The sequence below is a fragment of the Paramagnetospirillum magnetotacticum MS-1 genome (genome assembly GCF_000829825.1).
GTDB lineage: Bacteria > Pseudomonadota > Alphaproteobacteria > Rhodospirillales > Magnetospirillaceae > Phaeospirillum > Phaeospirillum magnetotacticum.
The window spans coordinates 62,823-293,508 of the sequence record NZ_JXSL01000030.1 but is presented as its reverse complement, the minus strand read 5'-3'; the positions used below and the strand labels follow the sequence as shown (position 1 = coordinate 293,508).

Genomic DNA, 230,686 nt, shown 5'->3' with positions numbered 1-230,686 from the left:
TGGCAAATCCTTTGGCACATGGCGCACGGACAAATCCGAACGGTGTGGTCCCATGGTGGCGGCCCCGGCCGCCTCGTCGCGCGCGCGCGCGAGTCGCAGCGCGCTTTTGAACCTGTCCTCGGCTTCTTCGGGGGAGGTTCCCCCGGCCAGCCAGCCCTCGATCTCGCCCTCCACCGCCAGACCGGCGGCGGGAAACGGCCCCATCCCGGCGCGGCAGGCCGTGTCCAGCCGTTGGATGCTCTCCACGCGGGCCACGGCCACCTTGGTGCCGTGGCGGGCCATGCCCTCTTCCAGCGCGGCGATCCAGCCCGGATCGGCTTTGGGCCCACCGTCGCGCGCGGCGCGCAGCAAACGGGTGCGCTCGCGCATGGCGTGCTCATAAGCCCCCGACTGGGCGCCATGACCAGGCACCAGTCCAAAAACCAGACGGTCGAGAAAGCGCCGTCTGCCACTTGCCCCCTCGATGAACAGCCGGTCCATGGCCGGGGTCAGCCACAGCGCCGAAACCAATCCGGCCAGATCGCCGGGCTTGGCGGGTTTGCCGTCGATGCGCACCGAGCGGCGCTCGTGTCCGGCTTCACGCCCCGTGCCGATCTCCACCCGTCCTGCCGGTCCATCCAGGCTTGCCGCCACCGCCCAGGGCGATCCGGCGGGCAATCCATGACGGGTGATGTCTCCTGCCCCCGCACGGCGCAGGCCGCGTCCCGGAACCAGGAAGGACAGGGCCTCGAGGATATTGGTCTTGCCCGCGCCATTGGGTCCGGTGAGGACCACGGGCCGGGCATCCGTCTCGAGGCGCAACGTCCCGTAACAGCGGAAATCGGCCAACGACAGGCGGCGCACCGCCGGCCGCGACGCCAAGTCCGCGCTGGTCACCGGTCGGTCGATCACACCCTCATGGGCATCAGCACATAGATGGCGCCGCCATCGGTCATCTCGCGCACCACGGTGGGCGAGGCGGCGTCGGCCATGGCGAAGCGGGCGGTCTCGCCCTCCACCTGGGCCAGGATGTCCATCAGGTAGCGCGAGTTGAAGCCGATCTCCAGCGGCGTGGAGGTGTAATCGGCCTCGATCTCTTCCACGGCGCTGCCGTTCTCGGCGCTGGACGCCGACAGGGTGGCGCTGCCCTTTTCGAGAGCCAGCTTGATGGCCCGGCTCTTCTCGGTGGAGATGGCCGAAACGCGGTCCACGGCCTGGGCGAAGCTCTTGCAATCGACCACCAGCACCTTGTCGTTATCGGCGGGGATCACCCGCTCGTAATCGGGGAAGGTGCCATCGATCAGCTTGGACGTCAGGACGGCGTCGCCGAAGGCGAATTTCAGCTTGGTCTCGGACAGGGAGACGGTGATCTCGCCATCGGTTTCGTCGATCAGCTTGCGGATCTCGGCCACGGTCTTGCGGGGCACGATGACGCCGGGCATGCCGGCCGCGCCGCTGGGCAGGGTGATTTCCACCCGCGCCAGACGATGGCCGTCGGTGGCGACCGCGCGCAGCACATCGATTCCGTCGCTGGCCGCGGCATGCAGATAGATGCCGTTCAGGTAGTACCGGGTCTCTTCGGTCGAGATGGCGAAGCGGGTGCGGTCGATCAGGGTCTTCAATTCCGCCGCCGACAGGGTGAAGCTGAACGGCAGATCGCCGCCCGACAGCACCGGGAAGTCCTCCACCGGCAGGCAGGCCAGCGAGAATTTCGACCGGCCGGAGCGCAGCGTCAGCTGGCCGCTTTCGGCGTCAAACTCGATTTCCACCTGGCTGCCGTCGGGCAGCTTGCGCACGATCTCGTAGAAGGTGTGGGCCGGGGCCGTGGTGGCGCCGGGGCGCACCACGTCGGCGGGCACCGCCTCGATGATGTCGAGATCCATGTCGGTGGCGTTCAGCGACAAAAGGCCACCCCGGCCTTCAAGCTTCACGTTGGACAGGATCGGAATGGTGGTGCGGCGCTCGACGACGCTCTGGACGTGGGCCAGCGACTTCAACAGCGCGGCGCGCTCGATGGTCAGTTTCATGGCTTCTGCTGACTACCCAATGTGATTCGTGACTGCCCCCCTAAAGGCAGGGTTGGGCAGTATATCACAGGCGTCGGAGTCCAAAAGCGATTTCGGGAGTGGGAATCAGCCCTGCAGCATGCGGCGCAGCAGTTCCACATCCTCGGCGAAGTTGTGGTCGCATTCCTTCAGCTCCTCGACCTTTTTCACCGCATGCATGACGGTGGTGTGGTCGCGGCCGCCGAATTTGCGGCCGATCTCGGGCAGCGAGCGCGACGTGAGCTGCTTGGCCAGATACATGGCGATCTGGCGGGGCCGGGCCACCTGGCGCGAGCGCCGGGCCGAGGACATTTCGGCCAGTTTGATGGTGAAGTGTTCGGCCACCTTCTTCTGGATCTCCTCGATGGTGATCCGGCGGTCCGAGGCGCGCAGCAGGTCGTGCAGCACTTCCTGGGTGGTCTCGAGCGTGATGGCGCGGCCCACCAGCTGGGAATGGGCGACCACGCGGTTGAGCGCGCCCTCCAGCTCGCGGATGTTGGAGATGATCTTGTGAGCCAGGAATTCCAAGACCTTCTGGGGCACGATGGCGCCCATCTGCTCGGCCTTGGACTGGAGGATGCCGAGGCGCAGCTCATAGGTGGTGGCATGGATGTCGGCCACCAGACCGCAGGCCATGCGGGATCGCAGACGCTCCTCGATGCCTTCCAGGTCGCTGGGCGACTTGTCGGCGGAGATGACGATCTGGCGGCCCTGGTCCACCAGGGCGTTGAAGGTGTGGAAGAACTCTTCCTGGGTGGCGTCCTTGCCTGCGATGAACTGCACGTCGTCGATCATCAGCACGTCGACGGAGCGGAACTGCTCCTTGAAGGACATGGTGTCCTGGCCGCGCAATGCCCGGATGAAGCGGTACATGAACTTCTCGGCCGAGAGGTAAAGTACCGAACGCTCGGGGTTGCGCTCGCGGATATGGTGGGCGATGGCGTGCATCAGATGGGTCTTGCCCAGGCCCACGCCACCATAGAGGAACAGCGGGTTGAACGAGACCTGATCGGCTTCGGCGATGCGGCGCGCCGCGGCCCAGGCGAATTCGTTGGGCTTGCCCACCACGAAATTCTTGAAGGTGAAGCGCGCGTCCAGCGGCGCGCCCAGTTCATCGGTGTCGTTGCTGGGCACGGTGGCCGGGGCGCACGGGGGGGTGGCGCGGGCCGGTTCGGCGGCGGGCGCCGGGACGGCCTTGGCCTTGGTGGCGTTCTGGGTGGCGGAAGCGGCGCGGGCGGCCTCGACCACGATCTCCACATTGCGGATGGCGGGGTTTTCGGCGCCCCACAGGGTGCGGATGCGCTCGGCGTAGTGGGTGTTGACCCAGTCGCGCATGAAGCGGGTGGGCAGGGCCAGCTTGACGCCGCCCTCGCTCGTGTCATGCAAGGTGATGGGGCGCAGCCAGGAACGATAGGCGGCGTCGCCGACCTCGTCCTTCAGCCTGACCTTCACGCGATCCCACTCAGACTTTACCATTGCCGTCCCCGAATCCTTTACCCATAACCCCACGGCGCCGTGAAACCTTGATCACGACACCGTCCCTCTTCGCACCGGCGGCGGCGCAATGCGGTGGGCTCCCCTCCCGCAACCCTCAGAGGGCTGCCCGCATCCGGCCTTAGCCTGTCCAGCATCGGCCGCGCCGAGTCATACTCCGCCGTGGCCATCCGTGTAAATATGGCGAACCATCCATATTACAAAAAGTCATCAAACGTATGTCGGCTGCTTCACATAATAACGCGAAGCAGAAAACAAATAAAAAAGGCAAAATTATATTGATTTCGCAGTGTCGCGTTATTGCGGCCAGCGAGGTTCGCGACTCTACCTAGCTGGTGCGCGACTCGCAACGTGATCGGAACGCGAACATGGAAAATTTTTTGCTTGCAATTCGGGACTCGTGGATTTGTCGCGGATTGCAGAAACGACAAAGGCCGCACCCGGAAGTGCGGCCTTTAAAATCGCTTGGATATCAAGCCATTGGCATTAGGCCAGCGGCTTCATCTCCTTGACGCGGGCGACGAGGCGGGAAACCTTGCGCGACGCGGTGTTCTTGTGCAGCACCCCGGCCTGGGCACCCTTCATGAGCTCGGGCTGAGCGTCCTTCAGGGCGGCCTGGGCAGCGGCGGAATCGCCACCGGCGATGGCAAGCTCAACCTTCTTCACGAAGGTACGGATGCGGCTGACGCGGGCGCGGTTGACCTCGGTACGAGTCTCGGTCTGGCGGATGCGCTTCTTTGCCGACTTATGATGGGCCATGGATCAGAACCTTGGAAACACGGTTGCAAATTCGAAGGCGCGTTTATATGTCCGCGCTCCGACCTCGTCAAGCGTTGAATCGGAGCCCGGCGGATTCACCGGGCTCCGGATCCAAACGGCACCTCGTTTCGGCGACCGAAACGAGGCTAGGCCCAAGGGGCCGCGCCGCTTATGCGGCGGAAGGCAAGGGCGCGAAGGCGCCCGCCCGCCGCCTGAGGGGCAATTAACGATTCTTGAAAGCAGGCGCGCGCTTCTCGACGAAGGCTGCCATGCCTTCCTTCTGGTCGAGGGTGGCGAAGGTGGAATGAAACAGGCGGCGCTCGAAGGTGACGCCCTGGGCCAGCGTGGTCTCGAAGGCGGCGTTGACCGATTCCTTGCACAGCATGACGATGGGCCGCGACAGAGCGGCGATCTTGGTGGCGGCCTTGACGGCTTCGTCCACCAGTTCGGCCACCGGCACGACGCGGCTGACCAGACCGGAGCGCTCGGCCTCGGCGGCGTCCATCATGCGCCCCGTCAGGCACATTTCCATGGCCTTGGCCTTGCCCACGGCCCGCGTCAGGCGCTGGGTGCCGCCCGCGCCGGGGATGGTGCCGATGGTGATCTCGGGCTGGCCGAACTTGGCATTGTCGCCGGCGATGATGAAGTCGCACATCATGGCCATCTCGCAGCCGCCGCCCAGCGCGAAGCCGGCCACCGCCGCGACGACCGGCTTGCGGCACTTGGTGACACGCTCCCAGCCGTCGGTGATGAAGTTGGACAGGTAGTTGTCCATATAGCCCTTATCGGCCATCTCCTTGATGTCGGCACCGGCGGCGAAGGCCTTTTCCGAACCGGTCAGCACCACGGCGCCGATGGCATCATCGGCCTCGAAGGCGTCCAGCGCCTGGCCCAGCTCGGTGATCAGGGCGGCACAGAGCGCGTTCATGGCCTTGGGGCGGTTCAGCGCGATCAGGCCGACATTGCCGCGGGTCTCGACGGTGATGTTCTCGAAAGCCATGGGGATTTCCTCTTTGCTTGGAGTTCAGATGGGGGGAGTTATTCGGGAGAAATGGTGACGCGCAGGGTCACCCCGGCGCGATCCTGGGTGGTTTCCAGCCGCAAGACCTCGGCCTCGCGGCGATAAAGCCGGTCATTGGCCCGCGCCCAGCCCAGCTGGGGCAGGGTGGCGGCATAGAATTTGAGAATGTCGGCGGGCTTGGCCGCGCCATGGGCATAGGCCTCGACGATGCGCCCCGAGGGCGAATCGAAGGACATGCCCGATCCCACGGCCTCGGTCAGGCCGGGTGGCAGCGGCAGATCCTCGTAGGCGGACAAGAACGCCTCGGCCCGCGCCAAAGCGGGGGCAAGCAGCAGGGCAAGCGCGAAAGCGGTAAGCAGATGCCGAAAACGAGCCATGGCAATGCCTATACCATCACACTTGCCGCTTCGCACAATAGAAAGTGGAGCGCCCCGCCTGGGTAATGCGCGAGATGCCGCCGCATTGTGGCGCGCCGGGGCAGTCAGGGCAGGCCTCGCCCTCGCGGCCATAGACCTGGAAGGAATGCTGGAAATAGCCCAGCTCGCCGTCGGGCCGCGCGTGATCCTTAAGGGTCGAGCCACCCGCCGCCACGGCTTCGGTCAGCACCGCCTTGATCAGAGGCACCAGCCGCCCGGTCTCGGCCTTGGTCAGGGACCCGGCGGGCCGCAACGGCGAGATGCGGGCGCGGAACAGGCTTTCGCACACATAGATATTGCCCAGCCCCGCCACGGTCCTTTGGTCCAGCAGCACCGTCTTGATGGGGCCGCTCTTGCCCTTCAGCGCCTGGGCCAGCACCTTGGCGTCGAAGGAATCGTCCAGGGGCTCCGGCCCGATCCCGGCCAGCAGGGGATGGGCGGCCAGCTCCCCCGCCTCGCACAAGGTGAACAGGCCGAAGCGGCGGGGATCGGTGAGCGTCACGCTGATCCCCGCATCGGTCACCCATTCCACATGGTCGTGGGGGCCGGGCGGCGCGTTGCGCAAAGCGCCGATGGTCATGCGTCCCGACATGCCCAGATGGCCCAGCATGACCAGCCCGTCATCGAGCCGCACCACCAGATATTTGGCGCGGCGTCCGACGCTTTCCACCCTGCGGCCGGTCAGGCGCTGGGCGAAGTCCTTGGGGAACGGCACCCGCAAGCCCGAGCGCCGCGTCTCCACGGACACGAATCGCCGCCCATCCCACACTTGGGCCAGGCCACGGGCGACGGTTTCGACTTCGGGCAGTTCAGGCATGAGGGGGAGTATAAGGTAGGCGCCACCTCGTGACACCGCGAAAATTCCGAGCTAAGGTGCCGCACCATGACCGACAGCCACTCCCATTCCGACGGCACCACCCATTTCGGCTTCAAGACCGTGGCCGAGGACGAGAAGGTTTCCCTTGTCCGCGGCGTCTTCGATTCGGTGGCGTCAAAATACGATCTCATGAACGACCTGATGAGCGCGGGCGTGCATCGCCTGTGGAAATCGGCGTTCCTCGACATGCTTCGCCCCCAGCCCGGCCAGACCCTGCTGGATGTGGGCGGGGGCACCGGCGACATCGCCTTCGGCTGGAAAAAGCGGGGCGGCGGGCCGGTCACCGTGTGTGACATCAACCGCGAAATGCTGGCCGTCGGGCGCGACCGCGCCGTGGATCGCAATTTGCTGGATGGGCTGACCTGGGTCTGCGGCAATGCCGAGGAACTGCCCATACCCGACCGGTCGGTCGACCGCTATACCATCGCCTTTTGCCTGCGCAACGTCACCCATTGGGACAAGGCCATCGCCGAGGCCTACCGCGTACTGCGGCCCGGCGGGCGCTTCATGTGCCTGGAATTCTCGCGCGTGATCGTTCCCGGTCTACGCGAGGCTTATGATGCCTATTCCTTCAACGTGCTGCCCAAGGTGGGCGGCATGGTCACCGGCAATGCCGAGGCCTATCAGTATCTGGTGGAAAGCATCCGCAAATTCCCGCCCCAGGAGGAGATGGCCGCCATGGTCGAGGCCGCTGGATTCTCCCGCGTCGAGGTGCGCAACCTGTCTGCGGGCATCGCCGCCATTCATTCGGGCTGGCGGATCTGATGCCGATGAATATCGCATTCGTCGGTATCCGTGCCGCCATTGAGGCGGCGGCCAAGCGCCCGGACGGGCGTGCCCGGCGAGGGGCGAAATAATGATCCGCTCGATCCGCAATCTCAACCGCCTGCTGACCATCGGCCGCGTCCTGGCGCGCCATGACGCATTGTTCCTGCTGGAAGACTATCTGCCCATGGTGCGCTTCGGCTCCCGGCTGTTGCGCGGGGGGCGTTCGCCGGTCAGCACGGGGCGTCCCGGCCAGCGTCTGGCCGCCGCCCTGGCCGAGTTGGGGCCGTCCTTCATCAAGCTGGGCCAGGCCCTGTCCACCCGCGCCGATCTCTTGGGCGAGGAGATGGCCGCCGATCTGTCGGGTCTTCAGGACGAGTTGCCACCCTTTGCCGCCGAAGAGGCGCGGCGCATCATCGAGGAGGAACTGGGCGGACCGCTGTCCAATTTCTACTCCGAATTCGACGACGTGCCGGTGGCGGCGGCCTCCATCGCCCAGGTGCATTTCGCCACCACCCGCCAGGGCCGCGAAGTAGCGGTCAAGGTTCTGCGCCCCGGCGTCGAGGCCAAGTTTCACCGCGACATCGATCTGCTCTATTGGCTGTCCGAATGGGCGGAGTTGACCATTCCGCGCATCCGGCGCTTAAAGCCGGTGGAGACGGTCAAGACCTTCGAGGAATCCGTCACTCTCGAGATGGATCTGCGCTTCGAGGCGGCCGCCGCCTCCGAACTGGCCGAGAATTTCCGGGGCGACGACAATTTCAAGGTGCCGGAAGTGGACTGGCTGCGCACCGGCAAGCGTCTGCTGACCCTGGAGCGCGTCGCTGGCATTCCGGTGGACGAGACCGAACGCCTGCGGGCGGCGGGCATCGATCCCGTGGACGTGCTGGCCAAGGCCGCCGAGGCCATGTTCAATCAGGTCTTCCGCGACGGCTTCTTCCATGCCGACATGCATCCGGGCAATCTGTTCATCGGCGAGGGCGGCCAGCTCATCGCCATGGATTTCGGCATCATGGGCCGGGTGGACAAGCGCACGCGGCGCTTCCTGGGCGAGATGCTGCTGGGATTCCTGTCGGGCGACTACCGCAAGGTGGCCGAAGTGCATTTCGCCGCTGGCTATGTCCCCGCCGACCAGTCCCTGGACACCTTTACCCAGGCCTGCCGCTCCATCGCCGAGCCCATCTTGGGCCGTCCGCTGCACGAAATCTCCATCGCCAAGCTGCTGGGCCAGCTGTTCCAGGTCACCGAGACCTTCGCCATGGAGACCCAGCCGCAATTGCTCTTGCTGCAAAAGAGCATGCTGGTGGCCGAGGGCGTCGGGCGCATCCTCGACCCCAATATCAATATGTGGCATCTGGCCCAGCCGCTGATCGAAGGCTGGATGCGCGAAAATCTGGGCCCCGAGGCCAAGATCCGCGAAACCCTGGGCAGTGTGGTCGGTTCGCTGGAGCGTCTGCCCCGCCTGCTGGCCGAGACCGAGAAGACCTATTCCATGCTGGTCAATCAGGGCCTCAAGCTGCACCCCGACACGGTCAAGGCCATGTTCCCAGAAGGGGGCCGCCTGCGCCGCCCCTCGCCCCTGCTGGCCTGGATCATCGCCGCTGGTTTGGCGGTGGCGTTGTATTTGAAGTAGGGCGGGACTCGGCTTCTCACCATTTGGGCTATCGCCCAAGCCCGTCCGGGGCTAATGGCCCGGCCCCATAAACCAAAGGGAGGTTTGGAGGGCTCGCCTCCAGCCGGGGCTACGGGGCGGGAGCCCCGTCGAGCGACCTTGCCCGATGCCCTATTCCGCCGCGCCCGCCTTGTTGGAATTGGCGGCGGGCAGGTCGGGATCGCGGAGCACATAGCCGCGTCCCCACACCGTCTCGATATAGGATTCGCCGCCCGTTGCGGTGGCCAGCTTCTTTCGGAGCTTGCAGATGAAGACGTCGATGATCTTCAACTCGGGCTCGTCGATGCCGCCGTAGAGGTGGTTGAGGAACTGCTCCTTGGTCAGCGTCTGGCCCTTGCGCAAGCTGAGCAGTTCCAGGATGCCGTATTCCTTTGCGGTGAGGTGGAGCGGATCGCCGGTGACGGCGACGGTGCGGGCATCCAGGTTCACCGACAGCTTGCCGGTGTCGATCACCGACTGGGCATGGCCCTTGGAGCGGCGCACGATGGCCTGGATACGGGCCACCAGTTCGCCCTTGTCGAAGGGTTTGGTCAGGTAATCATCGGCGCCCGAGCCCAGGCCCTTGATCTTCTTGTCCGGTTCGGAGAGGCCCGACAGGATCAGGACAGGCGTCTCGATGCGCGCCGAGCGCAGGCGGCGCAGCACTTCATAGCCGTCCATATCGGGCAGCATCAGGTCCAGCAGTATGATGTCGTAGTCATAGAGCTTGCCAATCTCCAGGCCATCCTCGCCTAAAGCAGTGGTATCGACCACCATGCCCTCGGCTTTGAGCATGGCTTCGATGGCTCTGGACATCAACTGGTCGTCTTCGACCACCAATACACGCATCGTAAGGTCCCCGGTCCCATCCGTCTCTACGATGTGTTAACCATACGGGGGTATTCTGATGAGTTCAAGGCGGCTGGAAGGGGCGACGTAATTGAAATTCCTGGTCCGCAACCTGATCAGCGATATTGAACGGGTCTCCAACATCCAGGTTTACGGCCAGATTGCTGCCGTTCAGGGCATGTTGCTGGAGGCCGGAGGCGTCCAGCGGACCATTTCCGTGGGCGATCGCTGCAACGTGGTGGCCCGTGATGGCCGCCGGGTGATCTGCGAAGTTGTGGGCTTTCGCCAGGGCCGCGCTCTGTTGATGCCCTATTCTCCCATCGAAGGAATCGGGCTGGGCTGCCGCACCGAGGTGCAGGATGCCGAGCCGGTGGTCTATCCCGATCGCGGCTGGCTGGGCCGCGTCATCAACGGCTTTGGCGAGCCGGTGGACGGGCTGGGGCCGCTGCCCGGCGGCGACATCGCCTATCCGGTCAAGGCCCAACCGCCCTCGGCCCATTCCCGCACGCGGGTGTCGGGCAAGATCGATCTGGGCCTGCGTTCGGTCAACGCCTTCCTCACCTGCTGCCGGGGACAGCGCATGGGGATCTTTGCCGGATCGGGCGTGGGCAAGTCGTCCATCATGTCCATGATGGCGCGCAACACCTCGGCCGATATCGCGGTTCTGGGCCTGATCGGCGAACGCGGCCGCGAGGCCCGCGAATTCATCGAGGACGATCTGGGCCCTGAGGGCATGAAGCGTTCGGTGGTGGTGGTCTCCACTTCGGACGAAAGCCCCCTGCTGCGCCGTCAGGCGGCCTATATGACGCTGACCGTGGCCGAATATTTCCGCGACCAGGGCCTGGACGTGCTGTGCATGATGGATTCGGTGACCCGTTTCGCCATGGCCCAGCGCGAGATTTCCCTGTCGGCGGGCGAGCCGCCCGCCTCCAAGGGCTATACCCCCACCGTCTTCGCCGAACTGCCCCGCCTGCTGGAGCGGGCCGGGCCGGGGACGGGCAAGGGCTCCATCACTGGGCTGTTCACCGTGCTGGTGGATGCCGACGATCACAACGAGCCCATCGCCGACGCGGTGCGTGGCATCCTGGACGGCCATATCGTGCTGGACCGCTCCATTGCTGAGCGCGGACGCTATCCCGCCATCAACATCCTGCGTTCGGTCAGCCGAACCATGCCCGGCTGCAATAACCAGCAGGAGAACGATCTGGTGCGGCGCGCCCGCGCCCTGCTCTCCACCTACGAGGACATGGCCGAACTGATCCGTCTGGGCGCCTATCGCCGGGGCACCGACCCCAAGGTGGACGAGGCCATTCATTATTATCCGGCCATCGAAGCCTTTCTGGGCCAGTTGAAGACCGAGTCCACCAATCTTCAGACCTGCTACGCCCAGTTGGCCGAGGTGCTGGGCATGCCGTTCGACGGCGACGGCATGGGGCGAAAGTAGGTCCTGAATGGCCGACAAGGGGCTGAAAACCCTCATCCGCCTGTCCAAGTGGAACGTTGATGAAAAACAGCGGGTCCTGGTGGCGCTGCAAGGGCGCGAGGACGAGATCCTGGCCGCCATTCAACATGCCGAGCAGACCCTGATCCACGAGCAGCAGGTGGCGTCCGACGACTCGGTGGGCGTGGGCTTCGCCTATGCCACCTTCGCCAATGCCTGGCTGGCCCGGCGCGAGCAGCTGATGCAGATGCTCGAACAGGTGCGCCGCGAAATCGTCAAGGCCCGCGACGAACTGGCCGACGCCTTCAACGAACTGAAGACCTACGAGATCACCCAGAAGGAACGCGAACGCCGCGCCCAGGCCGAGCGCGACAAGAAGGAACAGGCCTTCCTCGACGAAGTCGGATTGAACATCCATCGCCGCAAGGACAAGGACGAAGAGTGATCGGGGCTTTATGGGCCGGCGGGGGACGAAGGCCGGTTTCTCGGCCATAGTCCCCCGCCGCCCGTGGCCGCTTCGCGCCCCTTATGGGGGGAGGGTGGCGCGCGCATTGCCTCTTGCTTCCCACCCGTCTCCCTGAGATTGAGCGGTGGGGCTCCGTCGATCCGCTCCGGCGGAGTGGGGGGAGCTGGAGCGGCGACGAAGTGATAAGTAGAATAATTCAACTAAGCTGGACGAGCAAGGATTTTGCCACCCGGAGGCGAAGGTTATCGCGGCTTTATCTGGATGAATGCTTACAGGCTGCGGAAAAACTCGAAATTCCATCGTCATTCCCGCGCAAGCGGGAATCCATGTGTCCGCCAGTGCAGCATTTGGTGTCTCGCGATCGAGAACGCCCCAACATGGACCCCCGCCTGCGCGGGGGTGACGATGAAAAAGGTGATCGCGGGAGGTTTCCCGTAGCCTGCTACAGCAGTTTCACCAGGAAGAAGCCGCCCACCAGCACCACGACGAACACAGTGGTGACCAGTTTCAACCGGCGTTCCACGAAGTCGCGCACGGGCGGGCCGAACTTCCACAACAGGGCCGCCACCAGGATGAAGCGCATGCCGCGCGCCAGGATGGAGGCGAAGGTGAACTTGGCCAGATCGAAGTGGAAGGCGCCCGCCGTGATGGTCACCAGCTTGTAGGGAATGGGGGTGGCGCCCTTGATGATGATGAACCACACGCCCCATTCGTCGATGATCGGCTTCAAGGCCTGGAACTTTTCCTGGAGATGGAAGACGCCCAGAATGGCCATACCGATGGAATCCATGGCGAAATAGCCGATGGCATAGCCGAGATAGCCGCCCACCACCGAAGACAGGGTGCAGATCAGGGCGATGCGCCACCACCGGGTGGGCGCGGCGACCACCATGGGGATCAGCATGACGTCGGGTGGTATGGGAAAGAACGAGCTTTCGATGAAGGAAATGGCCGCCAGCCACCAGATGGCGTGGCGATGGGCCGCCTTGGCCATCATCCAATCGTAAAGACCCTTCAGCATCACGCGAACTCCCCAGGAATCGGCGAGGTGTAGCAGCCGGAAGGCAAAGGGGCAACCACCCCTTGTCTTTTGCGCGCGCCAACGGCACTTTGGGGGCCGTATCAGGGAGAATATGCAAATGCGCGCGGCGATCGCGGCGGGATTGGCATTGATGCTGGCGTCGGGTGCGGCGGCGGCTGATGAGGCTTCGTCTCTGGCGTCGCTTCGCTTCGATCCCCTGTCGCTGGGCATCGGCGCCCTGCTTATCCTGATCCCCGCCTTGGCCGTCTTGGCTCTGCTGCGCTGGCGCATGGTGGGGCTGGCCGCCGATGCGAGCCGTGCCGCCGGTCTGGCCGAGCGACTGACCGAAAGCCTGCTGGCGGCGCCCGACGGCTTTTATGCCTGGCTGGGAGCCGAGCGCGAGATCTGCTCGCGGCGTCTTGCCGTGCTGCTGGGTCTGTTCGGCGGCACCGAATCCACCTTCATGGATGTGCTGGAATCCTTTGCCGCCGCCGATGCCGCCCAACTGGACGGCGCGGCGCGGCGTCTGCGCGAGGAAGGCGCGGGCTTCGAACTGGAATTGCGCCTCAGGGATGGGGGGCGCCGGGTCCGCGCCGCCGGTGTCCGCGCGTCGAGCCCCGAAGGGACGGCGCTCGCCGACCTGATCTGGATGCATGACGTCACCGAAGGGGCCGCCTTTGAAGCCGAACTGGCCACCCGTCTGGCCGGGCTGGCGGCCGAGCGAGAGCGCATCGACGGTCTGCTGGGCGTGCTGCCCATTCCCGTCTGGGTGCGTGACGACGATCTGTCCCTGCTTCACGTCAACCGGGCCTATGCCAGGGCGGTGGACGTGGCCTCGCCCCATGCGGCGGTGGCAGGGCAGATCGAACTGGCGTCCGACGGTTCGGTGCGCGAGGCCCGCGCCCTGGCGGCCCGTGCGCGGGCGGCAGGCGAGCCCCGCGCCGAATCCTTCCATCTGGTCTTGGGCGGCCAGCGCCGCTTCACCGAGATCACCGAGGCGCCGTTCGAGGCCGCCGACGGGGGGTTGCTGACCGCCGGTTATGCCCTGGACCTGACCCGCATCGAGGATCTGCAGGTGGAACTGGCGCGCCACGCCAGCGCCCATGCCCAGGTGCTGGAACATCTGGCCACCGCCATCGCCATCTTTTCCACCGATACCAGGCTGACCTTCTTCAACACCGCCTTCACCCGGCTGTGGCGGCTGGAGGCCGAGTGGCTGCAGGCCCAGCCCACCTATGGCGCGGTGCTGGATTCGCTGCGCGAACGCCGCCTTCTGCCCGAAGTGGCCGATTACCGCGCCTATAAGGAAGACGAACTCAAACGCTTCATCTCCCTGATCGATGCCGCCGAGACCCTGCTGCACCTGCCCGATGGCCGCACGCTGCGCCGGATGATCGCCGCCCATCCCTATGGCGGCCTGATCTTCACCTATGAGGATGTGACCGACACCCTGGCGCTGGAGCGCTCTTTCAACACCGCGCTCGCCGTCCAGCGCGAAACCCTGGACCACCTGCACGAGGGCGTGGCGGTGTTCAGGGGCGATGGCCGCCTGCGTCTGTTCAATCCCGCCTATGCCCGCATCTGGAATCTGCCGGTCACCCTGCTGGAGACCGAGCCCCATCTCAACGAGCTGGTGGAGGCCCACCGGCCCTATTTCGAAGGCGGCGCCGAGCGCGCCTCGGTCTGGCCGGAAGTGCGCGAACGTCTGGTGGCTCTGTTCAATACCCGTGCGCCCCAAAGCGGACGGGTGGAGCGGCTTGACGATTCCATCGTGGATTTCGCCTCGGTGCCGCTGCCCGACGGGGCCATGCTGCTGACCTGGCTGGACGTCACCGATTCGGCCAGGGTGGAGCGCGCGCTGCGCGAGAGGAACGAGGCCCTGGCCGCCGCCGATCTGCTGAAAAGCGAGTTCATCGCCAATGTCTCGGCCGAGGTCAGAAAGCCGCTGACCACGGTGATCGGGTTCTCCGAGATGCTGGCCGCCGAGTATTTCGGCAAGCTCAACAAGCGCCAGCACGAATATGCCCGCGGCATCACCGAGGCGGGCCAGGGGTTGCAGTCGCTGATCTCCGATATTCTCGATCTGGCCGCCATCGAGGCGGGGCAGATGGCCCTGGAACTCGATACCGTCGATATCCACCCCATGCTGTCGGGGGTCTTGGGGCTGGTGCGCGAAAGGGTGCGCGAGAAGAAGGTCCACCTGGATTTCGACTGCCCGCTGGAGATCGGCTGGATCGTCGCCGACGAACGCCGCTTGCGTCAGGTGCTGTTCAACCTGCTGGGCAATGCCTTGAAGCGTACGCCTTCGGGCGGCAAGGTCAGCGTGCGGGCCGAACGGCGGCCAACAGAACTGGCGCTGACCATCAGCGACACCGGCACCGGCCTTTCCGACGAACAGCAAGAAAGGCTGTTCGGCGGCTTTGCCGCGGGCGGGCGCCGTGACGTGCTGCCCGCCGGCCAGAGCGACGACGATTCCGGCATCGGTCTGGCCCTGGTCCAGCGCTTTGTCGATCTGCATGGCGGAAGGGTGGAATTGGCATCCTTGCCCGGTCAGGGTACGGTAGTGACCGTGCGGCTGCCCGTGGGGGCTGGGGTTGCATGAACAATTGGGGAGTGGACGGGGAATGAAGGCGATGATGGCTCGGGGATGGGGATTGGTCGTGGCGGCGGTGATGCTGATGGGCGCGTCGCTGCCCGCCAGCGCCGAGGCGGTGACCGAGGAATTCAAGATCGCCAGTAAATGGCCGGGTCAGAATCTCTATCTCCGGAACAAGCATCCGGCGGCGCTGTACGACGTGAAGCCGGAAAAGACGGTGCTGTTCCTGCACGGCGCCACCTATCCCGCCCATTCCTCTTTCGACATGCCCGTGGACGGCCAAAGCTGGATGGATTGGATGGCGGCGCGGGGCTATGACGTCTACAGCCTGGACATCCGCGGCTACGGCAAGTCGGGCCATCCGCCCGAGATGAGCCAGACGCCCGAGGCCAATCCCCCGGTGGTCGACACCTCCGACGCCGTCGACGACGTCACCCGCGCCGTCGACTTCATCTTGTCGCGCCGCAATTCCCAGCGCATCGTCCTGGTGGGCTGGTCCTGGGGCGCGACCCTGGCGGGCTCTTTCGCCAATACCTCCCAGGACAAGGTGGAGCGTCTGGTGCTTTACGCGCCGCAATGGCTGCGTGACGTGACGCCGCCCAGTGACGCCGATCTGGCGCGGGTTCCCGCCTGGCGTCAGGTCGATCCGCGCGACGCCCGCGAGATCTGGCTAAAGGCGGTGCCCGAGGCCAAGCGCGACGCGACCCTGTCCAAGGCGGTCTTCGCCGACTGGCTGAAGGCCACCATCGCCAGCGATGCCGAGCCCGCCGTGCCCAATACGGTGCGCGCTCCCAACGGCGTGGTGCTGGACACCATGCGCTATTGGGCTTCGGGCAAGCCGCGCTGGAACCCCGAGCGCCTGTCCGTCCCCGCCCTGGTGATTCAGGGGGAATGGGACGCCGAGGCGCCGCCCTCCATGGGCATGAGGCTGTTCAACAAGATCACCTCCTCGCCCTACAAGCGCTATGTCATGGTGGGCGAGGCCACCCATGCGGCCCTGATGGAAAAGAATCGCAAGCAGCTCTATCAGGCGGTCGCCGAATTCCTGGAATCCCCCGTGCCGCAGCGTTGAACCACTGGATACCCGCCATGAGCAGAAAATTTCTCCATGTGGGCTGCGGCCCCCAGACCAAAAGCGGGCTGAAGGGGTTCGATAGCGACGACTGGCAGGAAATCCGCTTCGATATCGATGAGAGCGTGCACCCCGACATCCTCGGCACGCTCACCGATATGCGTCAGGTGGACAGCGCAAGCGTTGATGCCGTCTATTCCAGCCATAATATCGAGCATGTCTTCCCCCATGAGGTCGGCATGGCCCTGCGGGAGTTTCACCGGGTCTTGAAGGATGACGGCTTTCTGGTCATCACCTGTCCCGACCTGCAAAGCGTCTGCGAGGCGGTGGTCGCCGACCGGCTGCTCGAGCCGCTTTACGACTCGCCCGCCGGTCCCATCAGTCCGCTGGATATTCTCTACGGGCACCGTGGGATGATCGCCCAGGGCAATGCCTATATGGCGCATAAATGCGGCTTCACCTATTCGGTGCTGGACCAGTGCCTTCAGGGGGCGGGATTCGCCAATGTCATTGGCGGCCGCAGGCCCAAATCCTTTGATCTGTGGATGATGGCTTTCAAGTCGGAAACCGCCGGGCCGAAAATGCAGTCCCTGGCCCCGCAGTTCCTGCCCTAGGCGGGTCGCGGCCCGAACAGATCGGGCGGGTCGGCGTCCTCGGCCGGGCAAAGGTCGGTGATGCCGATGCCGATCAGGCGGAAGGCCCGTCCATCCGCCTGACGATCGAGAAGGGCCAGACCGGCGCGCAGGATGATCTCCGCCCGCCCGGTGGGATCACTCAGCCGGTGGTGGCGGGTCAGCAGCTTGAAATCACCGGTCTTGAGCTTGAGCACCACGGTGCGCCCCGCCAGACGTGCGCGCTCCAGGCGCCGGGCCACGCCCTCGGCCAGGGGTGCCAGCGCCTCGGCCAGGGCTTTGGCGTCGGAGATGTCGCGGGCGAAGGTGGTCTCGGTGGACACGCTCTTGGCCGGGCGGTCGGGATTGATGGCGCGGGTGTCGATGCCGTGCACCATGCCAGCCAGACGCCGCCCGAACCTGCCCCAGCGCGCCATGAATTCCGCCTCGGGCAGGGATTGAAGCTGGGCGATGGTGGTGATGCCCTGCCGGGCCATGCGCGCCGCCGTGGCCTGGCCGATGCCGAACAGGGCGGTCACCGGGCGCGGCGCCAGGAACGCGGCCGCCTCCTCGCGGCCGATCACCGAGAAGCCTTCGGGCTTGTCGAGGTCCGACGCCATCTTGGCCAGGAACTTGTTGTAGCTGAGGCCCACCGAGACGGTGATTCCCACCTCGCGGCGAATGGCCCGCGCCAGCCGGGCCAGAAGAACCGCCGCCGGGCGCTCCACCAGACGTATGCCGGACGACAGATCAAGATAGGCTTCGTCCAGGGATAAGGGCTCCACCAGGGGCGTGGCTTTCTCGAACAGGGCGCGGATATGGGCGCTGACCTGCTTGTATTTGGCCATGTTGGGGGGGATGACCACGGCATGGGGGCACAGTTCCAGCGCCTTGAACATGGGCATGGCCGAGCGCGGCCCGAATTTGCGCGCCACATAGCAGGCCGTGGTCACCACGCCCCGTCCGCCCGGATGGCCGACGATCACCGGCTTGTCCATCAGGGACGGGTTGTCGCGCTTTTCCACCGAAGCGTAGAAGGCATCGCAGTCGATATGGGCGATGGAAAGATCCAGAAGCTCGGCATGGCGCACCAGCCGTTCTGACCCGCAGGCGGGACAGACACCGCTTTCCGCTCCTGAAGCCCCGCAATCCCGGCAGACTGTCGGCGTGTGATCACCATATGTTCCCATAACCGGACTATAGCGCGGGAGGGGGAGGCAGCCCACCCCAAAAGAAAGCCTCCGGTCCTTCCATCGGGCAATCCGGTGCGGTGAAACCTCCCTTGACCACGGGCTATCCCTCTGGCGTATGGCCCTTTGTTCGTGGTCTATTTGCCGTCTTCGCCGCAGGGAGACCCAAAGACCATGACGCAGATGACGGAGCGGATGGAAATCGCCGAGAAGATCGAGCACGCCAAACATGCTCATCACGACGAGAACGGTGGCGCCGACCATGGCGGCATGAACAAGCGGATCGGCGTCACCATGGGTCTGATCGCCGTCCTGGTGGCCGTCTGTGCCGCCTGGGTGGGGGCGGAGCGCAATGAGACGACGCGGGCGCTGATCCAGCAGACCCAGGTCTCCAACACCATCGCCGCCGCCTCGACCCGCTACCGCACCATGATGAACGAGGTGGAAGGCCTGCGCCGCGAGGACCCGGACTCGGTCACCGAAGCGCAGAAGATGCGCTATATCTCGCTGGCGCTGGACTACCGCAAGGAGCGCCGCATCGCCTCGGCCTGGTCCAAGAGCTATACGCCGCTGATCGAGGCTCATTTCGAAGCCACCGAAGGCTATGAAAAGGCGCAGGTGGCCGCCGAGATCGCCATCGTCGCCGCCTCCATCAGCCTGCTGCTTTCCAGCCGAATATTGTGGGTTCTGTCGGTGGTGATCGCGTTGGGCTCCGGCGTGCAAATGGGCATCACCTATGTCCATGCCGAACACCACCTGACCGAGGCCCAGGCGGAGATCGAAAAACAGAAGTCGGCGCTTCAGCTGTTGCGCAAGAAGATGGGCAGCGACGATTCCGACACGGAAGCGCTGGACGCCCTCGACCCCGACGGCTCGCGCCGCAAGGCCATCGAGGCGGCGGACGAAATCCGCGAGCGAACGGTGCAGGAAAAAGCCAAGGCCCAATCAACCCCGCCCGCGGCAAAGAGTCACTAGCGCCAGTTCGGCTTCGTCCGAGGCATATTGTCTCCTGGGTCCTGGGCGCCCCCGGAACCCAGGAGGCGCAAGCGGAGCATGCCCGCCTTACGCCAGGCCACCGACGAAGGGTTCGTTCAGGTCGTCGTGGACGAAGGCGACCCGCACCCGCCCCTTGCAGTAGCGATCCGCGCAAGACAGGGCCGCCTCGGCCATATCCAGGGTAGCCTGGCGCAGCCGCGGGCGCGTCATGATCTCGCGCGGGGTCATGTAGCGGGTCAATCCGCACCGTCGGCAGGTCACCTCGATCTGAGTGGCCGGGTCGAGATCCGAGAGGCGGCTTTCCGTTTTCCAGTTCATCAGTAGAAATCCTCTGCCCGCGGAATGCGGGTGTACGAGATCTTGCCTCCGGCATGATCGCCCGGCGGCGCTACCCACGGGCCGACACTGACCACGGTGCGGCCATAGCGGCGGTTCAATCGGTCGATGGCGTCGGTGACCGTCTCCAGCCGCTTTCGCACCGGCTCGTCATTGGTCAGCAAATCCAGTTGGCGCCGTTCGGTGCGGCTCAGTTCCCCCAAGGTGACGCCAATGCGCGCGATGACGGCCCGGCGGGGAAGGTCCGCCCGAGCCTTGGCCCAGATCTCCTCCAATGCGTCCAAGATGCCGGGATCGTCGGAAATGGCAGGCAGATAGGCGCTGCCACTCCACGAGTCGTCCCACATTCCAAGCCAGAGAAACAGGCGGCCAGCCGACCAGCCGTCGCGGCGCATCCGCCGCGCCGCCTTGACCAGCAACAGGCGGGAGATGGGCTTGACCGCCGCCATGGTGCGATGATCGGGCGGCATCACCCGGCCATGGCCGTACATGCCGCGCTCCGAGGCTTGGGCCTGGATGTCGTAGCCGTGCAGTGCGTACCACAAACGTTCTCCCGTTACATTGCCCCAGATGGCGCGCATCTGCTTGGGCTGCGCATTCAGCAGGTCGGTCATTTCGACGATACCGGCATCCCAGAGGCGGTGCAGGATGCGTTTGCCGATGCCGGGCACGTCGCGGATGGAAATCTTGAGGAGCGGCCCTGGCATGTCGTCCGGATGCCACAGCATGTTTCCGTCCGGCTTGCCCGCCTTGCAGGCCATCTTGGCCAGTTGCCGGTTGGCGGCATAGCCGAGGCTGCACTTGATCCAGGGGCCGACCAGCTTGAGCAGGCGGGCCTTGATCGCCTCGCCAACCGCCAACGGATCTTGCTGCTGGCTGGGATCAAGACGGCAGGTCAGCTCGTCGATGGACTTTACCGCATCAATGGGAATCACCATGGCGATCTCCGATAGAAGGGCATTGTGGGCACGGCGGTAAAGATCGGGGTTCTGGGGCTGAAGGATCAGGTCGGGACAGAGTCTGAGCGCGTCCTTCACCATCATCACGTTGGAGACGCCGCGCTTCTTGGCCTCGCGGGAACAGGCGATGACACAGGTATTGACCGCCCCGGCGAAGGGGACGACGCCGATGGGCTTTCCACGCAGATGGGGATGGGCGAACTGTTCGCACGACGCGAAAAAGCCGTCAAAATCGAGATAAAGACGTTCCGGGGTGTTCGGCTTGCGCATGGGAGGCGCCTTGCTCATCAATGGGCATAAATAAGAACATAGAGAGAACGTCAGAGTCAATGAGGGCCGTCAATGCGGGCTCTTCGACCGTAGCTTGCCCGACGAACTGACCGAACCCGCTGGTCGATGCTCGCCTGCGACCGGGCCAGCAGATCATACACTGACGTCTGCCTGGGAATGATGGCCCCCGCACTGCCGGTTTCGACCTGTCGCAGTGGTTGACGATGATCGCGGGCGACCGGGTGAGGCCGTGACAGGCCTCTCCCGCTAAGTTGAACCTAAACCAGCTTTCGCATGCCATCCAGGATATTGGCGGCGCCCTTGACGTCTGTGTGCTCGTCTTGGGCCAAGATCGGCAGAACGTCCGCCAGCCGCGGGAATGCCGCGATGCCATAGTCTGCGAGCATCCGCTCGGCGGCTTCTCTGGCCGGGCCATAGGACCAAGGCCCATCCCCTTCCCGGAACCAATGCCGCTCTCGGTACGAATACACCTTGGTCGTCGGCTTGACCCGCTCGACCTTGCCGTAGGCGATGCGCCAGAGCGGCAGATAGTCGCGGGAAAATAGCACCCGGCTCCCATCTTCCATGTCCATCCAGCCGTAAGGCAGCCACAAGCGCCGGGGCACAAAATCTGCAATCCGGGTACGCGGGACGACGGCCTCGAATGTGGCAACTAGGCTGTTATCGGTCGAGTGGTCGAGATAGCGCACGCCGCCACTAGATTTGCGCCACCAATGGGGTTCGGTTTTGGAAAAACCGGCGCTCTTGATGCGAAAGATCACCCCGGGATGGCGACCTACCTTCCAGGGAATTGGCCCAGCCCGCCAGCAAGCCGTTCGGATCGCTTCGTGGTCATCACGGGTGAAGGTCCGGTTGCCGGTTAGCCTCATCTCGGGCAAGGCGGCCTGCACGTCGCCGTCATGGGCATTCAACGACACAGCCAAGCTGCGCGACATGGCGATGGCCCGTTCCCGGAAGGCGTCCTCGGCCAAGTGTTCGTCCAGGATGGTCTGCTCGGTCGCGCCGTGGCTGACCTCAAGCTCATGCCAATCACGGTAGCCACAGGCCACGGCGACGGCCTGCTGGCTGCTGGACAGAGGAGTGTCCGGAAACACCGCAGACAGGTGCTTCGCGGCTTTCTTCGGGCGGGTGAGATTGGGGAAATGAAAACGCATACCATCCTCCCTCTCGGCGCTGGAGAAAGGCGTGTCCACTTAGCCCTGAGCGCCTCGAAAGAGAGTGTCAGGATGGTAATCAGAACCTGCCCCGAAGGCTTCGCCAGTGTGGACGGCGCGGCCGGTCAGCCGGTGCCAAACCATAGCAACAGGCGGTCATGGCCGCAATATCGACAAGGGGCGATAAGAGGCGGAGCCATGGGACAAGGCGCTCCGTGGTCTGCGGTAGGTAAGCGTGGTTCCGCAAAATCTTTTTTGCCACTTCTATGCCACGTGGGAAGTAAAGCATCAGCCTGCGCAGGCACTATCCGAAAAGCGCTGTGCCGCAAAACCCCAGCCTTTCCGACAAAAAGAAACCCCCCGGTTATGCACCGGGGGGTAAAGTCAAACAGGGAGGCTTCACGTCTAGGAGACGTAGGGTCCGAAGACCCGGAACCCAGGTACGAAACCTGGGAACAATGTGGCGGAAACCGCCGAACTCGGGACCTGCTGCGGTGCAGCAAGTTGCGAGTACTTGTGTAAGGCATGGGATGGGGTTGAACCACACCAAAAAGCAGGACAGAGGCATGCGATTGGCGCATGCCTTATGCTTTCGGATAGGGTTTCTACCGGATCAGGCGGTTTCGGCGATCTTGCTCAGCAGGAAGTCGCGGAAGACCGTGATGCGCTTGGAATGGCGCAATTCCTCGGGATAGACGAAATAGGCCTCGACCTTGGGGCCCTTCAATTCAGGCAGGATATGCACCAGGGCCTCGGCCTCGCCCCGCAGATATTCCGGCATGGCGGCGATGCCCAGCCCGCTTTTGACGGCGCGGTAGATGCCGTAGATGTTGTTGACCTCCAGCACCGGCTTGCGCGGCCGGTCGGGAGAGGCACCCGCCTCCAGCAGCCAGTTGACGTTGGACACCGGGGCCGAAACCCGGGTGTCGTCGCCATAGACGATGATGCGGTGGTTGTCGAGATCGTCGGCGGATTTGGGCATGCCGTACTTCTCGATATAGGCTGGCGAGGCGAAGACCGCGTAGTTCATGGACAACAGGTGCCGCTGAATCAGGTCGGGCTGGCGCGGCGGCATCATGCGGATGGCCACGTCGGCCTCGCGCATGGCGAGATCCAACTCGCCGTCGAACAGCACCATGGTCACCGAGATTTCAGGATAGGCGTCCAGGAAGTCCTTGATGCGCGGCGTCAGCCACAAGGAACCGAAGGCCACGGTGGTGGTGATCTTCAGCGGGCCCTGGGCGCGTTCGCGGCTTTCGGTGAGCAGCGCCTCGGTCATGGCCAGCTTGGAGAAGACGTCGCGGGCGGTCTTGTAGAGCAGTTCGCCCTGTTCGGTGAGGATCAATCCACGGGCGTGGCGATGGAAGAGGGGCAGGTTGAGGCTCTCCTCCAGCGCGCTGATCTGGCGGCTGACGGCCGATTGGCTGAGATTGAGCACCTCACCCGCATGGGTGAAACTGCCCGCCTCGGCGACGGCATGAAAAACCCTCAGCTTATCCCAGTCCATGTGACGACCGGTCTCCTCCCCGCGGCGGATTATGGTTTCCGCCTTCCCATTTCATGGCGGCTACTGTGCCGCAACTCAGCCCGTGTGTCCATGCGCGGTGAGGAAGCGCTCGGCTTCCAGCGCCGCCATGCAGCCGGTTCCCGCCGCGGTGACCGCCTGGCGATAGATCTTGTCCTGCACGTCGCCAGCGGCGAAGACGCCGGGAATGTTGGTGGAGGTGGCCCCGGCCTTGGTGATCAGGTAGCCCTCGGAATCCATCTCCAGCGCGCCCTTGAACAGATCGGTGTTGGGCGTGTGGCCGATGGCGATGAACACGCCATCCACCGATAGCACGGACAAATCGCCGGTCTTGACGTTTTTCAGGCGCACCCCGGTGACGCCGGGGGGATTGTCGTCGCCGAGGATCTCGTCGATGACGCTGTCCCAGACCACCTGGACCTTGGGATTGGCGAACAGGCGGTCCTGGGCGATCTTTTCGGCGCGCAAGGTGTCGCGGCGGTGGATCAGGGTGACCTTCGACGCGATCCCGGCCAGATAGATGGCCTCCTCCACGGCGGAATTGCCGCCGCCCATGACCGCCACTTCCTTGCCCCGGAAGAAGAATCCGTCGCAGGTGGCGCAGGCAGAGACGCCGAAGCCCGAGAACTTCTTTTCCGATTCAAGGCCCAGCCAGCGCGCCGTGGCGCCGGTGCAGATGATCAGCGTGTCGCCGGTATAGGTGTCGCCCGAATCGCCGGTGGCGGTGAAGGGGCGCTTGGACAGATCCACCGAGACGATGGTGTCGTCCATGAAGCGGGTGCCCACATGCTCGGCCTGGGCCTGCATCTGCTCCATCAGCCAGGGGCCCTGGACCGCCTCGGCGAAACCGGGGAAGTTCTCCACATCCGTGGTGATGGTCAGCTGGCCGCCCAATTGCAGCCCGGCCACCAGGATGGGCTCGAGATTGGCACGCGCGGCATAGATGGCGGCGGTGCAGCCAGCCGGACCGGAACCCAGAATCAGAACCTTGGTGTGGTGATGCGCCATCGCGATGCTTCCCGGAACTTACTGATATTGTTGCGCCACAGCATAAGGAGAGGGCGCGCCGCTGGCAAGCGGCGCGCCCCACCAATCTGACAAAAGCCTTACAGCTCGGAAGCGTGCTTGGCCAGGTATTCGGCGACGCCGTTGGGGTTGGCCTTCATGCCGGCCTTGCCCTTGTTCCAACCGGCGGGGCAGACCTCGCCATGCTCTTCATGGAACTGCAGGGCGTCGATCAGGCGCAGCGCCTCGTCCACGTTGCGGCCCAGCGGCAGGTTGTTGACATGGGCCGACTGAACGACGCCGTTCTTGTCGATGACGAAGGTGCCGCGCAGCGCCACGCCGCCCGGCAGCAGAACGCCATAGGACTTGGCGATGTCCTTGGTCAGGTCGGCGACCATGGGGAACTGGACATTGCCCAGACCGCCCTTGTCCACCGGCGTGTTCTTCCAGGCCAGATGGGTGAAGTGGGAATCGACGCTGACGGCGATGACCTTGGTGTTGCGCTCGGCGAAGGCCTTGACGCGGTGGTCGTGGGCCAGGATTTCCGACGGGCAGACGAAGGTGAAGTCCAGCGGATAGAAGAACACGATGCCGTAGGAACCAGCCAGATACGACTTCAGATTGAACGCCGGGTTGATCTCATTGTCCGGCATCACGGCGGGCGCGGTGAAGTCGGGGGCGGCCTTGGTCACCAGGGAGGTCGGGTTCTGAATCGCGTCGGACATTATGAGAGGCTCCATCATGGGGCTTGGATCGGAATGATGCCGACAAATCTAGTCTGGTTTTCTCGCTCGCGCAAGATGGAATGATTACAAAACTGCCGCCACGGCCCCGGCACGGAAGGGGATTAACCCGGTTTTTTTCTATGGTCATAGCCATTGTGGTTAGGGTGGCGCGTCAGCACGGGAAATCGACACGGCGACAGAACGTAGGGCTTGCTGGCGGCGTTCGAGTAATATAATTTCGCAAACCTGAGAAGATTTGGAGTTCCCTTATGCAGCGGGTCAAGCTTGACCGCATCGATCGCCGCATTCTGGCCGACCTGCAGGCCGACGGCCGGATGACCAATGTCGAACTGGCGAGACGGGCGGGAATCTCGGCTCCGCCGTGTCTGCGGCGGGTCCGGGCGTTGGAGGAGGCGGGCTATGTCAAGGGCTACCATGCCGAGATCGACCCCGCCGCGCTGAGCTTTAACGTCACGGTCTTCGCCCATGTGGGGCTGAACAGCCAGGCCGAGGCCGATCTCAAGGCCTTCGAGGAACTGGTCAAGGGCTGGCCCGAGGTGCGCGAATGCCACATGCTGGCGGGCGAGACCGACTTCCTGCTCAAGGTGGTGGCCCATGACTGGGACGACTATCAGCGTTTTCTCACCACCCGCCTGACCGCCGCGCCCAATATCAGCCACGTCAAAAGCGCACTCGCCATCCGCACATCCAAGCTGCAGCCGGGTGTGCCCATCGACGTGGATGCCGGGCCCGAGCCCGAACAGGACTAGTTTTCGCCCCTCAATCGCCGGGCGGCGGCAGTCTAATTAGCCAGTCTTTGGCGGATTTCCCCCTCGCAGCCCATCAGCCAGGCGACCCGTTTCAGGCGGGCGCTTTGCTCGGCCATGTCCCGGCGTTCCTTTTCCGCCCGGTCGTCGACGCGGCTTTGCTCCCGGTTCAGCCGCTCCATGCGGCCTTCGATGGCAGAAGCCTCGGCCTGGATTTGGGCGTCGATGCGGGCGCGCCGTGCCGGGCGGGCCAGCAATTCGTCCCGCTCGGCCAAAACCACGACCAGTTGCTTTTCCCAGAAGCTGCCGGGAAACAGAGCGGCGCTGAGCATGGGCGGACCGTTGCCGGGACCGCAGGATTCGTTCAGGGACAACGAGGAGGGCGGGGCCACCGCCCAGCCGAGAAAGGCCAGACCGGCCCCGATCAGCAGAATGTCGCGAAGGCGCAGTGTCACCATGACCCTATCCTCCCGTCCGTTCATGGTAGGCCGATGCCAGGGCGGCGGCAATTGTTGGGGGGCCGACCTTGGTAATCGTCACGCATGAGGTTTGCGCATGGCTGCCCTCCAATGGCTTTCGCATCTGCGAGAAGGGGTGTAAAGGGCAGGGACAGGCCGCGTGATGTGTGCGGTCAAGGAGAGTGTGATGATCCTTTCGACCATGGATATCGTGATGGCCGCCATCGGTGTTCTGAGCATCGCCGGCCTTGGTATTTCCATCAGCGCCTGGCGCCATGCCGCCCGTGTCGAGCGGGAACTGGCCAAGGACGAGCACGACGGCATCGCTTCGGCGGTCTGATCGGCCTATCTCCGGCTCTCCGGCAAGGAGAGCCACAGGCCGGTGCGGTCATGCCGCAGGCCAAAGCCGGACCGGGCCGCCAGTGCGCCCAGCCGTCCGCGAATATCCAGTCCGAACCGCCTGATCAGATGATCGCCGATCCCTCCGGCGGCGGCCCAGCCGTCGGGCCGGGCGATTTCCGTGATCACCAGCCTCAGCAACCCCGCATCGTCCAGGTCGAAATCCTGACGGGCAAGGATGCCCGCCGCCGTCAGCCGAGCGATATCGGCGGCAAAGCCCTTGTCATTGGAGGCGATCACCACCGGTCCGGGCGCTCTGGCGGCCATCAATCCGTCCACTGTTCGGGCGATGGCCTGGTCCGCCGCCTGGGAGGGCGCGTCATCGGGAACCGGGGTTTCCGCCGCCGCAACCAACCCCTTGCGGGCCAGGGCGGCGCGCCAGGGCGCCATGAAGCCTTCGCGCCCGAACAGTTCCAGGCGGTCCGCTCCGGCCCAGCGGCCCAGGGTTTCCAGACGGTGGGCGCCGGTCAGATTTTCGCAGTCAATCAATACGATGGCATCGGTCGCGATCATGGGACTCTATCTCGCATGGCACAAATTTCACGACACGGCTTCCCGTCGGGCTCTGTGTCATATAACCTCTGTCCTTGTGGGTCCGTTCCGGACCCCTCATTGATGATCATCTCATCGAAGGTGAATTGGGCGGGAGTAGGAATGTTTAAGCGCAAGTCCGTTGATGCACAGGTCGGCGACATGTTCATCAAGGCCCACGACACCAAGAAAAGCATCTGGGTGGTCGAGAAGATTTTCGAGCATGTGGACGGCATCATGCATGCCCGGCTGTTCAGCAAGCTGCAGCCCAAGACCATGATCACCGTCTCGGCCTCCACCCTGGCCGATCCCGACTTCTTTTACCGCGCCCCTCCCGCTCCGCTGGACTGAGGCCAAAACTCCTGGAGATTTGGCTAGGCCCCTCCCTCCGGGGGATCGAGATATATCTCGATGGCCGCGCGGCTTATGCCGCGAACCAAAGGGAACGCGGAGCGGACAAAGCCAAGGGTTTCGCGAGAAACCCGCCCGGCGCTTGAGGGGCGATCAGAATCGCCTCACCGCGTTTTGGCGTCGCCATCCAGAAGGGCCGCGATAGGCCCGGCGTGAACCACTGTGGGCGGCTGGAACGGGTTGCCCTGGACCAGCACGATGGCTGCCGTCGGCGCGGCGGCCGCGGCAAAGATCACCATGGCAAGGATTTCCGCGCGGCTCTGGTCCACATGGACCATGGCGATGGAAATCATGGTGAGAAAGCCGAGAAAGGCCATCCCCAGCCATTTCAGCGGATTGACGTGAGTCTGCGACAGGGCGATGCGCAATCCCCTGGCGGCGCGGACCTGGGTGGCCTGGGCCAGCATCAGCCCATGCACCCCGGTTGGGGCTGATGCCGAGACATCGGGTCCTGCCAGAAGGGCCAGCAGCCGGTCCAACTGATCCGAAGCCTCCTTGCTGCTCTGACGCCGGGCCAGCAAAGGCCATTCCTCCGTCACCGTGACGCGGGCATAGTCGCGCACCGCGTTCACCACCTTAGCCTTGACCGGGGCGGGCAGATGCTCGGCCAGGGCGTCGATGCTGCGCAGCCCGTCGGCTTCCTGGTAGACGGTATTCAAGGCCCGGTCATGGGCGTTCCAGGTGTCGTTGGCCAGGAAGGCCAGGGTCAGGGCGAACAGAACCCCCACCACGCCGAGAAAAGGCGGCGACACGCCGCGCCACAGCCGGACCTCCTCGGCCCAGGGCGAGCGCAGGGTTATCCATAGCAGGAACCATGCACCGAAAAAGGTGCCCAACAGGGCGATGGCGGCATAGCCGTAATGGTCATAAGTGCCGAGAATGGCGGTCATGGAGCGTCCCTTGGTCTCGAAGGCGCCATTTCACCCCATGAGGCTGCCGTGGACCAGTGCTTAGTTGGCAATCACCCCCGCGCACGGGCCACTTTCGAGCCGGTGGGGCGGTCGAGAGCGGCGCTGATGAAGGAGCCTGCCTCCATCAGCCTGTCAAGGTCGATGCCGGTGTGGATGCCCATGCCGTTCAGCATGTAGACCAAGTCCTCGGTCGCCACATTGCCTGCGGCGCCCTTGGCATAGGGACAGCCGCCCAGCCCGGCCACCGAGGAATCCATCACCGCCACGCCGCGTTCCATGACGGCCAGCAGATTGGCCAGAGCCTGTCCATAGGTGTCGTGGAAATGGGCGGCCAGCATGTCCACCGGCAGGCGATTGGTTACCGCGTCGATCATGGTCTGGGCCTTGGTGGGCGTTCCGACGCCCACCGTATCGCCCAGCGAGATCTCATAGCAGCCCATGGCGGCCAGTTTGCCCGCCACCTCGGCCACGGCGCTGGGCGCGATGGCGCCTTCATAGGGACAGCCCAGGGTGCACGAGACATAGCCCCGCACCCGCAACCCTTCCGCCCTGGCCCGCGCGGCCAGGGGGGCGAAGCGGTCCAGGCTTTCGGCGATGGAACAGTTGATGTTCTTTTGCGAGAAAGTCTCGGAGGCCGCCGCGAACACCGCCACTTCCTCGACGCCTGCGGCCAGCGCCGCTTCCAGCCCCTGCAGATTGGGGGTCAGCACCGGATAGGAAACGCCCGGCCGGCGCTTGATGGCGGCCATCACCTCGGCGGTGGCGGCCATCTGCGGCACCCATTTGGGACTGACGAAGCTACCCGATTCGATGGCCGAGAGGCCGGTATCGGTCAGCCGGTCGATCAACTCGACCTTGATCTCCACCGGGACCGGCTTGGCTTCGTTCTGCAGGCCGTCGCGGGGGCCGACCTCGACGATCTTGACGCGGTTGGGGTGACGCATGGTTCGTTCCTTCCCGTCGTTATCGGGACTGCCGCCCGATAGGAGTTAGCTTAGCCCTATCGCCCCCAGTTTTCTTTCGTCATCCCGGCCTCGAGCCGGGATCCAGGAGTCGCGAAGAAGGCTGGAGGTGCACCCCCTGGATCCCGGATCGCGCTTCGCTTGTCCGGGATGACGCGGCCTTAAGTTGGCGCCTTTGGGGCAAAAGCCCCAAATAGGTTTGGGCGATAGCCCAATTTTACTTACTTACCTCGAAGGCCAGCAATTCGATGCCTTCGGCCACGGTGTCGCCCACCTTGAAGTGGATGGCGGCGACCTTGCCTTCGCCTGGCGCCTTGATGGCGTGTTCCATCTTCATGGCCTCGACGACGATCAGCGGCTGACCGGCGGTGACCACATCGCCCGGCTGGACCAGGACCTGGACCACGGTGCCGGGCATGGGGGCGGCCAGACGCCCGTCGCCGCCTTCGCGTTCGGCCGCCGTGGCGGAGGGGTCGTCCAGTTTGATCTTCCACACATGGCCGTCGTGCAGCACGGTGAGGTCGAAGCCGGAGCGGACCACGGATGCCGTGCGGCGCTCTCCCCCGATTTCCGCCGACAGGGTGGAGCCGGACAGGCTGGCGCGCCGCGCCGACAGGGTCTGGTCGGGCAGGTCCAGCGACCAGCCTTGGTCCACGAAATGCACGGTGACCCGGCGCTCTTCGCCTGCGTCCAGGAAGCGGAAATCGTGGTGATTGTCGTCGTTGAGCCGCCAGCCATTGGTCTGGTGCCAGGGCGAATGGGGATCGCCCGAGCCCATGGCCGCCTTGGCGCTGTCCTCTTCGCGCCACAGCAGCAGGGCCAGCGACGCGAAGGCCAGGCCTAAGGCCGGGATGGGGGCAGGGGGCGGCAGCAGATCGGCGCGGTGGCGCTCGATGAAGCCGGTGTCGATCTCAAGCCGCGCAAAGGCCGGATGCGCCGCGATGGCGCCCAGGAAGGAGACATTGGTGGTCACCCCCGCCACCTGATAATCGGCCAGCGCCCGGCGCAGACGCCTGAGCGCCGCGTCGCGGTCCTCGTCCCAGACGATCAGCTTGGCGATCATGGGGTCGTAGAAAGGCGTGACCTCGTCGCCCTGACGCACGCCGGTATCGACGCGTACATGGCGGTTTTCTGACGGAGGGACCAGATGGACCAGCCTGCCGATGGCGGGCAGGAAGTCCTTCGAAGGGTCCTCGGCATAGAGGCGGGCTTCGAAGGCGTGGCCCTTGCGGGTCAGTTGTTTCTGGGCCAGGGGCAGTTTGCCCCCCGAAGCCACCAGCAACTGCCACTCCACCAGATCCAGGCCGGTGATCATCTCGGTGACCGGATGTTCCACCTGCAGCCTTGTGTTCATCTCGATGAAGAAGAAGCGGCCGTCCTGATAGAGGAACTCCACGGTCCCTGCGCCCACATAGTCCACCGCTTGGGCGGCGGCCACGGCGGCTTCGCCCATGGCGCGCCGCGTCTCGTCGGAAAGGGCCGGGGCCGGGGCCTCCTCGATGACCTTCTGGTGGCGGCGTTGGATGGAGCAATCGCGCTCGAACAGATAGACGCCATTGCCGTGGGTGTCGCAGAAGACCTGGATTTCCACATGGCGCGGACGCCCCAGATAGGTCTCCAGCAGCAAGGAATCATCGCCGAACGCCGCCTTGGCCTCGCGCTTGGCCGAGGCCACCGCATCGGCCAGGCCACTGGCCTCGGTCACCACGCGCATGCCCTTGCCGCCGCCGCCCGCGCTCGCCTTGACCAGGACGGGATAGCCGATCCGCGCGGCCTCGCGGGTCAGTTCCTCGATTGACTGGCCCTTCCCGTGATAGCCCGGCACCAGCGGCACGCCCGCCGCCTCCATCAGCCGCTTGGATTCCGCCTTGGAGCCCATGGCGTGGATGGCGCCCACCGGCGGGCCGATGAAGGTAACGCCTGAGCGGCCGCAGCTTTCCGCGAATCCGGCATTCTCGGACAAGAAGCCGTAGCCTGGGTGGACGGCCTGTGCGCCGGTCCGCTTGGCGGCCTCCAGGATGACATCGCCCTTGAGATAGCTCTCGGATGCGGCGGCCGGGCCGATCAGCACCGCCTCGTCGGCCATGGCCACATGCATGGCATTGGCGTCGGCCTCGGAATAGACCGCCACGGTGCGGATCCCTAAGCGCTTAGCGGTGCGCATGACCCGACAGGCGATTTCGCCGCGATTGGCGATGAGGATCTTGTCGAACATGTCCGGTTATCCCTCGATCCATGCGGGTTTACGCTTTTCCAGGAAGGCGCGGATGCCCTCCTTGCCTTCGTCGGAAGCGCGGCGCTCGGCGATCCGTTCGGCGGTCCAGGTGCGCAACTCATTGTCCAGCGGCTGGTCGGCGGCGCGGCGGATCAGGGTCTTGGCCGCCGTCATGGCCTGTGGTCCGTTGCCCTTGAGACGAGCCAGCCATTTGTCCCTGACCTCGGTCAGCTTGTCGGCGGGCACCACTTCGTGCACCAGTCCGGTGGCCTGGGCTTGCGCCGCGTCGAACAGTTCGGCGGTGACGGCATAGCGCCGGGCCTGACGGCCTCCCATGGCGCGCACCACATAAGGGGAAATCACCGCCGGAATGATGCCCAACTTGACCTCGGACAGGCAGAAACTGGCGCTATCGGCCGCCACGGCCAGATCACAGCAAGCCACCAGCCCGACACCGCCGCCATAGGCCGCCCCCTGGACCACGCCGATGACGGGCCGGGGGCAGGCATCGATGGCTTCGAGCATGTCCGACAGGGCTTGGGCATCGGCCAGATTTTCCCCATGGGAATAGCCAGCCATACGCTTCATCCAGTCCAGATCGGCTCCCGCAGAGAAGCTTTTCCCTGTGGACTCCAGCACCACGGCGCGGATGCCCGGTGCCGTGGCCGCGTCGCGGAAGGCGGCGGCCAATTCCTTGATCAGGGCGTCGTCGAAGGCGTTGTGGCGCTCAGGCCTGTTGAGCGTGATGGTCAGCACGCCGTCATGGGAGGTGACGAGAAGGGCGCTCATGGCCTTACATCCGGAACACGCCGAACTTGGTCGGCTCGATGGGGGCGTTGAAGGAGGCGGACAGGGAAAGCGCCAGCACCATGCGGGTCTCGGCCGGATCGACCAAGCCGTCGTCCCACAGCCGCGCTCCGGCGTAATAGGGATGGCCCTGGGTTTCGTACTGGTCGCGGATGGGGGCCTTGAAGGCCTCCTCTTCCTCGGCGGGCCAGCTTTGACCCTTGGCCTCCATGGCGTCCTTCTTGATCTGGGCCATGACATTTGCGGCCTGTTCGCCGCCCATCACCGAGACGCGCCCCGTCGGCCACATATAGAGCATGCGGGGCTGGTAGGCCCGGCCGCACATGCCGTAATTGCCCGCCCCGAAACTGCCGCCCATGATGACGGTGAAGCGCGGAACCTTGGCACAGGCGACCGCAGTGACCATCTTGGCGCCGTCCTTGGCGATGCCACCCGCCTCGTATTTCTTGCCGATCATGAAGCCGGTGATGTTTTGCAAGAAGATCAGCGGAATGCCGCGCTGGCTGCACAATTCGACGAAATGGGCGCCCTTCTGGGCGCTTTCCGAGAACAAGATGCCGTTATTGGCGACGATGCCCACGGGATAGCCCCAGATATGGGCGAAGCCGCAGACCAAGGTGGTGCCATAGGTCTGCTTGAACTCGTCCAGCCTGGACCCATCCACGATGCGGGCGATGACTTCGCGCACATCATAGGGCTTGCGGCGGTCCTTGGGGATGATGCCGTAGATTTCCTTGGGGTCGTACAGGGGCTCTTCCGGCGCGGCCATCTTGAGGCTGGTTGGCTTGGTGCGGTTGAGATTGCCGACGATGCGCCGCGCGATGGCCAAAGCGTGGCCGTCATCCTGGGCATAGTGGTCGGTGACGCCCGAGACGCGGCAATGCACGTCGGCGCCGCCCAGCTCCTCGGCCGAGACCACCTCGCCGGTGGCGGCCTTCACCAGGGGCGGGCCGCCGAGGAAGATGGTGCCCTGGTTCCTGACGATGACGCTTTCATCAGACATGGCCGGGATATAGGCGCCGCCCGCCGTGCACGAGCCGTGCACCACGGAAATCTGCGGAATGCCCAGCGCCGACATCTGGGCCTGATTATAGAAGATGCGGCCGAAATGGTCGCGGTCGGGGAAGACCTCATCCTGGTTGGGCAGGTTCGCGCCGCCCGATTCCACCAGATAGACGCAAGGCAGATTGTTTTCCTTGGCGATGTCCTGGGCGCGCAGATGCTTCTTGACCGTCAGCGGATAGTAGGACCCGCCCTTCACCGTGCCGTCATTGGCGACGATCATGCATTCCTGGCCATTGATGGAGCCGATGCCGGTGATGATTCCGGCCCCCATCACGTCCTTGGAATACATGTCCCAGGCGGCCAGTTGCGAGAATTCCAGGAAGGGCGAGCCCACGTCGAGGAGGCGGCGGATGCGCTCTCTGGGCAGCAGCTTGCCGCGCGCGATATGGCGTTCGCGCATGGCTTGGCCGCCGCCCATCTTCACCTGGGCCACCACCTTTTTCAGGTCGTCCACCAGGTCTTGCGTCGCCTCGGCATTGGCCTTGAACTCGTCCGAGCGGGGATTGACGGAGGATTTGATCACGCTCATGGGCATCACTCTTTGTTCGTCATGCCCGGGCTTGACCTGGGCATCCATGGGCCCCCGGGTCAAGCCCGGGGGTGACGCATGTGGGACGGGGCTACTTGGTCTCTTCGAACAGCTCGCGGCCGATGAGCATGCGGCGGATTTCCGACGTGCCCGCGCCGATCTCGTAGAGCTTGGCGTCGCGCAGCAGGCGTCCGGTGGCGTATTCATTGATATAGCCGTTGCCGCCCAGGGTCTGGATGGCTTCCAGCGCCATCCAGGTAGCCTTCTCGGCGCCGTAGAGGATCACCCCGGCCGCGTCCTTGCGGCTTGTCTCGCCCCGGTCGCAGGCCTTGGCCACCGCATAGGTGTAGGCGCGGCAGGCGTTGAAAGTGGTGTACATGTCGGCCAGCTTGCCCTGCATCAGCTGGAAGGTGCCGATGGGCTGGCCGAACTGGACGCGCTCGTGGATATAGGGAACCACCACGTCCATGCAGGCGGCCATGATGCCCAGCGGCCCGCCGGTCAGCACCACGCGCTCGAAGTCCAGGCCGCTCATGAGCACGTTGACGCCCTTACCCACGGCGCCCAGCACGTTCTCTTCCGGCACTTCACAGTCGGTGAACACCAGTTCGCCGGTGTTGGAGCCGCGCATGCCCAGCTTGTCCAGCTTCTGCGCGACGGAGAAGCCCTTGAAGGTCTTTTCCACCAGGAAGGCGGTGATGCCGCGCGGCCCCGCCGTGACGTCGGTCTTGGCATAGACCACGATCACATCGGCGTCGGGGCCGTTGGTGATCCACATCTTGGTGCCGTTGAGGATGTAGCGGTCGCCCTTCTTCTCGGCCTTGAGCTTCATGGAGACCACGTCGGAGCCAGCATTGGGCTCGCTCATGGCCAGCGCGCCGATATACTCGCCCGAGATCAGCTTGGGCAGGTACTTCATCTTCTGGGCTTCGGTGCCGTTGCGCTTGATCTGGTTGACGCAGAGATTGGAATGCGCCCCGTAGGACAGACCCACCGAGGCCGAGGCCCGGCTGATCTCTTCCATGGCCACCACATGTTCGAGATAGCCCATTCCGGCGCCGCCGTACTTCTCGTCCACGGTGATGCCCAACAGGCCCATCTGGCCCAGACGCGGCCAAAGCTCGTTGGGGAATTCGTTGGACCGGTCGATCTCGGCGGCGCGCGGCGCGATCTCGGCCGCGGCGAAGGCAGCGACGGAATCGCGCATCATGTCGGCGGTCTCGCCCAGATCGAAGTTCAGCGCGGAATTGAAGCCGGTCATGCTCGTTCCCTCTTACAGGCCGGAGAATTTGGTTAAACGAGCATACGTTTTTTTAATTTGGCCGCAAGAGGATTCAGCCGACACCCAGCGCCAGCAGCCACAGGGGAAGGATCAGCGCCCCGGCGATGGTCTGGGCCGACAAAATGGTGGCCACCAGGGCGGCGTCGCCGCCCATTCTCCGGGCGGTGACATAGGAGGCGGGAGAGGCGGGCAGGGCGGCATAAATGCCGCAGGCGGCCAAGGCTACTCCGCTCAGACCGGCGAATTTCAGGGCTGCGAACGCCAACAGGGGGAGTGCGATCATCTTGGCAATGATGGACAGCCAAACGGCTGGGCCGGGGCGTCTTAAGGCTTCGAGACGGATGCCCGCGCCGATGGACAACAGCGCCAGAGGCAAGGACGCGCCGCCCAGAATGTCGAGGATGGAGGCCGCCACCGGGGGCAGGCCGAAGCCGGAAACATTGATGGCCGCGCCCAGGGCGCAAGACAGGATCAAGGGATTGGTGACCACCGGCAAGACGGCGTCGCGCCATCCCAGCCGCCCCTCCTTGCGGGCCCAATGCAACATGGCAAGGGTGGAGAGCAGGTTGACCAGGGGAATCACCGCTGCGGTGCAGACGGCGACGAGCGCCACGCCCTGACGGCCCCATAGACCTGCGCCAAGCGCCAGGGCGACATAGGTGTTGGGGCGGATCACGCATTGGAACACCGAGGTGAAGGCGGGGCCGTCCAGGGACCATGGCGGTCGTGCCAGCCCCTTTGCCGCCAGTCCCGTCACCGCCGCCATGACCAGTACAACTCCCGTCTCGACGGCGAAGATGGTGCCGACCGGCAATCCCTCCAGGCGGGCGCGGGCCAGCGAGGCGACCAGCAGGGCGGGGAGAAACAGGTGAAAGGTGGCCCATTCCGCCGGTGCCCAGAATTCATCTCCGACCCAGCGCTTCGAGCGCATCTGATGGCCCAGCGCGATCAGGGCGATGATCGGCGCCAGGGCCGCCAGGACCTGGATCATTCCACCCCGTGCTCGGCCAGGGTGGCCCGCGCATCGGCCAGTTCCGAGCCCATTTCGCGGATGGTGGATAGCAGGGAAAGGATCAGGGTGTTCAGACCCGGCGGCGCCTGATCCATCATGGCGCGGATGGCGTCCTTGGTCAGGACCAGACAGGTGGCGTCGTCATCCACCAGGGCCGACGCCATGCGCGGGCTGTCGTCGATCAGGGCCATTTCGCCGAACACCTGAAAGGGCCATAGGCGGCCGATGGTGATCTTGCGCCCGGCCACGGTCTTGAAGACGCGCACCGTGCCCTGCTGCAGCAGATAGGCCTCGCGCCCGGTGTCACCCTCCTTGAAAATGACCGTGCCCCGAGGGAAGACGCGTTGCAGTCCGGGTGTTCCGGCGGTGTCGCTCATGGCGGATCCCTTCGCGCCCTTATGAAAAGGACGGCCAGCATAACGTGCCCGTCTCCGATCTCCAATCGGGGAAGAGTCCGTCACGATACCCACGGTTGCTTCCTGGGTCGCGGTCGCGGTACGCTTGGAAAAAATAATGACGCCAACCGTCATCGGAGGGAGAATCACTCATGGGAAAGCCCCATCGGATCGCGCTGGCCTTGCAGGGCGGCGGTGTGCACGGAGCCTTTACCTGGGGCGTGCTCGACGCCTTGCTGGAAGAAGCCGCCACCGGAAAAATCGAATTCGTCGGCGTCAGCGGAGCCTCGTCGGGGGCCCTGACCGCCACCGCCATGGCTTATGGCTATCATGAAGGCGCCGCCCAGCCAGGCCCCGCCAGCGCGCGGTCCCGGCGCATGGCCGAAGCGGCGCGCACCAAGATCCGTGAATTATGGGAGACGGTGGCCCGCGCCGCCTTCTGGGGCGGCAATCCCTTCGTGGCCGCCATCGGTCTGGCCCAGGACTGGAATATCGACGACACCCCCGCCGCCCGTTGGGCGGATGTGGCGGGCGGCAATACCCCGGCGGCGGAATCGGGTCTGGGCACCTATCTCACTGCCGTGCTGAGGGATGTGCTGCCCCAGATTCCCGCCATCTTCGCCCTGCCGCAAGAGGGGACGCCCACCCTGATCGTCGCCGCCACCGATATCGGCGAATGCCGCCGCCAGTTGTTCATCGACGGCGCGGTGTCACCCGACGCGGTGCGGGCTTCGACCAATCTGCCCACCTCATTGCATACGGTCAGTATCGGCGATCACCATTATTGGGATGGCGGCTATATGGGCAATCCGCCCTTGACCCCCCTGGTAGAGCGGCTGCGCGAAACCAATGCCGAGGATCTGGTCCTGGTGACGCTGAACCCGCTGCACCGCGACGGCCCGCCGCCCAAGGGTGGGCGCCAGGTGCTGGACCGTCTCAACGAAGTGGCCTTCAACGCCTCCCTGGTGCACGAGGTCAACGCCATCGAGACCATCAACCGTCTGGTGGACGCCGACATGATCAAGGAGCCGCCGCCCGGCCAGCATCCCTATCGCCGGGTCAATCTGCACCGCATCCATGCCGACGAGGAGATGGTCAAGCTGGGCGTCTATTCCAAGGATGCCCCCGCCTGGGACTTCCTGGTCTATCTCCGCGACCTGGGCCGCAAGGCCTTTACCGAGTCCTGGGAAACCATCCGGCCCGCTTTGGGCAAGCATTCATCCTGGGATACCAATTCGGTCTGCGACCAGATCCTGGCCCGAAAGGCCATCACCACCCGGGAGAAATAGGCCCTTTCCACCCCTTGACCGATTGCATGCAAGCGGCCACTCTGCACGCCATGGACGAGGGCAAGAGGCAACTTTCAGCCGCTGAACGGTTCGACTGGTTGCGGCTGATCCGCAGCGAGAATGTGGGGCCGCGCACGTTCTCGCGTTTGCTGGAACGCTTCGGCTCGGCCGGTGAGGCTCTGGCGGTCCTGCCCGATCTGGCCAGGCGGGGCGGGGCGCGCCGTCCTATCCGGATCTGTCCCAAATCCGATGCCGAGCGCGAATTGGAGGCGACCGAGCGGGTGGGGGCGCGGCTTCTGGGTCTATGCGAACCGGGCTATCCCGCCTGGCTGGCGGCGCTGGACGATGGGCCGCCATTGCTTTCGGTGCTGGGCAATTCTTCCATTCTGGCCAAGCCCATGGTGGCCATGGTCGGCGCCCGCAATGCCTCGCTCAATGGCCGCAATTTCGCGCGGCGTCTGGCCGCCGATCTGGGCCGGGCCGGATATGTGGTGACCAGCGGCATGGCGCGCGGTATCGATACCGCCGCCCATCAAGGCGCATTGGCCTCGGGCACCGTGGCGGTGCTGGCTGGTGGCGTCGATGTTGTCTATCCCCCGGAAAACACCGATCTGTGGCGCGAGATCTGCGCGGCGGGCACCGTGGTGTCCGAAATGCCAGTGGGGACCCAGCCCCAGGCCAGCTATTTTCCCCGGCGCAACCGCATTATCTCGGGTCTGTCCTTAGGCGTGGTGGTGGTCGAGGCCAATGCCCGCTCGGGCTCGCTGATCACGGCGCGGTTCGCCGCCGATCAGGGGCGTGAAGTCTTCGCGGTGCCGGGCTCGCCCATGGATCCGCGCGCCGCCGGACCCAATGATCTGATCCGCAATGGCGCCACCCTGACGGAAAGTGTCACCGATGTGACCGATGTGCTGGGCGATCTGTTGCGCCGCCCCCTGGCCGAGGGCAAACGCGCCGATTTCCGCGCCTCAGGACCAGTCGAGCCCGACGAGTCCGAGCTGGATCGGGCCCGCTCTCAGGTGGCCGAGGCCTTGGGGCCCGCACCGGTGATGGTTGACGAAATCATCCGCCAATGCCAATTGTCACCCTCCATGGTGTCCTGGGTCCTGCTGGAGATCGAACTGGCAGGTCGTCTGGAACGCCATCCCGGCAATCGGGTCTCGCTGCTGGTCGGCTGAGATTCCTTGCCCCTCGGATGTGATCGGGTGCGGATGAAAGTCGTCGTCGTCGAGTCTCCGGCCAAGGCCAAGACCATCAATAAATATCTGGGCAGCGACTTCCACGTGCTGGCCTCCTACGGCCATATCCGCGATCTGCCGCCCAAGGACGGTTCGGTGCGGCCCGACGAGGGCTTCGCCATGGACTGGGAGACGGATGCCAAGTCCGAGCGCCAGATCAAGGAGATCGTGGCCGCCGTCAAGGGTGCCGACAAACTGTTCCTGGCCACCGACCCGGATCGTGAGGGCGAGGCCATTTCCTGGCATGTGCGCCAGGTGCTGGAAGCCAGGAAGGCGCTGAAGGGGGTCGAGGTCAAACGGGTGGTCTTCAACGAGATCACCAAGTCCGCCGTACTCGACGCCATGCGCAATCCCCGCGAAATCCATCAGGAGCTGGTTGACGCCTATCTGGCGCGGCGCGCGCTGGATTATCTGGTGGGCTTCACCCTGTCGCCGGTTCTGTGGCGCAAGCTGCCGGGCTCGCGCTCGGCGGGACGGGTGCAGTCGGTGGCGCTGCGCCTGATCTGCGAACGCGAATCCGAAATCGAGAGCTTTCGCCCCCGCGAATACTGGACCATCGCCGCCGATTTCCTGACGCCCAAGGGGGCGCTGCTGTCGGCGGGGCTGACCCATCTGGGCGGCAAGAAGCTGGACAAGTTCGACCTGTCCTCGGAAGCCCTGGCCCGCGACGCCGAGAAGAAGGCGGCCAGTGCCCGCTACTCGGTCGCCTCGGTAGAGCGCAAGCGCACCAAGCGCAATCCCTATCCGCCCTTTACCACCTCGACGCTCCAGCAAGAAGCCAGCCGTAAGCTGTATTTCGCCGCGGCGCGCACCATGCAACTGGCCCAGCGCCTGTATGAAGGTGTGGATATCGGCGGAGAGACGGTGGGTCTGATCACCTATATGCGAACCGACGGCGTGCAGATGGCCGCCGAGGCCATCGCAGGGGCCCGCGCCGTGATCGCCGAGGATTTCGGCAAGGCCTATGTCCCGGACGCGCCGCGCCTTTACAAGACCAAGGCCAAGAACGCACAGGAAGCCCACGAGGCCATCCGTCCCACCGATCTGGCGCGCCGTCCCGAGGACGTGGCCCGCTACCTCGACAAGGACCAGCTGCGTCTCTACGAACTGATCTGGAAGCGGACGCTCGCCAGCCAGATGGCCGCCGCCGAACTGGATCAGGTGGGCGTCGATATCGCGGGCGACCAGCACGGAATCGTCTTTCGCGCCACCGGTTCGGTGGTGGTGTTCGACGGCTTCATGAAGGTCTACCGCGAGGACAAGGACGATTCCGACGACGAGGATGCGGAAAAGCTGCTGCCCGACGTCAATGAAAAGGATTCCATGGACCGCAAGGCCATGCGCACCGAGCAGCACTTCACCCAGCCGCCGCCCCGTTTCTCCGAAGCCAGTCTGGTCAAGCGCATGGAGGAACTGGGCATCGGGCGGCCGTCCACCTATGCCTCCATCCTGTCCGTGCTGCAGGAGCGCAATTACGTCCGCCTGGATCAGCGGCGCTTCATCCCCGAGGATCGCGGCCGTCTGGTCACCGCCTTCCTGGAAAGTTTTTTCGGCCGCTATGTGGAATACAATTTCACCGCCGATCTGGAAAACCAGTTGGACGATATTTCCGGCGGCCGGGACGAGTGGCGCAAGGTGCTGGATCGGTTCTGGCGCGACTTCTCGGGCGCCGTGGACGAGACCAAGGATCTGCGCGTCGCCCAGGTTCTCGATGCCCTGGACGAACTCCTGGGGCCGCACTTCTTTCCCGATAACGGTACGGGCCACGACCCGCGTTCCTGCCCCACCTGCAACGCCGGGCGTTTGTCGCTGAAGCTGGGCAAGTTCGGGGCCTTCATCGGCTGCTCCGCCTATCCCGAATGCCGCTTCACCCGGCCGCTGACCACCGGGGGAGAGGGCGAGGAGGAGGTGCGCGAAGGCCCCAAGGAACTGGGCAACGATCCCGCCAGCGGGTTGCCCGTCTCTTTACGCAAGGGCCCCTATGGCCATTATGTCCAGCTGGGCGATGAATCGACGATGAAGGCCGAGCCCGCTCCCGTGCCGGAGAAGGGAAAGAAGGCCAAGGCGGCCAAGACCCCTAAGCCCAAACGCGTCTCTCTTTACAAGGGGCTGGAACCCGCCGACGTCACCCTGGACATCGCCTGCCGCCTCTTGGAACTGCCGCGTCTGGTCGGCACCCATCCCGAGACAGGCAAATCCATCAGCGCCGGTGTGGGCCGTTTCGGCCCCTATGTGGTCCATGACGGCACCTACAAGTCGCTGGCCAAGGACGATGACGTGCTGGTCATCGGCATGAACCGTGCCATGGAGCTGCTGTCCCAGGCCAAGGGGCGCGGCGGCTCCGGGCCGCTCAAGACTTTGGGCGAGCATGAGGGCAAGCCGGTCACCCTGCATGAGGGGCGCTATGGCCCCTATGTGTCGCGCGACGGCGTGCACGCCACCCTGCCCAAGGACAGTTCGGTCGATACCGTGACCCTGGAGGCCGCCCTGGTCCTGATCGCCGCCAAGGCGGCCAAGGGACCGGCCAAGCCCGTCCGGGGACGCAAGGCCGCTCCGTCCGCCAAGGCCGATGCCGCTCCCAAGAAACCCGCCGCCAAGAAGGCGGCTCCCAAGAAGGCCGCGGCCAAGAAGGCTCCCGCCAAGAAAAAGCCGGCTGTCTAGGGCCGCGCTGGCAGGTCATCTTCCAGCACAAGGGGCCTCCCGCCCGTCGGAGAGGCCCCTTGCTCTGGCCGCGCCCCATGGGTGATGGTCGTCGTTGCCCGGTGCTGGCACAGATGCTGCGCTATTTTTACGCTATCAAATGATAGCTAGAAGGTTATCACTGTGGTCTTTAGGGATTCCCGGCTGCAATTACTTTGCATATACACGAGATTTGCCGACATGTTCTGGGATGCGGCGAAGTCCGGCCATAGTTAACAAATCCTTTACTCCGGGATATGCCATCACATTGAAGTGATGGGCAAAAATCCAGTTGCGAAAGGGCTGGTATTTGTTCTAGAGTGGTGCTGTTAGGAAGTGTGCTCCCTGCATGCGACCCGCAGCCAGTGGCTTGCCGGTTGCGGGGAATGTAAGGAAGCCCGGGGCGAGAATCGCACCGGCCTCTCTAGAAAGGAGACTAGTTATGTCAGACGTCACCCTTACTTCTGCTGTCCGCAGCAACCTGCTTGCGCTGCAGTCCACCCAAGGCCTCGTGAATCGTACTCAGAGCCGTCTGTCGACCGGTTTGAAGGTCGCCAGCGCCATTGACGATCCGGTGGCTTACTTCCAGTCCAAGGCCCTGTCCGATCGCGCCAGCGACTTCCAGGGCAAGAAAGACAACATCGACCAGGGCGTTTCGTCCCTGTCCACCGCTCTGCAGGGCATCTCCGGTGTTTCGACCCTGGTGAAGCAGCTCAAGGGTCTTGCGCTGAACGCGCAGTCCGCTTCGAGCTCGCAGATCGGCAGCCTGGTGCAGCAGTTCAACGCTCTGCGCAGCCAGTTGGACAACCTGGCTCTCGATAGCCAGTATCAGGGCCAGAACCTGGTCGCCGGTAAGGGCCAGACCCTGACCGTCAGCTTCTCGAACCTGACCGGTTCCACCCTCGAGGTGACCTCGGTCGACGTGCGCGTCGGCGCCACCGGCCTGAACATCTCCAAGGCCGTGACCTCCAATGGTGGCTTCCAGCTGAACTTCCAGGACGCCAGCTCGGTCGACCTGGGTTCGGGCATCGTGCGCACCACCTATGCCGGTACCGCCACGACGCTGACCTCGGGCACCTACACCTTCTCCTACGGCTCCGCCACCCTGTCGTTCACTGTCTACTCGCAGGGTTCGCTGACCGAGAATGGTTCGGACTACGAGGCGTTCACCACCTCCACCGCCGTGGCCAATGGCGACAACTTCGCCTTCCGCGTCGGCACCGAGACCAACGGCGACACCTATAACGTGACCGCTGGCAGCATTCAGAACGGCACCCGTTTCGCCGTCGAATATGCCGGTTCCACCAGCGGCGGCATCAGCGCTTCGGCTCTGGCCAGCGGCTCCAATCTGACCATTGGTTTCAACGGTCTGACCGGCTCTTCGCTGGCTTCGGGCACCTACACCTTCAGCTATGCTGGCGAGGCGCTGACCTTCACCGTCGGCTCTGCCGGTAACACCGGAACGACCTTCACCACCACCGATACCTTCACCAATGGCTCGGCCCTCACGGCCACTCTGACCATCGGTGCTGTCGGTACGGCTGGTACCCAGTCGGCGGGCGCGATCGGTAACTCCACTGGCATGATCTCCAATGCCAGCGGTAAGGTTCGCGGTCAGGCCTATGCCTCCGGTGGCGATCTGACCGTCGCCTATGGCGCCCAGATCTCCGCTCGTACGACCGTCAGCAACGTGTCGGGCCAGTACGTTCTGGACTCCAAGCTGACCGGTGTGGTGCAAGGCCTGGTGACCAAGCTGGACGAGAACCTGCAGACCCTGCGGTCTCACGCTCAGAACCTGGGTACCAACGTGGCCCTGCTGAACACCCGTCTGGACTTCACCAAGAACTACGTCGATCTGCTCCAGGCCGGTTCGGGCAAGCTGACCCTTGCCGATCTGAACGAGGAAGGCGCCAACCTGTTGGCCCTGCAGACCCGCCAGCAGCTGGGCATCCAGGCGCTGTCCTTCGCCGGTCAGAACGAAAAGTCGATCCTGTCGCTGTTCCGTTAATTCGGGTGGCGCGTTTTTAGGGGAAAGAGGTGGCTTTGCCACCTCTTTTCTTTTTTGAAGGGCCTGATCGAAAATCCGGCGATCGGTGATTCAGTTGGAGGCTTCAAGGCGAGATGAGTATCGAAGCTGGGGTGGATAAAGATCTGATCTCCGCCAATCTGAAGGCCTTTCATACATGGGCGCCGCAATTGGCGGCCCAACTCAGTAGCCATACGCCGCAAAGCAAGCTGGTGCGCAATGTGGACGGCGATTGGGACGTGGAGTTCCGCGGCGAGTTTCTCTATGGGCCAGGCGGACGCCAGCGGTCCGAAGGGACGGCCAAGGCCCTGGCCCTGGCGCCTGAATCCCGCGTCAACATGGCGCCGCTGTCCAGCCGTAACGTCGATCTTGTCACCAACCGCTTTCTCAACCGCATTCTCAAACGCGGGACCGAAGCCGGTCTTGAATTCCTGCACTACCCTTCCGAACCAAAGGCCTTCCATCTGGTCAGCTTCGGTCTGGGCCTGGGCTATCACATCCCGCTGCTGCTCGAGCAGGTGGAGCCCATCTCGGTCTGCATCGTCGAGCCCAATCTGGATTTTCTCTATCATTCCCTGGCGGTGATGGATTGGGAGCCGATCCTGGAACGCACGGCCCAGGGGCAGCAGCACGTCACTATCCTGGTCTCTGACCAACCGGGCGACATCGCCCGCAGGGTACGGGCGCATCTCCGCTTCTCCAGCCCCATCATGGTGGACTGGACCCGCTATCAGATGGCCTATCAAAGCCCGATCCTGAACGCGGCCATCACCGAATTCTACCGTGATGCCCAGCTGATCGGCATGGGACTGGGCTTTTTCCATGACGAGATGGAAATGGTGCGGGCGTCCTATATGAATCTCCGGGAAGGGTATTACCGGGTCTTCAAGCAGAGTCCCTTTCCCATGCCGACGCCGGTCTTCATCGTCGGTTCCGGGCCCTCGCTCGATGACGATATCGAGGTGATCAAGGCCTATAAGGACCGCGCGGTGATCATTTCATGCGGCACGGCGGCCCGCGTCCTGATGGCCAACGGAATCAAACCCGATTTCCAGATGCTGCTGGAAAATGGGGCGGCCCCCTACCGGGCACTCAAGGCGGTGGATGACGAATTCGGCTATGGCGATACGGTCCTGATCGCCTCCAACACGGTCGATCCCCGCGTCAAGGAGATGTTCAAGACCCCGGTTTTCTATTTCCGCAACTCACTCAGCTCCTACACCATCTTCAGCCCCGGCGATCCCCATACCTTGGACGAATCGGGTCCCACCGTGACCAATACCGGTCTGGCGGCGGCCCTGGCCATGGGGTTCCGCGAGCTTTACCTGTTCGGCGTGGATCTGGGTACCAAGAGCCAGGGGCGTCACCATTCCAAGGATTCTCTGTACCGTCACGATGACGATCAGAAGGATGGCATGGATGGAGCCATGAATTTCGACACCGTCTTCGATCAGGTGGACGTGGCCAATTTCGGCGGACTCGCCCATACCGAGGCCATCATGCTGTGGACCCGTGACGCGTTGGCCCGCGCCATCGGCCGCTATCGCCCGGCGGTCGAGGTGTTCAATTGCAGCGATGGTCTGCTGATCGAGAATACGCGGCCCATGAGTTCGGCCTCCATTAAGCTGACCTCCACGCCGGAGACCAAGGCCCGCGATCTGGCCAAGGCCTGGGAGCGTTGTCTGCTTCCCTCCCAGGAGGGGCATTTCGAGGAACGCTGGGGGCGGGCCGATTGGCCCGAGACCATCAAGGCCCTGCTGGACAGAGTTCAGGGCGTACTCGACGATTGCGACCGCGACCTCAACAAGATGATGCTGCATCTGGGCAATGTGCTGATCGCCGAGATCGACGGCAAGCCCAGCGCCGCCCAGTATTTCATTCGCGGCACCTTGCTGATGTCGGCCATGTGCCTGGCCTTTTACGCCAGGCGGGTGACGCCGCCGGACCGCACGGACGAATTCTGGACCATCATCGAGGAGGAATTCACCGATATCCTCCGGGTTCTGGCCATTCAGACCGATTGGTTCTTTGAAAACATCGAAGTCTTCGAATCCGACGAGGAGCTGTTCGAGAAGGTGACGGAGTGGCGTTATGACGGATGAAATCACCGCCGACATCCAGGCCCTGTCCGGGATGATCGAAAACGAGCTTTCCGAGGAAATTCTGGAATATTGCCGCCGGCGCCTGGGCGAGGGATCGACCAACCCCTACGTCTTCCTCGCCATGGGCATGATCTCCTTCTACAGCGGTGACCCTGGTCTGGCCATCCAGCTGATGGAGCGCGGGCTCACCCATAACCCCGATTGCCGCGAATTGGTCGATGGCCTGGCCGCCGTGTGCACCCGCATCGGCCGTCTGACCGATGGGCTTTATTACGGCAAGCTGGCGGTCTGCCTGAAGCCGCGTCCCGATGCCGCCGCCCTGCTGCCCAACAATATGGCGTCCTATATGGAGGCCATCCGCAACGTCAACATCTCCCACCACGCCACCAATGCCGAGGCGGCGTTGCAATTGGGCATGCTGGACGAGGCCCTGTTGCAGGCGCAAAAGCATCTGCGCGTCCACTCCGACGATGTGGATTGCATGATGGTGGCGGCGCGCACCCTGCTGGCCCTGGGCCGTCCGTCCGCGGCCTCGGCCATGCTGCGCGCCGCCCTGCATCACAAGCCCGCCGATCCCTGGCTGCACGCCCTGATGGGTGAGGCGCTGATGGGCGAGGTCCGTCACTCGGCGGCGCTCGCCCACCAGAAGCTGGCCTGGGATTTGTCGGAAGGCGACGAGAAATTGCGCGCTCATCTGGCCGGAACTCTGGTCTTCCAGTCGGATCTTTGCCGCCCGGCGGCAAACGCCATCATCGATGCCTATCTTGCCGAGCGCGAAGCGCCGCTGCGCCGGGTCAAGGCCGATATCGACGCCGACACCACCTTGTTCGGAGTGATGTGGGATCAGGTCTATGACAGTCCTTTGATCCAGTGCGTGGCGCCGGTGACCCGAAATATTCCCAATGTGGTGCTTTACGGCCTCAACCCCCGTCAGGACCATATGAGCGAGGTGATGCGCTCCGCCGCCATGCGCCCGCGGCAAAGCACCAATATCGATGATGCCACCCTGGGGCGCATCGTGGGCGGCGACAAGATCGGCTGTCTGATCAATCTTTGCGCCCCCGCCGATCACGCCCGTTTCCCGGTCTTCAAAGGTGAGCGCGTTCCTCTGGTGGTGCATTGGGTGACCTGGCCCGTATGCGATCGCATTCCGGGTGCCGCATTGGTCATTTCCGATGCCGAGACCCTGGAGATCGACGCCAGGAATTACGGCCCGGATCAGGTCCTCGAGGTGAGCCGTCTGCTGGCCTTCGACTTCCCCAAGAGCCTGGGGGCCGAAGATGAGATCCTTGATCTGCCGCGCAATACCCGTGGTTTTGCAATGTTCGGCGTGCATGGTGATCCCGCACGCTTCAACGATGCGTCCGTCGCCTTGTGGTCGCGGGTTCTGTGCGCCGTTCCCGGATCGCGTCTGCTGATCGGCGGCCGCGATACATGGGAAGAGGAACTGACCGACTGGGCCCTGGCGGCTTTCGCCGAATATGGCGTGGCCAACCGGGTCCATTTCCAGGAGCCGGTGGAGCAGGCCGGGATGTCCGCGGCCCGTGCCTTCAATCACATGGTCGATGTGGTCCTCGATACCGTGCCCGTGACCGGTGCCGCTGAGACCGCCACCGATTTGTGGATGGGGGTGCCGGTGGTGACCTTGCGTTCCGATTGCCGGGCCGGGCGGGTGGGGGCCTCGATCCTGCGCGCCGCAGGCTGCGACCAATGGATCGCTGGCAGCGAAGCCGAATATGTGGAGAAGGCCGCCACTCTGGCCATGGATCCCAGGCTTGGGGCCATTCGGGCCGAGTTGCGGGACCGGGTTCTGGCCTCGTCTCTGGCTACTCCCGAAACCTTGGGAACGGAGATCGCCATGAAGCTCGACACCATCCTCGCCAGACGACGGGCAAGGTCCTAAGAGTTTGGCGGGCGATCCCTTCGCCGAGGCCTTCGCACGCATCGAGGCGGGTGATCTCGCCGGGGCTGTTGCCATCTATCGTGCCGCCCTGGACGCCGGAGCGAAGGATCCCCTGTTGCGCATGTCCCTGGGGCAGTTGCTGCTGCTGCAGGGCGATTACCGCCGCGGCCTGTCCCTCAATGAACACAGGCCTCAGCCGCCGGTTCCCGGCCCCCGTTGGCGGGGGCAGCCCCTGAAGGGCGAAACCGTACTGGTGGTGGGCGAGCAGGGATTCGGCGACAATATTCAGTTCGTCCGCTATGCCGAGCCCTTGGCCCGGCGTGGCGCCCGCGTGGTGGTGGGCTGCCAGTCGGGGCTTGGCGCTCTGCTGTCGACGGTGCCCGGTGTGGCCTCGACGGTGGAGCCGGGCCAAGAGATGGCGCAGCCGGACCTCATGGTGCCCATGATGTCGTTGCCCTATGCGTTCGGCACCACGCTGCAGACCATTCCAGCCGCCATCCCCTATCTGACCCCGGACCCAGCAGCGGTAGAGGCATGGCGGGCGCGGCTGGAATCCTATGGCGGGTTGAAGGTCGGGCTGGTCTGGGGCGGCAATCCCGAGGCCGGTTATGACTGGCGCCGCTCTCCCGGATTGGCCCCCTATCTTTCCTTGCTCGACGTGCCGGGCGTTACGTTCTTCAGCTTGCAGAAAGGCCCGGCCGCCGCCGCCCTGGAGGGGCGGGCCATGCCCGCTAACTTCGTCGATCTCGGGCCGGAACTGAGCGATTTCAGCCAGACCGCCGCCGCTATGGCGGGGCTGGATCTGATCATCTCGTCGTGTACGTCGCCCGCCCATTTGGCCGGTGCCTTGGGGCGTCCCGTCTGGGTGGTCCTGGCGGCATTTCCCGACTGGCGCTGGTTGCTGGACCGCGACGACAGCCCCTGGTATCCCACCGCCCGTCTGTTCCGGGCGCGGCAGGGGGAGGGGTGGGCACCGGTCCTGGGAACGGTGCGCACGGAGTTGCAGGCGCTTGCGGGCTGATCAGCCCGTGGTGGCGCCGCCCGCGTTCTTCTGGCCTTCCAGAAGCCCTTCGGCCAATTGCATATTGATGTTGATCAGGGTGTTCAGCGACGAATCCCCAATGGTGGCGCCATTGGTGAAGGTGGTGTGCGCCACGAATTCGCTGAGCCGGATCAGATTGGCCTTGAGATCGGGCGGCAGGGGGCTGCCCGGCGACCGGGCCAGGGAGCGGATGGCCACCCAGACCTCGAGATTGTGATTGAGCGCAGCCACCAGTTCGGCGGCCCGATCCTTGCTGCTGCGGGCCCGGTCCAGGGCGATGGCAGCCTCCGCCAGGCTGAGGGCCTCCTGCTCGGGGAGGGGAAGGGAGGAGAGGTCACCGATTTCTTCGGTCATGGGAGACTCCGGGATTTGCGGTACATTGGCGGATATCATTGATTCAGCCTGATATTCTGCGCGTCGCAGGGTTAGAAAAGCGTTAACCTCCGCGGTCCTTCCGCGACGTACCGCCCTGCCTATGGGGCCGATTTATGGATTTCTTAACGGAAGGGTGCTAGGCTCCAATACGGGTGAAGAACTCGCCCAAATGCGTCGGAGGTTATTTTGACCGATACCGTGCTCAGCGCCTATGCGGGCGATCTTACCCAGATGCTCAGCACTCTGTCCGGCATGTCCGCGCGGCCAGCCTTCAATCTTGCCTTCGCCAATATCCAGAATTCCTACGCCAATCAGTACAATGACAAGATGCAGGTGCTGCAGCGCAAGGCGATGGACACCTATGATACCTCGCTTGACACTGAGCTTAGCAAGCTGAAGGAACAACTGCCGAAGCTTCAGGATTACCAGAATCTGGTGTCCAATGCCGTCGCCCAGGTGGCCGAGACTCTCGATAAGATCGGCGATCTGGATTTGCAGAACGCCTCCTTGCAGCTCCACGCCGCGGCTGGCGATACGCCCGATGCCACAGAATACAATGCCAGCGTCGACAGTCTGAATGAATCCTTGAGCCGCCTGCCCAATGTCGACGGGACGGAATTCTCATTCTACGGCGATGAGGGTGTGGGCGACATCCGCCTGAACGGTATCGGTATCAAGCATTTTTCGGCGGACGACGATCAGGCCAAGCCCCCGACCGGCTCCAGCGTCGAGTTGGCGGCGGGTCTTACCCGTGCGAACCAACTGGTGTCGCAGCTCTACAATCGCCTGGATATGGCGGCTGGTGAGGTAACCCGGGTGCAGGACCGCATCTCGGAGATTGAGGACCACCAGCAGACCCAGGCGGCCGACATCAAGAAGGATGTGGCCAAACAGGCCAAGCAGATGAAGCTGGAAATCGCCTCGCAACTGCAGGCCCTGTCAGTCAGCTTCGAGTCGCAGCAGCAGCAGAATGAAAAAATCGTCAAGGCCCAGACCAACGACACCTATCAGCCGGGGTCCGTGGTCAATCTGTTTTCCTGAGTCGATGGGCTCACCTTCCTGAGAAGTGATGGGAGAGGTTATGAATCCTTACAGCAACGCAGCCCACGCCGCGAACATTCCGCAGGAAGGCAATCCGCGCGAAACGGAGGCCTGGGCACTGACCGAGGCGGCGCGGCGCATGGCGTCGGCATCTCGGGGCGAGCCCGAGGGCATGCGCGATGCATTGCGGCTTAACTGGAAGCTCTGGACCATTTTCCAGGCCGACCTGATCGGCAAGGTCGAGGCGGGTGAAACCACGGAGACCGTGGTCAATATGCTCAGCCTTTGCCAGTTCGTCGATTTCCATACGGTCGCCGCTTTGACCGAGCCCGACGCCCCCAAGCTCGAAGTGCTGGTCAATATCAACCGCAATATCGCCAGCGGTTTGCGTGATTCCCTGGCCCGTGAGGCCCGCGAGGCCGCCGAGGCGACCGGAGCCATCGACCCCGCCGCCGCCGCACCGGCCGCGAACCCCTATGCACCGGCGCCAGGCGCCGCTCATACGCCCATCAGCGCCACGGCCTGATCTTTGCCAGGGTGAACCCTTTCCTCCCCGGACAAGGTCCAAAAGCGCCTTGTCCGGGGATTTTTGATTCCGTCTCGCCACAGTGCATTCCGGCATGACCCTTTCGGCCCCTCCCTCCGTCCTGTTCGCCGCCGTCGATCCCGGCGGGGCCGCCGCGATATTGCCCGTGGCCCAGATGCTGGCGGGGCGGGGCGGGCGGGCCGCTATCCTCGATCACGGTTTTCTCGGTCGCAATGCCACGGACGAACTGATCCGGCTGGCGCCTCCCGACGGGGATCCGGGGGCATGGCTCGAAGCTTGCGGAATCTCCTGTGTCTGTTTCGGCACGTCCCTGGCAGATCATCTGCCTCTGGCCCTGGCCAGAAGCGCCCAGAGCCTTGGTCTGCCGGTGGTCTGCATCCTCGATAACTGGATGAATTACCGGGTGCGCCTGGAGATGGACGGCGGGCCGCTTTTTGTTCCCGATGTCTACGCCGTCATGGATGACAAGGCCCGCGACGAAGCCCTGGCCGAGGGTGTGCCCGCGTCCTGTCTTCAGGTCACGGGCCATCCCGGACTGGCCGGACTGGCTCGGGAAATTTCCGAGGCGACGGCGCCAAGGCGGCGCGATCTGAGGATGCGGCTGGGCCTGGGGGTGCCGCCTCGTCAACTGATCGCCTTCATCGGCGAGCCCGTCGCCCGCGATCAGGGCACGGATTCCCGCACCCCCGGATGGCGCGGCTATACCGAGCGCGATGTGCTGGCGCTGCTGTGCGGACAATTGCAGCCCATGGCCGGGACGGTCGATCTGGCCATCCTTCCCCATCCACGGGATGATCTGGTGGAACTGGAGGCGCTGTGGCAGTCCTTGCGGGGAAATCTGGGGGGCGGAATCGTCAGGGATTTTGGTGGCAGGCAGGTTGTGTTGGCCGCCGACCGGGTGGCGGGAATGGCCTCCATCCTGCTATACGAGGCATGGCTGCAGGCAAAGCCGGTGATCAGCCTGCAGCCCGGACTGGTGCGCGATGATCTGGCCGCGGCGGTTCGACGGCCGGGCATTGGACTGGTGACACGCCGGGATCTTGCACCCGAGGCCATTGCCGGTTGGCTGGCAGCCGGACAGTGGGAAAAGCCAGCGGATTGTCTGCGCCACGGCGCGGCACCGGCACTGCTGGCGGAATTGATACAACACCTAGCGGAAAGAGCCCATGGCGAAGCTTGATCGAATGGAAGAGGCGCTGGCCAAGGCGCGGAATGGCGATTTCACCAAGGCGCGGACCGTATCGCGCGATCTGGGCAAGGTGGCGCCCGCCCATCCGGGTCTGATGGAATTGGCCGTCGCCGCCCATCAGGCGGGGGATCTGCCTCTGGCCCTGAGATTCATCGACCGGGCGGCCGTCTCGGGTTCCGCCGATGCCCTTTACGGCCGGGGGGTGGTTCTGGCCGCTCTCGGGCGCATGGATGAGGCGCGCTCGGCCCTGGTCAAATGCCTGGAACGTCATCCCCGTCACGAACTGGCCCTGACCAATCTGGGCGGATTGGAGCATCTGGCCGGTAACCTGGCGCAAGCTGAAAGCTGCTATCGCTCCGTCCTCGACTTTGCCCCCCAATCCGGGCTGGCCCTGCATAATCTTGCCGGATTGTTCCTGGCCCAGGGACGTAGCGCCGAGGCCGAGGACTTTGCCCGGCGCGCCGTGGCGGTTGCGTCCGGTCCCGACACCGTGCTTCGCCTTGCCGATATTCTGGTGGAGACCGGGCGTCACGCCGAAGCGGCCGAGATGCTTCGCCCCACCATCGATTCCTATCCCGAAGACGGGCGCCTGTGGCGGGCGGCGGGGCGTGCTGCCCATGCCCTGGGCCGCAAGATGGAAGCCCTGTCAGCCTATCGCACGGCGCTCGGCCTCGATTCCGAGGATGTGGAGGCCAGCCAGATGATCAGCCTTCTTGGCGGTGCCTGAACCGCGCGGACAATCTCGCGGCGTGGCGGTCGGAAATGCGGAATCGAATGGGAGGGGAATGGGGCGAGTGATCGGAATCGAACCGACGACATCCAGTACCACAAACTGGCGCTCTAACCAACTGAGCTACACCCGCCACCGGGGGAGGCCGCATGTTTAGCCAAATCCGGGGGCGCCCGTCAAGGGCCTATCCTCTGAAATAACGCCTCAACCGCGTGATGGCTTCGTCGATGGCGCTTTCCGTCTTGGCGAAGCAGAACCGGGCGAAGTGGCCGACATCGCCGCCTTGATAGAAGGCGCTGACCGGAATGGCGGTCACCCCGGCCTTTTCGGTAATGTGGCGGCAGAACGCGGCATCGTCGCCGTCAAAGCCCAGGGGACGGAAATCGGCGGTCAGGAAATAGCTGCCGCCTGCCTCCATCACCTCGAAACCCACCCCTCGCAGTCCTGTGGCCAGCCGGTCGCGCCGCTCGGCCAGCATGGCGGCCAGCCCGTCATAATAGGAATCCTCCTTGCCCAGCCCCCAGGCCACCGCCGCCTGCAGATTGGGCGGCGTGGTGAAGGTCAGGTACTGATGAGCCTTGGCCACCGGCACCAGAACCTCGGGCGCGGCGATCACCCAGCCCACCTTCCATCCGGTCAGCGAGAAGATCTTGCCCGCCGAGCCCACCTTCAGGCAGCGGGGCCGCAGTCCGGGCAGGGTCATCAGCGGCACATGGCGCCGCCCGTCATAGACAAGATGTTCGTAAACCTCGTCGCAGACACAATAGGCGTCGAAGCGTTCCAGCAATCCGGCCAGGAAGGCCAGTTCATCGGCGGTCCACACCTTGCCCGACGGGTTCATGGGGGTGTTCAGGATCATCAGCTTGGTCTTGGGCGAGAAGGCTTCCGCCAGGGCCTGCCTGGGCAATTCCCAATGGGGAGGCTCGACACGGACCAGCTTCGCGATGCCGCCCGCGCGGCGGATGATGGGCAGATAGCTGTCGTAGAGCGGTTCGATCAGCACCACCTCGTCGCCCGGCTCGATCAGCCCGAACAGGCAGGCGGCCAGGGCCTCGGTGGCGCCGGAGGTCACCATCACCTCGGCCATGGGGTCCAACTCCACGCCGTAAAAGCGGGCCTCGTGGCGGGCGATGGCCTGGCGCAGATCGGGGGTGCCCATCATGGAGGGATATTGGTTGGGGCCGCTGACAAGCGCCTCGGACGCCTTGGCCACGACGTCGGCGGGTTCCAGTCCCTCGGGGAAACCCTGGCCCAGATTGACCGCGCCATGGGCCTGGGCCAGACGCGACATGGTCTCGAAGATGGTGGTGCCGAAGGACGACAAGATGGTGTTGGCGGGCTTCAAGGGGGCACTCCGGAGGCGGAATCGGGAGTCCATAGGGTATCGCGGAAGCAGCCCGGCGGTGAAGAGAATGTAGGCTGCCCATGAATTAGGCGTAAATGCCCGAAAATGAAGCATCATTTCCCCGAGATTCCTTGGGTTTTTGCGCTTTTCCCGGTGGCCGAACTGGCACAATGCGTGCTAAATGAGTCGCGCGTTTTGACGCGGGTTCTCAACGCCAATGCGAAAGACGGCGGGTTCATGAAGAAGATCGAAGCCATCATCAAGCCCTTCAAGCTGGACGAGGTGAAGGAAGCCCTTCACGAAGTTGGTCTGCAGGGCCTTACCGTTACCGAAGCGAAGGGTTTCGGCCGGCAGAAGGGGCATACCGAGCTCTATCGCGGCGCCGAGTATGTGGTGGACTTCCTGCCCAAGGTGAAAATCGAACTGGTCATCGAGGATAATCTGGTGGAGCGTGCCGTCGAGGCCATCCAGCAGGCCGCCCATACGGGGCGCATCGGCGACGGCAAGATTTTCATCTCCACGGTGGAAGAAGCCATCCGCATCCGTACCGGCGAGCGCGGCAGCGACGCCATCTGATTTTCGCCCGGTTCGAGGCCCTTGAACAGGCCGCGGGGCGGGTTTGCGTGTTCAACTCTCAACTCTCAGGAATGTGACCATGTCCGACGACGTCAAGAAGGTCCTCGAACTGATCAAGGAAAACGACGTGAAGTACGTCGATTTCCGCTTCACCGATCCGCGCGGCAAGTGGCAGCACACCGCTCAGCATGTGTCCACCGTGGACGCCGACATGCTGAACGAAGGCATCATGTTCGACGGTTCGTCGATCGCCGGCTGGAAGAGCATCAACGAGTCCGACATGATCCTGAAGCCCGACGCTTCGTCGGCCGTCATGGACCCCTTCGCGGCTCAGTCCCAGCTGATCATCAACTGCGACATCGTCGAGCCCGCCACCGGCCAGCTCTATGACCGCGATCCGCGCTCCATCGCCAAGCGCGCCGAGGCTTATGTGAAGTCCTCGGGCGTGGGCGACGCCACCTATTTCGGCCCCGAGGCCGAATTCTTCGTGTTCGATGACGTCAAGTACGAACTCGGCATGAACAAGGGCTATTACGAGCTGCGCTCGGAAGACGGCGTCGAGGCCCAGGGCCGCGACTTCGCCGAGGGCAATCTGGGCCACCGCCCGGGTGTCAAGGGCGGCTACTTCCCGGTTCCGCCGGTTGACGGTCACGTCGACATGCGCGCCGAGATGCTGACCGTGATGGGTGAGATGGGCCTGCCCATCGAGAAGCACCACCACGAAGTGGCCTCGTCGCAGCACGAACTGGGCATCAAGTTCGGCAGCCTGGTTCAGGCCGCCGACTGGATCCAGATCTACAAGTATGTGGTCCACAACGTCGCCGCCTCCTATGGCAAGACCGCGACCTTCATGCCCAAGCCCATCTATGGCGACAACGGCTCGGGCATGCATGTCCACCAGTCCATCTGGAAGGCTGGCAAGCCTCTGTTCGCCGGTTCGGGCTATGCCGATCTCTCGGACACCGCTCTGTACTACATCGGCGGCATCATCAAGCATGCCAAGGCCATCAACGCCTTCACCAACCCGCTGACCAACAGCTACAAGCGCCTGATCCCCGGCTTCGAAGCCCCGGTTCTGCTGGCCTACTCGGCCCGCAACCGTTCGGCCTCCTGCCGTATCCCCTACTCGGCCTCGCCGAAGGGCAAGCGCGTGGAAGTTCGTTTCCCCGACCCCGGCGCGAACCCCTACCTGGCCTTCTCGGCCATGCTGATGGCCGGTCTCGACGGTATCGCCAACAAGATCCACCCCGGCGATCCCATGGACAAGAACCTGTACGACCTGCCCCCCGAGGAACTGAAGCTGGTTCCGACCGTGTGTGGCAGCTTGCGCGAGGCTCTCGAGTCCCTGCGGGCCAACAGCGACTTCCTGTGCAAGGGCGACGTGTTCTCGAAGGAATTCATCGAGAGCTACATCGATCTCAAGTACGAAGAAGTCTACCGCTTCGAGCACACCCCGCATCCGGTCGAGTTCCAGATGTACTACTCGGTCTAATCCGAGCCGCATCAGGTCCGAATGCGAAACCCCCGCCGGGAAACCGGCGGGGGTTTTTCTGTGTCGGGGAGGGGGGCGGGTCGAACGCCGCCCGACCGACCCTACTTCATGTAGTTCAGCAGCGACAGGTTCTTGAGCTGGGCCAGAATCTGGTAGCTGCCCTCAAGGGCCGTCTGGTCGGACAGCATCTTGGTGGCGATCTCGGTCTTGTCCACCTGGGCGATATCGGCCACCCGCTTGCTGAGGAAGCCGATGAACTGGGTGTGCTTCTCGTTCTTGAGCGAGATGGTCTTGCGGGTGCCGTCGAGAAGGCTGGCCACCGATTTTACGTCGCCGGTCTTTTCCTTGCCAAAGGGCGGTGTTCCGGCGGCGGGCGATTCCAGCGCGTCATTGACCAGATACAGGGCCTGGCTGATGCGCTCCTGGTGGGAGTCAAGCCCGCCCGCCGTGCCGAACTGGCCCTGGGCGATCAGGGACAGCGCGCGGATGCCCTTCTCGAAGGCCGGGTCTGAGGCATAGATGCCCACATCCACGGTCCGGTCGATATCCACACGATGCTGCAACTGCAAGGTATCGCCCTTGTACCAGGTGCTGGAATCGATCTTGGTCTTGGTCGACAGGCTCTCGTTGGTGAGGCCGACGCTGGCGATCTCGATGTAATTGCCGTTATTGGCCACCACCTTGTAGACGCCGTCATTGACGCCGGTCGTGCTGCTTGTGGTGATGATGGTGTCGATGGGCGGATAGGGATTGCCACCCTGGTCCTTGAAGCCGTTGGGATCGGTCGAGGTGATGCGCTCGCCCGCGGTGCCGGTGGGGCTGAAGCTCAGCGAGGTGAAGTTGGTGCTGTCGCGGGTGACCGTCGCACCGAGATTGGCGTCGAGGAAGGACATCTTGACGTCGGTGCGTCCGGTCTGCGGCAGAAGCTGGGAGACCCGCGCCCCTTCGGGGTTGATCTCGAAGGATACCGAGGTGGCGGTGGCCGCGGTCACCGTGAATGTGCCGTTATGGCCCGACGTGCCGCCCAGGGTCAGCTGGTCGCCCACATTGATGGCGGCGAAATCGATGGTGGCGCCGGTGGCGGCATTCAGGGTCACGGTGGTCTTGCCGGTGACGGCGGAACTGGTGGAGGTGAAGTTCAGCGTGCCCGCCGTGGCCGGATTGGCCTGGGCGGCGCCGTTCACGCCGAAGGTCAGGGCGGTCGAGGCCACGGATTCATCCTTGGCGACGTCGTAACTGGTCTTGAAATTGACCACGCCGTTCTTGTTGCTGACGACCTCGTAGGCCCCCTCATAGCCCGTGGTGGCCGAGCCGCCCGCCAGTTGCGGCGAGATGGTGAACTTGGACCCGACCGTCATGGCGGACAGGGACCCCGCCGTGTTGGCGGACATGTTCATGGTGCCGTCGGGGGCGAAGGTGAAGTTCAACTGGCCCGTGGCGGTATCGAGGATATTGGTGGGAGTGGTGCCGAAGCTGATGACGTTGGTGGTGCTGTTGCCTTCGGCCAGCGGGGTCCCGGCGATGTTGCACATGGCCTTGGACTTGACGGTGAAGTCGCCGTTATTGGGGGGCTGGGCCGTGCTTTCCGACACCGTGATACGCGATCCGGCATAGACGTTCTTGAACGCATCGGCCTTGGCCGGGGTGATCACGCCGTTGGTGCCGTTGAAGCTCATGGCCGTGGCTTCCAGCTTGGAGATGGAAACCTCTTGGAGATTGGCGTTGCGGGTGGTCGATACCGTGTTGATGGAGCCGTCGTACAGGCTCTGGAACTCGGTGAGGCTACCGGCAGGCAACTGAATCGGCACGTCCGAGACGCGGCCGCCCGAGAACAGGTACTGGCCATTGACATTGGTGCCCAGGTCGGCGGCGATGCTTTGCAGGGTCTGGAAGGCGGTGTTCTGGATGGATTTGATGTTCTGTTCGTTCTTGGGATTGTTCTGGCGGAAGGATTGCAGCGAGTCGCGGAAGATGGTCAGAGTCTTCTTGACCCCGGCGATGGCGGTGGTCGCCGCTTCCAGCTTGGTGTTCCACACATTGTTGTTGTCGATGAAGCGCTGGGCGATGGCCTGTTCGTTCTGGAAGTTGATGACCGTGTTGGTGCCCGACGCGATGCCGTCGTAGGACTGCGCTTTCAGGCCGCTGGTCACCTGGACCTGCTCGGTCTGGACCCGGGTCTGGATGTCCAAGATGCGGTTGACGAAGGCGGTATTGGCGCCGAGCGTGCCGATGCGTGTCATGACCGGCCTCCCTTACTTCACGATATTGACGAGGACATCCAGCATTTCCTGCAGCGTCGAGATGACCTTGGCCGACGCGGAATAGGCCTGCTGGAAGTTGATCATATTGGCGACTTCTTCGTCCAGGTTCACGCCGCTGGTCGAAGCGTATTGCTTGTCGAGCGCCTGGCCCAGTGTGGTCTGGTAATCCTGGCGGTCCTTGGAATGGGCCGCGTCGGTGGAGACCTGGGCGATGGAGGCGGCGGCATGTTCGGCGAAGTTGTAGCTGCCGGCATAAAGGCTGCCCGCCGTGGCCATGTTCGTCTTGGTCGACATGGCGGCGCCCAGCGCCAGGGCGGTGGTGTTGTCGCCCTCGGACAGGTAGTACTTGCCCAGATCGCTGTTGTACTGCATGGCGCCGCGGCTGACCTTGGCGGGCGAACCCTGAATATCCTCACGGACCTGGGTGGTGCCCGCCTTGCGGCTCGATGCGGTGTGCATCTTGAGTTCGGTGATGAAGCTGCCAGCCGGGGTCAGGGTGTCGGGGGTGGCCCCCAGATACAGTTCCCGGTCCGAAGTCTGACGGATGCGCAGGCGATAGCCGGACCCTTCGGGAATGACCGAGGCCTCGACCATCTGCGAGGGCTGCATGCCCAGATAGGATTTGAGGTTCGAGACGCCGATGGCGCCGCCATTGACTTCGATATTCAGCGGCACGCCGCGATTGTCCCAGATACGCAGCCCATAGGCGTTCGGACCGATCTGCACGGCCTTCGCCTGGGCCGAGGAACCCTTGGCGTTGATGGCGTCGGCGATATCCTTCAGCGTCATGGTCGCCGCACCGAAGGTGACCTGGGCGATGGTGCCGTTGGCATCGGTGATGCTGATGGAGGAGGTGCTGGTCGTGGTCAGCGAAGACGAGGACAGGATGGCGGATTCGTTGGTCTGGGTCTGGGTGTTGATCTTGGCGGCGATGTCGTACAAGGACGAGCCCGCCGCCATGCTGATGGTGTTGCCGATCGTGCCGGTGGGGTCGGACAGGGTGAAGCTGCGGGCCGCGCCCAAGGTGAAGTCCTTGGCGACCACATCCGAGTCCTGGATGGAATCGGGAACCTTGGCGGTGAAGAAGTCGTTGAGACCGAAGAAGTTGGAAAAACCCGCCACCTGCTTGTCGGCCTTGTTGTCGCCGTCCACGTCGAAATTGATGCGGGCGTCGGTGGTGCTTGAGCCGTTGGCGGTGGCCGTCTGGTCGCGGAAGGCCAGGGTCACGCTCGGATCGCCGCTATCGATGACCATGGTGCCGGTATCCACCGAGGCGCTGGCCGCGGTCATGATGTTGCCCTGATAGCTTTGCTGCCGCATCCAGCTTTGGATCTTGGCGGCGACGTCGGTCATCTTGACGCCCAACGTGGTGGCGCTGTCTGACATGTCCAGCGCCGTGGCCGCGCCCGCGGCGTCGGTATAGCTGGTGCTGCTCATGATGGTGCGCAGTGTGGTCGAGGCGATCTGGTTGCCGCTGGAGTCGAACATGGCGATGGTGGTGTCGTCATTGCCCGTATACCAGATGTGCTGCGGGTTCGAACCGTTCAGAGCCGTGTTGTTGGGGTTCTGCAGCTGGCGGGTGCCCACCATCTTGGAGTTCTGGGTGGGGAAGATGGTTCCGCGGTTGTGGACCTGATTGACGGCATCCTTCAGCTTGGACGCCACTTCGTCGATCTGGGCCTGGAGATTGGGAACGATGGTGTCGCGGATATCAAGCAGGGCGCGGACCTCGCCGTCATTGATATCGGCATTGATGTCAGGCGCGTCGCTGGTGCTGAGCGTCAACTTGTTGAAATTGCCGCCAGCCGCGGTCATCCAGGAATCGGTGATGGTGGTGGCCACATGGCTCATGACGGCGGGGCCCTTGTCCACTAGGGTCTTGCCGCTCTTGGTGTAGACGCCCATGGCGCCGTCGCCGCGCTCGAAATACTGGATGTCCATGTATTTGGAAAGGGCGGTCAGGGCGGTGTCGCGCTTGTCCTGCAAATCGCCGATATCGCCGCCGATGGCGTTGTTGCGCACGATCTTCTGATTGAGATCGAAGATGTCGGAGAGCTGGTTGTTGATCAGCCCCGTCGTGTCGTGCAGCGCGCGGTCGGCTTCCAGACGCAGATTCTGCATCTGGGAGGTCATCTCGTTGAACTTGTCCGTCATGTCCTTGGCGGTCTGGACCGTGGCGGACTGGAAGGCGGGGGTATTGACCTGGGTGGCCAGGGTCTCGAAGGACGCCTGCAGGGTTTCGATCTGGTGCGAGATGGAGGTGGAGCTGCCCACCGTGCCGAACATGTCCTCCAGGCGGGGATAGTAGGTCTGGGTGACGTCCAGCGCGCCCTGGGTCGAGGTCTGGCGCCGGATGTCGCGCATCAAGCCTTCGTCCACATTGCGGGTCAGCGCGCCCTGCTGGACGCCTGCGCCCACACCCGCGACCACCCGCGACTCCGGGGTCATCTGCTTGCGGACATATCCCTTCGTGTTGACGTTGACCACGTTCTGGGAAATGACGTCCAGGCCCTTCTGATTGGTCAGAAGGCCGGAAACCGCCGTATTGAGTCCGAGGGTAAGGGACATGATTTCTCTTCCCCGCCTTATCCGGCGTTACAGAGCTTTGTTGAAAGACAGCGATCCGCCGGGCCCGGCATTGGCGTCGAAGATGCCAGCCTTGCCATAGGCGGTGGTGCTGATGACGTTCTTTTTGGCGGCGTCGACCATGATGTCCATCACCCGCTGATAGGCTTCCATCTCGGCCTTGAGGCGTCGGGCATTGGTCTCGACCAGTTCGTTCAGCCGGGTGCCCACGGCCACCAGCATCTCGCGGCGGTCTTCGTCCAGCAGGGCGGCCAGGTCGGGCTCGTCCATCAGGGGCTGAACCGACTGTTCGTAAAGCCGGGCCAGGGAGGCCTTGTTGTCGGCCAGCAGGCGCACCGTCTCCGGGTCGTGGGTCAGCAGGGCTTCGTTCTCGATGTCGAGCAGGTCGCACAGATTGGAGCAGGCGAACAGCAGGTCGTCATACCAGAACAGTTCGGCCTCGGCCTGAGCGCGGGCGAGTTCATCGTCGTCCAGAAGCTCGTGGTCGTGGAAATCGAGATCGTCGGTCATGTCACTGCACCTCCTGATGGCTCAGCAGCATTTTCTGGACGGCGGCGCCGATCCCGATGCCATTGCCTTTGTTGGCGACCATTTTGCCGTATTCATCGACCAGCAGGGACCGGAACATCTCCTCGCCGTTGCCGCCGCCGAAGATTCCGTCGGCTTTGATGCCCTCGAACATATGGGTGATCATCTGGCTCATGAACATGGCCTCGAACTGGCGGCCCGCTTTGGCGGCCTTGGCGGTGTCCTTGGTGCTGGCCATGGGCATCTTCATGCCGGGCATGCCGTTATCGGTGTAAGGCGTGGCGGCCATGGAGGGAAGAAGGCTCATCACAGCACCTCCAGCTCGGCCTGCAGCGCACCCGCCGCCTTGATGGCCTGAAGGATGACGATCAGATCGCGCGGGCCGATGCCAAGGCTGTTCAGGCCCTCGACCAGTTCCTGCAAGGTGACCTTGTGGGGAACCACGGCCAGCTTGTTGCCCGCGCCCTCGTCCACCTGGATGTCGGTGCGCTGCACGGTGGTGGTGGTGCCCGCGTCGGAGAAGGGCGAAGGCTGCGACACCTGCGGCGTCTCGGTGATGCGGATGGTGAGCTGGCCCTGGGCGATGGCGACGGTGCTGATGCGCACATTCTCGCCCATGACGATGGTGCCCGAGACCTCGTCGATGACAACACGGGCCATCTGGTCGGGCTCGACGCGCAGTTGCTCCACATCGGTCAGCAGGCCGACCACATTGCCACGATAGCCTGGGGGAACGGTGATCTGCACCGTGCCGGGGTCCACGGGCCGCGCCATGTCGCCGCCCAGGAAGGAATTGACCGCCTGGGCGATGCGGCGCGACGTGGTGAAGTCGGGATTGCGGAGCGATACCTTGACCGATTCAAGATGCGACATCTCGAAGGGCAATTCACGCTCGACGATGGCCCCGTTGGCGATGCGGCCCGCAGTGGGCACGCCCTTGGTGACGGAAGAGCCCGAGGCGCCCGAGGCGGTGAAGCCGCCGGTGGCCACCTGGCCCTGACCCACGGCATAGACCTCGCCATCGGCGCCGATCAGCGGGGTGACCAGAAGGGTACCGCCGCGCAGATCCTTGGCATCGCCCATGGCCGAGACATTGGTGTCGATGCGGGTGCCCTGGCGGGCGAAGGGCGGCAGGACGGCGGTGACCATGACGGCGGCCACGTTCTTGGGGCTGACCGAGGTGATGGCGCCGGTCTTGTCGCGGATATTGACGCCCAGACGCTCCAGCATGCCGGTCAGGCTTTCCTTGGTGAACGGCGCGTTGGTGAGCGAGTCGCCCGTGCCGTTGAGACCGACCACCAGGCCGTAGCCCACCAGCATATTGTCGCGGACCCCTTCGAAATCGGCGATGTCCTTGATGCGCGACGCTCCGAAGGCGTCGGCGGGCATCAGGCCCAGCGTCGCAGCCAGCAGAGAGGCGGCCAGCAGCAGAGCGCGGATCGGTTCGGCGGCGAAAAGGGCTCGGCGGGCAAAGGGCTTCATGGCGGTTTCTTCCCAAACGAACGGGTCATGGGTCTTGCAGGCCAGTCCTTGCGAAACCTGTGCCAAAGAAAAAGTTCAATAAAAACAGTGCGATGTCATGTTTTCCTGAGGCGGAAGGGCTGTTTTCGCCGGGTGCGAAGGGCGTTCTTGCCCGGCAAAACCTGCCCAGTTGACCGAAGGCGCAGGCTCTGGCGAAATACGCCTGTCGCGTTCCGGTCCAACCGGGTAGAGTCAAGGCATGAAAATTTCAGGCGTGGGCTCCAAGGGTGCCGTCTCCGGTACCAAGAAGTCCGAAAGTGCAGGCGCCAAGGGCGGGTTCAAAAAAGCTCTCATCGAATCCATGGATTCGATGGAGGAGGCGCATGCCGTCGAGGCCCCCATGGGCATGGCCGGCATCGATGCCCTTCTGGTGGTGCAGCAGGTGGATAATTCCGTCGAGCGCGAGGCCCGGCGCCGTCTGGTGCGCCGGGGCGAGGAATTGCTGGACGGTCTGGAAGAACTGCGCCACGGCCTGCTGATGGGCGAAATTCCCGCCAACCGCATGGTGAGTCTGGCCCAGAACGTGCGGACCCGGCGCGAGAACTGCGCCGATCCCCGTCTTGCCGCCATCCTTGACGAAATCGAACTTCGCGTCGAAGTCGAACTGGCCAAACTGTCGCCGCGCGGCTGAATTTCCTGTTCTCATGCAAATTTACTCTTCGGCGGGGCTGTCCGATGCAAGACGGCCCTTGCGAGGGTGCGCCCCTATCCATATATTGCGCTGCGACTTGAACCCCGATCAGGAATTCGAGGGATCGTATGACCGTCATGTTGCCGCCGGACTATATTCCGTCCGAGGACGAGCCCTTCATGAACGACACCATGAGGGAGTATTTCCGCCAGAAGCTGCTGCGGTGGCGGGCGGAGCTCCTGCGGGAATCCGACGAGACGTTGCAGCATCTCCAGGAAGGCGGGATGCAGGAGCCCGATATCGCCGACCGCGCCTCGGCCGAGGCCGACCGCGCCCTTGAATTGCGGACCCGTGATCGCGAGCGCAAGCTGATCTCCAAGATCGACGCCGCCATCGGTCGCGTCGCCGACGGTTCCTACGGCTATTGCGAGGAAACGGGCGAGCCCATCAGCATCCGCCGGTTGGAGGCGCGGCCCATCGCCACCCTGTCCATCGAGGCGCAGGAGCGCCATGAGCGTCTGGAGCGGACGCACCGCGAGGACTAGTTTATCTCGGACATAAGTATGGTTGCTGATGCCCCGCCCTTGGCGGGGCATTTTTTGTTGGTATTCCCTGCGGCAAGTGCCTAAAAAAGAAGCGCGATAGAGCAAGTGATAAAAATTTAGGCAATTGTGGAGGAATCATGGCCGAGCCCGAGCAGATCCTGGAACTGACCCAGGCGGTACACACGGTTGCCAATGACAAGATCAGCGAGATCAAGAAGGTGACGGGCACCACCCGCATCCTGTCGCTGAACGCCTTGATCGAGGCCGCGCGGGCGGGAGAGTTGGGGCGCGGCTTCGCCGTGGTCGCCAACGAGGTGAAGAACGTTTCGGACAATATCAACACCATCACCCAGTCGCTGGAAGGTGAGCTATCGTCTTCCATCAACGACCTGATGAATCTCGGCCAGGTGATGGTCAAGCAATTGCGCGGCTCGCGTCTGGCCGATCTGGCGCTCAACATGATCGAGATCATCGACCGCAACCTCTATGAGCGTTCCTGCGATGTGCGCTGGTGGGCCACCGATTCCGCCGTGGTGGACTGTCTGGCGGGGGACTCGGCCGAGGCGGCCAATTTCGCCTGCAAGCGCCTGGGCGTCATTCTCGATTCCTATACGGTCTATCTCGATCTGTGGATCGCCGATGCCGAGGGCCGGGTGGTGGCTTCGGGCCGTCCCAACCGCTATCCCCGCGCCATCGGGTCCAGTGTGGCGGGCGAGTCGTGGTTCAGGGACGCCATGGCCACCCGTGACGGTGGGGAATACGCGGTGGCCGATATTTCCACCAATTCCCAATTGGAGGGTGCCCAGGTGGCCACCTACAGCGCCGCCATCCGCGAAGGCGGCGACAATAACGGCCGGGTGATCGGCGCGCTGGGGATCTTCTTCGATTGGCAGGCCCAGGCCGAGACGGTGGTCAAGGGCGTGCGCCTGCGCGAGGAGGAGAAGGCAGGGACGCGATGTCTGCTGCTGGATCAGGACCATCGGGTGATCGCCTCCTCGGACGGGGTGGGCGTGCTGACCGAGACGCTGCCGCTGGACACCAGATCGGGGCCGGTTGGGTCCTATGTGGACGACCACGGCACGGTGACCGGGTATAGCCTGACTCCGGGCTACGAGACCTATGAGGGGCTGGGCTGGTATGGCGTGATCATTCAGCATCCCAAGGGGGCAGTGACGGTCAAGCCTCATTGAGCCGTGGGAGAGGCCGGGCCTTTCAGGCTATGATGGGGCTTTGACGGCAACCCCATGAGGTCGCGGATGGGCTCGGTATCGCCATGGCTTGGCTGGGCGCTGTTATCGGCGGTCTTTGCCGCCATGACGGCCATATTCGCCAAGGCCGGTCTGAGCGCTGGCATCGAGTCCGACATGGCGACCTTGCTGCGCACCGGGGTGATCCTGGTGGTGCTGGCCCTGTTCGTGGCTGCTACGGGCAAATGGAGCGATCCCACCCTGATCGCGCCCCAGGCCTGGAGCTTCATCACCCTGTCGGCCCTGGCGACGGGGGCGTCCTGGGTGTGCTATTTCCGCGCGCTGAAACTGGGCGAGGCCTCGAAGGTCGCGCCCATCGACAAGCTGAGCGTGGTGCTGGTGGCCCTCTTCGCCGTCCTGTTCCTGGGCGAGCGCCCCTCGCTTCGCGATTGGAGCGGCATCGCCCTGATCGCCAGCGGTGTTCTGCTCCTGGCGCTTAAGCGGTAGCGGGCAGCCCCAATCCGATGGCGTCCACCAGGGTGCGCAACTCCTGGCGCGCCGCTACATGGCTCATGTTGAAGTCGAAGCCGAGCGGCTTCTTCTTCAGATCGACCAGGGTCAGGCCTTCCAGGAACATGGAGCGGTAGATCACCCGCTCGCCCAGGCCGGGAATGACGCGGAAACCAACGCGCTTGGACAATTCGGCCAGCAGCTTTTCCATGTCGCGCTTGTTGCGCGCGTCCAGATTGGACAGGCGGTTTCTCAGCACGATCCAGTCCACCACCGCCTTCTCGCCCCGCATGGCGCGGGTCTTCTTGGTCTCCCAAACCATTTCGGCATAATGGCTGGGGCGGCGGATCTTCATGGTGCCGGGCTCCACCAGGGCCAGAACGTCCAGATCCACCAGGGAATCGTTCAGGGGCGTCACCAGAGTGTCGGCGAAGGAATGGCCCAGGCGTGACATGGGGTGGTCGGAACCGGGCGTGTCGATCACCACCACGTCGTGGCGGGCGGCAAAGTCCTTGAATACCTCGTCCAGCCGGGCGCAATCGGCCTGGGCGTCGCCGCTGGGCGGAATGGGGATGTGCTCAGGGATCGGCAGGTTCAACTCGGCCCTGTCCTGGCGGGCGGCACGGTTGCCGATATAGCGCGACAGGGTGGCCTGGCGGGCGTCGATATCGATGCTGCCCACCGACAATCCCTTGTCCAGCAGGCTGACGATCAGATGCATGGAGATGGTGGACTTGCCTGTGCCGCCCTTCTCATTGCCGACGACGATGACATGGGCCTTTTTCATGACGGTTCCACCTGTTTCAGCCAGACCTTGGTGTCGTGAAAGACGGCGCCGCCGCCGGGCAGGGCGGGTTCGGCGCTGGTGAGGTGATTGACGCCCTTGCCGCCCGCGAAGAATTCACTGGGCCAGATGCCTTCCACCGCCACCACGCCACGCGCGATGCCGCTGGTCGGCTTCACGTGCACGATGATCTCGGCCTTGGCATTGCCGATGGCCACCAGATCACCCTCGGCCAGCCCCAATGCGGCGCAGTCACCCGTATGGACCAGGGCGGTGGGCCGCCCGGCCTGGGTCCGCGAGGTGGGCATCTCGGTGAAGCTGGTATTGAGGAAATGCCGCGACGGCGGCGTGATCAGGCGGAAGGGATGGGCCTCGTCCGCCTCATCGGTGACGGCCAGATGATCGGGCAGTTCGGGCAGTCCCTCCATGCCCCATTCGGGGGCGAAGCGGAAGCGCCCATCCTCGTGGCCGAAGCCCGACAGGAAATGGGCATCCTCGAACACTTTGGCGCAGTCGAGACCGCCCAGAACATGCAACTCGTCGGCGCCCGGCAGGTCCGAGGCCACCAGTACCTGATCGATCATCTCCCACGCGTCCATCTCGAAACCGGGATGGATTGCGCCTAAGCGCAAGGCCAGATCGGCGATCATCCGGTGATTGGCGCGGCTCTCGCCCACCGGCGCAATCACCGGCTTGGCCACCTGCAGGAAGGTGTGGCCGTAGCTGGTGTAAAGATCGGCGTGTTCCATGCTGGTAGTGGCGGGCAGCACGATGTCGGCGAAGCGCGCCGTCTCGGTCATGAACTGCTCGTGCACGGCCAGGAACAGGTCGTCGCGGGCCAGCCCCTGGCGCACCAGAGTACTGTCGGGGGCCACATCCGCCGGATTGGAGTTCTGGACTAGCATGGCGGTCACAGGCGGGCCGCCCGCCAGATCCCTGGGGTCATGGGTCAGCACCGGGCCGATGCGGCTCATATCCAGAATGCGGACCTTGGGCGCGGGCACATCGAGGCCGTCGAGCAAGCTGCGTTTGAGGTCGAAGACGCCGCCCATGCTCTGGACCGCGCCGCCGCCTTTATACTGCCACGCACCGGAAACGGCGGGCAGGCAGCTGACGGCGTGCAGATTGACCGAACCATTGCGCGAGCGCGAATAGCCATAGCCCGACCGCAAATAGGAGCGCTTGGTCGATCCGTAAAGCCGCGCGAAGGCCTCGATCTCGTCTGCCGACAGGCCGGTGATGGCGGCGGCCCATTGGGGCGTGCGGCTTTCCAGGTGACGCTCCAGCCGCTCGGGGCAGTCGGTGTAGCGGGCCATATAGGCGCGGTCGGCCAATCCGTCTCTGAACATCACATGCATCATGGCGCAAGCCAGGGCGCCGTCGGTGCCGGGACGCAGGCTGAGATGCTGGTCGGCCTTCTCGGCGGTGGGGGTGCGGTAGGGATCGACCACCACCAGCTTTGCGCCCCGCGCTTTGCGCGCCTGACTGATCAGCCCCATGAGATGCACCTGGGTGGCGGCCGGATTGGCGCCCCAGATGACGATCAGGTCGCTTTCAGGAATTTCGCGCGGGTCGACGCCCCATTTGGCGCCGGTTCCCGCCATCCAGCCAGTGCCGGCCGCGGTCGAGCAGATGGTCTTGGCCTGTTCCGAATAGCCCATGATGCGGCGCAGGCGGTTGATGGCCGATTGCTGCACATGGCCCATGGTTCCGGCATAGAAATAGGGCCAGACCGTTTGCGGCCCTAGGCTGTTGGCGGCCTGTTTGAAGCGCGCCGCGATCTCGTCCAAGGCCTCGTCCCAGGAGATGGGGGCGAAGCGGCCCTCGCCCTTGGGCCCGACGCGTTTCAGGGGCGTGGTCAGGCGCTCGGGGTGATGGACCCGCTCGGCATAGCGCGCCACCTTGGCGCAGATCACGCCCTCGGTATAGGCCATGTCGCCGCCATGCACCCGGCCGATGCGGCCCGGCTCGGGGATTTCCACCACCAGCGGACAGGCGCTGGGGCAGTCATGGGGGCAGACGGAGAAGGCGGTATTGACGGTCACGGGGCGGGATCCGGTCATGGTGCGTTGCAACGGAGTCTAGCCGGGCCAGGGGGGCGGCGCAACGGCGATGCGCCTTTAACCCTTGACCCTCCGATGCTATTCTCCGCGACATCTAGATGTGTCCTTCACGAGGAAGAACAAGGTGTTGACACAAAGCCCCGCCGAGCGGGTCGATTGCGTGGTGATCGGAGCCGGGGTGGTCGGGCTGGCCGTGGCCCGTGCCTTGGGCCTTGCCGGGCGCGAAGTGATCGTGCTGGAAGCCGAAGGCGCTATCGGCTCAGGGGTCTCATCACGCAATTCCGAGGTGATCCATGCCGGGATGTATTATCCGGCGGGCAGCCTGCGGGCGCGGCTTTGCGCATCCGGCAACCGCATGCTGAGGGATTACGCCGCCAGCCGGGGCGTTTCCCACCAGATGACCGGCAAGCTGATCGTCGCCACCGACGCGGCCGAGGCGGCGCAACTGGACTCCATCTTGGAGAAGGGCCGGGTCAACGGGGTGGAGGGTCTGGTCCGCATCACGGCTGCCCAGGCCCGCGAGATGGAGCCTGATCTCCACTGCGTGGCGGCCCTGCTGTCGCCCGCCACCGGCATCATCGACACCCATGGGCTGATGCTGTCGCTGCTGGGCGAGGTGGAGGCGGCGGGCGGCGCCCTGGCGTTGAAGTCTCCGGTGATCGGCGGCAAGGTCACCGAAGAGGGCATGCGGCTGGATGTGGGCGGGCCAGAGCCCATGGCCCTGCTGGCCCGCAACGTGGTGCTGGCAGCCGGGCTGTCGTCTCCGCGCCTGGGCGCTGCCTTGGGGCTGGCCCATGTGCCGCCCGCTTATTTGTGCAAGGGCAATTACTTCACGCTTTCGGGGCGCACGCCGTTCAAGCGGCTGGTCTATCCCGTGCCGGTGGCTGCCGGATTGGGGGTGCACTTCACCCTGGATCTGGGCGGACGTGGACGCTTCGGCCCCGATGTGGAATGGGTGAATGCAGAGGATTACCGCGTCGATCCGAGGCGGGGAGACTCGTTTTACGCCGCCATCCGCCGCTATTGGCCGGGTCTGGCCGAGGGCGCGCTGGAGCCCGCCTATGCCGGAATCCGCCCCAAGATCACCGCCGAGGGTGAGGCGGCGGCCGATTTCCTGATTCACGGCCCGGCCCAGACGGGGGTGCCCGGTGTTGCTGCGCTCTATGGCATTGAGAGCCCGGGTCTGACATCCTGCCTAGCCATCGCCAGGTATGTGGGGGAGTTGCTGGCATGATGAAACGTCTGATCGCCGTGATGGTGCTGCTCTGCGCCGGGCCATCCGCCTTGGCCGTGGAGCCGCCCCGCGACTTCGTGCCGCCGCCGCCCAGCATGATCCCCAATTTCCGCGAGCAGAGCCGCGATGTGGTCATCGAACTGGGCACCTATGCCAAGAAGCGCAACCCCGCCTTCCAGGTCCTGATGCGTGGCGGCTCGGAACTGCTGGTCAAGGGCGAGCAGGAGATGGACTGGGACGACCTGCACGATCCCACCGGCACCAATTTCATGAAGCGCCTACCCTTGCGCTCGGTGTTCCGGCCGCTGGTCAAGGTGCTGGACGGCATCGTCATGGATGGCCTGTATTGCGGCCCCTATGCCTTCGACAACAAGCCGCTGGACGAGGTGCTGAAGGCGCGGCGCGATCTGGACCTGGAACTGGACGCGGAAAAGAAGCGCGGCATCCACCGTCCGCCGGTGGCGGTGGAGATGGGGCCCTTCAGCAACGATCCAGCCGAGGAACTGCGCAAGTACAATGATCTGAAGCAAAAGCAGGCCCGGGCCGAGATCCAGCGGCGCGAGACCTATGCGCTGGACGCCATCCGCAGCGAGGGCCGCAACGTCCTGGCCATCGAGATGTGCGACAAGCCCGCCGACCGCGACGCCGCCTATAAGGGCGCCATCAGAGACCGGGTCACGCCCTTCGCCAAGATCGGCACCGGCCCGCTGGACGAGACGCCGCGCGCCCATCCCGCCTTCGAGAACGCCAAGGAAATCCTGACCGTCGCCAATGCCCGCAACTGGCTGCCGGTGCTGCGCTCGGACCGCTTCGGCACCAAGGGCAAGTTCGTCGAGGCCATCGCCGAGACCAATTACGACATCGTCTTGGTGGATGTGGCGCACCGGTCGGCCGAATTGCTGGTCAAGGCCGATATCTCGCGCTTGAAATTCAAGAAGCTGGGGCCGCGCCGCCTGGTCATCGCGGTAATGCCTTTGGGCCGCGCCTATGACTGGCGCTGGTACTGGCAGAAGGGCTGGGAGGTGGGCAATCCCGCCTTCCTCTATGCCCTGGACGAAGGGCCAGGCACCTATATCACCGACATGGGCAGCGGCGAGTGGCGCGGCCTGTTGGGCAAGTATCTGGGGGGCATCATGGATCTGGGCTTCGACGGCGTCATGTTCGACGACGTGGGCACGTATCAATGGTTCGAGGAACTGATGCCGCTGGGCGGCTGAGGACGATCCATGCTGACCGCCTGCCGCACCTATGAAGAAGCCTGCCGGACCTTCCGATGGAAGATCCCGGAACGCTACAATCTGGCCTTCGACGTCTGCGACCGCCAGACCATGGGGGGCGCGGACGGGCATCGCACCGCCCTGATCGTCGAAGCCGCCGATGGCGGGATCGAACGCCATACCTTCCATATGTTACGCCTGCTTTCCAACCGGCTGGCCAATGCCCTGGCAGCCTTCGGCGTCGTGCCCGGCGACCGGGTGGCCATGGTGCTGCCCGCCGGATTGGAAGCGGCGGTGACCCTGCTGGCGGTCACCAAGATGGGGGCCGTGCTGGTGCCCGTGCCCTTGTCCCTGGGGGCTGGGCCCCTGGGCTGGCGGCTGGCCGACAGCGGCGCAAGGGTGGCGGTGGTCGATGCTCTGGCGCTTCCCGCCCTGGACCGGGCCCGCCATCGCCTGCCGGACTTGGAGCGGGTGCTGGTTTCGGGGGGCAGCGCGGCGGGGGCGCAGGATCTGTGGTCGGAATTGGAGCGGGCCTCCGATGCCTTCACGCCCCTGGTGACGCCTGCCGACCATCCGGCCTTCATCTTCTATCCCGAGGGTGCCTGCGGCACGCCCGCCGGGGTGATTCATGCCCATCGCGCCATGGCCGGTGGCTTGCCCGCCGTGGAGATGGCCCTCACTTTCTTTCCCCAGTTCGGCGACGTCGTCTGGACCTCGGGCGATTGGATGGGGGCCGAGGCGCTGTTCCGCGCCGTGCTGCCCGCCTGGCATCACGGCGTGCCCGTGGTGGCCCGGCCCGGTCCCTTCGATCCGTCGGAAGCCCTCGACCTGATGAGCCGCCACGGTGTGCGCGCCGCCTATGTGCCAGGCCACCATCTGGGAGCGCTGGCCGAGGCGGCTGCCACGCGGCCCCACGCCATGCCGAGGGCCATTTCCACCGGGCCGGAACCTCTGGACGAGGCCCTGCACGAGCGGGTGATCAAGGTGTTCGGCATTCATGCCAACGAGGCCTGGGGCGTGCTGGAAAGCGGCGCCGTGGCGGCCAATCTGGCTGGGCTGATGGAGTTACGTCCGCCGTCTCCGGGCCGGGCGGCGCCGGGGCTTTCCATCGATGCGGTGGACGAACGCGGGCGGCCCTTGCGGGCGGGGGACCGTGGCATCCTGGCGGTGTCGCCCAATGCGCCGGGCAGCTTTCTCGGTTATTGGGGCGATGGGGCGGGCCAAGCCAAGCGGAGCAATGGCTGGCTGCTGACCGGGCGCACAGGCTTTCGCGATCTCGATCACTATCTGTGGCCCGATCCGCCCTGTCTGCCCGAAGGCGCCATCCTGGTGAAGGGCGAGCCCGTGCGCCCCGAAGAGGTGGAACTGGCGCTGGCTTCCCATCCCGCCGTGGTCGCGGCCGCCGTGGTGGAATGGAGTGCCGGGGAGCTCAAGGCCTTCGTGGTGTCGGGCGGCCGGGCGGGTGAGGCCGCCTTCGCCCGCGAGCTTCAGGGCTGGGTCAGCCGGATGCGCGCCCCTGCCGAGGTGCCGACACGGGTGGAATTCGTCGATGAATTGCCGCGTGCGGTGGATGGGTCCTTGCGGCGTGGCGATTTGCTGGAAGGTCCGATCCGTCTGGACGCGCCCTCCCCCGATGACCGTTGGCCCGGAAAGATCCGCTGATCACTAGGATTTTGTTATCTTTTCGCTGCCATGATTCCCGAAAATGAGAGGGGGGTGCCATGGGGCGTGCCGCTGACGACATCGAACTGACGCAACAGGAGTGGCCACTCTTCGAGCAGATGTGCGCCCTGATCGACGCCCAGATCGACGGGCTGGTCCTGATGAATGCCGCCCAGGACATGGTGACCGAACTGCTGCGCCGTGAATGCGACGCCAAGCTTCGCGAACAGACGCTGGGCGAGATTTCCCGCTTCTTTCTCGGCATCATCAAGACGCCAGACCTGTCCGAGACTTACAAGATGGGCCGCCTCAAGATGTTCGCCCGTGCCACGGTCAAGATCTTGCTGCACCGCCGCCCCCATCATTCGGGAGAGACAAGGTCGCCACCGCCGCCTGGACTGGCGCGCCGGGCCACGGACTGATTCAGAAGGCAGCCCCGCTGTCAAGAATCAGATTGCTTCATCGGGGATGAATCTTGTAATCTGTGGCTTGTGCCAGAAGGCGCCGCCGGGCGGAGTCCCTTTGCGGAAACCGGTTCAGGTGGTTGTCGTAGTTCACTAAGATAGGAGGGCAGAATGTCCACCTCGATTGCATCAGATGCACCGCTCCGGTCTCCGGTTGTCGAGGCTCCCCACGCGGCTGCTCATGCTGTTCAGACCGCTAATACCGAGGTCAAGGAAGCGCCGCCCGTTTCCGAACCCCCGCGCTACACCTCTCCGGTGGTCAAGGTCGATAGCGGAACCGGTTTGGCTCTGCTGGTCGTCCGTGACGGCGATACGGGTAAGGAAGTCGAGCAGTATCCTTCGCGCCATGTGGTCGAAGAGTACAAGCGCAACATCCCGACGGCGATCGATCAGCCACAATCCTCCTCCAAGGCCTCCACTGCGCCTGCCGAGGATGTGAAGGCTCCGCCCGCCCCGGTGTCCGCCGCGCCCAGCGCTCCGCCCGCCGCGCCCGCAGCCCCCGTTCCGTCCGGTGGTTCGGTAGAGATCTGATCGGTGGCCGTCCCGGTCACCGGTTCGTTCAGGCAAATGGCTGGCTCTTAGCCGGAGCTGGCCCCGTTGTGCTGTTCGTTTCGAGGTTCGATCTTAGGATCGGGCCCGCTTTTGCTTGTCCGAAGCGATGGTTTTGCCGCGGCTCAGCCGCTTAAAGCGTGATGCCTTCAATATGCATCACGCTTTAGCTTCACTTGTTTTGCCCTCTGCCTTAGCGGGCGCCTCCGCGCCCTTGGCCGCTCGCTCAATGCTCACATCAGCACCGCGCCTCATATTTGAGGTTCAGCCGCTTAGCGCCGTGCTCAGCCGCTGTTCCTCCGTCCCACTGCCCGGCAGGCCGAAGCGCAGGATATCGGGACGATGGGCGAAGGCGCGGACCAAGATTCCGGCGCGGCCCAGGCGTTCATAGATCCCGGCGGCCTGATCGTGGCGGGCCAGACGGAACAGGGAGGTTCCGCCCAGGATGTCCAATCCCGCCGCACCAAGGATCTGATCCAGGCGCGAGGCGGCCTCGTGGAGGCGGATGATGGTGGTCTTCGTCCAGGCCTCGTCCGCCAGCGCCTGGGTGCCGATGACCAGCGCCGGGCCAGAGACCGGCCAGGGGCCGAGATGATCGCCAAGGCGGGCCGCCATGCCGGTCTCGGCCACGGCGAAGCCTAGGCGCAAGCCCGCCAGGCCGAAGAACTTGCCGAAGGACCGCAAGACCACCAGGCCGGGGCAAAGGCGCGATGTCAGGGACAATTCGGGGCGCTCGTCGCCGAAGGCCTCGTCCACCACCAGCAAGCCGCCGCGCGCCGCCAGATGGTGCGCCAGATTCACCAGCATGTCGGGCGCGACGATCCGTCCGTCGGGATTGTTGGGATTGACCACCACCACCACATCGGCCTGGGCGGCATCGTCCAGATCAAGGACCTCGCGCACCCGGTGGCCGGAGGCGGTCCAGGCGCGGGCGTGCTCGCCATAGGTGGGACCGAGAATGGCCACATCGCTGGGGGGCGTGATGCGGGGCAGGGCCTGAATCAGGGCCTGGCTGCCGCTTCCCGCCACCACCTGCGCCGTGACGGGGACGGCCCAGCGGCGGGTGCAGGCGTCCCGCAGGGCCTGGAGCGCCCCGGAATCGGGCAGACGCCGCCAGCACTCGGCGGGCAGGTCGGGCAGAGGATAGGGCCAGGGATTGATGCCGGTGGACAGATCCAGCCAGCCTTGGGCGGGACGGCCCCACCGGGCCTGGGCGGCGGCCAGATCGCCGCCGTGGAGAGGAAGAAGGCTCAGCTTCGGTTGGCGCTTTCCAGCAGCCCCTCGGAAATTTGCAGATTGACGTTGACCAGGGTGGTGATGGTGTTGTCGCTGATATCGACACCCTTCTTCAAGGTGGTGTCGGCGACGAAGTCGGACAGGCGGGTCAGGTTGGTTTTGACCGCGTCGGGCAAACCGCTATTGGTATCGGTGACCAGGGTGCGGATGGCGACCCAGAGCTGGAGATTATGGTCCAGCGCGGCGGCCAGGCGGGCCTTGTCGCCGCGCGATTGATCCAGGGTGATGGCCGCTTCGACCAAGCCGAAGGCATCCTGTTCGCCGATCTTGAGCGACTCGATCTGGATAGGTTGGGACATTAGGTTTCCCCCGACATTCATTGAGCGCGGCCCATCGCCAGCTCGAAGCTTTGCCGAATCATACGTCAGGCAGGGGAATCTTGCCAAACCGTATGTTTAGAAAAGCTTAAACGGGTGGCAACGCGTTGACGCATCCCGCCCCGCCCCCTATCCTCGACCTATGACCTATTGGGAATGGAGCGGCAGTTGAGCGGCGGCAAGCACATGACGGCGGACCAGCTCCTGCAAGACGCAGTGAAGCTCCATCTCTCCGGCGATCTGGACGGGGCGGCCCGGCAATACAAGAATCTGCTTAAACTGTCGCCGCTTCATCCCGACGGCTTGCACCTGTCGGGACTGGTGGCCATGCAGAAAGGCCAGCTGACGGAGGCCGAGCGCCTGATCCGCGGCGCCATTGCCGCCACCCCCAAGGCGCCGGCCTTTCACGGCAATCTCGGCACGGTGCTGCTGGGCCAAGGCCGGACCGCCGATGCCATGGCCTGCTATCGCCGTGCGGTGGAGCTCGATGACTCTTTCGTGGACGGCTGGCGCAATATCGCCAGTCTGGCGGCGCGCCTGGATGACCATGAAGGCTCGGCCCTGGCCTATAGCAATGTGGTGCGCCTGACCGGCGGCGCCGATGGCGGGGCCTTGGGTTATCTCGGTCTGGAACTGGCGGTCTTGTGCGACTGGGATAATCTCCCGGTGGTGAAGGAGGCCATTTCCGCCCTGCCCTCATGGCGCACAGGCAAAAGCCTGCCGGTTCCGCCCTTCACCCTGCTGGTCCATGATTTCAGCCCGGCCGAGCTGCGCCGTCATGCCGACGAGGCCGCCACCTTCATCGAAAGCCGGGTGGCCCCCATGGTCCATCAGCCCAAGGCGCGCCGCCCGCGCCTGCGGCTGGGCTATCTGTCCGAGGATTTTCACGATCACGCCACCGCCTATCTGCTGGCCGAGGCGTTGGAAAGCCACGACAGATCGCGATTCGAGATCTTCGCTTATTCCTATGGGCCCGAGGACAAGGGGGCGGTGCGCACACGCCTGCGTGACGCCTGCGACCATTGGGTGGAACTGGCGGCCCTGTCCGAGGCCGATTGCGCCAAGCGCATCGCCGCCGACGGCATCGATATCCTGGTCGATCTCAAGGGGCATACGGGCCGGGCCCGCACATCCATTCTGGCGGCCCGCCCAGCCCCCATCCAGGTGGCGTGGCTGGGCTTTCCCGGCACGTTCGGCGGCACCTGCATGGACTATATCATCGCCGATCCTTACGTGATCCCAGCGGGCGCCGAGAATGATTACGCCGAGCAGGTGGTGCGTCTGCCGCTGTGCTATCAGCCCAATGATTCGCGGCGTGCGCGCGCCGCCACCCGCGAGCCCAAGGCCAAGTGGGGCCTGCCCGAGGATGCCTTCGTCATCGCGGTGTTCAACAATAGCTTCAAGTTCAATGCCGAGACCCTGGCGGTGTGGGTCGCCGTGTTGCAGGCCCAACCCGATGCGGTGCTGTGGTTCGTGGAATTCCACCCGGCGGCCACGGCCAGCCTGCGCGCCATGATGGGCGCGGTGGGCATCGATGCGTCGCGGCTGATCTTCGCGCCGCGCCTGCCCCAGGCCGAGCATATGCTGCGCCTGTCGGCCGCGGATCTGTTCCTCGACACCTGGCCCTGCGCCGGTCACACCACGGCCAGCGACGCCTTGTGGGCCGGTGTGCCTCTGGTGGCCTGGGCGGGCCGGACCTTTGCCTCGCGGGTGGCGGGATCACTGCTCCATGCCCTGGGCCTTGATGAACTGATCGCGGAGTCGCAAGGGGGCTATCATGCCCTGGCCCAGCATCTGGCCAAGGACCGGGAGGCCTTGGAGCAGGTGCGCCAGCGCCTGTGGGCCGCCACCCAAGCCTCGCCCCTGTTCGATGGCAAGGCCTTCACCCCGCCGCTGGAACGGGCCTTGGACACCATGTGGGCCAAGTGGGAGAAGGGCGAGAAGCCAAAGGGCTTTGACGTTTAAACGCCCAGTACCCACTAAACGCCCAGTACCCACCGGATGCGGAAATTGCGTCCCGAGGTGAAGCCGCGCTTGAAGAAGGCGATGGAGATTTCCTTGTCATCGGCATGACCGCGGGCCGGGATTTCCCCTAAGTCGAAGCGTTCCAGCCCTGTTTCCTTGGCGCGCAGGATGGCGGTCCACAAGGGCCAGTGGCCGAGCGGCTTGTCGAACTGGTCGCGGTCGTAGACGCCCGAGGCGTAATAGGCGGTGACGCCCGCCCAGACCACGATGGACCCGGCCACCAATGTGCCGTCTTCCAAGAATCCCAGCGCCATTTCCGCCTGCCCGGCTTTGATCTCGTTCCAATAGATGGCCCAGTAATCCTCGCCTCGCCGCCTGCCGCCAGCGATGCGGGCATGGAAATCGGGGAAGAGGTCGAACTGGGCGCGGTCGGGGTTCTCGGCATTGATGAAGGCCAGGCGAAGATTGCGGCTGCCCCAATTGGTCAGCGAGCGGTAGCTGTCCCTGATATCGGCGCGCAGGGCCTCTTCCGGCCGGGTGAGGTCCAACTGGGCCGAAGCCTGAATGGCGCCTTCGGCTCCCCGGTCGGCCAGCAGGGCGGCCAAGGGATCGGGACGGGAATGAGCCTCGGTGCCGATGACCAGCCGTGTCAGGCCGCCCGCTTTGGCGGCCTCGGTCAGGTGATCCAGCGCCGCCGCGAGGCCGCCCTTGATATGCTTGGGCTCGGCGTCGGGCTTCGAGGCCAGCAGGGCGGGCAGGCCCCAGAACGATATCTCGCCCGGTCCCATGGTGGCGCGGATTCGCACCACCGGCCCGGTGGGGCCGATGACCTGGACCGAGCAATCCGTGTGGGCCGGGGCCACGGTGGGATAAAGCCGGGCGGCGAACCCGCCGCGCAACGGATGGGCATCCCACTCGGGAAAGCCTTCTTCCGCCGCGCCGGGGGGCATGGGTTCCACCCGGTATTTGGACATCACTTGCGCTCCAGATCGCGCAGCGCCGCCATGTTTTCCGCCACCTTGGCGAAGGCATTGGCCACGTCGTCCAGATCGGAGCGACAGGCCGGGGGGCGGATCAGTTCGTGGGTGATCACCCGGTTGAAATGGGCGTCCTCGGTATTGGGGCACGACCCCGGGGCGTAGTCGGGGGTTCCGGTGTAATGGGGGCATTTGAAGGGGCAGCCCACCTCGCCATAGCCGACTCGCTTCTGGTACAGGGGCTGGAGATAAAGCGGGCGGACATAGCCCTCGCCCATCAGTACGCCTTCGCCTTCCCGAAGCTCGGTGGCGGCAAGTTCGGCCTTCAGCGCACGCACGAAGGTGGCGCGCGACACGCCCGCCGCTTCCGCGTCATAGGACAGGCCGTGGACGTAATAGACGTGCTCGACACCGTCTTGGACCCGGGGCATGGACAGGTAGGGGATGCCTTTGATGCGGTCTTCCAGATAGCGGACATTGGCTTGACGGCGCCGCACCAGATCGGGGCCTTTGAGCAATTGTCTGCGCCCGATGGCGGCCTCGATTTCCCCTAAGCGGAAATTGAAGCCGATCATGTTGACCAGATCGGACACGCCCTTCTTCTCCACCACCGCCTCGGCATGGTTGCGGATCAGCTGAACCTTCTCGGCCAGCCGGGAATCGTTGGTGGTGACCACGCCGCCTTCGCCGGTATGGATGTGCTTGTGGTAATTGAGGCTGAACACGCCCATATGGCCCAGAGTGCCCACATTACGGCCCTTATAGGTGGCGAAGGGCGCCTGGGCGCAGTCCTCGATCACGGTCAGGCCATGTTTCTTGGCCAGATCCATGATGGGGTCCATATCGGCCACATTGCCGAAGATATGGACCACGATGATGGCCTTGGTGCGCGGCGTGATCTTGGCCGCGATGGTCTTGGCCGACAGGCAATAGCTGTCGGGATCGATATCGGCGAAGACGGGAACGGCATTGAACACCAGGGCGGCCACCGCCGAGGCGCTCATGGTGTAGGGCGAGACGATGACCTCGTCGCCGGGCCCGATTCCGGCCGCGCCCGCCGCGGCGTAAAGGCCGCTGGTGGCCGAGTTGACGCTGATGGCATGGGCGGCGGAAAAGGCGGTGGCCCATTCGTGTTCGAAGGCCTTGACCTCGGGCCCGCCGAAGAAATCATTGTGCCAGGTGCCAAGGAAGCGTGACAGGATACCGCTTTCCATCACCTTGGCCACGGCGGCGCGGTCATCGTCGCCGATGACCGAATAGGCGGGAAACAGCTTGGTGCGGATAGGGGTTCCGCCCAGAAGGGCCAGGGTGCTCATCATCAAGTCTCCGGCAGGCAGGCTAGGGCGGCGCACAGTTCTTGGGCCACGAGTGCGGTCCGCCCGGTGCTGTTCAACGGGGTTTGGTCGACAAGGTTGCGGGCGATATTGTCTGCGGCGTCCAGCATGGCCTGGCCCAGGCCGCTATCGGAGCCCCGCGCCGGACCCAGCACGCTATAGCCGGTGAAGCGGGAACTGCGCGTCACCGTGCGGCGCACCAGATGAAAGCCGGAATCGGTCAGGCTGATGCGGCCCTCGGCGAAAAGCAGGTCGGCCTCGAAGATGCTGTAGGCATTGGCATTGGCGCCCAACAGATAAAGCGGGGCGTCATGGCCGGTCTTGACCAGGACGTCCAGGGTGGGGTCGTCACTCCGCCCGTCATTGATGGCGCCCAGCCGCGCCACCGGACGCAGATCGCCCAGCAAAAAGGCGGCAAGGTCGAGGAAGTGGCTGCCATTGTTGAGCAGGCCCTTGGTGTACCAGGCGCTGCCCTTGATGAAACTGCCCCAGCGCCCCGCCTCGATCTCGGCCTTCAGCTTGATCAGGCCCGGCGCCCAGCGGCGCAGGTAATTGACGGCAAGCGGCTTGCCCGCCTCGCGATAAGCCCGGACGATGGCGCGCGAGCGCTCCAGGTCGTCGGTCAACGGCTTTTCCGCGAAGACCAGCCGGGCGGGGCCGGTCAGCAGCGCCTCCAGGGTCTCGGCGTGGTACTGGGTGGGAACGCAGACGCTGGCCACGTCGTAGGGTATGTCCACATCCGCCAGACTGGCGAAACCCTTGGGGATTTCCCAGGTCCACATGAATTTGGCGCGCTTTTCCCGGTCAGGCTCGACACAGCCGACCATCTGGAATTTGGGATGGCGCAGATAGGCCTTGGCATGGGTGAGGATCTGGCTGGAATCGGGCGCGGCTTCGTCATAGCCGCCGGCGATGGCGCCGCAGCCGATGATCAGCGCCCGGATGGGCTCAGACCCAGCGATGCGCGACATGGTCGTTGATCTTGCGCAATTGGGGCCGCGCCTTCAGCAGAGCCAGGATGTCGCCTAAGGAAAAGTCCGCTCCCTGGGGCAGCAGCGCCGCAAAGACCTGATCGATCAACTGGTAGTCCTGGGGCGTGTCCAGCGTCAGCCGCAGATCGGGATCGTGCAGTTCGGGCGGCGCCGCCACGTTCTTCAGGGAATACAGTTCCGGGTGGCGGTAGATGTAGAGGCTGACATGCTCGTGATCGGTGGGGTCATCGGTGCGGCGCGCCGCGTCGTCGAGGATCTTGGTGGCGAAGACCTGGGTATCCATGCCGATGGGAAAGCTCCGTTCCAAGACATTGGAGAGATAGTCCGCTTGCGCCTCGCGGTAAGTCCGGATGCAGTGCTCGACGATCTTGGGGTCGATCAGCGGGCAGTCGCCGGTGAGTTCGACGATGACATCGGCCTCGAAGGCATGGGCGGCGTCGAGAACGCGGGCCAGCACATCATCTTCGGAACCGCGCCAGCAGCCGATGCCAAGCTCCGCCGCCAGGGCTTCGATGGGGTCGTCGGTGGCGTTGACCGTGGTGGCCACCACGATGCCGTCCAGGGATGGGACCAGCTTGAGGCGTTCGACCATGCGGGCCAGCATGGGCTTGCCTTGGGCGGGAAGTAGGACCTTGCCCGGCAGGCGCGACGAGGTCATGCGCGCCTCGATGGTGGCGATGATCTTCATTTTGCGGGGCGTCACTCCTTTGGATGACAAAAGGGTAGGGGCGCGCCGTTAAGATCGGCTTAAGCCCAAGCCCTGTCCCGTGGTAGAAACCCGGCCATGACCCCCGACGAAATCCTCTCCCGCGTGCTCTACAAGGACCAGGACGTCATCGTTCTGGACAAGCCCGCCGGCCTCGCCGTGCATGCCGGACCCAATTCGCCCGATCACCTGGAACTCTATCTTGGGCCCCTGGCCTTCGGCTGGGCCGAGGCGCCCAAGCTCGCCCACCGTCTGGACCGCGATACATCGGGTTGTTTGATTCTGGGCCGCCACGCCAAATCCATCAAACGCCTGGGCCGCATGTTCGAGCATCACCGGGTGGAGAAACTATACTGGTCGGTCTGTCATGGATCGCCCGAGGGCGATAGCGGCACCGTGGATGCTCCGCTGCTCAAAGTCTCAGGCAGAGGCCAGGGCTGGCGCATCAAGGTCGATCCGGCGGGGCAGAGTTCTATTACCGACTGGTCGGTATTGGGGCGGGGCGGCGGTTTGTCCTGGATCGAGTGGCGACCGCGCACCGGGCGCACCCACCAGATCCGCATTCACGCCCAGCATCTGGGCTGTCCCCTGTTGGGTGATGCCTATTACGGTCCCGACCCGGAGACCATGACACGGCTGCATTTGCTGGCCCGCGAAGTGTCCTTCCCCGCGCTATCTCCGTCCAAGGACCCGGTGCGGGTCACGGCCCCGCCGCCGGGCCACATGGTCGAGGCCTTGCGGGTTTGCGGATGGCGGGAGGATACTAGGCCATCATGACCCGTCCTCTGCCCTTCGACTTTATGGAACGCCCGCCTCTGCCCGAAGGGGATGTGGAGTTCAAGATCGTCTCCGATTACCAGCCCGCGGGCGATCAGCCCCAGGCCATCGACGAATTGTCGGCGGGCGTGGTGGCCGAGGAGCGCGATCAGGTTCTGCTGGGCGTCACCGGCTCGGGCAAGACCTTCACCATGGCCCATGTCATCGCGCGCACCAAGCGCCCGGCCTTGGTTCTGGCCCCTAACAAGACACTGGCCGCCCAGCTTTATGCCGAGATGAAGGGCTTTTTCCCCGACAATGCGGTGGAGTATTTCGTCTCCTATTACGACTACTACCAGCCCGAAGCCTATATCCCGCGCACCGACACCTATATCGAGAAGGATTCGGCGGTCAACGAGCAGATCGACCGCATGCGCCATGCGGCGACGCGCGCACTTCTGGAACGGCGCGATGTGATCTTAGTGGCCTCGGTGTCGTGCATCTATGGCATTGGCTCGGTGGAATCCTATGCCCGCATGACGGTGGCGTTGAAGGTGGGGGAATGCATCGACCGCTCCGACCTGTTGAAGCGGCTGGTGGAGTTGCAATACACCCGAAACGACGCCGCCTTCGAGCGCGGCACTTTCCGGGTCAGAGGCGATGCGGTGGAAATCTTCCCCGTCCACTATGAGGATAGGGCCTGGCGCCTGTCCCTGTTCGGCGACGAGATCGAAGCCATCAACGAGTTCGACCCGCTGACGGGGGAAAAGACCTGCTCCCTGTCCGAGGTCACGGTCTACCCGTCCAGCCACTATGTGACGCCGCGGCCCACCATCACCCAGGCCATCAAGGGCATCAAGGCGGAGCTGAAGGAGACGCTGGAGCGCTTCCATGCCGAGGGCAAGCTGCTGGAAGCCCAAAGGCTGGAGCAGCGCACCAATTTCGATCTGGAGATGCTGGAGACCACCGGCCACTGCAAAAGCATCGAGAACTATTCCCGCTATCTCACCGGGCGCCGTCCCGGCGACCCGCCGCCCACATTGTTCGAATATCTGCCCGAAGACGCCCTGCTGATCGTCGATGAAAGCCATGTCACCGTGCCGCAGATCGGCGGCATGTACCGGGGCGACTTCAACCGCAAAAGCGTTCTGGCCGAGTTCGGCTTCCGCCTGCCGTCCTGCATCGACAACCGGCCCCTGAAGTTCGAGGAATGGGAGCTGATGCGGCCTCAGACCGTCTATGTCTCGGCCACGCCCGGCCCGTGGGAGATGGAACGCACCGGAGGCGTCTTCACCGAACAGGTGATCCGCCCCACCGGACTGATCGACCCGGTCTGCATCGTGCGTCCCGTCGAGCATCAGGTGGACGATCTGCTGGGCGAGGTGCGCCAGATGGCGCGGCTCGGCAACCGCACCCTGGTCACCACGTTGACCAAGCGCATGGCCGAGGATCTGACCGAGTACATGCACGATAACGGCGTCAGGGTGCGCTACCTGCATTCCGACATCGACACGCTCGAGCGTATCGAGATCATCCGCGATCTGCGCCTGGGCGCCTTTGACGTTTTGATCGGCATCAATCTGCTGCGCGAAGGTCTCGATATTCCCGAATGTTCACTGGTGGCCATTCTGGATGCGGACAAGGAAGGATTCTTGCGCTCCAAGACCTCGCTGATCCAGACCATCGGGCGCGCCGCGCGCAATATCGACGGCCGCGTGATCCTTTACGCCGACAAGATGACCGCCTCGCTGGAATACGCCTTGGCCGAGACCAACCGGAGGCGCGACAAGCAGCAGGCCTATAACGCCGCCCACGGCATCACTCCGGAAGGCATCAGGAAGGCGGTGTCCGACGTGATGGACAGCGTCTATGAGGCCGATTACGTCACCGTGGGCACCGGTGATAGCGGGATCAAACACGGGGTCGGGCACAATCTGGCCACGGTCAAGGCCGATATCGAAAAGCGCATGAAGGCCGCCGCCGCCGATCTGGAATTCGAGGAAGCGGCCCGTCTGCGCGACGAATTGCGCAGGCTCGAGGCGCTGGATTTGGGCATCGAGGTGGATCTGGGGTCCAAAAGCCGCCCCCGATCCACTGGCAAGCCCAAGGGGCGGGGACGAAAGCGCGGCTGAATTCCGTATCTACCCATCGGTCATGGGGACGAGCGCATTTTACTCTGTTAGAGTACGTATCTGAGGACGGGGCCGGTAGTGTGCCGGCAGGGATGGAGCACGGATAGGCTCATGGAGCGAATCGGTAAATACGTCATTCATACGGCGGTGGTCACCACCGGCTATGATCGGGTCTTCCTGTGTCACGATCCGGACCTGCAGGTCCCGGTGGCGGTCAAGCTGTTCGATCCCAAGCCGGGTGACGACAGTCTGCTGAGCCCGGCGCAGCAACTGGCCCGTTTCCTCACCGAGGCGCGGGTGCTGGCCTCCTTCGACCACCCCTATATCATCGGCGTCAAGACGCTGGAGCAACTGGCCGACGGGCGGCCCTATTTCGTCATGCCCTATATGGCGGCCCATCTGCCCTATGAGATCGGCAAGGATTTCGCCAGCGCCGCCGATGCCGAGGCCGCGCCCGAGCGCGACCGGCCGCGCCGCATGAACGGCAGCCGCGCCATGCTGGTGATGCGCCAGTTGTCGTCGGCGGTTCTGGCCATGCATAAGCGCGGCCTGGTGCACCGCTTTCTCAAGCCCTCCAACGTTCTGTTGTCGGCGCCTCAGAACGGCGCCGTCCGGTTATGCGATTTCTCGCTGATCAAACTGGCGGAGAAGAATCTTCCCCTGCCCGGATTCTGGATGGGCGACGCCGCCTATACCGCACCCGAGCAGATGGAGAACGCCACCGCCGTCGATTCCCGCGCCGATGTCTATTCCTTAGGGATTCTGGCCTATCGCCTGCTGATCGGCGGCTTGCCCGATCTGTCGGCTCCGGCGGTGCTGCCCGGCGGCTTCCCCGCCCCGTTGGTCGATCTGATCGCGGCTTGCACCGATCACGAGCCGTCGCGCCGCCCGCCCCATGCGGGCGATGTGCTGGGGGGGCTGGAGCGCGTGCCTGCGCCGTCGCGTCCCGCCGCCGTCAAGCCTACGGTCCAGGTGGTCGCCAACAAGTCCCGCCCCCAAGCCATGGCCGCCGAGTCCTGATGACCGAAAGCGGCCCTTCGCCTCTTTTGCCGCGATCGGCGCTGGTGACCGGGGCAGGGCGGCGGATCGGGCGGGAAGTGGCGCTGGATCTGGCCCGCCAGGGCTTTGCCGTGGCCGTGCATTACCACCATTCCGCCGAAGAGGCTCTGGCCGTGGTTGCCGAGATCACTCAGGCAGGCGGGCGTGCCGTGGCCGTGGCCGCCGATCTGGCCTGCGAGGAACAGGTGGCCGCCCTGGTCGCCGCCTCCGAGGCCGCCGTGGGGCCGCTGGGCCTGCTGGTCAACAATGCTTCGGTCTTTGAAAGGGATGACGCCCTGGGGGCGACGCGGGCCAGTTGGGACCTTCATATGGAGGTCAATCTCCGCGCCCCCTTCGTGCTGACCCAAGAATTCGCCAAAGGGCTGCCCGACGGTGCCGAGGGACTGGTGGTCAATCTGCTGGATCAGCGGGTCTGGAGCCTTACCCCCCATTTCACCAGCTACACCCTGTCCAAGGCCGCCCTGTGGGCCGCCACCCAGACTCTGGCCCTGGCCCTGGCGCCCCGCATCCGGGTGGTGGGGATCGGTCCCGGCCCGGCCCTGCCCAGTGTCCGCCAGACCGAGGCCCAGTTCGCCGCCCAGGTGGCGCAACTGCCCCTGGCGCGCGGCACCTCGCCCGGCGAAGTGTGCCGGACCCTTCGCTTCCTGCTGGCCACACCATCCATCACGGGGCAAATGATCGCATTGGATGGTGGTCAGCATCTGGGCTGGGCCTGGGACGCGAATGTGCCCGACGAGTGAGCGGCGCCATTTATTGCGTTGCGGCGGCTGATACTTTTGAACCGCTTGCGCAACGGTCCAGGCTCCGCCTGGGACTCTGCCCCAAGGGGTAGAAGTGTTAAGTTGTTCACAGGCTTTTTTGCGGCGCAGCAACTGGCAGGAACCCGCCATTCTGTCCAGGGGAAAAAGCCAATATTTGCCAATTGTTTACACTTGACATAGCTAAGTGTCTGAAAAATAACGATATGGCAGCTACGCCTAAAAAATAGGCAATGTGCTAGGAGCCAAGGAGACTCAAGGGGTGAACCCCCGCCATAGGAGTTTGCCAACAGACTTATCCACAGTTTCCGTGGATATCGTGCGATGCAAGAGAAATTCTGCTGCCCCTGCGAATAGATTAAGGTAAACCGCAGGCCTTCAGTATGCGGAAGGGGACGTCGTGACCGAGATGGACAGTTCCGCCACGCCCCTGGCCGCCGGGGTGGGTGTTATCGCTCAGGTGGTGGCGACTCTGACCGGGGCTCCGGGTGTTTACCGCATGCTCAACGGCAAGGGCGACGTCCTCTATGTGGGCAAGGCCAAGAGCCTGAAGAAGCGGGTGGTGGCCTATACCAAGCCCGAGCGCATGCCGTTGCGCATCCAGCGCATGATTGCCGAGACCGCTTCCATGGAGGTGGTGACCACCCGGACCGAGGTGGAAGCGCTGCTTTTGGAAAGCAACCTGATCAAGAGCCTGGGGCCGCGCTACAACATCCTGCTCAAGGATGACAAAAGCTTTCCCCATATTCTGATCACCGATGATCACGACTGGCCGCAGGTTTTGAAGCATCGCGGCGCGCGCAATCGCAAGGGCGAGTATTTCGGTCCCTTCGCTTCCGCTGGCGCGGTCAATCAGACTCTGGCGGCGCTGCAGCGCGCCTTCCTGCTGCGCTCGTGCTCGGATTCGGTCTTCGCGTCGCGCACCCGTCCGTGCCTGCTGTTCCAGATCAAGCGGTGCAGCGCGCCTTGCGTCGAGCGCATCGGCCGCGACGCGTATCTGGGGCTGGTGGAGGAGGCGAGGGCGTTCCTCTCGGGCCAAAGCCGCCGCATTCAGCACGATCTCACCGCGCGCATGGAAAGCGCGGCCGAGGATATGGAATACGAGGCGGCGGCGGTGTTCCGCGACCGTATCCGCGCCCTGACCCGCATTCAGGCCCATCAGGACATCAACCCCGCCGAGGTGGAGGAGGCCGACGTGGTCGCCCTGCATCAGGCGGGCGACGGGGTGTGCATTCAGGTCTTCTTCTTCCGCTCGGGCTGCAATTACGGCAGCCGCGCCTATTTCCCCATTCATGCCCAGGGCGAGGAGGCCCCCGAGATCATGGCCGCCTTCCTGGGGCAGTTCTATGCCGACAAAATGCCGCCCAGGGAGATCCTGCTGTCCCTGGAGCCCGCCGAGGCGGACATCGTCGCCCAGGCTCTGTCGGAGAAGGCCGGGCGCAAGGTGACTTTGTCGGTCCCGAAGCGCGGAGACCGGACGCGGTTGGTGGAGCACGCCCAGGACAATGCCCGCGATGCCCTGGGGCGGCGCATGGCGGAAAGCGGGGCGCAACGTAAATTGCTCGACGGCGTGGCCGAACTGTTCGGGATGGAAACCCCGCCCGAGCGGATCGAAGTCTACGACAATTCCCACATCCAGGGCTCGGACGCGGTGGGCGCCATGATCGTCGCCGGGCCCGACGGTCTGATGAAATCGGCCTATCGCAAGTTCAACATCCGCTCCACCGATCTTACTCCCGGCGACGATTTCGCCATGATGCGCGAAGTGCTGACCCGGCGCTTTGCCCGTGCCCAGAAGGAAGATCCCGACCGCGACCGGGGGCTGTGGCCCGATCTGGCGCTGATCGACGGCGGCAAGGGCCAGCTGAATGCCGCCCTGGGCGTGCTGGAGGAATTGGGAATCGACGACGTCTTGCTGGTGGGCATCGCCAAGGGCCCTGACCGCAATGCCGGCAAAGAGCGCTTCTTCCTGGCGGGCAAGGAGCCCATCAGCCTGGAGATGCGTCATCCGGTACTCTACTTCCTTCAAAGGCTCAGGGACGAGGCCCATCGCTTCGCCATCGGCACCCACCGAGCCCGGCGTTCCAAGGGGCTGGTGCAGTCTACCCTGGACGCGCTGCCCGGCATTGGGCCCAAGCGCAAGAAGGCCTTGCTGCATCACTTCGGCTCGGCTAAGGCCGTGGCCGAGGCGGGGCTGCCCGATCTGGAAAGTGTCGAGGGAATCAGCCATGCCATGGCCAAAAAGATTCATGACTACTTCCATCCCGAGGGTTAGTATTCGCCCGCCATGCTGACCAGCCTGCCCAACCTGCTGACTCTTTCGCGGATCGTCGTGATTCCGCTGGTGGTCGGGCTGTTCTATGTGGACGGCGCCGCCGCCCGCTGGGCCGCCTGCACCCTGTTCGTGGCCGCCGCCATCACCGACTGGTTCGACGGCTATCTGGCCCGGTCGTGGAATCAGGTGTCCAAGTTCGGGCGTTTCCTCGACCCCATCGCCGATAAGCTGCTGGTGGCTTCGGTGCTGTTCATGCTGGCGGCCTTCGACCGCCTCAGCACGGTGTCCTTCCTGCCCGCCCTGGTCATCGTGCTGCGCGAGATCCTGGTCTCGGGCCTGCGCGAATTCCTGGCCGAGGTGCGTGTCGGCATGCCGGTGTCCAAACTGGCCAAGTGGAAGACCGCCATCCAGATGACCGCAATCCCCGTCCTGCTGGTGGGCGACGCCGCCACCTTCATGCCCACCCGGCTGGTGGGCGAGGTGGGGCTGTGGTTGGCCGCCATTCTGACCATCATCACCGGCTGGGACTATCTGCGGTCGGGCATGCGCCACATGGGGGAAACGCCGGAATGAAGGTGTTTGGCATCTCCGGGCGCTCCGGGATGGGCAAGACCTCGCTGATCATCCGGCTGGTTCCCTGGTTTCGGGCCAAAGGAATCACCATCTCCACGGTCAAGCAGGCGCACGAGGCCTTCGACGTGGACAAAAAGGGCAAGGATTCCTATGAGCATCGGGAAGCCGGAGCCACCGAGGTGATGATCGCCTCGGCCCGGCGCTGGGCGCTGATGCACGAATATCGCGACGAGACCGAATACACCATGGAACAGTTGCTGGCCCGGATGAGCCCGGTGGATCTGGTCCTGGTGGAGGGTTTTCGCCAATGGCCCCATCCGCGCCTGGAAGTCTGGCGGGCCGAGGGGGGCAAGCCGCCCTTCTGGCCCGAGGATGATCGCATGTTGGCCCTGGTGAGCGACCATGATGTGGCGGATTGCCCGCTGCCCCAACTGAACTTGGACGACACCGATGCCATCGGCGGGCTGATCACCGGGACGGTCGGGCTGTGACCGGCCGCTTCGCCGCCGGTTCCGATCTGATGAGCGTTGCCCAGGCGCTGTCCCTGCTGGAAGCGCGGCTGTCGCCCGCCGTGGGAACCGAGGAGACCGGCCTCCACCATGCCCTGGGCCGCATCCTGGCCGAGGATCTGGTTTCGGGCGTCAATGTGCCGCCTCATGATAATTCGGCGGTGGATGGCTGGGCCTTTCGTCGCGCCGATCTGCCCGCCGACGGCATTCTTCCCGTGGTGGGCCGTGTAGCCGCCGGTCATCCGCTGGAAGGCCCGCTGCCCCAGGGCGGAGCGGTGCGGATCTTCACCGGCGCGCCCATGCCCACGGGCGCCGATACGGTGGCCATGCAGGAAGACTGCAAGGATCTCGGCGGTTCCGTGGCTCTGCCCGCCAAACTGGCCGAGGGCGACAATGCGCGCGCGGCGGGCGAGGATATCTCGAAAGGTTCGGTGGTACTGCATGCGGGCACCCGCCTGCGCCCGCAGGAATTGGGCGTGGCCGCGGCCACCGGGCGTTCCTCGCTCAAGGTCTTCCGGCCGCTTCGGGCCGCCGTGTTTTCCACCGGCGACGAGATCAGAAATCCCGGAACCGAACTCCCCCCCGGCTGTATCTTTGATACCAACCGCTTCACCGCGACGGGCCTGTTGCGCGCGCTCGGCGCCGAGGTCACCGATCTGGGCATTCTTCCCGACCGCTTCGAGGTCATCAGGGACGCCCTGGCCGAAGCGGCCGCTTCGCATCAGCTGATCCTCACCTCGGGCGGCGTGTCGGTGGGCGACGAGGACCATGTGAAGCCCGCCGTTCTGGCCCAGGGCTCGCTGGATTTCTGGCGTCTGGCCATCAAGCCCGGCCGCCCGGTGGCGCTTGGCGAGGTCAAGGGCACGCCCTTCGTCGGCCTACCCGGCAATCCGGTGGCGGTGATGGTGACTTTCATGGCCATCGCCCGTCCCATGGTTTTGCGACTGATGGGCGCCGCCCAGACCGACTTGCCCCGTTATCCGGTCGAGGCCGGTTTCGCCTTCAGGCACAAGCCGGGGCGCCGCGAATATCTGCGCGCCCGTCTCGCCCATATGGACGGACGGCTGGTGGCGGCCAAGTTCCCCTCGGACGGGTCGGGGGTACTGACCTCCATGACCTGGTCGGACGGGCTGGTGGACATTCCCGAGGACCGGGGCGATATCGCGCCGGGCGAGATGGTGGAATTCCTCTCTTACGCGGACATGATGCGATGAAGGTGCTGTACTTCGCCTGGCTGAAGGCCAAGACCGGACTCGGGGAAGAAGACGTCACTCCGCCCGACGGCGTCGCCACCGTGGGTCAATTGGTGGACTTCCTGAAAACCCGCTCGCCCGGCCATGCGGCGGCGTTCGAGGTCATGAGCACGGTGCGTGTCGCGGTGAACCAGGATTACGGCGGCCTTGATACGCCGGTGAAGACCGGCGACGAGGTGGCGTTCTTTCCCCCCGTGACCGGAGGCTGACATGGCCGTCCGGGTCCAGCGCGAGGAATTCGACCCCGGCGCCGAACTGGCGCGCTTCTCCGCGGGCAAGACCAGCGTGGGCGGCATTTGCCTGTTCATCGGACTGGTCCGCGACTATATGGGGGCCGATCAGGCTTCGGGCTCTGTGGTCAATGCCATGACCCTCGAACATTATCCCGGCATGACCGAGCGCCAGTTGGAAGCCATCGAGGCCGAGGCCCACGCGCGCTGGCCCCTGGACGACACGCTGGTCATTCACCGGTATGGCCGGTTGGAACCGGGCGAGCGCATCGTGCTGGTGGCGGCGTCCTCGGCCCATCGCGACGCGGCCTTCGAGGCCTGCCGCTTTCTCATGGATTGGCTGAAGACCAAGGCGCCGTTCTGGAAGGTGGAACATACCCCGGACGGCGACGCCTGGGTGGATGCCAAGGAGTCCGACGAGGCCGCGGCCTCGCGGTGGAATCAGGGAACCCCCTGATTTCATAGGGTGAATGGAGTTGGAAATGCGGGTGGATCGGCCCCTTTCAGACTCTTTTACCTTTTGTTAACCTCTTGCCCTGTGCTAAACTGACGCTCAGTTATCCACAGGTTTCGCCATGTCCGATTTGATCCGTCAATCCGTATCCTGGCCCTCCATCTATGGGGCACGCAGCTATTCCCGCGTCACGCAATTGGCGCAGCCTTCGGCTGCCGACAGTTCCGAAAAGACGGAAGAGGCCGATCGTCCCAGGACCACCAAGGCGCAAAATGTCAGCACCGAGCCCACCACACGGCGCGGGTCGCTGCTGGATCTGACCGCCTGAGATCGAGCGGTTCGGGGGGTGAAAAAGTCCCGATGGGCTGGGCCCGTCGGGACTTTTCGTTGTTCAGGCCGCGATCCGCTTTTCACGCAGATGGTTGCCCAGGGCTTTGTCGTCCTTGCTGATATGCTCACGCAGCCATGTGGAGACGTAGTCGAACATCTGTGAGGCGGCCTCCGGGTGGTTGGCGTCCAGAGAGGTTTCGAGGCTTGCCAAGCGTTCGAGGAAGGCCCGATGGTTCCGGCGATGCTCGTCGGCTCCCGGGTAATTGGCCTTGGACATCAAGGCTTCTTCCTCGTTGAAGTGGTCCCGGATGCTCCGGTTGAGTTCGTCCAGCATGGCGATTGCTGCGGCGAAACCGTCGCCCGACATCATTCGCCGATAGAACTCATTGACCTGATCGTACATCTTCTGGTGATGGCGGTCGACCGAGGCCACGCCGGTATTCAGGGCGCCCTCCCAGACCAGAATCTTCATGTCCTTCTTGTCGGCGCGCACCTGGATGAGGAACTGCCCGACCTCGTGCCGGAGGAACTCTGCCTGTTTCGACAGATCCGAGGCGGAATCCTTGATCTGCTCGGCGGCGGCCCCGGTTTCGCGGGCGGCCTGTTCCACCGAGGTAATGTTGCTGGACACCTCCTCGGTTCCGGTGGCGGCCTGTTCCACATTGCGGGCGATTTCGGAGGTGGCGCCGCTCTGCTGCTCGACGGCCGCCGCGACGGCGGAACTGATCTCGCCCATCTCGCCGATGACCGAGGAAATGGCGTCGATGGCATGGACGGCGGCATTGGTCCCGTCCTGGACCGCCTGAATCTGGCTGGCGATTTCGCTGGTGGCGCGCGCGGTCTGGTTTGCCAGATTCTTCACCTCATTGGCGACCACGGCAAAGCCCTTTCCGGCATCACCGGCGCGGGCCGCCTCGATGGTGGCGTTCAAGGCCAGGAGATTAGTCTGGGCTGCGATATCGTTGATCAGATTGACGATCTCGCCGATCTTGCTGACATTCTCGGACAGGGCGCGAACCTGGGTGGTGGTGGTGCTGACCTCCTGGCCCGCATGGGCGGACACCGTCTGGGAGCGTTCCACCTGATGGGCGATTTCCTTGATGGAGGCGGCCAGTTCCTCGGTCGCCGAGGCCACGGTCTGCACATTGGCCGAGGCCTGGTGGGCCGAGGAGGCGACCGTGGTGGCCTGGGCGCTGGTCTCGGTGGCGGTCCCCGACATCTGGCTTGACGCGGCCTGAAGCTCGGTGGCGGCCGAGGTCACGGTCTCGATCACCTTGCCCACGCTTTCCTCGAAGGTATCGGCCATCTTGCGCATGGCGGCCAGCCGGTCGGCCTCGGCCCGCTTTTTCTGTTCTTCCTGGTCAAGTTCCAACTGGCGCACCCGCAACAACTGGTTCTTGAAGTGCGCCACCGATTTGGCCATGGCGCCGATTTCGTCGCCACGATCGCCATGGGGCACGTCGACGGTCAGATTATTGGCGGAAAGCTCGCCCATCACGCCGGTCATGGCCCGGATGGGGTGGGTGATGCTGCGGGTGATGAGCCACGCGGTCAGGGCGCCGAGGATGAGGGCGGCGCCAAGGCCCGACCGGGAAATCAGGTCGGCCCGGTCATTCTCCGCCTGGGCATTGGCTATGAAGGCTTCAGCCTTGCCCATGGCCCAGGTGATGACTTTTTCCAGGGTTTCGCTGATCTTGGCCACCTGCACCGCGCCCTTGGTCTTGGTGATGGCGGCGGCGTCGTCGCGGCGTCCCTCGCGGAAGGCGGTGATCACTTCGTCGCGGATGGGCTTCCAGTCGGCAAAGGCCTTGGCGGCAGCCTCCATGTCGGCCTTGTCGCCTAAGAAGCGCTCGCGGGCCAGGGCGAATTTTTCGAAAACGATCTTTTCCCGCGCATCGACGTCGGCAACGGCACGGTCCAGTTCCTCCGCCGATTTCGCCAGGGCGACATCCTTCATGGAGCGGTGCATGGCGATGATATTGGTGTTGGCCGCCTGCAAGGCGTTGGTGACCGTAAAGGGGTGACGGTACAACTTGGTGGTCAGAGCCGATATCCGGTCGGTGGAAATGTCGGCGTTGATCCCAAGAAGGGTGGTCAGCAGCAGGACCAGGGCAAATCCGGCAGAGAGCCGCGTACCGATCTTTAGATTGGCGAACATCATGCGTCTCCTTGGCGGTCTTTGAATGGTCAGGGAAGTGCCAGGCGAACCTTTATGTGCCTATTCCAAAGCGCTTATGCAATAGGTCCTACAGAGTATACGGTAACGTCACTGCGGGCGTCTGTTTAAAAGGTGTAGGCAGTACCACCTATTGGAGTTTGACGCAGTGCTTCGTCACGCGGCCTCGGCCTGTCAATAAAACCAAACCCCCGCCCGGCGGCAGCGGGGCGGGGGGTGGTAGGCGCATGCAGGATGAGAAGGGGCTATTTACCCTTCTTTGCCTTGCCCTTTGGCGGGCTGGCAGCCTTGGCGGGCGTTGCCGCCGCCCACAGCCGGGTGTCCGGCGCGATGGGGCAATGGCGGTCGTAATCGCGCAACTGGGCGCGGTAGAGGTCCAGATAGTCGGTGCGGCCCAGCAATTCCAGGTCGTCGGTATCCAGATCGGTGCCGATCTCGTCATAGACGGACAGATTGGTCAGATCGGGAACCGGAACCCGGTCGGCCACGAAATCTTCCCACATGGATTCCAGCAGACCGTCGAGATGGCGGACCAGCTTGTCGGTATCGAACAGATCGCAGGTATCGCGGTTGGCGGCCAGACGGTCGCGAACCGCCTGACGGCGGCGCTTGTCGTTGCCCAGTTCGACGGCCTTTTCCACATATTCCTCGAATGTGGTGCAGACCAGATCGGAGAGGCCAGCGGCCACCGCCAGACTGCCGCAGACACGCGAGGCAAAGCCGCGTCCCGCCACGGTCAGGACCGGCACGCCCATCCACAGGGAATCCGACGCGGTGGTATGGGCGCCGCAAGGCGAGGTGTCGAGGAACAGATCGGCCAGGGGATAGCGCGACAGGTGTTCGGCATTGATCAGCTTGGGCGCGAAGATGATGCGGTCGGGGGTGACGCCGTGCTTGATGGCTTCCTGGCGCAGGCGCTCGTTGATGCGCTCGCCGCCGTCCAGCAGCCACAGAACGCCGTTGGGCACCCGGCTGAGGATATCCATGAACCGCGCCCACATGGGGGCCGTGATCTTCTGCAAGCCGTTGAAGCCGCAGAACACCGTGGCATTGGCGGGCAGACCCGCGGCTTCGCGCGTCCAATTGATATTGGCCACCACCCGCTGGCGGTCATTGGGCTGATAACAGGGCAGCCGAACCACCTTCTCCGAGTAGTAGATCTCGAAATCCTTGGGGATGGTGAAGTCGTCGGCGATGACGTAGTCGTGATAGGGGGTGCCCATGGAACCGGGATAGCCCAGCCAGTTGACGGCGATGGGCGCCGGGCGCATGGCCATGATGGCGGGGCGCGCCTCGCCGGTATAGCCGTTGAAGTCGATGAGAATGTCGATGCCGTCGGCTTGGATGCGCTTGGCCACATCCTCATCATTCATGTCCAGAATATCGACGAAGTGGTCCACGTCCTTCATCAACTGGGTCTGAATGCGGTCGCCGGTGCGGCGCGAGCAGGAATAGGCGTAGACCTCGAAACGCTGGCGATCGTGCAGCTTGTACATCTCGGCGGTCAGATAGCCGTGGGCATGCTCACGGAAATAGGACGAGAGATAGCCGATGCGGATGCGCCGCTTGGGCCGGGTGGCCAGGGCCGCGCGATGGAAGGCTCGGTCGAAGAACACCTTGGGACGGCCGATCTTGGCCTTGTAGTATTTGTAGCCCCGCGCCAGATGGAGCAGCGGGTCGTCCGAATGGAAGACCAGGCAGTGGGGCGACATGGCGGCGAAAAGCTGACGCCGCGTGGTGTTGGCCACACCGGCCAGGACCGGCCACTTGCACAGCTTCTGGCGGATGGCGATCCAATGCTGCATGGCGTCGGCGGGCTGGACCAGTTCGATGCACTGGCGCAACGCATCCTCGCCCGATTCTTCCAGCGAGGTGTGTTCCAGCACGCGGCCGATCTGCTTCAAGGCCGAGACCTTGTAGTTCACCGTCTCGCCGGTAATGGCGGGAAGCTGGTTGACCATGCCCAGCCACTGGGTCACGGCATCGGAGGTCCGCCCCAGCCGCTCATAGGTGCTGCCCAGATTGATATGGGCCGGATAGAAATCGGGCCTTTGGGCGAGGGCGGCCTTGAAAGCCTCGACCGCGCCTTCCTGGTCGCCGAATTTGCCGAGCAGAACGCCCAGATTGTACTGGATGGCATAGGCCAGGGGGTTGGCGCTGTTGTATTGCAGCCACGTCCGGTACAGGCCCAGCGCATCGGTATCGGCGCCTTGAAGGGCGAGATTATCGGCGGCGGCAATGACGCGGGTCGCCTCGATTTTACCGGACGCGATTTGATTCATGACCTCCGCGAGGGCATCGCTCATCAACCATTCTCCGTGTCAGGGGTGACCCACAGACGGCTGTCCGCCGAAAGGGGATAAAGGTGGTCGCGCGCCGCCAGGCCTTGGCGCCAGCGGGCGAAATAGTCGTCTTCCGAGGCAAAGTCCGACGTCTCGGCCGGATGCTCTATCCCGAGGTCGAGATAGACGTCCAGATTGGTCAGATCGGGGCGTGGCAGGCGTCCCGCCATGAAATCAGCCCACATTCCGGCATAGAGATCCTCCAGCCGGCTGACCAGAAGATTGGTGTCGAACATCACGGCATTGGGCTTGGCGGCGCGTAACTGGTCGCGATAAGCCTGCAGACGCGTCCGGTCGTTGCCCAGGGCGATGGCCATCTCCACGTATTCCTCGGGCGTCGAACAGACCAGTTCGGGCAGTCCCGCAGAGCGGGAGAGCGAGCCGCCGACCCTGGATGCGAAACTGCGCCCGGAAAGGGTGAGGATGGGCACGCTCATCCACAGCGCATCCGAGGCGGTGGTATGGGCGCCATAAGGGAAGGTGTCGAGGAACAGGTCGGCCTGCGTCATGCGGGCCAGATGATCGGGGCTGGCGAGGCGTTTGCCGAAGATCAAGCGGTCGCGGGCGATGCCGCAGCGTTCCGCATGGTCCCAAAGACGCCCCTGAATCTCCTCGCCGGATTCCAATAGCCAGAGAACGCTGCCGGGCACGGAATTCAGGATGTGCATCCAGCGTTCGAACATCATCTTTGAAATCTTCTGCTGGCTGTTGAAGCAGCAGAACACCATTGCATCCTCGGGCAGGCCGAGATCGGTCCGCGATGGCGGCTCGCTCGCCACGGCGCGCTTGCGGTCATTGGCCTGATAGCAGGGCAGCCGCACCACTTTTTCCGAACAATACATCTCGCGGCCCGGCGGAATGATCCACTCATCGGCGATGATATAGTGGTGATAGGCCGTGCCCATGGTGCCGGGATAGCCCAGCCAGTTGACGTTCACGGGCGCCGGGCGCATGGCGAAGACGCGGGTGCGGGCCGATTTGGTATGGCCGTTGAGATCCACCAGGATGTCGATGCCGTCTTCGCGGATGCGGTTGGCGGCGGCCTCGTCACTCATGCCGGTAATGTCGATCCAGTGATCGAAATCGGCGCGGATGCGCTGCTTTAAGGGGTCTTCTCCCGCCGGGCCGCAGTAATAAGCGAAGATCTCGACCTTGGCGCGATCATGCAGGCCGAAGACCTCGGCGATCAGATAGCCCACGGCATGGGCTTTCAAGTCCGACGACACATAGCCGATTTTCAGCCGCGTGCGCTCAGTGCGCTCGGCAGGCTGGACCGGGGGAAGACGGGGAATGCGCCGCCCGAACATCTTGTTGCAATGCTCCCAGCTGGACGCCAGATGCAGCAGCGGATCGTCGGTATAGGCGGCCAGGGAGAGCGGGCTGAAGCTGCGCATCTGCAAGGAGGCATCCATGCCGTCGAAGGGCTCGATCACGGGCCAGCGGCACTGGACCATGCGCGATGCCAGCAGATGCTCGGCATTTTCGCGCTGGGTGTTGTCCAGCTCCAGGCTTTGGCGCAAGACGTTTTCCGCAGCGACGATCTGTTGGCGTTCTTCCAGCACACGGGCGATCTGTTTGAGGGCCGTGCATTTCATGCGGATGCCGTGGCCGGTGATGGCGCCCAGGCGGGTGACAAGGCCGTTCCAGGTATCGACGGCCGCATCCGGCGTTCCCAGGGCTTCCAGCGCTCCGCCGAGATTGATATAGGCGGGGTAGAAATCGGGGTTCAGTTCGATGGCCTTTTCCAGCGAGGCCTTGGCCTGTTCGGGCCGTCCCGCCGCCGATAGGGTCACGGCGTAGTTGAAATGGGCGGCGTAGAGCAGGTGGTGATCCCGGTTGAGGCCGATCCACAGCTGATAAAGCTGCAGGGCCAGATCGGTGCCGCCGCCCCGGTGGAGCGATTCAGCCGTACCGAACACATCCTGAAGGGTGAGGCGGCCCTCGGTCAGGGCCTTTACCGCGGATAAAAAGACATCCTGGGTCATCGAGCGTCCCGTTTCCGGTTGGGCCATAACCCGCTCGAACGGTCACTTCGAGCGGTACGCCGCCCATAATGACCGGACAATGGTTAACGGATTGATGCTTGTCCCGACTTGGCCTGCGGAGGCGGACCAAAGGCCGAGACGCTGCACGCCGCCGCCGGTTGAGGCGTGGAAATGACCGGGGCTGGGAACGAGCCGTCCCGTGGGGGACGGCTCGTCGCAGGGATTAGAGCCTGGCGGCCCAAGCGTTGTTTTGGGTCGTGGTCATGTTGCCAGCCAGCGGACCGAGGGCGGCGGCCTGGGTCGTGTTCAGGACACCGATATCCGTGGTTTCCAAACCGGTCAGCTGGGTAGTGCTCAGAGCCCCCAACTGGGTTTCGGTCAGACCCGTAACCTGGGTGGTGACCAGTGCCGCGATGGAGGTCGAGGTCAGGGCCCCGAACTGGGTGGTGGTGAGGATGCCGATATCGGTGCTCTCGATGGCGGCCAGGGCGGTGGTGGTCAGGCCACCGATCTGGGTCGTCACCAATCCGCCGATCTGGGTGGTGGTCAGAGCCGCGATATTGGCGGTGGTCAGCGCGTTCACCGCCGTGGTGGTCAGGCCGCCGATCTCGGTGGCGGTCAGCGCCCCCAGGGTCGTGGTGGTCAGGGCCGTTGCCTGGGCGTTGCTGATGCCGCTCACCTGGGTGGAGGTCAGCGCGCCGATATCCGTGGTGTTCAGCGTGTTGATCTGGGTCGTGCTCAGACCGCTGATCTGGGTGGTGGTCAGACCGGACACCTGGGTGGTGCTGATGACCGCCACCTGGGTGGTGGTCAGGGCGTTGAGGTTGGACGTGGACAGCGCGCCCACCTCGGTCGAGGTCAGGAAGGCCAGATTGGTGGTGGTGATCGCCGCCGTCTGGGTCGTGGTCAGGCCATCGATCTGCGTGGCGGTGAGCGACGCCAGGTCGGTGGTGTTGAGGGCGTTGATCTGAGAGGTGGTGATGCCGCTGATCTGGGTGGAGGTCAGGCTCTGCACCTGGGTGACCGAGAGGGTCGCCAGATCGGTGGTCTCCAGCGCGTTCAGCTTGGTGGTGCTGAGGCCGGACAGCTGGGTGGTGGTCAGGCTGCTCACCTGGGTGGTGGACAGCGCGGCCGTGTTGGTGGTGGTCAGGGCGTTCAACTGCGTGGCCGAGAGCGCATCCAGATCGGTGGTCTCGATGGCGCCCAGGGCCGTGGTGTTGAGGCCAGCCACCTGTGTGGTGGAGAAGCTCTGGACCTGGGTGGTGGTCAGACCCGCGATGTCCGTGGTGGACAGGGCGTTCACCGTGGTGGTGTTGAGGCCGACCACCTGGGTGGTGGTCAGGCTGGTCACCTGGGTGGTGGTCAGCGAGCCCAAGCCAGTGGTGGACAGGGCGTTCAGCGTCGTGGTGTTGAGGCTGACGAGCTGGGTGGTGGTCAGGCTGCTGGCCTGAGTGGTGGTCAGTGCCGCCACATTGGTGGTCGTCAGAGCGTTGAGGGACGTGGCGGAGATGGCCGCCAGATCGGTGCTCTCGATGACCGCCTGCTGGGTGGTGGTGAGACCCGCCGTCTGGGTGGTGGTCAGCGCCGAAGCCTGGGTGGTCGACAGCGCGGCCACATTGGTGGTCGACAGGGCGTTCACAGTGGTGGTGGCCAGACCGGCGACCTGGGTGGTGCTGAGAGCGGACAGCTGAGTGGTCGACAGCGCCGCCGCGTTGGTGGTGGTCAGGGCGTTGATCTGAGTCGCGGTCAGGCCGCCCACCTCGGTGGTGGTCAGGGCGCCCAGAGCCGTGGTGTTGAGGCCAGCCGCCTGGGTGGTGGTCAGGCCGGTGATCTGGGTGGTGGACAGGGCCGCGATGTCGGTGGTCGACAGCGCATTGACCTGGACGCTGGTCAGACCGCCCACCTGAGTGGTGGTCAGCGAGCGCACCTGGGTGGTCGACAGGATCGCCACGTCGGTGGTCTCGAGGGCGTTCAGCGTGGTCGTGTTGAGACCGCTCACCTGGGTGGTGCTCAGGGCGCCGACCTGGGTGGTGGACAGTGCCGCCAGATTGGTGGTCGACAGCGCGTTCACCTGGGTGGCGCTGAGGGCTTCCAGATCCGTGGTTTCAACCGCACCGAGCTGAGTGGTGGTCAGAGCCGCGATCTGGGTGGTCAGCAGGGCGCCGATCTGGGTCGAGCTGAGGCTTGCCACGCCGGTGGTGGACAGAGCGTTCAGGTTGGTGGTGCTGAGAGCGGACACCTGAGTGACGGTGAGGCCCGACAGCTGAGTGGTGGACAGGGCCGCCGCGTTGGTGGTGGACAGCGCGTTGACCTGGGTGGTGGTCAGCGCGTTCACCTCGGTCGAGGTGATGCCCGACAGCGCGGTGGTGTTCAGGGCGCCGACCTGGGTGGTGGTGATGCCGCCGACCTGAGTGTTGGTCAGAGAGCCGATACCGGTGGTCGACAGGTTGTTGACCTGGACGCTGGTCAGTCCGCCGATCTGGGTGGTGGTCAGCGAGCGGGCCTGGGTGGTCGACAGCGCCGCCACATCGGTGGTTTCCAGGGCGTTCAGCGTGGCGGTCGCCAGGGTGCTGATCTGAGTCGTGGTCAGGCTGGACACCTGGGTGGTGGACAGGGCCGCGATATTGGTGGTCGACAGCGCATCCACCTGGGTGGCGGCCAGTGCGTCCAGATCGGTGGTTTCGACCGCCCCCAGCTGGGTGGTGGTCAGCGCCGCGATCTGGGTGGTGAGCAGAGCGCCCAACTGGGTCGAGTTGAGGCCAGCCACACTGGTGGTGGACAGGGCGTTCAGGTTGGTGGTGCTGAGAGCGGCCACCTGGGCGGTGGTCAGACCCGACACCTGGGTGGTCGACAGCGCGGCCGCATTGGTGGTGGTCAGCGCGTTGACCTGGGTGGTGGTCAGCGCGTTCACCTCGGTGGACGTGATGCCCGACAGCGCCGTGGTGGTGAGGGCGCCGACCTGGGTGGTGGTGACGCCGGACACCTGGGTGGTGGTCAGTGCGCCGATGTCGGTGGTCGACAGGGCGTTGACCTTGACGCTGGTCAGTCCGGCGATCTGGGTGGTGGTCAGCGAGCGCACCTGGGTGGTCGACAGGACCGCCACATCGGTGGTTTCCAGGGCGTTCAGGGTGGTGGTGGCCAGGGTGCCGACCTGAGCGGTGGTCAGGGCGCCCACCTGGGTGGTGGACAGGGCCGCGATATTGGTGGTCGACAGCGAGTCCACCTGGGTGGCGGACAGGGCCGCCAGATCGGTGGTCTCGACCGCACCCAGCTGGGTGCTGGTCAGGGCCGCGATCTGGGTGGTGAGCAGGGCCGCGACCTGGGTCGAGTTCAGGCTTGCCACGCCGGTGGTGGACAGGGCGTTCAGATTGGTGGTGCTGAGACCGGCCACATGGGCGGTGGTCAGGCCATCGATCTGAGTGGCCGACAGGGCCGCCGCGTTGGTGGTGGTCAGCGCGTTAACCTGGGTGGTGGTCAGCGCGTTGATCTCGGTCGAGGTGATGCCCGACAGAGCGGTGGTGTTCAGTGCGCCGACCTGGGTCGTGGTCACGCCCGTCACCTGGGTGGTGGTCAGGGCCGCGATATCGGTGGTCGACAGGTTGTTGACCTGGACGCTGGTCAGACCGGCGATCTGAGTGGTGGTCAGGGCGCGGGCCTGGGTGGTGGACAGGGTCGCCAGGTCGGTGGTTTCAAGCGCGTTCAGCGTGGTGGTGCTGAGGCCGCTGATCTGGGTGGTGGTCAGGGCGCCAACCTGGGTGGTGGTCAGAGCCGCCACATTGGTGGTGGTCAGGCCGTTGACCGCGGTCGCGGACAGGGCCGCCACCTCGGTGGTGTTGAGGGCGCCCAGCTTGACGGAGGTGATACCGGCCGTCTGGGTCGAGGTCAAAGCCGCGATCTGAGTGGCGTTCAGGCTGTCCACGCCCGTGGTCGACAGGGCGTTGAGAACGGTGGTGGTCAGATCAGACACGTTGGTGGAGGTCAGGCCATCCAACTGGGTGGTGGTCAACGTGGCCACGTTGGTGGTGGTCAGCGCGTTGATCTGGGTCGTCGAGAGCGCGCTCACCTCGGTGGAGGTGATGGCCGAGACCGAGGTGGTGGTCAGGGCGGCGACGTTGGTGCTGGTGACGGCGGTGACCTGGGTGGTGGTCAGAGCCGCGATGTCGGTGGTCGACAGGGCGTTGATCTTGACACTGGTCAGCCCGTCCACCTGGGTGGTGGTCAGCGAGCGCACCTGGGTGGTCGACAGGACCGCCACATCGGTGGTTTCCAGAGCGTTCAGGGTGGTGGTGGCCAGGGTGCCGACCTGAGCGGTGGTCAGGGCGCCCACCTGGGTGGTGGACAGGGCCGCGATATTGGTGGTCGACAGCGCATCCACCTGGGTGGCGGCCAGGGCCGTCAGATCGGTGGTCTCGACCGCACCCAGCTGGGTGGTGGACAGGGCCGCGATCTGAGTGGTGAGCAGGGCCGCGACCTGGGTCGAGTTCAGGCTTGCCACGCCGGTGGTGGACAGGGCGTTCAGATTGGTGGTGCTGAGACCGGCCACATGGGCGGTGGTCAGGCCATCGATCTGGGTGGCCGACAGGGCCGCCGCGTTGGTGGTGGTCAGCGCGTTGACCTGGGTGGTGGTCAGCGCGTTCACCTCGGTGGAGGTGATGCCCGACAGCGCGGTGGTGTTCAGGGCGCCGACCTGGGTGGTGGTCACGCCGGACACCTGGGTGGTGGTCAGCGCCGCGATATCGGTGGTCGACAGGTTGTTGACCTGGACGCTGGTCAGCCCGGCGATCTGGGTGGTGGTCAGCGAGCGCACCTGGGTGGTGGAGATGGCCGCCACATCGGTGGTGGTCAGGGCGTTCAGCGTGGTGGTGCTGAGGTTGCTCACCTGGGTGGTGGTCAGCGCGCTCAACTGGGTGGTGGAGATGGCCGCCACATCGGTGGTGGACAGCGAGTTGATGGCGGTTGCCGTCAGCCCGCTGACCTCGGTGGTGGTCAGGTTGGTCAGCTGAGTGGTGCTCAGAGCCGCCGTCTGGGTCGAGGTGATGGCCCCCGCCTGGGTGGCGCTCAGGCTTGCCACGCCCGTGGTGGACAGGGCGTTCAGGTTGGTGGTGCTGAGGTTGCCCACCTGAGTGGTGGTCAGGCCGTCAAGCTGCGTCGCGGTCAGGGCCGCCGCATTGGTGGTCGACAGCGCGTTCACCTGGGTGGTGGACAGCGCGTTGATCTCGGTCGAGGTGATGCCCGACAGCGCGGTGGTGTTCAGGGCGCCGACCTGGGTGGTGGTCACGCCCGTCACCTGGGTGGTGGTCAGAGCCGCGATATCGGTGGTCGACAGGTTGTTGACCTGGACGCTGGTCAGTCCGCCGATCTGGGTGGTGGTCAGGCTGCGGACCTGGGTGGTGGACAGCACCGCCACATCGGTCGTTTCGAGGGCGTTCAGGGTGGTGGTGGCGACCGAGCCGACCTGACCGGTGGTCAGGGCGCCGATCTGGGTGGTGGACAGGGCCGCGATATTGGTGGTCGACAGCGCATCCACCTGGGTGGCCGCCAGCGACGCCACCTGGGTGGTGGTCAGAGCGCCGAGCTGGGTCGAGGTCAGCTTGGACACCTGGGTGGTGGTCACGCCGGTGAGCTGAGTGGTGGTCAGAGACGCCACATCGGTGGTCGACAGGTTGTTGACCTGGGTCGAGGTCAGTCCGCCGATCTGGGTAGTGGTCAGCGAGCGCGCCTGAGTGGTGGTCAGAGACGCCACATCCGTGGTTTCCAGGGCGTTCAGCTGGGTGGTGTCGAGGCCCGACACCTGGCCGACCGCCAGGCTGCTCACCTGGGTGGTGGACAGCGCCGCCACATTGGTGGTGCTGAGGGTGTTCAGAGCCGTGGTGCTGACGGCCGCCAGATCGGTGGTCTCGAGGGCGCCGAGCTGGGTGGTGGTCAGGGCTGCCGACTGGGTGCTGGTGATGGCGGCCGCCTGGGTCGAGGACAGACTTGCCACGCCCGTGGTGGACAGCGCGTTCAAGGTGGTGGTGTTGAGGCCCGCGACCACAGTGGTGGTCAGGCCGCTGATCTGGGTGGCCGTCAGTGCCGCCGCGTTGGTGGTGCTCAGCGCGTTGATCTGGCTGGTCGACAGCGCGTTCACCTCGGTCGAGGTGATGCCCGACAGAGCGGTGGTGTTCAGGCCGCCGGTCTGGGTGGTCGTGATGCTGCCGACCTGCGTGGTGGTCAGAGCGCTGACATCGGTGGTGGTCAGGGCGTTGACCTGGGTGGTGTTCAGCGCCGAGACCTGGGTCGTGGTCAGACTCCGGACCTGGGTCGTGCTGAGCACGGCCACATCGGTGGTCTCCAAGGCATTCAGCTGCGTGGTGGAGAGGCCCGACACCTGGGTGGTGGTCAGGGAGTCAACCTGGGTAGTGGTCAGCGCCGCCACATTGGTGGTGGTCAGAGCGTTCAGCACGGTGGCGGTCAGAGCGCGCAGATCCGTGGTTTCGATGGCGGTGACCTGGGTGGTGGTCAGGGCCGCGGCCTGAGTGGTGCTGATGCCAGCCACCTGGGTCGAGGACAGGCTGGCCACGCCGGTGGTGGACAGGGCGTTCAGCGTGGTGGTGGACAGGCCGCCGAACTGGGTGGCGGTCAGGCCGGTCAGCTGCGTGGTGCTCAAAGCCGCCGAGTCGGTGGTCGACAGCGCATTCAGCTGGGTAGTGGACAGGGCGCCCACCTGGGTCGAGGTGATGCCCGACAGCGCGGTGGTGGTCAGAGCCCCGGTCTGCGTGGTGGTGAGGTTGCTGACCTGGGTATTGGTCAGGGCGCCCACATCCGTGGTCGACAGGTTGTTGACCTGGGTGGTGTTCAGGGCCGCGACCTGGGCCGTGGTCAGTGCACGCGCCTGGGTGGTGGTCAGCGACGCCACGTCGGTGGTCTCGAGGGCGTTCAACTGCGTGGTGTCGAGGCCGGACACCTGGGTGGTGGTCAGGCTGCTGACCTGGGTGGTGGACAGCGCCGCCACATTGGTGGTGGTCAGGCTGTTCAGCACCGTGGCCGAGATGGCCCGCAGATCGGTCGTCCCGATGGCGCCCAGCGCGGTGGTGGTCAGAAGCGCGGACTGCGTCGAGGTGATGCCAGCCGCCTGGGTCGAGGACAGGCTGTCCAGACCCGTGGTGGACAGGGCATTCAAGGTCGTCGAGGTCAGGCCGCCCAACTGGTTGGCGCTCAGGCCATCCAACTGGGTGGTGGACAGCGCCGCCGCATTGGTGGTGGTCAGCGCGTTCAACTGGGTGGTCGACAGCTGGTTGATGCCGGTCGAGGTGATGCCAGACAGCGCCGTGGTGTTCAGGGCCCCGGTCTGGGTGGTGGTCAGGCTGGTGACCTGGGCGTTGGTCAGGGCGCCGAGATCGGTGGTGCTGAGGTTGTTCACCTGGGTGGTGGTCAACCCGGCCACCTGGTCCGTGGTCAGACTCCGGGCCTGGGTGGTGGACAGCGACGCGACGTCGGTGGTGGTCAGGGCGTTCAGCGCGGTGGTGGCGAGACCGGAGACCTGGGTCGCGGTCAACTGGCCGACCTGGGTGGTCGACAGATTGGCCACGCCGGTGGTGGTCAGCGCGTTCAGCACTGTGGCGTTGATGCCAGACAGCTCGGTGGTGGTCAGCTGGGTGACCGAGGTGGTGGTCAGACCCGCCGCCTGGGTGGTGGTCAGGCCCGCCGCCTGGCTCGAGCTCAGGCTGCCCAGGGTGGTGGTGGCCAGAGCGTTGATCAAGGTGGTGGTCAGACCGCCGATCTGATTGGCGGACAAGCCGTCTGCCTGGGCGGTGGACAGGGCCGCGGCATTGGTGGTCGACAGTGCGTTGACCTGGGTGGTCGACAGCGCGTTGACCTGGGTCGAGGTGATGCCCGACAGCGCGGTGGTGTTCAACGCCCCCGTCTGCGTGGAGGTCAGGTTGGTGACCTGCGTCGCCGTCAGCGCACCGATATCCGTGGTCTCGAAGGCATTGACCTGGGTGGTGGTCAAGCCGGAGATCTGACCCGCCGTCAGGTTGCGCACCTGGGTGGTATTCAGCGCCGCGACGTCGGTGGTTTCCAGGGCGTTCAGCGTGGTGGTGTTCAGCGAGGACACCTGAGTGGTGGTCAGGCTGTCCACCTGGGTGGTCGACAGCGCCGCCACATTGGTGGTGGTCAGGGCGTTCAACGCGGTCGCGGTGATGGCGCGCAGATCGGTGGTCTCGATGGCGCCCAGCGCGGTGGTGTTGAGGCCGGCGGACTGGGTCGAGGTCACGCCCGACACCTGGGTGGACGACAGGCCAGCGATGGCCGTGGTTGCCAGGGCGTTGAGAGCGGTGGTGCTGAGGCCGCCCACGGTCGCGGAGGCGACGGCGGACAACTGGGTGGTGGTCAGCGTCGCCACATTGGTGGTGGTCAGCGCGTTGATCTGGGACGTGGAGAGCGACGCCACTTCGGTGGAGGTCAGGGCGCCCACGCCGGTGGTGGTCAGCGCATTGGCCTGCGTGGTGGTGAAGGCCGCCACCTGGGCCGAGGTCAGCGCGGCCACGTCGGTGGTCACAAAGGCGTTCAGATTGGTGGTGCTGAGGCCAGCGATCTGGGCGGTGGTCAGACTCCGGACCTGGGTCGTGGTGAGCGACGCAACATCCGTGGTTTCCAGGGCGTTCAGCGTGGTGGTGTTCAGGCCGCTGACCTGGGTGGTGCTGAAGCTGGCCACCTGGGTGCTGGTCAGGCCCGCCAGGCTGGTGGTCGACAGCGCATTGAGCTGGGTCGCGGTCAGGATGGTGATGACCGCGGAATTCAGGGCCGCCGCCGCCGTGGTGGTCAGCGCGCCGGTCTGGGTGGTGGTCAGGCCACGCAACTGGGTGGCGGTGAGGCCCGCCAGGGTGGTGGTGGACAGGCTGTTCAGATTGGTGGTCGACAGACCGCCGACAGTCACCGAACTCAGCGCGCCAGCCTGGGTGGTCGACAGCAAGGCCGTATTGGTGGTGGTCAGGGCGTTCAGGTTGCTGGTCGACAGGGCGCCCACCTCCGCCGAGGTCAACTCCGTCACCGCGGTGGTGGCCAGGGCCGCCGACTGGGTGGTGGTGAAGCCGCCGACCTGGACCGAGGTCAGGGCCGCCAGATCGGTGGTTTCCAGGGCGTTGATCTTGGTGGTGGTCAGGCCGCCGATCTGGGTCGCGGTCAGACTCCGCACCTGGGTGGTGGTCAGGGCCGCCACATCGGTGGTGGTCAGGGCGTTCAGAACCGTGGTGCTCAGGCCAGAGACCTGGGCGGTGGACAGGCTGGACGCCTGGGTGGTGGTCAGGGCCGCCACATTGGTGGTGGTCAGCGCGTTCAACGAGGTCGCGGTGACCGCCGCCAGATCGGTGGTCTGCAGGGCCCCCAACTGGGTGGTGGTCAGAGCCGCGGTCTGGGTGGTGGTCAGGCTCTGGGCCTGAGTGGAGCTCAGTTCGCCGATGGCCGAAGTGGTCAGGGCGTTCAGGTTGGTGGTCGACAGCCCGGCAACCTGAGCGGTGGTCAGCGACGACACCTGGGTGGTGGTCAGCGACCCGGCATCGGTGGTCGACAGCGCGTTCAACTGTGTGGCGGTCAGGGTGCGCAGAGCCGTCGTGGTCAGCGCCGCGGCGTTGGTCGAGTTCAGCGCGGCCAACTGGGTCGTGGTGACCGCCGCGGCCTGACTGGTGGTCAGCACCGAGATATCGGTGGTTTCGAGAGCGTTGACCTGGGTGGTGGTCAGGCCGCCCACCTGGGCCGTGGTCAGGTTCTTGACCTGGGTCGTGGTCAGGGTCGCCACGTTGGTGGTGGTCAGCGCATTGAGGTTGGACGTCGACAGGCCCGAAACCTGGGTGACGGTCAGCGACGAAACCTGAGTGCTGGACAGGGCGTTGGCATTGGTGGTGGTCAGCGCGTTCAGCAAGGTGGCGCTGACGCCCGCGATGCTGGTGCTGGACAGGGCGTTGGTGGCCGTGGTGGTCAGGGCCGCCGCCTGAGTGGTGGTCAGACTCTGGGCCTGGGTGCGGTTCAGGACCGCGATGCCGGTGCTGGCCAGGGCATTCAGATTGGTGGTCGACAGGGCGCCCAGCTGGGCGGAGGTCAGGCTGCCCACCTGGGTGCTGGTCAGCGCCGCCGAGTCGGTGGTGGTCAGCGCGTTCAGCTGGGTCGAGGTCAGCGCGCTGATCTCGGCGGTGGAGAGCGCCGCCGCGTTGGTGGTGGTGAGTGCGGCGATCTGGGTGGTGGTGAAGCCCGTGACCTGGGTCGCGGTCAGCGCCGCGATATCGGTGGTCTCAAGCGCATTGACCGTGGTGGTGGTCAGGCCCGCGATCTGGGTGGCGGTCAGGTTACGCACCTGGGAGGTGGTCAGTGCCGCGATGCCAGTGGTGTCGAGCGCGTTCAGCGTGGTGGTGCCGAGGCCGCTGACCACGGTGGCCGACAGGCCGCTCTGCTGGGTGGTCGACAGCGCCGCCACATTGGTGGTGGACAGGGCGTTGAACACGGTGGCGTTCAGCGCGCCCAATTCCGCCGTGGACAGCGACGTCGCCTGGGTGGTGGTCAACGCCCCCACCTGGGTGGTGGTCAGAGTCTTGGCCTGGGTAACGCTGAAGCCCGCCACGGCGGTGGTCGACAGCGCATTCAGGTTGGTGGTGGACAGCGAACTCACCTGGGTGGTGGGTCAGCGAGCTGAGCTGCGTGGTGGTCAGTTCTGCCGCGCTGGTGGTCGACAGGGCGTTGAACTGGGTCACCGACAGGGCCTTGATCTGGGCGGTGCCCAGATTGTCCACCGAAGTGGTGGTCAATGCGCCCACCTGCGTGGTGGTCAGATTGGTCGCCTGGGTCGCGGTCAGGGCCGCGATATCGGTGGTCTCGAAAGCATTCAGCTGGGTCGTGGACAGGCCCGCCACCTGGGTGGCGTTCAGATTGCGCACCTGGGCGGTGGACAGCGCCGCCACGTCGGTGGTCTCGAGAGCGTTCAGCTGGGTGGTGGACAGACCCGCCACCTGAGTGTTGCTCAGCCCGGCCACCTGGGTGGTGGACAATGCCGCCACATTGGTGGTGGTCAGCGCGTTCAGCGTCGTGGCCGACAGCTTGGACAGGTCGGTGGTTTCCAGGGCGCCCAGCGCGGTGGTGGTCAGGGCGGCGGCCTGGGTGGTGGTCAGACTCGTGGCCTGGGTGGCGTTAAGCCCGGCCAGGGCGGTGGTCGACAGGGCATTGAGGTTGGTGGTGCTGAGATTGGCGACCTGATTGGTGGTCAGGCCACTGACCTGGGTGGTGGTCAGCGTCGCCACATTGGTGGTGGTCAGCGCGTTCAGCTGGGTAGAGGTAAGGACCTTGGCCTCGGCCGTGGTCAGCGCGCTCACCTGGGTGGTGGTCAGCGCAGCGATCTGGGTGGTGGTCAGGCCCGCGACCTGATCGGCGGTCAGGGCCGCCAGATCGGTGGTCTCGAAGGCGTTGATCTTGGTGGTGGTCAGGCCGCCGATCTGGGTGGCGGTCAGCGAGCGCACCTGGGCGGTGGACAGCTCGGCGATATTGGTGGTGGTCAGCGCATTCAGGGTGGTGGTCGCCAGTCCGGTGACCTGAGTCTTGGTCAGGGCGTCGATCTGGGCGGTGGTCAGCAGCGCCGTATTGGTGGTGGTCAGCGAATTGACGGTCGTGGCGGTCAGCGCCGCCAGCTCGGTGGTGGACAGAGCCACCGCCTGAGTGGTGGTGAGCGCGGCCACCTGGGTGGTGGTCAGGCTCTTGGCCTGGGTCGCGGTGAGCGAGGCCAAGGTGGTGGTGTTCAGCGTGTTCAATGCCGTGGTGGACAGACCGGTGACCTGGGTGGTGGTCAGCGCGGTGGCCTGGGTCGTGGTCAACTGAGCCAGGGTGGTGGTGGTCAGGGCATTGAACTGGGTGGCGGTCAGGGCGCGCACCACGGAACTGGACAGGCTGCTCACCTGGGTGGTGGTCAGGCTGGAGACCTGGGTCGTGGTCAGACCGGAAACCTGAGTGCCGAGCAGGGCGGCGACGTCGGTGGTCTCCAGGGCATTGAGCTGGGTGGTGGACAGGCCCGAAACCTGGGCGCTGGTCAGCGAACGCACCTGAGTGACCGAGAGTTCGGCCAGATCGGTGGTGTCCAGGGCGTTCAACACCGTAGTGGACAGGCCCGCCACCTGGGTCTTGGTCAGGGCGTCGATCTGGGTGGTCGACAGTTCGGCCACATTGGTGGTCGACAGCGCGTTGAGCTGTGTCGCCGTCAGGTTCGCCAGGTCCCCAGATTCCAGCGCGTCAACCTGCGTGGTGGAAAGCCCGCCGATCTGGGTGGTGGACAGCGACTTGACCTGGGTGGCCGACAGGCCCGCCAGCGAGGTCGTGGACAAGGAATTGAGATTGGTGGTGCTGAGGCCGGACACCTGGGCCGTGGACAGGGCCCCCACCTGGGTGGTGGACAGCTCGGCGGCATTGGTGGTGGTCAGGGCGTTCAGCTGGGTGGTGGAAAGCGCCTTGGCCTCGGTGATGGTCAGGGTATCCACCAGGGCGGTGGTCAGTCCGGCCACCTGGGTGGTGGTCAAGGAACTGACCTGGGCGGCGCTCAGAGTGGCGAAATCCGTGGTCTCGAACGCGTTGAGCTGGGTGGTGGAAAGCCCCGACACCTGCGCCGTGGTCAGCGCCTTGATCTGGGTGACGAGCAACTCGGCCACATTGGTGGTGGTCAGCGCGTTGAGCTTGGTGGTGGTGAGGCCCGAGACCTGGCTGGCCTTGAGGCCCGCCAGCTGGGTGCTGGTCAGCTGCGCCACATTGGTGGTGGTCAGGGAATTCAGCGCGGTGGTGGTGACGGCGGCCAGATCGGTGGATTCGATGGCGCCCAGGGTGGTGGTGGTCAGCCCGGCCAGCAGGGTCGAAGACAGACTCTGGGCCTGGGTCGCGGAAATGCCCGCCACGGCGGTGGTGGACAGAGCGTTGAATGTGGTGGTGGACAGACCCTGAAGCTGAACGCTGGTGAAGGCACCCACCTGGGTGGTGGACAGTTCGGCCGCCGCCGTGGTGGCCAGGGCGGACAACTGCTGGGCGGACAGGGACTTGATTTCGGTGACGGTCAGGGCGCTGGCATTGGTGGAGTTCAACGCCGCCAGTTGGGTGGTGGTCAGCGTGGCCGTCTGAGTGGTGGACAGCGCCGCGATATCGGTGGTTTCGAAGGCGTTGATCTGGGTGGTGGTCAGGCCGCCGATCTGGGTCTCGGTCAGGCCGCGCACCTGGCCGGTGGTCAGGCCGGCGATGCTGGTGGTCCGCAGCGCGTTGAGCGTGGTGGTGTTGAGGCTGCTCAGGGTGCTGGTGGTGATGCTGCTGAGCTGAGTGGTGGACAGGGTGTTCAGCGACGTGGTGGTCAGCGAGTTGATGGCCGAAGCGGCCAAAGCCCCCACCTGGGTGGAGGTCAGATTGGTCACCTGGGTGGAACTCAGAGCTCCCGCCTGGGTTGTGGTCAGGCCGCGCAGCTGCAAGGTGGTGATCGAGGCCAGCGTGGTGGTGGCCAGCGATGCCAGATTGGAAGTGGTCAGACCGGCCAAAAGCGCGGAATTCAGCCCGGTGATCTGAGTCGAGGTCAGCGTCGCCACATTGGTGGTGGTCAACGAGTTCAGCAGGGTCACCGTCAGGGCGCCGACCTCGGTGGTGGTCAGGGCCGAGACCGAGGTGGTGGTCAAAGCTCCCGTCTGAGTTGTGGTCAGGCCGGTGAGGGCGGTCGACGACAGCGCGGCCAGATCGGTGGTTTCCAGCGCGTTCAGATTGGTGGTGGTCAGGCCGCCGACCTGGGTGGAGGTCAGGCTGTTGGTCTGGGTGCTGGTCAGGCCCGCCAGTCCGGTGGTCGACAGGGCGTTCAGCGTCGAGGTGGACAGGGCGGATACCTGGGCCGCGGAAATGCCGGACAGCTGGGTGGTGGTCAGGGCCGCCAGATTGGTGGTGGTCAGGCTGTTGAGCTGGGTGGTGGACAGGCCGTTCAGTTCGGTGGTGGCCAGGGCGGCCGTCTGGGTGGTGGTCAGTCCGGCCACCTGGGTGGTGGTCAATCCGGCCACCTGGGCCGCGCTCAATCCAGCGAGAGAGGTGGTGGAGAGCGCGTTGATGTTGGTGGTCGAGAGAGCGGCGAGCTGCGAGGTCTTGAGAACGGAAAGCTGAGTGGTGCTGAGCAGAGCGACGTCGGTGGTGTCGATGGAATTCAGCAGGGTGTTGGCCAGGCTGCCGATCTGAGTGGTGGTCAGGCCGCTGATGGCCGTGCTGGTGATGGCGGCAATGTCCGAGGTCGAGAAGGCGCCAAGCTGCGAGGCGTTGAGAACGCCGAGCTGGGCTGCGCTGAACACGATCTGGGTATTGTCGAAGGCCGCGACCTGAGTCGAACTCAGCACACTGAGCTGGGTGGTGCTCAGTGCCGCAATGTCGGTGGTTTCCAGGGCCTGGATCTGGGTGACGGTCAGCGCTTGCAGCTGGGTGGAGACCAGCGCTGCGATGTCCGTGGTGTCCCACGCCGCGATGTTCGTCGTCGTCAGTGCTGCGATCGCAGCGGCCGACTGGAATGTGACTGAAGAAACCACGGCTACCCCCTTTCTGGAGATTTACGCGCCGCTTCGGACGCTCGCTCGCTTAAAACATATTGCCACTCAGGTTAATTAACTACCAAAATGCAGGCCCGGACGCAACGAATTTGTGGCTAATGGATTCAGCCGATCTCGTTGAAATCTGCGGGATTCCGCCAGCTGCGAAACAGGCGCATATACTTTTTGCCTGCCGCAGCCGGGGCCTGGATGGGAGTATGTCGGGTCAAGCCTGTATGGATCTCATCTTCTCGTATTTCATCTGGCCGTCGGTTTCGCGGCTGTAGTTTTCGTCCATTTTTGCGCCCGGATAGGACTTGAGATTGGAGACGCGGCCCAGGGTGTGAAGGGGCGCGCCCTCGATCTCGGCGCAGCCGGATTTCTGGCAGGAGTCCAGCGGCAGGGTGGCCATGTAGTTTTCGGTGTCTTGCATCTGCTCGGGCGTCTCGCCGGGCAGGCCGAAGGTGAAGGTGCCGTGCAGCGTCATGCCGACGCGCTTGATTTCGAAGGCGACCTTGCGGGCCTCTTCCAGATCAAGGCGTTTGTTGACGATGTTGTCGACCACCTCCTGGTTGCCGCTTTCAAAGCCGATCTTGACCCCGAAGCAGCCGCTGTCCTTCATTTCCTGCCACAGATGGAAGCTGGAGGTGTCGGCCCGGCACATGGCCGACCACGGCACGCCCACCTTGCGCATCACCGCGCACATTTTCTCGACGTGGCGATCGCCCAGGTTGAACGTGTCGTCGTCGAAATAGATGGAGCGGAAGCCGTATTTCTGCACCAGCTCGGTCAGGAAGGCCTCCATATAGTCGGCTCCGTACTGGCGCACGATGCGCTTGCCGCCGCCGTCCGGATCGTTGGAGGTCATGGTCGCCGGCCACACGCAGAAGATGCATTTGTAGGGGCAGCCGCGGCTGGACAGCACCTGGGCGTGGGGGAATTGCTGACCACGCGGATTGGTGTCGCAATAGCGGTGCGCGATGACGCTGTCGAAATAGGGGAAGGGGGCCGAATTCATCTCGGCCACGGTCAGCAGATCGAAATCCACCACGCCGTTGGCCCCGTTCAGCGCCTTGATGACGCCTTTTTCGTATTCGCCGCGCACGGTGGCCTGGATGTTCGGGGCTTCGTCCAGCAGCGCCTCGCCGTGCGAGGTGATGGGGCCGGTGATGATGAAGCGCGTATGGGGCAGGCGCCGCGCGATCTCGCCGATCACCCCCTTGTCATGTTCCCAACTGGGCGAGGCGGATTCGATGACGATATGGGAGAAGCGCTCGGCATCCAGGAATTCGTAGTACTTGTCGTAGGATTCCCGGAGCGCGATGGAATCGCGGAATTGGACGTTGCCGCCCAATTCGCGGTTGGCCCAGGTGGCGGCATGGCCCAGGAAATAGGGATAGGGCAGGTAGGAGCCGAACTGATAGTCGTCGGGGCCGTTGCCCATGAAGAAGGTGAACGGCCATCGCGACCCGGCGCGCACGCCAGCGCGGTGCACCAGCTTCTGGCTGCCGTCGGGCATGGGGTAGAGGGCTTTTTCGCCCCACCACGGGGGATTGCTGAACAGAACCTTCATGGGCCTAGTCCTTCTTCAAGAGGCCGTCTGCCAGGACAGCAAGGTGTCCACGAGGCACTTTGCGCCGCGCGTTTCCCCCCACCGAATGGATGCCTGGCGGGCCAATCCGGCCAGGCGGTCGAAGTCGTCGAGAGCCGCGTTGGTCGCGGCAAGGATGGAGTCTACGCTCTCTTCCTTAAATATTGTGCCGGGTTCTCCGAATTCACGGATCACCGCATGCATGGTGGTCCCTTCGGGGACGACCACGGGAATGGAATTGGCCATGGCCTCGCTGGCCACGGCGGAATAGGACGAGATGAAGCGGTTGCGGTTATAGGGGCAGACGATCAGGTCCGACTGCTCCAGCAACGCCGCCCACAACACGCCGTCGGCGGTGCGCTCGTCCAGCATCAGGCGGGACTCGGCGGCGGCCATGGCGCGCAGTTCCTGCTGCTGGGCGACCATGCCCTCGGGCCAGCCGTTATGGACCAGGACCCGGATATCGTTTCGCTCGGCCAGCAGACGGGCGACCAGGGCGGGGACCTTGTCAAAGCCTTTTTCGCCGCGCTGATGGCCCAGGATGCCGATGGTGATGGGACGCTGTCCCGTGCGGTCCCGGCACGAGGTCACCGCCTGTTGCGGCAGGGGCAGGGTTCCCACCGGAAAGTCCAGCAGCATCTGGAAGATGGCCGAGGACTGGGCGTCGAAGGTGGCCAGGCGCAGCCATTTGCGGTCGGCCTCGGTCAGGTGGCGGGCGGTATAGCGCAGCAGGACGGCGCGCGAATCCACCCTGGTATCCTGGGGCGCGAAGCGCAGCCCTTCCGGCGTGTCATAGGCCTGCAGGCCGGGATCGGTGCCGAATTCCATGATCACCGTGGGGCGGTTCTCCTCGGGCAATCCTTGAGCCCAGCGCACCATGCCCATGAACTGGGGAGGCTGGATGGAATTGACATAGATGGTGTCGCTGGCCGAGATGCCGCCAATGCGGTTCATGTCCTCGGCCAGGGTGCGCGAGACGATCTCGTAATTGCTCAGCCAGCCGCAGATGGGGTCGCGATCATAGGTGCCATAGGTGTTGCAGCGGAACCAGGAGGTGGCCGACAACTCGTCCTTCAGCGCCTGTTCCATGTCCACATAACCCAGCACGGCGCAGGGAATGCCGCGCGAGCGCAACTCGGTCGAAATGTGCCGCGCCGAATTGGCGTGGTGCCCGAGATTGTTCATCAAGGCGGTGTCCACATAGGCGAACATCAGGCTGTCCTTTGCGTCCGCTGGACCCGTTCCGCCATGGCCTGGTGGATTTCGCCCAGGATGCGGCGGATGTCGTAAGTGAAGTCCCAGCCGGGATAATCGGCGCGGAACCGTTCCACGCTGCTGATCCACCAGATGTGGTCGCCGATGCGGTTGGTTTCCGAATAGGACCAGTTCATGGGGCGCCCGGTCAGTTCCTCGCACATGGATATGGCTTCGAGCATGGAGCAATTCGAGTGGCGCGCTCCGCCCATATTGTAGACGGCGCCCGATTTCGGCGCCTGGACCACATGCCAGAAGGCGTTGACCAGATCGGCGGAATGAATGTTGTCCCTGACCTGCTTGCCCTTGTAGCCGAACACCGTATAGGCGTCGCCGGTCACCGCGCATTTGACCAGATAGCTGAGGAAGCCGTGCAACTGGGCGCCGGAATGGCCCGGCCCGGTGAGGCATCCGCCCCGGAAACAGGCGGTCTTCATGCCGAAATAGCGGCCGTATTCCTGGACCAACAGATCGCCCGCCACCTTGGAGACGCCGAACAGCGAATGGGTGCTGGCATCGATGCTCATGCTTTCGTCGATGCCGTGTCGAGCCCAGGCGTGGGCCGGGTCCAACTCCCAGCGCGTCTCCAACTCCACCAGGGGCAGATGATTGGGCGTGTCGCCATAGACCTTGTTGGTGCTGCAATGGATGAAGCAGGCGTCGGGGCAATGCTTGCGGGTGGCTTCCAACATCACCAGGGTGCCGTTGGCATTGACGGTGAAGTCCACCTGCGGCTCTTTCGCCGCCCAATCGTGGGAGGGTTGGGCCGCGGTGTGGATCACCGCCGTGATGGCCTTGCCATAGCGGGCGAAGATGGCGTCGATGGCGTCTGCGTCGCGGATATCGGCGCTGGCATGGGTGTAGTCGCTTAAGGTCCGCTCCAGTTCGGTCCGCGCCCAGGCGGTGCTGGCGGTCTCGCCGAAGAAGTAGCTGCGCATGTCATTGTCGATGCCGACAACGCTCATGCCCTGGCGACCGAAGAAGCGGGCCGCTTCGGCGCCGATGAGCCCGCCGGACCCCGTAATGATGACGACACTCATGACCTCTCCCTCGTGCTGGCGGTCCCCCCCGGCGCAGTCGGAGTCGAGGTCTTGGTTCCGTCAAGGAGTCGGTCTCGGCCGAACCCTGCTCCACCCGTTACGACGATTCTTGTCCGGTTCATGCTGGAGGGCTTCAGAAAATCAGGGCCGACGATTCTGCCAGCCGTCATTGGAAGGTCCATTTATGGCTCCGGATTCCATAAAACTTCATTAAATGGCCAGATTGGAATAATGCCAAAATAACTAGGGTTATTTGGTAAATCGGTACCGTTATGCGTATTATGCATCGACCCATGCGAATTGGTCGATTCTCGCAGAGGATGGGCTGGCATAGGGTCGGGGCAAGCAAAGAAACACCCAAGGCCGAGGTTGCCGCCATGACCCTTCATCAGCTCACCCACACCGCTTCTCTGGACTTCGGCTTTCCGTTTGCCGAGACCTTGCGCCGCGCCGTGATCCGGGTTCAGGATTTTCTGGCAGCCCGCCGTCTGGAAAGCGAGCTGGCCCGCCTCGATCACCGCGAAATCGCCGATCTGGCTTGGCGCCGCTGAGAATTCTTCCTCCCCCCAGGAAGACTTTGGGCCGGTCCCCTGTGGGGAGCCGGCCCTTTTCTTAGGCGGAAGCCTTTTCCAGCACGGCGGCGAAGAAGCCGTCGGTGCCGTGGGCCTGGGGCGACAGGCGCAGCCAGGGGCCGGGCACGGGGCAGGGCGTGCCCGCCAGATCCGCCCAGATCTCGGGGACGGGAACCGGGCGGTAATCGGGATGGGCGGCCAGGAAGGCCTCGATGCGGTCCTCGTTCTCTTCGCGCATGATGGAGCAGGTGGCATAAACCAGCCGTCCGCCCGGCTTGGTCAGCCGTGCCGCGCTTTCCAAGATGGCGCCCTGGCGCACCACCAGTTCCTCCAGATCGGTCTCGCCGAACTGCCATTTCGCGTCGGGATTGCGGCGCCAGGTGCCGGTGCCGGTGCAGGGCGCATCCACCAGGACCCGGTCGAAGGATGCGGCCGAGCGCTTGATCCATTTGTCGGATTCGCCCTCGATCACCCGGCGGGTGACGTTGTGGACGCCGGCGCGGCGCAGGCGGTCCTGGGCGCGGTCGACCCGCCATTCCGCCACGTCGCAGGCCACCAGGCGCCCTTTGTTCTGCATGGCGGCGGCCAGGGCCAGGGTCTTGCCCCCGGCTCCGGCGCAGTAATCCACCACTGCCTGACCGGGCTTGGGGTCGGTGAGCAGGGCCACCAGTTGCGAGCCTTCGTCCTGAACCTCGATCAGCCCGTTGCGCCAGGCCTGGACCTGGACTAGGGGAACGCGGGTGCCCAGGCGCAGCCCGATGGGCGACAGCGCCGTCGGTTGCGACTTGATGCCTTCCTTGGCCAAGGCGCGGATGGCCTCTTCGCGGGTCGCCTTCAAGGTGTTGACCCGCAGGTCCAGCGGCGCCTCGTCGCGCATGGCGCCCATTTCGGCATCCAGATTGTCGCCGAACAAGGCGGTGAGGCGCGGCGTCAGCCATTGGGGATATTCGCCGCGCACATGGGGCGGCATGTCGCGATGGAACAGGCTTTTCTGGCCCGCCAGCATGTCCAGCACCCGGCGCTCGGGCGGTTCGGGCGGATAGGCCGAATGAGGACCCTTGAACAGGTCGGGCTCGGGCTTGATGCCTTCGAAGATCATGTCGGCCAGCACGCGGGCCCGCGCGCCGCCCTTGCCCTCGGCATTGGGGCGTTCCGGGTGGTCCAGATGCTCCAGCCACCAGTCGAGGCGCGCACGGCGGCGCAGCACGCGCCAAACCGTTTCGGCCACGGCGCGGCGGTCCTTGGCGCCGATATAGCGGCGCTGCTTGAAATAGAACGATGCCACCGAATCGGCCGGCTTGGCCGACTTTTCGATTTCGGAAAGCACCTCGATGGCGGCCTGAAGGCGTGCGGCGGGTGTCATGAGCGCATAGATGCTGGAAATCATCGCCCGCCGCAAGTCCCGCATACCCCCTGTACCCTCGGCTACGTTGACAGTGAGGCGAGGCCGGTATCTAGTTTTCGCGAAATAATCTTACGGGTCCGCGTCAATGACCTCTTTTGCCCCGCGATTGCTTCTTGCCCTGGCCGTGCTTTGTGCCGCTCCCGCCGCGGCCGAACCGACCCTGGACAAGGTCAAGCGCACCGGCTCCATCGTGTTGGGAGTGCGCGAGACCTCCTACCCGCTGTCCTATCTCGATCAGACCGGGCAGCCCATCGGCTATCATGTGGACATCTGCCGCCGCATCGCCGAGGCCGTGAAGACGCAACTGGGGCTTTCGTCCCTGGAGGTGCGGACCGAAGTGGTGACCTCCAAGACCCGCATTCCCAAGATGGTGGACGGCGCCATCGATCTGGAATGCGGCTCGACCACCAATAATGCGGCGCGCCAGACCCAGGTGGCCTTCGCGCCCACCACCTATGTGGCCTCGGTGCGCATCGCGGTAAAGAAGGCCAGCCGCATCACCAAACTGGCCCAGTTGGACGGCAAGGCGGTGGTCACCACCGCGGGCAGCACCAGCGTGCAACTGCTCAAGGCCCGCGTCCAGGGGCGCGACATCAATGTGATCGAGGTTTTCGGAAACGACCACGCCGAATCGTTCAAGATGCTGGAAAGCGACCAGGCCGCCGCCTTCGTCATGGATGACAATCTGCTGGCCGGGCTGATCGCCAGTTCGTCCGCGCCCAAGGACTACGAGATTCTGGCCCAGACCCTGAACACCGAGCCCATCGCCATCATGCTGCGCAAGAACGATCCCGCCTTCAAGGCGCTGGTGGATCAGACGGTCAAGGCGATGATGACCTCGGGCGAGGTGGGACGGCTTTACGCCAAATGGTTCCTGTCGCCCATTCCGCCCATGAATGCCGCCCTGGCCTTTCCCATGAGCCCCGTTCTGGCCGGTCTGCTGAAATATCCCGGCGACGAACCGGCCGAGGCCTTCAGGCCGGAGGAGTAAGCGGCGCGGGCGTTGCGCCCGCATCCCTTCAATCGGTTTTGTAGTTCGGCGCTTCCTTGGTGATGGACACGTCGTGGACGTGGCTTTCGCGCAGGCCCGCCGAGGTGATGCGGCGGAAGGTGCAGCGGGTCTGCATATCCTTGATGGTGGCGTTGCCGGTATAGCCCATGCCAGCGCGCAAGCCCCCGATCATCTGGTGGATGACGGTACTGACCGGGCCCTTATAGGGAACGCGGCCCTCCACGCCCTCGGGCACCAGTTTCAGCTTGTCACTGACTTCCGCCTGGAAATAGCGGTCGGCCGAGCCGCGCGCCATGGCGCCCAACGAGCCCATGCCGCGATAGGACTTGTACGAGCGGCCCTGGAACAGGAACACTTCGCCGGGGCTTTCCTCGGTACCGGCGAACAAGGAGCCGATCATCACGCAATCGGCGCCCGCCGCGATGGCCTTGGCGATGTCGCCGGAATATTTGATGCCGCCGTCGGCGATCACCGAGACCCCGTGCTTATGGGCCACCTCGGCCACTTCCATGATGGCGGAAAGCTGGGGCACGCCCACGCCCGCCACCATGCGGGTGGTGCAGATGGTGCCCGGCCCGATGCCCACCTTGACCGCGTCGGCCCCAGCCTTGATCAGGGCAAGGGCCGCTTCGGGGGTGGCGATGTTGCCGCCCACCAGCTGGATATGGGGCGAGGCCTTGCGGATCTCGGCGATGGTGTCGATGACGCCCCTGGAATGGCCGTGGGCGGTATCGACCACCACCACGTCCACCTCGGCCTCGATCAGCTTCATGGCGCGCGCGAAACCGTCGGCTCCCACGCTGGTGGCGGCGGCGACGCGCAGGCGTCCCTTCTCATCCTTGGCGGCGGTGGGGTGGGCCTGGGCCTTTTCCATGTCCTTGACGGTGACCAGCCCGATGCAGCGGTAGTCGGAATCCACCACCAGCAGCTTCTCGATGCGGTGCTGGTGCAAAAGGCGCTTGGCCTCTTCCTTATCGACGCCTTCGCGCACGGTGACCAGCTTGTCCTTGGTCATCAGCTCGTAGACCGGCTGGGCGGCGTCGTTGGCGAAGCGCACATCGCGGTTGGTGAGAATGCCCACCAGCTTGCCCGAGCCGCGCTCGACCACCGGAATGCCGGAAATCTTGTAGTCCGACATCAGGCGCAGCGCGTCGGCCAGGGTCTGGTCGGGATGGATGGTCAGGGGATTGACCACCATGCCGGATTCGAATTTCTTGACCTTGCGGACCTCGGCGGCTTGGGCGTCCATGTCCAGATTCTTATGGATGACGCCGATGCCGCCGTCCTGGGCCAGCGCGATGGCCAGACGGCTTTCGGTCACCGTGTCCATGGCGGCCGAAAGCAGGGGAATCCCCAATTCGATGGAGCGGGTCAGGCGTGTGCGCGTGTCGGCCTGGGCGGGCAACACGTTCGACTCCGCCGGGACCAGCAGAACGTCGTCGAATGTAAGGGCTTCCTTGATAATCATGCCGCCTCCGGTGGTGGGGTCCGGTTAGTGGCGCGCCATCATACACATTCGCAAGCTGGCCTCAAGGGTCGCTTACTTATGGGGAATTCATACCTTCCCCGCGAAAGCCGGTGGCGACCACATAGGTCTCTGCGGAACCCTGGCGCGAGGCCGGGGGCTTGGCGTGGCGCACCGTGGTGAAGTTCCGTTTCAGCTGGTCGAGAAGGGTCTTCTCGGTACCGCCCTGGAAGACCTTGGCCACGAAGGTTCCGCCGGGGGTGAGGACCTCCAGCGCGAAGTGCAGCGCCACCTCCACCAGGCCGATGATGCGCAGGTGATCGGTGGAGGGGTGCCCGGTGGTGGGCGCCGCCATGTCGGACAGCACCACGTCGGCGGGGCCGCCCAGGGCCTCCTTCAGGCGATCAGGGGCGTCGTCGGCCAGAAAGTCGCCTTGCAGCGTGATGGCGCCGGGCAGCGGATCCCATTCCAGAATGTCCATGCCCACCACCTTGCCGCCGCCTTTGGGGCGAAGCGCGCCGACCTTGTCCACCGCCACCTGGGTCCAGCCGCCGGGCGCGGCGCCCAGATCGACCACCCGCAGGCCGGGTTTCAGGATGTGAAAGCGCTCGTCCAGCTGGATCAGCTTGAAGGCGGCGCGGGAACGAAAGCCCAGGCGCTTGGCCTCGTGCACATAGGGGTCGTTCAACTGGCGCTGCAGCCACAGGGTGGACGACAGCTTGCGCCGCTTGGCGGTCTTGACCTTGACGGTCAGGTTGCGCGAACCGCCGCCAGGGCCCGACCCGGTGGTGCGCCCCGAACTCTTCTTGCCACCAGTCGCCATCAGTTGCGCGCCCCCAAGGTTCCGTCTTCGCGCATCATGGACAGCAGCACGCCTTCGCGCACGCCGCGATCGGCGACGCGCAGCTTGCCCAGCGGCCATAAGCGGCACACCGCTTCCAGGATGGCGCAACCCGCCACCACCAGATCGGCGCGCTCTTCTCCGATACAGGGATGGGCGGCCCGCTGCTCGTGGGTCATGGCAGCCAGCCTGCGGGTGACGGCGGCGATGTCGGCGAAGCCCAGCTCCAGCCCGTCCACCCGCGATCGGTCGTAACGCTCCAGCCCCAGATGCAGGGCGCCCAGCGTGGTGACGGTCCCCGAGGTGCCCAGCATCTGCACCATGTTGCCAGCCATCATGGCGCCGATGGTATGCATGGCCTCGAAGGGGCGGAAGGCCGCGCCGATGCGTTCGACCACGCGGGCATAGCCGCTGTTGGAGGCCAGTTCTTGGGCCCATTGCTCGGCCAGGGTGACCACACCGGTGGGAATGGATTGCACGCCCATCACCTGCTGGCCCAGAAGAGAATTCTGGACCCAGACCAGTTCGGTGGAGCCGCCGCCGATATCGAAAACCAGCGCCCAGGGTACATGGGGGTCCAGCAGCGAGGCGCAGCCGCCCAAGGCCAGGCTGGCCTCCTCGCGCGGGCTGATGATGTCGGGTTTGAGGCCGGTGCGCTCGGTGATCCGGGTGGTGAACTCGGTGCCGTTGGCGGCACGGCGGCAGGCCTCGGTGGCGACCATGCGGGCGCGGCCCACCTGATTGCGCTCCAGCTTCTCGACGCAGGCTTCCAGCGCGTCCAGGGTCCGGGCCATGGCCGCCTCGGACAACACGCCGCTGGCGCTCAAACCCTCGCCCAGCCGGGTGACTCGGGAAAAGGCATCGACCACCTTGAAACCCCGGCCCTGAGGACGCGCCACCAGCATCCGGCAGTTATTGGTGCCAAGATCAAGGGCGGCGTAAAGCGGGGCATTGCGGGACGAGGACGAGGAGGCGTAAGCCAAAACCGGAAACTCAGCAATTTTAGGGCGGCGGATGTTACCCCCAAACCGGCATTGGTGGGAAGCGCCCTCTCCCCGGGGCGGAAAACGCCCGCTTTTCCGCCGGTTCCCACGAGTTCCCGCGCCTTGATCTTTCACGTTGATCCCGCCGGGAGCCTGTGTTAGAAGGTGCGCCTCTCGTGGTCACCCCCCGCTTTAGGGGGCCTCGAACGACCACCAGCCAGACTGGTGGGGGATCGTCTAACGGTAGGACAGCGGACTCTGACTCCGCCAGTCTAGGTTCGAATCCTAGTCCCCCAGCCATTTCCCGCCCTTCAAGGCGGGAAAATACCATTTGAAACCAACGAGTTCTTCTCTCGTCGCGAGACCGGCGCCAGGGGCTTTTCGGCGAGTGTAACACCTAGGTGTAGCACCTTGACGAAGCCACGGCGCCCAGAGAAGGGCCTGCCCAATGGTGAACACCAACCATCTGTTCCGTCGTGAGGCGACGTATTATTGGCGTTGCCGATTGCCCGTTGCCCTCGGCCAGATCCTTGGGCGGTCGCATTTCGCCCGATCTCTCCGCACTCGCGAACCTGAGCACGCACGCCGCCTTGCCCGCCGCCTCTCGGCGGTGGTAGAGGAAGTGGCGCAGCACCTGAAAGCGAGTGCCATGAGCGGATTGTCGCTTCCGACCCAGCAGGACCTCGACCGAATCCTCCTCGACCTTTTCACCGAGGTGCTGGAGACCGGCGAGGTCATCCGCGCCGCCCGTCCATCGGGCGATTCGCCCTGGACCATCGATGGTGATGCATCCGAAGAAGAGCAGGAGCTACAGGAGGCTGCAAACGATCCCGATATCGGTTGGAACTGGCGGGTCCACCTCCGGCACAACATCCTCGATCCTGTCATTCCCGCCGTGGAGCGAATGCTGAAGGAGCGGAAGATGCGCCCGCTCCATGACAAGGCGGAATGGCGCTTGTTCCTGCGAAAGGCCATGGCCACCGTGGGCGCTGCCTTGGACATCGAATCCGAGCGGGAACAAGGCATCTACCGCGCCCCGATCCATCCCTTCGTCTCGAATAACGGTGCCCCTGCCATCGGCGCGGGCGGCACCGGAGCCGAAGCCGCCCGCGAGAAGGTCTCGGAGATGTTCGAAAAGAACATCGCCACCAAGGAGGCCGAAGGGAAGTGGAAGGAGACCAGCGGCACCGCCAAGCAGGCCCGCGTGGCGCTCCGCCTGTTCCTCGCCTACAAGAGCGATTTGCCCTTCGCCCAGGTTCAGAAGGCCGATGCCTTCGGTTTTCGGGAGTGGCTGTGCAGCCTGCCGGCCCTGAATGGCAAGTCCATCTATGCAGAGGTCGACTTGCCGAAGGCCATCGGACTACGCAAGGCCATCGCAGCGGATTTCAAAAAGCTGGGCAATGGTAGCGATCCGAAAGAGGTGGTTACCGTTGGCGGAATGAAAATGACACGGGCCGAGGCGGAGGAACGGGCCAAGCCCATGTCCAAGAAGACAGTGAACAAGCACCTGACCTTTTTCAGCGATGCCTTTGGCCAGCGCATTCTACGTAGCGGCTACCCCATGACCAATCCGTTCACTGGGGTCCTGTTCGCGAAGCAGGACGTGGCAGTGGAAGCGAATACCCGCGAGATCTGGGAGACGATGGAGCTCAACAGAATGGTTAGGCTTCCCGTATGGACCGGCAGCGTCAGCGCCCATAATAGGTCTGCCACAAGGGAGAACGGCTATCTGGCCGATGACGGCAAGTTCTGGATCCCCCTCATCGGCCTGTTCACCGGCATGCGCGAGACCGAGATCGCCATGCTGGACGTAGACCACATCGTTTGGGACGAGGGGAACAAGTCCTGGCTCTTCCTTGTTGCCCAGGAGCGTGGGGCAGGCAAGACCAAGGCCGCCCAGCGCAAGATCCCCGTCCACCCGATGCTCGAAAGAATCGGTCTGATCGAATTCCGTGACGCTATGAAGGTCAAGGGTCACGTTCATCTGTTCCCCGATCTGCGGGCGAAGGCAAAGCCGGGCCAGGCTTTCGGCAAGTGGTTCCGCGAATACCTGACCAAGCACGGCATGTACCAGCGCTGGCGGGATTTCCACTCCCTGCGCCACACCTTCAAGACCAGGCTAATCCGCCAGTTGAAGGCGCATCCCCTCATGGTCGGCGAGGTGATGGGGCACCGGAAGACCGACGAGATGGACGTGGTGTATTTCCACGGGTTCGAACCTGCCGAGACGGTTCCGACCATCAAGGCATTGTCATACGAGGGTCTTGATCTCAGCCACCTCTATCGCCAAGCCCAGCCAACCCGGACGATTCCGACGGAGATCGAATGGATCGATCAGGAGGAAGCGGCTTCAGCCGAGACAACTTCACAGCGCGAAAAACCAGAAAGGGCACGCCCTCCTCGCGCCGAGACACTTGGCGGAGAGCGTGCCAGAAAGCGTAAGCTGGTGCCCGGTAAACTGAGGTAACGGTGATAATATCAAATGAACTAAACCGCCGGTACGAATCGAGGGTGTACACCAAGCGTTTTCGACAGCAGAGGACCACACCCCATGACACCTTATGCTCCCGGGCCTGAAGAAGTCGGTCGGCTGAAGAAGGCGGCGACGACTGCGGCCCTAGCTGTCGGCACCGTCATGCTCGGCATGAAGATCGGAGCGTGGGCCATGACCGATTCAATGAGCGTCCTGACCTCGTTGATGGATTCGATCCTCGATTGCAGCGTTGGGGTGACCAATTTCATGGCGGTTCGCAAGGCACTTAGCCCAGCCAGTCGATCCCATCGGTTTGGTTTCGGTAAAATAGAACCGTTGGCGGCTCTGGCCGAAGCAGTTTTCCTGTTCGGCGTCGCCATTATGATCCTCATCGAAGCCGTGGATCGGCTCCGCTACCCTCACCCTGTTGCCAATACGGAATGGGGCGCTTGGGCCATGGCGGGTGTGATCGTTCTGACGGGTGGGTTGCTTGCTTATCAGCGGCATGTGATCCGCCTGACCGGATCACTTGTAGTGCGGGCAGAGGCGATCCATTACACAACGGACGTAGTAATCCATGTCGGCATCATCATATCGCTATTGCTAACCGGTCTCGCGGGAATGACATGGGTGGATTCTGCGTTCGCCCTTGGTGTCGCGGTTTATCTGGCCTTGAACGCCAAGACGATCCTTGGCGAATCCGTCGGCATCCTTCTGGACCGTGAACTCTCCGATGCAGAGAGGCACAAGATCCGGGATCTGGCGCTGTCCCATCCAGAAGTGAAAGGGGTTCATGATCTGCGCACGCGCTCGGCGGGGCCGCAGATTTTCATACAACTCCATGTCGAGATGAACCCCGACCTGTCGCTACATGACGCCCATCGCTATACCGAGGAAACCATCGACATTATCCTCGCCGCCTATCCAAGCGCAGAGGTTCAGGTTCACGAGGAGCCGGTGGGCATGTCGCGACACCGTTCGTGGTGTGGCATGACCGGACCTGTTATCCCCGGCCAATACGCCGACGCGACCGATTAGTCGGATGATGAGATCGTGGGTGAGGCTAGGTAATTGATCAGGGACTGGCCGACAATCAGATAGTTGCCGTTGCCACCCTTGGTGGCTTGGATCGCGCCACTCTTGATGAGCTTGAGCACGTCCAGACGATCCATCTCCAAAAATTCAGCGGCATCGCCGCTGGAATAAATACGCGCCGGCTTTATCGTATTGGAGCCGTAGTGCTGGCTAAGTCCGAATAGCCCAAGAACGATACTAATAGCAGAGGCTAAAATTTCTAAAATCTTATCAATAGAAATTAGCGACTTTGATGACTTCGCCATGGGTTTCTCCTTCTCAGCTGGCCTCATTGAACCCGGTGTAGCGATATTCAAACATTGTCAGCATGAAAATGAGATCTTGGCTATCACGCTTCAACTCATCGAGAGCAACTTCGGCCTCGACAAAATTTCGGTCACCGAACAATTTCACCAGAATATCCGCTGTTTCATGAAAATGCCGGTGACGTTTCTCGAGAAACGAAATCTCTGGGTATGCACTATATTTTTCGAGTGCCTCTGAATATATCCATTTCCCGAGCTCACACGTCCGACAGGATTCAAGTGTCGGCGCCGATTCGTGCCGGATCCTCTTTTCAAGCTGGAGAAGCCATCGAAGGTGAACCAGCCGCGCTTTTGATATGTCAATCATGGTGCCTCATCGTGGGCTATGGCGAAAATTATTCCGAAGGCAGGCCCACCGCCGACGGCTCTTGTTCCGCGATGTTTATCGCGTCCGCGAATAAATGATCCGCCCAGTAATCCGGGACATCACCTTTTCGGCTCTTGTCTGGCACCGTGATGATCCAAGCATGCTGAACGTCTGGAAAACTACCAAGGATATTTTCCCTCAGGCTGCTAACGATGGCGTTGCTTTCGGCAACCGTCAGCGTTTCATCAACCGAAACATGCATATATATTTCCCAGAACTCTCCGAGGCTGCGGCCACGAATTAGCTTGATCTCTCTAACGCCCTTTATCGCCCGTGACTTGCGGGCAATTTCATCAAGGGCTTCGCGCGGAACAGAGACGTCCAAAAGGCCCTTGATGGCATCCCAAGCGATGATTCTGCCCATATTCATGACGATGACGGAGACGAGGAGCGCGGCGATGTGATCAGCAGCATCAATCCCAGCATCGGAAAGAACAATTCCGGTGAATACGACGATGGAGGTGATCGCATCGATGCGATTGTCACGGCTCGCAGAACGGAGTGCAATGTTGTCATTTTCCTTGGCGACGCATGAAAGATAGCGCGACATCAGTTCGCTGAAAGCTGCGGAGATTATGACGCCGACGATGGCAAACAGGGAGCTTGTTGCCTCCACAGTCTTCGGCTCATTGAAGCTCGTGCTGGCCAGAAAGACGCCTGTCCCGATGAGGGATATTCCGATGATAAGCGAGGTGACAAACAGAATCTTTCCGGCCCCAAATGGAAAAGTCTTACTCGGTGGAATCTTGGAAATTCGGATGCTGGCGAGAGTAAGGCTCTTGGTGATGGCGTCACCGATGGAATACAAACCCTGTGCGGCCATGCCCATACTGCCTGACATGACACCGAGCAGGCTCCGAAATACCGCTTGGGCCAGCGTGCCTCCCAGATCCAACCGCGCGGCTTTTTCTACGCAGCTTTTACAGCCCGGATTTCCCATATGAACTGCCAGTCCTTTCAGGTTCCGGGCAAGAATAGCCTCCATCATGAGCCCGGAGAAGCGCCAAATCATATTCCGAATGTTGAAAGCCGCACCTTGCGGAGCATGACCTTGCGCCAGGTGCAAAAATATTTCAGGTCGATGACATAGCTGGGTCTTGCACGACCCAGTCATATGAGAGGTACTATCCAACGTCACCGCTCCCGCCCTCTGTTCCGCTGCGGCTCCTCGATGGCGACATCGACCACGGAGGCCCAGAACTCCCGCATCCAGCCGACAACGGTGCGGTGACGCTGGACAAGATCATTCCCGCCGACGAGCCGCAGCCAGGCGGCAATGCCATCGGTGACGAGGCGGGCGGGATTGCGGAAGATCGAGGAATGCCCCAGGGCCATAGCACCAACCTCCAGCAGGAACCGCAGATGCCGATCGGCCCGGCGGACGATGATATCGCGCAGGGTGCCGTATTGATTGAGGTCGGTGGCATAAGCCGCCAATGACTTTTCATACTGGCCCCATTCCGCTCCCTTGTTTTGTCGCAGAGCGGCGACGGCCTTGGTATCGGCCCGCCATTGGTCGAACTCCCTCTCGATGCCATGGGCTTTGACAAAAATGCCAAGGGCGCGTTTGTCATCTTCCACGGTGTCCCGCTCGCCTTTGACATTGGCGAGCAGGGCGATCTGTTCCTGTTCGGCCTCGACCGCTCGGCGCCGCGATTCTTCAGCCTCCGTCCTGGCGGCGATGATGGCCTTGCGAGATGCCTCGGCGGCCTGCTGCGCCTGTCGGGCCAGCATGGTGGCGTGCTCGGCACCCTGGCGCAGGATATCGGCGCGGATGGCGTCCTGTTCGGCTTGCAGGCGGGTTTCGCGCGCGGCCTGGCGCTCGGCTTCGGCGGCAGCGCCCCGGTCCTCCAGCTCGGCGTAGAACTTGCGGATCGGCTTGTGGTGGGCCTTGCTCTGGCGCTGGCCGCGCTTCAGGCCCAGGGGCTCCATGGCGTCGGCGTAGCGGTCCTGGCGGGCGGCGAACGCCTCCTTGCCGCTTCCCATCACCTTGTCGTGGTTGAGGGTCCAGCCCATGACCGGCGCCGCCTTGGTGCCATCCTTGCGGGGTCGGCCTCGCCCGTTCTTCTGCACATTGACCGCCGTCGTGACCCAAACGTGGGCGTGCGGAACGGATTCGTCGAGATGGAGGGTGACGGTGACGAGATTGGCGCCGAACTCGCCATGGAGGAACTGGACGGTCGCCGACCTCCAGGCCGTAAGGCGATCCTGGTCCCAGTCGCCGTCTCGGCCGGTATGGCCATCGCCGCCGAAATAGGCGTGGGAGGCGGTGACCAGCAACTCGCGGGCGACGACCTGGCCGGCCTTCGGCTCCAGGCCGACGGCGGCCAAGCGCGTCCGCACGTCCTCGACCACGTCGCCAGTGCCCACCAGGACCAAATTGGTGGCGCTCCGTTCGGGGTCGATATTGTCTCCCAACCAGCTTACGGCCGGATCCCGGACGGTGTGCTGCGTAGCCTGTCGAAGCTCCCCCCACGTATGTGACTTCCGCCCATGGCGAAGGATACACATCGGCCCGCCGCCACCGCCATTGTTGTCGTTGTCCGCCATGACGCCCTCCTTGCGAAATCGCCCCGCCGTCGACATCGAGCGAAAAAAGGGAAGGTCAACGGGGAAAAGGCAAAAAAGAGCCAGCTCGCCTAAAAGGCGGCACCTACGCCGTCGGGATTCTCTTCGCGAATGCCGACCGTATGCCAGGGAGAGCCCTGGACCCCAGAAAACAGGAACAACCAGCGGCGCCGATCGCCCCCCCAATCGACGATGGAGGATTGCGGCGAGACCGGACATCGCGCCCACCGCACCCAAGTGCCGATGGGCTGTAGACGCACTGCAGACGGCCCCAAATCGCCCTGAGAGGCGCGGTGTGCCTAGGGTTTCGCCCAATCTGCTGGCGCTGACGGTAGGGGGGGCACGGCGGCAGCAAAAAAACTTCCCTCCCGACTTGATACCCGCCGACGGGGGCATAGGTCGACACCAGCGGGCAAGACCGTCCGCCCCAGGGAGGGAGAGAACCATGCCGAAGGTAATTCGAGCGAGGAAGCGGACGCTGTCTACCGTCAAGCCGGTGCAATTGAGCCTGCTGGACCTGATCGCCGAGAGGCGGTTGGGGGCCGAGCAGACCGAAGCCCTTCGCGGCCTACTGGCCGCCAAGACGCCCTCGACCACCTGGCGGGGTCTTACCATCATGCCGCCAGGGAGCCTGCTGGACCGGGCGGTCAGCCTGTTCGAACGGACCACGGACTTCCCCCTGGAACTGCCCGCCTTCATGGTGCTGCACATCATGGCTGCCTACCTGCTGGATCGGGGAGTGGAGATCGAGGTGGCGGGCACCAGGCTGAAGCCGGATCTGTGGTCGACCCTGCTGGCCCCCAGCGGGGCGGGCAAGACCAAGACCGCCTCGGTGCTGGCTCGCGTCATGCCGGTTCGGCTGTTCCCCGAGACCACCACCTCCGCCCGCTTCATTGAGGAGCTGGCTGCGCACAATCGCGGCCTGTGGCTGCAGGATGAATGGGGCCAGTTCCTGCGGCGCATCGAGACCCAGTCCTATGCCGAGGAGATGAGGGAATACCTGCTGCGCGCCCATGACGGGAAGCCGCTGGCCCGGCGCACCGCCAAGGGCTCCATCGAGGTGGAGGAACCGGCCTTGGTGATCCTGGGCACCACGGTGTTCGAGACCTTCACCACCATCGTCTCGGCCGAGAGCATGCTGGACGGCTTCATGCAGAGGTTCGGCATTGTCATCGGCGAAGCGGATCCGGCCCGTCCGCCCCATCGCTTCCCGATCTACCGCGTCGAGGAGGCGGGCAACCTAGCCCCGCTGCAGGCGGCATGGGAGACCATCGCCGCCCTGCCGCTGCATTCCCTCTACACGGTGACGCCCGAGGCCGAAGCGGAATTCGAGGCCGGCTTCCGCCACCACTTCGAACAGCACCATGCCATCCCCGCCAGCTTCTTCCGGCGCGTCATGTGGCGCGTCTTCAAATATGCCGCCATCTACCACGTCCTGCTGGGCAAGGACGACGCTCGGATCGACGCCGAGGACGTGGGCTGGGCCATGCGGGTGGCGGTGCTGCACCTGACCGACGCGCGGCGCCTGCTGGACGGCTACAACCTGAGCAAGCTGGAGGCGGTCATCGTCAAGGCCGAGGTCTTCCAGGCCAAGATCGGCCACCGCCCGAGCAAGCGGGAGCTGATCTCCGGCGTCCGCGACATCCAGAACAACGTCATGGCGGAGTTCGTGTTGGAGGTCATGACACCGCTGCCGGGAGCCAATGACAACACCGGCCTGGCCGATGACAAGGCTGCAGCATGAGTGCCCACGAACGGCTGGAGCGGGAGATGGCCGTCGCCGAGGGCCGGGCTTGGTTGGTAGCCCGGCCCGACGCCGCCATGGCGGCGGATCGGGTGGCTGGTGCCTTCTACTATCCCGGCGCCCACATGGACGGGGCTGGCTTTGGCGACATCCTGATGGCGATCCGCGAGCCGGACAATCTCCACGACGAGAACGCCATTGCCCTATGGTCGGCACAGGCCCAGGTCGGCCACGTCCCAGCCTGCGCCGCCGCCATGCTGGCGCCGGTGATGGATGCCGGCCATGCCCTGTGGGCGCGGATCATCCGGGAGGCGACGGCGGACCATCCCAGCACGGTGCTGGTGGAGTATTACGGCCCGGCCATCAGCGTCAGACCGGCGGTAGGGCGCCGACGTGGTAGCGATCCCTCTGTCCCATCCGCAAAGGCGCCCACGAGCGGCTGGATATTCGCCAAGCATGAACTGCTGGACTGAAGCCCGAAGATGACGCACACTCCCTATCGAGCGAAGAAAAATCTCTTCTTTTCCAAATGGTTAGGCTGTTCGCTTTGAGCGAAATCGGGGTCCTAGTCCCCCAGCCAACTTTTGCCAATAAATACAATGCGTTAGCAGATCGCCTTGGCGGTCGCATTGCCCAAAAAAAGCATTAGCAGTACATTAGCAGTGGTCCAACGCTGCTCATTGGTCATTTTGGCCGTGCTGCACCGCAATAAATTGGGCCTTTGCGAGGCGGAAATGGGCAATGTTGTTCATATTCTCGATGGCGCTATAGCGCTGTACCAGCGTCTCTATATGGGGACGTTGACTTGGACGGCTCGCTACAAGATCAAGGGCCACAAAGGCTATGTGACCAAAACGACGGGCAAGCGCGACTTGGACGAGGCCAAGGAAGTCGCCCTCGAAAAGTTCTACGAACTGACCGCTGATCACCGTCGCGGCATTGCCATTCACAGCCGCACCTTCCAGCGGTCGGTCGATGCGTACCTTGAAGACCTCGCTGCTGCTGTAGCGTCAGGGAAAAAGACGGCTCGGACACAACGCGATAACAAGGCCGTCATCGACCGCTATCTGCTACCGTATTTCAAGAGCAAGGCCATCGACGCGATCATGCAGGAGCACATCGAAGCGTATAAGATTTGGCGCTTGAACTACTGGATTAGCGGCCCTGGTTCCAAGGAGGAAACGCGGGAATATATGCGCGGCGGCAGGCTTATCAAGGCCAAAATGCCGAAGAAAGCGCAGACGCAGCGCTCGGGTGAAATCCTCATTCTCAAGGCCATCTTCAAGGCGGCGTTGAAGCGCAAATGGATTACGCGCGATCAAATCCCCGATATTGAGGAAGACCCCCGCGAGGACAATCGGCGGCCAGCATTTTCGCCTTCGGAATGGAAGCGCGTGGAAGCGGCCATGGGGCCGTATATAGAGAGTGCTAACGGCCCCGTGGTGCAGCATGACCGCAAGATGCTCTGTGGCTATATGCGGTTCATGTTCGAGACTGGCCTGCGCCCTGGGAAAGAGCACCAGCAACTCAGGTGGGAAGATTGCGAACTGGCCGAGGCCAAGGCTGAGTTTGGCACTCGTAAGATCGCCCATGTCCATGTCCGTGATGACACGAAGACAGGCAAACGGCTCGCGGTCAGCAGCGAGGACACATGGAGCGCCCTGCAATACATCAAGTCATTTTCGCCTTGGACCAAGCCCCGCGATCCTGTGTTCGCCGACAGAGCGACGGGCAAGCCGATCAAGAGCTTCATCCATGGAATGGAAGCGCTGCTCAAGACGGTCGATTTGGTGACAAATCGGCATGGGGAAAAGTTCGCGCCGTACAGCCTGCGCCATACCTATGCGACCGACCGCCTGATCAACGGCAGAGTGGATGTGTGGCTGTTGGCGAAGAACATGGGAACGAGCGTGGAGATGATCCGCAAGCACTACGGCCAGGACGAGCCGCAGCAGCGCTCGGAGGAACTGACCCACGATAAACAGCAGCTTGATATGAAGACATGGATGGACATGCTGTCCGAGAATCCTGCGATGGCCGAAGCGCTATTACGGAAAGCGCCCGAAGGCCCGACCTTTGACCCTGATGCGCCCGAGGCCGAACCCGATCCCAATCTGCCGCAGCGGCGAGCGAAGATCAGATTGAGCGATATGCTGGACTGATTTTGGTCAGGTCGCCGTCGTGTTACACGACAGCTTGAAAAGGAGTACTATTGGGCTGGGATTGAGCATGACATATGCATTAAAGTTCCAGCTCCTATTTCGCACGCAACGCAGGAGCACCGCCAATGGCTCTGATCAATTGGGAAAGTGCTCTGGAAGTTGGAGTGCCGTCAATCGATGCCGACCACAGGAATATCGTTGCGTGGATCAATGATATTCATGCTATGGGCGCGTACAACTTCCCCCACAAAACCCTGATATACGTGATCGATTCCCTGTGTGATTACGTTGAGCATCATTTTCGCCGTGAAGAACGCGCCATGGCCGCATGTGCATATAATGGAATGGAGGCTCATAGGCGCGCCCATGAAGGCTTTGAGGCTCATGTCCATAAATTGCGCGAGCAGATCATCTCAGATCAAAACGCTGTCATTGGCGAAGATGTGATCAAGGGTGTCGTAAACTGGCTTGCTGACCATATTACGGGACTAGATGCTTTAATGGCGGTTGCTATCCGAGGAGACGCCGCCGCTTTAGCGGCTGCGGAGGCCGTTCCCCCGAGCAAGCACCTGATACTGGCTCGGACTTGAACCGCTCTGCCAGCATCTTGACCTGTCTTGCGCCCGAGCCGACCGACTGAGTGTCGTGTTACACGGCACGCACACCTTATATATGGACACCTCAGCTTTCGCGCTGCCAGCCCCCATACACGCTTCAAAGCCGGGGACCGCATAGTGCGGCACTCATGAGTCCAGCCCCGTTTGTGTGGGGCTGGAAAAGCTTCTTACGCGAGCTTCTTGCCGAAACGGCCTTTTGCAGCGGCCAACTGCTTGTCCAGTTCGCCAGCATCTGCCCCTGAATTTCAGATCGACCGCTACCGCGAGCCCATGCCTGAGCTATTTGTTTAGCGAGTTCGGCCAGATCATCGTCACGCACAGCGTGGCCGAGCGAAAAGGCGCTGGCCTATGCCTCGAGATCGGTAACTGGCACATGAAGCGGGCCTGCGTATTTCCTTGCGAAATAGACACTGCCCACTGCGGCCAAGGCCAGGACGGATAAAACGCCCCATCCGACGGTCGCGCCAATTCCGACGGCCACTGTCTTTCCAACCATCGGGGCCATCGCTGCCGCCTTGGTCCCCGCCATGTTGCTTGCCAGCATTCCCGCCCCCAAATACCCATACTTATTGAATGGTTTTGACTATTTAACACACACAGGGGGGGTAATCAAAGAACAATTATTGCGAATGAACCGCAATATAATTTCGCATAGCTCTAAATCGTCGGATTTGTCCGCATTTGCTATTCGCCAACTACAGCACCTCAACCGCAGCTTTCATCATCTGGTCGTTAACCTTCAAGTGGCGATCTCGCCGACGAGCATTCCAGCTTATAAGCTGAACATCACGGCGATGCGCGTGCATCTCTGCCTTGGTCTGGAAATGACAGCAAAAACCTTTTAGAGTTTATGCAAATCGATGGCCACAGAGCGGGCATTTTTGTGCCCAGCAATTTTTCGAGGGCGGCAAATGAATAAGGTAAAGACTGCGGTGATTGTTGACGACAATCCGCCCACACGCACTTTGATTTTCGAGGTCCTTAATGGCATCGGCATCAAGGATATCGTCCAGGCGATTAATGGTGAAGATGCGATTGCCAAGATCCGTGAAACGTCTCCTCACTTAGTCATTATGGACTGGAAGATGGACGTGATGGATGGGCTTGAATGCACTCAACGCATTCGCTCAGGGATTGATGGCATTGATCAAAAAATTCCAATCGTCCTACTGACTGGGATGGTGGGCGCAGATGCGGAAAAAAAGGCATACGAGGCAGGTGTGGACTTGTTCTTGGAAAAGCCATTTTCGATCAAAAAGCTTCATTCTGGGATAATCAAAATTCTTGGGCCAGCTTGACCGAAAGCAGGTCGCATACATTCGTATTTGTTTTCCGTTCATCACGGTGGCGCATATGTCTGAAAACATAGAACAGGATAAGGTACCCGATGGATGGTCGGCTGACTTGTCCGTTGGCGTGGACATCATTGACGAAGACCATCAAGCCTTCTTTAGGCTGGCAGGGCTGCTCCGCGATGTTATAGAAGGCCCAGAGGAAGGGAATGACTACCTAATCGAAACGGCGATTAATGTACTTGAAGAATACGTTGAAGGCCATTTCCTGCGCGAAGAGATGGCAATGGCCGCCGTGAACTATCCCTATTTGGCCGAACATCTTGCTGCACATGAAGCTTTTGCCGCGAAGGCGCATCAAATCGCTCAAGATTATAGAAATGGAAATAAAGATATTGCGGCAACAATGAGCGGCCTCGTCGAGCGATGGCTCGTGGGACATATTCAAACTATTGACAAACAATACAGTGGCTATCTGACAAACGACAACGTAGACAGCCGCCCTTTAATTTATCTATCTGATGAGGATGGCAATGAACTTGAGGTTTAACCTCTCTGCCAGCTACAGCACCTCCACGGCAGCTTTCATCATCTGGTCGTTGACCTCGATATAACGCTGCGTGGTGGACAAGTGGCGATGACCGGCCAGCGTCATGATGACCTTCGCGGACACGCCGCTGTGGGCCAACTGGGTGATAAACCACCGCCGACCGCTGTGGCTGCTCGCACCATCAATTCCGGCCAGCGTATAAATCTGTCCAAATAACTGGCACAGCGTGTTGGCCGAGAACGCGGTGGCCTTTTGCGTCACGAGGAACGGCGCGGCGCGGTCAGTTGTCGGGACTCCCGACAACATGTACCGCTCAAGCTCGCGGCGCAGCTTGCCGCTGACGAAGACCGCCCTGGCTTCGGCGGTCTTGGTGTAGTGGGCCAACAGCGTGATCTGGTCCTTTACGCGGCCATCACCATCAAGAACGTCGCCGAGTTTCAAATGGGCGATCTCTCCGACGCGCATTCCTGCGTAGAAACTCAACATGACCGCCATGCGGTTGCGTGCTGCATGGCGTTGATTGGCGATCACCGATAGCACGCGCTTCAGTTCCGCTTCGCTGAGTACCTTTGCCTGTTTCATCGCTTTACCTAATGAAAAGTTATCGCATTAGGTAAAACATTATATGAGTGAAATCGCCGATATCGCTACGGTGATTATCTGCGTTGATAATCAAGGGATTAACTGCAAACATAATGAAATGCTGCTTTTATTATGTTTTGCTCATAGCTGATTTCCAGTCGCAATGAGCTTTGTCAGATCGCCTTGCTTCTTCGCCATGGACGCTTTCGCGCTGCTGACCTGTTCGCGCTTCTTCTGAACGGAAGCAGCTTGCTTGAGCTTCTTCGCCTGATCCGCCTTCGCGTCGGCCTGCTTCTTCAAATTATCCCCGATGCTGTTGGCCTTGATCTCCTCGGCCACAATCTCCCACATCCGCATCGGCTCCCTCCTGCTGTCGGTTTTCCCGACGGTATTTATGGCCGCGGCCAACTTGTCGGGTTTCCTGACAAGTTGCTGGCGTAGGGAAAGCCGACGGGCGTGCCGTCATGCAAAATTTTCATGTGCTATAGGCTGTAAGTATCGTCGCTACGGCCGTTCATTCACATTTGGTTTTCCCTGACGGCAAAGCCCATTAAAAATTTCCGTGTATAATTTCACCTGCATGGAGAACCTGCTCGCGAGTTACGCAGCCTTAAGAGTTCCGCATCATGACCACCTCAGCCCAGCAGACCAATTTGGTTTTTAAAGCCATTCGCGATGTCGCTGGAGAGATTGCGTCCGACATCGCTCTCCTCAAGCAGTTGCCAAACGACTGCAGGAGGCACAATGACATTAAGCGCGATGTTGTTGGCGCAATAGAAAGACTATACAACCTAGACTGCCTTCAGGAATCAAGGCTAGATCAAGATAAAACAGCAAACTCCTCAAATGAAATTCGCACAATAATGGCGGGCATACATAAAGACATCGGCGGATCAGTTGTTAGTATTATTATAGAGTGCGTTCACGATGTTGTTAATGATGCAAGGAATGCGGCCCGCAGCAAATACGTAGCAAATAAATGGCGTGCCTCGAGTGCGCTGGAGATACTTGAAGAGGTTGCATATATAGGGAAGTATGCTAACGGAGGAAATGGCCTTTCAAATGAAGACATCGCGGCAATAGATGATGCCCGCAGCGCAATAATGAGCCTGGAGTCCAGCATCAACTAACCGTGATTATTTTTGAACAATTGCTAATTTAAATCGTTTTTTTATAGCATTAGGTGCGATGCAATGTTTGCAGATGGTATTGTTTCCGTAGAGAGGCTCACCGAAGGTGCACGCACTCTCCTGAACCAGTTGGCCACTGCAAGGCGCGACGTGATTTTGATTCGTCATCGCCTTCAAACAATTGGGCAGCTAACCCCATCTGCCATTGCCGATCTTGATCGAGCAGATGAGGAGTTCCGCCTTTCAATAGAAAGAGTGAGGGCGATCAGAGATCTTCAGGTGGACACCGTCACGAAGATCAATTCTCTTGAGGTTGGTGAGGAATAGCAATGCTGGCTGAAACTTGTCGGGTTTCCCGACAAGTGGACGACGTGTGCGCGGGCCAGGCGTAGGTTAAACCTACAGGCACGAGTGTCGTGTAACACGACAAGAGGCTGGTATCGGGAAAACATACTGGTCGATATGGCTAAATGTGACCGCCTCGAGCTCGGAATTCCACCACACTGTCTGCCAGCTTATGGTCCTCATTTGCCGTGTGGGACAGAAACCACCGAACAAGAAAGCGAGCCATCGGCTCAGCTTGATAACGATCGATGGACAAGGAATCAATAAAGACCCTCAACTCTTCAAGCAGCGCCTTGTGCACTTGGCGATGATGCTCGGCTTCTGGATAGCTTAGCTTCACCATCACCCGCTCTTCGCTGAAAAAGTGGAAGTCGGCGTATTTATAAACTTCATGAGCGAGGCGCAGTAGTAGCGTGTGCTCACCGTCTCCCTCTGCCTCCGATACAAATTCCGAGACCAAATCGAGAAATACTCTGTGCTCCCAGTCTATTCGGTCATAGCCAGTCTCGTACTCCGACTTCCAGTTCAGATCCATCTGGTCGGCTCCCTTGAACACTTGAAAACGGCGGCCACCAGCACGACCAAGGACGATGAGATAATCGATCGCTAATACGGCCGTATCGTCATTGCACTTTTGCCCATGGATGCGCCGTCTCTATTACCTACATATACGACCAGCCATCTATTCAGTCCAGAAAATGCAGAGGTATAAATGGCCCTTTCATGATCGCGGGCCATGCGTAGGTTAAACCTACAGGCACGAGTGTCGTGTAACACGGCAAGGCGATAATCCGTTGAATTTCAGCTGTATAATCAATGAATTATGAATGCGCTGGTTTGTGCTATGCAGCAATGGAGCAAACCGTGACAATTGCAGAAAATTTATTTCACAGATCAGCTGCAGATAGGCCGCCGACCATCATAAATACAATGCTGGGGCTTAACTGCTTTCGACGGAAACAGTGACAGCCTCTTTCATTGCGTTTTCCAGGCCGCCCCAGCGATTTTCACCAGAAAACGCATGGAAAGGAAACGCGCTATGACAACAATACAATGGATCAGACACATCAACCGACTTTGCGACCTGCGCGGTGACAGCGCCACTTCCGGTTCGTCCAGCAGGTAGATGGCGCGCTGGCCTGAGTCGAGGCGATTTTTGAACAAGGCCATGAAGGCCTCGCCGTGGCTTTGACGGTGCAGAGCCCGTCCGCCCTGGCGGTCCAGGGAGCCCACCTCGTCCAGATAGCCGGCGAGACCGAAAAAGCTCTCGGCCCGGAAGAAGAAGCCGTTGGAGACCTTGGGCAGCCAGGACAGGCGCAAGGCGCTTCCCAATGCACCCGAGCCCGCGTCCTCTGCCGGTCGGTGGTCCCGGCTGCCGCCCAGCATGGGAAAACCGGCGCAAGACGCGATCCCCTCGATCAGGGTGGATTTGCCGCTGCCGTTCTCGCCCACCAGGATGGTGATGGCTGATCCGAAATCGAGGACGAAATCATCCCCTTTGAGGAACGGCAGATGGCCGAAGGGAAAACGGCCCGCCTCCACCTTCTCGGGGAGCAGGGTGACGCGCTTGAGGAAGGGGGCGGCAAGGGTGGACGGCTTCATCCCTTCTCCTCGCATCCGTCAGGTGGATCAGGAAGGTGGAAGGGGGCGCCCTCGGTCGTTAGCAGGGTCAAGCCATCGTGATGGATCAGCCGGGCGACATTCTTGAATGCCTCTCGATATGCTTGTTCCGGTGACGCTCCGCCCTGCCAAAAACCACCACTAAACCCGGTGCACCACCACAGGCAGGCATGTACGCCATCCTTGATCTCCGGCGCACCAACATAGATGTGAAACGGTTCAAGGGAGCTATCGGCTCCCTTGGCCCTTACCTCAACGGCGTATTCATCCATGCGTTACCAATCTCCAGTATTGAGCGGCGGCATCGGGCGGCCTGCCTTGCAGGCCGCGTTCCGCTGGTTCGCAGATTCCCAGCACGGCTGACGCAAGCGCGGAATCGGAGGAAGCCTCCGGCACATATCCTCATCAAGCTCCGCCAATCTATCGCAATCCTCGTTCGATCCCCGGCCCCCGGTCGCCGGGGCAGGAATTGCCACCGCCACCGCCGCCTTTCGACCTCCGCTGCAAGATCGTGTCGAGCAGATTGGTTGCTGCCGGATTATAGGCCAATTGCTGGCCGTCATCGGACGAAGAATTGTCCGCCTGGGAGAGCTTTCTGTTTATGGTGGCAAGGCCAAGGCCGCGCAGCCGCGTGCGTATGACGGGATGGGGAATGCGGATGCCGGGCGCCAAATGCTCGCCCATCACTTGTGAGAGCCGAGCCGGCGGACCATGCCAGCTTCATCTGAAAATGTCAAGAACAAAAGAAGAACTACGTAAGCGCGTGAAAAGGGCAATTCCCCCGTTTTTCACGGGGTTGGAACATAGAATTCACGCGGCAGGCGGTCACCCAGGCCAGCAATCCCTGAAGCGGCTTTCGCTGACCACAGCATGGCCATGAGCCAAGGCGTGTACTTGGAAGAGGATGCTAAGGCTATCCATGGCAGGCCGCGAAATGATCAGGCCCCAACTGTTGCAGATCCGGCATCTCGGCCTCGCAGCGGGCATGTCCCTCCGGGCAGCGGCCGAAGAAGCGGCAAACCTGTGGAGAGGGGTCGATGGGGCTGCGCGGTTCTCCGGACAGGCGGAAGCGCAGGGGCGGGGCGCCGCGTGCCGAGGGGATGGCGGACAGCAGGGCGCGGGTATAGGGATGAGCCGGGCTGTCGAACACCCGGTCCGTTGGGCCGCTTTCCACCACCTTGCCCAGATACATCACCACCACCCGGCTGCACAGCAGCCGAACCACATTGAGATCGTGGCTGACGAAGAGATAGCTGACGTTCAGGCGCAGGCGAAGATCGTCCAGCAGCTTCAGGATCACCGCCTGAACCGAAACATCCAGCGCCGATGTGGGCTCGTCGAGGATCAGGAGGCGCGGTTCAGGGCCCAGGGCGCGGGCGATGCCGACGCGGGCCTTCTGACCGCCGGACAATTGGTGGGGAAAGCGGGTCAGCAGCGGCAGCGGCAGCCCCACCATGGAAGCCAGTTCCTCCACCCGCGCCGTGAGGCTGGCCTGGGTCCAGGGGCCTTTCAGCCGCTTCAGAGGGTCGGCGATGCAGTCGAAGGCGGTGAATCGGGGGTTGAGGCTTTCCGTCGGGTCCTGGAATACCATCTGGATCAGGCCCCGCTCGGGCGAGTGCGTGAAGCGCGCAGCCGGGATATAGCCGATCTCCTTGTCCTCGAAGCGGATGGAGCCCTCCGAGGGGTCCAGGACGCGGGTCAGCATGCGCACCAGGGTCGACTTGCCGCAGCCGGATTCACCCACCAGCCCCACCGCCTCGCCCCTTTGAACGTGCAGGCTGACATTGTCCACGGCGTGAAGGAAGGATTCCTTGCCCACGGGGAAACGGCGGCACAGATCCACGACGTCGAGAAGCGGCCTCATGCGGCATCTCCCATGATCGGGTTGCGGCAGGCGACGGTCCGGCTGGCATCGCCCTGGCGGAGCAACGGCTGGCGGTCGCAGTCCGGAGTCCGGCGTTCACAACGTTCGGCGTAGCGGCAGGGGGGCAGTTCGCCCCGAAGATCCGGCAGTGAGCCGGGTATGGGCTCCAGACCGGCGAGGCTGGTGCTTGGCCGCGGCGTGGTGGCGATCAGCCGCGCGGTATAGGGATGGCGTGGATTGGCGAACAGCTCGTCCGCCGGAGCCACCTCCACCACATGACCGGCATGCATGACCGCGATGCGATGGCAGCGTTCCGCCGCCAGGCCCAGGTCATGGGTGATCAGCAACGTGGCCATGTTGCTTTCCCGCGCCAGTTCTTCGATCAGATCCATGATCGCCGCCTGGGTGGTCACGTCCAGACCCGTGGTGGGCTCGTCGGCGATCAGCAGCTTGGGGCCGCAGGCCAGGGCCAGGGCGATCATCACCCTTTGGCACATGCCGCCCGACATCTCGAAGGGATAGGCCAGGGCGCGGCGTTCGGGATCGGGAATCCGCACCTTGGCCAGCATCTCCACGGCCTTGGCCTTGGCCTGGGCATGGGTGACGCCGCCGTGGCGCAGCAAGACGTCGGCGATCTGCCGCCCTACCGGGCGGATGGGGTTGAGCGCCGTGCGCGGGTTCTGGAAGATCATCGCCATCTCGGCGCCGCGCAGTTCGTCCAATGAGTCGCCGTCGCTGGTCAGAAGGTCCAGGCCCTCGAAGCGGATGCTGCCCCCCGTCACCGTGGCGGCGGAATCGGAGATCCCCATCACGGCAAAGGACAGGACCGACTTTCCCGATCCCGATTCACCCACCACGCCCAGGGTCTCGCCCTTGGCCAGGGACAGGCTGACATCCTCCAGGGCGCGCACCACGCCGGAGCGGGTGCGAAAGCAAAGGGAGAGGTTCTCGACGGACAGCAGCATCATGTCCTCCTGCGGGGGTCAATGATGTCGCGCAACCCATCGCCCAGCAGGTTGAAGCAGAACACCGCCGCCATCAGGGCCAGGCCGGGGAACAGGGCGACCCACCACTCGCCGGAGACGATGTAGGTGGCACCCTCGGCCACCAGGATGCCCCATTCCGGCGTGGGCGGGCGAACGCCCAAGCCGATGAACGACAGGCCGGCGGCATTCAGTATGGCGTAGCCCAGGTTCAGCGAGGCTTGCACCATCATGGGCGGCAGGATGTTGGGGAAGATCTGGAAAGCCAGGATGCGCAGATCGGAATTGCCCGACAGCCGCGCCGCTTCGACGAATCCGGCGTCCCGCCGGGCGGCTGTCTCGGCGCGGGCCATGCGGGCGTAGAAGGGCATGTTGATGATGGCCGTGGCATAGATGATGTTGCCCACGGTATTGCCCAGGGCGGCGACGATCCCCATGGCCAGCACGAACAGGGGGAAGGCCATCACCGTATCCACCACCCGGCCGATCATGCGGTCGACGCGGCCGCCGTGCCAGCCCGCCAACAGGCCCAGAAGGGAGCCGAAGGCGAAGGAGAGTGTCACCGCCGCCAGGGCGATCTGCATGTCCAGGCGGGCCGCCACCATGACGCGCGACAAGATGTCGCGGCCCAGGTGATCGGTGCCGAACCAGTGCTCGGCGCTTGGGGGGCTGAGCGCCAGATCTGTATTGCTGACCAGCGGGTCGTAGGGGGCAAGAGCGGGACCGAACAGCGCCAGCAGGATCAGCAGCGCGAAGCCCGCGAAGGCCCCGGCGGTGACCGGGTTCTCGGCCAGGACGTAGCGGATATGGCGGGTTGTCTCGCTCATCCCTCGATCCTCACGCGCGGATCGATCAGGCCGTAGAGGATGTCGATCATCAGGTTGAGGGCCACATACATCACCGCCATGGTGAGGATGAAGCCCTGAACGGGGGCATAGTCGGAGGCCACCAGCGCCTCGATGGCGTAGGAGCCGATTCCCGGCCAGGCGAACACCTTTTCCACCAACACATTGGCGCCCAGCAGGAACGAGAAGACCATGCCGAGCGTCGTCACCACCGGCAGCAGGGCGTTGCGCAGTGCATAGGTGACCAGCACGGTTCCCCGCGACAGGCCGCTGGCCCGTGCGGTGCGAATGAAGTCCGAGGACAGCACGCCGAGCATGGAGGCGCGCGTCATGCGGGCCAGGGGGGCCAGGGCGAACAGGCCCAGGGTCAGGGCTGGCAGGGCCAACTGGGCGGCGCTGGCGCGGAAGGCGGCTCCGTCTCCGGCGATCAGGGAATCGACCAGATAGAAACCGGTGATGGTGGGCGGCGCGGTGGCGAATAGGTCCAGGCGTCCCATGGGCGCGGGTGCCCAGCCCAGCAGGTAATAGAAGATGTAGACCAGCAGAAGCCCCGTGAAGAAGACTGGCAGCGACACTCCCGCCGTGCTGATCACCCGGGCCAGATGGTCGACCCAGGATCCCGGCCGGGTGGCGGCGGCGATACCCAGCGGAATGGCGATCACCAGGGCCAGCACCAGGCCGCATAGGGTCAGCTCCACCGAAGCGGGCAGGCGCTGGGCGATGTCGGCGGCGACCGGCTGGCCGGTGGTCAGCGAGGTTCCGAAATTTCCCTGGGCGAGGTCGCCCAGATAGGCGATGAACTGAACGGGAAGGGGCTTGTCCAGGCCCAGCTTGCGGCGGATTTCCTCGACCGATTCCTGGTCGGCGGCGGGACCGGCGAAATAGGCGGCGGGATCGCCCGGCAGAGCCCTGGTCAGAACGAAGGTGACGACCACCACGGCGGCGATACTGGGCAGGGCGCCCAGGATTCGTTTGGCGATCAGCAAGATGACAGGCGGCATGGGATGGCTCCCGCCAGGGGAGGCGGCCATTGGGCCGCCTCGGTTAGGGCAATCAATTCTTGGAAATGGACCGGAAGTCGATGGCCCGATGGAACCAGTAGGTGTAGCCCTGGACCTTCTTGCCCATGGCGGCGTCCAGGTAGTACTGGAACAGCGGCGCGCGCGGCACGTCGTCCCAGGCGATCTTGACGACGCCCTTCACCTGCTCCTCGTACTTGGCGCGATCGGTTTCAAAGCGCGAGGCGTCGATCAGCTTGTCCATCTCGGGATTCTGGTAGCTCATCACGTTGAACACCGCGTTCTGCCCGTGATAGCCCCAGAAGAAGTAGTAGTCGGGATAGTTCAGCCAGCCAGCGAAGGTGTCGATGAACATCGGCATGTCCTTCTTCAGCATGGCGGCCCGCCAATTGGCGCCCGGCACCTTGTTGATGGTGGCCTTGATGCCGATCTGGGCCAGGGATTCCTGGGTCAGGGTAGCCATGGGCTCGGACAGGCTGGCGACGCCCTGGTTGATGTGGATGACCGTCTCGAAGCCGTTGGGGAAACCGGCCTCGGCCAGCAGCTTCTTGGCCTTGGCGATATCGGTGTTATAGGGCGAGGGCTGCGGCCACGCGGCCTTGGACGGCTGGGCGGGGCCGCCGAACATGGGAATGGCGCGGCCGTAGACCACGGCATCCATGATCTTCTGGTAGGGCAAGGCATAGGCCACCGCCTGACGGACCTTGACGTTGTCGAAGGGCGGCTGCTTGACCCCCATGCCCGCATACCACAGCGAGTTCTCGATGGGGGCGCCCGCCACCTTGACCTTGCCGCCCTTGGCCAGTTCCTGGGCATCCTTGGGCGGCAGATCGAAGGACAGGTCCACGTCGCCCCGCTCCACCAGGGCGCGGCGATTGCCTGACGAGGGGACGTCGCGGATGACGATCTTTTTCATCTTGGGCAGGGGGCCGCTCTTCCATTCGTCGAAGCGGACCAGCACCAACTGCTCTCCCGGCTTCCAGCTTTCCACCCTGTAGGCGCCGCCGCCGGCGTCATTGTTCTTGCTCCACTCCAGGCCCCAGGGATCCTTTTCGGTGGTGTGCTTCTTGACCAGTTCGGAGTTCAGCACGATGGGAACCGGCACGCCCAGATCCGGCACGGTCAGCTTGTCCTTGCGCAGCAGCTTGATCTTGAAGGTGTGGTCGTCCAGGGCGGTGAACTGTTCGGCCTTTTCCAGCGACCCCGCCTTCATCTGGAAGGTGGGAAAGCCGCCCACCGCCACCATGCGGTCGAAGGACCACTTCACGTCCTTGGCGGTGATCGGGGTGCCGTCGTGGAACTTGGCGTCCTTGCGCAGCTTGAAGGTAATCTCGTCATCGGCGGTGAAGGCCCAGCTCTCGGCCAGTTCGGGCTTGATGTTGGAATAGTCGTAGGACAGCGTGCCGTCGGCCAGGGTCTTGGTCCCGTAGGTCAGCAGACGGTCATAGATGTTCCAGGTGACGCCGTAGCTGGCGGGATTGGCGCCGACCGCATGGATGTCCAGGCTGTTCGTCCCGGATTCCACGACGACAAGGAGGGACTCGTCCCGGCTTTGTGCCATGGCGGGCACGGAGCAAAGTGCCAAGGCCATTGCCAGTCCTGTGGTGCGCAGCAAAGCGTTCATGAACTCCCTCCTCGCGGATCAGATCGGGGCGGCGGGCCGCCTGCATGTATGCAAGGTAGAGGCAATCTCCGTGCCAGCAGCGATATCCTGATTTATTCTTTGGAAAACGGTGGTTTTGCGTCCGTCGGAATGGGGTGGGGCTAGCTAGCCCCCTGCCTATAAACTAAGCTGCTCCTTGACGATTTTTCGTGTGGACGGCCGAGGGAGGGGGGCTCAAGCGCATCAAAAATAACCAAAAGCCAGGATGTGATTAAAAAATGTGCGAAAATGATCAATAATCCAGCTAATGCATGCATATGTGGCGGTCAGTCGTGCTGAAGGCGTGGATTTTGGGGTTCGGCGCGCTATTTGCATGCATGCGTGCATGCACAACTTCCGCCGAAGGATCGCTGCCATGACCCTGTCGCTCTCTTCCAGCCTGGATTTCGCCTCCCTTGCCGCCGGCTATGCGTCGGGGTCCTTCACCCCATCCCAGGTGGTGGCGCAGGTCCTGGCGCGGATCAAGGCCGCCGGTGACGATAAGGTATGGATCGCCAAGAGCGATGAGGCGAGCCTGCTGCGGCGCGCGGTCGAACTAGAGGCGGTTCCAGAGGCCCGGCGCGCGGAACTGCCTCTGTACGGCATTCCGTTCGCGGTGAAGGACAATATCGATGTGGGCGGAATGCCCACCACCGCTGGCTGTCCCGATTATGCATACACGGCCGAAGCCGATGCCGAGACCGTTCGCCGCCTACTGACCGCCGGAGCGATCCTGGTGGGAAAGACCAACATGGACCAGTTCGCCACCGGCCTGGTGGGGGTGCGATCGCCCTACGGCGTGGCCCGCAACCCCTTTAATGCCGACTACATTCCCGGCGGGTCCAGTTCGGGTTCGGCGGTGGCGGTGTCCGCTGGCCTTGTGTCCTTTTCGCTGGGCACCGACACCGCTGGCTCGGGGCGGGTGCCAGCGGGCTTCAACAACATCGTCGGCCTGAAGCCCACCAAGGGGCTGGTCAGTGCCCGCGGCGTGGTTCCGGCCTGCCGCTCGCTGGATTGCGTCTCGGTCTTCACCCTGACCGTGGAGGACAGCATGAGCGTCCTGGAGGTGCTGGCCGGATACGATCCCGGCGACGCTTTCAGCCGCCATGCTCCGGTGATGCCACCTGCCCCGGCCAGGGGGCGGCGCATGGGGGTGCCGGCCTCCGGCCAGTTGCGGTTCTTCGGCGACGACGCGGCGCAGCAGAGCTATGTCCAGGCGGTCGGGCGGGCGCGCGACCTGGGCTGGCAGGTGGTCGAGATCGATTTCGCCCCCTTCGCCGAGGTGGCCGATCTGCTCTATTCCGGCCCCTGGGTGGCCGAGCGCACGGCGGCGGTGGGCGACTTCATCGCCGCCCATCCATCCGCCGCCCTGGATGTGACGCGTGGTATCATTATGGGCGGAGTCCAGAAGAGTGCCGTGGACGCCTTCCGCGCCACCTACCGTCTGGAGGAATTGCGGGCCAAGGCCGCGGCGCAGTGGACCCTGATGGACCTGATGCTGCTGCCCACCAGCGGCACCATCTACACCATCGATCAGGTGATGGCCGATCCCGTGGCCACCAACACCAATCTCGGGGCCTACACCAACTTCGTGAACCTGCTGGACCTGTGCGCCATCGCCATTCCTTCGGCCATGCGGCCGGATGGCCTGCCCTGTGGCGTCACCCTGATGGCCCCCGCCTTCGCCGAGGCCATGGCGGCCGATGCGGCCAGCGCCCTGCATCGGCAGTCGGGCCTGCCCATGGGCAGCACCCGGCTGCCGCCTCCCGCCCGTCCCATGGAATATGGCCGCGGCGGGCTGGCGCGGATGCTGGTTGTGGGTGGGCATCTGAGCGGCCAGCCCCTGAACGGGCAGTTGACCGGCCTGGGAGGCAGGCTGGTGGAAAGCTGCCGGACCGCCCCGGTCTATGGGTTCTACGCCCTGCCCGGCACGCCTCGGCGCCCGGGATTGGTGCGTCTCGCGGATGGGGCAGGTGCCTCCATCGAGGGCGAAATCTGGGAGATGACGCCGGACGCGTTCGGTCGGTTCGTCGCCACCATTCCGGCGCCTTTGGGGATCGGTCAGGTGGATCTGGACGACGGGCGCACGGTCAGCGGCTTTCTGTGCGAGGCCTGCGCAGTCCAAGGGGCGAGGGAGATCTCGGCCTTCGGCGGCTGGCGGGCCTTTATCGCCTCGGAAGGCGGTTGAGCAGATCGGCCGAGGCGTCGCCCACCGCCGATACGTGGGCGCGCATGGTGTGGTAGGCGGTTTCTCCATCGCCTCGCAGGATGGCGCGGACCACGGCATCGTGCTCGGCCCAGGAATGCTCGACCCGCCCGGTCATGCGGAACTGGGCGCGGCGGAAGGGCCTCAGCCGCTGGCGCATGGCCCGGGCGGTCTCCTCCAGGAAGCCGTTGTGGCAACCGGCATAAAGCGCCGAATGGAATTCGGTGTTGAACTGGTCGTAGAGACCGGGATCGGCATCCGCCACCAGCGTGGCGGCGCCGGAATGGAGCTCGGCTAGCGCGCGCTTCTCGTCCTCGCTCATCCGCAGGGCGCAAAAGCGGGCGCAGGCCGCCTCGATCTCGCCCATGGTCTCGAACATTTCGGCCATGCGTTCCTGGGTGATGACCGCCACCACTGCGCCTTTGCGCGGGCGTTCCTGAACCAGCCCGGTGGAAGCCAACAGGCGTAAGGCTTCCCGCACCGGGGTCCGGGAGACACCAAAGCGCGCGGCCAGTTCCTGTTCGTCCAGGTGAAGGCCCGGCGCCAGCCGTCCATCCAGAATCTCGTCCGCCAACTGACGGCGCAGATCTTCTGTGCGGGTACCCTTGTTGGTGGGGCGGTTCATGGGCGCATTCCGTGGGGGCCTGTATGCATGTGCCGCTATTATCGGGAGGCGCCCTGCGGGCGGCAACGAAATTTGCCGATGCATTGCATGCACGGCCGTTGAAGCAATCCCCTCGCGGTATGTCCACTTTAAGGTTTGACCATATCCATTGTTCGTTCGCGGGGCAAGGAACCCAACCGTCAATAACTTGCCATCCAACTCCACATGGCGAAGTGCGTCAGCGGGCTGGACCCGCCGCCCCAGACTGCGCCACCCTCGAAATCGGACGGTGACCGCGTCCAGCGGTTTCAAGGGCTTGGCGATAGGATCGCGTGATTCCTACTCCCCTAGCCAATCTCTTACTAGAAATCACCACAGTTGTAGTCAGCTTCGCCATGCCTCTCGGGATGGTGCTTGTGCGGCTGTCCCGATTTCGGATCGGGCCCCGTGGTTGTTCCTGCGCGGTAACAATGAGGTGCAAAAAAATTCTCATAATAATAATATGTCTATTCTAGGATTCCCCTTCCGCTCTGCTCCTCCTCGTTCTGACTGGGTGTTGTTTCATGCAGCAAATCCTATCGCGGTTTTCGCTCAAGGTTCAGATCGGCTCGCTGGTCGCCCTGGCGGGTCTGGTGTTGCTGATATTGCTGAGTGTTCTTCTCGTGGGGCAGGCCGCGTCGGATGGGGCCGGCGCCATCGCCGCCAAGGAGGAGGCTGTGGGCGATCAGGCGGAGGCGCTGGACAAGGCCTTGGCCGCGGCGCGGCGTCGGGAAAAGGATTTCCTGCTGCGCAAGGACGCCAAATACGTGGCCGAGCATGCCGGGCTCATGCGTGAGGCCGGGGCCGCCTTGGATGCCACGGTCAAGGCCATGGGCGATGGCGATTCGCGCCGGCCGCGGGCCGAGCCCATCCGCAAGGGGATCGCGTCCTATGCCGAGGCCTTCCGGGCGGTTTCGGACGGCATGGTCCGGGTCGGCCTGACGGAAAAGGACGGACTGACCGGAGGGCTGCGCAGTTCGGTCCACGATATCGAGACGGCGCTCAAGGCTCATGACGATCTGCGCCTGACCGTCCTGATGCTGATGATGCGTCGCCACGAGAAGGATTTTCTCGCCCGCATCGACACGAAATATGTGAAAGAACTGGACCAGAGGGTCGCCGAGTTCCAGAAGGCTTTGGCCAGTGCCGAGATCGGAGCGCAGGAACGGTCCGTCATTCTCGATCTGCTGGGGCGCTATCAGCGGGACTTTAAGGCCGTCGCCGATGGGCTGATGGTCGTCCAGGCCAATATCCAGACGCTGAGCGACACCTACGCCGCCGTCCAGCCTGCCATCCAGTCCCTGGTCGCCGATGCACACAAGGACATGGTGGCGGCCAGGGAGGAGTCCCAGCGCATCGACCAAAGGGCTACCCAGACCCAGACCACAGTCATGCTGGTCGGCTTTGCCGCCATGCTGGTCATCGGCACCCTTATCGCCCGATCGGTCTATACCCCCATCAACGCCATGACCGATGTGACTTCGCGCATGGCCGGAGGCGATCTTACCGTCACCATTCCCGGCCTGGGGCGCCGCGATGAAATCGGCAAGATGGCCGAGGCGGTCGAGGTGTTCCGCGAGACCGCCTTGAAGGCGCGGCAACTGGCCTCGCGCCAGACCGCCGAGGAGCGTCGCAACCGCCGCAAGCTGCAAAGCCAGATGCTGGCCCTGACCTCGGCCATTGAGGAGCAGGTGAGCGCTGCCATCAGTGTGGTGGTGGACGAGGCCGAGACCATGAACAACACCACCAACACCATGTCGGGACTGGTGGAGGAATGCCGCCACGGCTCGCAAAGCGCCGCCGGGGCGGCCGAGGCCGCCAATTCCAGCGTCGACGCCGTCGCCGCCGCCGCCGAGGAACTGTCGGCATCGGTTCAGGAGATCAGCCGCCAGGTGGCGACTTCCAGCCAGGTGGCGGGCGAGGCCGAGGCCGAGGCCGACAAGGTCGACCACATCATCCAGGGCTTGGCCGAGGCGGCCCGCAATGTGGGAGCCGTGGTCAATCTGATCACCGATATCGCGTCTCAGACCAATCTGCTGGCGCTTAACGCCACCATCGAGGCGGCCCGCGCCGGTGAGGCGGGAAAAGGGTTTGCCGTGGTGGCCAACGAGGTCAAGAACCTCGCCAACCAGACCGGCCGTGCCACCGAGGAGATCAGCCAACAGATTTCCTCCATCCAGCAAGCGACCAGCGAGGCGGTGGGGGCCATCCAGGGAATCGGCAGCACGATCGGGCGCATCAACGAGATCAGTTCCTCCATCGCCGCGGCGGTGGAGGAACAATCGGCCGCCACCCACGAAATCGCCCGCTCGGCCCAGTCGGCGGCGCGGGGAACCCAGGAGGCGGCGAGCGAGATCGCCACGGTGGCCAATGCCATCGAGGAATCGGGGCGCTGCTCGGCCGAGGTGCATCAATCCTCGCAATCCATGCAGGGGAGCATTCACACCATGAAGAGCTCCATCGACGGCATCATCCACGCCAATTCCGACGCCAACCGCCGCAACACCGAACGCCACACCGTCAATCTGGCGGTGGTTCTGACCCTCAATGGCCAGACCGTTCCTTGCCTGTTGCAAGATATCGCCCGCATCGGCGCCGGTATCCTGGACCGTGTCCTAGACGTTCCGCGCGGGACCGAATTCACGGCCGAGATCCCCAAACTCGGGACCTGGAGCGGTGTGGTCGTGGCGTTGACCGATCACAATACCCATGCTCATTTTGAGTTGGACGAGAGCCAGTCCGAGCAATTGGACGCGTTCCTCGGCAGCCGTGTGCGCGCGGCATCCTGATTGGTTTTTCTTGAGGGGCTTCAACGATGAAATACGAGCTTTCCGATGCCGGCGGCCAACGTGTTCTGGTGCTGCGCGACCAGTTGACCGATGCCGATCGGGCGGTCATGGAGACGGTGATTCCCCAACTTCTGGCCGGGGGCGTCAAGACGGTCTGCGTTGATCTGGAACGCCTGGACTACATGGATTCGGCCGGTCTGGGCATGCTGCTGACCATGCGGGACCGGGCGGGCAAGGCCGGAGTTCAGATCCGCCTGTCCAAGCCGCGAGGCGATGTGAAGGATCTCTTGGCCCTGGCCTGCTTCGACACCCTCTTTACCATCGACCCCTGACATGGCAGATGCCCCGGCCGTATCCAGGGGCCAGACCCGGATTCTGATCGTCGAGGACGAGCGGCTGAACCGCCTTTTGCTGGAAACCGCATTGGACCATGGCGGCTATGCCTGGGTCAGCGCGGAGGACGGTCAAGCAGGCTGGGAAATTCTCGTTGCCGATCCGGCGGGGTTTGATCTGATTCTGCTGGATTGGCGCATGCCGCGCATGAGCGGGATGGAGCTTCTGGTCAAGATCAAGGCGGATGAGCGGCTCCGCGACCTGCCGGTGGTGATGCAGACCGCCTATGCCGAACCCGAAGACGTGGTCAAGGGCATCAAGGCCGGTGTGTCCTACTATCTGGCCAAGCCCTTGAACCTTCAGGTTCTGATGTCGGTGGTGGCCCAGGCGGTGCGGGAGTATGAGGCGCTGCGTCGGCTTCAAGGCGATCTCGACCGCCAGACCTCGGCCATGACCCTGATGGAGCGTGGTGTATTTAGCTTCCGCAGCCTGGATGAAGGCAACATGCTGGCGGTGGCTTTGGCCCGTTGCTGCGCTGGCAGCCGCAGTCTGGTGATTGGTCTGTCGGAGATGTTCTGCAACGCGGTCGAGCATGGCAATCTGGGCATCGACTACGCGGAAAAATCTCGCCTGCTAAGCGAAGGGGGGCGCGACGCCGAGATCGCCCGCCGTATGGCCCTGCCGCCATATGCCGAGCGCCAGGTTACGGTGGAGGTGGAAAGGCTGGAGGGACGGATCCGCTTTACCATCCGCGACCAAGGCGACGGGTTCGACTGGCGCAAATATCTGGACATCGATCCGGCCCGCGCCTTTTCGTCCCACGGACGGGGCATCGCCATGGCGCGGCATCTGTATTTCGACGATGTGGTCTATGTGGGCCGGGGCAATGAAGTGGTTTGCACCGTATTGGCGCCGGGGGGCATTGCGGCGGGGCCCGAGGCGGTGACCCAGGACAAGGATACGGCTTCCTCGGACGATCTGGCCCGGGCCCGCGCCATGCAGACCAGCCTGTTGCCGTCTGAGGCGGTCCTGGCCGACATCAGACAGCGAACGGGATTCCACGTCAGCGGTCTGTTCCAGCCGTCGGGCGAGATCGGGGGCGATATCTGGGGCGCTGCCGCGCTCGATGAGAATCGCGTTGTCCTCTATCTGGCTGATTGTTCGGGGCATGGGGTGGCGGCGGCCTTGGACACTTTTCGTCTCGATACCCTTATCCGGCATCAGGACGAGGATTGGGACGATCCGGGCAAGTTCCTGACACGGCTGAACGGCAAATTGTCGCGCATCATGCCGACGGGTCATTACTGCACCATGGTCTACGGCGTTCTGGACAAGCGAAACGCCCGGTTCACCTATGCCGCGGCGGCCTTTCCCAAACCCCTGGCCGTGGATCCGTCCAGCCGCCGGACCTGGGACGGCGACGGCAGGGGCCTGCCCTTGGGCGTCAGCGGCGACGCCGTTTATGGCAATCGGGTCATGGATGTTCCGCCCGGCGCCCTGCTGTTCCTCCATTCGGACGCGCTTTCCGAAGCCCGGCTGGCCGACGGCAGGCCCATCGGCTGTTCGGGAGTAAGCCTCGGCCTGGCCGAGGCGGCGGGCACGGGGACCTGTCCGCCCGATGCCTCCTCGCTGGTGAACGCCATCTTGGCGCGATCAGACCAACCCCCCGCCATCCGCGACGACCTGACGGCGGTTTGCTGCTTTTATCCGGGGCCGTGAGAGGTTCAGTCCGTGGGCAGGGCGTAAGCGGAACCGGCCAGAAGGGCGGGAATCCGCTCGATTACCGCGGCCAATGCCGCCACGGGTTCGGCCAGGGGGGCCTGGGCGCGGACCGCGGCTTCCACCGTTTCGGCCGCCTGACGGACGGCGCTCAGCCCCAGGCTGGAGGCGGCGCCCTTGACGGCGTGGGCCTCGCGCCGCACCACGTCGCGATCGTCTTGGGTCAGGGCGGCAAGGCAATTGGCCTTGCGGCTCGTGGCGTCCTCGAAGAACTTGGCCAGGATTTCCACCACGGTCTCGACGCCGAGATCCTCGGTCAGCAGGTCAAGGACGGCGATATCCACGGCGGGCTGCGTCGGTGTCTCGGAAGGGGCGGAAGAAGCGGCGGGAAGCGTGCCGGAATAATGCGCCAAGACGTCCATAAGCTTCTGCCGGTCAATGGGTTTGCTGATATAGGAGTCCATGCCTGCATCCAGGCACATCTTGTCGTCGCCGCGCATGGCGTTGGCGGTCATGGCCACGATGGGAATCCGCGACGGCGGACCGCTCAAGGCGCGAATGGCATTGGTGGCCTGCAAGCCGTCCATCTCGGGCATCTGCACGTCCATCAGCACCAGATCATAAGGCCGTGCGCGCACCGCCTCGACGGCTTCGGCGCCATCGGCGGCCACGTCCACCGAATGGCCCAGTTTGCGCAGCAATCCCACGGCCACCTGCTGATTGACCGGATTGTCCTCGGCCACCAGGATTCTGAGGCGCACCCCGGTCTGCTGGGGAGCGGCCGGTTCGGATTCCGCGCTGTCGGGCAAGGCGGCGTCATGGGCGATCCCCAAGACGCGGGCCAGAATGCCCAGGATGGTCTGGCGGCGCAGCGGCTTGTGGATGAAGGCATCGGCACTGGCCGGACTGTCACCGGCGGCAAGGCCTTGGGACGAGGCGATGACCAGTTTGAGGCCGCCTAAAGCAGGCTCGTTGCGGATCAGCCCAGCCAGATCCATTCCCGAAATCCCAGGCATGCGGGCATCGAGAATGGCCGCTTCCCATGGCTCTTGCGTCGCCGCCGCCCGGCGGATCTCCTCCAGGGCGGAGGTGGCGTCGGGGCAGGATACGGCATGAATGCCAAAGCCCCGCAACTGCCGCTCCAGCACATCGCGGTTGATGGGGCTGTCATCGACCACCAGGACCCGCCGTCCTTCCAGGCACGGACGGCTGGCCGGAGCCCCTTCGACCACCTCGAAGGGGAGGGAGAAGGTGAACAGGCTTCCGACACCGGGCGTGCTTTCCACGCCGATGGTTCCGCCCATCATCTCGGTCAGCCTCTTGCTGATGGCCAGTCCCAATCCGGTCCCGCCATAGCGCCGGGCGGTGGAGGCGTCCACCTGCATGAACATGGAGAACAGGCGGCCAATGGCATCCTCGGGGATCCCGATGCCGGTGTCTCTGACATCGAAGCGCACCAGCTTGCGGCCCGATGGCCCGTCCTCGCCCCCGACCTCGATGGCGATGCCGCCCTTGGTGGTGAATTTGATGGCGTTTCCGGCCAGGTTCATCAGGATCTGGCGCAGCCGTCCGGGGTCGCCGCGCAGCCAGGTGGGCAGGTCGGGGTCGATCAGGCTGGCGATCTCGATGCTCTTGGCATGGGCGCGGGGCGCCAGGATGTCGACGACGCTTTCGACCAGGGAGGTCAGATCGAAATCGGTGCTTTCCAGGTCGAGCTTGCCCGCCTCCAGCTTGGAGAAATCGAGGATATCGTTGATGACGGTCAGCAACGACTCGGCGGAATCTCTGATGGTGGTCGAGAAGTGGCGCTGCTCCTCGTCCAGTTTGGTATCCAGCAGCAGGCCGGTCATGCCGATGACCCCATTCATGGGGGTGCGGATTTCGTGGCTCATCGTGGCCAGGAAGGCGGCTTTTGCCCGGTTGGCGCGCTCTGCCACCTTCTGGGCCTGCCGGGCGGTGTCCATGGCCGCCTCGCGGTTGTCCAGCAGGCGCGCGATCCACAGGGTCAGTCCCAGAAGAAGGAGGGACAGACCGCCCGCGCCGCCCCCCAGCAGCAGGGCCTTGCGCCGCCAATCGGCCAGAATCAGTTCCTCGGTGGCCGTCACGATCACCGCCAGGGGATAGCCCGCGACGGACCTGGGGGCGACGATGCGCAGGCGCCGGTCGGCCTGGTCCACCAGTCGGGGCTCGTCGGTGATGAAGGTCTCGACGCCGTCCTTCAAGGCCTGGATGCCGGGCTGGGACAGCACCTTGCCCATGGCTTCCTCGCGCTCGGGCATGCGGGCCAGCAGGCCGCCGTCATCGCGATAGAGCGAGATGGCGCTGAAGTCGCTGAAATTGACGGCTCTGTAGTATTCGCTGAGGAACGAGCTTTCGATTCCGGTCAGCACGAGGCCGATGGTGTGGCCCTTGCTGTTCTTGATCTTGCGGGTGAGGTAGAAGGTCCACCGCCCGGTTCCCCGATTCTTCGCGGGAAGGCTGAGAAAGAACTTGAGGTCCGGGTCGGCGAAATGGGCCTTGAAATAGTCGCGGTCCGCCAGATTGATGGGGGGCGGCGGATAGGACCGGGTGAAGTTCACCACATCGCCATTGTTCGCCACCACCGTGGCCACGTCGATCTGGGGGACGCCGCTGACCTTGTCTCTCAGGGCGTCGAAGGTGGCCCGGCTGCCCAGCATGCGGCGCAGATCGTCCTCGGACTCGATGCCCAGTTCCAAGACACGGTCGGCGATGGACTTCTGCACCAGATCGGCGGCGTTGATGGTTTGGCGGGCATGCTCGGCCAGCAGGCGCGACAGATTGGACAGATTGGCCCGCCATTCGCCGATGCTTTGCTGGCGCTGCACATAGACCGTCGCCGCCGTCACGGCCAGCAGCAACGCGATGAACACCCCCCCGACGACCAGCACAAGCTGGCCGGCTTTCTTGCCGGATGTGGAGTTGGTTTCGGAACCAGGGTTCATCTGTGACCTAACGCATAGCCCATTATGATTGGATCATGACCATATAGCATCACCCTATGAACCGATTTCCAGACCAATGTTAATGAATTTGCGAAGTGGTCCTGGATCATTTCAAGATGAAGGCGCCATAGACCACGACGGAGCGGCGCGGAATATCGGCACAGTACAGGGCCTTGTGCACCGGGCCGTCGGGCCCGGAATCCGTGGTCAGCATGGTTTGTATTTCTCCATGCGTCTGTCTTGCCGCCGAGATGAGGCCCATCATGAAATTGGTGGCGGCGCCATCGTTGAACGACGCCACGTTGCGGCCTTCCAGGTCACGGCTGTCGGGGGCGATCAGCCATTTTCCCTTATAATCCATGACGGTGACGGTATAGGGACCGCAGGAGAAGCCGCCGTCACGGGCCTCGAGGACGCCTTTCGCCGCCTCCACGCCCAGGCGGCTGATGGTCTCGACGGCCCGTTGAACGGCACGGCGCCCCACCTCTTGGGTGCAGGTCTGGGCCCAGGCCGGTGCCGTCACAATGACAGCGCCGAGGCAAAGGGCCGCCGCAAGGCGTATTAGCCTCATCACTGCACCATGTCGTTATCGATCATGACGGCGTAGCACGGCTTTTTGCTGTGAGCGGCGCAGAATTCGGTGGCTTCCTCCACCGCCTGATCGGCATCCTTGCGGCCGGTTCGCCAGCCGAACGCGCCCGAAGACGACATGACGAAGGCCTTGTGAGTCGCCCCATCCAGATATTTGACGAAGGCGTCGCGGCCGTTTTCCGTAAGCCCCTTGGGATAGGTGATGGCGGAGGTGTCGCGGGGCGGCAGGGGACGCTCGAACTGGGTCAGCCCCCGGCTGGCCAGAAAGGTCTCCACATAGGGCGTCCACAGGGGCGCGCCACTGGCGGAAAACAGGAAGTGGCCGTCGGTGCCGAAATCGGGGGCGCCGACGAATTGCGCCTGTCCGCCCGCTTCGGTGAACGCCGTGTGGAAACGCAGCGACAGGGATGGGCCGAAGAAATGGTCGTTCCGGGTATAGACCCACATCATGGGAATGCGTGATGTGCGGCCAAAGGTCCGGAAGGCATCCACAAGACGGGATTCAGTGCAGACGCTGTCGGGCTTGTTGGAGCCGCGCCCGCCGGCAAAGCTGATGGCCGCCACCAGGCCGGGCGGCGGATCGGCGGTCAGGGCCACCGTGGAGAATCCGCCCGCCGACTGACCCACCGCCACCACCTTGGACCCGTCCACATAGGGCCGTTTGGCCATCTGAAGGATGGTCTGGCGGATATCCTCGGCGGCGATGCGGCCGGATTTCACATAATCAGGGTTGTCGCAAGGGCCCGAGCTTTCCGCGTATTCACCCTGGGATTCGCCATAGCCGCGGCGCATCACCGCCACCACCACCCATCCGCGCCGGGCGAATTCACGGGCATTGGCGATGTTGTTGCGGGCCCGCATGCCCTCGCGGTCGGCGGGCTTGCGCGGGGCTCCGTGGCTGAGTACCACCAGGGGATGCTTGCGGCCGTCATCGGGCCGGACCACCAGGGCTTCCAATCCCAGGACCTCGCCGTTGAAGGTCGCCTGGATGGTGGTGTCCTCCTCGATCAGCCCGGTCGCCTGGGCGGGAAGGGAAAACAGCAGGAGGAGGGAAAGCAGGCAGAGCAAACGACCCATGATCACGGCCTTTCAGTGGTGCTCTTCGGCAATGCGGATGCTTCGGCAGCGGCGAACAGACGTTCCTCGATCAGATCCATGGGATCGTGCTCGGAAAACTCGTCGCCATTGGCCAGCAGGATGACGATGCGGTCCTGTTCGGGATAGTACCAGGCCTCGGCGGCGAATCCGCCGAAGCGGCCGCTATGGCCGTAGCGATATCCCAGATCCGTGTCGATCACCTGCAGCCCCAGACCATAACCTTCGCCGTCGCTGCGGCCCCGCTCCATACTCATGGCGGCCACCATGCGGTCGGGCAGCACGCGGGGGGGCTTTGGGCGGAACAGGCTGGCCATCAGCCGTTCCAGATCGCGGGCGGTGGTGGTCAGGGGGGCGTCGCCCAGCCGCGACGACCACGCCACCAGCCCGGCAGGGCGATGGGCGGTCTCCTCCGGCTTTCGGCGATGGCCGTGGGCCAGCAGCGGGTCGGATGTGTCGACCTTGACGGCGCTGTCGGACATGCCGAGAGGGGTGAGAATGCGCCGCCCTAAGATCTCGGCCAGATCGCCCCCATCCTGCTTTTCCAGGATATAGCCCAGGAGAATGTAATTGGAGTTGGAATAGGCGAACTGCCCCGGTTGGGTGGCGGCGCGGCAGCGGCCCATCCGCAGGGCCTCCGATGCGGTCCAGGTCATGGACGGATGCTCGGGCAGGGAAAAGGGGCCGTTGCGCAGGCAGTCGGGAATGCCGGATGTGTGGGACAGCAGCGCCGCAATATCGGCGTCCTCCACATGGGTCAGGCGCTGGGCCTCCTGAGCGTCGAGAAAGGGACGGACGGGGGCGGTGAGGGACAGCCGCCCTTCCTCCACCAATTGCATGGTGGCCACCGCCGTCAGAATCTTGCCCACCGAGGCCACATGAAAGCGCGTCGCCTCGGTTACGGGACGGCGCGTCGCCAGATCGGCCATGCCGTTGGTGGCGATCTCGATCCCTTGAGGACCCGAGACCAGCAGGACGGCGCCAGGTAAGTGAAAGCGCGCGGCGACCTCGGCCAAGGTCGCGTCCAGGGGGGCCGCACAGGCGGGCGCCGTTCCCCAGAACAGCCACACCGCCAAAGCCATGCGCAACAGGCTCATGATCCCCTTCCGTCCGGCCATACGGTAAATTTCAACAATTCCAGGACGGTAGCAGCCGGACCGGGGCTTGTCATCCTCTGCAGATGGTGACTTTCGGGCCGCGGGTGCATTAGGATGCCGCCGAAATTGGAGAACTCAGCAATGAATAGTGGTTTGAAGTGCCCCGAATGTAGTTCCGAGAACGTCTATCACGATGGCAGCCTGTGGGTTTGCCCCGACTGCGCCCATGAATGGAATCCCGAGACCGCCGATGGATCGTCCGGGGCCGACGAATCCGGTGTGCGCGACGCCAACGGCAATCTGCTCAGCGATGGCGACAGCGTCACGGTGATCAAGGATCTGAAGGTCAAGGGCTCGTCCCTGGTGGTCAAGGGCGGAACCAAGGTCAAGGGCATCCGCCTGGTGGATGCCACCGACGGCCACAATATCTCGTGCAAGATCGACGGCATCGGCGCCATGAACCTGAAGTCGGAATTCGTGAAGAAGGCCTGAGCCAGGCCGGAACGGGGCGGCCCCGGCCGCCCCGTTCCTCAAGGGCTCTATCCCGTGAGGCCCAGCCACCGCCAATAGGTGGCGCTCATCACCAAAATCATGATGTAGGCGATGATCGTGATGGGAATGCCGGTACGGATAAAGTCCTTCGACTCGAATGTTTCCGTACAATAAACCACCATGTTCTGAGGCGCGTTCACCGGCAGGATGAAGCCGAAGCTCACCACGTATTGGGCGATCATGGTCAGCCCCACCACGTTGATTCCCGGCGTCTTGATGCTTTGCAGGACCGAGATGATGATGGGGATCATGGCCGCCGCCAGGCCGGTGGCGCTGGCGAATCCCAGATGCACGATGATCAGGAACAGGGCCAGCACGGCGATGATGCCAAGTGCGGGGAAGTTCTCCATCCCGAACGTGGCCACGATGTATTTGGCCATCCAGGCGGCGGCGCCGGTATCGAGCAGACACTGACCCAGGCTGATCCCCACGCCGAACAGGATCAGGGTTCCCCAGCCGATGCGGGCCTGGGCGTCTTTCCAGTCCATGACCCCGATGCGCGGAACCAGCATCAGGGTGATGGCCACCATGGTGGTGGTCGAGGTGTCGAAATTATGCAGCACCTTCTCGGTGGTCCAAAAGCCGAGCAGGATCAGCGAAATGCTCAGAAGCTTTTTCTCGCCCGTACTCATGGGGCCCAGTTCGGCCAGCTTGGCGGCGATGGTCGCCTTGCCGCCCTCGATCTCATCCACTTCGGGCGGCAACAGCTTCATCAGCACAAAATACAAAATGACCGACATGACGGCCGAGAAGGGGGCCGCCGCGATGAACCATTCCAGCCAGCTGATGGTGTAGTGCAGTTGCTTCTCGATGAAGGTCACGGCGATCATGTTCTGCGCGGCGGCCGTCTTGATGCCCACATTCCACAAGGAATCGGCCTGGGCCGTGGCGATCATCAGCACGGCGGCGAAGCGCGAGCGCTTGTCCACCCCGAAGGCCACGATGATGCCCATGACGATGGGAACCATGCACGACACGCGGGCGGTCGTGGATGGCACCAGGAAGCTGAGCGCGAAGCCGGTGAAGATCACGCCAGCCAGGACCCGGCCGGTACGCGCTCCCAGGCGCGACAGGATCACCAGGGCGATGCGCTTGTCCAATCCGGTGATCATCATGGCTGCCGAGATGAACATGGCGCCCGCCACCAGGGCGAAGGCCGTGTTGGAAAAGCCCGACAGAGCCATGCCCAGCGCCTTGCTCGACCCCATCAGCTTGGTGGGGTCGCCCAGGGCTGGCCCTAGTCCCAGGGCCAGGGCGATCAACGAGACGATCACGGCGGCGCTGACCGCATAGGGAACGGCCTCGGTCATCCAGATGATGACGGCGAAGACCATGATGGCCAACATGCGCAGTCCCGCCGCCTGCAAACCGTCGGGCAGGGGCAGCAGGATGATCCCGACCAGGGCGGCCAATGCCACGCCAAGCCCCAATATCTCGGTCCGTCCTGACACGCCCTCGAAAGGACTGAGTGCTTTTTTCTCTGCCATGAGTTTGTCCCCCGGATAAGGATGACCCAAAGACGCCCCATACCCACAAGTCAATTGCGGGTAATCAACTATCCGCCTTTACGGGAATGGTTCCAAACGGGAAATGGGGGGTATGCGAAAGGCGACATCCATGGGAAGGGGGGGGCGCAGCCAGGGTTTGACGCGGGCCTGAATTCTCTTTTTCCTCTTCCGGCCTGCCCCTAAGCTTGCTGCCGTGACTGGGCGGGCGAGGACGACCTGAAAATGATGGATACGGTTCCGCTGGCTGTCCTGGGAAGAGGCTTTTGGAAGCTGAATCTGATCGTGTCGCCGCTCAGCCTGCTCTTGGTGCTCTATCTCGGCGTCATGTCGGGGGGCGGCCCGAATTCGACCGGGGCCCTGGACAGCCTCTTGATCGCCGGGGCGTTCATTTTCCTGACCCCCGCGGGTCTGGTGGCGGCCCATATTCTGGGAGCGAAGATCGTCGATGCGGTTCTCCGTATCGTCCCGCTGGCCCGTGCCGAGGTGAGCTGGATCGGGCTGGCGGCTTCGGGCATCCTGGTCGTCGTGGCGGGAAACGTCCTCGTCGATGACCTCTACCAGTTCAGGCATGGGAATTATGGAATTTCCATCATCGCCCTTTGCCTCGACCTCGGCGGCGTGGCCGCTGTTGTCCTGACCGGCGGCGGCAAGCTGCCCGGTCTCCGGGGGAAGAGCGAAGGGGGATGAGGAGACGTTGTCCGGTCGTCCTCAAGCCCGGCCAAAGGCCATTCCGGCCCGGCAAAGTCTGCGCCACATCATGCCACGGGAATCCTGACCGTGAAGACGGCGCCCTCTCCAGGGGTGCCGCCGACCAGAATCTGGCCGCCATGTTTGTTGACCACCACGTCATAGCAGATGGCCAGTCCCTGGCCGGTCCCTTTTCCCACCTCCTTGGTGGTGAAGAACGGATCGAAGATGTGAGGGGCGATGTCGTCGGAAATGCCGGTGCCGGTGTCCGAGATGCGGATTTCGGCCCAGTCACCGGATAACCGGGTCTCGACGGAGATAGTTCCCGGCCGCGGCTTGCCCGAACTCTCGATGGCGTGGGCGGCGTTGACGATCAGGTTCAAGAAGACCTGATTCATCTCGCCCGGGTGGCAGTTGACCAGGGGCAGGGCCGAATCGAATCGGGTCTCTACACCAGCCACATGTTTCCAGGTATTGCGGCAGACCACCAGGGTGGTGTCCAGCGCGTGGTTGATATCGACCGCCGATTTCTGGGTGGTGCCCGGATGGGAGAATTCCTTCATGGACAAGACGATGCGCGCCACCTGGGCCACGCCTTCCAGGGATTGGGCCACGGCCTGTGGTGTTTCCTCGATGAGAAAGTCCAGGCCCGCCGCGTCGTAACGGTCGAGAAAGGCTCGGCCCTGATCGGCGCTATCGCCGCCCGAGGCGATATTTTTAGCCAGGCTGCGCGCCTCGCCCAGCAGGGGAACCACCGTCTCGGCGGCCGATTTGATGAAGGCGAGATTGTCGCCGATATACTGGATCGGCGTATTGATCTCGTGGGCGATGCCCGCCGCCAACTGGCCGACGCTGGCCATGCGCGACGCCTGAAGCGTCTCGACCTGGGCCTGTTTCAGCGCTTCGGTGCGTTCCTCCACCAGCCGTTCCAACTGGGCGTGCTGGTTGGCCAGTTCCAGTTGGGCCTGGCGGGCGCGCTCTTCCGCCCGCGCCTCGCGGGTCACGTCCGCGCCGATGCCGCGATAGCCGATGAACAGACCGTTCTCGTCGTAGAAGGGCATGCCGCTGATGCGGACGATCTTCTCGTCCTTGGCGTCCGCGGGTCCGATATGGAAGAGCAGGTCGCGGAACGGGCGATGCGCGGCCAGATCCTCGGCATGGGTGCGGGCCAGATCCGTATCGTAATCCGACAGGCCCACGTCAAAATAGGTGTAGCCGAGAATGGCCGAAGGCTTGACGCCGAGGATGGCGCCGATGCGGTCGGACACGAAGGTCAGGCGGTAATCGGTATCGGTCTCCCAGAACCAGTCCGATGCCGATTCGGCCAGATCGCGGAAGCGCCCCTCGCTTTCGGTCAGGGCGGCTTCACGGTGCGCCACCGCGTTGCGCATGGACTCGAAAGCGCGGACCAGATTGCCGACCTCGTCGGCCGAGGGAAGCGGCAGGACCACGTCGTAGCGTCCCCTGGACAGGAGTTCGCTGGCCTCGGCCAAACGCCTTAGGGGGGATATCACCGTGCGGGTCTGGACCGTCACCACCGCCAGGGTCCCCAGGATCAGGATCAGTATGACCGCCAGTTCCAAGCGATAGACTACCGCCAGGGCCGGAGCCACCAGGGTGTCCAGGTCGACCTCCACGCCCAGTTCGCCCAACGGGCGGCCCGCGGCGCTGACCTGGGCGGACAGCCGTAACAAATTTGCTGGCTCGGACTCTGACGGAAGCAGGGGGTAAAGGCGAAGCCCCATCGGGGTGGCCAAGACCAAGGACCGCCACCAGGGATGGTGTCCTTCGGCCTCGACCATGGTCTCGTGGATTTTGGCAAGGTCGCTGGCCTGCATATCGGGCGCGATGGCCAGGGCCAGCAGGCCGAGGGCCCGCTGTTCGCCGTTGATCCGCTCGGTCAGCAGAGTCCTTTTCAGCGTGTCGAAGGCGACGAAGTGCAAGGCGGCCAAAACGCAAGCCGCCAGCAACAGCAGAGGGACGAGGAGTTTTGTTCGGATGCTCATTGTTCGACGTAAAACGCCTCCAGACCGAGGTTGCGCAGGGTATCGTATTCGTCGTTATGGGCGGGGCCGATGGTCTTGATGGGAATTCCCGCCAGCAAGGCGTCCCCCTGGGCCGTCGCCCCCAGGGCGATCAGGGACTGCTGGACCTTGGCCGCCATGTCGGCCGGAACACGGGGATGGGCCGCCAGAGGGTGGGGGGTATAGCGTTCGGTCTCGTATACGATTTTCAGGCCGTCACGGATTTCGGGCCTTTGCTGTTCGAATGTCGCCCGAATTCCCCCGGCTGCATCGGCCTGGCCGAGCAGGACGTTGAGATAGGCCGAATCGTGGGATTTGACATAGAGTTCGGTGATCTTGATCCCTAGCTTTCGGGCGAATTCGGCGCGGGGAATGAGGGCGGCGCCCATGGCATTGGGAGCGGGAAACGCCACCTTGCGGCCATCGAGCATCCGCACATCGGTCAGTGCCGAATCCTTGCGCACCACCACGATGCCCGAGAGTTTCGCCTCCACGTCGCGGACCAGGGCTTGATAGCCCTGCCGCTGATGGGCGACCACGTAGTGGTAGGGGTTCATATAGGCGAAGTCGTAGGCACCGACGTTCAGCCCCTTCTCGAAGACCGGGATGGCGGTCTCGGTCACCAGGATGAACCGGGCCCCGGTGGTTGTTTGCAGGTGGTCGAGGATGGGGCGCCAGACCGCCTCGATTCGCCGCAAATCGAATTGCGGCACCACCGCCAGGGTGTAAACGGTCGGTTCGTCCGCTTCCGCCCGCCAATTCCAGCCCAACAGGGCCAGCATCGCCAGGATGATCCTTGCAAATATCCGATCCATGGGTCGGCTCTCCCTCATGTTACGGGCTTATAGCCGGCCAGCGCGGCGGATGCGCACGGGATCGCGGAATTTGTACATCTTGTGCAGGTTCTGCAGGCGGACGAACAGGGCATCCGTGATGGTCTGTCCCGCGGCCAGCACCAGTTTGCCGTTGTCCAGTTCCAGGCTGGTCTCGAGATGGTCGCCGGGGCGCAGCGCCGAACCGGGCACGTCCAGCCGGGTAAAGGCGGCTTCGTCCACCGTCATGGCGCTCAGGCTGCGGGCGGCGGCGGTCAGCACCGCCGGGTCGAAGCGCCCCTGCATTTTCTCCAGGGCAGCGAAGGCATTGCGGCTCAGTTCGCCCGAACCGGCTTCATCCAGGGCCAGCAGGACATGCAAGACACGGGCGTTGAGGGGAATGTCCTGGCCCGCCTTGCCGTCATGGGGCAGGCCCTGCCCATTGAACCACTTGTCCTGATGAAGGATGGCGTCGGCCACGGGTGCCATGCGGGGGATCTTGCGCACGAGATTGGCCCCGGCCTCGGGCACCCGCGACAGCATCTCCTCCTCCACCGGGGTGAGGCGCTGTCCTGACCGGCTGCGGGCCAGAACCTCCAAGGGAACGGAGATCTCGCCGATACGGGCCAGTGAGGCCGCCAGTTCCAGTTCCCAGGCGGAGTCCAGCCCCATGCCCGCCGCCACTTGCAACGACCAGCCACGCAGGCGCAAGGAACGTTGAAAACTCTCCGGCGCCACCATGGACAGCACGTCGCCCATCAGGGCGATGCTGCCCGACAGGGTTCCTTCCAGCAGGACTCTTTCGCCGTTGATCAGGCGGTATTGCCGGATGCCCGCCATGATCCCTTCCGACAGGGTCGCCATGGAACAGGGCTTGTTGAAGAAGCGGAAGATCTGTCCGGTATTGATGGCCTCGACCGCCGTCTTCTGATCGGCATTGCCGGTCAGCATGATGCGGGTGGTGTCGGGCGAGGCTTCCTGAAACCTCCGCATCAGTTCGATGCCGTCCATGCCGGGCATGCGCATATCGCTGACCACCACGGCGAAGGGGCCTTCGTTCTGGGCCAGTCCCAGGGCCTCTATCCCGCCCTCTGCGGTGGTGATGTTGAAGCTTTGCCCGAGAAGCCGCCGCATGCCCGCCAGCAGATTGGCTTCGTCGTCGACCAGCAGGATCTTTTCCGGAAATCCGGGCATCATGTGTCCTCCTCGCGGCTAGCTTCGGCGATCCCTGCCCACTCCTTGATGCGAGACGCACAGCCGATCCGTTCGAGAAAGGCCATGTCCAGACCTTCGGCCCAGGCGGACATGGGATTCTTGCCGGGGGGGATGGGCTTGATCAGGTGCTGGGCGGCATGAACCGCCACCAGGGGTGATTTCTCCGCCGAGGAATGGTACTCGCAGCGGCTGGGTTCATGGTGGTACAGCACGGCCTCGACCACCGGATCGGTGAAGCCCCACAACCCCAGCAGAACACCGCCCAATTCGGCGTGGGACGCCCCGAGAGCGGCCCGTTCCGCGGCGATGATGCCGCCTCCCGACCGGTCCAGGCCCCGGCGCAATTCCTCCATGACGCCGGGCCAATTGGAAAACAGCAGCAGCGAGCCCACATGGGCCAGCATTCCCGCGCATTGGGTCTGGTCCAGGGCCGCCTGTCCGAGGCCGTTGCTTTGGGCGATCTTGCGCGCCACCGCGCCGATTTGCAGGCTGCGCCGCTCCAATTGCCGCAGCAGGTCGCAGTCGACGCCGCCACAGCGGAAGGCCTCGAAGATCCCGGCCATCACCGCCAGGGCGCGGACCATCTCGAAGCCCAGCATCTTCACCGCCTGCAGCACGTCGGTGATGGCGGAGGGGATGTAGAAGAATCCGGAATTGGTCAATTTGAGAAGACTGACCGTCAGTCCCACATCGGTGGCGATGATCCGCGCCGCCTCGGACGCCGACCCGTTGGGCGACTGCAACTCGCTAAAAAGCGCGGACATGGCGCTGGGCATGGCCGGGATGGAGGTGGCGCCCGAGACCAGGGCCAGCAAGGCGGGGCTGCGCAGAGTACGGCGGACGGAGAGCGCGCGGCGGATGGCCTCAACCAGGATTTGGGGCTGGCAGGGCTTGACATAGTACTGGTGGGCCGGGCCCACGGTGCGGAAAATGGCCTCGCGTTCGGAAAATCCCGACAGCACGATGCGGGCCGCTTCGGGCTGAAGAATCCTCACCCGGTCAAGCAGGGCCGCCCCATCCATGCCGGGCATGCGCATGTCGGTGACCACCACGTCGATCGTCTGGGCTTCGAGAATGGTCAGAGCGTCCCCGGCTCCAACCGCGAACAGCATGGTCCACTCGTTGCGCAGGCCGTAACGCTCCGATCTGCTGATGGGAGCCGCACGACGATTTACAGACAGCCGGTGCAGCCCGGCCAAGTGCTGCTGTGGGAGTTAAAGCTATGAGTGAGAGCGACGCTAAAAATGCAGCCCGAAAGCAGCGTGGGAAGCCCTTCCTGCCGGGGCAATCGGGCAACCCTTCGGGCAAGTCCCCTGGAACGCGGAACCGCGCCACAAGGGCCGTTCTGGAACTGCTAGACGGCGAAGCCGATGCCCTGACCCGAAAGGCCGTTGATCTGGCGTTAGGGGGCGACACGACCGCCTTGCGGCTTTGCCTGGAACGGCTGGCACCACCGGCCAAAGACAAACCCGTCTCGGTTCAATTGCCGTCGCTGGCGGGTGCCGAGGATGCCTCCAAAGCAATGGCGGTTGTGGTCGATGCAATGGCGTCTGGTGAAATCACCCCCAGCGAGGCGGCGGCGGTTGCCGGGGTGATTGAGACATACCGCCGCACCATTGAGACGAACGAAATTGAACGCCGCTTGGTGGCTCTGGAAGAAAGGGAATCCTAATCATGACCGCACGTAGCATTGACCGCCGCCTGAGCAAATTGGAGGCTACCATTCAGGGCGATGAAGTTGGTTTTATTGTCTACCGCCAACCAGGGGAAACACGCGAGCAAGCCGCGCGTCGTGGGGCGGCCAGAGACAAATCATTCATGCTCGTTGACGATCCGCTCGCGCTGAATGGGGCGCGAGAACTGACCGTCGTAGAGTGGTTAGCCTTGGTTGCTATTGGAAGGGAGGTTTTCGACGACGACAAGCCGCTACCTGACCTTCGCCATTTGGCGGGGCAGTGGCATAATGCGACGCAGTGAGCCAATCGAATTGGAGCACATTCATGTTGTCGTCCAGCCCAGATGCGCTGGCGGCTTAACTCCGGACCTCGCTCTGTGTTATGCTCGGCGGATGCCCGATAAAATAGACGCAGCACAAACCATCATCGTCAGTGCAGTTGGAATTTTCGCCCAGCTAATAGTTCTGCTGTCTCGCTTCTCTCTTATCGTGGCAGTCATCGCCATATTAGCGGCTATAGTTTAACAGTGCGCGGGCGATCTGGTCGTTGTCGCCAAAAACCCCGGTCCACGGACCTATGCCATGCGTGCCGTCCCCTCCCCTCGGGGGGCAGTCAATCAGGCCGAACTCGCCACACCATGTTCATGGCGTCTCTCTCGGGGATATCGGGGCGCACATTCCTGAGAGCTTCTACCGCTCGCTGTTCTTGGCCGTGCCGATCTAGGCCAGCCTCGCGGGCGGTGCGGATGGTCGTGAAGATGACCCGTACCAGGGCTGGCGGATTGTGCTGAAGCGGTTGCATGGTGGGACCATAACACGGGGTAGCTGATAGCCCCATCGCGCATCGGTATGTCTGCCCATTCGGCATTCATTGTCCGGGCAAATCCACCTCATTCCGCCGTCTTCCAGGGGGGCATATTGGACCCGCATTGGACACTGAAGGGCTATTTGACCCTGTTGCTCTTGCTAAGTGCTTGAAATCGCTGGCGTCCCCTACGGGATTCGAACCCGTGTCGCCGCCGTGAAAGGGCGGTGTCCTAGGCCTCTAGACGAAGGGGACATCGAGGCGCGAGGGCGATTTGATAACCGCCCTTGGGGGGGAAATCAAGGCATAAAGCGACGAAATCGCATCATCGGGCAAAAGCGGCGTCGTCGATGATCAACTGGACGCTGGAATTACCCTGCCAGGTGTCGACCCGCAATGTCCCCGCCAGATGGAACGAGGCGCCAGCCGAGGACAGAAGGGCGTGGCCCATTTCCGAATCCGCGGCGCGGAAGGCGATGGCCTTGAGGCGCTTGCCGCCCGCGCCGGTCAGCATCAGGCGGACATGGCCCGAGCCAACCACATCGGCCTTGGCGATGCGGGCGCCCGAGATGGCGAAGCGGGGTTCCGGGTTGCCCGAACCGAAGGGGCCTACCTGCGCCAGCGTCTCCACCAGCTCGATTCCGGCCGCTCCCGCATCGAGGGCGCCGTCCAACTCGAGGAGTGGCACCAGATCGCCCTCCAACTGGGCCTGGAGGCGTTCGGCGAGGAAATCGGAGAGGTCATTCAGCTTGTCGCGGGCCACGGTGAAGCCTGCGGCCATGGCGTGGCCACCACCGGCCAGCAGCAAGCCCGCCTGACGCGCCGCGATGATGGCCGAGCCCAGATCCAGGCCGGGCACCGAGCGGCCCGAGCCCTTGCCCTGGCCGCCTTCCAGGGCCACCACGCAGGCCACGCGGCCATAGCGTTCCTTGAGGCGTCCGGCGACGATGCCGATGACGCCGGGATGCCAGTTCTCGCCCGCCGCCATCAGCAGGGGGCGACCGTCATCGGGGCGGGTTTCCACCTGTTCGATGGCGTCGAGCAGGACGACGGCCTCGATCTCCTGGCGGTCCTTGTTATAGCCGTCCAGCTGCCGGGCGATTTCGGCGGCCTCGGCCGCGTCCTCGGTGGACATCAATCGGGTGCCCAGTTCGGCTTCGCCGACGCGCCCACCGGCATTGACGCGTGGCCCCAGCACATAGCCGAGCGTATAGGAATCCGGGCGCTCCTTGACGCCCGCCACATCGGCCAGGGCGGCCAGACCCACATTGCCTCGCTTGGCCATCACTTTCAGTCCCTGGACCACCAGGGCGCGGTTGACGCCCACCAGGGGCACCACGTCGCAGACGGTGCCCAATGCCACCAGATCCAGCCAGCGCATGAGATCGGGGGCGGGGCGCGATTGGTACCAGCCCGCCGCCTTCAGTCCGCGGTTCAGGCCCACGGCCAGCAGGAAGGCCACGCCCACGGCGGCCAGATGGCCGTGGGGGCTGGTCTCGTCCAGGCGGTTGGGATTGATCACCGCCAGGGCGGCGGGCAGCGCCGCCTCGCCCACATGGTGGTCGACGACGATCATGTCGAGGCCAGCCTGGGTAGCGGTTTGAAGGGCCTCGAAGGCGGTTGTGCCGCAATCGACGGTGATCACCACGCCGACGCCTTCCGCCTTGAGCCGCAGCAGGGCGGGGGCGTTGGGGCCATAGCCTTCCTTTATGCGGTCGGGGATATAGACGCGGGCCTTTGCGCCCATATCGGCCAGGGCGTTCTTCAGCAGCGCCGAGGAGGTGGCGCCGTCCACGTCGTAATCGCCGAAGATGCCGATGGTTTCGGCCCCGGTCACCGCCTTGACCAGCCTTTCCACCGCCTTATCCATGCCCTTGAGGTGACCGGGATCGGGCAGAAGGTCGCGTAGCGTCGGATTGAGAAAGCTTTCCGCCTCGTCGAGACCGATTCCGCGAGAGGCCAGGACGCGGCCCACCAATTCGGGAAGTCCCAGGCGCTGGGCCAGGGTGACGGCCAGGCGCTCGTCGCCGGGCCGCGCCAGCCAGCGCCGCCCGGAGAGCGAGCGCTCTACCCCCAGGAAGGCGGCCCCCTGCGCGCCTGGTGGTCTGTGGCTCATGCGGGCAGGTGGCTCCGGCTGAGATCGTGCTGGACGCTTAAGTAGCGGATGGTGCCGGTAACCGAGCGCATGACCAGGGAATGGCTTTCCGCCCGGTTGTTGGGAGCCAAGCGGGCGCCTTTCAGCACATGGCCGTCGGTGATGCCCGTGGCGGCGAACATGACCTCGCCGCGCACCATGTCCTCGATATTCCACTTGCGCCTTGTATCGGCAATGCCGACCCGGCGCGCCGCCGCATGATCCTGGTCGGACCGGCACAGCAGGCGGCATTGCATCTGGGCCCCCAGGCATTTCAGCCCGGCGGCGGCCAGCACGCCCTGGGCGGCGCCGCCCGAGCCCATATAGACGTCCACGCCGGAATCGGGCAGGCCAGCGGCCAGGGCGCCCGACACGTCGCCGTCGTCGAACAGCATGACCCGCACACCGGCGGCATAGAGGCGCTCGATCAGCTCGCCATGGCGGGGGCGGTCCAGCACGCTGACGGTCAGTTCCGACAGGGTGACGCCCTTGGCCTTGGCGATGCGCGACAGATTTTCCTCTGGGGTGGAGTCGAGATCGATGATGCTCGAAGGCATGCCCGCGCCCACCACGATCTTTTCCATATAGGAATGCTGCGGCACTTTGAGGAAGCTGCCTTCCTCGGTCATGGCCACCACCGACAGCGCGTTGTGGGCGCCGCGCGCGCAGATGGAGCGGCCCTCCAGCGCGGTCAGCACGATATCGACCTTGGGCCCTTTGCCGTTGCCCACCTTCTCGCCGGTGTGCAGCGGCTGGGTGGAATCGTCGCCCTCGCCATTGACGATGACGCCGTCCATGGACAGGCCGTTCAGCGCGTGGCGCATGGCCGAGCAGGCGGCCTCATCGGCGGCGCGTTCGTCGCCGCGTCCGGTCTGGCGGGCGGCTGCCAATGCGCTGGCTTCGGTGACGCGCACCACTTCCAGGGCGAGGTTGCGGTCGAGGACGGGCAGGGTGGCGGTGTGGATGGACATGATCCGTGTCCTAGAGCGACTCGATGCGGATGAGCTGAAGATCGGTGACCGAAGCCAGCGCCCGGATGCTTTTCACGGCGCCCAGCATGGAGGCCTCGTCGGTCTCGTGCACGGTCATCACCACCGGCACCACCTCCGACGGCGAGCGGCCGCGCTGGATGATCTGCTCCATGGAGACTTTGTGCGCCTTCAAGACGCCCGCCACGTCGGCGAAGACGCCGGGCTCGTCCCTGACCATCAGGCGGATGTAATAGGCGCTGCGGTGGGCGCCAGCGGGCGCGGCGGGCAAAGCCTTGAGGACGCCGACCGGCAGGCCGAATGTGGGGCCCACGCGGCCGGTGGCCAGATCCATCAGATCGGCGACCACGGCGGACGCGGTGGGGCGCGCCCCCGCGCCCCGTCCTTCCAGGACGGTGCGGCCGACGAAATCGCCCTCGGTGACGATGGCGTTGAAGGGGCCGCTCACATGGGCCAGCGGGAAGGCCAGCGGTACCATGGCGGGATAGACGCGGGTCTCGACGCCCTGATCGGAAACCGAGGCCACGCCCAGCAGCTTGATGCGGTAGCCCAGTTCGTCGGCGTAGCGGATGTCCAGCGCGCTGATATTGCGGATGCCCTCGCACGCCACGGAATCGATGTCCAGGGGCATGGCGAAAGCCAGGGAGGCCAGGATGGCCAGCTTGTGAGCGGTGTCGGTGCCGTCGATGTCGAAGCTGGGGTCAGCCTCGGCATAGCCCAGGGCCTGGGCCTCGGCCAGCACGTCGGCGAAGTCGCGCCCCGAATCGCGCATGGTGGTGAGGATATAGTTACAGGTGCCGTTGAGGATGCCCATCACCTTGCTGACGCGGTTGCCAGCCAGGCCTTCGCGCAAGGACTTGATGATGGGAATGCCGCCGCCGACACTGGCTTCGAAGCCGATATTGCCGCCCTTGGCCTCGGCCAGACGGGCCAGTTCGATGCCGTTATGGGCGATCATGGCCTTGTTGGCGGTGACCACCGACTTGCCGCGCTCCAGCGCCGTCCTGACCACGTCGAGAGCGATGCCCTTGGCGCCGCCGATCAGTTCCACCAGCACGTCGTAATCGCAGGTCTTGGCCATGTCGCGGGCGTCGGCGAAGAACGTCACCCCGTCCAGCGGCAGATCGGCGGGCTTGACCAGGGCGGCGGCGGCGACCAGGGCCAGGGGGCGCCCGGCGCGGGCGGCCAGCAACTCGGCCTGATCATGCAGCAGATGAACGGTGCCGCCGCCGACGGTGCCCAGTCCGGCGATGGCGATTTTAAGAGGGGAGGCCTTGGTCATGGTTCCGTTCCTGCTGCGCGCTGTTTTTCCGAAGCCTCGAGCACCTGCCCGGTGCTGCCGAGGAAAGTCTTGATGTTACGCACCGCCTGACGGGTGCGCTGGACGTTTTCCACCAATCCGATGCGGACATGGGAATCGCCATATTCGCCAAAGCCGATGCCGGGCGCCACAGCCACCTGGGCTTCGCGCATCAGCAGCTTGGAAAATTCCAGCGAGCCGAGATGGGCGAAAGGCTTGGGGATGGGGGCCCAGGCGAACATGGTGGCGGGCGGGCTGGGGATGTCCCAGCCTGCGGCGGCAAGGCCCTCGATCAGGGCGTCGCGGCGGCTCTTGTAGAGCGCGCGGATCTCGTCGACGCAATCCTGGGGGCCGTTGAGCGCGGCGGTGGCCGCCACCTGGATGGGGGTGAAGGCACCGTAATCGAGATAGCTCTTGATGCGTGCCAGAGCATTGATCAGCGTTTTGTTGCCAGCGGCAAAGCCGATGCGCCAGCCCGGCATGTTGTAGGTCTTGCTCATGGAGGTGAACTCGACCGCGATATCCTTGGCGCCGGGAATCTGCAGGATGGACGGCGGCGGCGCCACATCGAAATAGATTTCCGAATAGGCCAGGTCGGACAGAATCCAGATGCCGTGATGGCGGCAGAACTCCACGACCTGGCCGTAGAAATCAAGATCGGCCAGCAGGGCGGTGGGATTGCTGGGATAGTTCAGCACCAGGGCGATGGGCTTTGGCACCGAATGGCGCACGGCGCGGTCGAGCGCTTTCAGGAACTCGGCATCGGGGGTCACGGGCACGAAGCGGCACGACCCGCCCGCGATGATGAAGCCGTAAGGATGGATGGGATAGCTGGGATTGGGCACCAGCACGATGTCGCCGGGGCTGGTGATGGCATTGGCCAGATTGGCCAGCCCCTCCTTGGAGCCCAGCGTCACGATGCACTCGGCCTCCGGGTCGATATCGACGGCGAAGCGGCGCTGGTAATAGGCCGACAGGGCCTTTCTGAGGCCCGGAATACCCCGGCTCATGGAATAACGGTGGGCGCGCGGATTGCGCGCCGCCTCCACCAGCTTGTCGACGATATGGGTGGGGGTCGGCTGATCCGGATTGCCCATGCCGAAATCGATGATGTCTTCCCCGGCGGCCCGCGCGCGGGCCTTCATGGCGTTCACCTCGGCGAACACATAGGGCGGAAGGCGCTTGATGCGGTGAAAGTCGTGCTGGCTGTTCATAAGCGGAATTCCGATCGCGTGACGAGAGACCGTAGCGCGGTGTCGGTTAAGAATCGATGGCAATCCGGACGGAATCACACTGATTCCGTCCGTATCTCAGTCCTGCGATCAATACTCGATGGAGACCTTGGCGCCGCTGTCGTCGAAAGAGGACGGCCCGGCGGCATCGGCGGCGACCATGATCTTGCGGGCGGGCACGCCCAGCGCGGTCAGCGACTTGGCCACCGCCTTGGCACGGGTCAGGGCGACGGAGGCGTCATCCTGTCCGGCGAAGGAAACGGCGCCCGGCGCGGGATAGCCCACGATGCGGACCACGCCGCCAGTCTGCTTCTGCAACGAGGCCACTTCGCGCAGCTGGGCGCCGTCGGCGGCGGTCAGGCCGCCACTGGGGCCGAATTGCAGCGAGGCCACGTCGAACTGGGCGGCAGGGGCCTTGGGCGCCGCGATCATGCCCTTGGCGCCGCGCATGCCCTTGGGCGGAATCAGCTGGGGGGCGCGTTCGCCGGTATCGGCGGCGAAAGCGGGCGAGCGGCTCATGCCCACCGGCGGCTGGGCGGGAACGGCATAGGTGTTGACCGGCTGGTTGTAGGAGGCCTGGGTACGGGCGGCGGGGATGCCGGTGAAGGGATCGCCCTTGTTGGTGGCCACGGCGGATTCGGCCAGACGCTTCTGGAAATGTTCGGCCAGCAGACCGCGGCGGGTCGGAATGCTGTCGGGAATTTCTGCCCGCGCCGGCGGGCCGCCGGGAGCGGTCCTGGGCGGCGCATTGGGGCCTTCGTCGCGGGCGGCCTGCATGCGGCGGTCCAGGGACGGCTGGTAGGATCCCCTGCCGGAAGCGTCCTGGGTCGGAGCCGGAGCGGAAGACGGGGCCTCGGCCACCTGGGTCTGGGTCTGGGGCGTCTTTTTGGCGAGCTGCTTGGTGGGGGCGGGTTCACGCTTCACCGACTGGGCGTAATTGGCATTGCCCTTGTCGCCAGCCAGGCCTTTTCCCGGGGAAGACGACGTCTTGGCGCCAGCCTCGTTCACATTGGGGAAAGAGCCGTCGGGACGGCGGGGCGCGGCCACCACGGGCGCGTCGTCACCGTCGAACATTCCCGTGACGCCCTTGTACCATTCCACCGGATTGACGGCGTCTGGAACATAGGAGCAGCCAGCGATCAGAGCGGCGATGGCGACGCTCCGGCTGACGGCCAGCGTGCGGCGCTCGTAACGACGGCGCCAAGCCTCGATGCAATCGAACATGGACGAACTGCTGCCCCCGGTATCGAGAAACTATTTTGTTTAGACCGAATTTTACGGCAAGTTCACGTTTATCAGGCCATGGTTCGAAAGTATATAGGTCTATGGAGCGAGCGGAAAGGATGGGCGGTGCACCCACCGGAACGCTGGACGACGCGACAAAGGGGCAATCGCCGTGTATGGTTGCACTCTGGATGCACCGTAAAATTAAGGGGTAGCTGATGGCCGAGCAGACGGGCGCTGAGTCCAAAATGATCGATGCGACGGAACTTTCCAAGGCGATGACCAGCATCGCCGAACGGTCCCAGCGTCTTGTGGCCGACTTTCTGACGCGTCAGGCGGCGGATCCTTCCGCGGCGACGGCCGATCCCTTGAACATCGGCAATGCCTTCATGGAGATGACGGCCAAGCTGATGAGCGACCCCGGCAAGCTGGTCGAGGCCAATCTCAATCTGTGGCAGGACTACATGTCGCTGTGGCAGAACACGGCGCGCCGCATGATGGGCGAGGAAACTCAGCCCGTGGTCGCCCCCGATTCGGGCGATCGCCGCTTCAAGGACGAGATGTGGCAGGAAAACGAGATCTTCGACTTCATCAAGCAGTCCTACCTGCTGTCGGCCCGCTGGATGCAGGGCGTGGTGAAGAATGTGGAAGGGTTGGATGACCACACCGCCAAGAAGGTCGACTTCTATACCCGCCAGTTCGTGGACGCCATGGCGCCCAGCAATTTCGTCCTGACCAATCCGGAGGTGCTGCGCGCCACCGTGGAAAGCCGGGGCGAGAACCTGCTGAAGGGCCTCAACAACCTGCTGGACGATCTTGAGCGGGGCAAGGGCAACCTGGCCATCAAGATGACCGATTACGACGCCTTCAAGGTGGGCGACAACATCGCCGTCACGCCGGGCAAGGTGGTCTTCCAGACCGATCTGATGCAGCTGATCCAGTACGATCCGACCACGCCCCAGGTGTTCGAGAAGCCGCTGCTGATCCTGCCGCCGTGGATCAACAAGTTTTACATCCTGGATCTGCGCCCCAAGAATTCCCTGATCAAATGGGCGGTCGACCAGGGCCATACCGTGTTCGTGATCTCCTGGGTCAATCCGGACGAGAAGCTGGCCCATAAGGGCTTTGGCGACTACATGCTGGAAGGCCCCCTGGCCGCCATCGACGCCATCGAGAAGGCCACCGGCTCCCGCCAAGTCAACGCAGCCGGCTACTGCCTGGGCGGCACGCTGCTGGCCTGCACCCTGGCCTATCTGGCCGCCAAGGGTGAAGACCGCATCGCCTCGGCCACTTTCTTCACCACCATGACCGATTTCAAGGACCCCGGCGAACTGGGCGTGTTCATTGACGAGGAACAGCTCTCCGCCCTGGAAACCCGCATGAATCAGGTGGGCTTCCTGGACGGCCGCGACATGGCGACCACCTTCAACATGATGCGCGCCAACGACCTGATCTGGTCCTTCGTGGTCAACAACTACCTGCTGGGCAAGGATCCCTTCCCGTTCGATCTCCTGTACTGGAACTCGGATTCGACCCGCATGCCCGCGGCCATGCACAGCTTCTATCTGCGCAAGATGTACCAGGAGAACCGGCTGATCGAAGCGGGCGCCATCGAACTCAATGGCGTCAAGATCGACCTGGGCAACATCAAGACGCCCATCTACATGCTGTCGACCCGCGAGGATCACATCGCACCCTGGCAGAGCACCTATGCCCTGACCCAGAACGTGTCGGGTCCCATCAAGTTCGTGCTGTCGGCCTCGGGCCATATTGCCGGTGTGGTCAATCCTCCGGCCGCCAACAAATACTGCTACTGGACCAATGCCAAGAAGCCCAAGAACCCGGAAGTCTGGCTGGCGGGCGCCACCCAGGTGGAGGGCTCCTGGTGGACCGATTGGCAAAAGTGGGTCGAGAAGGTCGCGGGCAAGCAGGTTCCCGCCCGCCAGCCCGGCGACGGCAAGCTGAAGACCATCGAGGCGGCGCCCGGCTCCTATGTCAAGGTCAGGGCGGTCTAGAGCGGTGAGCGTCGTATCTGGCGCACACCGCGATTAGCCGCCATTGAGGCCGCGCCCGGCGAGGGACAAACATCAAACAGACCATCGTGCGCCATATTTACGCTCGATGGTCTAGACGGTCGTATCTGACCGGTCGGTCGAATAAGGCGGCACCTGCGGGCGCCGCCTTTTTTCGTGGGCTGCGCTTGGTCTTTGTAGGATTGAAGGACGGCCGAGGCGGTTATTCCCCGCTGACCGCAGGCAGCGTGACGGTGAAGGTGCTGCCCAGGTCCGGTTCGGACTCCACGCGGATAGCGCCGCCGTGGCGATCGACGATCTTGCGGCAGACGGCCAGCCCGATGCCGGTGCCTTCATACTTTTCCCGCCCATGCAGGCGCTGAAAGATCATGAATATGCGTTCGAAGTTCTCGGGCGCGATACCGATTCCGTTGTCGTGGATGGAAATATCCCAGGCATTTTCCCGGGCGGAGGCGCTCACCTCGACCACGGGCGGCCGGTTGGAGGCGCTGTATTTCAGGGCGTTGCCGATCAGATTCTGGAACAACCGAATCAGTTCCATGCGGTTGCCATGGGCATGGGGCATGGGGGTCAGCGTGGTCACCGTGGCGCCGCTATCGGCGATGGTGGCGGACAGATTGGCCAGGGCATCGGCGATGACCGCGCCCAGTTCCAGAGTCTCCATCTCGCGGTCGGCATGGCCGATGCGTGAATAGTCCAGCAGGTCGCGGATCAGGGCGTCCATGCGCCGGGCGCCATCGACGGCGAAAATCAGGGATTCCAGGGCGTAATCGTCCAGCTTGTCCTTGGCCAGACGCTGGAGCAGCTGCAGATGGCCGGTGATGGCTCTGAGCGGCTCGCGCAGATCATGGGAGGCCACATAGGCGAACTGCTCCAACTCGGCATTGGAACGGGCCAGATCGGCCAGCGCCTTTTCAATGGCCTGCTGGGCGGCGCGTTGCTGCGTGATGTCGCGGGAAAACACGGCCACCCGCCGGATTCCGCCGTCGCCGTCCTGGACCGGATAGATACGGTTGTCGAAGACGGCGCCGTCCCGCTCGTCCTGGCTGTGGAACGGTGTCTTGTCGGCCAGGACCCGGTCGAATTGAACCCGGCGGCTAGCGCCCAGATGGGGCGGCAGAAAGTCGAAAAGAACGTTGCCAGCCATGAGTTCGGGTGTTTTGGCGAAGCGGGCCGCCATGGCTTCGTTGGCGGCCAGGACCCGTCCATCGGGATCGAGCAGCAGAGCGCCGTCGATGGTGGCGTTCAGCAAGGTCTTGGACAGTTCCTCGCTGTCCTTCAGGGTCTGTTCGATCTGCTTCCTGCGGATGACGCCCGCCAAGGTGTCGGCAACCATCGCAAGGAAGCGTTCCTCTTCCTTTTGCCATTGATGCCCATGGCCCACATAGGCATTGAGGACGCCCAGGACATCGGCGCCATTCATGATGGGAATGCAATAATGCCCGTGCTCGTGCATGCCGGGCACCCGCGTCTGATGCCGTTCATCCATATGGGAGGCGAAGACCGGCGCACGCCGTTCGGCCGCGATCCCGCACAGGCAGTGGCCCATATCGATCGTCGAACAGGCCCGGACGACGGACGGCATCATGTTGTGTTCGGCCACCATGCGCAGGGACTTCGTCTCCGGATCGGCCAGGAAGATGGCGCCGCGTTCTTCCACATTGAGCCAGGGAAGGCACAGAATCTCCACCAGGGCATCGCGAAGGATTTCCTCCAGGCGCCGGTCTTCCAGCGAATGGCGCAAGATATTGCTCATGGCCGAGGTCACGGCCAGATTGCGGGCGGCCTCGGTTTCGGCCCGGATCCTTCGGGCGATGTCGCGGAACAAGGTGACGGCGCCGACCACCTGGCCGTTCTGGATGATGGGGGCGGTGGTGAATTCCACCGGAATGGGCGTGCCGTCACGCCGCCAATGCACGTCACGGGGCACATGGCGGACATTGCCGTCGTGCAGCGTCTGCCAGACTGGGCAGGCCACGGCCGGGAAGTCACTGCCGTCGGCGCGATGGTGGTGGACCTCGTCGTGAAGATTGAGGCCGATTCCCTCGTTATCACCCCAGCCCAGCATGCGGCGCGCCGCCGGATTCATGAAGGTGATCCGTCCCTGGGGGTCGACGCCGCAGATTCCTTCGCCAGCCGAGCCCAAAATGAGTTCAAGACGGCGCCGCGCCTCCTCGGTCTGAATATGCGCCTCTTCGATGGCGGAGGCGGAGCGGTGGCGGGTGCGCCAGTTGCGCCGGATCATGAATGCGGCCGCGACGCTGCCCAGGGCGAACAGGATCGCCGCGCCCGCCAGAATACGGGCCTGCAACCGCCAGTCGGCCATGGTGTCGTCATCGGCCAGGCCGACGGCGATCCAAAGCGGCAAGGTCCCGATGCGGTGGGCGCTGTGGGTGCGCCAGATATTGTCGCTGCCCGATTGGCCGATATAGGTGCCACTTTCCAGATTGCCGTTGATGATCTCCCTCAAGGGGGGCGAGGGCAGGGGGGGCGACAGGAAAATGCCCTCCGGCTCACCCAGATCGGGAACGCGGGCGATCATGGCGGGGGCGTCGTTCCACAGGCTGATGGCCCCCTTGCTGCCGGTGGAGATGGCGGCGAAGGCTTCGACCAGCCGGTTGATGGGCAAGGCGACGTGGACAACCCCAGCGAAGCTGCCGTCCTGATGGGTGAGACGCCGCGCCAGGGTGATCATCCAGACCTTGGCGGCCCGCCCCAAAATGGGAGGCGAAATGATCAGACCCGATTCGTCGTTGCCGCGCAGCCGGGCGAAATGCGGATGGTCGGCGACGCTGGTCAGCGGCGCCTTGATGCCGGTAACCCCGAAGCGGATGATGCCTTTGGCATCCACCACCCGCAGGCCCAAGGTTTCGGGCAGGCGGGAATCATGGCGGCGCAAAAGCTCTTCCATTTGCGCGGCATCGATGCCGCCGGTCCGTTCCTGGCGGGCGATCTCGTCGGCCACGGTCAGCAAGGTGAGGTCGATCTTGGCGATGATGCCGCCCATATGGGAGCGCAGAACCGAGGACAGGTTCTGGGCCTCGGAGATGGCCTGCTGCCGTTGCTGGTCGTATCCCATCTTGATCACGACGCCGACCAGCGCGCCGATGAACAGGTTGAGCGCAAGAACGGCCAGAGAAAGACGAATGGTGAATCTCCGCTCGCCCGAATCGGCGGCGTCTTGCGCCTTGGGCGCAAGCTCGATGGGGAGAGGAGGGAGGGTCCCGGATGAAGGCATTAGGCCGAACGCCATAGGGAGAGCGGAAAAAGAATAGACTGGGCCCGATTGTGCTGCAAAGGCTTTCCGTGCCCCACGGCCATAATCCTGAGCGTTTCGCTAGAAATTGGTGATGGCGCAGGATTGTCCTTTGCCGCGAAGGGCGCGGCAAAGGGCTTCGGCGTCGGTTCCCGACAACGGCCCGGCCATCAGTCGGTAGGTGGTGCCCAGGTCTGGAATGTCGGTTTTGACCGCCTTGAATTCCATCGCCGCCAATTCCGGGAACTCCTTTTTCAGGGCTTCCACCGCCTTGTCGGTGGTGGTGGGCGACGCCATGGACAGCAAGTGAAGTCCCAAAGTCCCCTTGGGATTGAACGGCACGGTGCCACCGGGAATGTCGCCATCGCGGGTGGCGCCGGGGACTCCGCCATCGGGAACGGGTTTCTTGGCCGGGGCCTTCTTCTTCTTGGGCGGCGGCGGTGGCGGAGGAGGCGGAGCATTGGCCAATTCACGCTCGGCGGCGATGATGGTGGCCATTTCCCGTTGGTACTCCTCATGGTCCAACAGACCAAGGCGGGCCAGATCCTCGGCGCGACGCCGTCCAACGGACAGGGCGGCGCTGTCCTTGCGGGCGGGCGGGGTCCGGGTGACGGGCTCGGCCGGCAGCAGGCTGTCCATCAGGAAGTCGCGCTCGGCCTGGCGCACCGAGGGGGGCATGCCGGGGGCGGGGACGGACAGCCGGGCCAATCGGTCGGCGATGTCGCGCAGCGCCACAGGCCTTCCCAGGCCAGCGGCCGGAGGCGGTGCGGAATAGGGAGCCAAGGCGCCGATATTGGCGTTGCGCCGCGTAGCCGCTTCGTCGGGGCCGACCAGCCCGGCTTCGGCCAATTGACGCAGAAGCAGGAACCGTTGGGCCTCGGGATCGGCGGCGATGGCCGTGGGGACGGAAAGGCGGACCTCAGGGTAGCGCACCGCTTCGGGCGCCACCTCTTGCTGTGGTGATGGCCAGGACTCGGCCGCGGGCGGGATGCCGACGATGCCGCCGCAACCGGTCAAACCCATGGATATCGCGAGACATGCCGCGACCGAAGCAAGATGCGATGCGCAACGCGCCATTGAAGGCAACCCCACAATCCGTTCAGGGAAGGGTATGCGCTCGGTGGGTAATGTCAACATCCCGTGCGTCGTGCTAAGCTCCGCGCTTCGTTCGAAGGAAGTTGGGGAACTGCCATGAATGTTACTGCTCCTGCGCGCTACGACGCGGTGGCGAAGTCGCTGCACTGGGTGATGGCCGCGGGCATTCTTGCCCTGTGGGTGGTCGGGCATATGATCGACGTCATCCCCAAGGGACCGCAACGCTCCGAGGTGATCGGGCTGCACAAGGCCATCGGCTGCATCATGCTGGTCCTGGCCGTGGCCCGCCTGGCCTGGCGGCTGGCAAAGCCGCAGCCGGCGCTACCCCCATCCATGAGCCCGGCTGAGCGGATGCTGGCCTGGGCCGGTCATGTCGCCCTTTATCTGATGATGGTGCTGATCCCGGTGGACGGCATCCTGATGAGCCAGACGGCCGGGCGCGACGTCTCGGTATTCGGGCTGGTGCTGCCCAAGCTGCTTGCCAAGAACGAAGCGCTTAACGGCGTTTTCAAGGAGGGCCACGAGGTCCTGGGTTGGGTCCTGGCCGTCATTCTGATCGGCCATATCGCGGCGGCGCTGCGCCATCGCTTCATCCTCAAGGACGATATCATGGCCCGCATGCTGCCGGGGCGCACGCCGCTTTAACAGCCCGCAGCCGGGAGAGGGGGGGAACCTCTCTCCCGGAGCGGACCCACGCCGCCCCCATTGGGGGAATGGGGTCAGACGTGGGCGCGGATCAGGTCGCCGCGCAGGACGCGGCCGGAATGAACGGCCTCGGCCATGACCACGATGGTCTCGACCACATCTTCGAAGTCTTCCATGCGGTCGGTGTTGATGGTCAGGTCGAACTGGCTGGCATCGGACAGGCGCGAGTGGAAGGCCTCCCACACGAACTTGCCGCGCCGGTGGTTGATCTCCTGGGCCTTGGCCAGGAGGTCGGCCTCGTTGCCATGGCCCTGTTCGGCCATGCGCTTGGCGCAGACTTCGGGGCTGCCTGCGACGCGAACGCGCAATGCGCACTCACCCGCTAAGATGATATGGGCGCCACGGCCCACGATGATGCCGCCCAGGCGGCCCAGGCTCATCACCACCTTGACCAGCGTATCGCGGTAGGCGTCGGGGCTGATGTCCTTGCCCGAGAACAGGCGGTAGAGCCACATGTCCTTGGCGCGGCCGAAGCCTTCGTCCATCAACCGGACGATGGCGGGGTCGTCATTGAGGCGCGCGGCCACTTCGCGCAGCAATTCCTCGTCATAAAGGGGGAGTTTCAGGCGCTGGCAGACGCGGGTGGCGATGACGTCGCCGCCCGAGCCGAAGTCGCGCGAAAGCGTGATCACCGGTTGCCGGGGGCGCAGTTGATCGCCTTGACGGGGGACCGTCGCCACTTCGGCCATTGCGGAGATGACGGAAAGGATATTGGTCGTCATGGCAGCCTCCCTACGGAAAACCTACCCATCCGAAATGATACGCCCATGACGAAGGGGCCGCCATCCCCTGCTTGGGAAAGGCGGCCCCCGCAAAAACGCCGTTGTGCTAAAGCGTGATGCCTTAAATATGCATCACGCTTTAGTTTTATTTGTTTTGCCCTCTACCTTAGCGGGCGCCTCCGCGCCCTTGGTCGCTCGCTCAATGCTCGCATCAGCACCGCGCCTCATATTTGAGGCTCGGTGCTCTAGATCCGGTAGCCCAGGCGGATGCCGCCCCAGTGGCGCCCTTGCACCGTGATGGGGGCGGACACGTCCTTCATCATGATGAACTGGCCGCCACCCATGTCGCGGCGATAGGTCTGCAACAGGAAGGGCTTGGTATTGCGGCCCGCCGACAGGCCGGTGCGGTCGTTGAAGATGCGCCGGTTACGGCAATTGGCGTTGTTCCACACCGGGTCGGAGCCCTGGGGGTTCGACACCTTCTTGTTGTGGGTGGCGATATAGCCGTTGCGGTCGATGGTGACGCAGAAGGCGACGCGGCTGTCCAAGGCCAGCAACGGCTCCTGGATATCGGGCAGGACCGAATCCGTGAAACTGGCATAGCGCGTATTGTGCTGCTGCGGATTGGTGCCTGCGATGGGCTGGTAGTTCTCGTCGAACAGGTCTGAGAGGGAGATTCGGCTCGAGGTTACGCCCTGTTCGAAGGCTGCCGATACCTGGCGGGCCGCCTCCTGAATGGCTTCGATGAACTGGGTGTCGGCGGTGCGGAATCCCGAGGCGGCGATATAGCCCATCAGTTCCTCGGAATTGCCCAGCAGCGAGGCGATGCGCTCGTCGGCCTTGCGCAGGCTTGCGCTGGTCATGGCGATGCCTTCGAAGAATTTGTCGATCTCGCCGATCACGTCGCCGCACTGGGTCAGGGAGGCGGACGCGGCCTCCGAGATATCGCCGACCTTGCCTTCGACCGATCCGATGACATTGCCGAAGACCGAGACGGCCTCATTGATGACGCCCACGCCCGAACCGACCGAATCGGCCATCTTCAGCGTGTCGGTGGAGGTCTCGATCAGATCGGTGACCGAGCCCGAGAGCTTCTGGACGGTATCATCGATGCCGGTGGTGACGTCGGCGGTCTGGCGGGCCAGGGTCTTGACCTCGGTCGCCACCACGGCGAAGCCTTTTCCGGCCTCTCCGGCGCGGGCGGCCTCGATGGTGGCGTTGAGCGCCAGCAGATTGGTCTGGCGGGCGATCTTCTGGATGCTGCGGGACATGCCGCTGACTTCGCCCAGCGCCCCGTCCAGGCCCTCCAGGCGCTCCTCGATGCCCTGGACGGCGCTGACCAATTGGTTGACCCCGGACAGAGCCTCTTCCACGGTGCGCAGGGATTGCGAGGATTGATGCCCGGCCTGGACCGTCATGTCGCGGGTTTCGCGGCCAGCGGCGTCGATCCGTCCGATGGTTTCAGCCATGGCATGGGCGATCATTTTGAGATGCCCGAACAGCTCTTCCTGATGCTTCACAAAGCGGGTCAGGCCATCCATGGTGCCAGCGATATCGGCGACCTCCAGGCTGAGACTGTCGATCTGCTTCAATACCTCGGTGGCGAAGGAGTCAACACTCTCCGCCGTTGGGGAGGCCCCAACGCGCTCAGCCGTCATTCCGCTTTCTCCCAACGAGTAATTCACCTAATTAACGGCGCCTCTATCGGGCACCTTTGATATAGGGGTTCAATAAAACCTATTGCCTGGGGACGCGTCAACGCTTGCCTTCAGGCGGTGCCGTGGCATTTGGTATGAGGGGTTATGTCCGGATGGGCGGCTCGTCATCCCCATCGGGTGCATTCGGGGTGGCGCGCTCTTGCGGCGCTTTTACCTGTCTATTTTTTACCGGATTGGAAAACCGGAAGCGCCCCGCCAGGACGCAGCCCTTCATGCCCGGATCGCAAGCCCGTCCGGCCACCTTGGTGCAAGAACCATGATCCTCGTGGACGCAGCCCCATCCGCTCATATGAACTCCTGTTGGCTGGAGGGCATCATAGCATAACGGCCGTCAGGGTTGTTGGCGTTCGTCCAGGGCGCGGGCCAGGGCGCAAAACCCCTCCACCGGAATTTCCTCGGCCCGCGCGGTGGGAAGAATGCCCGTACGCTCCAGCAACTCCTCTGCGCCCCCTAAGGGCTTGAGGCTGGAGCGCAGCATCTTGCGCCGCTGGCCGAAGGCGGCGGCGGTGACCCGCTCCAGGGTTTCGAAACGGGCGGGCGCCAGGGGCTGGGAGCGCGGAATCAGGTCGACCACGGTGGAGGTCACGGCGGGAGGCGGCGTGAAGGCGCGGCGATCCACATTAAAAAGAGGACGGACCTCGCACAGCCACTGGGTGATCACCGACAGGCGGCCGTAATGGTCCGAGCGCGGCGCCGCCGCCAGCCGGTCCACCACCTCTTTCTGGAACATCAGGATCAGGCGTTCGAAGGCCTGGGCGCGGCGCAGCCAGCCCAGCAACAGGGCGGTGGAGATGTTGTAGGGCAGGTTGGCGACAATGCGTCTTGGCATTTCGCCCAGACCGGCGGCATCGATGGTCATGGCATCGGCGGCAATGATCTCCAGGCGGCCGGGATAGGCCTCGGCGATCTCGTTCTGGATGGCGATGGCGCGGTCGTCGCGCTCGATGGCAATGACGTGCCGCGCCCCGGCATCCAGGAGGGCGCGGGTCAGGCCGCCTGGTCCGGGGCCGATCTCGATCACGGTGCCCACGGACAGGTCGCCCGCCGCGCGGGCGATGCGGCCCGTGAGGTTGAGGTCGAACAGGAAGTGCTGGCCCAAGGACTTGCGCGCATCCAGACCGTGGCGGGCGATGACGTCGCGTAGCGGCGGCAGTTCAGCCATGCTGCCTCTCCCGGTTGGCGGCGATGGTGGCGGCCATATGCAGCGCGGCCACCAGGCTGTCGGGCTTGGCCTGGCCCGTTCCCGCCAGATCGAAGGCGGTGCCGTGATCGGGCGAGGTGCGAACGATGGGAAGACCCAAGGTGACGTTGACGCCGCCGTCGAAATCGATGGTCTTGATGGGGATCAGGGCCTGATCGTGATACATGCACAGCGCGGCGTCGTAGCTCTGGCGCGCCCTGGCGTGGAACAAGGTATCGGAGGGCAAGGGGCCTAAGGCGTCGATGTTTAAGGCGCGCAACCGGGCGATGGCGGGTGCCACCACCTCCTCATCCTCGCGGCCCATGGCGCCGCCCTCTCCCGCATGGGGATTGAGCCCGGCGACGGCCAGACGGGGCCGCGCGATGGCGAAGTCTTCTTTCAGGGCCTTGGCGGTGACCCGGCCGATCTCGACGATAAGTTCGGTGCTCAGGCTGCGGATGGCTTCGGCCAGCCCCAGATGGATGGTCACCGGCACGACCCGCAACTGAGGGCAGGCCAGCATCATCACCTCGCGCAGGCCAGGACGGTCCAAAAGCGCGGCCAGGAACTCGGTATGTCCGGGGTAGGGAAAACCACCCTGGTACATCACATGTTTGTGGATGGGATTGGTGACCAACCCCGCCACTTCGCCCGCCAGGGCCAAGGCGACGGCGCGCTCGATGGCGGCCTTGACCATGGGGACATTGGCAGGATCGGGCTTTCCCGGCTCGACCATGACGGCCAAGGGCTGATGCAAGACGGGAAGGGCCGTGGCGAAGGCCGCTTCGGCCTCGGCGGGAGTGGCCACGTCGCGGATGGGGATGTCGAGCCCCAGGCGCCGGGCCACATTGCGCAGGCGCCCGGAATCGTCGATCATCACGAAGGGCGGCATGGCATTGGCCTTGCGCCTGGTCCAGGCGCAAAGGGCGATGTCGCCCCCGATACCCGCCGGCTCGCCCATGGTCAGGGCGAGGATGGTCATGCCCGTCTGCTCTTCATCGGGTCAAACGCGGTCAAAGCCGGAAGTCGATGAAGGCGGCGCGGCGCAGATCGCGCAGATAGCGCTTGGACAACAGTTCCAGCCGTTCATCCTCGATCATGCGGCGCATGGCGTCGCGGGATGGCAGGCCGCCCTTGGTGGCGTTCTCGTCGCGCGAACAAACCATAACCACCATCAGGGCGTTGCCTGTGCTGACGGGAGGGCTGGCCTTGTTGATCGGCAAATTGGTCACCAGGGACCGCAGGTTCTGCGGCATGACGGAAAGGGTGACCCCGTCGCGGCGTCCCGATTGTTCCGAATTGAGCTTGCGGCCCATATCTTCCAACTCGGGGCAGGACTTGAGCGGAGCTGTCAATTCGGCGGCCTTCTCAATCAGCTGACTGATGGGAGGGGCGCCGGGCGGAATCGGGAAAAAGACCTGGACGATGCTGAGCAAAGGATCGCCGACGAAGGTCTCGCCTGCGACACGCTTATCGATGAGAGCCAGGATGGCGTAGCCGGAACCGGTGCGGATCAGGGAACTGACCTGCCCCTTGTTCATGGACATGACGGTATCGCGCACTTCGTCCTCCAGCGTGGAGGGCGACAGCCAGCCCAGGACGCCGCCATTGCTGGCGGATCCGCTTTGGGAAAACTGACGGGCCAGCGCCTGGAACGGAGCGCCAGCGCGCAATTGTTCGATCAGGCGTTCGCCCAGGCGCTTGGATTCCTCTTCCTGACGAGGGCTGTCCACCGGCAGGAAGATTTCGGCCAGCATGAATTCCGGCTGCCCGAATTGCTGACGAATGGTTTCCAGGCGTTCGGTGATCTCGTCCTCACCCACTTTGATGGTCGGCTGGAGGGAGCGCATGATCAGCTTGACCCAGATGATGTCCGCCCTGATCTGATCCTTGACGGCGTCCGGATCGACGCCAGCCTTGGCTAGTGACGTCAGCAGAGAGCCGGGCGGCATCCGGTTCTGGTTTTCCACATTGGCCAGGCCGCGGGCCACGTCCTCGGTGCCAGCAGAAACCTTGAGGCGGGCCGCTTCCTGGGCCTGGATGCGCTCATCGACCATCTTGCGCAGAACCTGGGGAACCGCCCTGCGACGGCTCTCGATATTGTCTGGCAGGCCCGACACGGTGATGGCCAGTTTCAGGCGCGCATCCAGGTCGCGGATCGAGATGATCTCGTCATTGACCACGGCGGCGATTCTGTCCACATCCTGGGCCGATGCCCAGGAAAGCGGGACGCACGCGAACAGGAGTGCGTTCAGGACGATTGCGGCGCGGGCCAGCATTCTTGGGTTCCTCCCTCTAGAAGACGCTGAAGGGCGCTTCGCCCAGCGACTTCAAGACCACGGTCAGGCTCAAATGATATCCGGACAGCAGACCGGCGACGTCCGAGTGATAACGGTTGAATGCGCCCACGATGGCAAAGCATTCGTCACTGTACATGGTATTGGCCGTCCAGCCGACGGTGCCGCCGTTGCTGGCCAGATCCTGATTGAGCGAAAGGGAACTCCGCCAATTGCGCGAGATGGACGAGTTCAGGCCGTAATTAATATATTGCCGCTTGGCGTAGATGGTATTGGACGTATTACTGCTGGTCGTGCTGGGCGACATCAAACCGTAATCGGCTGAAAAGCTCAGGAGCGGAGGCCCGATGGAAAAGCCCGCTTCATTGCGCCGCATCACCAGCGAATCCTTGTCCAGGCGGACCCGGTCCCGCAGCGTCAGATTGCCGATGGGCGTGACGTCGATGCGCGCGACATAATCGGAACGCGTGCTGGAGAAGCCGCTGCCAGCTGCGAATGTGGAGGCCTTGTGCTGGCGCCAGCCTTGCGCCGCCTGGGCGATGATGGAGCCGCCCCGCGACGGGTAGGCCGCCCAACGCATGCCATAGGCGCCACGTGCGCCGCCTTCCGTCTGATCCAGGCCGGGCAGGCGGTTCGGCCGCATCACATTGGTCTCGTCCAGTTCGAAAGCCACGGAATCCTCGTTGGGAATTCGCGAATCGATGCCGGAATTGGGGCTGAGGGCCACCATGGCCACCGGTTCGATCACCTGGGTGAGGCTTTGTCCTAGGCGGGTGAAGGGGTATCGCCATTTGACGGCAATCTCGGGAATGGCCCGTCCAGAACTTCCCGACGTCTTGGATGTACCGGTCAGATGATCGGCATGATAGCCATCGCCGCGCACGGAGGTGGAAATGGCGTAGACCTGCCCATCAGGCGAGATGATGGGCAGGTTCCAGGCGACCTTGGACGATAGGCGCTGGGCCTGGGTCCCCACCTCGCGGGTATAGGCCAGGGCATCGGAATCCGTCGACCAATAACTTCCTGCCCAGCCCGGCGCACTGACGGTGCTGTAGACCATATGCGGCAGGACGACCGGCGACTTGCTGGAATCCTCGATGACCCGCCGTCCCTGGAACGACATGGCTTCCACCATGGCGTAACCGCGCCGGCTGAAGCCTTCCACATAGGGGCGGTTCATCAGCCATGGCCGGTCCTCTTCGGTCCGGATGCGGTAAAGCGAGCGGTACGCCAGATCCGACTGATGCTGGACCTGCCACCCGGCCCGCCATGTGCGGTCCAGTTCCAGAAGGCCCTTGGACTCGATATGGCCTCTGATTCCAGGCGTCAATTTATCCGCGGCGATGCTGGCCGTGGTTATCGCTTCGCCATGAATGCCGCGCCAGCGATGTTGCCCCGCCAATTGCATCCGCTTGAAGACCGAGGTGGGAACGTCCTTGTCCGGCTTGTCGAAGGTGGCCAGCCGATCCAGCATGAAGCGCGGCGTCAGGGTGAAGTCCTCGTTCTCCGAAACCACCTGGAAATAAGGCGTGCTGATGGATGGGCCGAGGGAACTGTTCATGCCGAAAATCGGGGCCAGCAGGCCGCTCTGGCGCTTGATGGTCGGGTCGGGATGGGACAAGTAGGGCGTATAGGCGACGGGGATGCCCTTCAATTCCAGCCAGGCATCCCGGTATTCCACCTGGGCCTCGGCCTGATTGTGGGTGGCGCGTACCGCCTTGACCTGCCACAGGGGCGTGCGGTCGGGATCGTCACGGCAAGGCTCACAGGCGGTGTAGACCGCACGGTCGAAATCCGTGCGGTCGCCACCGACACGCTGGGCACTTTGCGCCGCAAGGCGGGAGTTATCGGCCATTATGCTTCGGATGTCGCGGGCGACGCCGTTCTTGAAGTCGCCGGTCAGTTCGAAATATTCGGCATGGGTGACCTCGCCCGAAGGCTCGGTCAGCACCACATTGCCGGACGCCCCCATGACGTCCTGCTTCATGTTGTAGCTGACCGTATCGGCGGAGATGGTGCGGCCTTCATGCATCATCTCGACGCGGCCCTTGGCGGTGACCACGTTGAATTCGCGGTCGTAGATCACCTGATCGGCCACCATATGGACCGGCTCATTCCCATCTTCGGTGGTTTTGACGCTGCGCATGGCGCGGGGGATGATTCTGGGCGGGCGCTTCAGTCCGACCGCGTCGCCACTTTCGTCCTCGCCGCGCATGATCACCGAGGCGCGTTCCATGGCCCGCGAGGCCGAGCGCTGAGCCTGGGCCGTGGGAGAGGCTTCCGCCCGGATGGAGGGTTGCGCCTGCGCGGGGCGGGCCGCCTGTGTCTGCCGCGGCGCCGGTTCTGAGTTGACGATGGTCGAGGGGATGGCGCGGCTGCGCGGCGGCGGAGCGGCGGCGGGCTCGTCCTCGCCCCAGGCCTGACCCCAGCCTCCCGTCTCGGGATAGGCGGCGCCCATCTCGGTGACCGGAAGGGGCGGGGCGCCACGGACAGGTGCCTGGGCGGCGGGGGCTGTCGGGCGGCCGGGAAGGGCGGCGGCGGCGGGTGGGGGCACGTAGCCCGGAGCGGACTGAGGAGGGGCCGCGCGGGGTGTCCTGGGCGCAGGGGCGCGTTGGGCGGCGGGGTCATCGTCGCCCCAGGCCTGTCCCCAGCTTCCGGCTTCCGGCCAGGCTTTCTGCTCGGTGACCACGTCGGCCCAAGCCGGTGCGGTCAGCGCCGAGGAGGCCGACAACAAGGAGACGAGGAGAAGATGGCGGGAGCTTGGCACGGTGGTCACCCTGAGGATTCCGTCACGCGGCGCCGAGGGACGGCGCGGTCCGGCGGCGCGGCCATGGCGGCCGCGCCAGGACCCACAGACCGAAGGCGATGGGAAGGGTGGCGTTGAGGTAGATGAGCGGGACGAAGGCGAGATTGCCGGAAGACAGGTTCGACGCGCCCAAGGCCAGGGCCTGGACCGCCACCATCAGGGCCGCGGAGACCATCACCTGCACGGTCTGCCCCCGCCGGTCGAAGCCCGACGTCAGCAACACCGCCGCCGCCAGCAAGGGAAAGCCGAGATTATAGAGCGGCGAGGCCAGGCGGGAATGCAGCTCGGACTTGAACCGGCGCAGTTCCCCCTTGTTTTCCATGCTGTCATCCATGGACAGCAGTTCCAGGGTGGACCTCTCGCGGGCGTCGCGGAAGCGGTCGGGCTTGTTGCCGGTGGCGGTGTTGAAGTCCACCGTATAATTGTCGAAATAGAGCAGGGACAGCTTGCCGGTTCCCGGCGTCACTTCCTGACGGTTGCCGTTGATCATCAGGACGCGGGGGCCCTGTTCGGTATAGACCAGGGCGCCGCGCTCGGCCATCAAGGTGACGGCGCGCTGGGGGTGGCGCTTGTCGTGGACCAAGAGGCCCGTGAGTTCGCCGTTGGGAGTGCGCGAGCGGACGTAAATGGTCAGACCTTCGCCGAATTTGTTGAACATGCCTTCCTGCAACAACACATTGCCGATGTCGTTGCGGATGGTCCATTGCATTTCATGAAAGCTGCGCACGGTGTGCGGAATGATCCAGCAACTGAGCAGATAGCCCACGGCGCTGACCGCCAGTCCCAAAATGATCGCGGGCCGCGCCAGGGAAAGGTGGCTGAGGCCCGCGGCGCGCAGGACGATCAGTTCCCGGTCGGCGATCAGCCGGTTGTAGGTGAAGAGCACCACCGCGAACAGCGAGATGGGGATGATCACCACCAGGAAGCCCGGCATGAGCAAGATGGTCAGTTTCAGGAAGGCGCCGATGGACAGGCCCTTGTTGACGATCATCTCGACGAAGCGCAGCGACTGGGTCAGCCACAAGACGCAGGCCAGGGCGGCGGAGACGAAAATCATCCCCACCAGCATCTGGCGCATCATGTATCGCGTGATCCCCGACATGGGGGCGGATTATAGACACGCGGCTTGCGGTGGAACAGCGAAAGGTGCGGGCCTGTGACGATTCAGCGCAGGATCTTTCCCGGATTCATCAACCCATTGGGATCAAAGGCCTTCTTGATCCGCGCCATGAGATTCAGATCGATTTCCGGCTTGTAATGGACCAGTTCGTCCACCTTCAGGCGGCCGATCCCATGTTCGGCCGAGATGGAGCCTTCCATTTCGACCACGATGTCGTGGACGATGCGGTTCATCTCCTCCCAGCGGGTGAGGAAGGCGGCTTTGTCCGCATCTGGTGGCTGGGTCAGGTTGAAATGGGTGTTGCCGTCACCCAGATGGCCGAAGGGCACGACCCGGATGCCGGGCATGGCGGCCTCGACCGCGCTCGTGCATCGGCGGATCATCTCGGGCACGCGTGAGGTTGCCACCGCCACGTCATGCTTGATGGAGCCACCCTCTTTCTTCTGGGCCTCGGGGATGGCCTCGCGGATGCGCCAGAAATCGGAGCGCTGGGCATCGCTTTCGGCGATCACCGCATCCACCGCCAACCCGTCCTCGAAGGCCTGACCCAGCACCTCCTCCAGGGCGTCGCGCAAGCCTCCGGGCCGTGACGACGACAATTCCAGCAGCAGCATCCAGTCATGGGGGCTCTCGAAAGGATCGCGCACCCCTGGCACATGGCGCATTCCCAATTCCAGACCGATGCGCGGCACCAGTTCGCAGGCGGTGACCGAATCGCCGCTGGCGGTGCGGGCGCGGGCAAAAAGCGGCAGGGCGGCTTCCAGATCGGACAGGGCCACGAAGGCGGTGGCAATCTCGCGCGGACGCGGGAACAGCTTCAGCACGCAGGCGGTGATCAGTCCCAGCGTGCCCTCGGCGCCGATGAACAGATGCTGCAGCGCATAGCCGGTATTGTCCTTGCGCAGGCGCTTCAAGCCGTTCCACACCTGCCCGTCGGGCAGCACCACTTCCAGACCCAGGACCAGATCGCGGGTATTGCCGTAACGCAGCACATTGGTGCCCCCGGCATTGGTGGAGATATTGCCGCCGATGCGGCACGAGCCCTCGGCGCCCAGGCTCAAGGGGAACAGGCAGTCCGCCTCGGCCGCCGCCTGCTGCAGATTGGACAGGATGCAGCCCGCCTCGGCGGTCAGCGTGAAGTCCACCGGATCCACGGCGCGGATGCGGGTCAGGCGCTCGGTGGAGATCACCACGGCCCGCCCGTCCTCGGACGGCACGGCCCCGCCGCACAGCCCCGTATTGCCGCCCTGGGGCACCATGGGAATGCCAGCGCTCGCACAGAGCTTGACCACCTCGGCCACCTGGGCGGTCGAGTTTGGGCGGACCACGGCCAAGGCGGCGCCGTGATAAAGGCCGCGCTCCTCCACCAGATAGGGCGCGAGGTCGTTGGAGTCGGTGATGACGTTGCCGGGGCCGACGATGGCGGCCAATTGGTCGATGTTACTCAAGAGGGACTCCGTGGCGCGGCCGCGCGCTTCAAACGGTCGTTGATGGCCAATCCCAGTCCCCGCTCGGGGATGGGCATGACGGCGATTCCGAGATAGTCCGGACGATCCAGGGCGCGCAGCATGGCGAAGAGATGGGCGGCGGCCTCGTCCAGATCGCCCTTGGGCGACAGGTTGAGGACGCATTCCGGGGCGATGCCGAAGCCCAGCAACGCCTCGCCGGGTTCGGCGGCCAGGGCATCGAGACGCACGGGGAGCGAGGGCGCGTAATGGCTTGCCAACTGGCCGGGCGAGCGCGGCGCGTCCGGGGTCTCGAGGGCGCGGCGCAAGGGGCGGCCCAGCACGGCTTCCAGTTCCTCGGCGGTGACGCCGCCGGGGCGCAGCAGGGTCGGCGGTTCCTCGGTAAGGTCCAAGACGGTGGATTCCACGCCGACCCGGCACGGCCCGCCATCCAGCACCATGGCGATGCGGCCATCCAGGCATTGGGCGACATGGTCGGCCCGGGTCGGGCTGACGCGGCCCGAAAGATTGGCCGAGGGCGCCGCCAGGGGGCGCCCCGCCGCCTTGATCAAGGCCAGGGCCGTCGGGTGGTCGGGCATGCGCACCGCCACGGAATCAAGTCCCGCCGAAGCCAGTAGCGATACGGGCGAGGCGGCGCGGCGTTTCAGCACCAGGGTCAGGGGGCCGGGCCAGAAACGTTCGGCCAGACGATGGGCGTCCGCGCCGATCTCCACCAGGGCGGCGGCCTGATCCAGACTGCTCACATGGGCGATTAGCGGGTTGAAACTGGGGCGGCCCTTGGCCTTGAAGATGGCGGCGACCGCCAGGTCCGAAGTGGCGTCGCCGCCCAGCCCATAGACCGTTTCGGTGGGAAAGGCGACGAGTCCGCCCTCTGCCAGTTCCCGGGCCGCCCGCGCGATGGCGGCCGGGCTGGCGGACAGGATTTCGATGCGGGAATGCTGGCTCATGCCCGAACCATAATTCATTCTCCCCCGGCCGGGAAAGGGGCGAAAGCCCCCCGTCAGGCCGTCCGCGCCAATCCTGTCGCTTCCAAGATGGGCTCCGCCGAAGAGGCATTCACCAGCATGGCGCTGTAGGTATCCATCATCTCGGCCCAATCGTGGAAGACGGCGAACAGGCCGCTGTTGATTTCCTCGGTCACCGTCACCGGGTCGGGCGGGGGCAAGTCCAGGAAAGCCTCGGCCTCGCCGCCTTCGAAATGGACCGTCATTCCCGTGCGCCGCGCCAGAGCCACCATGGACCGGTTGTCCGACAGACACAGGGTGTAAAGCTTTTCGGCCCGGCGGTTGCGGGCGAAGGCGACGGCCTGACGCAGCAACTGCGAACCGATTCCGTCGGTGCGGTGACCCCCATCGACGCTGACGCCCACTTCGGCCACGGACCCGTTCAGGGCCACATGGGCGGCGCCCACCAGTACGTCATCGGCAAACGCAGCCAGGATCAGGTCGCCCGCCCCAATGGCGGCCACATAATCGTCGATCACCTGATCGGCTACGCCCGAGCGGGCAAAGCGCAAGCGGCGGTCATCGGGCGACAGCCGCCGCAGATGGGCGGCGTAATCGGCGCGTTCGTGGGTGTAAAGTCTGCGGATCAGCATGGCCGACCTCCTGTAACTGGTCTGACCATGAGATAGGATGTTTATGCTGCACTGCAACATAAATCGCTAGGGCCTCAACGCATGGAGGCATGGCGAATTGGCTGGGTCCGCGCTATCGCCACAAACGAAAAGGCCGCCGGACGAGCCAGCGGCCTTTTCTGACGCTTGTCGTAGGGACGGCCCCAGGGGCGGTGTCGCGCGCCGCCACAACCATTTCCGGTTGTGAGCTGTCTCCAAGTCACCGTACGTGCATTACGGCGGCTGTTTGGTGGCGGGAGGTCCCGTCACCCACAAATGGTCTCGCAAATCAGCCAAAAAATCAAGATCTTTTCAGTGCTGTCACGTTTTGGCGGTCGCGCTTATTGAGGGAATTACGCCTTGCCCCGCGCGATGAAGTCCGGGTTGAGGAATTTGGGCGTCTTGCCATAGGCCATGGGCCTGCCCTCGAAGGTTTCGACACTGCCGCCCGCCGCCATCAGCACGGCGCTGGCCGCCGCGATGTCCCATTCACAGGTGGGGCCAAAGCGGGGATAGAGATCGGCGGCGCCCTCGGCCACCAGGCAGAATTTCAGGGACGAGCCCGCGAAATCCAGGCTGACGCCGGGAAATTGCGCCAGCCATTTGCCCATGGCTTCGGGGTTACGGTGCGAGCGCGAGGTCATGGCCACGGCGCCCGTGGCAGGAATGGGGCGGCAGGCGATGGGGCGGCGGCCCTGGGAATCGGCCTTGAAGGCGGTGGTGCCGGTGCCCGACCATAATTCGCCGCGCGCCGGTGCCAGCACCACGCCCAACACCGGAACGCCGTCTCTGATCAGGCCGATATTCACTGTGAACTCGCCGTTCTTCTTGATGAATTCCTTGGTGCCGTCCAGGGGGTCCACCAGCCAGAACGGGCCGGAGCCGATCTCGGGAATGCGCCCGGCCGCCACCGATTCCTCGGCCACCACGGGCACGCCGGGGGTAAGCGCCGCCAGTCCCGGCAAGATGATGGCCTCCGCCTTTTCGTCGGCCTCGGTAACCGGCGAGGCGTCGGTCTTGTCGCGCACGGCGAAGTCGGAATTATAGACCTCCATGATTACCGCGCCCGCTTGGCGGGCCAGGTCTTCCAGGGGGGCGAGCAGGGGCGAAAGATCGGTAGGCAGGGTCATTCAAGGCGTTCCATTCAAGGCTTTCCGTTCAAGGTGTTCCAAACCGCCAGAGGCGTGGCGGGCATGTCCATATGGCGGATACCCAGCGCATTACACACGGCGTTGATCACGGCGGGCGCCGCGCCGATGGTTCCGGCCTCGCCCGCGCCCTTGAGCCCCAGAGGATGGGTGCGGCAGGGGATTTCCACGGTGGAAAAGTCGATCTCGGGGATATGGGCCGCCCGGGGCACCGCATAGTCGATCAGGCTCGACGTCAGCGGCTGGGCGCTTTCGGGATCGAAGACGGCATGTTCCAGCAGGGCCTGACCGATGCCTTGGACGGCGCCGCCGACGATCTGGCCCCGCAGCAGCAGCGGATTGAGCACGGTGCCCACATCATCGACGATGGTATATCGGACGATCTCGGTCTCGCCCGTTTCCGGGTCCACCTCGACCTCGCACACATGGCAGCCATTGGGGAAGGTGGAGGCGGGAGGGCGGAAACGCAGGGAGGCCGAGAGCGGCATTCCGGCTTCGGCCAGGACCTGGGCGAAGGACACCGAGCTTTCTCCCGCCCGGTAACGGCCCGACTCGAATTCCGCTCGTTCGGCCTGCAACAGCTTGGCGGCCTGGGGACGCAGATGCTCGATAAAGGATTCCACGGCCGAAGCGATGGCGCCGCCCTGTTGGGACAGCGAGCGCGATCCGCCGGCGCCGCCGCCTTTGGCGATGCGCCTCGTGTCGCCCTGGACCACCCGGATACGCTCCATCGCCAGGCCAAGCTCGGCGGCGACCATCTGGGCATAGGCGGTCTCGTGACCCTGGCCGTTGGATTGGGTGCCCACCAGGATCTCGGCGCCGCCATCGGGGGTCAGCGTCAAAGTGACGTCCTCGCCCGAGGTGCCGCCGCAAATCTCGATGTAATAGGCCAGGCCAATGCCGCGCATCTTTCCGCGGCCTTTGCTTTCCGCGCGGCGTGTTTCGAATTCGGCCCAGCCGGATCGCTCCAAAGCCACATCCATCACCCGGGCAAACTCGCCGGAATCATAGGTGTGGCGCCCCGCGCTGGCATAGGGGAAGGCCTCGGGCGGGATAAAGTTGCGCTTGCGGATCTCCACCGGCGACAGCCCGGTATCTCGCGCGGCGGTGTCTACCAGCCGTTCGATGAGATAGGCCGCCTCGGGCCTGCCCGCGCCGCGATAGGCGTCCACCGGCGTGGTGCTGGTATGGACGGCCCGCACGCGGGCGTGGAAGGCCGGGATGTCATAGACCCCGGTCAGCATGCCGGTCCCGGCCAGGGTGGGCACATAGGCGCCGTAATTGGAGATATAGGCGCCCAGATCGGCCACCGTCTCCACCTGCAGGCCCAGGAAGCGTCCCGTTGCATCCAGGGCCAGGCGCGCATTGCTCACATGGCCGCGCCCATGGGTGTCGGTGAGGAAGCTTTCGGTGCGGTCGGCGGTCCACTTGACCGGTCGGTCGAGTATGCGTGCCGCCACCAGGGCCATGGCCTGTTCCGGGAAGGGGCTGATCTTGAGGCCGAAGCCGCCGCCCACATCGGGGGTGATGACGTCCAGGCTTTCGGCCTTGATGCCCAGGACGGGTGCAAGGCGATCCCTGATCTCGTGCACACCCTGGCTACCCGAGGTCAGTTCGAGGCGTCCGCTGGCTAAGGGCCGGGCCAGGCAGGCGCGGGGCTCCATGGCCGTCGGCGCCAGACGGTTGTTGATGAGGTTCAGTTCCACCACGCGGGCGGCCTGGGCGAAGGCCTGGGCGACCTTGGCCGCGTCACCCATCTCCCAGACGAAGGCATCCTCGGCCACCGGGGGCAGGGGGTGATAGTCCACCAATACCGCTTCCGCCGCGTCGCGGGCCTGATCCAGGGTCTCGGCCACCACGAAGGCCAGGGGCTCGCCCGCATGGCGCGGCCGAGGGCCGGCGATGACGGGGCGGGGATGGCGTGGCACCGCATTCTCGGGCAAAAAGCCGCAGACCATGGGGCCAACGCCCTGCTCCGCCATCTCGGCATAGGTCAGGATCAGCAGCACGCCGGGCATGCTCCGCGCCGCCTCGGCATTGACCTTCACATCGGCGTGAGGCAACAGCGAGCGCACCACCATGCCGTATGACTGACCGGTCAGGTTGACGTCATCGGTGTAGCATCCACGGCCCGTAAGGAAGCGCCGGTCCTCGACGCGGGTATGGCTTTGACCGAAACCGAAGCGAGGGATCATTCGAACAACTCCGGGTGTCTCTTTCTATCGGCGTTGCGCATCAACTTTATGGATGTTGAAAGAGATGCAATTTGATCGCGAAAGTCATGATTAAATTTTCGATGGGCTGTGATGCTACGCCAAATATCAACAGTAAGTGATGCGTATAGAAGTATAGAAACTATTACCATGGTGACGACGTGCATTTCTGCTTCTGGGGATATAGATGAGTAAAGCAGCGGGTAAAAAGATGTACATGCGGAGACAACCATAAATATCATTAGTTCATCATCGTATATCCTGTGTGATTTTGAGTTTAAGAAAAATTTAGATTTAAACTCCCGGTAAATTGTGAGCTTGGCGTCTGCCTTCTCTAGTGCCTGATCCGCCTTTTTCGTTTTTGCTTCTTTATCTAGCGTTCTTGATTTTATGATCAAATCAATTATACGGTCTAGTTCGCTAATCCTCAGGAGAATGGCGGATTCTCCATTCTTTCTTATGGAGCTAAATGCCGTGACGGCAAGGTTCAGCGCGACGGCAAGCTGAAATACACTTTGAAAATTAGATATTTTTTCCATACTTAGTCCGTTCGGCGTGAGAGAGTATTGATTGCTTCACTTGCCGATCTCCACCGCCTGGAAGCGCGACGCCTTGAAGCCGGGCGACCAGTGGTCCACGGCCATGCCAGCCTTGGCCTTGAGATGGGCGAGGAACTGGTGCTTGTCCGGCAATTGCTCCCAGACCGAGGGCAGGAACAGGGCGCGCAGGCCGCCATCCTCGATGATCAGCCCGTCCATGCGCGGGCGAAGCTGGTTCAGCATGTCCTCCTGGTCCTTGAATGTCATGGGGACGGGCGGTGTCAGCACCGAAAGCGACAGGGAAAGCCCCTCCAGCTCCGCTGGGCTCAGCGGGGGAAAGCGCGGGTCCTTGAAGGCCGATTTGAAGGCGTTGTCCACCACATCCTCGGCCAGGGGACGCCAGGCGATCACCGAGCCGATGCAGCCCCGCAGGCCGCCCTGGCGGTTGAGCGTCACGAAGACCGCGCCGGGCTGGGCCAGAATGCCGGGGCGCTCAGTGGGCGCCGGGGCGGGGCTGCCCGTTTCCAGCCCGTGGCGGATGGAAGCCCAGGCAAGGTCCAGCAAAGTCTGGCCCATGGCCTTGATCCGGTCGGCTTCGCTCATGCTGTTCTCCGTCTCGAACAATGCCCAGGAGCCATAGCCCACCACCCGGTCCTTGGGTCCCGCCGTATCGCCGGAATTGCGCACGTCCAGCGTCACGATCTCCAGCCCGCGGCGCTTGGCGGCGGTGAGCAATCCGCCCACCGGAATGCGGCCGCAGGCGCCATCGCGGGAAATGGCCAAGGCGTCGAAATGCTCGATGGCGGCCACGGTCTGGCCGTCGGTGTCGCGGCACTGGTCATAGGGCAGATAGTGGGACAGATCGGTGGAAATGACGATCAGCGTCTCGTCACCGCCCCACAAGGCGTCCAGCAGCCCCGCCACCATGTCGGGCGAGGCATCGCCGATCACCACGGGCAGCAAGGTGAAGTCGCCGATGGTGGCCTGAAGGAAAGGAACATGCACTTCCAGGGAATGCTCCTGGGCATGGGCCTGATCCAGAACGCCCACCCCGGCCACGCCCGCCAGACGCGACCAGTCCTTGTCCAAGGCAACGGCGCCCAGCGGCGAGGCCCACTGGTCCGAGGAGCACAGCGCCATGCCCTGGAACCCCACCCGATGGCTGGGCCCCAGCAGAACCACGCGCGACCACGAGCCCCGGAAGGGCCGCAGCAGGGCATAGGCTCCCGCCGCCACCGGCCCGGAATAGACCCAGCCCGCATGGGGCGCGATCAGCGCCTTGGGCCGCCTGCCAGCGCAAGGTGCGGCGACGGCATGGTCGAGAAAGGCGCTAAGCTGCCGGTTGGCCTCGGCGAAATCGGCGGGATAGAACTGTCCGGCCACGGCGGTGGGGCGGATGGCGGTCATGGGGTTGCCTCGGGCGCGAAAATCTTCTTGGGGCATGGTACTCTTCCCCCATGACTGACGCTATCCAGGGTTCGCATTTTCCAGGACGGTACTGGCAGACGCTCGAGGATGGGCGGGTGCAGTGCGATGTCTGTCCGCGCGAATGCAAATTGAACGACGGACAGCGCGGCTTGTGCTTCGTGCGCGCCAGTGAGGCTGGCCGGATGGTGCTGACCACCTATGGCCGCTCCTCCGGGTTTTGCGTCGATCCGGTGGAGAAAAAGCCGCTCAACCATTTTCTGCCCGGCACACCCATCCTGTCCTTTGGCACGGCGGGTTGCAACCTGACCTGCAAGTTCTGCCAGAACTGGGACATCTCCAAGGCCCGCGAGATCGACCGCCTCAACGACATGGCCGATCCCGAGATGATCGCCAAGGGGGCGGTGCAATTGGGCTGCCGCTCGGTGGCCTTCACCTATAACGATCCGGTGATCTTCCTGGAATACGCCGTGGATGTGGCCAAGGCCTGTCACGCGCAGGGCATCAAGACCGTGGCGGTGACGGCGGGCTATATCAAGCCAGAGGCCAGGGCCGAGTTCTATGCTCATATGGACGCGGCCAATGTGGATCTGAAAGCCTTCACCGAGGATTTCTATCACCGTCTGTGCGGCGCCCATCTGGAGTCGGTGAAGGAGACGCTGGTTTACCTCAAGCACGAAACCGATGTGTGGGTCGAGGTCACCACCCTGCTGATCCCCGGCGAGAATGATTCTCCCGAGGAGATCGACGCCCAGACCAAATGGATGATGGCGGCGCTGGGCCCCGATGTGCCGCTGCACTTTTCCGCCTTCCATCCCGATTGGAAGATGAAGGACAAGACCAACACGCCGCCAGAGACCCTCACGCGGGCGCGCGACATCGCCATCAGGAACGGCCTTCGTTATGTCTATACCGGCAATGTCCATGATCCGGCGGGCGGCGGAACCTACTGCTCAGGCTGCGGTGCCTTGCTGATCGGGCGGGACTGGTACGAGCTGTCCACCTGGGCGCTGACCCCTGAGGGGCATTGCCGGGAATGCGGCACGCCTTTGCCAGGACGCTTCGAGGCGGCGCCCGGGACCTGGGGGCGCAAGCGTCAGCCGGTAAGATTTCAACGCTGAGACATATTCCCTTTCGCCCCGAATGTGGTAAAGCTTCCCGCCTCTCGTCCTGATGGGTCCCGAGACATATGGTGAAGCGCTGGTTGCCGTGGCTCCTCAAAGGGGGGCTTTCGGTCGGACTGATCTGGTTCGCATTCCGCAATATCGATCTGACCGAGGCGTGGAGCCGGGCCAGGACTATCGATCCCGTGATGCTGTCGGCGGCCCTGGCCCTGGGGATCGCCCAGATCGTCATCGGGGCGGGGCGCTGGTGGCTGGTCCTGCGCGCCTTGAGATCGACCTTTTCCGCGATCCAGGCCTTTCCCGTCTTCTATATCGGCGTCTGTTTTTCCATCGTGACCCCCGTTCTCGGCGACGCGGTGCGCATGTGGAAGGCCCATCATTCCGGCCTGTCGCTCAAGACCAGCGTCAATTCCGTGATGCTGGAGCGGATCGTCACTATTTTAGGCCTGGTGCTGCTGGTCGCCGCCATGGAGCCGCTTTTGCTGGCCCGTGTGCCCGATGTTCCCGGAACCTGGGTCTTTCCCCTGCTGTCGCTGGCGGGCATTGCCGGTCTGGCCTTTCTCAGCCAGTTGGACCGCCTGCCCGTATCGCTTCATCGCTGGCGGATTGTCCGGGGCCTGGTCCATCTGGCGGGTGATACCCGTCTGCTGATCCGCCGTGTGCCTTTCGGTGCCGGGACCCTGGCGGTGGCCATTATCGGTCATGCCAATCTGGCCCTGGTGGTCTATGCCCTGGCCTTGGGGCTGAAGATCGACGTCTCCCTTCTGGACTGTCTGATCCTGTTCCCGCCGGTGATCCTGGCGCTGACGCTGCCCATTTCCATCGCGGGCTTCGGCTTGCGGGAAAACATCATGATCGTGGCCTTCGGCTGGGTGGGCGTGGCGCCCGGCTCGGCCGCCGTCCTGGGCCTGATGTTCGGGCTGAGCAGCATCGTCACCGCCCTTCCGGGCGGGCTGATCTGGCTGCTGTCGGGCGAGCATCCCAAGATGGCCGAAATCGAGCATATCGAGGAAGAGGCCGAGGACGACGCGGAAAAGCAGACCGAAGGGGCCTGATGGTCCAGGTCTCTTGGGCCTAGCCGCATTTCGCCGCGCTCCGCGCACTGGAATACGGCATACCCTCTTTCCTTCCCGGCCCAGCGCGCTACATTGAGAGGAAGTGAATTCCATCCCAATGTTCCGAGCCGCGAGGATGTCCATGAAGATCGCCTTTTCCAAGCCCTCCCTGCCCACCACCGGGGCCATCGCCCTCGGCATTCTCGAAGGCAAGGTGCTGACCGGCACTGCCCAGGCCCTTGACGCCCAGGCCAAGGGCGGACTGGCGCGCGCCATCGCCGCCTCGGGCCGATTCGAGGGCAAGAAGGGCCAGACGCTGCTGATCCTGGCTCCCTCGGGGCTGGAACTCAGCCGCGTCCTGCTGGTGGGATTGGGCAAGGGCAAGGATCTGGACGCCCTGGCGGCCCAGGGCTTCGGAGGCACGGTGGTCGGGCAGTTGCAGACCTCGGGCGATGCCGATGTGGCGGTGGCGCTCGACGTCATTCCGGGCTCGCCCCTGTCGCCCGCCGAGTTTGCCGCCCAGGCGGCGCTGGGCGCCCGGCTGCGTTCGTACCGCTTCGACAAATACATGACCAAGCAGAAGAAGGAGGACAAGCCCTCCTTGAAGAAGCTTTCCCTGCTGACCGATGCGGCATCGGATGCCAAGGCGGCGTTTGGAACGCTGGACAAGGTGGCCGACGCGGTGTTCCTGACCCGCGACGTGGTGTCTGAACCCGCCAATATCATTCACCCCGAATCGCTGGCCGAGAAGGCCGAGAGCCTCAAGGATCTCGGCGTCGAGGTCGAGGTCCTGGGCGAGAAGCAGATGAAGAAGCTGGGCATGGGCTCGCTGCTGGGCGTGGGCCAGGGCTCGGAGCGCGAATCCAAGCTGGTGGTCATGCGCTGGTCCAATGCCGCCAAGAAGGACGAGGCCCCGGTGGCCTTCGTCGGCAAGGGCGTCACCTTCGATTCCGGCGGCATTTCCATCAAGCCGGGCGGCGGCATGGAAGACATGAAGTGGGACATGGCGGGTGCTGGCGCCGTCATCGGCGCCCTGGCCGCCCTGGCGGGCCGTAAGGCAAAAGTCAACGCCATCGGCGTGGTCGGGCTGGTGGAAAACATGCCCTCGGGCACCGCCCAGCGCCCCGGCGACGTGGTGACCTCCATGTCGGGCCAGACCATCGAGGTGATCAACACCGATGCCGAGGGACGCCTGGTTCTGGCCGATGCCCTTTGGTACACCCAGGACCGCTTCAAGCCGAAATTCATGGTGGATCTGGCCACGCTGACCGGCGCCATCATCATCGCGCTGGGCAACGAATATGCCGGTTTGATGGCGTCCGACGACAAGCTTGCCGACCGCCTGACAGCGGCTGGCAAGGCGGTGGACGAGAAGCTTTGGCGCCTGCCTTTGGGCGAGTCCTACGACAAGCAGATCAAGTCCGATATCGCCGATATGAAGAATGTGGGCGGACGTGAGGGCGGGTCCATCACCGCCGCCCAGTTCCTCAAGCGCTTCACCAACGACGTGGCCTGGGCCCATCTGGACATCGCCGGTGTGGCCTGGAGCAAGAAGGACGCAGCCACCTGCCCGAAGGGCGCCACCGCTTTCGGCGTGCGCCTGCTGGACCGGCTGGTGGCTGATTTCTACGAGGATAAGAAGTAGGAATAATCCCTCTCCCCCCTTAAAGGGGGGCGAGGGGGAGACATGGAATGCGCATCACCTTCCGCTCTCCTCCCGCCACGTTCGACGGCGCTGTTGCCGTCGGGCTGTGGCGGGGGCGTCTGGCCACGCCGTCCTTTACCGCGTTGGACGAGGACGGTTCCTTGCGCAAGGGGCTGAAGCGGCTGGGCTTTGACGGCGATGCCGAGGAAACCGAACTGCTGCTGGTGCCAAAGGCACCCCTGGCCTGTCTGGTGGTGTTCGGGCTGGGCAAGGGGCGCAAGCTCGATGCCCGGCGGTTGCGGCGCATCGGTGCCGCCTTGCTGGACGAGTTGGACGAAAGCCGCGCCAAATCATTCTCGGTGCTGCTCGATCTGCCGCCTGAACAGGTGGCGGAGCTGGCCTATGGGTTGCGGCTCAAAGGCTATCGCCCGCTTTCCAAATACCGCACGAAATACGATCTTGATGACGAGGACGATGTCCCGCCCGTGCTGGATCATGTGGTGATCTGCTGCGCCGAACCCGACGCGGCGGCGCGGCTCTTCGCCGCCCGCGAGGCGGTGGCGCAAGGGGTGTTCCTGGCCCGCGATCTCACCGACGAGCCCGCCAATGTGCTGGGGCCCGACGAATTCGCTCAGGCCGCCCGGCAGTTGGAAGCTCTGGGCGTCGAGGTCACCGTGCTGGACGAGGCGGCCCTCAGGATTCAGGGGCTTAATCTGCTGGCGGCGGTGGGCCAAGGCAGCAAACGGCCGCCCCGCTTCGTTGTGCTGCGCTGGAAGGGCGCCGAAGGCAAGCCGCTGGTCCTGGTGGGCAAGGGCATTACCTTCGACACTGGCGGCATCACCATCAAATTCGATGACGAGGACATGGACGCCATGAAGGCCGACATGGCCGGGGCGGCGGCCGTCATCGGCGCCATGCGCGCCGTCGCTGGCCGAAAGGCCAAGGCCCATGTGTGCGGCGTGCTGGCCCTGGCCGAGAACATGCCGTCGGGATCGGCCCAGCGGCCCGGTGACGTGGTGAAATCCTTCTCCGGCCAAACGGTGGAGGTGATCGATACCGATGCCGAGGGGCGTCTGGTCCTGGCCGATGCCCTGGCCTGGGCGGCGGAGCGATTGAAGCCCGCCGCCATAATCGACATCGCCACCCTGACTGGCACCACCGAGGAATTGCTGGACGCGGAATATGCCGGTCTTTACTGCAATGACGATCTGCTGGCCAAGCGTTTGCTGAAGCACGCCAAGGCCGAGGACGAGCCCCTGTGGCGGTTGCCGCTGACCGAGGCCTGCGACGAGGATCTGAAATCCGATATCGCTGACCTCAAGCACTGTTCCTGGGGCGACGTGCCCGACAATGACGACGCGGCGCGTTTCCTCCAGCACTTCGTGCCCGAGGGGCTGCCTTGGGCCCATATCGACATGGCGGGACGCGAATTCGCCGACGAGGACGACCCTCTGTGTCCTGAGACGGCGACGGGCTATGGCGTCAGGCTGTTCGACGCCTTGGCGGGGGGATAAGGACAAAGATTCACCACGAAGGCTCGAAGGCACGAAGGAGGGGGAAGGAAAAGTTTACTTTCCTGCTTTGTGTTCCTTCGTGCCTCTGCGCCTTCGTGGTGAATTCGTCGCCGCCGCCTATGACGGTGGTCGAGCCCTCGGCGCCGACTGGACGTCGTGGGCGATGGCTTGCAGCAGGAGCTGGAATCCCAAGATGGTCGGCATGGCGGCCAGCATGACGGTGCCCGCGGTGCGCGGCACGCCGCTGGCCACCGAGGCGATCCATTGGCCGATGCCTTCCACCAGGCCGAAACCCAGCAGCGGCACGCCGATCAGGAGATAAAGCGAGGCGATGGTGAAGTCGCTGACGAAATAGCGAAACAGCAGGCGCTTTAAGAACCCCTTCAGCAACAGCGGCGGAAATTCGCGCAGCACCCTGGCCACCGACAGGGAGGATTCCTCGTCGCCATAGCGGGCGGGCATGGCCACGTCCTCCACCGGCAGTCCCGCCATGCCCAGCTGGATCAGCATGTCGCTTTCGAAGAAATAGCGTTCGGCCAGACGGCCCAGGTCCAGTTCTTCCAGGGCCCGGCGGTGGATGGCGGTATAGCCGTTGGTGGGGTCCATCACCCCCCATTGGCCAGACGCCGCCTTGACCAGGAAGGACAGGGCCGAATTGCCGATCAGGCGCACCGGCGGCATGGTCTTCAACTGCGGCAGATGGCGGAAGCGGTTGCCCTTGGTGTAATCGACCCGGCCCGAAATCAGTGGTTCCAGCAGACGGGGCAGTTCCGCCGGGTCCATCTGGCCGTCGCCGTCCATCTTGACGCAGATGTCGCAGCCCAGTTCCAGGGCGCGGACATAGCCGGTGACCACCGCGCCGCCGACGCCTTTGTTGGCCGGATGGCGGATGACTTCGATGCGCGGATCGACCGCCTTGGCCGCAACCTCGCCCGACCTTTCAGGGCAGCAATCGTCCACCACCAGGATGTGGTGGATGGTCTGGGGAATGCCAGCCAGAACCGATTCGATATGGCGGCTGACCCTGTAGCAGGGAATGATGACGGCAATCTTCATGAGGGGGGATTATACCCACGGCTCGCCGGAACGCCATTCCCATGGTAAAGGTTGAGCCATGACCCAGATCGGCTTTTACCACCTGATGCGCCTGCCGCTGGAACAGGCATTGCCCAAACTGCTGGACAAGGCGCTGGCGGCGGGCTTTCGCGCCGTGGTGCTGGCCGGATCGCAAGAGCGGGTCGAGGATCTGAACGGGCGCCTGTGGACCTACGAGCCCGATTCCTGGCTGCCCCATGGCTCGGCCCGTGACGGCGAGGCCGAGATGCAGCCCATCTGGCTGACCCACACCGACGAGAATCCCAACGGCGCCACCATCCTGGTGATGTGCGACGGCTCGGCCTCGGAGCGGGTGGGCGCGTTCCAGCGTTGCCTGGACCTGTTCGACGGCAACGATGCCGAAGCGGTCGAGAAGGCGCGCGAGCGCTGGAAGCGCTGGAAGGCAGAGGGCCACGAATTGGTCTATTATCAACAGACAGAACGCGGGGGCTGGGAGGAAAAATCAAGGACTTAACGAATGTATAGTCATTGCGCATTGCCCGAAATCGGGCGCCAACATACTGTTTAATACACAGTTTCGAGCGGAAGAGCGGACTCATGGCTGGGGGTTCCCGGGGCAGATGGTGCAGGCTTGCATTCCTTGGCTTGCTGCTCCTGGTGGGACTGTTCGGAGCGTCCGCCGCCCATGCCGAACCATTGCCCGCAACTGTCGCCGTCGAGACGGCTAGCCGCCCGCTGGATGGATATCTGACCTTCCTGGAAGACCGGGAAAGCGCGTTCAGCATTGAGGATGTGGCACGGCACGGCGTTTTCGAGGCGGTAACACCGCGCCGTCCTGGCCTTATTAGCGGCGGGACCTTGTGGTACCGCTTCACCGTCAAGCGGACGGCAGGGGCAGCTGAGGACTGGGTCCTGGCGTTCGGAGAGCCGGATATCGACGATGTCCGGGTCTATGTGACGAAGCCGGGCGGTAGCTTCACGGAAACCCTTCTCGGCCGACGGCTTCCCGCGCGGCAGTTGGATGTGGCGGTACGTCTCCACGCGGCCAACCTTTCCCTGCCCGAAGAGATTCCGACGACGGTTTACATCCGGCTGTCGTCGCTACACAAGATTCGCTTCGAGGCGGCGGCGCTGTGGCGCCCGACTGCCTTGGCCTATGCGGAAGCCCGCCAGTCGGCGCTTCACGGTATCGATTTCGGCGTCATGGCTGTGTTCGTGGTGAGTAATATCCTGCTCGGCCTTTGGCTGCGGGATGCGTCCATGCTGATGTACGCCGTTTTCGTGGTGACGAGCATGTGCCGTGAAGCGACCCATTCAGGCATCGTCACCGTGATTCTTTCCGATGCCGGTCGGCCCCTGAACTATCTGCTCAGTGCCATTGGTCTGTTTGGCGGCATCTCCGCCTTCATGATCATGTGGGACCTGATGTTTGATATCAGGAAGGAATTTCCGTTGGTGCACCGCGTTTACCGCTGGGGCGGCATCCTGATGCTGGCGCCCATATTTTTCGCGACGCACGACAGTTTTTCACTTCTGGCCCAGTATGCCCAAGTGATCATGCTGGCTGTCAGCATCGGCAGCATCACGATGGCTTTCATTCTCGTGCTGCGTCACCCCGGCGACGTTCTATTGAGATTCTACCTCTGCGCCTTCTTTCCGATCGTCCTGCTTTGGGGCGTCGAGGTCGGCGCACTGGTTTTTCCGACCATCCCGTTCGATCTGGGACGTCAGGTCGACATAATCGCCACCATGATCCATCTCAGTATTCTTTTTCTCGCCTTGGGCTACCGCTTCGTGGTGACGCGGCAGCAGCAAGCCCAAGCCGACGCAGCCCTGGTCCTCGAAAAGATGGCGCGGGAACGCCAACGGACGTTCGTGGACATGGCGACGCACGAATTCAAGACTCCACTGGCAGTCATCGACAGCGCGGTTCAGGTCCTTGAACTGTTGCTTCCAACGGCCCCACCCGAGGCCACCCGCCGTTTCAACACCATCCGCAAAGCGGTTTCCCGACTGGTTGGTCTGATCGAAACCTGCCTGAATGGCGAGCGGAGCGAGGCAATGGAGCTTAACCTGCGCCCGGTTTCTCCGGCCGCCATCGCCGCCCAGGCCGTGGCGCGGGACCGGGAAACAGGGCGCGGCGAGATCAGGGCCGAGATGTCACCTCTGCCGGACACATGCCTTGCCGATAGTGCCCTGCTGGGAATCGCCCTGGACGCCCTGATCGATAACGCTCATCGCTACGGACCGGCCGACCAGCCGGTCGATGTCGTGGCCCAGGCGCTGGGCGGATGGATCATTTTCACGGTCCTGGACCGTGGGCCGGGCGTGCGCCCGGACGAAGCCGAACTGATTTTCGACAGGTATTATCGCAGTCCCCTCAGCGGATCGACCTCAGGCTTCGGCATCGGCCTGCATCTGGTGAAGACCATCGCCACCATGCACGGAGGGACGGTGGCATATCGGCCGAGGGATGGGGGCGGAGCATCCTTCGCGCTGACCATTCCGGTGGCTTAGCCGCGGATGTTCATTTCCTCGGAAAACATATAGCCGACCGAGTTGACGGTTCGGATCGGCAGGGAAGCACCGGTCTTTTCAGCGACCTTGAGGCGCAGGCGACGCAACGCGGCGTCCAGGTTGCGGTTGCCGACGTCGCTTGGATCGTATCCGAGAACGCCGAGCAAGGCGCCGCGCCCGACCACGGTGCAGGACGACTCCGCCAATTCCCGCAGCAGTGACAGTTCATTGGGCGTGACCGCCACCGACAGGCCTCCAGGTGTGAACAAGGTGAAGGCGGCGCGGTCCAGGCACCAGCTTTCGCCCCGGTCAGCCGGGTGTGCGGTATCTCCCAGGCGGCGGAACAGGCTTTTGACTGCGGCGACCAGCTCCCGCATATCCACGGGCTTGGAAAGATAAGCGTCGGCACCTGCGTCGTGCCCACGCACGCGGTCTTCGACATGGTTCCTGGCGGTGACCATGATGATGCCGCTCTTGCTGTGTGCCCGCACATGGGCCGCGATGGACAGGCCATCCTCATCCGGCAGCCGTAGGTCCAGGATGAGAACGCCAAACACCTCGACCGCCATGCGACGATAGAGTTCGGCCGCCGAGCCAACACCAGCGGTCGTGAAGCCCGACAAAGACAGGTAGGTCACTATCTGCTCGCGCAGATCGGCATCATCCTCGACGACGATGATCGTCCCCATCCTTGGCCTCCGTAACGCAGCCGGGCTCCTGGCCTGGATAATGCCGGGTCGGTTTTCCGATGGAAAGAGTGAAGGCAATGCGGTGGCTCATCGAACTTCCGTCGAATCATCGTCAATTCTACGTGTTTCAGTGACTGATTGGCCTTCCGTTAAGATGGAGAAAGACATGGGCCCTAGACACGGAGATATGGGGACTTAATGATGAACCGCTCGACCGCATCAAATTTTCATGCTGTGCCGGTAAGGCATTCGGCATTTCGTGGTGTCGGCCGTACGGCCTTGGGCCTGATGTTTGGCGTGGCGCTCTTTGCGGGCAGTGCCGCCTTCCACGGAGGCAAAGTGTTTGCTGGCGACGACAGGGCCGTCTCTGCCCCTGTCCTGACAGTTGACGGCTCGGGTGGTTCTGTCGGCGGCAAGCCGTCCGAATTCTTGGCGATCACGGGTACGGCACCCCTTGGTCACAGTTTCGGCTTACAGCTTGACGGGGCGCTCGGCCAAAGTGGAGAGCGTGGGCAGGGGGGGCTTGGTGGTCATATCTTCTGGCGCGACCCCAATCAGGCCATGGTGGGGCTCACGACCATGTGGTCGCGCGTCGGCGCCTGGAACATCTTCCGGCATGGCCTGGAAGCCGAGGCCTACCTGGACGATTATACCCTGTCCTCGTCGGCGGGCATCCAGCGTGGCGACGCCAACAAAGGCACCAGTTCGTCGGGCTATGGCGGATTGGCGCTGTCATGGTACTCGCGCGACGATCTGAAGCTGACGCTCGGCGGTGCTGGCTTCAGCAACAGCCGGACGGGATATTCCATCATCGAATGGAAACCGGACGATTCGATTCCCTGGACAATGTTCGGCGTCACCGGCGCTGGCAATACCGGTCCAGGCTTCGCTCTGCTCGGCATGCGCTACACATTCGGAAATGCCGGGACCTCGCTGAAGGACCGGGATCGCCACGGAGACCCGGAGAACATCGTCTCCTTCACCAATGCCGGTGGTGGTGGTGGCAGCGTGTTGACCTCCACGGCAGCAGCCCATGCCGCCCCTCAGCAAAGCACTCCGGCTCCCAGCGTCAGTTGCTTCGTCGCCGGAACTCCCGTCCGCATGGCTGACGGCAGCGAGAAGGCAATTGAAACCGTGGAGATTGGTGAGCAGGTCCAAGGGACGGACGGCACCATCAACGAGGTTATCGGATTCGGGCGTCCGCGCCTCGACGGGCGTCGGCTCTATGCGCTTAACAGTCTGGATTTCTTCGTGACGGCGGACCATCCTTTCCTGACGAGCGGAGGCTGGAAGTCCTTGGATCCGGACGTAACCAACCGGATCAATCCGGCCCTGAATGTCACTCAACTTGTCATCGGTGACACCCTGATCACCGTCGGCGGCCCGGTCGATCTGCGTTCCATCGAGTCACAAGACGCGCCTGCCGAAACGGTGGTCTACAACCTCCATCTAATCGGGAACAATACCTACGTCGCCAGCGGCTATTACGTGCATAATTATGGGGATGGGCCGACCAGGGAGCAGTTCCTGGCGGGATACAACGCAAGGCCGCCAGGCGCTCCTGAGGAGTGAGTGCTTTGATGGCGCCGTGAGGACGACGAAGCGGTTCTGGGATAATGGCTGGTCGGCAGTGGTGATTGCGGGGGGGGGGAGCGCTATTCGTAGCGGATGATGTCCAGCTTATCCCTGGACTCGGCGACCAGTTGCAGGGCGACGGTGCCGTTGCCGGTGCGGATCAAAAGTTCCATGAACCAGGAGCCGTCTTCCAGTTCCAGGGGCTGGGCGGCGCCGATAGAACGGACCCCTTCCACATCCATGCTGAGGCTATGGTTGTCGTTGAATGAAATGGCCGCGACCTTCATGGCCGAACTCTCCTGACTGAGCGCGGGGGCGAGGTTCTCTTAATTGACCGGCGGCGTCAATGCGCCGCCGGTCCTGTATGGCCATGGGATTGCGGCAGCGCCACCATGAAGCGCGAGCCCTGGCCTTCCTCGGATTCGACCCAGATGCGGCCGCCATGGGTGGCGACGATCTTGCGGCAGATGGCCAGGCCGATGCCGGTGCCCTCAAACTCGTTCTCGGCATGCAAGCGCTGGAACATTCCGAAGATGCGATCGAAGTAATTGGCGCCGATCCCCATGCCGTTATCGGCGATGGTGATGATCCATTCGGTGCCCTCGGGCCGGGCCGAGATGCGGATTTCCGGCTTGCGTTCGGGGTGGCGGTACTTGACGGCGTTGCCGATCAGATTCTGGAACAGACGGATCAATTCGCTGGGAACGCCAGGCAATACGGGCATGGGAGGCTCCACCACGACCGAGGCCTCGTCACCGGTCTCGCCCAGGCCGAGATTGGCGCAGGCATCGGCCAGGACGGAGCCCAGATCCAGTTGGGTGAAGTCCTCGCCGCCGCGGCCCACCCGCGAATAATCGAGCAGCCCCTTGATCAGGGCGTCCATGCGCCGCACACCGGAGACGGCAAAGCCGATGAATTCGCGCGAGCTTTCGTCCAGAGCGTCTCCCAGGCGGCGCTCCAGCAAGGTGACATAGGACGTGACCATGCGCAGCGGCTGGCGCAGGTCGTGGGAGGCCACATAGGCGAACTGTTCCAACTCGGCATTGGAACGGGCCAGTTCGGCGGTCTTGGCCTGCAATTCCGCTTCGAAGCGGTTGCGGTCCGAGACATCCACCACGAAGCTGCTGAGATAGGCGCGGCCCCCCACATGCAGCGGCGAGGAATAGACCTCCACATCGCGGATCTCGCCCGAGGACAGTCGGTGGCGGAACCGCAGGAATTTGCGGCCATCGTTCTCCACCGCCGCCATTTCCCGCGCGATATCCTCGTCCGACGCCACATTGATGTCGTGGATATGCATCCGCTTCAGGACCTCGACGGGATAGCCGTAGAACAGAGCCGCGGAATCGTTGGCATCGGTGATGGCCCCGGTCCTGGGGTCGACCAGCAACTTGATGGCCGGATTGCGGTGGAAGCTTTGGCTGTAGAGTTCCTCGCGTTCCGCGATGGCGATTTGCGCCCGATGGGAATCGGTGACGTCGCGACCCACCGTCTGATAGCCGGTGAGATTGTCCAGGGCGCCGTAAAGCGCCGTGGTCCGCCATTCGATCCAGCGTTCCTGACCGTCGGCCAGGAAAACCCGGCGGCGATCCTCGCGGTAGGGCTGAAGCTGGTTCAGCGCATGCAGGCAGGACAGGACGAAGGGGCGTTCCTCCTCGGGCATGAACTCGATCCACCGGCGCCCGATCAATTGATCGGCTGGCTGGCCATAGAAACGGGCATAGGCCCGGTTGACGGCCAGCAAGGTGGTGTCCGGGGCATAACGGTGGATCAGGTCGTCCTGGTCGTCCACTAAGATGCGGTAGCTCTCCTCGCTGGCTTTAAGCGCAGCCTCCGCCTCGCGGCGATTGCGCTCGTGCCGTTGCAACTGGATGAAGGCCGCCAGGAGAAGGGCCGTGAAGACCAGACCCGTTCCCCCCATGATCATCGTGTTGACGGCCCAGCGACGGAGCGCCGCCTGGGTGGTGATGCCCACCGAGACCACGATGGGATGGCGGTCGAGCACCTGGAAGGAGGCCAGCCGCTCCTGGCCGTCAAAGGCACTGGGTGCGATGAAGGTGCCAGCGCGGGACTTGGGCAATTGCTCGGTGAACATGGGCCCGGATTTGATGGAACCGCCCATATGGCGGCCCGGATCGGGAAGCCGCGCCAGGACGTCGCCATCCAGATTGGCGATCACCGCCCGGTCCACATCGCCACTCACCACGCCGCCCAAAGCCTCGGAGAAGAATTCGGGATTGAGGGCGGCGGCCACGATGCCGCCGAAGGTTCCCAGCGGACCGATGATCGGCCGGACGACCACTTGTCCCATCTTGCCGGTGAAGGGGCTGACGGCGGGGGCGGCGATGATCAGTCCAGAGTGGAACGGGGCCTTGGCGGCGGCTTCGAAATAGACGCGGCGGGAAAGATCCTGGCCGATCATGGAGGCCAGGGTGGAGGCAACGACCCGCCCATCGGCGCCAGCCACGAAGACGTTGCGGACCTCGGGCAGGCCCGCGCTGCGGTGGTGCATCACGCTGACCAGTTCGATCGGGTCGGGGTGTTCCCGCGAATGGAGGTCCACATCCTTCAGCATCAGGTCGAGGCCGCGCAGCGCACCGCTCAGGCGTTCGGCCACGACGCGGGTCAGCGCCTCGGTCAGGCGGCTGCTGTCGCTGAGCGAATCAACGCGGTCACGCCAAGCCACCAAGCTGCCGCTCACCCATACCACCAACAGCACCGCCGCCATTAGGATCTGCGGTCTGTACGATCTGCTTGAAATATCCAGCCTATCCCCTCCCCAATTAGGCGCGTCCTCAGTCCCCCTCGATCTGCCCCATGGCGGCCTGCAGATAGTTCTGCGTCCCCATCTTGGCCATGAGGTCGATCTGGGTTTCCAGCCAGTCGATATGCTCCTCGGTATCTTCCAGGATCTCCCCCAGTTCGTCGCGGGTGACGAAATCCTGCTTGGTCTCGCAAAGGGCGATGGCCTCGGTCAGGGCCTTATGCTCGGCCTGTTCCATCTTGAGATCGGAGGCCAGCATCTCGGCCACGTCCTCGCCGATGCCCAGCTTGCCCAGATCCTGAAGATTGGGCAGCCCTTCCAGGAAGAGGATGCGCTCGATGACCTCGTCGGCCTGCTTCATCTCCTCGATGGAATATTTGTAGACCGCCTTGCCCAGGTCCTTCAGCCCCCAGTTCTTCAGCATGCGGGCGTGCAGGAAGTACTGGTTGATGGCGGTCAGGTGCAGCTTCAGAACGCCGTTCAGGTGGCGCAGGACCTCCTTGTCGCCCTTCATGACGCACCTTGCGCAATGTCGCCAGCGGCCGACTGGATGTAGTTCTGCAGGCCCATGCGGGCGATCAGGCCCAGTTGCTGCTCAAGCCACAACGTGTGGTCCTGCTCGGTTTCTTCCAGGATGTGCTGCAGGATGCGGCGGCTGTCATAGTCCTTTTCGGCCTCGCAATGGGCAATGACCTCTTTCAACTCGGCGATCACGGCCAACTCGTAGTCCAGATCGTTTTTCAGCATGGAGGGCACGTCTTTGCCGATATTCGGCCCAGGCCGCTTGGAGATATCCGGGGTTCCCTCCAGGAACAGAATACGGCGGATCAGCAGGTCGGCATGTTCAAGCTCATCCATGCGCTCGTGGTCGATGCGCTCGTAAAGCTTTTGCAGGCCCCATTCCTGGTACATACGCGAATGCACGAAATACTGATCGGCGGCGACCAGTTCTCCGACCAGGAGTTTATTTAGTCTCGATATGACACTTTTCTTGCCCTTCATCGGACATCTCCTGATCCGGGATTGACCCTATGCCAGCCTAACATCCCATTACCGGATGGCAAGCAAACGAAGGGGATAAATCCGTTACGTGGTGATGGCCTCGGCCATGATCCAGTCCCTGAAGGCGCGGATCGGAGGGAATTGCGCGCGCTCGGGCAGGCAGACCAGATGATAGGCGCTGGCCAGGGGACGGCCGGGAAACAGGGCCACCAGCCGTCCCGCCGCCAATTCGTCGGAAATGAGGGTGCGCCAGACCAGGGCGGCGCCCAGTCCGGCCAGGGCGGCCTCCACCACCAGGGAGGCGTCGCCGAAGGGGCGAAGCTTCAGCGGCTCATCCGCCACGGCGCCCATTTCGGCCAGCCAGGACGGCCAGCTGGGAAAGTCCGGGTCCCAGCCGATATGCTCGTTGACCAGCAAGGTGGCGCGGGTGAGATCCGATACCTCGCCCAGTCCGGCGGCCAGACGGGGGGCCGCCACCGCCACCACCTCCTCCAGGCGCAAACGTTCCACATGCAGGCCGGGATAGCGGCCCGAGCCATAGCGGACGGCCATGTCCACGCCTTCACGGTCCAGATCCACCAGCCGCAGCGTCGCCGACAGATGCAGGTCGATCTCGGGATGAGCCTCCTGGAAGCGGGTAAGGCGGGGGACCAGCCAACGCGACGCGAAGGCGGGCGAGGCCGACACGACCAGAGGCCGGGACGCGCTTTCGGGGGTCAGGCGGCCGACGGCCCCCGCCAGCCGGTCGAAGGCATCGCTGAATTCAGGCGCCGCCTGGGCGGCGGCGCGGGTCAAGGACAGCCGCGCCCCGCGATGGAACAGGCTTGTCCCCAGCATGTCCTCCAACTGCTTGATCTGCTGGCTGATGGCGGCCGGGGTGACGCCCAGTTCCCCGGCGGCGCGGGCGAAGGACAGGTGGCGGGCGGCCGCCTCGAAGGCATGAAGGGCGCGCAAGGGCGGAAGACGTCGGCGCATCATTAGTTTTCCTTAACCCATGGGCGAGAAAAGCTCGTTTGAATCCCAGTTATTACCAAGCGTATCGTCGAGATAGTGATTAGTCTATCTCAATGGAGGTCCATCATGGGCCAGACAGGTATCTATGCCCTTGCCGTCCTTTCGGCCCTGTTCTGGGCGGCAAACTTCAATCTGGCCGGTCCGGTCCTGGCCGACATGGCGCCCATGACCGCGGCGGCCGGGCGTTTCGGACTGGCGGCGCTGGTCATGGCGGCGCTGGTGGCCGGGCGGGGAGAGTTGGGCGCCTTGATGGGCGCGGCGCGCAAATCGGGCGGGCGGCTGGCCCTTCTGGGCGTGGTCGGCATCGCCGGGTTCAACCTGCTGTTCTTCGACGCCATGCGCACCACCTCGGCGGTTAACGGCGCCCTGATCATGGCCACCAATCCCCTGCTCACCGCCGTTCTGGCGGCGATGTTTCTGGGCGAGCAACTGCCCGGACGCCAGATCGCCGCCTTGCCGGTGGCACTGGCCGGGGTGTCCATGGTCATCCTGGGCGGCGTGAAGGGCGATGTGGTCTTCGGGATGGGCGATGTGGAGATGATGGGCGCCAATCTGTCCTGGGCCATCTACAACGTCATGGCGCGCAGGCTGATGCCCGCGGGCTCGGCCCTGGTCAACGCCACTATTCCCATGGCGGCGGGCGCTCTGGTCCTGGCCCTGGCCGCGGGTTTGAGCGGGGCGGAGTTCGCCATTCCCGGTCCCAAGGCCGGTGCGGCCTTGCTGGCCATGGTGGTGTTCGGCTCGGTTCTGGCCTATCTGTTCTGGAACGCGGCCATCGCCCGCATGGGGGCCGGGCGCACCGCCCTGTTCCTCAATCTGGTGCCGGTCTTCGCCGCCGCCATCGCCACCTTGGGCGGCACGCCGCCCAGCCCGGCCCAGTTGGGAGGTGGTGCCGTGGTGATCGCCGCCGTGATAATCTCCATGCTGCCCCGGCGGCCTCAACCCTGCCTGGCCTGAGCCAACCCATGAGAGACCACATGACCAAGCCCGATCTCAAAGACCCCGCCATCTATCCCCACTGGGCGCGCGAGACCTTGCGCTATTGCGACACCGACGCCCAGGGGCACATCAACAACGTGGCGTTCTCGGTGTTTTGCGAGACGGGGCGGGTTCACTTCCTGTTGGAGCCCGGGCGGCCGCTGACGCCGCCCGGCACTTTCATGGTTATCGCCCGGCTGGTTCTGGACTTCATCGGCGAGATCCACTGGCCGGGCGAGGTGCGCATCGGCACCGGCGTGACCAAGATCGGCCGCAGCTCGTTCCATCTGGGCCAGGGCGTGTTCGTGGGCGAGCGGTGCGTCGCCACCGCCGATTCGGTGCTGGTTCTGGCCGATCAGGAAACGCGGCGCTCGACCCCATTGCCCGACGATCTTCGCGGAAAGCTCGAAGGGATGATGATCAGCGTTGCCGTCTGAGAATCCAGCGCGCGCCTTGACCGGCCTTGTTGGTGGCATAGCCGTAGATCTTGCCGCCATCGGTCAGAACGCCCTCGAAGTTGAAGGCGGTTTCGCCGTTTTCCACGGCGGTGAGGCGGAAGGTGCAGGCGCTGAGTTCCGAGACCTTGCCGTCGATGACGGTGCCCTGCTTATAGCCCAGGTCGCGGTTGATGTCGGGCTTTTGCTCCAGCGTCCAGGTCAGGCCCTGGGCCTCGCGCTTGAACTCCCACTTGGAATAGGGCGCTACCCAGCGGCCCAGCAGCCAATCGCCCGAATCCGGCTTGGCGATGTCGCAGATGGCATCGGGCAGGGGCTCGGGCGGCGGAGCCTTGGGGCCCTGGGGCAGATCCTCGGCCAGGGCCGGAACGGCGGTCAGCAGGCAGCATAGGGCCAGGGCGGCACGGCGCATGGGCGGAAACCTCAGTTCTTCGGGGTGGGGAAATAGCCCAGGCTGCGCATGCAGGCATTGAGCTCGGAATCATAGATCCGCTTGGCCTGGGCGCGTTCGTATTCCCGCGTCGGGCTATAGGTGTCACGGCTGTCCTCGCGATAGCCGGAATCCCGGTCGGCCGAACGGCGGCAGGCGGAATAGTCGCGGCTCCACTGATCCTTGGGCAGTTGCGGATGCATCCAGGGATTGGGCGCGGCGCAGGCGCCCAGCAGCAGGAGGAGCAAAAGAGGAATGCGGTTTTTCACGGACGGGAACGCCTTTTGCTGAGACGGCGCGCATTCGGCCACAGCCGGGCCGCCAAGGCAAGGCCCCATGGCAAGAATTGAACGTCTCCAAAGCGTCAGTTGAGCATCGCCCCCGCTTGCGTCTATACTCCGCGCGCGTTTTACGCTGCACTGCAGTAACAACCATAAATGTGGAGACGAAGAATGAGCGGCGAGTCGCTGAACGGAATGTATTTCGAGGAATTGTCGGTCGGCCAGTCGGCCATCTTCGCCAAGACCGTGACCGAGGCCGACATCGTCGCCTTCGCCGGTGTGTCGGGCGATTTCAACCCGGTCCACATCAATGAGGAATTCGCCTCCCAGACCATGTTCAAGGGCCGCATCGCCCACGGCATGCTGTCGGCGGCTTTCGTCTCCACCGTGTTCGGCACCAAGCTGCCCGGACCGGGCTGCATCTACGTTTCGCAGCTGCTGAAGTTCAAGGCCCCGGTGCGCATCGGCGACACCGTCACCGCCCGCGTCGAGGTCACCGCGCTGACCCCGGAAAAGAAGTTCGCCACCTTCAAGACCACCTGTTCGGTGGCCGGCAAGATCGTCATGGATGGCGAAGCCACCCTGATGGTGCCCTCCAAGGGCTGATTCCAAGCCCCCCTCTCCCGCGTGCGGGAGAGGGGGAAGTCTTGCGCTTCGCAGGCTTTTGCACTACCCCTTGGCCCTTGGTTTTTCCCTTGGGTCCGATCCTTAAAAAATGCGCCTGATCCGGCATTGCGGCGAACTATCCCCCGACCACCGCGGTTGCGTGGTGGCGTTGGGGAATTTCGACGGCGTCCATCTCGGCCATCAGGCGGTGATCCTGACGGCGCGGCGCATGGCCCAGGAGCTGGGCGTGGCCCATGCGGTCATGACCTTCGAGCCTCATCCGCGCACACTGTTCAATCCTGATCAGGCCGCCTTCCGTCTGACGCCCTTTCGCGTCAAGGCCCGCCTGATCGAGGCGTTGGGCACCGACTTCTTGTACCAACAGCATTTCGACCGCGATTTCGCCGCCATGACGGCCCTGGAATTCGTGGGCGACGTTCTGGTCGGTTGCCTCAAGGTCAGCCATGTGGTGGTGGGCTACGACTATGTGTTCGGCAAGGGCCGCCTGGGCACCGGCGCCTTCTTGCAAAAATGCGGCGAGGAATCGGGCTTTGGCGTCACCGTGGTGCCGCCCGCCATGGCCGATCATGGCGAGACCTATTCCTCCACCGCCGTGCGCGAGCATCTGGTGGCCGGGCGTCCCGATTGCGCCGCCCGTTTGCTGGGCCATTACTGGGAGGTGGAGGGCCGCGTCGAGCATGGTGATGCCCGCGGCCGCCTGTTGGGCTTTCCCACCGCCAATCTGCGCCTGGGCGAGTATCAGCGCCCGGCGGGCGGCGTCTATGCGGTGCGCGCCGGAATCGACAAGGGTGGCGCCACGGTCTGGCATGACGGCGTCGCCAATTTCGGCCGCCGCCCCACCTTCGACAAGACCGACGAATTGATGGAGGTCCACCTGCTGGACTTCAACGAGGATCTTTATGGCCGCCACCTGCGGGTGGCGCTGGTCGAGCATATCCGGCCCGAGCGAAAGTTCGGCGGGCTGGACGAACTGACCCATCAGATTACCGCCGATGTGGAGGCCGGGCGTCGTATCCTGGCCGCCCGCCGTTTTTCCGCCGCCGCCGGGCCCATGGTGCCCGTCGCCCTGCCCTTTGAGAGCCCGTCATGAGCGTCGATTACAAGAACACCGTCTTCCTGCCCAAGACCGATTTCCCCATGAAGGGCGAACTGCCCAAGCTGGAGCCCGAATTGCTGGCCCGCTGGGAGAAGATCGATCTGTTCGGGCGTTTGCGCGCTACCGCCAAGGGCCGGGAAAAGTTCATCCTTCACGACGGCCCGCCCTATGCCAACGGCAATCTCCATATCGGCCATGCGCTGAACAAGATCTTGAAGGACGTGATCACCCGGTCCCAGCAGATGCTGGGCAAAGACGCTGATTACGTGCCGGGCTGGGACTGCCACGGCCTGCCCATCGAGTGGAAGATCGAGGAAAAGTACCGCGACGCGGGCAAGGACAAGGACGAGATCGACATCGTCACCTTCCGCGAGGAATGCCGCCAGTTCGCCGCCAAGTGGATTGGAATCCAAAAGGAAGAGTTCAAGCGCCTCGGCATCACCGGCGATTGGGATCATCCCTATACCACCATGACCAACCACGCCGAATCGGTGATCTGCGCCGAGTTGGGCAAGTTCCTGCTGGACGGCTCTCTTTATAAAGGGGCCAAGCCGGTTCTGTGGTCGGTGGTGGAAAAGACCGCGCTCGCCGAGGCCGAGGTGGAGTATCACGACCACACCTCCATCACCATCTGGGTCAAGTTCCCGGTGGTGAGCGCCAGCACTCCCGAGCTGGACGGCGCCAAGGTGGTGATCTGGACCACCACGCCCTGGACCATGCCGGGCAACCGCGCCGTGGCCTATGGCGCCGCGTTCGACTATGTGGTGGTCGAGGTGGAAAGCTCGGACTCCGATCTGGCCAAGGTCGGGGAAAAGCTGGTGCTGTGCGCCGATCTGGCGGAGCAGGTGGCCAAGGATGCCAAGTGCAGCTTCAAGACCCTGCACACCCTGAAGGGCTCGGCCCTGGCCGGGACCATCGCCCATCATCCGCTCAAGTTCCACGAGAAGGCGGCGGGCGGCTATGACTTCGAGGTGCCGCTGCTGGCCGGTGGTTTCGTTACCACCGATACCGGCACCGGCTTCGTCCATATCGCACCGGGCCATGGCGAGGACGACTGGCATCTGGGCAAGGAACACGGCATCGCCATTCCCGACACCGTGCAGCCCGACGGCAAGTACTTCCCCCATGTGGCGATCTTCGCCGGGATGGACGTGCTGAACCAGGGCAAGAACGGCAAGTACTATTCCCCCGTCGCCAAGCCGGTGATCGAGGCCATGAGTTCGGTGGGCAATCTGCTGGCCCATGGCAAGGTGGAGCATTCCTACCCCCATTCCTGGCGCTCCAAGGCGCCACTGATCTTCCGCAACACGCCTCAGTGGTTCATCTCCATGGAGGCAACGGGTCTGCGGGCCAAAGCGCTCCAGGCCATTGCCGACACCCGTTTCGTGCCCGATCAGGGCCGCAACCGCATCGGCTCCATGGTGGAAAACCGCCCCGACTGGTGCGTGTCGCGCCAGCGCGCCTGGGGCGTGCCCATCACCGTCTTCGTGGACAAGAAGACCGGCCAGCCGCTGCGCGATCAGGCCGTCATGGACCGCATCGTCGAGGCCTTCAAGGCGGAAGGCTCGGACGCCTGGTTCACCAGCCCGCCCGAACGCTTCCTGGGACCGGACCGTGATCCGGCCGATTACGATAAGGTCACCGATATCTTGGACGTGTGGTTCGATTCGGGCTGCACCCATGCCTTCGTGCTGGAGGGCGAGGAATGGCCACGTCTGTCCTGGCCCGCGTCTCTCTATCTGGAAGGCTCGGACCAGCATCGCGGCTGGTTCCATTCCAGCGTGCTGGAATCCTGCGGCACGCGCGGGCGCGCGCCCTATGACGCGGTGCTGACCCATGGCTTCGTCCTCGACGAGGATGGCCGCAAGATGAGCAAGTCGCTGGGCAATGTGGTCGCACCCCAGGAAGTGGTGGGCAGTATGGGCGCCGATATCTTGCGCCTGTGGGTGGTGGGCTCGGACTATTCCGACGATCTGCGCATCGGGCCGGAGATCCTGAAGACCCAGGTGGACATCTACCGCCGCCTGCGCAACACGCTGCGCTATCTGCTGGGCGCGCTCGACGGCTTTACCGAGGCAGAGCGGGTGGACCCCAAGGACATGCCCGAGCTGGAGCGTTGGGTGCTGCATCGCCTGAGCGAACTGGACGTGCAGTTCAGGGATGCCTGCAACGGCTTCCAGTTCCACGGCCTGTTCACCGAGTTGCACAATTTCTGCGCCGTGGATCTGTCGGCCTTCTACTTCGATATCAGGAAGGACGCGCTGTATTGCGACGCGGCGACCAGCCTTCGCCGCCGCGCGGCGCGCACCGTGTTCGACATTCTGCTCGATACCCTGGCCAAGTGGCTGGCGCCCTTCCTGTGCTTTACCGCCGAACAGGCGTGGCTGGCTCGTCATCCCTCCGAGGACGGTTCGGTCCATCTGGAACTGTTCCCCGAGATTCCCGCCTTCTGGCGCGACGACGCCCTGGCCGCCAAATGGGCCCAGGTCCGCGAAGTGCGCAAGGTGGTCACCGGCGCGCTGGAGATCGAACGGCGCGAAAAGCGCATCGGCTCGAGCCTGCAGGCCAACCCCAAGGTCTATGTGGAGCGCACAGACCAGTTCCCCGACAATGTGGATTGGGCGGAAGTCTGCATCACCTCGGGCCTGGAACTATCCTTCGAGGATTTTCCCGCAGACGCCTTCCGCATTCCCGAACTTCCGACCATCGCCGTGACGGCCCGCAACGCCGAGGGTGAAAAGTGCCAGCGTTGCTGGAAGGTCCTGCCCGAGGTGGGGTCCGCCAAGCACGAGGGCGTCTGCCATCGCTGTTCCGACGCGGTGGAGGCGGGGTAAGACCATGCATCTGTCCAATGCTCTGCCCCGGGGGCTTTCCATCGCGGGCCTGATCATCTTTCTCGACCAGTTGTCCAAATACTGGATCGTCGAAAAGGTGATGCGCCCGGAAGGCATGGACGGCACGCCATTCCATTCCGCCACCCGCATCGAATTGGCGCCGTTCTTCGATCTGGTGATGGCCTGGAACCGGGGGGTGAGCTTCGGCCTGGGCAATAACGGCGGCGAGTGGAACGCCCTGATCCTGTCGGCTCTGGCCATGGTGATCTGCGCGGGCATGATCTTCTGGTTGGCCAAGGCAGAGAGCCTGCTGATCCAGGTGGCGCTGGGCGGAATCATCGGGGGCGCCTTGGGCAATGTCGTCGATCGCGCCCGTTTCGGGGCAGTCGCCGACTTTCTGGACTTTCATCTGGCGGGCTATCACTGGCCCGCTTTCAACCTGGCGGATTCGGCCATTACGGTGGGCGCTGTTTTTCTCATCTTCGACTCCTTGTTTGCCGGACGGGATTCGTCTAAGAATTAGGGCCATGAAGACCTATCGCCGCACCACCGCCCGTCTCATCGCCCTGGCCGCCTTGCTGGCGCCGGTGGTGTTGTCCGCCTGCACCGACGTCAAGCGCTCGCTTGGCTATGAGAAGGCGCCGCCGGATGAGTTCCAGGTCGTGCAGCGCGCACCCCTGGCCATGCCGCCGGAATTCTCTCTGCGTCCGCCGCAGCCCGGCGCCGTCAGGCCCCAGGAAGGCGTGACGCGCGATCAGGCCCGCCAGATCCTGGTGGGCGGCCGTATGGCGACTCCCATCTCCACCGAGGGACGCACCGGCGGCGATATCGCCCTGATGAAGCGGGTCGGCGCCGATTCCATCCAGCCCGATATCCGCGTCCTGGTGAACAAGGAAACCCAGGCTCTGGCCGATGCGGATAAGAGCTTCCAGGACCGCATCATGTTCTGGCGCAAGGCCGAACCGCCGGGCTCCGCCGTGGACGCCTCCAAGGAGACCCAGCGCCTGCGCGAAAATCAGGCCTTGGGCAAGTCGGTGTCCGAGGGCGAGACCCCCCAGGTCCAGCGCCGCAAGCGCGCCTGGTTGGAAGGCATCTTCAACTAGTCTGCCACGATTCGGCCATGATGAGCGCGCAGGCTGAGCCCCGCGTTCGCGTTCACACTCGTCTGGAGGTAGGATGAGCCCTATCCGCATGTGCATGCTTGTCCTGGGCATGCTGCTGGCCGCCCTGCCTGTGCGGGCCGCCGTCTTCGATCCGGTGACCTTCACCCTTTCCAACGGTATGCAGGTGGTGGTGATCTCCAACCACCGGGTGCCCATCGTCAACCATATGGTCTGGTACAAGGTGGGAGCAGGCGACGAGGAGCCGGGCAGAAGCGGTCTGGCCCATCTCTTGGAACATCTGATGTTCAAGGGCACGCCCAGCACGCCGCCGGGCGAGTTCTCCAAGATCGTGGCGCGCAATGGCGGGCGCGACAATGCTTTCACCTCCTCGGACTACACGGGCTATTACCAGGATGTCGCGGCCGACAAGCTGGAACTGGTGATGCGCCTGGAAGCCGACCGCATGCGCAATCTGGTGCTGGACGAGGCCAATTTCCGCACCGAGCGCGATGTGGTGCTGGAGGAGCGCCGCTCGCGCACCGACAACAATCCCGCCGCGCTTCTCAACGAGCAGATGGAAGCGGCGCTCTACCTCAACTCGCCCTATCACCGTCCCATCATCGGCTGGCCCGACGAGATCGCCGCTCTCAGCCTGGACGACGCCCTGGCCTTCTATCGCCGCTGGTATGCCCCCAACAACGCCATTCTGGTGGTGGCCGGCGATGTGACGGCCGAGCAGGTGCGTCCCCTGGCCGAGAAATATTACGGTGTCCTGGCACGGGCCGAAACGCCTGCGCGCGCGCGGACCGAGGAGCCGCCCCATCGGGCCGAGCGCCGCGTCGTCTTGAAGGATGGCCGTGTCGCCCAGCCGTCCTGGAGCCGCCTCTATCTCGCCCCCAGCCTGGGGGCGGGGGCGCGCGATCTGGCTTATCCCCTGGAAGTGCTGGCCGATCTGGTGGGCGAGGGCACCACGTCGCGGCTGTACCGGACTCTGGTGGTGGACAAGGGCGCCGCCGCCGCCATCAGCGCCGATTACGACCCCATCGCGGTGGGACAAACCAGCTTCCGGGTGTCGGCCATGCCACGCCCCGGCGTTCCTCTGGAAAAACTGGAGGCCCTGATCGAGCAGGAACTGGCCCGCATCGTCAAGGACGGCTTCTCCGCCGAGGAGGTCGAGCGCGCCAAATCCCGTCTGCGGGCCAGCGCCGCCTATGGCCGCGATTCCCTTCATACCGGGGCTCAGACCCTGGGCCAGGCTCTGGCGTCGGGCATCTCGGTGGATGAAGTGGAGGCCTGGCCCGACCGCATCACAGCCGTGACGCCGGAACAGGTGGCCAGGGCCGCAGCCACCGTCTTCAAGCCCACCTCGTCGGTGACCGGTCTGCTGCTGCCCGACCTTGCCGCCGCCAAGCCGGGACAGGGCCGCGCCGTGATGGCCTTGCCCGACCGTTCGACCAAGGGAGTGCACTGAGATGCTTGGCCGTATCGTCGTCGTGCTGGCGCTGCTGTTGGTCAGCCTTCCCGCCGCTGCCGTAACGGTGGAGAAGGTAACCAGCGCCAAGGGAATCGAGGCCTGGCTGGTCCAGGATCATTCCAACCCGATTATCGCCATGGAGATCGCCTTCAAGGGCGGTGCCGCCCATGATCCGGCGGCCAAATCCGGGCTGGCGGGCATGATGGCGGCCCTGCTGGACGAAGGTGCGGGTCCCTATGACTCCCAGGCCTTTCAGCAGATCCTCGAGGACAAGGTCATCACGCTGGGCTTCAATGCCGGGCGGGACTCCTTCGCTGGGCATCTCAAGACATTGTCCGAGAACAAGGACGCCGCCTTCGACCTGTTCCGCCTGTCTCTCTCCCAGCCGCGCTTCGACAAGGAGCCGGTGGAGCGCATCCGGGGTCAGTTGCTGGCTGGCCTGATGCGCGAAAGCCAGGACCCCGGCGCCCAGGCCTCGCGCCGCCTTTTCGAGACTGCTTTTGCCGGTCACGCCTATGCCCGATCGCCGCGGGGCGCGGTCGAGACGGTCAAGACCATCCAGGTGGCCGATCTGCGCGCCCTGGCGCGGGCTCAGCTGACCCGCGACCGGCTGGTGGTGGCGGTGGTCGGTGACATGACGCCGGACGAACTGGCGCGTCGCCTGGACGAGGTGTTCGGTGCCCTTCCCGCCACGGGAACCCTGGGTGAGATCAGTGATGTGGCGGCCCATGCTCCGGCCGGGCTCAGCCTGATCCCCAAGGACAATCCCCAGACCACGGCGCTCTTCGTGCTGCCCGGCCTGCGCCGCGACGATCCCCAATGGTATGCCGCCTATGTGGTGAACTACATCCTGGGCGGCGGCGGCTTCGCGTCGCGCCTGACCGAGGAGGTGCGGGAAAAGCGCGGACTGGCCTATTCCGTCACCTCCTATCTGTCGCCCCTTGCCCATTCCGGCATGATTATCGGTTCGGTGGCCACCGAAGCCTCGCGGTTCGGCGAATCCGTCCGGCTGATCAGGCAAGAGTTCCGCCGCATGCACGACGAAGGGCCGACCGAGAAGGAACTGGCCGACGCCAAGACCTATCTCAACGGCTCGTTTCCTCTAAGCCAGGATTCCACCACGGCCATCGCCGCCCTATTGGTGCAGATGCAGGTGGACAAGCTGGGTATCGACTTCCTGGATCGCCGCGCCGCCATGATCGAAAAGGTCAGCATGGATGACGCGCGCCACGCCGCAAAGCGGCTGCTGGACGCCGACGCCCTGTCCTTCGTGGCGGTGGGAAGGCCGGTGCCGTAGAAAGGAAAGGCAAGCGGGCGCGCAGCCCGCTTCCCCCTACTTCTTCTTGGTCAGCTGATCGATCTGCTTTTGCAGGGCGGAAACGCTGGCCTGCAGATCCTCGACCTTGGGCGAGGAGCCGTCGGCGCCATGGGGATAGAAGGGCGAGAACATCTTCATGGCGCTTTCCATGAAGGCCATGTTCTTCTTGCCCATGTCCTCGAACGGGCCGAAGGGGAACATCCCTTCCAGCGCGTTGCGCATATAGTCGCGCATCTGCTGTTCGTTATGGGAGAAGGCCTGCATGGAATATTCCAGGTAGCGCGGCACCAGCCCGCCCAGGGAATCGCCGTAAAAGCCGATCAACTGGCGCAGGAAGCTGATGGGCAGCAGGTTCTGTCCACCCTTGGATTCTTCTTCGACGATGATCTGGGTCAGAACCGAGCGGGTGATATCCTCGCCGGTCTTGGCGTCGTAGACCACGAAATCGTCACCGTCCTTCACCATCTGGGACAGGTGGTCCAGGGTGACATAGCTGCTGGTCGCCGTGTTGTACAGACGGCGATTGGCGTATTTCTTGATCGTGATCGGGGCCTTGGCGGAGGTCTGGGACTCTGACATCTGCTGTTTGTCTCGATTCTGTTCGGAGGGCGGCATTGCCCGCTGCATTGCACCAACAGTAACAGAGTTTTACGGGGCGCGTCGATTGGCAACAATTTTCTTGCGCCTTGGTGAAATGCGCCCGGTCCGTATGGTCAAGGGATGGTGCCTGGGCTATGATCCGGCCATGTCTGACGCGCCACCCGATTTTCAGGCGCTTGCGCGCCGCTATCTCGACCTGTGGCAGGAACAGGTGGCGGCCGTGGCCGCCGATCCCGCCCTTGCCGAGGCTGTTGCCCGCGGCGTGGCCATGATGACGCAGAGCGCTGCCGCGGTGGCCCAGGCCACCGGGCTGAAGGTGAACCAACCCCATGGTGGACCGAAAGCGGATGAGCGGACAGGGCAATCCGGTACCCCGGACCGGGCCGCGGCCACTGCCGCTGCATCTCATGACCCACGCCTCGACCCTGATGAGCTCGCGCGCCGCGTTGAAGCACTTGAAGGACGGATCGCTCGGCTGGAAGCCGCCCTTGGCGCAAGCGGGGCAAGATCTGGCGCAAAGCCTAAAGGACGCGGGACCCGACGCCTGGACCCGGCTTGACGAGGCCGTCGCCGCCGAATCCATCCGCCGTCACGAGGCCTTTCTCGCTGGTATCGATGCCTATCGCCACCATCCCTATCGGCGATCCCTGCCGCCCGCGCCCGAAATCTGGCGCCAGGGCACCACATGTTTGCGCGATTACCGCCTGCCCGATTGCGACAATGCGCGTCCGGTCCTGGTGGTGCCATCGCTGATCAACCGCGCCTATATCCTGGACCTGACGCAAAAGCGCAGCCTGATGCGCTATCTTGCCGCCAAGGGATTGGCGCCGTTCCTGGTGGACTGGGACGCGCCGGGCGAGGCGGAGAAGAATTTCACCCTGACCGACTACATCGCAGGAAGGCTGGGGGCGGCCCTGGACGAGGTGCTGCGCCTCACCGGACGAAAACCGGCGGTGGTGGGCTATTGCATGGGCGGGCTGCTGGCCCTGGCCCTGGCCCAGCGGCGCCCCGAATCGGTGTCGGCTCTGGTGCTGCTGGCCACGCCCTTCGACTTCGTCACCGGTCGCGAATCCAACGCCGTGCTGATGAAGGCCCTGGCCCAGCCCATGGGCGCCCTGATCGATGGGGTGGGCGAGGTGCCGGTGGACATGCTTCAGGCCATGTTCGCCGGTCTCGATCCCGGCCTGGCCGCCCGCAAATTCACGGCTTTTGCCCGTTTGAAGCGCAGGAGCGCCAGGGCGCGCGATTTCGTGGCGCTGGAAGATTGGGCCAATGACGGTGTCGCCCTGGCCGGGCCCGTGGCCCGCGAATGCCTGTTCGGCTGGTACGGCGGAAACGATCCCGTGGAGGGGCGCTGGTGTATCGAAGGCAGGCCCGTCAACCCCGATGAAGTTACAATTCCCACTTTGGTCATGATTCCCCATCGCGACAGGATTGTGCCGCCAGCCTCCGCTTTACCATTGTGGGAACGCATCCCAAGTGCCAAGCTGATGCGACTGTCCGGCGGGCATGTGGGCATGCTGACCGGACCGCGCGCCAAGACCGAGGTCTACGGGCCGCTCATGCGATGGCTGCACCGCAGAGCAGGCGTTTAGACCGGTTGCATAAGGGGTAACCGAAGCGCTATGAAAGCGGGGGGAGGCAGCTTTCTGGAATTAGACCAGAAAGATATCTCCCCCAAGTGGTCCCGCCCCATGCGGCCCTATATCCACCCGAGGAGACAACAAGCTCATGACCGACATCGTTATCGCCGCCGCCACCCGCACTCCCGTCGGCTCGTTCAACGGCTCCCTGGCCGGATTGCAGGCGGCCCAGCTGGGCGAGATCGTCATCCGTGAGGCGCTCAAGCGCGCCGGGGTTGAGGCCGAGGCCGTGGACGAGGTTCTGCTGGGTCACATCCTGTCCGCCGGCTGTGGCCAGAACACCGCCCGTCAGGCCGCCATCAAGGCCGGTATTCCCAACACCGCCACCGCCATGG

The 230,686-nt window shown here is 64.0% G+C and carries 195 protein-coding genes and 3 tRNA genes (2 of these 198 only partly in view); 87 read left to right on the top strand and 111 right to left on the bottom strand.

The window, feature by feature from the left end; translation table 11 throughout:
* The 7 genes from recF to mutM all read right to left on the bottom strand — a co-directional run.
* On the bottom strand, nt 1-876 hold the 5' portion of the coding sequence (gene recF, locus CCC_RS13890; RefSeq protein WP_041042405.1) for a DNA replication/repair protein RecF. It extends 291 nt beyond the left edge of the window; 876 of the gene's 1,167 nt are visible here — the first part of the coding sequence; its start codon is at nt 874-876; its stop codon lies off the left edge, out of view.
* Between the two features lie 11 nt (nt 877-887).
* Nucleotides 888-2,006, bottom strand: coding sequence for a DNA polymerase III subunit beta (gene dnaN / locus CCC_RS13885; RefSeq protein WP_009869237.1), 1,119 nt, complete (start codon nt 2,004-2,006; stop codon nt 888-890).
* A 105-nt stretch (nt 2,007-2,111) separates the two neighbouring features.
* A complete protein-coding gene (gene dnaA / locus CCC_RS13880) occupies nt 2,112-3,500 on the bottom strand; it encodes a chromosomal replication initiator protein DnaA (protein WP_041041885.1) in 1,389 nt (462 codons plus the stop codon).
* 504 nt (nt 3,501-4,004) lie between these two features.
* Nucleotides 4,005-4,277 carry a 30S ribosomal protein S20 gene (gene rpsT, locus CCC_RS13875; RefSeq protein WP_009869234.1) on the bottom strand — a complete coding sequence of 91 codons (273 nt, stop codon included), beginning with the start codon at nt 4,275-4,277 and terminating at the stop codon, nt 4,005-4,007.
* A gap of 223 nt (nt 4,278-4,500) precedes the next feature.
* Complete coding sequence (locus tag CCC_RS13870; RefSeq protein WP_009869233.1) at nt 4,501-5,277, bottom strand: enoyl-CoA hydratase; 777 nt, start codon at nt 5,275-5,277, stop codon at nt 4,501-4,503.
* A gap of 38 nt (nt 5,278-5,315) precedes the next feature.
* Nucleotides 5,316-5,675: a hypothetical protein gene (locus CCC_RS13865; protein ID WP_009869232.1), complete on the bottom strand. Its 360-nt coding sequence runs from the start codon at nt 5,673-5,675 to the stop codon at nt 5,316-5,318.
* 16 nt (nt 5,676-5,691) lie between these two features.
* Nucleotides 5,692-6,531, bottom strand: coding sequence for a bifunctional DNA-formamidopyrimidine glycosylase/DNA-(apurinic or apyrimidinic site) lyase (gene mutM, locus CCC_RS13860; RefSeq protein ID WP_009869231.1), 840 nt, complete (start codon nt 6,529-6,531; stop codon nt 5,692-5,694).
* A gap of 66 nt (nt 6,532-6,597) precedes the next feature.
* Here mutM and ubiE point away from each other — a divergent pair, with 66 nt between their 5' ends.
* Both ubiE and ubiB read left to right on the top strand, forming a co-directional pair.
* Complete coding sequence (gene ubiE / locus CCC_RS13855; protein WP_009869230.1) at nt 6,598-7,356, top strand: bifunctional demethylmenaquinone methyltransferase/2-methoxy-6-polyprenyl-1,4-benzoquinol methylase UbiE; 759 nt, start codon at nt 6,598-6,600, stop codon at nt 7,354-7,356.
* Between the two features lie 91 nt (nt 7,357-7,447).
* Complete coding sequence (ubiB, locus tag CCC_RS13850) at nt 7,448-8,989, top strand: 2-polyprenylphenol 6-hydroxylase (protein WP_009869229.1); 1,542 nt, start codon at nt 7,448-7,450, stop codon at nt 8,987-8,989.
* A 150-nt stretch (nt 8,990-9,139) separates the two neighbouring features.
* On the opposite strand, the gene ctrA is transcribed toward ubiB, so the two are convergent.
* Nucleotides 9,140-9,856, bottom strand: a complete 717-nt coding sequence (gene ctrA, locus CCC_RS13845) for a response regulator transcription factor CtrA (protein ID WP_041041883.1) — start codon at nt 9,854-9,856, stop codon at nt 9,140-9,142.
* Nucleotides 9,857-9,947: 91 nt separating this feature from the next.
* Between ctrA and fliI the strand changes: the two genes are divergently transcribed.
* Together fliI and CCC_RS13835 are read left to right on the top strand one after the other, a co-directional pair.
* Complete coding sequence (gene fliI / locus CCC_RS13840) at nt 9,948-11,300, top strand: flagellar protein export ATPase FliI (protein WP_009869227.1); 1,353 nt, start codon at nt 9,948-9,950, stop codon at nt 11,298-11,300.
* Between the two features lie 7 nt (nt 11,301-11,307).
* Nucleotides 11,308-11,742 carry a flagellar export protein FliJ gene (locus tag CCC_RS13835; protein WP_009869226.1) on the top strand — a complete coding sequence of 145 codons (435 nt, stop codon included), beginning with the start codon at nt 11,308-11,310 and terminating at the stop codon, nt 11,740-11,742.
* 463 nt (nt 11,743-12,205) lie between these two features.
* On the opposite strand, the gene CCC_RS13830 is transcribed toward CCC_RS13835, so the two are convergent.
* Complete coding sequence (locus CCC_RS13830) at nt 12,206-12,784, bottom strand: YqaA family protein (RefSeq protein ID WP_041041881.1); 579 nt, start codon at nt 12,782-12,784, stop codon at nt 12,206-12,208.
* Nucleotides 12,785-12,902: 118 nt separating this feature from the next.
* Between CCC_RS13830 and CCC_RS13825 the strand changes: the two genes are divergently transcribed.
* Genes CCC_RS13825 through CCC_RS13815 form a run of 3 tightly spaced genes read left to right on the top strand, consistent with a single transcriptional unit; the run spans nt 12,903 to nt 17,066 of the window.
* Nucleotides 12,903-15,386: a sensor histidine kinase gene (locus tag CCC_RS13825; RefSeq protein ID WP_236686388.1), complete on the top strand. Its 2,484-nt coding sequence runs from the start codon at nt 12,903-12,905 to the stop codon at nt 15,384-15,386.
* Nucleotides 15,387-15,408: 22 nt separating this feature from the next.
* Nucleotides 15,409-16,452, top strand: a complete 1,044-nt coding sequence (locus tag CCC_RS13820; protein ID WP_009869222.1) for an alpha/beta hydrolase — start codon at nt 15,409-15,411, stop codon at nt 16,450-16,452.
* Between the two features lie 17 nt (nt 16,453-16,469).
* A complete protein-coding gene (locus CCC_RS13815; RefSeq protein WP_041041879.1) occupies nt 16,470-17,066 on the top strand; it encodes a class I SAM-dependent methyltransferase in 597 nt (198 codons plus the stop codon).
* On the opposite strand, the gene CCC_RS13810 is transcribed toward CCC_RS13815, so the two are convergent.
* Complete coding sequence (locus CCC_RS13810) at nt 17,063-18,253, bottom strand: DNA polymerase IV (protein ID WP_041041877.1); 1,191 nt, start codon at nt 18,251-18,253, stop codon at nt 17,063-17,065. The two genes, CCC_RS13815 and CCC_RS13810, sit on opposite strands and share 4 nt — an antisense overlap.
* A gap of 174 nt (nt 18,254-18,427) precedes the next feature.
* On the opposite strand from CCC_RS13810, the gene CCC_RS13805 reads away from it, so the two are divergent.
* A complete protein-coding gene (locus CCC_RS13805) occupies nt 18,428-19,228 on the top strand; it encodes a DUF4337 family protein (RefSeq protein ID WP_009869219.1) in 801 nt (266 codons plus the stop codon).
* An 87-nt stretch (nt 19,229-19,315) separates the two neighbouring features.
* Here CCC_RS13805 and CCC_RS13800 read toward each other — a convergent pair whose 3' ends face one another.
* The 6 genes from CCC_RS13800 to CCC_RS13775 all read right to left on the bottom strand — a co-directional run bounded on the left by CCC_RS13800 (nt 19,316) and on the right by CCC_RS13775 (nt 25,244).
* Complete coding sequence (locus CCC_RS13800; protein ID WP_009869218.1) at nt 19,316-19,567, bottom strand: hypothetical protein; 252 nt, start codon at nt 19,565-19,567, stop codon at nt 19,316-19,318.
* On the bottom strand, nt 19,567-20,814 hold the full coding sequence (locus CCC_RS13795; protein WP_041041873.1) for a Y-family DNA polymerase: 1,248 nt from the start codon (nt 20,812-20,814) through the stop codon (nt 19,567-19,569). Before CCC_RS13795 ends, CCC_RS13800 begins: the two co-directional genes overlap by 1 nt.
* A 278-nt stretch (nt 20,815-21,092) precedes the next feature.
* Entirely contained in the window at nt 21,093-21,989 is an 897-nt protein-coding gene (locus CCC_RS21285; protein WP_009869216.1) for a hypothetical protein, read from the bottom strand.
* Between the two features lie 613 nt (nt 21,990-22,602).
* Complete coding sequence (locus CCC_RS13785; protein WP_009869215.1) at nt 22,603-23,496, bottom strand: LysR family transcriptional regulator; 894 nt, start codon at nt 23,494-23,496, stop codon at nt 22,603-22,605.
* Between the two features lie 75 nt (nt 23,497-23,571).
* On the bottom strand, nt 23,572-24,522 hold the full coding sequence (gene trxB, locus CCC_RS13780) for a thioredoxin-disulfide reductase (protein WP_041041871.1): 951 nt from the start codon (nt 24,520-24,522) through the stop codon (nt 23,572-23,574).
* Nucleotides 24,523-24,620: 98 nt separating this feature from the next.
* A complete protein-coding gene (locus tag CCC_RS13775; protein WP_009871066.1) occupies nt 24,621-25,244 on the bottom strand; it encodes a peroxiredoxin in 624 nt (207 codons plus the stop codon).
* Between the two features lie 269 nt (nt 25,245-25,513).
* Here CCC_RS13775 and CCC_RS13770 point away from each other — a divergent pair, with 269 nt between their 5' ends.
* Nucleotides 25,514-26,014, top strand: a complete 501-nt coding sequence (locus CCC_RS13770) for an Lrp/AsnC family transcriptional regulator (protein WP_009871067.1) — start codon at nt 25,514-25,516, stop codon at nt 26,012-26,014.
* Nucleotides 26,015-26,046: 32 nt separating this feature from the next.
* Here CCC_RS13770 and CCC_RS13765 read toward each other — a convergent pair whose 3' ends face one another.
* Nucleotides 26,047-26,469, bottom strand: coding sequence for a hypothetical protein (locus tag CCC_RS13765; RefSeq protein ID WP_009871068.1), 423 nt, complete (start codon nt 26,467-26,469; stop codon nt 26,047-26,049).
* Nucleotides 26,470-26,656: 187 nt separating this feature from the next.
* Between CCC_RS13765 and CCC_RS22450 the strand changes: the two genes are divergently transcribed.
* Entirely contained in the window at nt 26,657-26,809 is a 153-nt protein-coding gene (locus tag CCC_RS22450) for a hypothetical protein (RefSeq protein WP_160295537.1), read from the top strand.
* Nucleotides 26,810-26,814: 5 nt separating this feature from the next.
* Here the strand turns inward: CCC_RS22450 and CCC_RS13760 are convergent, their stop codons facing one another.
* Entirely contained in the window at nt 26,815-27,381 is a 567-nt protein-coding gene (locus CCC_RS13760) for a hypothetical protein (protein ID WP_009871070.1), read from the bottom strand.
* A 141-nt stretch (nt 27,382-27,522) separates the two neighbouring features.
* Between CCC_RS13760 and CCC_RS13755 the strand changes: the two genes are divergently transcribed.
* Nucleotides 27,523-27,750, top strand: coding sequence for a hypothetical protein (locus tag CCC_RS13755; protein ID WP_009871071.1), 228 nt, complete (start codon nt 27,523-27,525; stop codon nt 27,748-27,750).
* Between the two features lie 164 nt (nt 27,751-27,914).
* Here the strand turns inward: CCC_RS13755 and CCC_RS13750 are convergent, their stop codons facing one another.
* The 8 genes from CCC_RS13750 to CCC_RS13715 form a co-directional block, all read right to left on the bottom strand.
* Complete coding sequence (locus CCC_RS13750; protein WP_009871072.1) at nt 27,915-28,700, bottom strand: bestrophin-like domain; 786 nt, start codon at nt 28,698-28,700, stop codon at nt 27,915-27,917.
* Nucleotides 28,701-28,771: 71 nt separating this feature from the next.
* The gene (locus tag CCC_RS13745) at nt 28,772-29,665 is read right to left on the bottom strand and encodes a hydroxymethylglutaryl-CoA lyase (RefSeq protein ID WP_009871073.1); all 894 of its coding nucleotides are present in this window, start codon (nt 29,663-29,665) and stop codon (nt 28,772-28,774) included.
* Nucleotides 29,666-29,900: 235 nt separating this feature from the next.
* Nucleotides 29,901-31,898, bottom strand: a complete 1,998-nt coding sequence (locus CCC_RS13740; RefSeq protein ID WP_009871074.1) for an acetyl-CoA carboxylase biotin carboxylase subunit — start codon at nt 31,896-31,898, stop codon at nt 29,901-29,903.
* Between the two features lie 6 nt (nt 31,899-31,904).
* Nucleotides 31,905-32,687, bottom strand: a complete 783-nt coding sequence (locus CCC_RS13735; protein ID WP_009871075.1) for an enoyl-CoA hydratase/isomerase family protein — start codon at nt 32,685-32,687, stop codon at nt 31,905-31,907.
* A gap of 4 nt (nt 32,688-32,691) precedes the next feature.
* A complete protein-coding gene (locus tag CCC_RS13730; RefSeq protein WP_041042400.1) occupies nt 32,692-34,299 on the bottom strand; it encodes a carboxyl transferase domain-containing protein in 1,608 nt (535 codons plus the stop codon).
* 91 nt (nt 34,300-34,390) lie between these two features.
* Nucleotides 34,391-35,560 (bottom strand): isovaleryl-CoA dehydrogenase, encoded by a 1,170-nt coding sequence (locus CCC_RS13725; RefSeq protein ID WP_009871077.1) that lies wholly within the window; start codon nt 35,558-35,560, stop codon nt 34,391-34,393.
* A 73-nt stretch (nt 35,561-35,633) separates the two neighbouring features.
* Nucleotides 35,634-36,572, bottom strand: a complete 939-nt coding sequence (locus CCC_RS13720) for an AEC family transporter (protein WP_009871078.1) — start codon at nt 36,570-36,572, stop codon at nt 35,634-35,636.
* Nucleotides 36,569-36,970 carry a Crp/Fnr family transcriptional regulator gene (locus CCC_RS13715; protein WP_041041869.1) on the bottom strand — a complete coding sequence of 134 codons (402 nt, stop codon included), beginning with the start codon at nt 36,968-36,970 and terminating at the stop codon, nt 36,569-36,571. The genes CCC_RS13720 and CCC_RS13715 overlap by 4 nt, the downstream gene beginning before the upstream one ends.
* 170 nt (nt 36,971-37,140) lie before the next feature.
* Here CCC_RS13715 and CCC_RS13710 point away from each other — a divergent pair, with 170 nt between their 5' ends.
* From CCC_RS13710 to CCC_RS13680, 7 genes are all read left to right on the top strand, one after another.
* Nucleotides 37,141-38,277, top strand: coding sequence for a patatin-like phospholipase family protein (locus CCC_RS13710; protein WP_009871080.1), 1,137 nt, complete (start codon nt 37,141-37,143; stop codon nt 38,275-38,277).
* A 26-nt stretch (nt 38,278-38,303) separates the two neighbouring features.
* A complete protein-coding gene (gene dprA, locus CCC_RS13705) occupies nt 38,304-39,455 on the top strand; it encodes a DNA-processing protein DprA (RefSeq protein ID WP_009871081.1) in 1,152 nt (383 codons plus the stop codon).
* A 33-nt stretch (nt 39,456-39,488) separates the two neighbouring features.
* Nucleotides 39,489-42,176: a type I DNA topoisomerase gene (gene topA / locus CCC_RS13700; RefSeq protein WP_009871082.1), complete on the top strand. Its 2,688-nt coding sequence runs from the start codon at nt 39,489-39,491 to the stop codon at nt 42,174-42,176.
* A 460-nt stretch (nt 42,177-42,636) separates the two neighbouring features.
* Complete coding sequence (locus CCC_RS13695) at nt 42,637-44,202, top strand: flagellin N-terminal helical domain-containing protein (RefSeq protein ID WP_009871083.1); 1,566 nt, start codon at nt 42,637-42,639, stop codon at nt 44,200-44,202.
* A gap of 113 nt (nt 44,203-44,315) precedes the next feature.
* Entirely contained in the window at nt 44,316-46,322 is a 2,007-nt protein-coding gene (locus CCC_RS13690) for a flagellin glycosyltransferase Maf (protein WP_041041867.1), read from the top strand.
* The gene (locus tag CCC_RS13685; protein WP_041041865.1) at nt 46,312-48,225 is read left to right on the top strand and encodes a tetratricopeptide repeat protein; all 1,914 of its coding nucleotides are present in this window, start codon (nt 46,312-46,314) and stop codon (nt 48,223-48,225) included. The genes CCC_RS13690 and CCC_RS13685 overlap by 11 nt, the downstream gene beginning before the upstream one ends.
* A 4-nt stretch (nt 48,226-48,229) precedes the next feature.
* The gene (locus CCC_RS13680; protein ID WP_009871087.1) at nt 48,230-49,246 is read left to right on the top strand and encodes a glycosyltransferase family 9 protein; all 1,017 of its coding nucleotides are present in this window, start codon (nt 48,230-48,232) and stop codon (nt 49,244-49,246) included.
* Here the strand turns inward: CCC_RS13680 and CCC_RS13675 are convergent, their stop codons facing one another.
* Nucleotides 49,247-49,621 (bottom strand): flagellar biosynthesis regulator FlaF, encoded by a 375-nt coding sequence (locus CCC_RS13675; RefSeq protein WP_009871088.1) that lies wholly within the window; start codon nt 49,619-49,621, stop codon nt 49,247-49,249.
* 207 nt (nt 49,622-49,828) lie between these two features.
* Between CCC_RS13675 and CCC_RS13670 the strand changes: the two genes are divergently transcribed.
* The 4 genes from CCC_RS13670 (at nt 49,829) to CCC_RS13655 (ending at nt 53,146) form a co-directional block, all read left to right on the top strand.
* Complete coding sequence (locus CCC_RS13670) at nt 49,829-50,683, top strand: hypothetical protein (RefSeq protein ID WP_009871089.1); 855 nt, start codon at nt 49,829-49,831, stop codon at nt 50,681-50,683.
* A gap of 40 nt (nt 50,684-50,723) precedes the next feature.
* Entirely contained in the window at nt 50,724-51,209 is a 486-nt protein-coding gene (locus CCC_RS13665; protein ID WP_009871090.1) for a flagellar biosynthesis regulator FlaF, read from the top strand.
* Nucleotides 51,210-51,303: 94 nt separating this feature from the next.
* Complete coding sequence (locus CCC_RS13660) at nt 51,304-52,410, top strand: hypothetical protein (protein ID WP_236686387.1); 1,107 nt, start codon at nt 51,304-51,306, stop codon at nt 52,408-52,410.
* A complete protein-coding gene (locus CCC_RS13655) occupies nt 52,397-53,146 on the top strand; it encodes a tetratricopeptide repeat protein (protein WP_041042395.1) in 750 nt (249 codons plus the stop codon). Before CCC_RS13660 ends, CCC_RS13655 begins: the two co-directional genes overlap by 14 nt.
* Nucleotides 53,147-53,205: 59 nt before the next feature.
* Here the strand turns inward: CCC_RS13655 and CCC_RS13650 are convergent.
* Together CCC_RS13650 and CCC_RS13645 are read right to left on the bottom strand one after the other, a co-directional pair.
* Nucleotides 53,206-53,282: transfer RNA gene (locus tag CCC_RS13650), tRNA-His, on the bottom strand.
* A gap of 51 nt (nt 53,283-53,333) precedes the next feature.
* On the bottom strand, nt 53,334-54,494 hold the full coding sequence (locus CCC_RS13645) for an aminotransferase (RefSeq protein ID WP_041041861.1): 1,161 nt from the start codon (nt 54,492-54,494) through the stop codon (nt 53,334-53,336).
* A 237-nt stretch (nt 54,495-54,731) separates the two neighbouring features.
* On the opposite strand from CCC_RS13645, the gene CCC_RS13640 reads away from it, so the two are divergent.
* Nucleotides 54,732-55,070, top strand: coding sequence for a P-II family nitrogen regulator (locus CCC_RS13640; protein ID WP_008616616.1), 339 nt, complete (start codon nt 54,732-54,734; stop codon nt 55,068-55,070).
* 79 nt (nt 55,071-55,149) lie between these two features.
* Nucleotides 55,150-56,562, top strand: a complete 1,413-nt coding sequence (gene glnA, locus CCC_RS13635; RefSeq protein WP_041041859.1) for a type I glutamate--ammonia ligase — start codon at nt 55,150-55,152, stop codon at nt 56,560-56,562.
* Between the two features lie 101 nt (nt 56,563-56,663).
* Here the strand turns inward: glnA and CCC_RS13630 are convergent, their stop codons facing one another.
* Genes CCC_RS13630 through CCC_RS13610 form a run of 5 tightly spaced genes read right to left on the bottom strand, consistent with a single transcriptional unit; the run spans nt 56,664 to nt 63,419 of the window.
* Nucleotides 56,664-58,802, bottom strand: a complete 2,139-nt coding sequence (locus tag CCC_RS13630) for a PPE-repeat proteins (protein ID WP_009871095.1) — start codon at nt 58,800-58,802, stop codon at nt 56,664-56,666.
* 12 nt (nt 58,803-58,814) lie between these two features.
* Complete coding sequence (gene flgK / locus CCC_RS13625; RefSeq protein WP_009871096.1) at nt 58,815-61,391, bottom strand: flagellar hook-associated protein FlgK; 2,577 nt, start codon at nt 61,389-61,391, stop codon at nt 58,815-58,817.
* Nucleotides 61,392-61,418: 27 nt separating this feature from the next.
* On the bottom strand, nt 61,419-61,919 hold the full coding sequence (locus CCC_RS13620) for a flagellar protein FlgN (RefSeq protein WP_009871097.1): 501 nt from the start codon (nt 61,917-61,919) through the stop codon (nt 61,419-61,421).
* Between the two features lies 1 nt (nt 61,920).
* Complete coding sequence (locus CCC_RS13615) at nt 61,921-62,244, bottom strand: rod-binding protein (protein ID WP_009871098.1); 324 nt, start codon at nt 62,242-62,244, stop codon at nt 61,921-61,923.
* Nucleotides 62,244-63,419, bottom strand: coding sequence for a flagellar basal body P-ring protein FlgI (locus tag CCC_RS13610; RefSeq protein WP_009871099.1), 1,176 nt, complete (start codon nt 63,417-63,419; stop codon nt 62,244-62,246). The genes CCC_RS13615 and CCC_RS13610 overlap by 1 nt, the downstream gene beginning before the upstream one ends.
* Nucleotides 63,420-63,657: 238 nt before the next feature.
* Between CCC_RS13610 and CCC_RS13605 the strand changes: the two genes are divergently transcribed.
* From CCC_RS13605 to CCC_RS13590, 4 genes are all read left to right on the top strand, one after another.
* Nucleotides 63,658-64,089, top strand: a complete 432-nt coding sequence (locus CCC_RS13605) for a flagellar assembly protein FliX (RefSeq protein WP_041041857.1) — start codon at nt 63,658-63,660, stop codon at nt 64,087-64,089.
* A gap of 128 nt (nt 64,090-64,217) precedes the next feature.
* Nucleotides 64,218-64,634 carry an RNA polymerase-binding protein DksA gene (gene dksA, locus CCC_RS13600; RefSeq protein ID WP_009871101.1) on the top strand — a complete coding sequence of 139 codons (417 nt, stop codon included), beginning with the start codon at nt 64,218-64,220 and terminating at the stop codon, nt 64,632-64,634.
* A gap of 137 nt (nt 64,635-64,771) precedes the next feature.
* A complete protein-coding gene (locus tag CCC_RS22955) occupies nt 64,772-65,824 on the top strand; it encodes a cache domain-containing protein (protein ID WP_009871102.1) in 1,053 nt (350 codons plus the stop codon).
* Nucleotides 65,825-65,878: 54 nt separating this feature from the next.
* Nucleotides 65,879-66,328, top strand: a complete 450-nt coding sequence (locus tag CCC_RS13590; protein ID WP_322097197.1) for an EamA family transporter — start codon at nt 65,879-65,881, stop codon at nt 66,326-66,328.
* Here CCC_RS13590 and CCC_RS13585 read toward each other — a convergent pair.
* Nucleotides 66,318-67,118 carry a division plane positioning ATPase MipZ gene (locus CCC_RS13585; protein WP_009871104.1) on the bottom strand — a complete coding sequence of 267 codons (801 nt, stop codon included), beginning with the start codon at nt 67,116-67,118 and terminating at the stop codon, nt 66,318-66,320. The two genes, CCC_RS13590 and CCC_RS13585, sit on opposite strands and share 11 nt — an antisense overlap.
* The gene (locus CCC_RS13580; RefSeq protein ID WP_009871105.1) at nt 67,115-69,178 is read right to left on the bottom strand and encodes a molybdopterin oxidoreductase family protein; all 2,064 of its coding nucleotides are present in this window, start codon (nt 69,176-69,178) and stop codon (nt 67,115-67,117) included. The genes CCC_RS13585 and CCC_RS13580 overlap by 4 nt, the downstream gene beginning before the upstream one ends.
* A 124-nt stretch (nt 69,179-69,302) precedes the next feature.
* Between CCC_RS13580 and CCC_RS13575 the strand changes: the two genes are divergently transcribed.
* The 5 genes from CCC_RS13575 (at nt 69,303) to CCC_RS22205 (ending at nt 74,286) form a co-directional block, all read left to right on the top strand.
* Nucleotides 69,303-70,412 (top strand): NAD(P)/FAD-dependent oxidoreductase, encoded by a 1,110-nt coding sequence (locus CCC_RS13575; RefSeq protein ID WP_201773312.1) that lies wholly within the window; start codon nt 69,303-69,305, stop codon nt 70,410-70,412.
* The gene (locus tag CCC_RS13570; protein WP_041041853.1) at nt 70,409-71,629 is read left to right on the top strand and encodes a hypothetical protein; all 1,221 of its coding nucleotides are present in this window, start codon (nt 70,409-70,411) and stop codon (nt 71,627-71,629) included. The genes CCC_RS13575 and CCC_RS13570 overlap by 4 nt, the downstream gene beginning before the upstream one ends.
* Before the next feature lie 9 nt (nt 71,630-71,638).
* On the top strand, nt 71,639-73,291 hold the full coding sequence (locus tag CCC_RS13565; RefSeq protein WP_041041851.1) for an AMP-binding protein: 1,653 nt from the start codon (nt 71,639-71,641) through the stop codon (nt 73,289-73,291).
* A gap of 59 nt (nt 73,292-73,350) precedes the next feature.
* Nucleotides 73,351-73,713 (top strand): hypothetical protein, encoded by a 363-nt coding sequence (locus tag CCC_RS13560; protein WP_009871109.1) that lies wholly within the window; start codon nt 73,351-73,353, stop codon nt 73,711-73,713.
* A gap of 153 nt (nt 73,714-73,866) precedes the next feature.
* Nucleotides 73,867-74,286: a hypothetical protein gene (locus CCC_RS22205; RefSeq protein ID WP_152619781.1), complete on the top strand. Its 420-nt coding sequence runs from the start codon at nt 73,867-73,869 to the stop codon at nt 74,284-74,286.
* Nucleotides 74,287-74,568: 282 nt separating this feature from the next.
* Here CCC_RS22205 and cobD read toward each other — a convergent pair whose 3' ends face one another.
* Both cobD and CCC_RS13545 read right to left on the bottom strand, forming a co-directional pair.
* A complete protein-coding gene (gene cobD / locus CCC_RS13550) occupies nt 74,569-75,528 on the bottom strand; it encodes a threonine-phosphate decarboxylase CobD (protein ID WP_269078894.1) in 960 nt (319 codons plus the stop codon).
* Between the two features lie 26 nt (nt 75,529-75,554).
* Entirely contained in the window at nt 75,555-75,899 is a 345-nt protein-coding gene (locus CCC_RS13545) for a flagellar biosynthesis regulator FlaF (protein WP_009871112.1), read from the bottom strand.
* A 186-nt stretch (nt 75,900-76,085) separates the two neighbouring features.
* Between CCC_RS13545 and CCC_RS13540 the strand changes: the two genes are divergently transcribed.
* Nucleotides 76,086-77,882: an O-linked N-acetylglucosamine transferase, SPINDLY family protein gene (locus CCC_RS13540; RefSeq protein ID WP_236686386.1), complete on the top strand. Its 1,797-nt coding sequence runs from the start codon at nt 76,086-76,088 to the stop codon at nt 77,880-77,882.
* A gap of 14 nt (nt 77,883-77,896) precedes the next feature.
* Here the strand turns inward: CCC_RS13540 and CCC_RS13535 are convergent, their stop codons facing one another.
* From CCC_RS13535 to CCC_RS13520, 4 genes are read right to left on the bottom strand one after another with little or no spacing between them, the layout of a single operon-like run.
* Nucleotides 77,897-78,856: a GNAT family N-acetyltransferase gene (locus CCC_RS13535; RefSeq protein ID WP_009871114.1), complete on the bottom strand. Its 960-nt coding sequence runs from the start codon at nt 78,854-78,856 to the stop codon at nt 77,897-77,899.
* Nucleotides 78,856-80,178, bottom strand: a complete 1,323-nt coding sequence (locus tag CCC_RS13530; protein WP_009871115.1) for a DegT/DnrJ/EryC1/StrS family aminotransferase — start codon at nt 80,176-80,178, stop codon at nt 78,856-78,858. The genes CCC_RS13535 and CCC_RS13530 overlap by 1 nt, the downstream gene beginning before the upstream one ends.
* On the bottom strand, nt 80,178-81,164 hold the full coding sequence (locus CCC_RS13525) for a Gfo/Idh/MocA family protein (RefSeq protein ID WP_009871116.1): 987 nt from the start codon (nt 81,162-81,164) through the stop codon (nt 80,178-80,180). The genes CCC_RS13530 and CCC_RS13525 overlap by 1 nt, the downstream gene beginning before the upstream one ends.
* Nucleotides 81,142-81,873: a cytidylyltransferase domain-containing protein gene (locus CCC_RS13520; protein WP_041041843.1), complete on the bottom strand. Its 732-nt coding sequence runs from the start codon at nt 81,871-81,873 to the stop codon at nt 81,142-81,144. The genes CCC_RS13525 and CCC_RS13520 overlap by 23 nt, the downstream gene beginning before the upstream one ends.
* A 96-nt stretch (nt 81,874-81,969) precedes the next feature.
* Here CCC_RS13520 and CCC_RS13515 point away from each other — a divergent pair, with 96 nt between their 5' ends.
* The 11 genes from CCC_RS13515 to CCC_RS13465 all read left to right on the top strand — a co-directional run bounded on the left by CCC_RS13515 (nt 81,970) and on the right by CCC_RS13465 (nt 92,218).
* On the top strand, nt 81,970-82,668 hold the full coding sequence (locus CCC_RS13515) for an RluA family pseudouridine synthase (protein WP_041041841.1): 699 nt from the start codon (nt 81,970-81,972) through the stop codon (nt 82,666-82,668).
* Nucleotides 82,665-84,779, top strand: coding sequence for an excinuclease ABC subunit UvrB (uvrB, locus tag CCC_RS13510; protein WP_009871120.1), 2,115 nt, complete (start codon nt 82,665-82,667; stop codon nt 84,777-84,779). The genes CCC_RS13515 and uvrB overlap by 4 nt, the downstream gene beginning before the upstream one ends.
* Before the next feature lie 111 nt (nt 84,780-84,890).
* On the top strand, nt 84,891-85,799 hold the full coding sequence (locus CCC_RS13505) for a serine/threonine-protein kinase (protein ID WP_009871121.1): 909 nt from the start codon (nt 84,891-84,893) through the stop codon (nt 85,797-85,799).
* On the top strand, nt 85,799-86,578 hold the full coding sequence (locus CCC_RS13500; RefSeq protein ID WP_041041839.1) for an SDR family oxidoreductase: 780 nt from the start codon (nt 85,799-85,801) through the stop codon (nt 86,576-86,578). The genes CCC_RS13505 and CCC_RS13500 overlap by 1 nt, the downstream gene beginning before the upstream one ends.
* Before the next feature lie 418 nt (nt 86,579-86,996).
* Nucleotides 86,997-88,871, top strand: a complete 1,875-nt coding sequence (gene uvrC / locus CCC_RS13495; RefSeq protein WP_009871123.1) for an excinuclease ABC subunit UvrC — start codon at nt 86,997-86,999, stop codon at nt 88,869-88,871.
* 12 nt (nt 88,872-88,883) lie between these two features.
* Nucleotides 88,884-89,444 carry a CDP-diacylglycerol--glycerol-3-phosphate 3-phosphatidyltransferase gene (gene pgsA, locus CCC_RS13490; RefSeq protein WP_009871124.1) on the top strand — a complete coding sequence of 187 codons (561 nt, stop codon included), beginning with the start codon at nt 88,884-88,886 and terminating at the stop codon, nt 89,442-89,444.
* Nucleotides 89,441-89,935 (top strand): molybdopterin-guanine dinucleotide biosynthesis protein B, encoded by a 495-nt coding sequence (gene mobB, locus CCC_RS13485; protein ID WP_041041837.1) that lies wholly within the window; start codon nt 89,441-89,443, stop codon nt 89,933-89,935. The genes pgsA and mobB overlap by 4 nt, the downstream gene beginning before the upstream one ends.
* Nucleotides 89,932-91,167 carry a molybdopterin molybdotransferase MoeA gene (locus tag CCC_RS13480; RefSeq protein ID WP_009871126.1) on the top strand — a complete coding sequence of 412 codons (1,236 nt, stop codon included), beginning with the start codon at nt 89,932-89,934 and terminating at the stop codon, nt 91,165-91,167. Before mobB ends, CCC_RS13480 begins: the two co-directional genes overlap by 4 nt.
* Nucleotides 91,164-91,415, top strand: a complete 252-nt coding sequence (gene moaD, locus CCC_RS13475; protein ID WP_009871127.1) for a molybdopterin converting factor subunit 1 — start codon at nt 91,164-91,166, stop codon at nt 91,413-91,415. Before CCC_RS13480 ends, moaD begins: the two co-directional genes overlap by 4 nt.
* Before the next feature lies 1 nt (nt 91,416).
* Nucleotides 91,417-91,893: a molybdenum cofactor biosynthesis protein MoaE gene (locus tag CCC_RS13470; RefSeq protein ID WP_009871128.1), complete on the top strand. Its 477-nt coding sequence runs from the start codon at nt 91,417-91,419 to the stop codon at nt 91,891-91,893.
* A gap of 118 nt (nt 91,894-92,011) precedes the next feature.
* Nucleotides 92,012-92,218 (top strand): hypothetical protein, encoded by a 207-nt coding sequence (locus tag CCC_RS13465; protein ID WP_009871129.1) that lies wholly within the window; start codon nt 92,012-92,014, stop codon nt 92,216-92,218.
* A gap of 63 nt (nt 92,219-92,281) precedes the next feature.
* Here CCC_RS13465 and CCC_RS13460 read toward each other — a convergent pair whose 3' ends face one another.
* The 8 genes from CCC_RS13460 to CCC_RS13425 form a co-directional block, all read right to left on the bottom strand.
* The gene (locus CCC_RS13460) at nt 92,282-94,381 is read right to left on the bottom strand and encodes a bacteriohemerythrin (protein WP_009871130.1); all 2,100 of its coding nucleotides are present in this window, start codon (nt 94,379-94,381) and stop codon (nt 92,282-92,284) included.
* Nucleotides 94,382-94,641: 260 nt separating this feature from the next.
* Nucleotides 94,642-96,702: an O-linked N-acetylglucosamine transferase, SPINDLY family protein gene (locus tag CCC_RS13455; protein WP_009871131.1), complete on the bottom strand. Its 2,061-nt coding sequence runs from the start codon at nt 96,700-96,702 to the stop codon at nt 94,642-94,644.
* Nucleotides 96,702-98,723: an O-linked N-acetylglucosamine transferase, SPINDLY family protein gene (locus tag CCC_RS13450; RefSeq protein ID WP_009871132.1), complete on the bottom strand. Its 2,022-nt coding sequence runs from the start codon at nt 98,721-98,723 to the stop codon at nt 96,702-96,704. The genes CCC_RS13455 and CCC_RS13450 overlap by 1 nt, the downstream gene beginning before the upstream one ends.
* Nucleotides 98,724-98,946: 223 nt before the next feature.
* Nucleotides 98,947-109,050 (bottom strand): hypothetical protein, encoded by a 10,104-nt coding sequence (locus CCC_RS13445; protein WP_236686414.1) that lies wholly within the window; start codon nt 109,048-109,050, stop codon nt 98,947-98,949.
* Nucleotides 109,043-113,260: a beta strand repeat-containing protein gene (locus CCC_RS22815; RefSeq protein ID WP_009871135.1), complete on the bottom strand. Its 4,218-nt coding sequence runs from the start codon at nt 113,258-113,260 to the stop codon at nt 109,043-109,045. Before CCC_RS22815 ends, CCC_RS13445 begins: the two co-directional genes overlap by 8 nt.
* A 226-nt stretch (nt 113,261-113,486) precedes the next feature.
* Entirely contained in the window at nt 113,487-114,833 is a 1,347-nt protein-coding gene (locus tag CCC_RS13435; RefSeq protein WP_009871136.1) for a B12-binding domain-containing radical SAM protein, read from the bottom strand.
* A gap of 15 nt (nt 114,834-114,848) precedes the next feature.
* Nucleotides 114,849-116,063 (bottom strand): glycosyltransferase, encoded by a 1,215-nt coding sequence (locus CCC_RS13430; protein ID WP_009871137.1) that lies wholly within the window; start codon nt 116,061-116,063, stop codon nt 114,849-114,851.
* A complete protein-coding gene (locus tag CCC_RS13425) occupies nt 116,063-117,145 on the bottom strand; it encodes an NAD-dependent epimerase/dehydratase family protein (protein WP_009871138.1) in 1,083 nt (360 codons plus the stop codon). The genes CCC_RS13430 and CCC_RS13425 overlap by 1 nt, the downstream gene beginning before the upstream one ends.
* Before the next feature lie 377 nt (nt 117,146-117,522).
* Here CCC_RS13425 and CCC_RS22570 point away from each other — a divergent pair, with 377 nt between their 5' ends.
* Nucleotides 117,523-117,696 carry a hypothetical protein gene (locus tag CCC_RS22570; protein WP_009871139.1) on the top strand — a complete coding sequence of 58 codons (174 nt, stop codon included), beginning with the start codon at nt 117,523-117,525 and terminating at the stop codon, nt 117,694-117,696.
* A gap of 61 nt (nt 117,697-117,757) precedes the next feature.
* Here the strand turns inward: CCC_RS22570 and CCC_RS13420 are convergent, their stop codons facing one another.
* Nucleotides 117,758-119,080: an RsmB/NOP family class I SAM-dependent RNA methyltransferase gene (locus CCC_RS13420; protein ID WP_041042392.1), complete on the bottom strand. Its 1,323-nt coding sequence runs from the start codon at nt 119,078-119,080 to the stop codon at nt 117,758-117,760.
* 127 nt (nt 119,081-119,207) lie between these two features.
* Here CCC_RS13420 and CCC_RS13415 point away from each other — a divergent pair, with 127 nt between their 5' ends.
* Complete coding sequence (locus tag CCC_RS13415; RefSeq protein ID WP_041041835.1) at nt 119,208-120,113, top strand: amino acid ABC transporter substrate-binding protein; 906 nt, start codon at nt 119,208-119,210, stop codon at nt 120,111-120,113.
* 28 nt (nt 120,114-120,141) lie between these two features.
* Here the strand turns inward: CCC_RS13415 and guaB are convergent, their stop codons facing one another.
* The 3 genes from guaB to CCC_RS13400 all read right to left on the bottom strand — a co-directional run bounded on the left by guaB (nt 120,142) and on the right by CCC_RS13400 (nt 123,423).
* On the bottom strand, nt 120,142-121,602 hold the full coding sequence (gene guaB, locus CCC_RS13410) for an IMP dehydrogenase (RefSeq protein WP_009871142.1): 1,461 nt from the start codon (nt 121,600-121,602) through the stop codon (nt 120,142-120,144).
* Between the two features lie 76 nt (nt 121,603-121,678).
* Nucleotides 121,679-122,422 carry an RlmE family RNA methyltransferase gene (locus tag CCC_RS13405; RefSeq protein WP_009871143.1) on the bottom strand — a complete coding sequence of 248 codons (744 nt, stop codon included), beginning with the start codon at nt 122,420-122,422 and terminating at the stop codon, nt 121,679-121,681.
* Nucleotides 122,422-123,423, bottom strand: coding sequence for a Ppx/GppA phosphatase family protein (locus CCC_RS13400; protein WP_236686385.1), 1,002 nt, complete (start codon nt 123,421-123,423; stop codon nt 122,422-122,424). Before CCC_RS13400 ends, CCC_RS13405 begins: the two co-directional genes overlap by 1 nt.
* Nucleotides 123,424-123,649: 226 nt before the next feature.
* On the opposite strand from CCC_RS13400, the gene CCC_RS13395 reads away from it, so the two are divergent.
* The 3 genes from CCC_RS13395 (at nt 123,650) to CCC_RS13385 (ending at nt 126,934) form a co-directional block, all read left to right on the top strand.
* Nucleotides 123,650-123,723, top strand: a tRNA-Gln gene (locus tag CCC_RS13395).
* A gap of 148 nt (nt 123,724-123,871) precedes the next feature.
* Nucleotides 123,872-125,890, top strand: a complete 2,019-nt coding sequence (locus CCC_RS13390) for a site-specific integrase (protein ID WP_082036624.1) — start codon at nt 123,872-123,874, stop codon at nt 125,888-125,890.
* An 84-nt stretch (nt 125,891-125,974) separates the two neighbouring features.
* Nucleotides 125,975-126,934 carry a cation diffusion facilitator family transporter gene (locus CCC_RS13385; protein ID WP_052473232.1) on the top strand — a complete coding sequence of 320 codons (960 nt, stop codon included), beginning with the start codon at nt 125,975-125,977 and terminating at the stop codon, nt 126,932-126,934.
* Here CCC_RS13385 and mamR read toward each other — a convergent pair.
* The 4 genes from mamR to CCC_RS22445 are packed head-to-tail and all read right to left on the bottom strand — an operon-like array spanning nt 126,931 to nt 130,174.
* Nucleotides 126,931-127,236 carry a magnetosome protein MamR gene (gene mamR, locus CCC_RS21280; protein ID WP_052473230.1) on the bottom strand — a complete coding sequence of 102 codons (306 nt, stop codon included), beginning with the start codon at nt 127,234-127,236 and terminating at the stop codon, nt 126,931-126,933. The genes CCC_RS13385 and mamR overlap by 4 nt on opposite strands.
* 13 nt (nt 127,237-127,249) lie before the next feature.
* A complete protein-coding gene (locus CCC_RS21780; RefSeq protein WP_082036623.1) occupies nt 127,250-127,603 on the bottom strand; it encodes a CZB domain-containing protein in 354 nt (117 codons plus the stop codon).
* A 28-nt stretch (nt 127,604-127,631) separates the two neighbouring features.
* Entirely contained in the window at nt 127,632-128,795 is a 1,164-nt protein-coding gene (gene mamV / locus CCC_RS13370) for a CDF transporter MamV (protein WP_152619780.1), read from the bottom strand.
* 2 nt (nt 128,796-128,797) lie between these two features.
* Complete coding sequence (locus tag CCC_RS22445; RefSeq protein ID WP_269078893.1) at nt 128,798-130,174, bottom strand: plasmid recombination protein; 1,377 nt, start codon at nt 130,172-130,174, stop codon at nt 128,798-128,800.
* Nucleotides 130,175-130,676: 502 nt separating this feature from the next.
* On the opposite strand from CCC_RS22445, the gene CCC_RS13360 reads away from it, so the two are divergent.
* From CCC_RS13360 to CCC_RS13335, 7 genes are all read left to right on the top strand, one after another.
* Nucleotides 130,677-131,975: a DUF3987 domain-containing protein gene (locus CCC_RS13360; protein ID WP_160295535.1), complete on the top strand. Its 1,299-nt coding sequence runs from the start codon at nt 130,677-130,679 to the stop codon at nt 131,973-131,975.
* Nucleotides 131,972-132,448, top strand: a complete 477-nt coding sequence (locus CCC_RS13355; protein ID WP_009867124.1) for an HIRAN domain-containing protein — start codon at nt 131,972-131,974, stop codon at nt 132,446-132,448. Before CCC_RS13360 ends, CCC_RS13355 begins: the two co-directional genes overlap by 4 nt.
* Before the next feature lie 144 nt (nt 132,449-132,592).
* Nucleotides 132,593-134,137 (top strand): tyrosine-type recombinase/integrase, encoded by a 1,545-nt coding sequence (locus CCC_RS13350; protein WP_236686384.1) that lies wholly within the window; start codon nt 132,593-132,595, stop codon nt 134,135-134,137.
* Between the two features lie 125 nt (nt 134,138-134,262).
* Nucleotides 134,263-134,727, top strand: coding sequence for a bacteriohemerythrin (locus tag CCC_RS13345; protein ID WP_041041829.1), 465 nt, complete (start codon nt 134,263-134,265; stop codon nt 134,725-134,727).
* 554 nt (nt 134,728-135,281) lie between these two features.
* Entirely contained in the window at nt 135,282-135,599 is a 318-nt protein-coding gene (locus CCC_RS22200) for a hypothetical protein (protein WP_152619778.1), read from the top strand.
* A 66-nt stretch (nt 135,600-135,665) separates the two neighbouring features.
* The gene (locus CCC_RS13340) at nt 135,666-136,052 is read left to right on the top strand and encodes a response regulator (protein WP_052473225.1); all 387 of its coding nucleotides are present in this window, start codon (nt 135,666-135,668) and stop codon (nt 136,050-136,052) included.
* Nucleotides 136,039-136,596 (top strand): bacteriohemerythrin, encoded by a 558-nt coding sequence (locus CCC_RS13335; protein ID WP_236686383.1) that lies wholly within the window; start codon nt 136,039-136,041, stop codon nt 136,594-136,596. Before CCC_RS13340 ends, CCC_RS13335 begins: the two co-directional genes overlap by 14 nt.
* Before the next feature lie 12 nt (nt 136,597-136,608).
* On the opposite strand, the gene CCC_RS13330 is transcribed toward CCC_RS13335, so the two are convergent.
* Nucleotides 136,609-137,178 (bottom strand): tyrosine-type recombinase/integrase, encoded by a 570-nt coding sequence (locus CCC_RS13330; protein WP_009869064.1) that lies wholly within the window; start codon nt 137,176-137,178, stop codon nt 136,609-136,611.
* A gap of 141 nt (nt 137,179-137,319) precedes the next feature.
* Nucleotides 137,320-137,535, bottom strand: coding sequence for a hypothetical protein (locus tag CCC_RS13325; RefSeq protein WP_041042381.1), 216 nt, complete (start codon nt 137,533-137,535; stop codon nt 137,320-137,322).
* Nucleotides 137,536-137,804: 269 nt separating this feature from the next.
* Here CCC_RS13325 and CCC_RS22195 point away from each other — a divergent pair, with 269 nt between their 5' ends.
* Nucleotides 137,805-138,308, top strand: a complete 504-nt coding sequence (locus CCC_RS22195) for a hypothetical protein (protein WP_152619777.1) — start codon at nt 137,805-137,807, stop codon at nt 138,306-138,308.
* A 63-nt stretch (nt 138,309-138,371) separates the two neighbouring features.
* Nucleotides 138,372-138,635 carry a hypothetical protein gene (locus CCC_RS22190; protein WP_152619776.1) on the top strand — a complete coding sequence of 88 codons (264 nt, stop codon included), beginning with the start codon at nt 138,372-138,374 and terminating at the stop codon, nt 138,633-138,635.
* Nucleotides 138,636-138,774: 139 nt separating this feature from the next.
* Here the strand turns inward: CCC_RS22190 and CCC_RS21275 are convergent, their stop codons facing one another.
* The 9 genes from CCC_RS21275 to CCC_RS13290 form a co-directional block, all read right to left on the bottom strand.
* Nucleotides 138,775-139,188, bottom strand: a complete 414-nt coding sequence (locus CCC_RS21275) for a bacteriohemerythrin (RefSeq protein ID WP_052473223.1) — start codon at nt 139,186-139,188, stop codon at nt 138,775-138,777.
* 440 nt (nt 139,189-139,628) lie between these two features.
* Nucleotides 139,629-140,255, bottom strand: coding sequence for an AAA family ATPase (locus CCC_RS13315; RefSeq protein WP_009869066.1), 627 nt, complete (start codon nt 140,253-140,255; stop codon nt 139,629-139,631).
* Nucleotides 140,252-140,545: a hypothetical protein gene (locus tag CCC_RS21765; RefSeq protein WP_082036618.1), complete on the bottom strand. Its 294-nt coding sequence runs from the start codon at nt 140,543-140,545 to the stop codon at nt 140,252-140,254. Before CCC_RS21765 ends, CCC_RS13315 begins: the two co-directional genes overlap by 4 nt.
* Nucleotides 140,546-140,693: 148 nt before the next feature.
* Nucleotides 140,694-140,957 (bottom strand): hypothetical protein, encoded by a 264-nt coding sequence (locus CCC_RS22185; protein ID WP_152619775.1) that lies wholly within the window; start codon nt 140,955-140,957, stop codon nt 140,694-140,696.
* Nucleotides 140,958-141,186: 229 nt separating this feature from the next.
* The gene (locus tag CCC_RS13310) at nt 141,187-142,137 is read right to left on the bottom strand and encodes an oligopeptide/dipeptide ABC transporter ATP-binding protein (RefSeq protein WP_041041827.1); all 951 of its coding nucleotides are present in this window, start codon (nt 142,135-142,137) and stop codon (nt 141,187-141,189) included.
* Complete coding sequence (locus CCC_RS13305) at nt 142,134-143,105, bottom strand: ABC transporter ATP-binding protein (RefSeq protein ID WP_041041825.1); 972 nt, start codon at nt 143,103-143,105, stop codon at nt 142,134-142,136. Before CCC_RS13305 ends, CCC_RS13310 begins: the two co-directional genes overlap by 4 nt.
* Complete coding sequence (locus CCC_RS13300; RefSeq protein WP_009869069.1) at nt 143,102-143,947, bottom strand: ABC transporter permease; 846 nt, start codon at nt 143,945-143,947, stop codon at nt 143,102-143,104. Before CCC_RS13300 ends, CCC_RS13305 begins: the two co-directional genes overlap by 4 nt.
* Nucleotides 143,944-144,966, bottom strand: a complete 1,023-nt coding sequence (locus CCC_RS13295; protein WP_009869070.1) for an ABC transporter permease — start codon at nt 144,964-144,966, stop codon at nt 143,944-143,946. Before CCC_RS13295 ends, CCC_RS13300 begins: the two co-directional genes overlap by 4 nt.
* A 52-nt stretch (nt 144,967-145,018) precedes the next feature.
* Nucleotides 145,019-146,608, bottom strand: coding sequence for an ABC transporter substrate-binding protein (locus CCC_RS13290; RefSeq protein WP_041041823.1), 1,590 nt, complete (start codon nt 146,606-146,608; stop codon nt 145,019-145,021).
* Between the two features lie 394 nt (nt 146,609-147,002).
* Between CCC_RS13290 and atzF the strand changes: the two genes are divergently transcribed.
* Nucleotides 147,003-148,814, top strand: a complete 1,812-nt coding sequence (gene atzF / locus CCC_RS13285; RefSeq protein ID WP_009869072.1) for an allophanate hydrolase — start codon at nt 147,003-147,005, stop codon at nt 148,812-148,814.
* On the opposite strand, the gene CCC_RS13280 is transcribed toward atzF, so the two are convergent.
* Nucleotides 148,792-149,457 (bottom strand): GntR family transcriptional regulator, encoded by a 666-nt coding sequence (locus CCC_RS13280; protein WP_009869073.1) that lies wholly within the window; start codon nt 149,455-149,457, stop codon nt 148,792-148,794. The genes atzF and CCC_RS13280 overlap by 23 nt on opposite strands.
* A gap of 542 nt (nt 149,458-149,999) precedes the next feature.
* Here CCC_RS13280 and CCC_RS13275 point away from each other — a divergent pair.
* Genes CCC_RS13275 through CCC_RS21265 form a run of 3 tightly spaced genes read left to right on the top strand, consistent with a single transcriptional unit; the run spans nt 150,000 to nt 154,316 of the window.
* The gene (locus CCC_RS13275) at nt 150,000-152,264 is read left to right on the top strand and encodes a methyl-accepting chemotaxis protein (RefSeq protein WP_009869074.1); all 2,265 of its coding nucleotides are present in this window, start codon (nt 150,000-150,002) and stop codon (nt 152,262-152,264) included.
* 26 nt (nt 152,265-152,290) lie between these two features.
* Nucleotides 152,291-152,596: an STAS domain-containing protein gene (locus CCC_RS21270; RefSeq protein ID WP_009869075.1), complete on the top strand. Its 306-nt coding sequence runs from the start codon at nt 152,291-152,293 to the stop codon at nt 152,594-152,596.
* A 1-nt stretch (nt 152,597) separates the two neighbouring features.
* Nucleotides 152,598-154,316, top strand: a complete 1,719-nt coding sequence (locus CCC_RS21265) for a SpoIIE family protein phosphatase (RefSeq protein WP_009869076.1) — start codon at nt 152,598-152,600, stop codon at nt 154,314-154,316.
* A 5-nt stretch (nt 154,317-154,321) separates the two neighbouring features.
* Here CCC_RS21265 and CCC_RS13260 read toward each other — a convergent pair whose 3' ends face one another.
* The 4 genes from CCC_RS13260 to CCC_RS13245 form a co-directional block, all read right to left on the bottom strand.
* Complete coding sequence (locus CCC_RS13260; RefSeq protein ID WP_052473221.1) at nt 154,322-157,279, bottom strand: hybrid sensor histidine kinase/response regulator; 2,958 nt, start codon at nt 157,277-157,279, stop codon at nt 154,322-154,324.
* Nucleotides 157,280-157,385: 106 nt separating this feature from the next.
* Nucleotides 157,386-157,802 carry a cache domain-containing protein gene (locus tag CCC_RS13255; RefSeq protein ID WP_009870004.1) on the bottom strand — a complete coding sequence of 139 codons (417 nt, stop codon included), beginning with the start codon at nt 157,800-157,802 and terminating at the stop codon, nt 157,386-157,388.
* A gap of 47 nt (nt 157,803-157,849) precedes the next feature.
* Nucleotides 157,850-158,947: an alpha/beta hydrolase family protein gene (locus CCC_RS13250; protein ID WP_041041819.1), complete on the bottom strand. Its 1,098-nt coding sequence runs from the start codon at nt 158,945-158,947 to the stop codon at nt 157,850-157,852.
* A gap of 2 nt (nt 158,948-158,949) precedes the next feature.
* Nucleotides 158,950-160,062 carry a serine hydrolase domain-containing protein gene (locus tag CCC_RS13245; RefSeq protein WP_160295534.1) on the bottom strand — a complete coding sequence of 371 codons (1,113 nt, stop codon included), beginning with the start codon at nt 160,060-160,062 and terminating at the stop codon, nt 158,950-158,952.
* Nucleotides 160,063-160,203: 141 nt separating this feature from the next.
* Here CCC_RS13245 and CCC_RS13240 point away from each other — a divergent pair, with 141 nt between their 5' ends.
* A complete protein-coding gene (locus tag CCC_RS13240) occupies nt 160,204-160,554 on the top strand; it encodes a zinc ribbon domain-containing protein YjdM (RefSeq protein WP_041041816.1) in 351 nt (116 codons plus the stop codon).
* 47 nt (nt 160,555-160,601) lie between these two features.
* Here CCC_RS13240 and CCC_RS13235 read toward each other — a convergent pair whose 3' ends face one another.
* Nucleotides 160,602-162,101 (bottom strand): DASS family sodium-coupled anion symporter, encoded by a 1,500-nt coding sequence (locus CCC_RS13235; RefSeq protein ID WP_052473219.1) that lies wholly within the window; start codon nt 162,099-162,101, stop codon nt 160,602-160,604.
* A gap of 243 nt (nt 162,102-162,344) precedes the next feature.
* Between CCC_RS13235 and CCC_RS13230 the strand changes: the two genes are divergently transcribed.
* Nucleotides 162,345-162,809, top strand: a complete 465-nt coding sequence (locus CCC_RS13230; protein ID WP_009870009.1) for a hypothetical protein — start codon at nt 162,345-162,347, stop codon at nt 162,807-162,809.
* 68 nt (nt 162,810-162,877) lie between these two features.
* On the opposite strand, the gene CCC_RS21260 is transcribed toward CCC_RS13230, so the two are convergent.
* Genes CCC_RS21260 through CCC_RS13210 form a run of 4 tightly spaced genes read right to left on the bottom strand, consistent with a single transcriptional unit; the run spans nt 162,878 to nt 167,972 of the window.
* Entirely contained in the window at nt 162,878-164,815 is a 1,938-nt protein-coding gene (locus CCC_RS21260) for an ATP-binding protein (protein WP_152619774.1), read from the bottom strand.
* Nucleotides 164,812-165,648: a phosphate/phosphite/phosphonate ABC transporter substrate-binding protein gene (locus CCC_RS13220; protein ID WP_041041814.1), complete on the bottom strand. Its 837-nt coding sequence runs from the start codon at nt 165,646-165,648 to the stop codon at nt 164,812-164,814. Before CCC_RS13220 ends, CCC_RS21260 begins: the two co-directional genes overlap by 4 nt.
* Before the next feature lie 27 nt (nt 165,649-165,675).
* The gene (locus CCC_RS13215) at nt 165,676-166,842 is read right to left on the bottom strand and encodes an HD domain-containing phosphohydrolase (protein WP_009870012.1); all 1,167 of its coding nucleotides are present in this window, start codon (nt 166,840-166,842) and stop codon (nt 165,676-165,678) included.
* A complete protein-coding gene (locus CCC_RS13210) occupies nt 166,839-167,972 on the bottom strand; it encodes an HDOD domain-containing protein (RefSeq protein WP_009870013.1) in 1,134 nt (377 codons plus the stop codon). The genes CCC_RS13215 and CCC_RS13210 overlap by 4 nt, the downstream gene beginning before the upstream one ends.
* Before the next feature lie 110 nt (nt 167,973-168,082).
* Here CCC_RS13210 and CCC_RS13205 point away from each other — a divergent pair, with 110 nt between their 5' ends.
* Both CCC_RS13205 and CCC_RS13200 read left to right on the top strand, forming a co-directional pair.
* Nucleotides 168,083-168,532: a DUF5681 domain-containing protein gene (locus tag CCC_RS13205; RefSeq protein WP_041041812.1), complete on the top strand. Its 450-nt coding sequence runs from the start codon at nt 168,083-168,085 to the stop codon at nt 168,530-168,532.
* A gap of 2 nt (nt 168,533-168,534) precedes the next feature.
* The gene (locus CCC_RS13200; protein WP_041041810.1) at nt 168,535-168,837 is read left to right on the top strand and encodes a hypothetical protein; all 303 of its coding nucleotides are present in this window, start codon (nt 168,535-168,537) and stop codon (nt 168,835-168,837) included.
* Between the two features lie 682 nt (nt 168,838-169,519).
* Here the strand turns inward: CCC_RS13200 and CCC_RS13195 are convergent.
* The 6 genes from CCC_RS13195 to CCC_RS13170 form a co-directional block, all read right to left on the bottom strand.
* Nucleotides 169,520-169,595, bottom strand: a tRNA-Glu gene (locus CCC_RS13195).
* Nucleotides 169,596-169,665: 70 nt separating this feature from the next.
* Nucleotides 169,666-171,456 carry a single-stranded-DNA-specific exonuclease RecJ gene (recJ, locus tag CCC_RS13190; RefSeq protein ID WP_009870014.1) on the bottom strand — a complete coding sequence of 597 codons (1,791 nt, stop codon included), beginning with the start codon at nt 171,454-171,456 and terminating at the stop codon, nt 169,666-169,668.
* Nucleotides 171,453-172,445, bottom strand: coding sequence for a class II fructose-bisphosphatase (gene glpX / locus CCC_RS13185; RefSeq protein WP_009870015.1), 993 nt, complete (start codon nt 172,443-172,445; stop codon nt 171,453-171,455). The genes recJ and glpX overlap by 4 nt, the downstream gene beginning before the upstream one ends.
* Before the next feature lie 10 nt (nt 172,446-172,455).
* On the bottom strand, nt 172,456-173,745 hold the full coding sequence (locus tag CCC_RS13180) for a homoserine dehydrogenase (protein WP_009870016.1): 1,290 nt from the start codon (nt 173,743-173,745) through the stop codon (nt 172,456-172,458).
* Entirely contained in the window at nt 173,742-174,977 is a 1,236-nt protein-coding gene (locus CCC_RS13175; protein WP_009870017.1) for an LL-diaminopimelate aminotransferase, read from the bottom strand. The genes CCC_RS13180 and CCC_RS13175 overlap by 4 nt, the downstream gene beginning before the upstream one ends.
* Before the next feature lie 108 nt (nt 174,978-175,085).
* A complete protein-coding gene (locus CCC_RS13170; protein WP_009870018.1) occupies nt 175,086-176,219 on the bottom strand; it encodes an OmpA family protein in 1,134 nt (377 codons plus the stop codon).
* A gap of 218 nt (nt 176,220-176,437) precedes the next feature.
* Here CCC_RS13170 and CCC_RS13165 point away from each other — a divergent pair, with 218 nt between their 5' ends.
* Nucleotides 176,438-178,234: a PHA/PHB synthase family protein gene (locus tag CCC_RS13165; RefSeq protein WP_041041808.1), complete on the top strand. Its 1,797-nt coding sequence runs from the start codon at nt 176,438-176,440 to the stop codon at nt 178,232-178,234.
* 220 nt (nt 178,235-178,454) lie between these two features.
* Here the strand turns inward: CCC_RS13165 and CCC_RS13160 are convergent, their stop codons facing one another.
* Nucleotides 178,455-181,490: a PAS domain-containing protein gene (locus CCC_RS13160; RefSeq protein WP_052473215.1), complete on the bottom strand. Its 3,036-nt coding sequence runs from the start codon at nt 181,488-181,490 to the stop codon at nt 178,455-178,457.
* A gap of 99 nt (nt 181,491-181,589) precedes the next feature.
* Nucleotides 181,590-182,531 (bottom strand): SPOR domain-containing protein, encoded by a 942-nt coding sequence (locus CCC_RS13155; protein WP_009870023.1) that lies wholly within the window; start codon nt 182,529-182,531, stop codon nt 181,590-181,592.
* Nucleotides 182,532-182,699: 168 nt separating this feature from the next.
* Here CCC_RS13155 and CCC_RS13150 point away from each other — a divergent pair, with 168 nt between their 5' ends.
* Nucleotides 182,700-183,248: a cytochrome b gene (locus tag CCC_RS13150; protein ID WP_009870024.1), complete on the top strand. Its 549-nt coding sequence runs from the start codon at nt 182,700-182,702 to the stop codon at nt 183,246-183,248.
* Nucleotides 183,249-183,322: 74 nt separating this feature from the next.
* On the opposite strand, the gene CCC_RS13145 is transcribed toward CCC_RS13150, so the two are convergent.
* The 14 genes from CCC_RS13145 to amrB all read right to left on the bottom strand — a co-directional run bounded on the left by CCC_RS13145 (nt 183,323) and on the right by amrB (nt 201,575).
* Nucleotides 183,323-184,030, bottom strand: a complete 708-nt coding sequence (locus CCC_RS13145) for a cytidylate kinase-like family protein (protein ID WP_009870025.1) — start codon at nt 184,028-184,030, stop codon at nt 183,323-183,325.
* 245 nt (nt 184,031-184,275) lie between these two features.
* Nucleotides 184,276-185,688 (bottom strand): methyl-accepting chemotaxis protein, encoded by a 1,413-nt coding sequence (locus tag CCC_RS13140; protein WP_041041806.1) that lies wholly within the window; start codon nt 185,686-185,688, stop codon nt 184,276-184,278.
* A 391-nt stretch (nt 185,689-186,079) separates the two neighbouring features.
* Complete coding sequence (gene rsmA / locus CCC_RS13135; protein ID WP_009870027.1) at nt 186,080-186,910, bottom strand: 16S rRNA (adenine(1518)-N(6)/adenine(1519)-N(6))-dimethyltransferase RsmA; 831 nt, start codon at nt 186,908-186,910, stop codon at nt 186,080-186,082.
* Nucleotides 186,903-187,910, bottom strand: coding sequence for a 4-hydroxythreonine-4-phosphate dehydrogenase PdxA (pdxA, locus tag CCC_RS13130; protein WP_009870028.1), 1,008 nt, complete (start codon nt 187,908-187,910; stop codon nt 186,903-186,905). Before pdxA ends, rsmA begins: the two co-directional genes overlap by 8 nt.
* 31 nt (nt 187,911-187,941) lie before the next feature.
* Complete coding sequence (locus CCC_RS13125; protein ID WP_009870029.1) at nt 187,942-189,207, bottom strand: peptidylprolyl isomerase; 1,266 nt, start codon at nt 189,205-189,207, stop codon at nt 187,942-187,944.
* 16 nt (nt 189,208-189,223) lie between these two features.
* The gene (gene lptD / locus CCC_RS13120; protein WP_236686382.1) at nt 189,224-191,992 is read right to left on the bottom strand and encodes an LPS-assembly protein LptD; all 2,769 of its coding nucleotides are present in this window, start codon (nt 191,990-191,992) and stop codon (nt 189,224-189,226) included.
* A gap of 22 nt (nt 191,993-192,014) precedes the next feature.
* Nucleotides 192,015-193,112, bottom strand: a complete 1,098-nt coding sequence (lptF, locus tag CCC_RS13115) for an LPS export ABC transporter permease LptF (RefSeq protein WP_052473214.1) — start codon at nt 193,110-193,112, stop codon at nt 192,015-192,017.
* Nucleotides 193,113-193,195: 83 nt separating this feature from the next.
* Entirely contained in the window at nt 193,196-194,599 is a 1,404-nt protein-coding gene (locus CCC_RS13110; RefSeq protein ID WP_041041802.1) for an FAD-binding oxidoreductase, read from the bottom strand.
* On the bottom strand, nt 194,596-195,564 hold the full coding sequence (locus CCC_RS13105; RefSeq protein WP_052473212.1) for an L-threonylcarbamoyladenylate synthase: 969 nt from the start codon (nt 195,562-195,564) through the stop codon (nt 194,596-194,598). The genes CCC_RS13110 and CCC_RS13105 overlap by 4 nt, the downstream gene beginning before the upstream one ends.
* A gap of 53 nt (nt 195,565-195,617) precedes the next feature.
* The gene (locus CCC_RS13100) at nt 195,618-196,214 is read right to left on the bottom strand and encodes a GNAT family N-acetyltransferase (protein WP_009870776.1); all 597 of its coding nucleotides are present in this window, start codon (nt 196,212-196,214) and stop codon (nt 195,618-195,620) included.
* 371 nt (nt 196,215-196,585) lie between these two features.
* The gene (gene cysQ / locus CCC_RS13095; RefSeq protein ID WP_009870775.1) at nt 196,586-197,362 is read right to left on the bottom strand and encodes a 3'(2'),5'-bisphosphate nucleotidase CysQ; all 777 of its coding nucleotides are present in this window, start codon (nt 197,360-197,362) and stop codon (nt 196,586-196,588) included.
* A gap of 14 nt (nt 197,363-197,376) precedes the next feature.
* A complete protein-coding gene (locus CCC_RS13090) occupies nt 197,377-199,572 on the bottom strand; it encodes a xanthine dehydrogenase family protein molybdopterin-binding subunit (protein ID WP_041042353.1) in 2,196 nt (731 codons plus the stop codon).
* Nucleotides 199,572-200,132, bottom strand: a complete 561-nt coding sequence (locus CCC_RS22180; RefSeq protein WP_152619773.1) for a hypothetical protein — start codon at nt 200,130-200,132, stop codon at nt 199,572-199,574. The genes CCC_RS13090 and CCC_RS22180 overlap by 1 nt, the downstream gene beginning before the upstream one ends.
* 36 nt (nt 200,133-200,168) lie before the next feature.
* Nucleotides 200,169-201,575: an AmmeMemoRadiSam system protein B gene (amrB, locus tag CCC_RS13085; RefSeq protein ID WP_236686381.1), complete on the bottom strand. Its 1,407-nt coding sequence runs from the start codon at nt 201,573-201,575 to the stop codon at nt 200,169-200,171.
* Between the two features lie 14 nt (nt 201,576-201,589).
* On the opposite strand from amrB, the gene amrS reads away from it, so the two are divergent.
* The 4 genes from amrS (at nt 201,590) to CCC_RS13065 (ending at nt 206,895) form a co-directional block, all read left to right on the top strand.
* A complete protein-coding gene (amrS, locus tag CCC_RS13080) occupies nt 201,590-202,678 on the top strand; it encodes an AmmeMemoRadiSam system radical SAM enzyme (RefSeq protein ID WP_041041800.1) in 1,089 nt (362 codons plus the stop codon).
* Nucleotides 202,679-202,746: 68 nt separating this feature from the next.
* The gene (locus tag CCC_RS13075) at nt 202,747-203,736 is read left to right on the top strand and encodes a lysylphosphatidylglycerol synthase transmembrane domain-containing protein (RefSeq protein ID WP_009870771.1); all 990 of its coding nucleotides are present in this window, start codon (nt 202,747-202,749) and stop codon (nt 203,734-203,736) included.
* A 142-nt stretch (nt 203,737-203,878) separates the two neighbouring features.
* Entirely contained in the window at nt 203,879-205,381 is a 1,503-nt protein-coding gene (locus CCC_RS13070) for a leucyl aminopeptidase (RefSeq protein WP_041042351.1), read from the top strand.
* 47 nt (nt 205,382-205,428) lie between these two features.
* Entirely contained in the window at nt 205,429-206,895 is a 1,467-nt protein-coding gene (locus tag CCC_RS13065; protein WP_009870769.1) for a leucyl aminopeptidase, read from the top strand.
* Between the two features lie 117 nt (nt 206,896-207,012).
* Here the strand turns inward: CCC_RS13065 and CCC_RS13060 are convergent, their stop codons facing one another.
* On the bottom strand, nt 207,013-207,951 hold the full coding sequence (locus CCC_RS13060; RefSeq protein WP_009870768.1) for a glycosyltransferase family 2 protein: 939 nt from the start codon (nt 207,949-207,951) through the stop codon (nt 207,013-207,015).
* A gap of 58 nt (nt 207,952-208,009) precedes the next feature.
* Here CCC_RS13060 and CCC_RS13055 point away from each other — a divergent pair, with 58 nt between their 5' ends.
* Complete coding sequence (locus CCC_RS13055; RefSeq protein WP_009870767.1) at nt 208,010-208,465, top strand: DNA polymerase III subunit chi; 456 nt, start codon at nt 208,010-208,012, stop codon at nt 208,463-208,465.
* 131 nt (nt 208,466-208,596) lie between these two features.
* Entirely contained in the window at nt 208,597-210,468 is a 1,872-nt protein-coding gene (locus CCC_RS13050; RefSeq protein WP_009870766.1) for a sensor histidine kinase, read from the top strand.
* Here the strand turns inward: CCC_RS13050 and CCC_RS13045 are convergent.
* Nucleotides 210,465-211,157, bottom strand: coding sequence for a response regulator transcription factor (locus CCC_RS13045; protein WP_009870765.1), 693 nt, complete (start codon nt 211,155-211,157; stop codon nt 210,465-210,467). The genes CCC_RS13050 and CCC_RS13045 overlap by 4 nt on opposite strands.
* A 198-nt stretch (nt 211,158-211,355) precedes the next feature.
* Here CCC_RS13045 and CCC_RS21255 point away from each other — a divergent pair, with 198 nt between their 5' ends.
* Nucleotides 211,356-212,729 (top strand): Hint domain-containing protein, encoded by a 1,374-nt coding sequence (locus tag CCC_RS21255; protein ID WP_082036614.1) that lies wholly within the window; start codon nt 211,356-211,358, stop codon nt 212,727-212,729.
* Between the two features lie 83 nt (nt 212,730-212,812).
* On the opposite strand, the gene CCC_RS13035 is transcribed toward CCC_RS21255, so the two are convergent.
* The 5 genes from CCC_RS13035 to gcvA all read right to left on the bottom strand — a co-directional run bounded on the left by CCC_RS13035 (nt 212,813) and on the right by gcvA (nt 217,476).
* The gene (locus CCC_RS13035) at nt 212,813-213,019 is read right to left on the bottom strand and encodes a hypothetical protein (protein WP_009870763.1); all 207 of its coding nucleotides are present in this window, start codon (nt 213,017-213,019) and stop codon (nt 212,813-212,815) included.
* A gap of 56 nt (nt 213,020-213,075) precedes the next feature.
* Complete coding sequence (locus CCC_RS13030; protein ID WP_236686380.1) at nt 213,076-215,433, bottom strand: PAS domain S-box protein; 2,358 nt, start codon at nt 215,431-215,433, stop codon at nt 213,076-213,078.
* A 94-nt stretch (nt 215,434-215,527) separates the two neighbouring features.
* Entirely contained in the window at nt 215,528-216,010 is a 483-nt protein-coding gene (gene bfr, locus CCC_RS13025) for a bacterioferritin (RefSeq protein WP_009870761.1), read from the bottom strand.
* Complete coding sequence (gene bfr / locus CCC_RS13020) at nt 216,007-216,498, bottom strand: bacterioferritin (RefSeq protein ID WP_041041798.1); 492 nt, start codon at nt 216,496-216,498, stop codon at nt 216,007-216,009. The genes bfr (CCC_RS13025) and bfr (CCC_RS13020) overlap by 4 nt, the downstream gene beginning before the upstream one ends.
* Before the next feature lie 84 nt (nt 216,499-216,582).
* Complete coding sequence (gene gcvA, locus CCC_RS13015) at nt 216,583-217,476, bottom strand: transcriptional regulator GcvA (protein ID WP_009870759.1); 894 nt, start codon at nt 217,474-217,476, stop codon at nt 216,583-216,585.
* A gap of 102 nt (nt 217,477-217,578) precedes the next feature.
* On the opposite strand from gcvA, the gene CCC_RS13010 reads away from it, so the two are divergent.
* Nucleotides 217,579-218,469, top strand: coding sequence for a DMT family transporter (locus tag CCC_RS13010; RefSeq protein ID WP_009870758.1), 891 nt, complete (start codon nt 217,579-217,581; stop codon nt 218,467-218,469).
* Between the two features lie 20 nt (nt 218,470-218,489).
* The gene (locus CCC_RS13005) at nt 218,490-218,927 is read left to right on the top strand and encodes an acyl-CoA thioesterase (RefSeq protein WP_009870757.1); all 438 of its coding nucleotides are present in this window, start codon (nt 218,490-218,492) and stop codon (nt 218,925-218,927) included.
* On the opposite strand, the gene CCC_RS13000 is transcribed toward CCC_RS13005, so the two are convergent.
* Nucleotides 218,911-219,357 carry a hypothetical protein gene (locus tag CCC_RS13000; protein ID WP_009870756.1) on the bottom strand — a complete coding sequence of 149 codons (447 nt, stop codon included), beginning with the start codon at nt 219,355-219,357 and terminating at the stop codon, nt 218,911-218,913. The genes CCC_RS13005 and CCC_RS13000 overlap by 17 nt on opposite strands.
* Before the next feature lie 11 nt (nt 219,358-219,368).
* Nucleotides 219,369-219,644: a hypothetical protein gene (locus CCC_RS12995; protein ID WP_041041795.1), complete on the bottom strand. Its 276-nt coding sequence runs from the start codon at nt 219,642-219,644 to the stop codon at nt 219,369-219,371.
* Nucleotides 219,645-219,827: 183 nt separating this feature from the next.
* Between CCC_RS12995 and CCC_RS12990 the strand changes: the two genes are divergently transcribed.
* The 7 genes from CCC_RS12990 (at nt 219,828) to CCC_RS12960 (ending at nt 228,087) form a co-directional block, all read left to right on the top strand.
* Nucleotides 219,828-220,262, top strand: coding sequence for a MaoC family dehydratase (locus CCC_RS12990; RefSeq protein WP_008616671.1), 435 nt, complete (start codon nt 219,828-219,830; stop codon nt 220,260-220,262).
* 109 nt (nt 220,263-220,371) lie between these two features.
* On the top strand, nt 220,372-221,373 hold the full coding sequence (locus CCC_RS12985) for a bifunctional riboflavin kinase/FAD synthetase (protein ID WP_009870754.1): 1,002 nt from the start codon (nt 220,372-220,374) through the stop codon (nt 221,371-221,373).
* A complete protein-coding gene (gene ileS / locus CCC_RS12980) occupies nt 221,370-224,213 on the top strand; it encodes an isoleucine--tRNA ligase (RefSeq protein ID WP_009870753.1) in 2,844 nt (947 codons plus the stop codon). Before CCC_RS12985 ends, ileS begins: the two co-directional genes overlap by 4 nt.
* A 4-nt stretch (nt 224,214-224,217) precedes the next feature.
* Complete coding sequence (gene lspA / locus CCC_RS12975; RefSeq protein ID WP_009870752.1) at nt 224,218-224,736, top strand: signal peptidase II; 519 nt, start codon at nt 224,218-224,220, stop codon at nt 224,734-224,736.
* 4 nt (nt 224,737-224,740) lie between these two features.
* Complete coding sequence (locus CCC_RS12970) at nt 224,741-225,316, top strand: DUF3035 domain-containing protein (RefSeq protein WP_009870751.1); 576 nt, start codon at nt 224,741-224,743, stop codon at nt 225,314-225,316.
* A 73-nt stretch (nt 225,317-225,389) separates the two neighbouring features.
* A complete protein-coding gene (locus tag CCC_RS12965; protein ID WP_041041791.1) occupies nt 225,390-226,787 on the top strand; it encodes a M16 family metallopeptidase in 1,398 nt (465 codons plus the stop codon).
* 1 nt (nt 226,788) lies between these two features.
* Complete coding sequence (locus tag CCC_RS12960) at nt 226,789-228,087, top strand: M16 family metallopeptidase (RefSeq protein ID WP_009870749.1); 1,299 nt, start codon at nt 226,789-226,791, stop codon at nt 228,085-228,087.
* Nucleotides 228,088-228,123: 36 nt separating this feature from the next.
* Here CCC_RS12960 and phaR read toward each other — a convergent pair whose 3' ends face one another.
* Nucleotides 228,124-228,687: a polyhydroxyalkanoate synthesis repressor PhaR gene (gene phaR / locus CCC_RS12955; RefSeq protein ID WP_009870748.1), complete on the bottom strand. Its 564-nt coding sequence runs from the start codon at nt 228,685-228,687 to the stop codon at nt 228,124-228,126.
* Between the two features lie 350 nt (nt 228,688-229,037).
* Between phaR and CCC_RS12950 the strand changes: the two genes are divergently transcribed.
* On the top strand, nt 229,038-230,303 hold the full coding sequence (locus tag CCC_RS12950; RefSeq protein ID WP_322097192.1) for an alpha/beta fold hydrolase: 1,266 nt from the start codon (nt 229,038-229,040) through the stop codon (nt 230,301-230,303).
* A 136-nt stretch (nt 230,304-230,439) separates the two neighbouring features.
* Nucleotides 230,440-230,686: the 5' end (the start) of an acetyl-CoA C-acetyltransferase gene (locus CCC_RS12945; protein WP_009870746.1), read on the top strand. It continues 926 nt past the right edge of the window; 247 of the gene's 1,173 nt are visible here — the first part of the coding sequence; the start codon lies at nt 230,440-230,442; the stop codon falls past the right edge of the window.

Coding starts and splice junctions, on each gene's coding strand:
- dnaN (WP_009869237.1), bottom strand. CDS start 2,006: ATGAAACTGACCATCGAGCGCGCCGCGCTGTTGAAGTCGCTGGCCCAC.
- dnaA (WP_041041885.1), bottom strand. CDS start 3,500: ATGGTAAAGTCTGAGTGGGATCGCGTGAAGGTCAGGCTGAAGGACGAG.
- rpsT (WP_009869234.1), bottom strand. CDS start 4,277: ATGGCCCATCATAAGTCGGCAAAGAAGCGCATCCGCCAGACCGAGACT.
- CCC_RS13870 (WP_009869233.1), bottom strand. CDS start 5,277: ATGGCTTTCGAGAACATCACCGTCGAGACCCGCGGCAATGTCGGCCTG.
- CCC_RS13865 (WP_009869232.1), bottom strand. CDS start 5,675: ATGGCTCGTTTTCGGCATCTGCTTACCGCTTTCGCGCTTGCCCTGCTG.
- mutM (WP_009869231.1), bottom strand. CDS start 6,531: ATGCCTGAACTGCCCGAAGTCGAAACCGTCGCCCGTGGCCTGGCCCAA.
- ubiE (WP_009869230.1), top strand. CDS start 6,598: ATGACCGACAGCCACTCCCATTCCGACGGCACCACCCATTTCGGCTTC.
- ubiB (WP_009869229.1), top strand. CDS start 7,448: ATGATCCGCTCGATCCGCAATCTCAACCGCCTGCTGACCATCGGCCGC.
- ctrA (WP_041041883.1), bottom strand. CDS start 9,856: ATGCGTGTATTGGTGGTCGAAGACGACCAGTTGATGTCCAGAGCCATC.
- CCC_RS13835 (WP_009869226.1), top strand. CDS start 11,308: ATGGCCGACAAGGGGCTGAAAACCCTCATCCGCCTGTCCAAGTGGAAC.
- CCC_RS13830 (WP_041041881.1), bottom strand. CDS start 12,784: ATGCTGAAGGGTCTTTACGATTGGATGATGGCCAAGGCGGCCCATCGC.
- CCC_RS13825 (WP_236686388.1), top strand. CDS start 12,903: ATGCGCGCGGCGATCGCGGCGGGATTGGCATTGATGCTGGCGTCGGGT.
- CCC_RS13820 (WP_009869222.1), top strand. CDS start 15,409: ATGAAGGCGATGATGGCTCGGGGATGGGGATTGGTCGTGGCGGCGGTG.
- CCC_RS13815 (WP_041041879.1), top strand. CDS start 16,470: ATGAGCAGAAAATTTCTCCATGTGGGCTGCGGCCCCCAGACCAAAAGC.
- CCC_RS13810 (WP_041041877.1), bottom strand. CDS start 18,253: ATGGGAACATATGGTGATCACACGCCGACAGTCTGCCGGGATTGCGGG.
- CCC_RS13805 (WP_009869219.1), top strand. CDS start 18,428: ATGACGCAGATGACGGAGCGGATGGAAATCGCCGAGAAGATCGAGCAC.
- CCC_RS13800 (WP_009869218.1), bottom strand. CDS start 19,567: ATGAACTGGAAAACGGAAAGCCGCCTCTCGGATCTCGACCCGGCCACT.
- CCC_RS13795 (WP_041041873.1), bottom strand. CDS start 20,814: ATGCGCAAGCCGAACACCCCGGAACGTCTTTATCTCGATTTTGACGGC.
- CCC_RS21285 (WP_009869216.1), bottom strand. CDS start 21,989: ATGCGTTTTCATTTCCCCAATCTCACCCGCCCGAAGAAAGCCGCGAAG.
- CCC_RS13785 (WP_009869215.1), bottom strand. CDS start 23,496: ATGGACTGGGATAAGCTGAGGGTTTTTCATGCCGTCGCCGAGGCGGGC.
- trxB (WP_041041871.1), bottom strand. CDS start 24,522: ATGGCGCATCACCACACCAAGGTTCTGATTCTGGGTTCCGGTCCGGCT.
- CCC_RS13775 (WP_009871066.1), bottom strand. CDS start 25,244: ATGTCCGACGCGATTCAGAACCCGACCTCCCTGGTGACCAAGGCCGCC.
- CCC_RS13770 (WP_009871067.1), top strand. CDS start 25,514: ATGCAGCGGGTCAAGCTTGACCGCATCGATCGCCGCATTCTGGCCGAC.
- CCC_RS13765 (WP_009871068.1), bottom strand. CDS start 26,469: ATGGTGACACTGCGCCTTCGCGACATTCTGCTGATCGGGGCCGGTCTG.
- CCC_RS22450 (WP_160295537.1), top strand. CDS start 26,657: ATGATCCTTTCGACCATGGATATCGTGATGGCCGCCATCGGTGTTCTG.
- CCC_RS13760 (WP_009871070.1), bottom strand. CDS start 27,381: ATGATCGCGACCGATGCCATCGTATTGATTGACTGCGAAAATCTGACC.
- CCC_RS13755 (WP_009871071.1), top strand. CDS start 27,523: ATGTTTAAGCGCAAGTCCGTTGATGCACAGGTCGGCGACATGTTCATC.
- CCC_RS13750 (WP_009871072.1), bottom strand. CDS start 28,700: ATGACCGCCATTCTCGGCACTTATGACCATTACGGCTATGCCGCCATC.
- CCC_RS13745 (WP_009871073.1), bottom strand. CDS start 29,665: ATGCGTCACCCCAACCGCGTCAAGATCGTCGAGGTCGGCCCCCGCGAC.
- CCC_RS13740 (WP_009871074.1), bottom strand. CDS start 31,898: ATGTTCGACAAGATCCTCATCGCCAATCGCGGCGAAATCGCCTGTCGG.
- CCC_RS13735 (WP_009871075.1), bottom strand. CDS start 32,687: ATGAGCGCCCTTCTCGTCACCTCCCATGACGGCGTGCTGACCATCACG.
- CCC_RS13730 (WP_041042400.1), bottom strand. CDS start 34,299: ATGAGCGTGATCAAATCCTCCGTCAATCCCCGCTCGGACGAGTTCAAG.
- CCC_RS13725 (WP_009871077.1), bottom strand. CDS start 35,560: ATGACCGGCTTCAATTCCGCGCTGAACTTCGATCTGGGCGAGACCGCC.
- CCC_RS13720 (WP_009871078.1), bottom strand. CDS start 36,572: ATGATCCAGGTCCTGGCGGCCCTGGCGCCGATCATCGCCCTGATCGCG.
- CCC_RS13715 (WP_041041869.1), bottom strand. CDS start 36,970: ATGAGCGACACCGCCGGAACACCCGGACTGCAACGCGTCTTCCCTCGG.
- CCC_RS13710 (WP_009871080.1), top strand. CDS start 37,141: ATGGGAAAGCCCCATCGGATCGCGCTGGCCTTGCAGGGCGGCGGTGTG.
- dprA (WP_009871081.1), top strand. CDS start 38,304: ATGCAAGCGGCCACTCTGCACGCCATGGACGAGGGCAAGAGGCAACTT.
- topA (WP_009871082.1), top strand. CDS start 39,489: ATGAAAGTCGTCGTCGTCGAGTCTCCGGCCAAGGCCAAGACCATCAAT.
- CCC_RS13695 (WP_009871083.1), top strand. CDS start 42,637: ATGTCAGACGTCACCCTTACTTCTGCTGTCCGCAGCAACCTGCTTGCG.
- CCC_RS13690 (WP_041041867.1), top strand. CDS start 44,316: ATGAGTATCGAAGCTGGGGTGGATAAAGATCTGATCTCCGCCAATCTG.
- CCC_RS13685 (WP_041041865.1), top strand. CDS start 46,312: ATGACGGATGAAATCACCGCCGACATCCAGGCCCTGTCCGGGATGATC.
- CCC_RS13675 (WP_009871088.1), bottom strand. CDS start 49,621: ATGACCGAAGAAATCGGTGACCTCTCCTCCCTTCCCCTCCCCGAGCAG.
- CCC_RS13665 (WP_009871090.1), top strand. CDS start 50,724: ATGAATCCTTACAGCAACGCAGCCCACGCCGCGAACATTCCGCAGGAA.
- CCC_RS13660 (WP_236686387.1), top strand. CDS start 51,304: ATGACCCTTTCGGCCCCTCCCTCCGTCCTGTTCGCCGCCGTCGATCCC.
- CCC_RS13655 (WP_041042395.1), top strand. CDS start 52,397: ATGGCGAAGCTTGATCGAATGGAAGAGGCGCTGGCCAAGGCGCGGAAT.
- CCC_RS13640 (WP_008616616.1), top strand. CDS start 54,732: ATGAAGAAGATCGAAGCCATCATCAAGCCCTTCAAGCTGGACGAGGTG.
- glnA (WP_041041859.1), top strand. CDS start 55,150: ATGTCCGACGACGTCAAGAAGGTCCTCGAACTGATCAAGGAAAACGAC.
- CCC_RS13630 (WP_009871095.1), bottom strand. CDS start 58,802: ATGACACGCATCGGCACGCTCGGCGCCAATACCGCCTTCGTCAACCGC.
- flgK (WP_009871096.1), bottom strand. CDS start 61,391: ATGTCCCTTACCCTCGGACTCAATACGGCGGTTTCCGGCCTTCTGACC.
- CCC_RS13620 (WP_009871097.1), bottom strand. CDS start 61,919: ATGACCGACGATCTCGATTTCCACGACCACGAGCTTCTGGACGACGAT.
- CCC_RS13615 (WP_009871098.1), bottom strand. CDS start 62,244: ATGAGCCTTCTTCCCTCCATGGCCGCCACGCCTTACACCGATAACGGC.
- CCC_RS13610 (WP_009871099.1), bottom strand. CDS start 63,419: ATGAAGCCCTTTGCCCGCCGAGCCCTTTTCGCCGCCGAACCGATCCGC.
- CCC_RS13605 (WP_041041857.1), top strand. CDS start 63,658: ATGAAAATTTCAGGCGTGGGCTCCAAGGGTGCCGTCTCCGGTACCAAG.
- dksA (WP_009871101.1), top strand. CDS start 64,218: ATGACCGTCATGTTGCCGCCGGACTATATTCCGTCCGAGGACGAGCCC.
- CCC_RS22955 (WP_009871102.1), top strand. CDS start 64,772: ATGGCCGAGCCCGAGCAGATCCTGGAACTGACCCAGGCGGTACACACG.
- CCC_RS13590 (WP_322097197.1), top strand. CDS start 65,879: ATGAGGTCGCGGATGGGCTCGGTATCGCCATGGCTTGGCTGGGCGCTG.
- CCC_RS13585 (WP_009871104.1), bottom strand. CDS start 67,118: ATGAAAAAGGCCCATGTCATCGTCGTCGGCAATGAGAAGGGCGGCACA.
- CCC_RS13580 (WP_009871105.1), bottom strand. CDS start 69,178: ATGACCGGATCCCGCCCCGTGACCGTCAATACCGCCTTCTCCGTCTGC.
- CCC_RS13570 (WP_041041853.1), top strand. CDS start 70,409: ATGATGAAACGTCTGATCGCCGTGATGGTGCTGCTCTGCGCCGGGCCA.
- CCC_RS13565 (WP_041041851.1), top strand. CDS start 71,639: ATGCTGACCGCCTGCCGCACCTATGAAGAAGCCTGCCGGACCTTCCGA.
- CCC_RS13560 (WP_009871109.1), top strand. CDS start 73,351: ATGGGGCGTGCCGCTGACGACATCGAACTGACGCAACAGGAGTGGCCA.
- CCC_RS22205 (WP_152619781.1), top strand. CDS start 73,867: ATGTCCACCTCGATTGCATCAGATGCACCGCTCCGGTCTCCGGTTGTC.
- CCC_RS13545 (WP_009871112.1), bottom strand. CDS start 75,899: ATGTCCCAACCTATCCAGATCGAGTCGCTCAAGATCGGCGAACAGGAT.
- CCC_RS13535 (WP_009871114.1), bottom strand. CDS start 78,856: ATGTCCAAATACCGGGTGGAACCCATGCCCCCCGGCGCGGCGGAAGAA.
- CCC_RS13530 (WP_009871115.1), bottom strand. CDS start 80,178: ATGATGAGCACCCTGGCCCTTCTGGGCGGAACCCCTATCCGCACCAAG.
- CCC_RS13525 (WP_009871116.1), bottom strand. CDS start 81,164: ATGTCGCGCATCGCTGGGTCTGAGCCCATCCGGGCGCTGATCATCGGC.
- CCC_RS13520 (WP_041041843.1), bottom strand. CDS start 81,873: ATGAAGATCATCGCCACCATCGAGGCGCGCATGACCTCGTCGCGCCTG.
- CCC_RS13515 (WP_041041841.1), top strand. CDS start 81,970: ATGACCCCCGACGAAATCCTCTCCCGCGTGCTCTACAAGGACCAGGAC.
- uvrB (WP_009871120.1), top strand. CDS start 82,665: ATGACCCGTCCTCTGCCCTTCGACTTTATGGAACGCCCGCCTCTGCCC.
- CCC_RS13505 (WP_009871121.1), top strand. CDS start 84,891: ATGGAGCGAATCGGTAAATACGTCATTCATACGGCGGTGGTCACCACC.
- CCC_RS13500 (WP_041041839.1), top strand. CDS start 85,799: ATGACCGAAAGCGGCCCTTCGCCTCTTTTGCCGCGATCGGCGCTGGTG.
- pgsA (WP_009871124.1), top strand. CDS start 88,884: ATGCTGACCAGCCTGCCCAACCTGCTGACTCTTTCGCGGATCGTCGTG.
- mobB (WP_041041837.1), top strand. CDS start 89,441: ATGAAGGTGTTTGGCATCTCCGGGCGCTCCGGGATGGGCAAGACCTCG.
- moaD (WP_009871127.1), top strand. CDS start 91,164: ATGAAGGTGCTGTACTTCGCCTGGCTGAAGGCCAAGACCGGACTCGGG.
- CCC_RS13470 (WP_009871128.1), top strand. CDS start 91,417: ATGGCCGTCCGGGTCCAGCGCGAGGAATTCGACCCCGGCGCCGAACTG.
- CCC_RS13465 (WP_009871129.1), top strand. CDS start 92,012: ATGTCCGATTTGATCCGTCAATCCGTATCCTGGCCCTCCATCTATGGG.
- CCC_RS13460 (WP_009871130.1), bottom strand. CDS start 94,381: ATGATGTTCGCCAATCTAAAGATCGGTACGCGGCTCTCTGCCGGATTT.
- CCC_RS13455 (WP_009871131.1), bottom strand. CDS start 96,702: ATGAGCGATGCCCTCGCGGAGGTCATGAATCAAATCGCGTCCGGTAAA.
- CCC_RS13450 (WP_009871132.1), bottom strand. CDS start 98,723: ATGACCCAGGATGTCTTTTTATCCGCGGTAAAGGCCCTGACCGAGGGC.
- CCC_RS13435 (WP_009871136.1), bottom strand. CDS start 114,833: ATGAAGGTTCTGTTCAGCAATCCCCCGTGGTGGGGCGAAAAAGCCCTC.
- CCC_RS13430 (WP_009871137.1), bottom strand. CDS start 116,063: ATGTTCGCCTATGTGGACACCGCCTTGATGAACAATCTCGGGCACCAC.
- CCC_RS13425 (WP_009871138.1), bottom strand. CDS start 117,145: ATGAGTGTCGTCATCATTACGGGGTCCGGCGGGCTCATCGGCGCCGAA.
- CCC_RS22570 (WP_009871139.1), top strand. CDS start 117,523: ATGACCCTTCATCAGCTCACCCACACCGCTTCTCTGGACTTCGGCTTT.
- CCC_RS13420 (WP_041042392.1), bottom strand. CDS start 119,080: ATGACACCCGCCGCACGCCTTCAGGCCGCCATCGAGGTGCTTTCCGAA.
- CCC_RS13415 (WP_041041835.1), top strand. CDS start 119,208: ATGACCTCTTTTGCCCCGCGATTGCTTCTTGCCCTGGCCGTGCTTTGT.
- guaB (WP_009871142.1), bottom strand. CDS start 121,602: ATGATTATCAAGGAAGCCCTTACATTCGACGACGTTCTGCTGGTCCCG.
- CCC_RS13405 (WP_009871143.1), bottom strand. CDS start 122,422: ATGGCGACTGGTGGCAAGAAGAGTTCGGGGCGCACCACCGGGTCGGGC.
- CCC_RS13390 (WP_082036624.1), top strand. CDS start 123,872: ATGGTGAACACCAACCATCTGTTCCGTCGTGAGGCGACGTATTATTGG.
- CCC_RS13385 (WP_052473232.1), top strand. CDS start 125,975: ATGACACCTTATGCTCCCGGGCCTGAAGAAGTCGGTCGGCTGAAGAAG.
- mamR (WP_052473230.1), bottom strand. CDS start 127,236: ATGGCGAAGTCATCAAAGTCGCTAATTTCTATTGATAAGATTTTAGAA.
- CCC_RS21780 (WP_082036623.1), bottom strand. CDS start 127,603: ATGATTGACATATCAAAAGCGCGGCTGGTTCACCTTCGATGGCTTCTC.
- CCC_RS22445 (WP_269078893.1), bottom strand. CDS start 130,174: ATGTGTATCCTTCGCCATGGGCGGAAGTCACATACGTGGGGGGAGCTT.
- CCC_RS13360 (WP_160295535.1), top strand. CDS start 130,677: ATGCCGAAGGTAATTCGAGCGAGGAAGCGGACGCTGTCTACCGTCAAG.
- CCC_RS13355 (WP_009867124.1), top strand. CDS start 131,972: ATGAGTGCCCACGAACGGCTGGAGCGGGAGATGGCCGTCGCCGAGGGC.
- CCC_RS13345 (WP_041041829.1), top strand. CDS start 134,263: ATGGCTCTGATCAATTGGGAAAGTGCTCTGGAAGTTGGAGTGCCGTCA.
- CCC_RS22200 (WP_152619778.1), top strand. CDS start 135,282: ATGTTGCTTGCCAGCATTCCCGCCCCCAAATACCCATACTTATTGAAT.
- CCC_RS13340 (WP_052473225.1), top strand. CDS start 135,666: ATGAATAAGGTAAAGACTGCGGTGATTGTTGACGACAATCCGCCCACA.
- CCC_RS13330 (WP_009869064.1), bottom strand. CDS start 137,178: ATGAAACAGGCAAAGGTACTCAGCGAAGCGGAACTGAAGCGCGTGCTA.
- CCC_RS13325 (WP_041042381.1), bottom strand. CDS start 137,535: ATGCGGATGTGGGAGATTGTGGCCGAGGAGATCAAGGCCAACAGCATC.
- CCC_RS22195 (WP_152619777.1), top strand. CDS start 137,805: ATGACCACCTCAGCCCAGCAGACCAATTTGGTTTTTAAAGCCATTCGC.
- CCC_RS22190 (WP_152619776.1), top strand. CDS start 138,372: ATGTTTGCAGATGGTATTGTTTCCGTAGAGAGGCTCACCGAAGGTGCA.
- CCC_RS21275 (WP_052473223.1), bottom strand. CDS start 139,188: ATGGATCTGAACTGGAAGTCGGAGTACGAGACTGGCTATGACCGAATA.
- CCC_RS13315 (WP_009869066.1), bottom strand. CDS start 140,255: ATGAAGCCGTCCACCCTTGCCGCCCCCTTCCTCAAGCGCGTCACCCTG.
- CCC_RS21765 (WP_082036618.1), bottom strand. CDS start 140,545: ATGGATGAATACGCCGTTGAGGTAAGGGCCAAGGGAGCCGATAGCTCC.
- CCC_RS22185 (WP_152619775.1), bottom strand. CDS start 140,957: ATGGGCGAGCATTTGGCGCCCGGCATCCGCATTCCCCATCCCGTCATA.
- CCC_RS13310 (WP_041041827.1), bottom strand. CDS start 142,137: ATGAGGCCGCTTCTCGACGTCGTGGATCTGTGCCGCCGTTTCCCCGTG.
- CCC_RS13305 (WP_041041825.1), bottom strand. CDS start 143,105: ATGATGCTGCTGTCCGTCGAGAACCTCTCCCTTTGCTTTCGCACCCGC.
- CCC_RS13300 (WP_009869069.1), bottom strand. CDS start 143,947: ATGAGCGAGACAACCCGCCATATCCGCTACGTCCTGGCCGAGAACCCG.
- CCC_RS13295 (WP_009869070.1), bottom strand. CDS start 144,966: ATGCCGCCTGTCATCTTGCTGATCGCCAAACGAATCCTGGGCGCCCTG.
- CCC_RS13290 (WP_041041823.1), bottom strand. CDS start 146,608: ATGAACGCTTTGCTGCGCACCACAGGACTGGCAATGGCCTTGGCACTT.
- atzF (WP_009869072.1), top strand. CDS start 147,003: ATGACCCTGTCGCTCTCTTCCAGCCTGGATTTCGCCTCCCTTGCCGCC.
- CCC_RS13280 (WP_009869073.1), bottom strand. CDS start 149,457: ATGAACCGCCCCACCAACAAGGGTACCCGCACAGAAGATCTGCGCCGT.
- CCC_RS13275 (WP_009869074.1), top strand. CDS start 150,000: ATGCAGCAAATCCTATCGCGGTTTTCGCTCAAGGTTCAGATCGGCTCG.
- CCC_RS21270 (WP_009869075.1), top strand. CDS start 152,291: ATGAAATACGAGCTTTCCGATGCCGGCGGCCAACGTGTTCTGGTGCTG.
- CCC_RS21265 (WP_009869076.1), top strand. CDS start 152,598: ATGGCAGATGCCCCGGCCGTATCCAGGGGCCAGACCCGGATTCTGATC.
- CCC_RS13260 (WP_052473221.1), bottom strand. CDS start 157,279: ATGAACCCTGGTTCCGAAACCAACTCCACATCCGGCAAGAAAGCCGGC.
- CCC_RS13250 (WP_041041819.1), bottom strand. CDS start 158,947: ATGGGTCGTTTGCTCTGCCTGCTTTCCCTCCTCCTGCTGTTTTCCCTT.
- CCC_RS13245 (WP_160295534.1), bottom strand. CDS start 160,062: ATGAGCCTGTTGCGCATGGCTTTGGCGGTGTGGCTGTTCTGGGGAACG.
- CCC_RS13240 (WP_041041816.1), top strand. CDS start 160,204: ATGAATAGTGGTTTGAAGTGCCCCGAATGTAGTTCCGAGAACGTCTAT.
- CCC_RS13235 (WP_052473219.1), bottom strand. CDS start 162,101: ATGGCAGAGAAAAAAGCACTCAGTCCTTTCGAGGGCGTGTCAGGACGG.
- CCC_RS13230 (WP_009870009.1), top strand. CDS start 162,345: ATGATGGATACGGTTCCGCTGGCTGTCCTGGGAAGAGGCTTTTGGAAG.
- CCC_RS21260 (WP_152619774.1), bottom strand. CDS start 164,815: ATGAGCATCCGAACAAAACTCCTCGTCCCTCTGCTGTTGCTGGCGGCT.
- CCC_RS13220 (WP_041041814.1), bottom strand. CDS start 165,648: ATGGATCGGATATTTGCAAGGATCATCCTGGCGATGCTGGCCCTGTTG.
- CCC_RS13215 (WP_009870012.1), bottom strand. CDS start 166,842: ATGATGCCCGGATTTCCGGAAAAGATCCTGCTGGTCGACGACGAAGCC.
- CCC_RS13210 (WP_009870013.1), bottom strand. CDS start 167,972: ATGCTGTTCGCGGTTGGAGCCGGGGACGCTCTGACCATTCTCGAAGCC.
- CCC_RS13205 (WP_041041812.1), top strand. CDS start 168,083: ATGAGTGAGAGCGACGCTAAAAATGCAGCCCGAAAGCAGCGTGGGAAG.
- CCC_RS13200 (WP_041041810.1), top strand. CDS start 168,535: ATGACCGCACGTAGCATTGACCGCCGCCTGAGCAAATTGGAGGCTACC.
- recJ (WP_009870014.1), bottom strand. CDS start 171,456: ATGAGCCACAGACCACCAGGCGCGCAGGGGGCCGCCTTCCTGGGGGTA.
- glpX (WP_009870015.1), bottom strand. CDS start 172,445: ATGTCCATCCACACCGCCACCCTGCCCGTCCTCGACCGCAACCTCGCC.
- CCC_RS13180 (WP_009870016.1), bottom strand. CDS start 173,745: ATGACCAAGGCCTCCCCTCTTAAAATCGCCATCGCCGGACTGGGCACC.
- CCC_RS13175 (WP_009870017.1), bottom strand. CDS start 174,977: ATGAACAGCCAGCACGACTTTCACCGCATCAAGCGCCTTCCGCCCTAT.
- CCC_RS13170 (WP_009870018.1), bottom strand. CDS start 176,219: ATGTTCGATTGCATCGAGGCTTGGCGCCGTCGTTACGAGCGCCGCACG.
- CCC_RS13165 (WP_041041808.1), top strand. CDS start 176,438: ATGGCCGAGCAGACGGGCGCTGAGTCCAAAATGATCGATGCGACGGAA.
- CCC_RS13160 (WP_052473215.1), bottom strand. CDS start 181,490: ATGCCTTCATCCGGGACCCTCCCTCCTCTCCCCATCGAGCTTGCGCCC.
- CCC_RS13155 (WP_009870023.1), bottom strand. CDS start 182,531: ATGGGTTTGACCGGTTGCGGCGGCATCGTCGGCATCCCGCCCGCGGCC.
- CCC_RS13150 (WP_009870024.1), top strand. CDS start 182,700: ATGAATGTTACTGCTCCTGCGCGCTACGACGCGGTGGCGAAGTCGCTG.
- CCC_RS13145 (WP_009870025.1), bottom strand. CDS start 184,030: ATGACGACCAATATCCTTTCCGTCATCTCCGCAATGGCCGAAGTGGCG.
- CCC_RS13140 (WP_041041806.1), bottom strand. CDS start 185,688: ATGACGGCTGAGCGCGTTGGGGCCTCCCCAACGGCGGAGAGTGTTGAC.
- rsmA (WP_009870027.1), bottom strand. CDS start 186,910: ATGGCTGAACTGCCGCCGCTACGCGACGTCATCGCCCGCCACGGTCTG.
- pdxA (WP_009870028.1), bottom strand. CDS start 187,910: ATGACCATCCTCGCCCTGACCATGGGCGAGCCGGCGGGTATCGGGGGC.
- CCC_RS13125 (WP_009870029.1), bottom strand. CDS start 189,207: ATGCTGGCCCGCGCCGCAATCGTCCTGAACGCACTCCTGTTCGCGTGC.
- lptF (WP_052473214.1), bottom strand. CDS start 193,112: ATGATGCGCCAGATGCTGGTGGGGATGATTTTCGTCTCCGCCGCCCTG.
- CCC_RS13105 (WP_052473212.1), bottom strand. CDS start 195,564: ATGAGCCAGCATTCCCGCATCGAAATCCTGTCCGCCAGCCCGGCCGCC.
- CCC_RS13100 (WP_009870776.1), bottom strand. CDS start 196,214: ATGCTGATCCGCAGACTTTACACCCACGAACGCGCCGATTACGCCGCC.
- cysQ (WP_009870775.1), bottom strand. CDS start 197,362: ATGACCCTGCCTACCGATCTTTCGCCCCTGCTCGCCCCCCTGGAAGAC.
- CCC_RS22180 (WP_152619773.1), bottom strand. CDS start 200,132: ATGGAAAAAATATCTAATTTTCAAAGTGTATTTCAGCTTGCCGTCGCG.
- amrB (WP_236686381.1), bottom strand. CDS start 201,575: ATGCCCCAAGAAGATTTTCGCGCCCGAGGCAACCCCATGACCGCCATC.
- amrS (WP_041041800.1), top strand. CDS start 201,590: ATGACTGACGCTATCCAGGGTTCGCATTTTCCAGGACGGTACTGGCAG.
- CCC_RS13075 (WP_009870771.1), top strand. CDS start 202,747: ATGGTGAAGCGCTGGTTGCCGTGGCTCCTCAAAGGGGGGCTTTCGGTC.
- CCC_RS13070 (WP_041042351.1), top strand. CDS start 203,879: ATGAAGATCGCCTTTTCCAAGCCCTCCCTGCCCACCACCGGGGCCATC.
- CCC_RS13065 (WP_009870769.1), top strand. CDS start 205,429: ATGCGCATCACCTTCCGCTCTCCTCCCGCCACGTTCGACGGCGCTGTT.
- CCC_RS13060 (WP_009870768.1), bottom strand. CDS start 207,951: ATGAAGATTGCCGTCATCATTCCCTGCTACAGGGTCAGCCGCCATATC.
- CCC_RS13055 (WP_009870767.1), top strand. CDS start 208,010: ATGACCCAGATCGGCTTTTACCACCTGATGCGCCTGCCGCTGGAACAG.
- CCC_RS13045 (WP_009870765.1), bottom strand. CDS start 211,157: ATGGGGACGATCATCGTCGTCGAGGATGATGCCGATCTGCGCGAGCAG.
- CCC_RS21255 (WP_082036614.1), top strand. CDS start 211,356: ATGATGAACCGCTCGACCGCATCAAATTTTCATGCTGTGCCGGTAAGG.
- CCC_RS13035 (WP_009870763.1), bottom strand. CDS start 213,019: ATGAAGGTCGCGGCCATTTCATTCAACGACAACCATAGCCTCAGCATG.
- bfr (WP_009870761.1), bottom strand. CDS start 216,010: ATGAAGGGCGACAAGGAGGTCCTGCGCCACCTGAACGGCGTTCTGAAG.
- bfr (WP_041041798.1), bottom strand. CDS start 216,498: ATGAAGGGCAAGAAAAGTGTCATATCGAGACTAAATAAACTCCTGGTC.
- gcvA (WP_009870759.1), bottom strand. CDS start 217,476: ATGATGCGCCGACGTCTTCCGCCCTTGCGCGCCCTTCATGCCTTCGAG.
- CCC_RS13010 (WP_009870758.1), top strand. CDS start 217,579: ATGGGCCAGACAGGTATCTATGCCCTTGCCGTCCTTTCGGCCCTGTTC.
- CCC_RS13005 (WP_009870757.1), top strand. CDS start 218,490: ATGACCAAGCCCGATCTCAAAGACCCCGCCATCTATCCCCACTGGGCG.
- CCC_RS13000 (WP_009870756.1), bottom strand. CDS start 219,357: ATGCGCCGTGCCGCCCTGGCCCTATGCTGCCTGCTGACCGCCGTTCCG.
- CCC_RS12990 (WP_008616671.1), top strand. CDS start 219,828: ATGAGCGGCGAGTCGCTGAACGGAATGTATTTCGAGGAATTGTCGGTC.
- CCC_RS12985 (WP_009870754.1), top strand. CDS start 220,372: ATGCGCCTGATCCGGCATTGCGGCGAACTATCCCCCGACCACCGCGGT.
- ileS (WP_009870753.1), top strand. CDS start 221,370: ATGAGCGTCGATTACAAGAACACCGTCTTCCTGCCCAAGACCGATTTC.
- lspA (WP_009870752.1), top strand. CDS start 224,218: ATGCATCTGTCCAATGCTCTGCCCCGGGGGCTTTCCATCGCGGGCCTG.
- CCC_RS12970 (WP_009870751.1), top strand. CDS start 224,741: ATGAAGACCTATCGCCGCACCACCGCCCGTCTCATCGCCCTGGCCGCC.
- CCC_RS12965 (WP_041041791.1), top strand. CDS start 225,390: ATGAGCCCTATCCGCATGTGCATGCTTGTCCTGGGCATGCTGCTGGCC.
- CCC_RS12960 (WP_009870749.1), top strand. CDS start 226,789: ATGCTTGGCCGTATCGTCGTCGTGCTGGCGCTGCTGTTGGTCAGCCTT.
- phaR (WP_009870748.1), bottom strand. CDS start 228,687: ATGTCAGAGTCCCAGACCTCCGCCAAGGCCCCGATCACGATCAAGAAA.
- CCC_RS12950 (WP_322097192.1), top strand. CDS start 229,038: ATGGTGGACCGAAAGCGGATGAGCGGACAGGGCAATCCGGTACCCCGG.